At 67.0% G+C, this 228,963-nt stretch carries 191 protein-coding genes, 3 tRNA genes and 1 riboswitch (2 of these 195 running past the window's edge); of the genes, 97 read left to right on the top strand and 97 right to left on the bottom strand.

Going from position 1 to position 228,963, the window contains the following annotated elements; translation table 11 throughout:
- On the bottom strand, positions 1–710 hold the 5' portion of the coding sequence (locus PSQ40_RS02695) for a microcin C ABC transporter permease YejB (RefSeq protein ID WP_273948561.1). The gene continues 325 nt to the left of window position 1, outside the view; the window shows 710 of its 1,035 coding nt (coding positions 1–710); the start codon lies at positions 708–710; its stop codon lies beyond the left edge, outside the window.
- A 55-nt stretch (positions 711–765) separates the two neighbouring features.
- On the bottom strand, positions 766–2,655 hold the full coding sequence (locus tag PSQ40_RS02690) for an extracellular solute-binding protein (RefSeq protein ID WP_273948559.1): 1,890 nt from the start codon (positions 2,653–2,655) through the stop codon (positions 766–768).
- 150 nt (positions 2,656–2,805) lie between these two features.
- On the opposite strand from PSQ40_RS02690, the gene fabI reads away from it, so the two are divergent.
- Together fabI and PSQ40_RS02680 are read left to right on the top strand one after the other, a co-directional pair.
- Entirely contained in the window at positions 2,806–3,609 is an 804-nt protein-coding gene (gene fabI / locus PSQ40_RS02685; RefSeq protein ID WP_273948558.1) for an enoyl-ACP reductase FabI, read from the top strand.
- 116 nt (positions 3,610–3,725) lie between these two features.
- Complete coding sequence (locus PSQ40_RS02680) at positions 3,726–4,649, top strand: DNA ligase (protein WP_273948555.1); 924 nt, start codon at positions 3,726–3,728, stop codon at positions 4,647–4,649.
- A gap of 83 nt (positions 4,650–4,732) precedes the next feature.
- Here PSQ40_RS02680 and PSQ40_RS02675 read toward each other — a convergent pair whose 3' ends face one another.
- On the bottom strand, positions 4,733–7,003 hold the full coding sequence (locus PSQ40_RS02675) for an arginine/lysine/ornithine decarboxylase (RefSeq protein ID WP_273948553.1): 2,271 nt from the start codon (positions 7,001–7,003) through the stop codon (positions 4,733–4,735).
- A 158-nt stretch (positions 7,004–7,161) separates the two neighbouring features.
- Here PSQ40_RS02675 and PSQ40_RS02670 point away from each other — a divergent pair, with 158 nt between their 5' ends.
- From PSQ40_RS02670 to PSQ40_RS02660, 3 genes are all read left to right on the top strand, one after another.
- The gene (locus PSQ40_RS02670; RefSeq protein ID WP_273948552.1) at positions 7,162–7,596 is read left to right on the top strand and encodes an NfeD family protein; all 435 of its coding nucleotides are present in this window, start codon (positions 7,162–7,164) and stop codon (positions 7,594–7,596) included.
- Between the two features lie 170 nt (positions 7,597–7,766).
- The gene (locus tag PSQ40_RS02665; protein ID WP_273948550.1) at positions 7,767–8,684 is read left to right on the top strand and encodes an SPFH domain-containing protein; all 918 of its coding nucleotides are present in this window, start codon (positions 7,767–7,769) and stop codon (positions 8,682–8,684) included.
- A gap of 393 nt (positions 8,685–9,077) precedes the next feature.
- Positions 9,078–9,638, top strand: coding sequence for a hypothetical protein (locus PSQ40_RS02660; protein ID WP_273948549.1), 561 nt, complete (start codon positions 9,078–9,080; stop codon positions 9,636–9,638).
- A gap of 316 nt (positions 9,639–9,954) precedes the next feature.
- On the opposite strand, the gene PSQ40_RS02655 is transcribed toward PSQ40_RS02660, so the two are convergent.
- The gene (locus PSQ40_RS02655) at positions 9,955–11,547 is read right to left on the bottom strand and encodes a methyl-accepting chemotaxis protein (protein WP_273948547.1); all 1,593 of its coding nucleotides are present in this window, start codon (positions 11,545–11,547) and stop codon (positions 9,955–9,957) included.
- Positions 11,548–11,825: 278 nt separating this feature from the next.
- Between PSQ40_RS02655 and PSQ40_RS02650 the strand changes: the two genes are divergently transcribed.
- Together PSQ40_RS02650 and PSQ40_RS02645 are read left to right on the top strand one after the other, a co-directional pair.
- Positions 11,826–11,915, top strand: a tRNA-Ser gene (locus tag PSQ40_RS02650).
- Positions 11,916–12,519: 604 nt separating this feature from the next.
- Positions 12,520–13,152 (top strand): hypothetical protein, encoded by a 633-nt coding sequence (locus PSQ40_RS02645; protein WP_273948546.1) that lies wholly within the window; start codon positions 12,520–12,522, stop codon positions 13,150–13,152.
- A gap of 40 nt (positions 13,153–13,192) precedes the next feature.
- On the opposite strand, the gene PSQ40_RS02640 is transcribed toward PSQ40_RS02645, so the two are convergent.
- From PSQ40_RS02640 to PSQ40_RS02620, 5 genes are all read right to left on the bottom strand, one after another.
- Positions 13,193–14,866, bottom strand: coding sequence for a methyl-accepting chemotaxis protein (locus PSQ40_RS02640; RefSeq protein ID WP_273948545.1), 1,674 nt, complete (start codon positions 14,864–14,866; stop codon positions 13,193–13,195).
- Positions 14,867–15,069: 203 nt separating this feature from the next.
- Positions 15,070–15,777, bottom strand: a complete 708-nt coding sequence (locus PSQ40_RS02635) for an anti-sigma factor (protein ID WP_273948544.1) — start codon at positions 15,775–15,777, stop codon at positions 15,070–15,072.
- Positions 15,774–16,337, bottom strand: a complete 564-nt coding sequence (locus PSQ40_RS02630; protein ID WP_273948543.1) for a sigma-70 family RNA polymerase sigma factor — start codon at positions 16,335–16,337, stop codon at positions 15,774–15,776. The genes PSQ40_RS02635 and PSQ40_RS02630 overlap by 4 nt, the downstream gene beginning before the upstream one ends.
- A gap of 63 nt (positions 16,338–16,400) precedes the next feature.
- Entirely contained in the window at positions 16,401–16,952 is a 552-nt protein-coding gene (locus tag PSQ40_RS02625; protein WP_273948541.1) for a DUF3455 domain-containing protein, read from the bottom strand.
- A 187-nt stretch (positions 16,953–17,139) separates the two neighbouring features.
- A complete protein-coding gene (locus PSQ40_RS02620) occupies positions 17,140–17,475 on the bottom strand; it encodes an SMR family transporter (protein ID WP_273948540.1) in 336 nt (111 codons plus the stop codon).
- On the opposite strand from PSQ40_RS02620, the gene PSQ40_RS02615 reads away from it, so the two are divergent.
- Together PSQ40_RS02615 and PSQ40_RS02610 are read left to right on the top strand one after the other, a co-directional pair.
- Positions 17,474–18,319, top strand: coding sequence for a sigma-70 family RNA polymerase sigma factor (locus PSQ40_RS02615; protein WP_337961814.1), 846 nt, complete (start codon positions 17,474–17,476; stop codon positions 18,317–18,319). The genes PSQ40_RS02620 and PSQ40_RS02615 overlap by 2 nt on opposite strands.
- Before the next feature lie 296 nt (positions 18,320–18,615).
- A complete protein-coding gene (locus PSQ40_RS02610) occupies positions 18,616–21,006 on the top strand; it encodes a TonB-dependent siderophore receptor (RefSeq protein WP_273948535.1) in 2,391 nt (796 codons plus the stop codon).
- 249 nt (positions 21,007–21,255) lie between these two features.
- Here PSQ40_RS02610 and guaA read toward each other — a convergent pair whose 3' ends face one another.
- A complete protein-coding gene (gene guaA / locus PSQ40_RS02605) occupies positions 21,256–22,875 on the bottom strand; it encodes a glutamine-hydrolyzing GMP synthase (protein WP_273948531.1) in 1,620 nt (539 codons plus the stop codon).
- Between the two features lie 15 nt (positions 22,876–22,890).
- Positions 22,891–24,360 (bottom strand): IMP dehydrogenase, encoded by a 1,470-nt coding sequence (gene guaB / locus PSQ40_RS02600; protein ID WP_273948529.1) that lies wholly within the window; start codon positions 24,358–24,360, stop codon positions 22,891–22,893.
- 103 nt (positions 24,361–24,463) lie between these two features.
- Between guaB and PSQ40_RS02595 the strand changes: the two genes are divergently transcribed.
- Entirely contained in the window at positions 24,464–24,982 is a 519-nt protein-coding gene (locus PSQ40_RS02595) for a DUF4124 domain-containing protein (RefSeq protein ID WP_273948527.1), read from the top strand.
- 136 nt (positions 24,983–25,118) lie between these two features.
- On the opposite strand, the gene PSQ40_RS02590 is transcribed toward PSQ40_RS02595, so the two are convergent.
- Together PSQ40_RS02590 and PSQ40_RS02585 are read right to left on the bottom strand one after the other, a co-directional pair.
- On the bottom strand, positions 25,119–25,475 hold the full coding sequence (locus tag PSQ40_RS02590; protein WP_273948525.1) for an RnfH family protein: 357 nt from the start codon (positions 25,473–25,475) through the stop codon (positions 25,119–25,121).
- A complete protein-coding gene (locus PSQ40_RS02585) occupies positions 25,468–25,908 on the bottom strand; it encodes a type II toxin-antitoxin system RatA family toxin (RefSeq protein ID WP_273948523.1) in 441 nt (146 codons plus the stop codon). Before PSQ40_RS02585 ends, PSQ40_RS02590 begins: the two co-directional genes overlap by 8 nt.
- Positions 25,909–26,032: 124 nt before the next feature.
- On the opposite strand from PSQ40_RS02585, the gene smpB reads away from it, so the two are divergent.
- The 4 genes from smpB (at position 26,033) to PSQ40_RS02565 (ending at position 28,577) form a co-directional block, all read left to right on the top strand.
- On the top strand, positions 26,033–26,506 hold the full coding sequence (gene smpB, locus PSQ40_RS02580; protein WP_273948521.1) for an SsrA-binding protein SmpB: 474 nt from the start codon (positions 26,033–26,035) through the stop codon (positions 26,504–26,506).
- Between the two features lie 85 nt (positions 26,507–26,591).
- Positions 26,592–27,008, top strand: coding sequence for a COG4315 family predicted lipoprotein (locus tag PSQ40_RS02575; RefSeq protein WP_273948519.1), 417 nt, complete (start codon positions 26,592–26,594; stop codon positions 27,006–27,008).
- A 35-nt stretch (positions 27,009–27,043) separates the two neighbouring features.
- The gene (locus tag PSQ40_RS02570; protein ID WP_273948517.1) at positions 27,044–27,625 is read left to right on the top strand and encodes an RNA polymerase sigma factor; all 582 of its coding nucleotides are present in this window, start codon (positions 27,044–27,046) and stop codon (positions 27,623–27,625) included.
- Between the two features lie 16 nt (positions 27,626–27,641).
- Positions 27,642–28,577: an anti-sigma factor family protein gene (locus PSQ40_RS02565; protein ID WP_273948515.1), complete on the top strand. Its 936-nt coding sequence runs from the start codon at positions 27,642–27,644 to the stop codon at positions 28,575–28,577.
- A gap of 110 nt (positions 28,578–28,687) precedes the next feature.
- On the opposite strand, the gene PSQ40_RS02560 is transcribed toward PSQ40_RS02565, so the two are convergent.
- The 3 genes from PSQ40_RS02560 to PSQ40_RS02550 all read right to left on the bottom strand — a co-directional run bounded on the left by PSQ40_RS02560 (position 28,688) and on the right by PSQ40_RS02550 (position 32,142).
- Positions 28,688–29,785 carry an enoyl-CoA hydratase/isomerase family protein gene (locus PSQ40_RS02560; RefSeq protein WP_273948512.1) on the bottom strand — a complete coding sequence of 366 codons (1,098 nt, stop codon included), beginning with the start codon at positions 29,783–29,785 and terminating at the stop codon, positions 28,688–28,690.
- A complete protein-coding gene (locus tag PSQ40_RS02555; RefSeq protein ID WP_273948510.1) occupies positions 29,782–30,657 on the bottom strand; it encodes a DMT family transporter in 876 nt (291 codons plus the stop codon). Before PSQ40_RS02555 ends, PSQ40_RS02560 begins: the two co-directional genes overlap by 4 nt.
- A gap of 141 nt (positions 30,658–30,798) precedes the next feature.
- On the bottom strand, positions 30,799–32,142 hold the full coding sequence (locus PSQ40_RS02550; RefSeq protein ID WP_273948508.1) for an MFS transporter: 1,344 nt from the start codon (positions 32,140–32,142) through the stop codon (positions 30,799–30,801).
- A gap of 168 nt (positions 32,143–32,310) precedes the next feature.
- Between PSQ40_RS02550 and cyoA the strand changes: the two genes are divergently transcribed.
- From cyoA to PSQ40_RS02515, 7 genes are all read left to right on the top strand, one after another.
- Positions 32,311–33,369: a ubiquinol oxidase subunit II gene (cyoA, locus tag PSQ40_RS02545; RefSeq protein WP_273948506.1), complete on the top strand. Its 1,059-nt coding sequence runs from the start codon at positions 32,311–32,313 to the stop codon at positions 33,367–33,369.
- A 94-nt stretch (positions 33,370–33,463) separates the two neighbouring features.
- On the top strand, positions 33,464–35,467 hold the full coding sequence (gene cyoB, locus PSQ40_RS02540; protein WP_273948505.1) for a cytochrome o ubiquinol oxidase subunit I: 2,004 nt from the start codon (positions 33,464–33,466) through the stop codon (positions 35,465–35,467).
- 1 nt (position 35,468) lies between these two features.
- Positions 35,469–36,107 (top strand): cytochrome o ubiquinol oxidase subunit III, encoded by a 639-nt coding sequence (gene cyoC, locus PSQ40_RS02535; protein WP_273948503.1) that lies wholly within the window; start codon positions 35,469–35,471, stop codon positions 36,105–36,107.
- The gene (gene cyoD, locus PSQ40_RS02530; RefSeq protein ID WP_273948501.1) at positions 36,104–36,490 is read left to right on the top strand and encodes a cytochrome o ubiquinol oxidase subunit IV; all 387 of its coding nucleotides are present in this window, start codon (positions 36,104–36,106) and stop codon (positions 36,488–36,490) included. The genes cyoC and cyoD overlap by 4 nt, the downstream gene beginning before the upstream one ends.
- Positions 36,491–36,519: 29 nt before the next feature.
- Positions 36,520–37,287, top strand: coding sequence for an SURF1 family protein (locus PSQ40_RS02525; RefSeq protein ID WP_273948500.1), 768 nt, complete (start codon positions 36,520–36,522; stop codon positions 37,285–37,287).
- A 36-nt stretch (positions 37,288–37,323) separates the two neighbouring features.
- Entirely contained in the window at positions 37,324–38,709 is a 1,386-nt protein-coding gene (locus PSQ40_RS02520) for an ATP-binding protein (RefSeq protein ID WP_409338534.1), read from the top strand.
- Positions 38,702–39,238, top strand: a complete 537-nt coding sequence (locus PSQ40_RS02515; protein WP_273948499.1) for a response regulator transcription factor — start codon at positions 38,702–38,704, stop codon at positions 39,236–39,238. Before PSQ40_RS02520 ends, PSQ40_RS02515 begins: the two co-directional genes overlap by 8 nt.
- Positions 39,239–39,402: 164 nt before the next feature.
- On the opposite strand, the gene PSQ40_RS02510 is transcribed toward PSQ40_RS02515, so the two are convergent.
- The 16 genes from PSQ40_RS02510 to tolB all read right to left on the bottom strand — a co-directional run bounded on the left by PSQ40_RS02510 (position 39,403) and on the right by tolB (position 56,619).
- Entirely contained in the window at positions 39,403–39,963 is a 561-nt protein-coding gene (locus tag PSQ40_RS02510) for a GNAT family N-acetyltransferase (protein WP_273948498.1), read from the bottom strand.
- 441 nt (positions 39,964–40,404) lie between these two features.
- The gene (gene typA / locus PSQ40_RS02505) at positions 40,405–42,228 is read right to left on the bottom strand and encodes a translational GTPase TypA (RefSeq protein ID WP_273948497.1); all 1,824 of its coding nucleotides are present in this window, start codon (positions 42,226–42,228) and stop codon (positions 40,405–40,407) included.
- On the bottom strand, positions 42,225–43,229 hold the full coding sequence (gene truB / locus PSQ40_RS02500; protein WP_273948496.1) for a tRNA pseudouridine(55) synthase TruB: 1,005 nt from the start codon (positions 43,227–43,229) through the stop codon (positions 42,225–42,227). Before truB ends, typA begins: the two co-directional genes overlap by 4 nt.
- 3 nt (positions 43,230–43,232) lie before the next feature.
- Positions 43,233–43,601, bottom strand: coding sequence for a 30S ribosome-binding factor RbfA (rbfA, locus tag PSQ40_RS02495; RefSeq protein ID WP_273948493.1), 369 nt, complete (start codon positions 43,599–43,601; stop codon positions 43,233–43,235).
- Between the two features lie 30 nt (positions 43,602–43,631).
- Positions 43,632–46,505, bottom strand: coding sequence for a translation initiation factor IF-2 (gene infB, locus PSQ40_RS02490; RefSeq protein WP_273948492.1), 2,874 nt, complete (start codon positions 46,503–46,505; stop codon positions 43,632–43,634).
- 24 nt (positions 46,506–46,529) lie between these two features.
- Entirely contained in the window at positions 46,530–48,014 is a 1,485-nt protein-coding gene (nusA, locus tag PSQ40_RS02485; protein ID WP_273948491.1) for a transcription termination factor NusA, read from the bottom strand.
- Positions 48,015–48,080: 66 nt separating this feature from the next.
- Positions 48,081–48,674, bottom strand: a complete 594-nt coding sequence (gene rimP, locus PSQ40_RS02480) for a ribosome maturation factor RimP (protein ID WP_273948828.1) — start codon at positions 48,672–48,674, stop codon at positions 48,081–48,083.
- 174 nt (positions 48,675–48,848) lie between these two features.
- Positions 48,849–49,235 (bottom strand): thioredoxin family protein, encoded by a 387-nt coding sequence (locus PSQ40_RS02475; RefSeq protein WP_273948489.1) that lies wholly within the window; start codon positions 49,233–49,235, stop codon positions 48,849–48,851.
- 197 nt (positions 49,236–49,432) lie between these two features.
- Positions 49,433–50,710, bottom strand: coding sequence for a c-type cytochrome (locus PSQ40_RS02470; RefSeq protein ID WP_273948488.1), 1,278 nt, complete (start codon positions 50,708–50,710; stop codon positions 49,433–49,435).
- Positions 50,707–51,489, bottom strand: a complete 783-nt coding sequence (locus PSQ40_RS02465) for a c-type cytochrome (protein ID WP_409338542.1) — start codon at positions 51,487–51,489, stop codon at positions 50,707–50,709. Before PSQ40_RS02465 ends, PSQ40_RS02470 begins: the two co-directional genes overlap by 4 nt.
- Before the next feature lie 151 nt (positions 51,490–51,640).
- Positions 51,641–52,780, bottom strand: a complete 1,140-nt coding sequence (locus PSQ40_RS02460; RefSeq protein WP_273948484.1) for an acyltransferase family protein — start codon at positions 52,778–52,780, stop codon at positions 51,641–51,643.
- A 174-nt stretch (positions 52,781–52,954) separates the two neighbouring features.
- Positions 52,955–53,030, bottom strand: a tRNA-Lys gene (locus PSQ40_RS02455).
- 43 nt (positions 53,031–53,073) lie between these two features.
- The gene (locus PSQ40_RS02450; protein WP_273948827.1) at positions 53,074–53,871 is read right to left on the bottom strand and encodes a tRNA threonylcarbamoyladenosine dehydratase; all 798 of its coding nucleotides are present in this window, start codon (positions 53,869–53,871) and stop codon (positions 53,074–53,076) included.
- A 14-nt stretch (positions 53,872–53,885) separates the two neighbouring features.
- Positions 53,886–54,671 (bottom strand): tol-pal system protein YbgF, encoded by a 786-nt coding sequence (gene ybgF, locus PSQ40_RS02445; protein ID WP_273948482.1) that lies wholly within the window; start codon positions 54,669–54,671, stop codon positions 53,886–53,888.
- A gap of 8 nt (positions 54,672–54,679) precedes the next feature.
- Positions 54,680–55,219, bottom strand: coding sequence for a peptidoglycan-associated lipoprotein Pal (gene pal / locus PSQ40_RS02440; protein WP_273948481.1), 540 nt, complete (start codon positions 55,217–55,219; stop codon positions 54,680–54,682).
- 80 nt (positions 55,220–55,299) lie between these two features.
- The gene (gene tolB / locus PSQ40_RS02435; protein WP_273948478.1) at positions 55,300–56,619 is read right to left on the bottom strand and encodes a Tol-Pal system beta propeller repeat protein TolB; all 1,320 of its coding nucleotides are present in this window, start codon (positions 56,617–56,619) and stop codon (positions 55,300–55,302) included.
- A gap of 243 nt (positions 56,620–56,862) precedes the next feature.
- Between tolB and msbA the strand changes: the two genes are divergently transcribed.
- Positions 56,863–58,680, top strand: a complete 1,818-nt coding sequence (msbA, locus tag PSQ40_RS02430; RefSeq protein WP_273948476.1) for a lipid A export permease/ATP-binding protein MsbA — start codon at positions 56,863–56,865, stop codon at positions 58,678–58,680.
- Between the two features lie 135 nt (positions 58,681–58,815).
- On the opposite strand, the gene PSQ40_RS02425 is transcribed toward msbA, so the two are convergent.
- The 9 genes from PSQ40_RS02425 to PSQ40_RS02385 form a co-directional block, all read right to left on the bottom strand.
- On the bottom strand, positions 58,816–59,667 hold the full coding sequence (locus tag PSQ40_RS02425; protein WP_273948475.1) for an aldose epimerase family protein: 852 nt from the start codon (positions 59,665–59,667) through the stop codon (positions 58,816–58,818).
- A gap of 13 nt (positions 59,668–59,680) precedes the next feature.
- The gene (gene rng / locus PSQ40_RS02420) at positions 59,681–61,165 is read right to left on the bottom strand and encodes a ribonuclease G (protein WP_273948473.1); all 1,485 of its coding nucleotides are present in this window, start codon (positions 61,163–61,165) and stop codon (positions 59,681–59,683) included.
- Between the two features lie 97 nt (positions 61,166–61,262).
- Positions 61,263–61,883: a Maf family protein gene (locus tag PSQ40_RS02415; RefSeq protein ID WP_273948472.1), complete on the bottom strand. Its 621-nt coding sequence runs from the start codon at positions 61,881–61,883 to the stop codon at positions 61,263–61,265.
- A 75-nt stretch (positions 61,884–61,958) separates the two neighbouring features.
- Entirely contained in the window at positions 61,959–62,426 is a 468-nt protein-coding gene (gene rlmH / locus PSQ40_RS02410) for a 23S rRNA (pseudouridine(1915)-N(3))-methyltransferase RlmH (RefSeq protein ID WP_273948470.1), read from the bottom strand.
- A gap of 11 nt (positions 62,427–62,437) precedes the next feature.
- On the bottom strand, positions 62,438–63,148 hold the full coding sequence (gene rsfS, locus PSQ40_RS02405; RefSeq protein WP_273948469.1) for a ribosome silencing factor: 711 nt from the start codon (positions 63,146–63,148) through the stop codon (positions 62,438–62,440).
- Positions 63,148–63,744: a nicotinate (nicotinamide) nucleotide adenylyltransferase gene (gene nadD / locus PSQ40_RS02400; protein ID WP_273948466.1), complete on the bottom strand. Its 597-nt coding sequence runs from the start codon at positions 63,742–63,744 to the stop codon at positions 63,148–63,150. The genes rsfS and nadD overlap by 1 nt, the downstream gene beginning before the upstream one ends.
- An 8-nt stretch (positions 63,745–63,752) precedes the next feature.
- Positions 63,753–64,688, bottom strand: a complete 936-nt coding sequence (gene hemF / locus PSQ40_RS02395) for an oxygen-dependent coproporphyrinogen oxidase (RefSeq protein WP_273948464.1) — start codon at positions 64,686–64,688, stop codon at positions 63,753–63,755.
- The gene (gene purD / locus PSQ40_RS02390) at positions 64,688–65,968 is read right to left on the bottom strand and encodes a phosphoribosylamine--glycine ligase (protein WP_273948462.1); all 1,281 of its coding nucleotides are present in this window, start codon (positions 65,966–65,968) and stop codon (positions 64,688–64,690) included. The genes hemF and purD overlap by 1 nt, the downstream gene beginning before the upstream one ends.
- 8 nt (positions 65,969–65,976) lie before the next feature.
- Complete coding sequence (locus PSQ40_RS02385; RefSeq protein WP_273948460.1) at positions 65,977–66,696, bottom strand: YebC/PmpR family DNA-binding transcriptional regulator; 720 nt, start codon at positions 66,694–66,696, stop codon at positions 65,977–65,979.
- Positions 66,697–66,759: 63 nt separating this feature from the next.
- Here PSQ40_RS02385 and PSQ40_RS02380 point away from each other — a divergent pair, with 63 nt between their 5' ends.
- From PSQ40_RS02380 to PSQ40_RS02300, 17 genes are all read left to right on the top strand, one after another.
- Positions 66,760–68,298 carry a helicase HerA-like domain-containing protein gene (locus PSQ40_RS02380; protein WP_273948458.1) on the top strand — a complete coding sequence of 513 codons (1,539 nt, stop codon included), beginning with the start codon at positions 66,760–66,762 and terminating at the stop codon, positions 68,296–68,298.
- A 43-nt stretch (positions 68,299–68,341) separates the two neighbouring features.
- A complete protein-coding gene (locus tag PSQ40_RS02375; protein WP_273948456.1) occupies positions 68,342–69,313 on the top strand; it encodes a threo-3-hydroxy-L-aspartate ammonia-lyase in 972 nt (323 codons plus the stop codon).
- Positions 69,314–69,776: 463 nt separating this feature from the next.
- Positions 69,777–70,406, top strand: a complete 630-nt coding sequence (gene upp / locus PSQ40_RS02370; protein ID WP_273926745.1) for a uracil phosphoribosyltransferase — start codon at positions 69,777–69,779, stop codon at positions 70,404–70,406.
- A 94-nt stretch (positions 70,407–70,500) separates the two neighbouring features.
- Positions 70,501–71,469 carry a BMP family protein gene (locus PSQ40_RS02365; protein ID WP_409338541.1) on the top strand — a complete coding sequence of 323 codons (969 nt, stop codon included), beginning with the start codon at positions 70,501–70,503 and terminating at the stop codon, positions 71,467–71,469.
- Positions 71,470–71,478: 9 nt separating this feature from the next.
- A complete protein-coding gene (locus PSQ40_RS02360) occupies positions 71,479–73,038 on the top strand; it encodes an ABC transporter ATP-binding protein (RefSeq protein WP_273948453.1) in 1,560 nt (519 codons plus the stop codon).
- A complete protein-coding gene (locus tag PSQ40_RS02355; RefSeq protein ID WP_273948451.1) occupies positions 73,035–74,096 on the top strand; it encodes an ABC transporter permease in 1,062 nt (353 codons plus the stop codon). Before PSQ40_RS02360 ends, PSQ40_RS02355 begins: the two co-directional genes overlap by 4 nt.
- Positions 74,093–75,016: an ABC transporter permease gene (locus PSQ40_RS02350; RefSeq protein ID WP_273948449.1), complete on the top strand. Its 924-nt coding sequence runs from the start codon at positions 74,093–74,095 to the stop codon at positions 75,014–75,016. Before PSQ40_RS02355 ends, PSQ40_RS02350 begins: the two co-directional genes overlap by 4 nt.
- A gap of 54 nt (positions 75,017–75,070) precedes the next feature.
- The gene (locus PSQ40_RS02345) at positions 75,071–76,342 is read left to right on the top strand and encodes an amidohydrolase family protein (RefSeq protein WP_273948447.1); all 1,272 of its coding nucleotides are present in this window, start codon (positions 75,071–75,073) and stop codon (positions 76,340–76,342) included.
- Positions 76,343–76,596: 254 nt separating this feature from the next.
- Positions 76,597–77,658 carry a methyl-accepting chemotaxis protein gene (locus PSQ40_RS02340; protein WP_273948446.1) on the top strand — a complete coding sequence of 354 codons (1,062 nt, stop codon included), beginning with the start codon at positions 76,597–76,599 and terminating at the stop codon, positions 77,656–77,658.
- Between the two features lie 17 nt (positions 77,659–77,675).
- Positions 77,676–78,044: a response regulator gene (locus PSQ40_RS02335; RefSeq protein ID WP_273948445.1), complete on the top strand. Its 369-nt coding sequence runs from the start codon at positions 77,676–77,678 to the stop codon at positions 78,042–78,044.
- Positions 78,045–78,055: 11 nt separating this feature from the next.
- Positions 78,056–78,361: an STAS domain-containing protein gene (locus PSQ40_RS02330; RefSeq protein ID WP_273948443.1), complete on the top strand. Its 306-nt coding sequence runs from the start codon at positions 78,056–78,058 to the stop codon at positions 78,359–78,361.
- Entirely contained in the window at positions 78,358–80,583 is a 2,226-nt protein-coding gene (locus PSQ40_RS02325) for a chemotaxis protein CheA (RefSeq protein WP_273948441.1), read from the top strand. The genes PSQ40_RS02330 and PSQ40_RS02325 overlap by 4 nt, the downstream gene beginning before the upstream one ends.
- A gap of 58 nt (positions 80,584–80,641) precedes the next feature.
- Positions 80,642–82,786 carry a methyl-accepting chemotaxis protein gene (locus PSQ40_RS02320; protein WP_273948440.1) on the top strand — a complete coding sequence of 715 codons (2,145 nt, stop codon included), beginning with the start codon at positions 80,642–80,644 and terminating at the stop codon, positions 82,784–82,786.
- A 35-nt stretch (positions 82,787–82,821) separates the two neighbouring features.
- Positions 82,822–83,349 (top strand): chemotaxis protein CheW, encoded by a 528-nt coding sequence (locus PSQ40_RS02315; RefSeq protein ID WP_273948439.1) that lies wholly within the window; start codon positions 82,822–82,824, stop codon positions 83,347–83,349.
- Between the two features lie 30 nt (positions 83,350–83,379).
- Complete coding sequence (locus PSQ40_RS02310) at positions 83,380–84,192, top strand: CheR family methyltransferase (RefSeq protein WP_273948438.1); 813 nt, start codon at positions 83,380–83,382, stop codon at positions 84,190–84,192.
- Positions 84,189–84,701, top strand: coding sequence for a chemotaxis protein CheD (locus PSQ40_RS02305; RefSeq protein ID WP_273948437.1), 513 nt, complete (start codon positions 84,189–84,191; stop codon positions 84,699–84,701). The genes PSQ40_RS02310 and PSQ40_RS02305 overlap by 4 nt, the downstream gene beginning before the upstream one ends.
- Before the next feature lie 20 nt (positions 84,702–84,721).
- Positions 84,722–85,840, top strand: coding sequence for a protein-glutamate methylesterase/protein-glutamine glutaminase (locus tag PSQ40_RS02300; protein ID WP_273948436.1), 1,119 nt, complete (start codon positions 84,722–84,724; stop codon positions 85,838–85,840).
- A 79-nt stretch (positions 85,841–85,919) separates the two neighbouring features.
- On the opposite strand, the gene PSQ40_RS02295 is transcribed toward PSQ40_RS02300, so the two are convergent.
- From PSQ40_RS02295 to dnaE, 5 genes are all read right to left on the bottom strand, one after another.
- Positions 85,920–87,161 (bottom strand): cystathionine gamma-synthase family protein, encoded by a 1,242-nt coding sequence (locus PSQ40_RS02295; RefSeq protein ID WP_273948435.1) that lies wholly within the window; start codon positions 87,159–87,161, stop codon positions 85,920–85,922.
- 60 nt (positions 87,162–87,221) lie between these two features.
- Positions 87,222–88,661, bottom strand: a complete 1,440-nt coding sequence (gene sbcB / locus PSQ40_RS02290; RefSeq protein ID WP_273948434.1) for an exodeoxyribonuclease I — start codon at positions 88,659–88,661, stop codon at positions 87,222–87,224.
- Between the two features lie 150 nt (positions 88,662–88,811).
- Positions 88,812–91,151 (bottom strand): ATP-dependent Clp protease ATP-binding subunit ClpA, encoded by a 2,340-nt coding sequence (clpA, locus tag PSQ40_RS02285; RefSeq protein ID WP_273948433.1) that lies wholly within the window; start codon positions 91,149–91,151, stop codon positions 88,812–88,814.
- Between the two features lie 57 nt (positions 91,152–91,208).
- The gene (clpS, locus tag PSQ40_RS02280) at positions 91,209–91,568 is read right to left on the bottom strand and encodes an ATP-dependent Clp protease adapter ClpS (protein ID WP_273948826.1); all 360 of its coding nucleotides are present in this window, start codon (positions 91,566–91,568) and stop codon (positions 91,209–91,211) included.
- Between the two features lie 235 nt (positions 91,569–91,803).
- Positions 91,804–95,316, bottom strand: coding sequence for a DNA polymerase III subunit alpha (gene dnaE, locus PSQ40_RS02275; RefSeq protein WP_273948432.1), 3,513 nt, complete (start codon positions 95,314–95,316; stop codon positions 91,804–91,806).
- A gap of 215 nt (positions 95,317–95,531) precedes the next feature.
- Between dnaE and pilV the strand changes: the two genes are divergently transcribed.
- From pilV to PSQ40_RS02240, 7 genes are all read left to right on the top strand, one after another.
- Complete coding sequence (gene pilV / locus PSQ40_RS02270) at positions 95,532–96,203, top strand: type IV pilus modification protein PilV (protein WP_273948431.1); 672 nt, start codon at positions 95,532–95,534, stop codon at positions 96,201–96,203.
- Positions 96,203–97,246, top strand: a complete 1,044-nt coding sequence (locus PSQ40_RS02265; protein WP_273948430.1) for a PilW family protein — start codon at positions 96,203–96,205, stop codon at positions 97,244–97,246. The genes pilV and PSQ40_RS02265 overlap by 1 nt, the downstream gene beginning before the upstream one ends.
- Entirely contained in the window at positions 97,230–97,862 is a 633-nt protein-coding gene (locus tag PSQ40_RS02260) for a pilus assembly PilX family protein (RefSeq protein WP_273948429.1), read from the top strand. Before PSQ40_RS02265 ends, PSQ40_RS02260 begins: the two co-directional genes overlap by 17 nt.
- Positions 97,863–97,878: 16 nt before the next feature.
- On the top strand, positions 97,879–102,402 hold the full coding sequence (locus tag PSQ40_RS02255) for a pilus assembly protein (RefSeq protein ID WP_273948428.1): 4,524 nt from the start codon (positions 97,879–97,881) through the stop codon (positions 102,400–102,402).
- Positions 102,399–102,935: a type IV pilin protein gene (locus PSQ40_RS02250; protein ID WP_273948427.1), complete on the top strand. Its 537-nt coding sequence runs from the start codon at positions 102,399–102,401 to the stop codon at positions 102,933–102,935. The genes PSQ40_RS02255 and PSQ40_RS02250 overlap by 4 nt, the downstream gene beginning before the upstream one ends.
- On the top strand, positions 102,932–103,528 hold the full coding sequence (locus PSQ40_RS02245) for a GspH/FimT family pseudopilin (protein ID WP_273948426.1): 597 nt from the start codon (positions 102,932–102,934) through the stop codon (positions 103,526–103,528). The genes PSQ40_RS02250 and PSQ40_RS02245 overlap by 4 nt, the downstream gene beginning before the upstream one ends.
- A gap of 94 nt (positions 103,529–103,622) precedes the next feature.
- Positions 103,623–104,366: a sulfurtransferase gene (locus PSQ40_RS02240; protein ID WP_273948424.1), complete on the top strand. Its 744-nt coding sequence runs from the start codon at positions 103,623–103,625 to the stop codon at positions 104,364–104,366.
- 11 nt (positions 104,367–104,377) lie between these two features.
- Here the strand turns inward: PSQ40_RS02240 and PSQ40_RS02235 are convergent, their stop codons facing one another.
- From PSQ40_RS02235 to PSQ40_RS02220, 4 genes are all read right to left on the bottom strand, one after another.
- Complete coding sequence (locus PSQ40_RS02235; protein WP_273948422.1) at positions 104,378–105,265, bottom strand: pirin family protein; 888 nt, start codon at positions 105,263–105,265, stop codon at positions 104,378–104,380.
- On the bottom strand, positions 105,262–105,672 hold the full coding sequence (locus PSQ40_RS02230) for an OsmC family protein (RefSeq protein ID WP_273948419.1): 411 nt from the start codon (positions 105,670–105,672) through the stop codon (positions 105,262–105,264). Before PSQ40_RS02230 ends, PSQ40_RS02235 begins: the two co-directional genes overlap by 4 nt.
- 78 nt (positions 105,673–105,750) lie before the next feature.
- Complete coding sequence (locus PSQ40_RS02225) at positions 105,751–106,305, bottom strand: flavodoxin family protein (protein ID WP_273948417.1); 555 nt, start codon at positions 106,303–106,305, stop codon at positions 105,751–105,753.
- A 135-nt stretch (positions 106,306–106,440) separates the two neighbouring features.
- The gene (locus PSQ40_RS02220) at positions 106,441–107,142 is read right to left on the bottom strand and encodes a pirin family protein (protein WP_273948414.1); all 702 of its coding nucleotides are present in this window, start codon (positions 107,140–107,142) and stop codon (positions 106,441–106,443) included.
- A 90-nt stretch (positions 107,143–107,232) separates the two neighbouring features.
- Between PSQ40_RS02220 and PSQ40_RS02215 the strand changes: the two genes are divergently transcribed.
- The 5 genes from PSQ40_RS02215 (at position 107,233) to PSQ40_RS02195 (ending at position 112,766) form a co-directional block, all read left to right on the top strand.
- Complete coding sequence (locus PSQ40_RS02215; protein ID WP_273948413.1) at positions 107,233–108,192, top strand: LysR family transcriptional regulator; 960 nt, start codon at positions 107,233–107,235, stop codon at positions 108,190–108,192.
- 128 nt (positions 108,193–108,320) lie between these two features.
- Complete coding sequence (locus PSQ40_RS02210) at positions 108,321–109,418, top strand: NAD(P)/FAD-dependent oxidoreductase (RefSeq protein WP_273948412.1); 1,098 nt, start codon at positions 108,321–108,323, stop codon at positions 109,416–109,418.
- Between the two features lie 201 nt (positions 109,419–109,619).
- On the top strand, positions 109,620–110,600 hold the full coding sequence (gene gluQRS / locus PSQ40_RS02205; protein WP_273948410.1) for a tRNA glutamyl-Q(34) synthetase GluQRS: 981 nt from the start codon (positions 109,620–109,622) through the stop codon (positions 110,598–110,600).
- A gap of 87 nt (positions 110,601–110,687) precedes the next feature.
- Positions 110,688–111,464, top strand: coding sequence for a tRNA (guanosine(46)-N7)-methyltransferase TrmB (gene trmB / locus PSQ40_RS02200; RefSeq protein ID WP_273948408.1), 777 nt, complete (start codon positions 110,688–110,690; stop codon positions 111,462–111,464).
- Between the two features lie 288 nt (positions 111,465–111,752).
- Positions 111,753–112,766, top strand: a complete 1,014-nt coding sequence (locus PSQ40_RS02195) for a GGDEF domain-containing protein (protein WP_273948407.1) — start codon at positions 111,753–111,755, stop codon at positions 112,764–112,766.
- A 53-nt stretch (positions 112,767–112,819) separates the two neighbouring features.
- Here the strand turns inward: PSQ40_RS02195 and PSQ40_RS02190 are convergent, their stop codons facing one another.
- Complete coding sequence (locus tag PSQ40_RS02190) at positions 112,820–115,861, bottom strand: bifunctional diguanylate cyclase/phosphodiesterase (RefSeq protein WP_273948406.1); 3,042 nt, start codon at positions 115,859–115,861, stop codon at positions 112,820–112,822.
- 175 nt (positions 115,862–116,036) lie between these two features.
- Between PSQ40_RS02190 and PSQ40_RS02185 the strand changes: the two genes are divergently transcribed.
- Positions 116,037–116,807 (top strand): class II aldolase/adducin family protein, encoded by a 771-nt coding sequence (locus PSQ40_RS02185; protein WP_273948405.1) that lies wholly within the window; start codon positions 116,037–116,039, stop codon positions 116,805–116,807.
- A gap of 189 nt (positions 116,808–116,996) precedes the next feature.
- Here PSQ40_RS02185 and PSQ40_RS02180 read toward each other — a convergent pair whose 3' ends face one another.
- The 4 genes from PSQ40_RS02180 to PSQ40_RS02165 form a co-directional block, all read right to left on the bottom strand.
- Positions 116,997–118,241: a sensor domain-containing diguanylate cyclase gene (locus PSQ40_RS02180; protein WP_273948403.1), complete on the bottom strand. Its 1,245-nt coding sequence runs from the start codon at positions 118,239–118,241 to the stop codon at positions 116,997–116,999.
- Positions 118,242–118,249: 8 nt separating this feature from the next.
- Positions 118,250–119,341: an ABC transporter substrate-binding protein gene (locus tag PSQ40_RS02175; protein ID WP_273948400.1), complete on the bottom strand. Its 1,092-nt coding sequence runs from the start codon at positions 119,339–119,341 to the stop codon at positions 118,250–118,252.
- A 208-nt stretch (positions 119,342–119,549) separates the two neighbouring features.
- Positions 119,550–122,174, bottom strand: coding sequence for an alanine--tRNA ligase (alaS, locus tag PSQ40_RS02170; protein WP_273948398.1), 2,625 nt, complete (start codon positions 122,172–122,174; stop codon positions 119,550–119,552).
- Between the two features lie 126 nt (positions 122,175–122,300).
- Positions 122,301–123,719 carry an aminotransferase-like domain-containing protein gene (locus tag PSQ40_RS02165; protein ID WP_273948397.1) on the bottom strand — a complete coding sequence of 473 codons (1,419 nt, stop codon included), beginning with the start codon at positions 123,717–123,719 and terminating at the stop codon, positions 122,301–122,303.
- 171 nt (positions 123,720–123,890) lie between these two features.
- Between PSQ40_RS02165 and gabT the strand changes: the two genes are divergently transcribed.
- The 7 genes from gabT (at position 123,891) to PSQ40_RS02130 (ending at position 132,272) form a co-directional block, all read left to right on the top strand.
- Positions 123,891–125,186 (top strand): 4-aminobutyrate--2-oxoglutarate transaminase, encoded by a 1,296-nt coding sequence (gabT, locus tag PSQ40_RS02160; RefSeq protein WP_273948395.1) that lies wholly within the window; start codon positions 123,891–123,893, stop codon positions 125,184–125,186.
- A 39-nt stretch (positions 125,187–125,225) separates the two neighbouring features.
- On the top strand, positions 125,226–126,314 hold the full coding sequence (locus tag PSQ40_RS02155) for an ABC transporter ATP-binding protein (protein ID WP_273948394.1): 1,089 nt from the start codon (positions 125,226–125,228) through the stop codon (positions 126,312–126,314).
- 88 nt (positions 126,315–126,402) lie between these two features.
- Positions 126,403–127,434: an ABC transporter substrate-binding protein gene (locus PSQ40_RS02150; protein ID WP_273948392.1), complete on the top strand. Its 1,032-nt coding sequence runs from the start codon at positions 126,403–126,405 to the stop codon at positions 127,432–127,434.
- A gap of 48 nt (positions 127,435–127,482) precedes the next feature.
- Positions 127,483–128,730, top strand: coding sequence for an ABC transporter permease (locus PSQ40_RS02145; RefSeq protein WP_273948391.1), 1,248 nt, complete (start codon positions 127,483–127,485; stop codon positions 128,728–128,730).
- A gap of 203 nt (positions 128,731–128,933) precedes the next feature.
- Positions 128,934–129,755, top strand: a complete 822-nt coding sequence (locus PSQ40_RS02140) for an ABC transporter permease (protein ID WP_273948388.1) — start codon at positions 128,934–128,936, stop codon at positions 129,753–129,755.
- 29 nt (positions 129,756–129,784) lie between these two features.
- The gene (speB, locus tag PSQ40_RS02135) at positions 129,785–130,744 is read left to right on the top strand and encodes an agmatinase (protein WP_273948385.1); all 960 of its coding nucleotides are present in this window, start codon (positions 129,785–129,787) and stop codon (positions 130,742–130,744) included.
- 49 nt (positions 130,745–130,793) lie between these two features.
- Positions 130,794–132,272 (top strand): NAD-dependent succinate-semialdehyde dehydrogenase, encoded by a 1,479-nt coding sequence (locus PSQ40_RS02130; RefSeq protein WP_273948383.1) that lies wholly within the window; start codon positions 130,794–130,796, stop codon positions 132,270–132,272.
- Between the two features lie 130 nt (positions 132,273–132,402).
- Here the strand turns inward: PSQ40_RS02130 and PSQ40_RS02125 are convergent, their stop codons facing one another.
- Positions 132,403–133,755, bottom strand: coding sequence for a carbohydrate porin (locus PSQ40_RS02125; protein ID WP_273948382.1), 1,353 nt, complete (start codon positions 133,753–133,755; stop codon positions 132,403–132,405).
- 96 nt (positions 133,756–133,851) lie between these two features.
- Here PSQ40_RS02125 and PSQ40_RS02120 point away from each other — a divergent pair.
- Both PSQ40_RS02120 and PSQ40_RS02115 read left to right on the top strand, forming a co-directional pair.
- Positions 133,852–133,925 (top strand) — tRNA-Gly (locus tag PSQ40_RS02120).
- Positions 133,926–134,154: 229 nt separating this feature from the next.
- On the top strand, positions 134,155–134,658 hold the full coding sequence (locus PSQ40_RS02115) for a RidA family protein (protein WP_273948381.1): 504 nt from the start codon (positions 134,155–134,157) through the stop codon (positions 134,656–134,658).
- A 2-nt stretch (positions 134,659–134,660) separates the two neighbouring features.
- Here the strand turns inward: PSQ40_RS02115 and PSQ40_RS02110 are convergent, their stop codons facing one another.
- A complete protein-coding gene (locus PSQ40_RS02110; RefSeq protein WP_273948380.1) occupies positions 134,661–135,587 on the bottom strand; it encodes a pseudouridine synthase in 927 nt (308 codons plus the stop codon).
- 233 nt (positions 135,588–135,820) lie between these two features.
- On the opposite strand from PSQ40_RS02110, the gene pdxH reads away from it, so the two are divergent.
- Positions 135,821–136,471, top strand: coding sequence for a pyridoxamine 5'-phosphate oxidase (gene pdxH, locus PSQ40_RS02105; protein ID WP_273948378.1), 651 nt, complete (start codon positions 135,821–135,823; stop codon positions 136,469–136,471).
- A 102-nt stretch (positions 136,472–136,573) separates the two neighbouring features.
- On the opposite strand, the gene PSQ40_RS02100 is transcribed toward pdxH, so the two are convergent.
- From PSQ40_RS02100 to msrA, 4 genes are all read right to left on the bottom strand, one after another.
- Positions 136,574–137,521 carry an AEC family transporter gene (locus PSQ40_RS02100; protein ID WP_273948377.1) on the bottom strand — a complete coding sequence of 316 codons (948 nt, stop codon included), beginning with the start codon at positions 137,519–137,521 and terminating at the stop codon, positions 136,574–136,576.
- A gap of 309 nt (positions 137,522–137,830) precedes the next feature.
- Positions 137,831–139,783, bottom strand: a complete 1,953-nt coding sequence (locus PSQ40_RS02095; protein WP_273948374.1) for a TonB-dependent receptor — start codon at positions 139,781–139,783, stop codon at positions 137,831–137,833.
- Between the two features lie 442 nt (positions 139,784–140,225).
- Positions 140,226–140,738: a hypothetical protein gene (locus PSQ40_RS02090; RefSeq protein ID WP_273948370.1), complete on the bottom strand. Its 513-nt coding sequence runs from the start codon at positions 140,736–140,738 to the stop codon at positions 140,226–140,228.
- Between the two features lie 363 nt (positions 140,739–141,101).
- The gene (gene msrA, locus PSQ40_RS02085; protein ID WP_273948367.1) at positions 141,102–141,638 is read right to left on the bottom strand and encodes a peptide-methionine (S)-S-oxide reductase MsrA; all 537 of its coding nucleotides are present in this window, start codon (positions 141,636–141,638) and stop codon (positions 141,102–141,104) included.
- 162 nt (positions 141,639–141,800) lie between these two features.
- Between msrA and PSQ40_RS02080 the strand changes: the two genes are divergently transcribed.
- From PSQ40_RS02080 to PSQ40_RS02055, 6 genes are all read left to right on the top strand, one after another.
- Positions 141,801–142,487 carry a TetR/AcrR family transcriptional regulator gene (locus tag PSQ40_RS02080; RefSeq protein WP_273948366.1) on the top strand — a complete coding sequence of 229 codons (687 nt, stop codon included), beginning with the start codon at positions 141,801–141,803 and terminating at the stop codon, positions 142,485–142,487.
- A gap of 93 nt (positions 142,488–142,580) precedes the next feature.
- Positions 142,581–143,774: an efflux RND transporter periplasmic adaptor subunit gene (locus tag PSQ40_RS02075; RefSeq protein ID WP_273948364.1), complete on the top strand. Its 1,194-nt coding sequence runs from the start codon at positions 142,581–142,583 to the stop codon at positions 143,772–143,774.
- Positions 143,775–143,780: 6 nt separating this feature from the next.
- Positions 143,781–146,987: an efflux RND transporter permease subunit gene (locus tag PSQ40_RS02070; RefSeq protein WP_273948363.1), complete on the top strand. Its 3,207-nt coding sequence runs from the start codon at positions 143,781–143,783 to the stop codon at positions 146,985–146,987.
- A gap of 34 nt (positions 146,988–147,021) precedes the next feature.
- Positions 147,022–147,675: a protein-L-isoaspartate O-methyltransferase family protein gene (locus tag PSQ40_RS02065; protein WP_273948824.1), complete on the top strand. Its 654-nt coding sequence runs from the start codon at positions 147,022–147,024 to the stop codon at positions 147,673–147,675.
- A gap of 19 nt (positions 147,676–147,694) precedes the next feature.
- A complete protein-coding gene (locus tag PSQ40_RS02060; protein ID WP_273948361.1) occupies positions 147,695–148,033 on the top strand; it encodes a rhodanese-like domain-containing protein in 339 nt (112 codons plus the stop codon).
- 22 nt (positions 148,034–148,055) lie between these two features.
- Entirely contained in the window at positions 148,056–149,414 is a 1,359-nt protein-coding gene (locus tag PSQ40_RS02055; protein ID WP_273948360.1) for a TolC family outer membrane protein, read from the top strand.
- Between the two features lie 151 nt (positions 149,415–149,565).
- Here the strand turns inward: PSQ40_RS02055 and PSQ40_RS02050 are convergent, their stop codons facing one another.
- Positions 149,566–150,870 carry a 3-deoxy-D-manno-octulosonic acid transferase gene (locus PSQ40_RS02050; protein ID WP_273948358.1) on the bottom strand — a complete coding sequence of 435 codons (1,305 nt, stop codon included), beginning with the start codon at positions 150,868–150,870 and terminating at the stop codon, positions 149,566–149,568.
- 58 nt (positions 150,871–150,928) lie between these two features.
- Positions 150,929–152,344: a phosphomannomutase/phosphoglucomutase gene (locus tag PSQ40_RS02045; protein ID WP_273948357.1), complete on the bottom strand. Its 1,416-nt coding sequence runs from the start codon at positions 152,342–152,344 to the stop codon at positions 150,929–150,931.
- Between the two features lie 193 nt (positions 152,345–152,537).
- On the opposite strand from PSQ40_RS02045, the gene PSQ40_RS02040 reads away from it, so the two are divergent.
- The 4 genes from PSQ40_RS02040 to PSQ40_RS02025 all read left to right on the top strand — a co-directional run bounded on the left by PSQ40_RS02040 (position 152,538) and on the right by PSQ40_RS02025 (position 159,945).
- The gene (locus PSQ40_RS02040) at positions 152,538–154,352 is read left to right on the top strand and encodes a DNA-3-methyladenine glycosylase 2 family protein (RefSeq protein WP_409338533.1); all 1,815 of its coding nucleotides are present in this window, start codon (positions 152,538–152,540) and stop codon (positions 154,350–154,352) included.
- Positions 154,353–154,413: 61 nt separating this feature from the next.
- Positions 154,414–155,025, top strand: coding sequence for a methylated-DNA--[protein]-cysteine S-methyltransferase (locus PSQ40_RS02035; protein ID WP_273948355.1), 612 nt, complete (start codon positions 154,414–154,416; stop codon positions 155,023–155,025).
- A complete protein-coding gene (locus PSQ40_RS02030) occupies positions 155,022–155,909 on the top strand; it encodes a DMT family transporter (RefSeq protein ID WP_273948353.1) in 888 nt (295 codons plus the stop codon). Before PSQ40_RS02035 ends, PSQ40_RS02030 begins: the two co-directional genes overlap by 4 nt.
- A gap of 295 nt (positions 155,910–156,204) precedes the next feature.
- On the top strand, positions 156,205–159,945 hold the full coding sequence (locus tag PSQ40_RS02025) for an EAL domain-containing protein (RefSeq protein WP_273948351.1): 3,741 nt from the start codon (positions 156,205–156,207) through the stop codon (positions 159,943–159,945).
- Positions 159,946–159,978: 33 nt separating this feature from the next.
- Here PSQ40_RS02025 and PSQ40_RS02020 read toward each other — a convergent pair whose 3' ends face one another.
- A complete protein-coding gene (locus PSQ40_RS02020; RefSeq protein WP_273948349.1) occupies positions 159,979–160,641 on the bottom strand; it encodes a DUF1345 domain-containing protein in 663 nt (220 codons plus the stop codon).
- Between the two features lie 88 nt (positions 160,642–160,729).
- Positions 160,730–162,628, bottom strand: a complete 1,899-nt coding sequence (locus PSQ40_RS02015) for a propionate--CoA ligase (RefSeq protein WP_273948347.1) — start codon at positions 162,626–162,628, stop codon at positions 160,730–160,732.
- A gap of 266 nt (positions 162,629–162,894) precedes the next feature.
- Here PSQ40_RS02015 and PSQ40_RS02010 point away from each other — a divergent pair, with 266 nt between their 5' ends.
- Positions 162,895–164,055: an HD domain-containing phosphohydrolase gene (locus tag PSQ40_RS02010; protein WP_273948346.1), complete on the top strand. Its 1,161-nt coding sequence runs from the start codon at positions 162,895–162,897 to the stop codon at positions 164,053–164,055.
- Positions 164,056–164,101: 46 nt separating this feature from the next.
- On the opposite strand, the gene PSQ40_RS02005 is transcribed toward PSQ40_RS02010, so the two are convergent.
- Complete coding sequence (locus tag PSQ40_RS02005; RefSeq protein ID WP_273948344.1) at positions 164,102–164,704, bottom strand: isochorismatase family protein; 603 nt, start codon at positions 164,702–164,704, stop codon at positions 164,102–164,104.
- A gap of 134 nt (positions 164,705–164,838) precedes the next feature.
- Between PSQ40_RS02005 and PSQ40_RS02000 the strand changes: the two genes are divergently transcribed.
- On the top strand, positions 164,839–165,405 hold the full coding sequence (locus PSQ40_RS02000; RefSeq protein WP_273948343.1) for a C40 family peptidase: 567 nt from the start codon (positions 164,839–164,841) through the stop codon (positions 165,403–165,405).
- 151 nt (positions 165,406–165,556) lie between these two features.
- Here the strand turns inward: PSQ40_RS02000 and PSQ40_RS01995 are convergent, their stop codons facing one another.
- Together PSQ40_RS01995 and pdxR are read right to left on the bottom strand one after the other, a co-directional pair.
- A complete protein-coding gene (locus tag PSQ40_RS01995; protein ID WP_273948342.1) occupies positions 165,557–166,567 on the bottom strand; it encodes a tripartite tricarboxylate transporter substrate binding protein in 1,011 nt (336 codons plus the stop codon).
- A gap of 201 nt (positions 166,568–166,768) precedes the next feature.
- A complete protein-coding gene (gene pdxR, locus PSQ40_RS01990) occupies positions 166,769–168,229 on the bottom strand; it encodes a MocR-like pyridoxine biosynthesis transcription factor PdxR (RefSeq protein WP_273948341.1) in 1,461 nt (486 codons plus the stop codon).
- 78 nt (positions 168,230–168,307) lie between these two features.
- Here pdxR and PSQ40_RS01985 point away from each other — a divergent pair, with 78 nt between their 5' ends.
- Positions 168,308–168,802 carry an OsmC family protein gene (locus PSQ40_RS01985; RefSeq protein ID WP_273948340.1) on the top strand — a complete coding sequence of 165 codons (495 nt, stop codon included), beginning with the start codon at positions 168,308–168,310 and terminating at the stop codon, positions 168,800–168,802.
- Positions 168,803–168,895: 93 nt separating this feature from the next.
- On the top strand, positions 168,896–169,351 hold the full coding sequence (locus tag PSQ40_RS01980) for a GNAT family N-acetyltransferase (RefSeq protein ID WP_273948338.1): 456 nt from the start codon (positions 168,896–168,898) through the stop codon (positions 169,349–169,351).
- A 111-nt stretch (positions 169,352–169,462) separates the two neighbouring features.
- Here the strand turns inward: PSQ40_RS01980 and PSQ40_RS01975 are convergent, their stop codons facing one another.
- Positions 169,463–170,062 carry an NADPH-dependent FMN reductase gene (locus PSQ40_RS01975; protein WP_273948336.1) on the bottom strand — a complete coding sequence of 200 codons (600 nt, stop codon included), beginning with the start codon at positions 170,060–170,062 and terminating at the stop codon, positions 169,463–169,465.
- A 131-nt stretch (positions 170,063–170,193) separates the two neighbouring features.
- Here PSQ40_RS01975 and PSQ40_RS01970 point away from each other — a divergent pair, with 131 nt between their 5' ends.
- The gene (locus PSQ40_RS01970) at positions 170,194–170,670 is read left to right on the top strand and encodes an EVE domain-containing protein (RefSeq protein ID WP_273948335.1); all 477 of its coding nucleotides are present in this window, start codon (positions 170,194–170,196) and stop codon (positions 170,668–170,670) included.
- 209 nt (positions 170,671–170,879) lie between these two features.
- On the opposite strand, the gene lpdA is transcribed toward PSQ40_RS01970, so the two are convergent.
- Genes lpdA through aceE form a run of 4 tightly spaced genes read right to left on the bottom strand, consistent with a single transcriptional unit; the run spans position 170,880 to position 177,742 of the window.
- Entirely contained in the window at positions 170,880–172,709 is a 1,830-nt protein-coding gene (lpdA, locus tag PSQ40_RS01965; protein ID WP_273948333.1) for a dihydrolipoyl dehydrogenase, read from the bottom strand.
- Positions 172,706–173,296, bottom strand: a complete 591-nt coding sequence (locus PSQ40_RS01960; protein ID WP_273948332.1) for an MFS transporter — start codon at positions 173,294–173,296, stop codon at positions 172,706–172,708. Before PSQ40_RS01960 ends, lpdA begins: the two co-directional genes overlap by 4 nt.
- A gap of 46 nt (positions 173,297–173,342) precedes the next feature.
- A complete protein-coding gene (aceF, locus tag PSQ40_RS01955; RefSeq protein ID WP_273948330.1) occupies positions 173,343–175,007 on the bottom strand; it encodes a dihydrolipoyllysine-residue acetyltransferase in 1,665 nt (554 codons plus the stop codon).
- A 20-nt stretch (positions 175,008–175,027) separates the two neighbouring features.
- A complete protein-coding gene (gene aceE / locus PSQ40_RS01950) occupies positions 175,028–177,742 on the bottom strand; it encodes a pyruvate dehydrogenase (acetyl-transferring), homodimeric type (protein ID WP_273948329.1) in 2,715 nt (904 codons plus the stop codon).
- Positions 177,743–177,913: 171 nt separating this feature from the next.
- Here aceE and PSQ40_RS01945 point away from each other — a divergent pair, with 171 nt between their 5' ends.
- The 9 genes from PSQ40_RS01945 (at position 177,914) to bktB (ending at position 190,217) form a co-directional block, all read left to right on the top strand.
- The gene (locus tag PSQ40_RS01945; RefSeq protein WP_273948328.1) at positions 177,914–180,460 is read left to right on the top strand and encodes a PAS domain S-box protein; all 2,547 of its coding nucleotides are present in this window, start codon (positions 177,914–177,916) and stop codon (positions 180,458–180,460) included.
- A gap of 3 nt (positions 180,461–180,463) precedes the next feature.
- A complete protein-coding gene (locus PSQ40_RS01940; RefSeq protein ID WP_273948326.1) occupies positions 180,464–181,090 on the top strand; it encodes a response regulator transcription factor in 627 nt (208 codons plus the stop codon).
- 88 nt (positions 181,091–181,178) lie between these two features.
- Positions 181,179–182,036, top strand: a complete 858-nt coding sequence (folD, locus tag PSQ40_RS01935) for a bifunctional methylenetetrahydrofolate dehydrogenase/methenyltetrahydrofolate cyclohydrolase FolD (protein ID WP_273948324.1) — start codon at positions 181,179–181,181, stop codon at positions 182,034–182,036.
- Between the two features lie 31 nt (positions 182,037–182,067).
- Positions 182,068–184,089, top strand: coding sequence for a M3 family metallopeptidase (locus PSQ40_RS01930; protein ID WP_273948323.1), 2,022 nt, complete (start codon positions 182,068–182,070; stop codon positions 184,087–184,089).
- 40 nt (positions 184,090–184,129) lie between these two features.
- A complete protein-coding gene (locus PSQ40_RS01925) occupies positions 184,130–184,810 on the top strand; it encodes a glutaredoxin family protein (protein ID WP_273948321.1) in 681 nt (226 codons plus the stop codon).
- A 78-nt stretch (positions 184,811–184,888) separates the two neighbouring features.
- The gene (locus PSQ40_RS01920; RefSeq protein ID WP_273948318.1) at positions 184,889–187,024 is read left to right on the top strand and encodes a PAS domain-containing hybrid sensor histidine kinase/response regulator; all 2,136 of its coding nucleotides are present in this window, start codon (positions 184,889–184,891) and stop codon (positions 187,022–187,024) included.
- A 28-nt stretch (positions 187,025–187,052) separates the two neighbouring features.
- A complete protein-coding gene (locus PSQ40_RS01915; protein ID WP_337961813.1) occupies positions 187,053–187,976 on the top strand; it encodes an RluA family pseudouridine synthase in 924 nt (307 codons plus the stop codon).
- 139 nt (positions 187,977–188,115) lie between these two features.
- Positions 188,116–188,874, top strand: coding sequence for an SDR family NAD(P)-dependent oxidoreductase (locus PSQ40_RS01910; protein WP_273948317.1), 759 nt, complete (start codon positions 188,116–188,118; stop codon positions 188,872–188,874).
- Between the two features lie 158 nt (positions 188,875–189,032).
- Positions 189,033–190,217, top strand: a complete 1,185-nt coding sequence (gene bktB, locus PSQ40_RS01905) for a beta-ketothiolase BktB (protein ID WP_273948315.1) — start codon at positions 189,033–189,035, stop codon at positions 190,215–190,217.
- 224 nt (positions 190,218–190,441) lie between these two features.
- Here the strand turns inward: bktB and PSQ40_RS01900 are convergent, their stop codons facing one another.
- The 6 genes from PSQ40_RS01900 to PSQ40_RS01875 all read right to left on the bottom strand — a co-directional run bounded on the left by PSQ40_RS01900 (position 190,442) and on the right by PSQ40_RS01875 (position 194,381).
- Positions 190,442–190,651 (bottom strand): DUF2788 domain-containing protein, encoded by a 210-nt coding sequence (locus tag PSQ40_RS01900; RefSeq protein WP_409338532.1) that lies wholly within the window; start codon positions 190,649–190,651, stop codon positions 190,442–190,444.
- A complete protein-coding gene (locus PSQ40_RS01895) occupies positions 190,651–191,490 on the bottom strand; it encodes a DUF2189 domain-containing protein (protein ID WP_273948313.1) in 840 nt (279 codons plus the stop codon). The genes PSQ40_RS01900 and PSQ40_RS01895 overlap by 1 nt, the downstream gene beginning before the upstream one ends.
- Before the next feature lie 157 nt (positions 191,491–191,647).
- The gene (locus PSQ40_RS01890; RefSeq protein WP_273948311.1) at positions 191,648–192,085 is read right to left on the bottom strand and encodes a universal stress protein; all 438 of its coding nucleotides are present in this window, start codon (positions 192,083–192,085) and stop codon (positions 191,648–191,650) included.
- Positions 192,086–192,225: 140 nt separating this feature from the next.
- On the bottom strand, positions 192,226–192,984 hold the full coding sequence (locus tag PSQ40_RS01885; RefSeq protein ID WP_273948310.1) for a 2OG-Fe dioxygenase family protein: 759 nt from the start codon (positions 192,982–192,984) through the stop codon (positions 192,226–192,228).
- Between the two features lie 174 nt (positions 192,985–193,158).
- On the bottom strand, positions 193,159–193,545 hold the full coding sequence (locus PSQ40_RS01880; RefSeq protein ID WP_273948307.1) for a hypothetical protein: 387 nt from the start codon (positions 193,543–193,545) through the stop codon (positions 193,159–193,161).
- A 59-nt stretch (positions 193,546–193,604) separates the two neighbouring features.
- The gene (locus PSQ40_RS01875) at positions 193,605–194,381 is read right to left on the bottom strand and encodes a glycine zipper 2TM domain-containing protein (RefSeq protein WP_273948306.1); all 777 of its coding nucleotides are present in this window, start codon (positions 194,379–194,381) and stop codon (positions 193,605–193,607) included.
- A gap of 584 nt (positions 194,382–194,965) precedes the next feature.
- Here PSQ40_RS01875 and PSQ40_RS01870 point away from each other — a divergent pair.
- From PSQ40_RS01870 to PSQ40_RS01850, 5 genes are read left to right on the top strand one after another with little or no spacing between them, the layout of a single operon-like run.
- Complete coding sequence (locus PSQ40_RS01870; protein ID WP_273948305.1) at positions 194,966–195,736, top strand: GntR family transcriptional regulator; 771 nt, start codon at positions 194,966–194,968, stop codon at positions 195,734–195,736.
- Positions 195,733–196,533 carry a transporter substrate-binding domain-containing protein gene (locus PSQ40_RS01865; RefSeq protein ID WP_273948303.1) on the top strand — a complete coding sequence of 267 codons (801 nt, stop codon included), beginning with the start codon at positions 195,733–195,735 and terminating at the stop codon, positions 196,531–196,533. Before PSQ40_RS01870 ends, PSQ40_RS01865 begins: the two co-directional genes overlap by 4 nt.
- Positions 196,534–196,563: 30 nt before the next feature.
- The gene (locus PSQ40_RS01860; RefSeq protein WP_273948302.1) at positions 196,564–197,238 is read left to right on the top strand and encodes an amino acid ABC transporter permease; all 675 of its coding nucleotides are present in this window, start codon (positions 196,564–196,566) and stop codon (positions 197,236–197,238) included.
- 2 nt (positions 197,239–197,240) lie between these two features.
- Positions 197,241–197,891: an amino acid ABC transporter permease gene (locus tag PSQ40_RS01855; protein WP_273948301.1), complete on the top strand. Its 651-nt coding sequence runs from the start codon at positions 197,241–197,243 to the stop codon at positions 197,889–197,891.
- Positions 197,878–198,612, top strand: a complete 735-nt coding sequence (locus tag PSQ40_RS01850) for an amino acid ABC transporter ATP-binding protein (protein WP_273948300.1) — start codon at positions 197,878–197,880, stop codon at positions 198,610–198,612. The genes PSQ40_RS01855 and PSQ40_RS01850 overlap by 14 nt, the downstream gene beginning before the upstream one ends.
- A 78-nt stretch (positions 198,613–198,690) precedes the next feature.
- On the opposite strand, the gene PSQ40_RS01845 is transcribed toward PSQ40_RS01850, so the two are convergent.
- The 5 genes from PSQ40_RS01845 to hrpA form a co-directional block, all read right to left on the bottom strand.
- On the bottom strand, positions 198,691–199,551 hold the full coding sequence (locus tag PSQ40_RS01845; protein WP_273948298.1) for an ion transporter: 861 nt from the start codon (positions 199,549–199,551) through the stop codon (positions 198,691–198,693).
- A 76-nt stretch (positions 199,552–199,627) separates the two neighbouring features.
- Positions 199,628–201,280 (bottom strand): methyl-accepting chemotaxis protein, encoded by a 1,653-nt coding sequence (locus PSQ40_RS01840; protein WP_273948297.1) that lies wholly within the window; start codon positions 201,278–201,280, stop codon positions 199,628–199,630.
- A gap of 696 nt (positions 201,281–201,976) precedes the next feature.
- Complete coding sequence (locus tag PSQ40_RS01835) at positions 201,977–203,566, bottom strand: methyl-accepting chemotaxis protein (protein WP_273948295.1); 1,590 nt, start codon at positions 203,564–203,566, stop codon at positions 201,977–201,979.
- Between the two features lie 251 nt (positions 203,567–203,817).
- Positions 203,818–205,506 carry a long-chain fatty acid--CoA ligase gene (locus PSQ40_RS01830; protein ID WP_273948294.1) on the bottom strand — a complete coding sequence of 563 codons (1,689 nt, stop codon included), beginning with the start codon at positions 205,504–205,506 and terminating at the stop codon, positions 203,818–203,820.
- Positions 205,507–205,654: 148 nt separating this feature from the next.
- Positions 205,655–209,599 (bottom strand): ATP-dependent RNA helicase HrpA, encoded by a 3,945-nt coding sequence (gene hrpA / locus PSQ40_RS01825; RefSeq protein ID WP_409338540.1) that lies wholly within the window; start codon positions 209,597–209,599, stop codon positions 205,655–205,657.
- Between the two features lie 373 nt (positions 209,600–209,972).
- Positions 209,973–210,130, top strand: a riboswitch (FMN riboswitch).
- Between the two features lie 120 nt (positions 210,131–210,250).
- On the opposite strand from hrpA, the gene PSQ40_RS01820 reads away from it, so the two are divergent.
- The 3 genes from PSQ40_RS01820 (at position 210,251) to PSQ40_RS01810 (ending at position 213,207) form a co-directional block, all read left to right on the top strand.
- Positions 210,251–210,769: a 6,7-dimethyl-8-ribityllumazine synthase gene (locus PSQ40_RS01820; protein ID WP_409338531.1), complete on the top strand. Its 519-nt coding sequence runs from the start codon at positions 210,251–210,253 to the stop codon at positions 210,767–210,769.
- Between the two features lie 286 nt (positions 210,770–211,055).
- The gene (argA, locus tag PSQ40_RS01815; RefSeq protein WP_273948290.1) at positions 211,056–212,402 is read left to right on the top strand and encodes an amino-acid N-acetyltransferase; all 1,347 of its coding nucleotides are present in this window, start codon (positions 211,056–211,058) and stop codon (positions 212,400–212,402) included.
- A gap of 175 nt (positions 212,403–212,577) precedes the next feature.
- The gene (locus PSQ40_RS01810; RefSeq protein ID WP_273948288.1) at positions 212,578–213,207 is read left to right on the top strand and encodes a protein phosphatase CheZ; all 630 of its coding nucleotides are present in this window, start codon (positions 212,578–212,580) and stop codon (positions 213,205–213,207) included.
- Between the two features lie 83 nt (positions 213,208–213,290).
- On the opposite strand, the gene PSQ40_RS01805 is transcribed toward PSQ40_RS01810, so the two are convergent.
- The 7 genes from PSQ40_RS01805 to PSQ40_RS01775 form a co-directional block, all read right to left on the bottom strand.
- The gene (locus PSQ40_RS01805) at positions 213,291–213,815 is read right to left on the bottom strand and encodes a disulfide bond formation protein B (RefSeq protein WP_273948287.1); all 525 of its coding nucleotides are present in this window, start codon (positions 213,813–213,815) and stop codon (positions 213,291–213,293) included.
- A 1-nt stretch (position 213,816) separates the two neighbouring features.
- Entirely contained in the window at positions 213,817–214,932 is a 1,116-nt protein-coding gene (locus PSQ40_RS01800) for a sulfate/molybdate ABC transporter ATP-binding protein (protein ID WP_273948286.1), read from the bottom strand.
- Between the two features lie 10 nt (positions 214,933–214,942).
- The gene (gene cysW, locus PSQ40_RS01795; RefSeq protein ID WP_273948284.1) at positions 214,943–215,866 is read right to left on the bottom strand and encodes a sulfate ABC transporter permease subunit CysW; all 924 of its coding nucleotides are present in this window, start codon (positions 215,864–215,866) and stop codon (positions 214,943–214,945) included.
- Positions 215,863–216,747, bottom strand: a complete 885-nt coding sequence (gene cysT, locus PSQ40_RS01790; protein ID WP_273948282.1) for a sulfate ABC transporter permease subunit CysT — start codon at positions 216,745–216,747, stop codon at positions 215,863–215,865. Before cysT ends, cysW begins: the two co-directional genes overlap by 4 nt.
- 6 nt (positions 216,748–216,753) lie before the next feature.
- Positions 216,754–217,755 carry a sulfate ABC transporter substrate-binding protein gene (locus PSQ40_RS01785; RefSeq protein ID WP_273948281.1) on the bottom strand — a complete coding sequence of 334 codons (1,002 nt, stop codon included), beginning with the start codon at positions 217,753–217,755 and terminating at the stop codon, positions 216,754–216,756.
- Positions 217,752–218,336 carry an RBBP9/YdeN family alpha/beta hydrolase gene (locus PSQ40_RS01780; RefSeq protein WP_273948280.1) on the bottom strand — a complete coding sequence of 195 codons (585 nt, stop codon included), beginning with the start codon at positions 218,334–218,336 and terminating at the stop codon, positions 217,752–217,754. Before PSQ40_RS01780 ends, PSQ40_RS01785 begins: the two co-directional genes overlap by 4 nt.
- A gap of 266 nt (positions 218,337–218,602) precedes the next feature.
- Positions 218,603–219,550: a LysR substrate-binding domain-containing protein gene (locus PSQ40_RS01775; RefSeq protein ID WP_273948279.1), complete on the bottom strand. Its 948-nt coding sequence runs from the start codon at positions 219,548–219,550 to the stop codon at positions 218,603–218,605.
- A 143-nt stretch (positions 219,551–219,693) separates the two neighbouring features.
- On the opposite strand from PSQ40_RS01775, the gene PSQ40_RS01770 reads away from it, so the two are divergent.
- Entirely contained in the window at positions 219,694–220,305 is a 612-nt protein-coding gene (locus PSQ40_RS01770) for an FMN-dependent NADH-azoreductase (RefSeq protein ID WP_273948277.1), read from the top strand.
- A 214-nt stretch (positions 220,306–220,519) separates the two neighbouring features.
- Here PSQ40_RS01770 and PSQ40_RS01765 read toward each other — a convergent pair whose 3' ends face one another.
- The 5 genes from PSQ40_RS01765 to PSQ40_RS01745 form a co-directional block, all read right to left on the bottom strand.
- Complete coding sequence (locus PSQ40_RS01765) at positions 220,520–220,996, bottom strand: cupin domain-containing protein (protein ID WP_273948276.1); 477 nt, start codon at positions 220,994–220,996, stop codon at positions 220,520–220,522.
- 97 nt (positions 220,997–221,093) lie between these two features.
- On the bottom strand, positions 221,094–221,993 hold the full coding sequence (locus tag PSQ40_RS01760; RefSeq protein ID WP_273948275.1) for an aspartyl/asparaginyl beta-hydroxylase domain-containing protein: 900 nt from the start codon (positions 221,991–221,993) through the stop codon (positions 221,094–221,096).
- A gap of 415 nt (positions 221,994–222,408) precedes the next feature.
- Positions 222,409–224,820: a YgiQ family radical SAM protein gene (locus PSQ40_RS01755; RefSeq protein ID WP_273948273.1), complete on the bottom strand. Its 2,412-nt coding sequence runs from the start codon at positions 224,818–224,820 to the stop codon at positions 222,409–222,411.
- Between the two features lie 260 nt (positions 224,821–225,080).
- Entirely contained in the window at positions 225,081–225,566 is a 486-nt protein-coding gene (locus tag PSQ40_RS01750; RefSeq protein ID WP_273948271.1) for a nuclear transport factor 2 family protein, read from the bottom strand.
- Between the two features lie 103 nt (positions 225,567–225,669).
- Entirely contained in the window at positions 225,670–227,574 is a 1,905-nt protein-coding gene (locus PSQ40_RS01745; RefSeq protein WP_273948270.1) for a B12-binding domain-containing radical SAM protein, read from the bottom strand.
- 107 nt (positions 227,575–227,681) lie between these two features.
- On the opposite strand from PSQ40_RS01745, the gene PSQ40_RS01740 reads away from it, so the two are divergent.
- On the top strand, positions 227,682–228,338 hold the full coding sequence (locus PSQ40_RS01740; RefSeq protein WP_273948269.1) for an ABC transporter ATP-binding protein: 657 nt from the start codon (positions 227,682–227,684) through the stop codon (positions 228,336–228,338).
- A gap of 52 nt (positions 228,339–228,390) precedes the next feature.
- On the opposite strand, the gene PSQ40_RS01735 is transcribed toward PSQ40_RS01740, so the two are convergent.
- Positions 228,391–228,522: a DUF3149 domain-containing protein gene (locus PSQ40_RS01735; RefSeq protein ID WP_273948267.1), complete on the bottom strand. Its 132-nt coding sequence runs from the start codon at positions 228,520–228,522 to the stop codon at positions 228,391–228,393.
- Between the two features lie 215 nt (positions 228,523–228,737).
- On the opposite strand from PSQ40_RS01735, the gene PSQ40_RS01730 reads away from it, so the two are divergent.
- Positions 228,738–228,963, top strand: partial view of a 3-keto-disaccharide hydrolase gene (locus tag PSQ40_RS01730; RefSeq protein WP_273948266.1) — the beginning only. It continues 371 nt past the right edge of the window; only the first 226 of its 597 coding nucleotides appear in the window; the start codon lies at positions 228,738–228,740; the stop codon falls past the right edge of the window.

Here is a 228,963-nt window from a genome sequence, read left to right as displayed (position 1 = left end):
ATCTCTTCCAGGAAGGCGTTCTTGGTCAGCATGGCCGTCACCGCGAAGCTGCCCAACACCATGGCCACGATTGGCAGCGTGATGTGCCACAGGTAGTCGACCACCCGCGCGCCCCAGCTGAGCTCGTCCCAGTTGGCCGAGGTCAGGCCGCGCAGCGGGAACCACTGCAACTGCCCGCCGAAAATCACCAGCAAGGCCACGCCCAGCACAAAGCCCGGCACCGCATAGCCAAACAGCACCAGCAAGGTGGTCATCAAGTCAAAGCGCGAGCCTGCGCGCACGGCCTTCGCCACCCCCAGGGGCACGGCGACGCCGTAGCTGATGAAGAACGTCCACAGCCCCAGGCTGGCCGACACCGGCAGCTTCTCGAGGATCAGTTGCCAGACGTCCTTGTTCTGAAAAAAGCTGCGCCCCAGGTCAAAGCGTGCGAACTGACCCAGCATCTGCCAAAAGCGCTCGGGCGCGGGTTTGTCAAAGCCGTATAAGGCCTTGATCTGGTCCAGGCGCTTGGGGTCCACGCCCTGCCCGCCCCGGTAGCTGAAGCCGCCGCCCTCGGCGCTGCCACTGCCGGCCGCCGCGGTGCGGGCCTCGACCAGGTACTGCTCCACCGGGCCGCCGGGCACGAACTGGATCACGGCAAAGGTCAGCAGCAGCACCCCGAACAGCGTGGGCACCATCAGCAGGAGGCGTTTGACAAGGTAGGCCAGCATGGGTCTGTGCAATTGGTTGGGTTCAGATCAAGGTGGCGGGGCGCCAGCCCGGGGTTCAGGGCCGCGATGGGGCCGCCGCCCCCGTGGCTGGGGTCGTGCCAGGGGCCGCTGCCGGGCCGTTGGCACCGTTGGGGCGGGCCCACCAGGTGTCGATGGCCCAGGTTTCACCGGCAGCGTACGGGGGCATGGTGGCCGGCCCTTGCAAGCGCCAGGCGTTGTAGGCCAGCCGGTGCGTGGGGGCGGTCCATTGCGGAATCAACACATGGCTGTGCATGACCACGCGCTCCAGCGCGCGGCACGCCGGCAGCAGTTCGGCCTGGCTCTTGGCGGCGGTCATGTGGCTGATCAGGGCGTCGACCGCGGGGTTCTTCAGGCCGACAAAGTTGCCAGAGTCCTCGGTGTCGGCCGCCAGGCTGCCGAACATGTCGGCATATTCCTGGCCGGGGTTGTGGGTGCCCCCGAAGGCCATGGTGGTGACGTCGAAGTCAAACTTCTGCAGCCGCTGCTGGTAGAGCGCAAAGTCGACTGGGCGGTATTGGAGTTGGATGCCCAGTTTCTCCAGGTTGCGCGCCCAGGGCGTGACGACGCGCGCTCCGCTTTCGTTGCTGTCCAGGTACTCGAGCACAAAGGCCTGGCCTTGGGCGTTGCGCAAGACCCCGTTTTGCACCGTCCAGCCCGCCTGGGCCAGCAGGGCCTGGGCGCGGCGCAGGTTGCCGCGCAGCGACTGGTCGCCGTCGGTGCGCGGGGGCACGGCCATGGGGCCGAACACCGCCGCAGGCACCTGGGCGCGCCAGGGTGCCAGCAGGGTCTGCTCTTCGGCCGAGGGCTCGCCGCTGGCCGCGCAGTCGGTGTTGCCAAACAGGCCGGTGACGCGCTGGTAGGCGTTGTAGAACATCTGGCGGTTCATCCACTCGTAGTCCAGCGCCAGGCCCAGGGCCTCGCGCACCCGCACGTCCTGCAGCAACGGGCGGCGGGTGTTGAGCACATAGCTCTGGAAGCCGGCGGGCAGGCGGTGCCGGAACTCGCCCTTGACCAGTTCACCCGAGTCGAAGCGCTTGCCGGTGACACGGCGCGCCCAGTCGCCGGCCGAGAAGAAGCGCATCAGGTCAAACTCGCCGGCCTTCAGGGCCTCGAGCTTAGCGGTGTTGTCCTTGTAGATCTTGACCGTGATGCGGTCAAAGTTGGCGGTGCCACGCCGCACGTTGAGGTCGCGCGCCCAGTACTGCGGGTCACGCACGTAGGTGATGTCCTTGCCAAAACGCACCGGGCCGATGCGGTAGGGGCCCGAGCCGATGGGGATGTCGGTCACCACCTGATCAAAGGGCTTGGCCTGCCCGTTCACCTCACCCCAGCGGTGACTGAACACCGGCAGCCCCCCCACCGTCAGGGGCAGCTCGCGGTTGGGCTTCTTGAAGCGGTAGCGCACCGTGCGCGGGCCCAGCACATCGAGGCCGGCCACGTCGGCCAGCACGGTCTTGTAGCTGGGCGAGGTGTAACGGCCCATCAGCGTGTCGTAGCTGAACTTCACGTCCTCGGCCAGCACCGGGTCGCCATTGTGGAAGCGCGCCTCAGGGCGCAGCACAAAGGTGGCGCTGAGGCCGTCGGCGGCCACCTGCACATCGCTGGCCAGCAAACCGTAGGCGGCACCGGTTTCATCGAGCGCCCCCGCCAGCAGCGAATCGAACATCAGGCCGCTGAGGTAGGCCGGCGCCGAGCCTTTGAGGGTGAACGGGTTGTACTTGTCAAAGGTCGAGGTGCGCAGGTTGCTGACCAAGCGCAACTCGCCGCCCTTGGGCGCGGCCGGGTTGACGTAGTTGAAATGGTCAAAGTCGACCGGGTACTTGGGCGTGCCCCACAAGGCATAGCCGTGGGCAGCCCATGCCGCCCCGCACGCGAGGGAGAAAGACAGGCCCAGGCCGGGGGCCAGGAGAGACAGAAAACGCATGAGACAATTCTGCCCTACTCCCGCCGCAATGCCGGGCAGCCGCCGCAAGCGACCTGCCCTGGCGCCGGGCCTTGTCGGCCCCTGCTGGCGTGGCTGTCCCGCAACTTTCGCCCGGCGCGCATTCGCCGGGCTTCGACCTGGAGAACAAGAATGGGTTTCCTCACCGGCAAGAAGCTGCTGATCACCGGCGTGCTGTCCAACCGTTCCATCGCCTACGGCATCGCCAAGGCCTGCCATGAACAAGGCGCCGAGCTGGCCTTCAGCTACGTGGGCGAGCGCTTCAAGGACCGCATCACCGAGTTCGCCGCTGATTTCGGCTCCACGCTGGTCTTTGATTGCGATGTCGGTGACGACGCCCAGATCGAGAAGCTGTTCGCCGACCTGTCGGCCCACTGGCCCACCTTTGACGGCTTTGTGCACAGCATCGGCTACGCCCCGCGCGAAGCCATCGCTGGCGACTTCCTGGACGGCCTGAGCCGCGACGGCTTCAAGGTGGCCCATGACATCAGCGCCTACAGCTTCCCGGCGATGGCCAAGGCCGCCCTGCCCTACCTCAATGACAAGTCGGCCCTGCTGACCCTGACTTACCTGGGCGCCATCCGCACCGTGCCCAACTACAACACCATGGGCCTGGCCAAGGCCAGCCTGGAGGCTTCGGTGCGCTACCTGGCCGAATCGCTGGGGGCCAAGAACCGCGGCCTGCGCGCCAACGGCATCTCGGCCGGCCCCATCAAGACCCTGGCCGCCAGCGGCATCAAGGGCTTCGGCAAGATCCTGTCGGTGGTGGCCGAGAACTCGCCGATCCGCCGCAACGTGACGATCGAGGACGTGGGCAACGTGGCCGCTTTCCTGATGAGCGACCTGGCCGCCGGCGTGAGCGCCGAAATCACCTACGTGGACGGTGGCTTTAGCCAGGTGGTCGGCGGCATCGCCGAGCCCACCGACAAGGCCTGAGCGACACAATCGGGCGAGGCCGCGGTCCGGATGTCCCGGGCCCGGTGCTTGGCCCGGCCTCCGCCCCCAACGACGCCAGGGGCCCGGGCTTCATGAACTCCTGAGAGGAGTGCAGCATGTCCGAACTTCGAACGCGTCCCCGGTCGGCCCTGCCGTCCTTGTCCCCACCGAGCCGGCGCAACGCCCTGCTCGTCCTCGCCAGCGTGAGTAGCCTGGTGCAGGCCCGGCCCCCAGCCCTCCCCACCGCCTTGATGCTCGCCAGCCGCTACCCGCCGGGGCAGGCGGTGGACGGTTTTTGGGTCAGCGAAAAGCTTGACGGCGTGCGGGCGCGCTGGGATGGCGAACAGCTGTGGACCCGCAGTGGCCGCCTAATCCAACCCCCAGCGCAGTTCACCCAGGGCTGGCCGACGCTGCCGCTCGACGGCGAGCTGTGGGCGGGGCCGGGCTTGTTCCTGCAAAGCGTCGCGGCCGTGCGTGACGGCCCTGGCAGCCCCGCCTGGTCAGGCCTGCGCCTGATGGTGTTCGATGCCCCGACCGTGCCCACCCCATTTGGCGGTGCCCAAGGGCGCCTGGACACGCTGCAGACCCGCTTGAACCAGGCCCATGCCCAAGGCGCCGAGGCGGCGGCCACCTTGCAGGCTGTGGCCCAGCAACCGGCCAGCTCGGTGGCCCAGGTCAAAGCCTGGTTGGACGAGGTCGTGGCCCACGGGGGCGAGGGGCTGGTCTTGCACCGGGGCAGTGGCCTGTACCGCGCGGGGCGCTCCCCCGATGTCCTGAAGTACAAGCCGTTTGAGGACGCCGAAGCCCGCGTGGTGCAGGTCCTGCCCGGCAAAGGCGCCTGGCGGGGCCAGGCGGGCGCCCTGCTGGTGCAGACCCAGGACGGCCACCGCCTGCGCCTGGGCAGCGGCCTGCCCGAGGCGCTGAGGCTGCAACCGCCGGCAATCGGTTCGTGGGTGAGTTTTCGCTACCAGGGCCTGCACCCTGGCGGTGTGCCGCGGTTCGCGACCTTTTTGCGCGCGCTGCCCGACGCCTCGCTGTGACGCGGGTGGCTGCGGACATGGCCGCTGCGGCCGCGGGGCACTTGGGCTGGTGACAGCCCGTCCAGCGCCGCGCGGGCGAGGGCTCAGGCGTCTTGCTTGATGCAGTCCGCGAAGTAGTGCTTCTTGCCGTCGGCGTCCACTTCCTCGACCAGGCCGTGGATGTCGGTCTCGAAACCCGGGCACTGGGCGTTGAATTCGCGCGAGAACTTGAGGTAGTCGACGATCTTCTTGTTGAACACTTCGCCCGGGATCAGCAGCGGGATGCCCGGCGGGTACGGCGTCACCAGGCTGGTGGTGATGCGGCCTTCGAGGTGGTCGATCTCCACACGCTCGGTCTTGCGCTGGGCGATGTGGGCGAACGCATCCGACGGCTTCATGGCCGGGGTGTGGTCGCTGAGGTACATCTCGGTGGTCAGGCGGGCGATGTCGTACTTGGCGTACAGCTCGTGCACGTGCTGGCACAGGTCGCGCAGGCCCATGCGCTCGTAGCGGCGGTTCTTTTGGCAGAACTCGGGCAGGATGCGCCACATCGGCTGGTTCTTCTCGTAGTCGTCCTTGAACTGCTGCAGCGCGGTCAGCAGCGAGTTCCAGCGGCCCTTGGTGATGCCGATGGTGAACATGATGAAGAAGCTGTACAGGCCCGTCTTCTCGACGATCACGCCGTGCTCGGCCAGGAACTTGGTCACGATGCTGGCCGGGATGCCAGTCTTGGCGAACTTGCCGTTCAGGTCCAGGCCCGGCGTCACGATGGTCGACTTGATGGGGTCGAGCATGTTGAAGCCGTCAGCGATCTTGCCAAAGCCGTGCCACTTGGCCGACTTGCCGTCGGCCTTGATGATCCAGTCGGTGGCGCGGCCAATGCCGTCGTCGACCAGCTTCTCGGGGCCCCAGACCTTGAACCACCAGTCCTTGCCGTACTCGTCGTCCACCTTGCGCATGGCGCGGCGGAAGTCGAGCGCCTCGGCAATGCTTTCCTCGACCAGCGCGGTGCCGCCGGGCGGCTCCATCATGGCCGCGGCCACATCGCAGCTGGCGATGATGCTGTACTGCGGGCTGGTGCTGGTGTGCATCAGGTAGGCCTCATTGAAGAGGTGGCGGTCCAGCTTGGTGTTTTGCGAGTCTTGCACCAGCACATGGCTGGCCTGGCTGATGCCGGCCAGCAGCTTGTGGATGGACTGGGTGGCGTAGACCACGCTTTCCTTGGGCCGAGCGCGCTTCTTGCCCATCGCGTGGTAGGGACCGTAGAAGGGGTGGAAGGCCGCGTGAGGCAGCCAGGCCTCGTCAAAGTGCAGGTTCTCGACGTAGCCGTCGAGCATGCCCTTGATGGTCTCGGTGTTGTAGAGCACGCCGTCGTAGGTCGACTGCGTGATGGTCAGGATGCGCGGCTTGACCTTCTTCGGGTCGACGCCCTTGAGCAGCGGGTTGGCCTTGATCTTGGCCTGGATCGATTCGGGCGTGAATTCACTCTGCGGGATCGGGCCGATGATGCCGAAGTGGTTGCGCGTCGGCTTCAGGAACACCGGGATGGCCCCGGTCATGATGATCGAGTGCAGGATGGACTTGTGGCAGTTGCGGTCCACCACCACCACATCGCCCGGGGCCACCGTGTGGTGCCAGACCATCTTGTTGCTGGTGCTGGTGCCGTTGGTGACAAAGAAGCAGTGGTCGGCATTGAAGATGCGCGCGGCGTTGCGCTCGCTCTCGCCGATGGCGCCGTTGTGGTCCAGCAGTTGGCCCAGTTCTTCGACCGCGTTGCAAACGTCGGCGCGCAGCATGTTCTCGCCGTAGAACTGGTGGTACATCTGGCCCACTGGGCTCTTCAGGAAAGCCACGCCCCCCGAGTGACCCGGGCAGTGCCAGGAGTACGAACCGTCCTCGGCGTAGTCGAGCAGCGCCTTGAAGAACGGCGGCTGCACGCCTTCGAGGTAGCTCTTGGCTTCGCGGATGATGTGGCGGGCCACGAACTCGGGCGTATCCTCGAACATGTGGATGAAGCCGTGCAGCTCGCGCAGGATGTCGTTGGGCAGGTGGCGCGAGGTCTTGGTTTCGCCGTAGATGTAGATCGGCACATCGAGGTTCTTGCGGCGCACTTCGTCGATGAAGCTGCGCAGGTTCAGCACCGCGGGGTCCAGGTCCGGACCGGGGGTGAATTCCTCGTCGTCGATCGACAAAATGAAGGCGCTGGCCCGGCTTTGTTGCTGGGCAAACTGGCTCAGGTCACCGTAGCTGGTGACGCCCAGCACTTCAAAGCCCTCGGATTCAATGGCCTGGGCCAAGGCGCGGATGCCCAGGCCCGAGGTATTTTCAGAACGGAAGTCCTCATCGATGATGACAATGGGGAAGCGAAATTTCATGCGGACCTCCGGGGGCGGAACTGGGCTTTAAATGAGAAACAGGCGCGAAGTGTAAGGAATATTGATTCCTCACTTTTGACAAGCCCGTTTTTTCCCTAAAAATGTGGTGCCAGCAAGACAGGCCTTGAGGCCCCACCGCCCCTCCACCAGGATCCTTCATGACCCCTTTCACTGTTTGGTGTGTGCTGACCGGGCTGGCCGTGCTGGCCGAGTTGCTGACATCGACCTTCTATCTCCTGCTGGTCGCCTTTGGATTGATGGCCGGGGCCTTGGCCAGCTGGGCCGGTGCCAGCCTCAGCAGCCAGGTGCTGATCGCGGCCTTCACAGGCGGTGCCCTGGTGCTGGCCTGGCACCTTTGGCGCCGCCGCCACCCCGCCGAAGCCCCCGCGGGACAGAACCCCGACGTGAATCTGGACATTGGGTCCACCGTCCAGGTCAGCCACTGGGAGAGCGACGGCCGCGCCACCGTGCAGTACCGTGGCGCCACCTGGAGCGCCGAATGGCGTGCCAGCCCGACGGCCCCGGTGGCCGCCCCAGGCCCCCACCGCATCGTTGAGGTGGTGGGCAACCGGCTGGTGCTGCAGGCCATTTGATGGCGCCAGCCGCGCACAAGCCGCCCGAGCAAACTGAGCGCCCCAATCAGCCAATCAGCCAATCAGCCAGTCGGCCGGCGCTGCCCCGCTGATACCTCGCCTGGGCCAGTGGCCCGGGCAAACCCGGCAAGCCATGTCCCTTTTCTTCCAACCCTGTGTCAGGATGCCCCATGGAAATCGCCCTCGTCATCGCCGTCATCGCCGTCATCTTCATCGCCCGGTCCATCAAGATCGTGCCGCAACAACATGCCTGGGTGGTTGAGCGCCTGGGCAAGTACCACAGCACCCTGACGCCGGGGCCCAAGTTGCTGATCCCCTTTGTGGACGCGGTGGCCTACCGCCACAGCCTCAAGGAGATTCCGCTCGACGTTCCGAGCCAGATCTGCATCACGCGCGACAACACGCAGCTGCAGGTGGACGGCATCCTGTACTTCCAGGTCACCGACCCGATGCGTGCCAGCTACGGCTCGTCGAACTACATCATGGCGGTCACCCAGTTGGCCCAGACCTCGCTGCGCAGCGTGATCGGCAAGCTGGAGCTGGACAAGACCTTCGAAGAGCGCGACATCATCAACGCCCAGGTGGTGGCCGCGATTGACGAGGCCGCGCTCAACTGGGGCGTGAAGGTGCTGCGCTATGAGATCAAGGACCTGACCCCGCCAAAGGAAATCCTGCACGCCATGCAGGCGCAGATCACCGCTGAACGCGAGAAGCGCGCCCTGATTGCGGCGTCCGAGGGGCGCCGTCAGGAACAAATCAACATCGCCACGGGCGAACGCGAGGCCTTCATCGCCCGCTCTGAAGGCGAGAAGCAGGCGGCCATCAACAAGGCCCAGGGCGAGGCCGCCTCGATCACGGCGGTGGCCGACGCCACGGCCCAAGCCATCGAGCGCGTCGCGGCGGCCATCCGCCAGCCAGGGGGCGAACAGGCGGTGCAGCTCAAGGTGGCAGAACGCGCCGTGGACGCCTATGCCCAGGTGGCGGCCGAGGCCAACACCACCCTGATCGTGCCCAGCCACATGGGCGAAGTGTCAGCACTGATCAGCTCCGCCATGAAGATGGTGCAGCTGCCCAAGTCCGGCGGCTGACAAGGGCGTCCGGCCAGACGGGGCCACGTCGGCCAGCGCCGCCGCGCCGTGTGAACGCCGCGGGTCGCCAACGAGTTCTCCCCGTTGGCTCTGGACAAAGCTGTGGACAAGCCGTGCCCAGGACCTGGGGAGCCTCGCTAAGTGCTTGATTTCAAAAGGATTGCCTTGCCCTGCTTACTTTTAAGGCATTTACATGACAGCACGGTGCCGGGGGCGCTGGGGGCGCGCCAGCCCCAGCCCCGGGGCCCAAACGGCATCCTCATGGGCACGGTCCAGGGCCAACACAGCCCCGGGGCCAATGGCTCGGGCCTTGGCCCCCAGGCTGGCTTGGCGCCAGAATAAGGGCCCCTGCCCCACTCACCTTGCCCCCTTTTCGTCATTTGGAGTGCCCCGATGCTGCACCGCCTGATCCCGACCTGGTCTGTCCGCTTGGCCCTGCTGGTGGGCGTGCTGCTGATCCCGCTGGCCCAAGCCCAGACCCCGGCGCCCATGCCGCCCGAGACCGCGTCGATCCGCAAGGTCTACGAGTCCACCCAATCCCGCCTCAGCACGCTGAGCCGTTGGCGTTTTCAGGCCCAACGCCCCGATGTCAGCTACCCCAGCCAGGTGACGGCCTGGGCCGACGGCCCGACGCTGCGCAAGCTGGAGGTGGTGGATGCCGATGACAGCGGCGATGTGGTGGGCGAGTATTTTTTTGACGGCGGTGAACTGGTGTTCTTCTTCGGCACCATCAAGAGTTACAACGCCCAGGGGCGCCAGGCGACGCGCAGCGAGAGCCGCCAGTACTTCTGGGGCCAGCGCATGGGCCACTGGCTGCTGGGCCTGCGCGACGATCGCAGCGTGGTCGCCCCACAAAGCGCCGAGTTTGCCCAGGAGGCCCGCCTGCGCGCTTCGGTGGCGCGGTTCTACGCCACCACCGCCTTGCAAAACCGCCCGGCCCAACCCAAACCCTGAGCGCGCGGGGCCCATGCGGCCCCGCCGACAGGCCCCGATGGGGCCGAACACCCGGGCCAACGGGACGCCCTCGACGGCCCCACCGCGCCCCACCCATTGGCCGCAGGGGCTAGCACATTTTTGAGACGCCAAAACGCAGTCGGGCGCTTTGAGTTCTCCCCGTCAGGCTTGGACAACGCTGTGGATAAACCGTGGTGAGGGCCCTGAAAGGCGGTCTAAGTCCTTGTTTTAAAAAGACTTCACTTACGCCGCTCAATTTTTAGGCAGGCGCATCCCACCCCCAAACCAACGCCGCTAAACCAGCCTCATCCCCCCCTCAGTGGCGGGCCGACGCCAGCAAGGCCCGGGGCTCCAATCGGCTCGGGCCCTCGTCCACGCGGAACACCGACACCAGCGCACTCAGCTGCTCGGCCTGGCGGTTCAAGGCCTCGGTGGCGGCCGCCGCCTGCTCGACCAAGGCAGCGTTTTGCTGGGTCACCGAGTCCATCTGGGCGATGGCCTGGTTGATCTGTTCAATGCCCAGGCTTTGTTCCTGGCTGGCGGCGGCGATGTGGGTCACGATCTCGGCCACCTGGCGCACGCCGCTTTCCACCTCGGCCATGGTGCTGCCGGCCCCGGCCACGATTTGCTGCCCTTGGTCCACGCTTTGGGTGGACGCGGTGATCAGCGACTTGATCTCTTTGGCGGCTTGCGCACTGCGCTGGGCCAGCACCCGCACCTCGCCCGCGACCACCGCAAAGCCACGACCTTGCTCGCCCGCCCGGGCGGCTTCCACGGCGGCATTCAAGGCCAGGATGTTGGTCTGGAAGGCAATGCCATCGATGACCCCGATGATGTCCACGATGCGCCCTGAGGACGCGTGGATCTGTCCCATGGTCTGCACCACCTCGCCCACCGCCTGCCCGCCCACGGTGGCGCGCTCGGAGGTCGCCTGCACCAGTTGCTTGGCCTGGCGTGCGTTGTCGGCGTTCTGGCGCACGGTGCTGGTGATCTCTTCCATGGAGGCAGCGGTTTGCTCCAGCGCACTGGCCTGGGACTCGGTCCGGCTCGACAGGTCCGAGTTACCCTGGGCGATCTCACCCGAGGCATGCAGCATGGCCTGGGTGCCTTGGCGCACCTGCTTGACGATGTCCTGCAGCCGCTCGCTCATGGCCCCCAGGGCCATCAGCAACTGCCCCACCTCGTCGCGCCGCTGGCTGCTGATGCGCTGCTGCAGATCGCCCTCGGCCACCTGGTGGGCCACCTGCACCGCCTCGGCCAGGGGCTGGGTGATGCTGCGCGTGATGAGCCAGGCCATGGCCACCGCCGCCAACAAGGCCACAGCGCCCAGGGCCAGCATCAGGTTGCGGCCCCGGTGATAGTCCGCCTCGATGTCGCGCGCGGTTTGGTCAATGGCTTTGCGCTGCTGGTCCAGCAAGCTCTGCAAACTGGCCAGGTAGTTGACACCCGCGGGCTGGAAGTCCTGCTTGAACAGGCGCTCCACCTCTTCGGCGGAGGCGGTGGTCTTGCTGGCGGTGATGGCGTCGCGCGCCTTGATATAGGCCACGCGGTGGACCAACAGCTGCTTGAACACCGCCTGCTCTTCAGGGGTCTCCAGCAGGGCCTCGAGGTCTTTCTGCTGTTGCGACGACACCTTGGACGCCGCCGCGTTCTCTTCCGCAAAGAAGGCCGCGAGCGAAGGGTCCGCACTCTTCACCACTGCCGTGGTGCGCCGCACACTGGTGTGGATGGTGCGGTACCAGTCGGACACCAGGCGCTCCTTGGTGAGCGGGCGCTCCATCATTTGGTGGGTCTGGCCGGCGATGTCCTGCAAGCGCCAGACCCCTTCAGCCACCATGAAGGCCATCATGACAATCAGGATGCCAAACGCCAGCGCAAGCCGACCCCCAATGCGAAGCCTCGCGAACATGCCCATGTCAGATCCCCTTCGGCCCACCGGTGCGTGAGCTGTTGCCAGACGTTTAGCTACTCCCGATTGGCGCGAGTATAGAGGTCATCAGTGACCCCGCTCAGGGGTAATCCAATACCCACCGCATGGCCACGGAAACTGATGTGTGGGGCCAACAGAAAGACAGACAGCAACCCATCCCGGCCCGAGCGACAGTCCGTGCCAATGGACAAAAAAGTGCGCACCAGATCGGATCTGAGCCGAAGCCACCCAATTTCCTGCTATAGTTGAGGGCTTCCGGAGAGGTGGATGAGCGGTTTAAGTCGCACGCCTGGAAAGCGTGTGTGGGCTAATCCCCACCGCGGGTTCGAATCCCGCCCTCTCCGCCAAGACAGTCGTAAAAACGGGCCTTCGGGCCCGTTTTTTATTGGCTTTCTACCATCCCGCCGACCATCCCACAACGTGGTTGCGATTGGACATCACATGGCTGCCGCACTCCCTTGGCACCGGCAGGCGCGTCGCTCTACCACGCGGGCATGACGCTAGAAGAAACCCGAAAAGCGCTGCGCCAACTGCAAGCCGACGCGATGGCATTGCACATCCAAACAATGCGCCTTCGCGAAGACCTACGATACAACTCACCTCGAGCCGAACGACTGCAGTACTGGGCCTCGGTGGGAGTTGGCGCCATGGTCGGTGCAGTCATCAGCCTTGGCTTAACCCAATGACCGAGCTTTGACCTGCGCCCTCTCCGCCGTACCAACCTGAAGTCAGTGAAGTCCATCAGCGCCCGAAAGCCGTGTCGCTCACCGTGCGAACCCACAATGGCGGTCGCTGAACACCCGCCACCGGCCGCTCACCGCCCACGGGACCCCGCGCATTTGTTGAGAATTTGACAGATGACAAGCCCCTGCTCATGCGATCCTGCGCGCCCATCCGATTCAAAGCGCCCCTTGCATGACACGAACGCCCCATGATCCTGTCCCCTCCCCCTTGACCGACCTGTTGTGGGTGTTGGTTTTGTCCGGCTTGGGGCTCGCGCTGGTGTTGGCCGCGGCTCACTGGAGCCGGGATCTGCCTTTGTTCTCACTGCTGCCGCCTGGCGGCAGCACGCCCGATGTGCAGCCTGCGCAGCAGCAGGACTTGCACCGCACCTTCTACACGATCTGGGTGTCCCTGATCCTGGCCACCCCCGCGCTGGCCACCTTGCCCGCGGCCGCGCGCAGCGCCACCGCCTTCCGGCTCTGGCGCATCACCTGGACAGCCTCGTGGGTGGTGTTTGCCGTGCACTTTTACTGGGCGGTGGTGGTGCTGTTTGGCAATGACTGGCAGCGCATCCTGAACACCCCCCGGGTCAGCGCGCCGCGCCTGGACACGGTGTTTGCGGTCTGGTGGACGGTCGACGTGCTGCTGGCTTGGTGCCACGCCGGCCGTGCCCCATGGCTGCGTTGGCAGCGTGCGGGGGTCCATGGGCTGGCCTTTGTGCTGTTCTTCATGGGCGCCGCACGCGAGGGTGAACTGCCCCTGTCGCGCCTGCTGGGCTGGGGGCTGGCCGCCGGCACGGCCGCCGGGCTGGCCTGGCAGGCGGCCACCTTGTGGCGCCAGCGGGTCCGGCGGCGCGACTGATCACCAACAGGCCGTGGTCCGGCGCGGGCTCAACAAGCCCTCAGGCGCGCAAGCGCTGCTCGGATTGACCAACCCCCGCCAGCAGGGCTGAGGGGCCGCGCCCCGCACCCGACGCCACCACTTTCAAGCCCGATCCAGCCAGGCTGGGCTGGGTATCGAGCTTGAAGTACGACACTGCGTGGCTCAGGGCCTGGGCCTGCTGGTTGAGGCTCTGGGCGGCGGACGCGGTCTCTTCGACCAGCGACGCATTGTGTTGGGTGTTGGTGTCCAGGCGCCCAATGGCCTCGTTGATCTGGCGAATGCCCTCGGTCTGCTCGCGGCTGGACAGGCTGATCTCGCTCACCAGGCTCGAAAACTGCCGCACTTGCACCACCACCGAATCGATGGTCTGCCCGACCTGGGCCGCCAGGGTGCTGCCGCCATCCACCTCCTCAACGCTGCGCATGATCAGGGCCTTGATCTCTTTGGCAGCGGCCGCGCTGCGGCCCGCTAGGGCCCGCACTTCGGAGGCCACGACCGCAAACCCGCGCCCCTGCTCACCGGCCCGTGCAGCCTCGACTGCGGCATTCAAAGCCAGGATGTTGGTCTGGAAGGCAATGCCGTCGATGACGCCGATGATGTCAGCGATGCGGCGACTGGACTCCTGGATGCGCGCCATGGTGTGGACCATGTTCTGCACCGCATGCCCGCCATCGGTGGCCACACCCGACACAACGCGCGCCAACTCGTCGGCTTTCAGGGCGTTGTCGGAGCTGCCCTGCACGGCAGCGGTCAGCTGCTCGATCGAGGCCGCGGTTTCTTCCAAACCAGAAGCCTGTTCCTCGGTGCGTGACGCCAGGTTGGCGTTGCCCTGAGCGATCTGCTCCGAGGCGCCGGCCACGGAATCGGTCGCGGCGCGAACCTCGGACAACGAGGCCTCCAGCTTGGCTTGCAGTCGCGTCACCGCCACCAGCACACTGCGCTGCGACACGCCAGCGGGGACCTCGATGGTGCGCAGGTCGCCGTCGGCCAGTTGTTCCATCAGATCGTTGATTTCCTGGGGCTCAGCACCCAAGGGGCGGGTGACCGAACGCGTCAGCAACCAGGCCAGGACCAGGCTGAAGGCCAGTGAAGCCAGCATGAAAATCAGCATGTTGGCCTTGGCCTGCACGAAGTAATCCGCCGCGGACTCGGCGGAATGCTTGGCACCCTCGCGGTTCAGCGTGACGCTCTTGTCCAGCACCGCAATCAGTGCGTTGAAGGCCTTGAAACTGTCGCCAAATGCCAATGCCTTGGCCTCCGCGACGCCGGTAGGCCCTTGGCTGGAGAGCGCCAGAATGCGCGGGGTGTGAGCCACATACGCGAGCCACGCGGTGCCAATCTGGTCAAACAACTGCTTTTCTTCCGGCGAGCTGACCAAGGACCCGTACTGTGCCAGCGTCTTTTCAAAACGCTGCCGTTCGCCCTGAATGGCCCTCTGCATGGCCTCTTTTTGCTCAGGTCCGTCCTCCAGCAGGTGCCGGAACTCCGCCCGACGCACCAGGTTGACACGCTCTTTGAGGTCGCCGAGCAAGTTGACACTGGGGAGCCAGTTGTCCGCCAGGTCGACGGTGCTGTCGTTGATGTGAGATGCCTGTCGCAGGCTGATGGCGCCCGACAGGGTCATCAGCAGCAGGATGGCTGCAAAAGCCAGGACCAATTTGGTGCGCGTGCGCAACCGATACAAATACCGCATGACCACTCCCTCTTTATGTAACCAAAATGCAGCCAACCCTCGGCAGCAACAGGCTGCTCCGGCCGGAACTTCATCGCAGGTCTGTGACTTAAGTCACTTTTGAGGGAATATAAGCGGAGTTGGCCTAGTTGTGTGACAACTTTTCAAAATGGCGCATTCAACCCACAAGTCGAACCTGGGCGCCAGCATGCCCAGGCGCGAGATCAGGTCACGGGCACAGCCCGCCCAATGAACTGGATTGGGCCTGTTGGCTTGTTGGTCGGCGAGCCCGTCGGGGGCTCCAGCGTCAACTCGAACAACTGGTTGTTCTGCAGTTGCGGCAGGCGCGTCAGGTCGATCTGCGTCTTCTTGCCCGGCTGGATCAGGCCCAGCGAGACCGGGCCCTGCCAGTCGTCGGCCTTGGTCCAGAACTGCAACGCCTTGTCGGCAGGCACCTCGAAGGTGCCGAGCGGAATCAAGCTGACGCGGCGGTCATCGCTGACCTGCACCACCCAGCCGGGGGCTTTGTCCTGCGGTGCCACCAACACCACCATGAAACGCGCCTCGGGTGCAGGCCCTTGCATGACCAGCACCGCCGCCAGCACCGCGGCGGCACTCAGGGCCCCCAGCGACAGCCCACGCCACCAGGCCAGGCTGCCCCACACCCGTTGCCACCAGGGCGCCTGGCGCGCCGCCAGGCCCAGGCTGCGCTCCAGGCGAGCCCACAGGCGGGGGGGCGGCTCAATGGGTGGCGCCAATGTGGTCAAGGGCAACAAGGCGTCTTGCCATTCGTGGATTGCAGCATCGAGTTCGCGGTCGCGAAGGCGCTGCTGGTCCAGCTGCTCGCGTTCAAGCGCCGACAAGGTGCCCAGCACGTACTCACCGGCCAGCACCTCCTTGGCGCGCGGGTCGTCAGGTGATTCGAGGCTCACTGCAAGCACTCCTTCAGGGCAGTCAGGCTGCGTTTGATCCAGGCTTTGACCGTGCCCAGTGGGGCTTCAACGCGCTGCGCGATCTCGGCGTGCGACAAGCCGTCAACGTAGGCGTGCAGAATGCAGTTGCGCCGCACGGGCTCCAGGCGCTCCAGGCACAAGCCCATGCGCCCAGCCGTGTCGGCCCAGGCGAATTGGTCCTCCACATGGCGCCAGGCCGTCAAGGACGCTTCAGCGTCCAGCGCGGCCAGGGTGTCATCGCTGACCAGCGACTCGCGGGCCCCATCGCGCACCGCGTTGAGGGCCAGGTTGCGGGCCACCGTGTAGATCCAACCCCGGGCACTGCCCTTGGCGGGCTCGTAACTGCCTGCGCGGTGCCAGATGTTGACAAAAGCATCGTGCACGAGGTCCTCGGCCTGGGGCAGGTTGCGCACAATGCGCTGCACCACCCCCAACAAACGAGGGCTTTCCTGGTGGTACAGGCGCTGTAAGGCAGCGCCATCCCCTCGGGCACAGGCGGCCAGAGCAGCTTCGTAGTCAAAGTCGAGGGGATTCGCCATGCGCGCTAGGTTAACAAAGGAAACCGGTCGCCGTGGCCACCGGCACCGTACTCAGGCGCCCACTCACTGCACTTGCCAGAAGATGTAGTCGGCTTGGTAGCCCACGATTTGCTTCTGGCTCAATTGGGCCTGGGTGCACGGAGCGCTCGGCGCCACACCGCCCAGGGTGGCCACACGCTGGATGAAAGCCACACCCTGCATCGCCCCCATGCCCATCGCGGGGTTGGCCTTGACCAGTTGCAGCGGCAGGTTGCCCGCACCGCCCGGCGCCACCGCCAGTTGGGTGGCCGTCACTTTGGAGCCGTCATTGGCCTCCCAGGTGGCCGGCGGGCCATAGTACTTGCCCACGGCTTGGCCCTGGCGGTTGTTCAACTGCGCCACCGGGCCCACGAAGACCCACTCAAACTGGTCTGCCATGTCCTTCTTGGCACGGCATTCGTAGGTGATCTCGCCCTTGCCCACGGTTTCGAGCATCACTTTGTGCCCGGGCGCCACCCGCACGGCCTCGGGCAAGCTGTTCTGGTCAAAAGCCTGGCTGGCCAGGGGCGCCAAGGCCAGGGCGGTGACCACGGCGGCGGTGAGTTGCTTGAAACTGAAGCGGAAGTTGGAAGTCATGTCGGGTCTCGCAGTCCAAATGAAGGGGTTGATGAGGGTCCATTCAGGGGCTTTTCAACCCCTGACATGAAGCACTACCCACCAGACCGATATTTGGATGCAGCCCAACGCAAAAAAATTTTCAAGGCCCGACCGATCCCAAACCGGCCAGCCACTTCCCCTCAGCAAGCCACAGCAGCTCAGACCTTCAATGCGCCACCGATTTGGAGAAAACGTTGATCACCACCACCCCCAGCAAGATGAAGCCAATGCCAATCAAGGCCGGCGCATCCAGACGCTGGCCATGCACCCACCAAGCCAGGAGCGAGATCAACACCATGCCCACACCCGACCACAGCGCGTAGGCGATGCCGATCGGCAGGGTCTCCAAGGTGCGAGACAGGCCATAAAAAGCACACCCGTAACCCAGCACGGTGACCAGGCTGGGCCAAAAGCGGGTGAAGCCCTCGGTACTCTTCATGGCCGTGGTGGCCAGGGTCTCGGCCACGATGGCCAGCCCCAAATAGACATGGCTCAATTCCATGAATGCTCCCATTGAGGCCACTGACGCCTCACGTTTTAACAAAGCATCGTCGCGTCACGACGGTGGCATGAGGTCTGTTGCCCCACAACCCATGCGCGTAGGACCAGGGAACGACCAAGGGGGGCATTTTGCCCCCCGAGATCGGTGTGCGGTGGAGCACTCCATGTGTCTGAGTGGTTTCCATTTTATTAAAATAGTAATCATTCCTATTTGCATTCACACTCATTCCAACGGCCTGGTTCGCTGCCACGCCGTCCCACCACGACAAGCTTGGCCTGTGCTGGAGCGATACCACCTTGAACTGCTGAACTTCCTCACCCGACAGGTGAACTGCCGTCACACGGCTGCGGACATGGCTCAGGATTGCTATCTGCGCGTCATGACGGCTCAGTCCGCCGGGATGAGCGTTTTGAATGCACGTGCCCTGCTCTACCGCACCGCCCGCAACCTCATCATCGACCTGCACCGGCGCAATCAAGTGCGTCGGCACGAGGAACTCGATGCCTTGCCCGAAGAGCAGCACCCTGCCGCCCCTCAGCATCTGCAACCGGACGAACAACTGGCCTCGCGGCAGGCGATAGAGGCTTACGCCCGGACCATCGAATCCTTGCCTCAACGGTGCAGAGAAGCCTTTGAGCTCCATGTCCATGAGGGGTTCAGCCACGCAGAGATTGCCCGACACATGGGCATTTCGGTGAGCATGGTGGAGAAGCACCTGGTACGCGCCATGTCGGCCTGCAGGCATTGCCAATGGCGCCTTCGCCACGTGGCAGGCGTTCCCGACGCTGAACCGATGCAACGCCCCCAAGCCCACACCGGTCAATGTGTCACTTGGCAGGCTTGAACGACGGCCCCACCGCGGTCACGCCGGCGAAGGCCGGCCTCACAGACTCGACGCCCCACCCCTGCCTGGCTGATGGCTCCGCCCACGCCTGCCTGGCTGACGGCACCGCCCCCCCCGCCTCTGCGCGATCGGCACCCGCGTGGCGTCACCTGACCGGCGTTGCCAAAAATATTTGGAATTATTCTCATTCGCAATATGAGGATTTCGGTTCGGACTGCGTCTACGTGGGTTGACGGGGCTGGTGCGCGGTGCACCGCCCCCCCCTGAAACAGTCCCTCACCCAGGAGTTTTCCCCCATGCGACCGATGCCGCCGTCCCCGCGCTTCACCCCTGCCCCATTGGCCCTCGCGGCCGCGATGACCTTGATCCTGACCGCCGCTCACGCACCACGGGCCGTCGCGCAGACCAGCCCGAACCCAGTGGCCCTGACGGCCATCCAACTGCCAGCCCAGCCTTTGGGGCAGGCCCTGACCGAACTGGCCAAACAAGCCAATTTACAAATGAGCCTTCCTGCGGCGTTGGTTGCAGGCAAGCAGGCGCCCAAGGTGACGGGCCAAATGACAGTGCGTCAAGCCCTCGATCAATTGCTGGCGGGGTCGGGCCTGAAGGCCTCGATCTCGGGTCAACAGGTGCAGATCCAAGCGCAGTCAGTCGCCACGCCACGAGAAGAAACCGCGCTGTCCACGGTGACCGTGTCCTCGTCCAAAGGCCTGGAACCCAGCGATCGATTGATCACCCAGGCCCGGGCCACCCGCGTGGGCAAGAACAGCGACGTCAGCATCCAAGACACGCCATTTGCCATGAGTGTGATCGATGTCGAACAGATCCGCGAGACGGGTGCCAAGAACGTACAAGAAGCCCTTCAGTACAGCGCCGGCGTCTACGCGGGGCGATACGGCTTCGACACCCGGGGAGACTGGGCCGCCGTGCGTGGTCTGTCGCCGTCCAGTTACATCGACGGCCTGCGCAGCGTCTACGGTTCCTACAACACGGTGCGCCCAGAGATCTACTCGCTGGAAAGCATTGAAGTCCTCAAGGGCCCATCCTCGGCGCTCTACGGACAGGCCGATCTGGGCGGCATCGTGAATGTGGTCAGCAAGTTGCCCAAGAAGACCGAATCAAAGGAAATTGAGGTGCAGTTGGGCTCCTACCAACGACGCCAAGCCGCCCTGGATTTCACCGGCCCACTGAATGAGGACAAAACACTGCTGTATCGCCTGGTGGCTTTGCAACGCAAGAGCAACACCCAGGTGGACTACGTCAATGACGATGCCCAATTGCTCATGCCCTCTTTGAGTTGGCAGCCCAATGCCGACACCCGGCTGACCGCGCTATTTGTGCACCAGCAGAACAACACCAAAGTGTCATCGCAGTTCCTGCCCTACAAGGGCACTTTGGGCGCGGCCCCCCTGGGGCAGATTCCCAGCAGTCGGTTTGCGGGTGAGCCTGGATGGGACCGCTATGACATGAACAAGAACGAACTGAGCCTGTTCTGGGAGCAGCGGCTGTCCTCTTCGTGGAAGCTGAACAGCAGCCTGCGCAAAACCAAGTCGTCGGGCTTCACACGTGAGATCTACACCTCGGTCGGCCCCATTCCGGACAACCTGGGCAACATCTCGCGCACGGTGCATGCCGCCGACCGCAAGACCGACGTGTTCGCCACCGATGTTCGCCTGGAAGGCAGTCTGTCGTGGGGCCCAACACGGCACCAGGTGGCTGTTGGGGTGGATTACCAGAATGCACTCTGGGAGGAGTACAACTACTTCTCCCAAAGCGGGGTGGGCAGCTTCAACGTCTACAACCCAGTTTACGGCAACGTGGGCAACCTGAACCTGAATGCATTGCCGCTGGTTGACCGGCCCGACAACAAGATCATCCAGACCGGCCTCTATGCCACCGACCACATCAGCTGGGGCCCATGGGTCGCCTCCGCCGCCTTGCGCCACGACCAGGCCCGCAACGAAGTTCTCAACCTCAGCACCCCCAACACCGTGGTCCGCAACTCAGCGACCACGGGACGGCTCGGCGTCATGTACCGCTTTGAGAACGGCCTTGCGCCATACGCCAGCCTGTCCACGGCGTTCTCTCCCAACCTCGGCACAGATGGCACATCCAGCGCCAGTTACCTCAAACCCACCACCGGTGAGCAAAAAGAGGTGGGGATGAAGTACCTGTCCCCGTCCGAGAACACGTCGGCAGCCTTCGCATGGTTCGACATCCAACAAAAGAACCGAGTGGTGGACGGCAGCACGCCAGGCGGCAGAGAGCAAGTCGGCTCCACCATCCAAGGGTGGGAGCTGGAGGGGCGCCACCGTGTTGGCGCGTTGGAGCTGATCGGCAACTACACCCAGCTGGAGGCCTTGAATGCGGTCACCGGCAAGCGCTTGAGCTCCATCGCCGACCGCACAGCGTCCGCTTGGGCAACTTACCGCCTGGGCCAAGGCTGGCGCGCAGGTCTGGGGGCACGCCACATCGGCACGGTGACCGGCAACGCCGGCACCCCCGAAGCCCCGGCCGTCTCACTGTTTGACGTCATGGTCGGTTACACAGTGGGCGCTTGGGAACTGCGTCTGGACATCAAGAATCTGGCTGACAAGCAGTACATCTCCTGGTGCCGCGGCGCCAACCAGGACTGCGGCTACGGCGAGCGTCTGAATGCCACGCTGAACGCCCGTTACCGCTTCTGAAGCCAAACCAGGATCGGAGACCCCATTGGCATGGGGTCTCTTCGCCTGAGGACCGGGGTTCCGACCGAAACGCTGACACCATGGCCTGGTGCCAGGCGCTCCGCAGCGCAACCTGGCCCGCCAGAGACGGTACCGCCAGCCAAGTGCCAGGGCCATCAGACGCCGCTCGGCACCAGCGGGAGAGGCCCCTGTGGCATCGACCACCGGGGCCAGCGTCACGACTTCCGTGTTGACCGGAAGCCGTGGCGATCACTCCCACTCAATGGTCGCTGGCGGCTTGGAGCTGACGTCGTAGGTCACGCGGTTGATGCCACGCACCTCGTTGATGATGCGGCTGGAGACCTTCTTGAGCAGCGCGTAGGGCAGTTCGGCCCAGTCGGCGGTCATGAAGTCGCTGGTTTGCACGGCGCGCAGCGCCACGACGTAGTCGTAGGTGCGGCCATCGCCCATCACCCCCACGCTCTTCACTGGCAGGAAAACGGTGAAGGCCTGGCTGGTCAGGTCGTACCAGGTCTTGCCGCTGGCCTCGTCGCGGAAGTTGCGCAGCTCTTCGATGAAGATCGCGTCGGCACGGCGCAGCAGGTCGGCGTAGTCCTTCTTGACCTCGCCCAGGATGCGCACGCCCAGGCCCGGGCCCGGGAAGGGGTGGCGGTAGACCATCTCGGGCGGCAGGCCCAGGGCCACGCCCAGCTCGCGCACCTCGTCCTTGAACAGCTCGCGCAGCGGCTCGAGCAGCTTCAAGCCGAGCTGTTCGGGCAGGCCACCCACATTGTGGTGGCTCTTGATGGTGACCGCCTTCTTGCTCTTGGCACCGCCCGACTCGATCACGTCGGGGTAAATCGTGCCCTGGGCCAGGAAGGTTGCGCCCTTGCTGGAGGCATTGCCCGCCTTGAGCTTGGCCGCCTCGGACTTGAACACATCGACGAACAGACCGCCGATGATCTTGCGCTTGGCTTCGGGCTCGCTCACGCCGGCCAACTGGCCGAGGAACAAGTCGCTGGCGTCGACGCGGATCACCTTGGCGTGCAGCTTGCCCGCGAACATGTCCATCACCATGTCGCCTTCGTTGAGGCGCAGCAGGCCATGGTCAACGAACACGCAGGTGAGTTGGTCGCCAATGGCGCGGTGAATCAGCGCCGCCGCGACGCTGGAGTCCACGCCACCGGACAGGCCCAGGATGACTTCCTCGTCACCGACCTGCTCGCGGATCTTGGTCACCGCTTCGCTGATGTAGTCGCCCATGATCCAGTCCGGGCGGGTTTGGCAGATGCCCAGCACAAAGCGCTCCAGCAGGGCCGCGCCCTGCTTGGTGTGGGTCACTTCAGGGTGGAACTGCACGGCATAGAAGCCGCGGTCTTCGTCGGCCATGCCGGCGATGGGGCAGCTGTCGGTGCTGGCCATCAGCTTGAAGCCCGGCGGCAGTTCGGTGACCTTGTCGCCGTGGCTCATCCAGACCTCCAGCATGCCGTGCCCCTCGGGGGTGGCGAAGTCCTGGATGCCTTCGAGCAGCTTGGTGTGGCCCCGCGCGCGCACGGCCGCAAAGCCGAACTCGCGCTTGTGACCGCCTTCGACCTTGCCGCCCAATTGGTGCGCCATGGTCTGCATGCCGTAGCAGATGCCCAACACCGGAATCCCCAGCTCGAACACGGCCTGCGGTGCCTTGTCGGTGGTCTCTTCGTAGACACTGGCATGGCTGCCCGACAGGATGATGCCCTTGAGTTGGCCGTCAGCGGCGTACTCACGGACCCATTCGTCGCTCACGTCGCAAGGGTGAACCTCGCAGAACACATGCGCTTCGCGCACACGGCGAGCGATGAGCTGGGTGACCTGGGAGCCGAAATCGAGGATGAGGATTTTTTGGTGTTGCATCGCGGGGCGGCTGACTTACTCGGCGCGGTAGTTGGGGGCTTCTTTAGTGATCTGAACGTCGTGCACGTGGCTTTCGCGGATGCCGGCCGAGGTGATCTCGACAAACTCGGCGCGTTCGTTCATCTCCTGGATGGTGCTGCAACCGCAGTAACCCATGCTGGCGCGAATGCCACCGGCCATTTGGTACACGATCGACACCATCGAGCCCTTGTAGGGCACGCGACCTTCAATGCCTTCAGGCACCAGCTTGTCGGCGTTCGGGTTGCCGGTGCTGGACTCCTGGAAGTAACGGTCAGCGCTGCCTTGCTGCATGGCGCCAATGCTGCCCATGCCGCGGTAGCTCTTGTAGCTGCGGCCCTGGAACAGGATGACTTCACCCGGCGCCTCTTCGGTGCCGGCAAACATGCCGCCCATCATCACGGTGGACGCGCCGGCCGCCAGGGCCTTGGCGATGTCGCCGCTGTAGCGGATTCCACCGTCACCGATCAGCGGAACGCCCGTACCCTTGAGCGCAGTCGCCACGTTGTCGATGGCCATGATCTGCGGCACGCCAACACCGGCCACGATGCGGGTGGTGCAGATCGAGCCCGGGCCGATACCGACCTTGACGGCGTCCGCACCGGCTTCCACCAGCGCCAGCGCGGCCGCGCCGGTGGCGATGTTGCCCCCCACGACTTCGATGTGCGGGTAGTTTTGCTTGACCCAGCGCACGCGATCGATCACGCCCTTGCTGTGGCCGTGAGCCGTGTCCACCACGATGGCGTCGACACCGGCCTTGACCAGGGCTTCGACGCGCTCTTCGGTGCCCTCACCCACGCCCACGGCAGCGCCCACACGCAGGCGGCCCGACGGGTCGCGGGCGGCATTGGGGAAGCTGGTTTGCTTGGTGATGTCCTTCACCGTGATCAGGCCCTTGAGCTCGAAAGCGTCATTGACCACCATCAGGCGTTCGAGCTTGTGCTTGTTCAGCAGTGCCTTGGCTTCGGCCGGCGTGGCGCCTTCCTTGACCGTGATGAGCTTCTCGCGCGGGGTCATGATCTGCGAGACCTTGACGTCGTAGCGGGTCTCAAAGCGCAGATCGCGACCGGTCACGATGCCGATCACCTTGCCACCGTCGATCACCGGGAAACCGGAGATGCCCAGTTGCTCCGACAGTTGCATGACCTGCAGCACCGTGTGCTCAGGGGTGATGACCACCGGATCACGCAGCACGCCCGACTCATAGCGCTTGACCTTGGCCACATGGGCGGCCTGCTCTTGCGCGGTGAGGTTCTTGTGAACGATCCCGATGCCGCCTTCCTGGGCGATGGCGATCGCCAGGCGGGCTTCCGTCACCGTGTCCATGGCGGCAGACACCAAGGGCAGGTTCAGGGTGATGTTACGGGTGAATTTCGTGGCGAGGGAAGTGTCCTTTGGCAGGACTTGGGAGTACGCTGGCACCAACAACACGTCGTCGAAGGTGAGCGCTTTTCCGAGAAGGCGCATGTCAAAGCTCCAAAAGAAGGATTGTAGCCGCCCTCGGCCTGGCTTGCCGCCAGTCTCTTTTCAAGCCCCTTCCAAAGCCGCCGCTGCACGATAAACTCGGCCCATGAAAACCCTGTCGCTTTTGCTTGTCGCCGCCCTGCTGGGGCTCGCCAACCCCGCCTCGGCCCAATGGATGTGGATCGACAAGGATGGCCGCAAGGTGTTCAGCGACCGGGCACCGCCCAACGACGTGCCCGCCAAGAACGTGCTGCGCCAACCCGGCATGCCGCCCCGCAGCACCCCGGACGACACCCCGGCCGCCAAGCCCAGTCAGGCCGGTGTCAGCGCCGAAGCCGGGGCCACCTCCAAAGCGGCCGGCAAGGGCCCGCTCGACAAGGTGGTCGAAGAGCGCAAGCGCCAGGCCGAGGCCGCGGCCCAGCAAAAGCAACAGGCCGAAGACGCCAAAACCGCCAGCAACAAGGCCGAGAACTGCGCCCGCGCACGGCAAAACCTGGCCACCCTGCAGTCGGGCATCCGGATCTCGCAGGTCAGTGAGAGCGGCGAGCGCAGCTACATGGACGACAGCGCGCGCAGCGCCGAACTGACCCGCACCCAAGGCATCATCGGCACCGATTGCCAGTGACCCCCAGCGACCCCCAGCGACCACAGCGCTGCGACGTGGGCCGGCCTGTGACCGGCGCTGGGCGGTTCGGCCCCGCCCCGGGGCCCCAAGACCTGGGCTGGGCAGCCGCACCGATTGCCCGCCTTCCTGGCTTGACTCAGGCCCCGTAACCCGCCTTGGCGCCCGGCCGGCGCTGGGCAAACAAGCCCGTGCCGCGTGCGCCCTGGCGCGCAAAACGCTCGCGGCGCGCCACTTTGGGGTCGACCACCAAGGGGCGGCACAGCTCGATGCGGTCGCCATCACGCAACGCCTGGTTCAGGGTGACCCGGCGCCCCCACACGCTGACGGTGAGCGTGGTCAGGTCCAGCTCGGGGCAATCGGCCAGCAGGCCGCTGCTGCGCAAAGCCTGCATCACCGACGCGGAGGCGTCGACACGGCGGCGGCGCTGCACCACGGCCCGGGGCCGCGGCGAATAGACGAACTCAACCTCAATGGTGGGGCCGCGCTCAGCCATAGACCTGCTCGGCCCGCTTGACGAAGGCGTCCACCAGGCTGCCCGCGATCTTGTCGAACACGGGGCCCACCAGGGCCGCCAGGGCGCGGTTGTCAAACCCGTAGCGCAGGCTCAGCTCCACCTTGCAGGCGCGCTGCGAACCGTCGCCCACGGGCAAGAAGTGCCAGCTGCCCTCCAGGCTGGAGAACGGGCCCTTGACCAGTTTCATGTCGACTTGTCGATCGGCCTGGTGCACGTTGTCGGTGACAAAGGTCTGCCGCACGCCACTGAAGGCGATGCCCACCTCCGCTCGCATGCCGCCGTCCCGCGTCTCCAGCACATTGGCGTGGTCACACCAAGGCAGAAACTGGGGGTAGCTCGCCACATCGGTGACGAGTTTGAACATTTCCTGGGGGCTGAACCAGATCAGAACGGACTTATTGACTGTTTTCATGAATTTGCAAGCCCGAACCCTGTCTGGCCTTCGGTCGACCCCAAGGCACCTAAAATTACGGGTACAGGCGCAATGGATTGTATTGAGGCCTTTGATTCATTTGTTGCAGCCTCATCTGGACACCATGTCGAAAAAACCCGAAACCTCCTCCCGCATTGCAGACAACAAGAAGGCCGCCTTCAATTACTTCTTCGAAGAGCGCTTCGAAGCGGGCATGGTGCTGCAGGGCTGGGAGGTCAAAGCCGCCCGCGAAGGCAAAGTGCAGCTGACCGATGGCTATGTGGTCATCCGCGACGGCGAGCTGTATGTGCTGGGCTGCATGATCAACCCACTCAAGTCGGCCTCCACCCACGTCAACCCCGACGCCATCCGCACCAAGAAGCTGCTGATGAAGAAGGACGAGATCAAGCGCCTGATCGGCAAGGTCGAGCAGAAGGGCTATACGTTGGTGCCCATCAACCTGCACTGGAAAAACGGCCGCATCAAGTGCGAGATTGCGCTCGCCAAGGGCAAGGCCGAACACGACAAGCGCGACACCATCAAGGACCGCGAAGGCAAGCGCGAGGTCGAACGCGCCATGAAAAGCCGCAACCGCTGATTTTTTTGCCCGGACGCTGGAATAAACAGCGCGTCGCCAGCGTTTACCCCTTTGCAGACATCCTGCAAGCCTAGGAGAACCCGATATGACGACCGCCCGCTTTCATCTCAGCACCGCCTGGCGCCCTGCCCTGGCCGCCGCCCTCATCAGCACCGCCCTGCTCGGCGGCTGTGCATCGGTTCAAGCGCCTCCCAGCGCCCCGACCAAGGTGAGCGAAGGGGTGCTGACCGGCCTCAACGGCATGACGCTCTACACCTTTGACCGCGACGTGGCCGGCAGCGGCAAGTCGGTGTGCAATGGCCCCTGCGCCACCAACTGGCCCCCGCTGTTCGCCAACGACGGCGACAAACCGACCGGGGACTACACCGTGGTCACACGTGACGACGGCAAGAAGCAATGGGCCCTCAAGGGCAAGCCGCTGTACTACTGGGTCAAGGACACCAAGCCCGGTGACAAGACGGGCGACGGCTTCAACAAGGTCTGGCAAGTCGCCAAGCCCTGAGCCCCCGGCCAAGCTGCTTTCAAGCCCCCGGCGCCATGGACCCCCAGGCCCTCAGCGAGCACATCCCCCGGCTGCGCCGCTATGCGCGCACGCTGACCGGGGACCGCTGGGCCGCCGACGACCTGGTGCAGGACACCCTCGAGCGCGCTTGCGCCAAATGGCGTTTGTGGACCGTGGGCAGTGACCTGCGCGCCTGGCTGTTTGCCCTGATGCACAACCTGCGGGTCAGCCAGTTGCGGCGCAACGGGCTCGAACTGGTCAGTGCCAGCAGCGGCAGCCCCGAGGCGCAACAGGCGTTTCTCGATGCCGTCGGTCCCGCAGCGGGCGACGACACCGCGCTGGACCTGCAGCGTTGCCTGCTGCGCCTGCCGGCCGAACAACGCGAGGTCCTGCTGCTGGTCAGCCTGGAGGACCTCAGCTACGAGCAGGTGGCCCGCATCACCCAGGTGCCCGTGGGCACCGTGATGTCGCGCTTGTCCCGGGCCCGGGCTCGCCTGCGCGAGTTGCTCGACGCACCGCCCGGCTCCGCCTCGTCCCGTCCAACACCGGCCGACGCCCCCCGACACCCAGCCCCGAAAGCGCCTGCCAAGGTTGCCCCGCTGCGGCCCGTCCGCTGAGCCCCGAGTTCACGCCATGGAAACCCAGCACGCCCCCCCCACACCGGCCCAGCGCCTGCTGGAGGACCGACTGCACGCCCGGCTGGACGGCCAGTTGCCCGAGGCCGAGCGGTCGGCCCTGGACGCCGAACTCCAACACCACCCCGAGGCCCAGGCCACCCTCACGGCCTGGCAATCCCAGCGTGAAGCCCTGCGCGCGCTGCACGCCGACGTGCTGGACGAACCCGTGCCCAGCGCCCTCAGGGCCACGTTGGAACGGGCCCAGCGCGAACACACCCAGGCGCGACGCCGCTGGCGCTGGACCGGCTGGGCCGCGGTCTGGGTGATGACCTTCATGGCGGGCTGGCTGGCCCGCAGCCACACCCCCACCGACGCCCTGCTGGCGCGCTGGGGCGACACGCCTGACCCGGTGAGCCCAGCCCCCTTGCAGCGCTTTTCACAACAAGCAGGGGTCGCCTACGCGGTGTATTCGCCCGAGGTCAAGCACCCGGTCGAAGTCGATGCCAGCCAGCAGCAACACCTGGTGCAATGGCTGTCCAAGCGCCTGGGGCGACCCTTGACGGTGCCTGACCTGTCCAGCCAGGGCTTTGCCCTGGTGGGCGGGCGCCTGCTGCCCGGCGAGCACGGGGCACGGGCCCAGTTCATGTACCAAAACCCCCAGGGCCTGCGCCTGACGCTGTACTTGGGCGCCATCGAGGGCGACACCGCGCCCGCATCGGCGCCAGCCCAGGGGCCCCGTGCCCAGGGCCCGACGGCGCCCCCCGCAGCCGCCCCACCCCAGGCCATGCCCCAAGCCGCACCCGACGCACAGGAGACCGCCTTCCGCTTTTCGGACCAAGGCCCGGTGCCGTCGTTCTACTGGGTTGACCAGGGCTTTGGCTATGCGCTGTCCGCACCGCTGTCGCGCCAGGCGCTGCTGAGCCTGGCCACCTTGGTGTACCAACAACGCTGACAGGGGCCACCGGCCCCACCACCGCGGCCTGAACAGCGGGCCGGACGCGCCGAACGTGAGGCCCGGCGGCGCCTTGCGCCCGCGGCAAGCGCGGGCACGCGCGCGGGCCCTCAGGCCAGTTCGCGCAACGGGTGCTGGTCCGCCGCCCAGGGGCTGCTGAAGAACTCTGCCACCAGGGCGGCTGGCACGTCCTCGACCCGACTGGGGTTCCAGCGCGGGCTGTGGTCCTTGTCAATCGCCAGGGCCCGGATGCCTTCCACGGTCTCGCTTTGACCGGGGCGCAAATGGAAGCAGCGGTGCACCAGGTCCCGCTCCATGCGCAGGTCGTCGGCCAGGGTCTGACCGCGCGCGCGGCGCACCTGCTCGAGCACCACCTCCAACATCAGAGGCGAGCGCTTGCGCAGGGTGGCACCGGTGTGGCGCGCCCAGTCGGCGCTGTCGGTTTCGAGCGCCTGCACCATGGCTTTGGCGTCCGCCAGGGCAAAAAACCGGTCCACCCAGGCCCGCACGTCCGCGCCCGTGGCGGGGGCCGGGGCTGCTTCAAACTGCTGACCCAGCCACGCCTGGAGAGCGGCCCCGTCGGCCCAGCGCTGGCTGGCGAGCGTTTCCCACAGGGCGGCCTGGCGCTCGGCACTCAGGAAATGATCCGCCAGGCCGAAGGCGATCGCATCGCCCGCCCCGATGGTGTCGCCCGTCAGGGCCAACCACTCGCCCACGCGGCCCGGGCAGCGGCTCAGGAAGTAGCCACCGCCCACGTCCGGGAACAGGCCGATATTGGTCTCGGGCATGGCCATCTTGGTGCGCTCGGTCACGATCCGCACACTGCCGCCCTGGCTGATGCCCATGCCGCCGCCCATCACAATGCCGTCCATGAAGGCGATGTAGGGCTTGGGGTAGCAGTGGATCAGGTGGTTGAGGGCGTACTCCTCGGTGAAGAAAGCCTCCAAATCGGCATCGCCCGTGGTGGCTGCCTGGTGCAGGAAGCGGATGTCGCCGCCCGCGCAAAACGCGCCAAAAACGCCCTCCTTGTTGCTGCCGCGGATGGCCACGCCCAACACAGCGGGGTCGGCCGCCCAGGCCTGCAGCGCCACCGTGAGGTCACGCACCATGCCCAGGGACAAAGCGTTCAGCGCCCGCGGGCGGTTCAGGGTGATGAAGCCGATCTGCCCACGCAGTTCGGTCACGATGTCGCCATTGAAAATGCTCATTTTGTCTGCTCCTTCCAACCTAATAGTTCATTGCCTACCAGGGCCGCAATCACCAGCGACCCACCGACCAGCACCTCGGGGGCGGGCCGTTCTCCGGCCCCTGCCCAAGCGAGCAAGATGCCAAAAATCACTTCCAACAGGGCCAACAAGGCCACTTCCGGGGCCTTCAGCACGCGCGCACAGCGCACCGCCAACACACAGGGAATGGCCAACTGCAGCACGCCCAGCAAGGCCAGCAAGCCCAGGTCAGAGGCCGAGGCCTGAAACGGAAACGCCAGGGGCAGCGTGGTGAAGGCCGAGATCAAAGCCCCGATCAGCACGGCCGGCACCAGGTCCACGTCGTGGCCCTGCGCATGGGAGCGCTGCACCACCGACCAATTGACCGACGCCGCCAGTGGCACGCACAAGGCCACCAGCGTGCCCAGCCATTGGCCGCCTGCCAGCTGGCTGCCGTACATCCAGGCGATGCCCACCCCGGCCGCGGCAATGGCCGCCCAGGTGCGGGGCAGGATGCGGTGGCGCAAGAAAATCCGCGCAATGAGCGCCGTGCACAGGGGCCCGAGGGACATGGTGACCAGCACATTGGCCACCGAGGTCAGGGTCATGGCCACCATGAAGGCCGTGAACATCACGCTCCAGCACACCCCGGACACCCACAGGGCCCGCCCCCCCTGGCGCATGTTGGCAAACACCGCCCGACCCTGCACCAGCGGCAGGATGGCCAGCAAAGCCAGGGCATTGAACAGGCTGCGCCAGAAGGTCACTTCAAAGCTGCGGGCCTGTTCGAGGTGGCGGGTCACCACCCCGGCGATCGACCACATCAGGGTCACGGCCACCATCAGCAGGACCGCTCGGGAATGCGTCAGTTTCATGGGTCAACAAGAAAACGGGCCGACATGCGGCCCGTTGGGATCCAACCCGGTACACGCCGGGACTGCCCCGGATTGTGCCCGATGAAAGCCGCCGGCCACAGGCTCGGCGGCGACGGCCCAAGCGAGCTTGGGCCGGGGTTGTCAGCCGCGCCCTTCGAGGGCCCGGTTCACACTGAGCGCCGCCAGGGTGCCCAGCGCACCCGACAGCAGGTAGACACTGACATAGGCCAGCCCGAAGTGGGCCGACAGCCCCAGCGCCACCAGCGGCGCAAAAGCCGCCCCCACCAGCCAGGCCACATCGGCCGTCAAGGCGGCCCCGGTGTAGCGGTAGCGGGCCGAGAAGTTGGCCGTCACCGCACCCGACGCCTGACCATACGACAGGCCCAGCAGCATGAAGCCCACCAGAATGAATACGTTTTGCCCCCAGATGCCACCGTCCATCAGGCTCGGCGCAAAGCCGCTGAAGACCGCAATCAAGGCAGCCAGCGTGCCCAGCGTGGTGCGGCGACCAAAGCGGTCGGCCACCAGGCCCGACACCACCACGCCAACCGCAGCCAGGCAGGCGCCCACCATCTGAACCCCCAGGAACTCGGTGATCGAGCGGTCTGAGTACAGCGTGATCCAGGACAGCGGAAACACGGTCACCAGGTGGAACAGCGCGTAGCTGGCCAGGGCAGCCAGGGCCCCGATCAGCACGTTGCGGCCTTGTGAGCGGGTCATTTCTCCGACCGGGGTGGGTTCGAGTTCGCGCTCTTCGAGCAAGTGCGAATACTCGTCAGTGGACACCAGGCGCAGGCGGGCGAACAGCGCCACCACGTTGATGGCAAAGGCCACATAGAAGGGGTAACGCCAGCCCCAGGTGAGGAAGTCGGGCTCGGTCAGGCTACCGAGCAGGTAGGCAAACAGCCCAGCGGCCACCACAAAACCCAGCGGCGCCCCCAACTGACCCAACATGGCGTACCAGCCACGGCGGTCTTCCGGCGCCTTCAGGGCCAGCAGCGAGGGCAGACCGTCCCACGAGCCCCCCAGGGCCACGCCCTGGGCAATGCGGAACACCGACAGCAGCAGCACCGACGCGGCGCCCAGGCTGGCATAGGTGGGCAAAAAGGCCATGCCCGCCGTGCTGGCGCCCAGCAGGACCAGGGCGATGGTGAGCTTGGTCTCGCGGCCCCAGTGGCGCTGGATGGCCATGAACAACACGGTGCCAAAGGGCCGTGCAATGAAAGCAAAGGTGAAGATCACGAACGAATACAGCGTCCCCTCGAGCCGCCCCAGTTGGGGAAAGAACACCGCCGGGAACACCAGCACCGAAGCGATGGCGTAGACAAAGAAGTCAAAGTACTCAGAGGCCCGACCGACCACCACGCCGGTGGCGATTTCGCCCGGGGTGATCTGGGTGTTGTGCCCACCGGGGGCATGACTGCTGCTCGAATACGCGGAACCGGTCGCCTGAGTGGCAACGCTTTGAACTGTGCTGGACACCATTTTTGCCTCTCATTTCTATTACCCGCGCCCTGAAGGCACGCTGTCTCCGCCGCAGCGCTTTTGGTGAGAGGCCGATTGACATAGGACAAAACGTCCAATCGCCAAACACGCTTGGCAAATGTAGATTACCTCACTTTCCCCCCATAGCACATCCTGCTTTACCCCGGCATGACCTCTCACAAGACACTTCGCGGACTGCTTTTGCTTTCTGCTGTTTCCTTGACCGGCTGCGGCACCGTGGTGATGAACCCGTCGGGCGATATCGCAGCGCAACAAGGCCACCTGATCGTGGTCTCGACGCTGCTGATGTTGCTGATCATCGTTCCGGTGATCGCTCTGACGCTGTTTTTCGCCTGGCGCTACCGCCAATCCAACACCGAAGCGGCTTACGAACCGGACTGGGACCACTCCACCCAACTCGAACTGGTGATCTGGGGCGCCCCGCTGCTGATCATCATCGCGCTGGGCCTGCTGACTTGGATCAGCACCCACACCCTGGACCCGTACCGCCCGCTGTCGCGCCTGGACGCCGACCGCCCTCTGCCCAAGGACGCCAAGCACCTGACGGTGGAAGTGGTGGCGCTGGACTGGAAGTGGCTGTTCATCTACCCCGAGCAAGGCATCGCGACGGTGAACGAATTGGTGGCCCCGGTGGATGTGCCGATCCAGTTCAAGATCACCGCGTCGACCGTGATGAACTCGTTCTACATCCCGGCGCTGGCCGGTCAGATCTACGCCATGCCGGGCATGCAGACCCAGTTGCACGCCGTCATCAACAAGGCGGGCAACTACGAAGGCTTCTCGGCCAACTACAGCGGCGCGGGCTTCTCGCACATGCGCTTCCGCTTCCATGGCATGGACCAAGCCGGCTTTGACCAGTGGGTCGCCAAGACCAAGGCCAGCGAACTGAGCCTGGACCGCGCCACCTACCTGGCCCTGGAGCAACCCAGCGAACGCGATCCGGTGCGCCACTATGGCCGCGTGGACGGCGAGCTGTACGGCGCCATCCTGAACCGCTGTGTGGACAGCAGCAAGATGTGCATGCACGAAATGATGGCCATCGACAGCGCCGGCGGCATGGGCACCAACACCTTCCGGGTGGCCGCCCAAGCCAGCTCCGCGACCGAGAACCGCCTGCCCGCGCGCCGCTACGTCGAAGCGCTGGCCTGCACCACCAGTGACCCGCAGGGCACCGGCCTCTCGCTGACCAAACCGACCGGACTATGACCCTCGCCGCTTTCGCCATCCCAGGCGGTGCCTCTGGCACCGCCCACGCCCCGGCCCCGTGCCTGGGCGCTCACCCCTGCCAGCGAGACTGACCATGCAAGACCAACTCGACCTGACGAAGCTCATCTTCGGCCGTCTCTCGTGGGACGCCATCCCCCTCCACGAGCCCATCCTCATTGGCACCTTCTGCGCAGTGGCTCTGGGCGGCATCGCCGTGCTGGCCCTGCTGACCCGCTTCCGCCTGTGGGGCCCGCTGTGGCGCGACTGGATCACCAGCATCGACCACAAGCGCATCGGCATCATGTACATCGTGTTCGGCCTGATCATGCTGCTGCGCGGCTTTGCCGACGCCATCATGATGCGCGCCCAGCAAGCGATTGCCTTCGGTGACCAAACCGGCTTCCTGCCGCCGCACCACTACGACCAGATCTTCACCGCCCACGGCGTGATCATGATCTTCTTCGTGGCCATGCCGCTGGTCACGGGCCTGATGAACTACGTGGTGCCGCTGCAGATCGGCGCCCGTGACGTGGCCTTCCCGTTCCTGAACAACTTCAGCTTCTGGATGACCGCCTTCGGTGGCGGCCTGGTGATGGCGTCGCTGTTCGTGGGTGAATTCGCCCGCACCGGCTGGCTGGCCTACCCGCCGCTGTCCGGCATCCTGGCCAGTCCCGATGTAGGGGTTGACTACTACATCTGGTCGCTGCAGATTGCCGGGGTGGGGACGCTGCTGTCAGGGGTCAACCTGATCGCCACCATCGTGAAGATGCGCGCCCCGGGCATGAACATGATGAAGATGCCGGTCTTCACCTGGACCGCCCTGTGCACCAACGTGCTGATCGTCGCCGCCTTCCCGGTGCTGACGGCCGTGCTCGCCCTGCTGTCGCTGGACCGCTACGCCGGCACCAACTTCTTCAGCAACGACCTCGGCGGCAACGCCATGATGTACGTGAACCTGATCTGGATCTGGGGCCACCCTGAGGTCTACATCCTGATCCTGCCCGCCTTCGGCATCTTCTCCGAAGTGGTGGCCACGTTCTGCCGCAAGCGCCTGTTCGGTTACACCTCGATGGTGTACGCCACCGTGGTGATCACCATCCTGTCCTACCTGGTCTGGCTGCACCACTTCTTCACCATGGGCTCGGGCGCGAGTGTGAACTCGTTCTTCGGCATCACGACCATGATCATCTCGATCCCGACCGGGGCCAAGATCTTCAACTGGCTGTTCACCATGTACAAGGGCCGCATCCGCTACGAGCTGCCCATGCTGTGGACCATCGGCTTCATGATCACCTTCGTGATCGGTGGCATGACCGGCGTGCTGCTGGCCGTGCCCCCGGCGGACTTCGTGCTGCACAACAGCCTGTTCCTGATCGCCCACTTCCACAACGTGATCATTGGTGGCGTGCTGTTCGGCATGATCGCCGGCATCACCTACTGGTACCCGAAGGCCTTCGGCTACAAGCTGGACCCTTTCTGGGGCAAGTGCTCGTTCTGGTTCTGGTTCATTGGCTTCTACCTCGCCTTCATGCCGCTGTACGTGCTGGGCCTGATGGGCGTGACCCGTCGCATGAGCCACTTCGAAGACCCGTCGCTGCAGATCTGGTTCCAGGTCGCCGCCCTGGGCGCCGCCATGATCGCGCTGGGCATCGCCTGCTTCGGCATCCAGCTGGTGGTCAGCTACCTGCGCCGCGACAGCCTGCGTGACACCACGGGTGACCCGTGGGATGGCCGCACCCTGGAATGGTCGACCTCGTCGCCGCCGCCGGATTACAACTTTGCCTTCACGCCCAAGGTCTATGACAACGACGCCTGGACCGACATGAAGAAGCAAGGCTACGTGCGCCCGGTGCAAGGCTTCGTGGACATCCACATGCCCAAGAACACCGCTGCTGGCTTTGTCATCGCAGGCCTGAGCGCTGTGGTGGGCTTCGCCATCATCTGGCAGATGTGGTTGCTGGCCGGTCTGGGCTTCGTGGCCCTGATGGCCGCGATCATCATCCACACCTTCAACTACCACCGCGACTACTACATTCCCGCCGCCCAGGTGGTGAAGGTGGAAGCCGAACGCACCCGTTTGCTCGCAGGTCAAGTCTAAGATGTCCACTATCGCCCACGGCGCCCAAGGCGCCCCCTTGAGCAAGGACCCCAGCTCGCGCTTCTACGTGTTGGAGCACCACCCGGAAAACGGCACCCTGCTCGGTTTCTGGCTCTACCTGATGAGCGACTGCCTCATCTTTGCCTGCCTGTTCGCGGTTTACGCCGTGCTGGGCCGCAGCTACGCGGCCGGCCCCTCGGGGGCCGACCTGTTCGACCTGCCGCTGGTGGCGTTGAACACCTCGCTGCTGCTGCTGTCGTCGATCACGTATGGCTTCGCCATGCTGGAAATGCAGAAGAAGAAGCTCAAGCCCACCCTGGTGTGGCTGGGCATCACCGGTCTGCTGGGTGCAGGCTTCATCGGCCTGGAGCTGTATGAGTTTGCCCACCTGATCCACCAGGGCGCTGGCCCGAGCCGCAGCGCCTTCCTGTCGGCCTTCTTCACGCTGGTGGGCACCCACGGCCTGCACGTCACCTTCGGCCTGATCTGGCTGGTGGTGCTGATGGTTCAGCTGAACAAGCACGGCCTGACCGGCCCGAACAAGCGCCGCCTGATGTGCCTGTCCATGTTCTGGCACTTCTTGGACGTGGTCTGGATCGGCGTTTTCACCTTTGTCTACCTGATGGGAGTTCTGCCATGAGCGCACATGACCACCACCACGGCCACGATGACCATGGCCACGACGACCACGCTGACCACGGCAGCCTGAAAAGCTACGTCATTGGCTTTGTGCTGTCGGTCATCCTGACCGCCATCCCCTTTGCGCTGGTGATGGGCAAGACCTTCGCCAGCTCCAGCACCACCGCGCTGGTGATCCTGGGCTTTGCCGCGGTGCAGATCGTGGTGCACATGGTGTATTTCCTGCACATGAACACCCGCTCCGAAGGCGGTTGGTCGATGCTGGCCCTGATCTTCACCTTCATGCTGGTGGTGATCACGCTGGCCGGTTCGCTGTGGGTGATGTACCACCTGAACCACAACATGATGCCCATGCCGGCGCACGAGATGCGCCAGATGCCTTGAGCGCCCCAGGCGCCCCGGCACCTGCCACCATGGCCCGCTCCCGCTCCAGTGTGCTGCGCGCACTGTTCTTGCTGGGCGCGGGCCTTGTTGTTTTGGTGCTGCTGGGTCTGGGCACCTGGCAGGTGCAGCGCCTGAGCTGGAAGCTGGACCTGATCGAGCGCGTCGAGCAGCGCGTGCACGCCGCCCCGGTGGCGCCACCCGCCCCGGCCCGCTGGGCCGACATCAACGCCGCCAACGACGAATACCGCCACCTGCGCCTGCAAGGGCGCTGGTTGCACCAGCACAGCAGCCTGGTGCAGGCCGTCACCAAGCTGGGCCCGGGTTTCTGGGTCATGACGCCGCTGCGCCTCAGCGGCGCTGCACTCGACGGCCAGGTGGTGTGGGTGAACCGGGGTTTTGTGACCCAGGCCCCGGGCCCACGCGCCCCCGACGACCAGGACACCACCGTCACCGGCCTGCTGCGCTTGAGCGAGCCTGGCGGTGGCTTTCTGCGCCGCAACGACCCCGCCGCGCAGCGCTGGTTCTCACGCGATGTGCAGGCCCTGAGCGCGGCCCATGGCCTGCAGGGCGTGGCACCCTATTTTGTGGACGCCGACGCCGCCACGTCACCGCTTGCGGGACAATCGGGGGCCCTGGCCCACGACGCCCCCCTGACCGACCCGGTCGGCGGGCTGACCGTGCTGCACTTCCAGAACAACCACCTGGTCTATGCGCTGACCTGGTACGCGCTGGCCCTGATGGTGATCGCGGCCGTGTGGTGGGTGTGGCGCCAGGACCGACGCGGCGCGTCTGCCTGACCGCTGCTTGTTGCCACCACCACCCGAAGCCACCCCATGCCCGCCCCCCGCTTGTCCCCTGCCCCCGAACCAAGCGAGTCGCCCGAGCCGCCCGAGGCCCTCGGGACGCCGCAGCGCCGCGCCAAGGTGGCCCCAGCGGCCCAACTGGACAGCGTGGCGGGGCACAAAAACATGCTGCAGCTGATCCACCTGCGGTGGTTTGCGGTGGGTGGGCAGATCATCACCATCGCGGTCGCCAGCCTGGTGCTCGAGCTGCCTCTGCCCATGCCGCAGATGCTGGAGGTGCTGGCCTGCCTGATCGCCTTCAACATCGCCAGCCACCTGCGCTGGCACGAGCAGCGCGAAGTCTCCAACACCGAGCTGTTTGTCGCCCTGCTGGTCGACGTGGCCAGCCTGACGGCCCAGCTCTACCTGAGCGGCGGCACCACCAACCCCTTTGTGTTCTTGTACCTGTTGCAGGTGATCTTGAGCGCCGTGCTGCTGGAAGCCTGGTCGACCTGGACCATTGTGGGCATCACCACGGCCTGCCTGGCGGGCCTGACCGTGCTGTCGCGCCCCCTGGCGCTGCCGCTGGACCACAACCTCGGCCCTGCCAGCTTGTATGTGCAGGGTCTGCTGATTTGCTTTGTGCTCAACGCCATGCTGCTGGTCACCTTCATGAACCGCATCCACCGCAACCTGCAGGTGCGTGATGCGCGGCTGGCGGACCTGCGTCAACAGGCCGCCGAGCATGAACACATCGTGCGCATGGGCTTGTTGGCCTCGGGCGCAGCCCACGAACTGGGCACCCCGCTGTCCACCCTGGCGGTGATCCTGGGCGACTGGCGCCGCATGCCCGAGTTCAAAGGCAACCCCGACCTGCTCGAAGAGATCAACGACATGGAGATCCAGCTGCAACGCTGCAAATCCATCGTCAGCGGCATCCTGCTGACCGCGGGAGAAACCCGGGGCGAGGACTCCGAAGTGACCACGCTCAACGGCTTTCTGGAGGCCCTGGTGGACGACTGGCGCCTGACGCGGCCCAACGTGCCACTCACCTACACGGCCCAGTTCCCCGAAGACCTGCCCATGGTGGCCGACTCGGCAGTGCGGCAGATGATCGACAACGTGCTCGACAACGCCATGGAGGCCTCGCCGCAGGGGCTGAGCCTGCAGGCCCGCCACGATGGCGAAGAGCTGACCCTCGAAGTCCACGACCAGGGCCCGGGTTTTGCCCCGGGCATGCTGCAGCAGTTTGGCAAGCCCTACCAGTCCAGCAAAGGCCGCCTCGGGGGGGGCTTGGGTTTGTTCTTGGTGGTCAACGTGGCACGCAGCCTCGGGGGCACGGTCAGCGCCCGCAATCGCCCTGAAGGCGGTGCGGTCGTCACCGTCAAACTGCCGCTGAGTGCCCTGACTCTGGACGACAATACCGTCCATGAGTGAAGACCGATTGCTGCTGCTGGTAGAGGACGATGCGACCTTCGCACGCACCTTGATCCGATCGCTGGAGCGACGCGGCTACACCACCCTGCACGCCAGCAGCCTGCAAGACGTCAGCACCTTGCTGGAGCAACATTCCCCCGGCTACGCCGTGGTGGACCTGAAGCTCAATGGCGACGCCAGCGGCCTGGCCTGCGTGCAACGCCTGCACCAGCACGATGCCACCATGCGCATCGTGGTGCTGACCGGCTTCGCCAGCATTGCCACCGCGGTGGAAGCCATCAAACTGGGCGCCTGCCACTACCTGGCCAAACCGTCCAACACCGACGACATCGAGGCCGCGTTCGGTCACGTCGCGGGCAGCACCGACATCGAACTCAGCAACCGCTCCACTTCGATCAAAACGCTCGAGTGGGAGCGCATCCACGAAACCCTGGCCGAGACCGGTTTCAATATCTCCGAGGCCGCGCGCCGCCTGGGGCTGCATCGGCGCACCTTGGCCCGCAAGCTGGAAAAGCAGCGGGTGAAGTGAGAGGCGCCGAAACCCGAGCCCCTGTACCGCGCTAGCATGGCCTAGCCAGGTTCGCCTGCGGGCTCAAACTTTGAGTTGCGCCAGCGGCAAACCTCTGTCGCGGTGAACTGCCCGCGCCAGGCCGGCCCCCTCGGTCGTATGCATCCATCATCTGCACTAGAAAACTAAACAGCATTTTCGGTACGCCACTGACCATTCAGCAGAGCGTATTGCAGGAGGTCGTGGTGCCTGCCTGCCCAGTAACCAGCCTCCCGTTGCCGCCCCTCTTTCACGAAACCGAGCGCCGCGAGTATGGCCAGAGATGGGGCGTTGTCAGGGTGCACCTGGGCCTCGATTCGATTCAACTGCACCTCTCGGAAACCCCAAGTGATGATTGCATTTAAGGCTTCTTTCATGTAGCCGCGGCCTTGATGGGCTGGAGATATCTCGTAACCCATGATGCAGGACTTCCAGTTTCGATTCCAGCGAAACAAACCGCATGTACCGATCAGTCCTGGCTGGTCGCTCAACTCGATGGCCCAGCGTGCACCGAGAACCGGCTCTTTTCGCCAACTGGCAAAGGTCGCGACCAACTTCTTGGCGCCGTCTAGATCAGAAATAGGATCCGATCCAAACCATCTCATGTGTTCGGCGTCGCCGTGAATTTGAAGAATATTCTGCGCATCCGATTCCACAATCTCACGCAGAGTGAGCCGAGATGTTTGCAGCGTTGGAAAATCGAACATTGACTACCTGCAATCTCACTTGGATGTATTTCGCATTATTTGAACTTTGTAGAGCGTTAGGCTGCCACACCTGCTGCTGCGAAGTGAGAACACGTGAGTTCGTGAGCGCAGCGTGAATTCATTTTTCGCTCGCAATTTAAAGGGCGCAGCCAAATACCCGCTCATGGCCCTTCCCAAACATCGTATCAGGTGGTCACCAAATGGGATGGAGCCCCGAGTTGGCCGGTTTGAGTCGGAAGCCGTGGCCAGTTTTGAATCGGACTGGGTCGCCAATTTGAATCAGGCTCACGGTCGGATTTCATCAGAATCTGCACCCAGAAGCTTGGGCGCTTATAGCACCTCCGATTGGCAGCGCCCATGAAAAAAGGAGGCCCAAGGCCTCCTTCTCTCTCCCCTGCCCCACCTGCATCCCATGAACGCAGGCTGGCTGGGTCATCCAACTCAGGCGCGGCTGGCGCGCTTGCGGTCGGTTTCCTTCAGGTGCCGCTTGCGCAGGCGCACCGACTTCGGCGTGATTTCGACCAGCTCGTCGTCCTCGATGAATTCCACGCCGTATTCCAGCGTCAGTTCGATCGGGGGCGTGATCTTCACAGCGTCTTCCTTGCCGCTGACGCGGAAGTTGGTCAGCTGCTTGGTGCGGGTGGCGTTGACCACCAGGTCGTTGTCACGGCTGTGGATGCCGACGATCATGCCTTCGTACACCGGATCGTTGGCCTTCACAAACATGCGGCCACGGTCGTCCAGCTTGCCCAGGGCGTAGGTGAAGATTTCACCGTCGTCCATGGAGATCAGCACGCCGTTCTTGCGGCCGCCGATGTCACCCTTGTGGGGTTCGTAGCTGTCGAAGATGTTGCTGATCAGGCCAGAACCCCGGGTCAGGTTCAGGAATTCGTTGGTGAAACCGATCAGGCCACGGGCCGGGATGCGGTATTCCAGACGAACGCGACCGCGGCCATCGGGTTCCATGTTCACCAGCTCGCCCTTGCGCTCGCCCAGGGCTTGCATCACGCCGCCTTGGTGACCTTCTTCGATGTCGGCCGTCACCAGCTCGATCGGCTCGTGGCGCACGCCATCGATGTCGCGGAACACCACGCGCGGCTTGGACACGGCCAATTCGTAGCCTTCACGGCGCATGTTTTCCAGCAGGATGGTCAAGTGCAGTTCGCCGCGACCCATGACTTCGAAGATGCCTTCTTCGTCGGTTTCCTTCACGCGCAGGGCCACGTTGTGCTGCAGTTCCTTTTGCAGGCGGTCCCAGATCTGACGGCTGGTCACGAACTTGCCTTCACGGCCGGCCAGCGGCGAGGTGTTGACGCAGAAGTTCATGGTCAGGGTCGGCTCGTCGACCTTCAGCATGGGCAGCGGAGCCGGGTTGTTCACGTCGGTCACGGTGACGCCGATGCCGATGTCGGCAATGCCGTTGATCAGCACGATTTCGCCCGGGCCGGCTTCGGTGGACTGGACGCGGTCCAGGCCCTGGAAGGTCAGCACCTGGTTGACACGGCCCTTGAACGACTTGCCGTCCGGACCTTCCATGACCATCACGTCGGTCATGGGCTTCAGGGTGCCTTGGCTGATGCGGCCCACGCCGATGCGGCCCACGAAGGACGAGAAGTCCAGCGCCGAGATTTGCAGTTGCAGCGGCGCGTTCGGGTCACCCTTTTGCGACGGAACGTGCTTCAGGATGGTGTTGAACAGGGCCGACATGTCGGGGCCCCACTGTTCGCCCGGCGCACCTTCTTCGAGCGAGGTCCAGCCGTTGATGCCCGAGGCGTACACGACGGGAAAGTCCAGCTGTTCGTCGGTGGCGCCCAGCTTGTCGAACAGGTCGAAAGCGGCGTTGACGACCTTGTCCGGGTTGGCACCGGGCTTGTCGACCTTGTTGACCACCAGGATCGGGCGCAGGCCCAGGGCCAGGGCCTTCTTGGTCACAAAGCGGGTTTGCGGCATCGGGCCTTCTTGGGCGTCGATCAGCAGCACCACACCGTCCACCATCGACAGCGCGCGTTCCACTTCACCACCGAAGTCCGCGTGGCCCGGGGTGTCGACGATGTTGATGTGGGTGCCTTCCCAGCTCACGGCACAGTTCTTGGCCAGAATCGTGATGCCACGTTCTTTTTCGATGGCGTTGTTGTCCATCACGGTGTCCACGATCTTTTCGTGTTCCGCAAAGGTGCCCGACTGGCGCAGCAGCTGGTCCACCATGGTGGTTTTGCCATGGTCAACGTGGGCGATGATGGCGATGTTTCGAATTTGTTTGCTCATTTCGTTTCCTGAATACCGGCCGTTGCGGGCTCGTTTGTACTTTCAATACTTTCCAAAATCTGTTGGATCTCGATCGGACTCAAGAGCCGCTCCGGGATCAGTTCTCCGGCCATCACATGGCCCACCCCCAGCAGCGCCGGCGGTTGCTCGCCGAACACCGCCACCGGGTTCTTGTCGGGCCAGCTTCCCCGGCGGCGCATGCCACTGAGAAACCGCCCGGCATTCTCGCTGTCCAAAGTGACGCGCGTGTGATGCGGCAACAAGGCCTGCACCGGCAGCAAGCTGCGCTGGCGATCGGCCTCGGACCACGCCTCCAACTGCGCCAGGGTGACGCACTGGTGCTGGTCAAAGTCACCCGTCACCGTGCGCCGCAGCGAAATCAGGGAGGCGCCACAACCGAGCGCTTCACCGATGTCTTCACCGAGCGTCCGGATGTACGTGCCCTTGCTGCAGCGGGCCTCGATGCGCAGCGTGGGCGCCCCATCGTGCTGGTCGGACACATCGCTCAGCTGCAGATCAAAAATCACCACATCGCGCGCCGGACGCTCCACCACCACGCCTTCGCGGGCGTACTCGTAGAGGGCCTTGCCGTCCTTCTTCAAGGCGCTGTGCATCGGCGGCACCTGGCGAATCGGTCCCAGGAACTGCTGCCGCACGGCGGCCAGGCGCTCCGGGCTCAGCGCCTCGGGGGCCACCGGGCGGGTCTCAATGACCTCGCCTTCAGCGTCGCCCGTCGACGTCTTCTGTCCCAGGCGTGCCAGGGCCACATAGGTCTTGTCAGCATCCAGATGGAGCTGACTGAACTTCGTGGCAGCCCCGAAACACAGCGGCAACACGCCGGTGGCCAAGGGGTCGAGCGTGCCGGTGTGGCCCGCTTTTTCAGCGCGCAGCAGCCATTTCGCCTTTTGCAAGGCGTTGTTGCTCGACAGGCCGAGCGGTTTGTCCAGCAACAACACCCCATGCACAGGGCGCCGTTGCACCCGTGTGCGTGGCGCGTTCATGCTTCAGTCGTCTTTGGCGCGCGAGGAAACCGCCTTGGCAATCAAGGCGTTCATGTCGGCCGCGCGCTCCGTGGTCCGATCGAAATGGAAATGCAGCGTCGGCACAGTGTGAATGTGCAGGCGCTTGAACAGCCCGTTGCGCAGGAAGCCTGCGGCCTGGTTCAGTGCGTCTTCGGTTTCCTGGGGGTTACCGATCAACAGGCTGAAGAAGACCTTGGCGTGCGCGTAGTCGGGCGTCACCTCAACCGACTGCAGGGTGACCATGCCAATGCGCGGATCTTTGAGATCGCGCAAGAGCTCGGTCAGATCGCGTTGGATCTGATCGGCCACCTTGAAGCTGCGGTTGGGGGTGCTGGATGCCTTGCGTACCATCTTGTCTTTCGCGGGTCTCGTTCGGCGCGCTTACAGCGTCCGGGCGATTTCCTTGATTTCGAAGAACTCCAGTTGGTCGCCCACGGAGATGTCGTTGTAGTTCTTGAGCTTGATACCGCACTCGAAGCCTTCCTTGACTTCGCGGACATCGTCCTTGACGCGCTTGAGGGACTCGAGCTCGCCGGTGTAGATGACCACGTTGTCGCGCAGCAGGCGGAAGCGTGCAGCCCGGTTGACCATGCCCGAGGTGACCATACAGCCAGCCACGGTACCAATCTTGGACGCCACGAACACGGTGCGGATCTCGGCCGTACCGATGACTTCTTCCTTCTTGTCCGGGGTCAACATGCCCGACATCGCCGCCTTCAACTCATCCACGGCGTCGTAAATGATGTTGTAGTAGTGGATGTCGACCGAGTTGCCTTCGGCGGCCTTACGGGCACCGGCGTCGGCACGCACGTTGAAACCGATCACGATGGCCTTCGAAGCAATGGCCAGGTTGATGTCGGACTCACTGATCGCGCCCACTGCGGCGTAGACCAGTTGCACCTTGACTTCGTCAGTGGACAGCTTGAGCAACGAAGAAGCCAGGGCTTCCTGCGAGCCTTGCACGTCGGCCTTGATGATGATCGGCAGCGTCTTGACCTCGCCCGCCGTCATGTCGGAGAACATGTTCTCCAGCTTGGCGGCTTGCTGCTTGGCCAGCTTGGTGTTGCGGAACTTGCCAGCGCGGTAGGTGGCGATTTCACGGGCGCGACGCTCGTCGGTCAGCACCATGAACTCATCACCGGCTTGCGGCACTTCGGTCAGACCCTGGATCTCGACCGGGATCGACGGACCTGCGGTCTTGATGGTGCGCGCGCTCTCGTCGAGCATGGCGCGCACCCGGCCGTAGGTCTGCCCTGCCAGCACCACATCGCCGGTCTTCAGGGTACCGGACTGCACCAGCACCGTGGCCACCGGGCCGCGGCCCTTGTCCAGCTTGGCTTCGATCACCAGGCCCTTGGCGTTGGACTCGACCGGTGCCTTGAGTTCCAGCACTTCGGCTTGCAGCAGCACCTGTTCGAGCAGGTCGTCCACGCCCTGACCGGTCTTGGCCGACACGGGCACGAAGGGCGAATCGCCACCGAACTCTTCAGGCACGACTTCCTCAGCCACCAGTTCGCTCTTGACGCGTTCCAGGTTGGCATCGGGCTTGTCGATCTTGTTGATCGCGACCACGATCGGCACACCCGCGGCTTTCGCGTGCTTGATGGCTTCCTTGGTCTGCGGCATCACGCCGTCGTCCGCCGCCACCACCAGGATGACGATGTCGGTCGCCTGGGCACCGCGGGCACGCATGGCCGTGAAGGCCTCGTGACCCGGGGTGTCGAGGAAGGAGATCATGCCGCGCGGGGTTTCCACGTGGTAAGCCCCAATGTGCTGGGTGATGCCACCGGCTTCGCCCGACGCCACCTTGGTGCGGCGGATGTAGTCCAGCAGCGAGGTCTTGCCGTGGTCGACGTGACCCATGACGGTCACCACCGGTGCGCGCGGCAGTTGCTCGGCATCTTGAGCGCCGACATCGTCGTCGGTGAAGGCTTCCGGATCGTCCAGCGCGGCCACGATGGCCTTGTGACCCATTTCCTCGACCACGATCATCGCGGTGTCCTGGTCCAGCGGCTGGTTGATGGTGACCATCTGACCCAGCTTCATCAGGTGCTTGATGACCTCGGAGGCCTTGACCGCCATCTTGTGGGCCAGTTCGGCCACGGTGATGGTTTCGGGCACGTGGACCTCGAGCACGCGGGCTTCCACCGGTGCCTGCGGCTGGTGATCGTCACGCTGGTCGCGGTCGTTGCCACGGCGGCCACGCGGGCCACTGCGCCAGCTGTTGCGGCCCACGCCACCACTGCTGTCGCCACGGGTCTTGATTTCCTTCTTCTTGGCCGGGTCACCGGCCCAGCTGGAGGACAGCTTGGCGGACTTGACTTCCTTGTTGCCAGCCGGGCCCGACGGCGCCGCAGCGCCCGCGGTGCGCGGTGCACCACCAGCCCCCGGGGTGCCCGCGGGCTTGTGCAGCGTGCCCTTGACGCCGGCCTTGGCATCGGCCGGCTTGACGGCAGGCTTCGGCTCTTCAGGCTTCTTAGCGACCAGCACCTTCTTGGGCGTGGCCATCATCGAACGGATGGCTGCGGCTTCGGCTTCGGCCTTGCGGCGGCGTTCGCTGAGGTCAGCGGCGCGGGCGGCTTCTTCCTGGGCACGGGCGCGCGACTCGGCTTCGGCCTTTTCGCGCGCTTCAGCGGCAGCGGCACGGGCGGCGGCAGCGGCTTCGGCCTGTTCCTTGGTCGCCACTTCCTTCTCGGCCATGGCTTGGGCACGGCGAGCTTCTTCTTGCGCTGCGTAGGCCGCAGCGCGGGATTCGGCTTCGCGTTCGCGGCGCTCGATCTCTTCGCGTTGGCGGCGCTTTTCCGCCAGTTCGTCCTCTTGGTGACGAATCTGTTCGGCTTGCCGGCGGGCTTCTTCTTCGCGGCGGCTCAGGTCGGCGTTGTGGGCCGTTTCCTCGACCGTCGGGGCGTGTTCTTGCTCGACGGGTTGGGCCACGGCTTCAGGACGCACTTCGTCCTCGCGCTGGATGAAGGTGCGCTTCTTGCGCACTTCCACCTGGATGGTGCGGGCTTTGCCCGAGGAGTCAGCCTGTTTGATCTCGCTGGTCGACTTCTTGACCAGGGTGATCTTCTTGCGGTCGGCAGAGGCCGTACCGTGGCTGGCTTGCAGGTAGCTCAAAAGCATCTGCTTGTCGGCATCGGTCAGGGTGTCGGACGAGGCGCGCTTGGGCACGCCGGCCGACTTCAACTGGTCAAGCAGGGTTTCAGGGGACTTCTTGAGTTCGTTAGCAAACTCGGCGACAGTGGTACTGGACATATTCGGTTCTTGCCTCCATGACCATTACTCTTGGCCCGCGAACCAATGCTCGCGTGCCTTCATGATCAAAGCCGTGGCTTCTTCAGGGGTCTGGCCGGTGATGTCGGTGAGTTCATCCACCGCCAGATCCGCCAGTTCGTCGCGGGAATGGACCCCGCCAGCTGCCAACTTGGCGATCAGATCGGGGCTGAGGCCCTCGAGATCGCGCAGGTTTTGGGACACATCGTCAACGCTTTCTTCGCGTGCGATTTCCATGGTCAGCAATGCATCTTTGGCACGGGAACGCAGTTCGTTCACCGTGTCTTCGTCGAAGCTCTCGATTTCCAGCATTTCCTGGATCGGCACATAGGCCACTTCTTCGAGGCTCGTGAAGCCTTCGGAGATCAGGATCTCGGCGATTTCTTCGTCGACATCGAGCTTCTCCATGAACAGCTGGCGCGTGGCCTGCGTTTCATTGGCTTGTTTCTGGGCCGATTCGGCGGCGTCCATGATGTTGATCTTCCAGCCGGTCAGGTCGGACGCCAGGCGCACGTTCTGACCGCCACGGCCGATCGCGATGGCGAGGTTTTCCTCGTCCACCACCACGTCCATGGCGTGCTTTTCTTCATCCACCACGATCGACTGCACATTGGCCGGGGCCAGGGCGCCAATCACGAACTGCGCCGGGTCTTCGCTCCACAGCACGATGTCCACGCGCTCGCCAGCGAGCTCGTTGGTCACGGCATTGACGCGGGTGCCACGCACGCCGACGCAGGTACCGATCGGGTCAACACGCTTGTCATGCGACAACACGGCGATCTTGGCGCGCGAACCAGCGTCACGGGCGCAGGACTTGATCTCCAGCAGGCCTTGCTCGATCTCGGGCACTTCCTGACGGAACAGCTCGATCATGAACTCGGGGGCCGAACGCGACAGGATGATGGGCGCACCGCGCAGGGTGAGGTCCACTTCCATGATCATGGCGCGCACACGGTCGCCATTGCGCAGGTTTTCCTTGGGGATCATCTCGCTGCGGCGCAGGCGACCTTCGACACGGCCGGACTCGACAATGATGTCGCCCTTGTCCATGCGCTTGACGGTGCCCACGAAGATCTTGTCGCCACGCGACATGAAGTCGTTGAGCAGCATTTCGCGCTCAGCGTCACGGATCTTTTGCAGGATGACTTGCTTGGCCGCCATGGCGCCAATGCGGCCGATCGGCACCGAGGCCACCGATTCTTCGATGTACTCGTCGACTTCGATGTCGGGGATCTGCTCTTTGGCTTCGAACAGCAGGATTTCTTGCTCGGGCAGTTGCAGGCCCGCTTCATCGGGCACCACGTGCCAGCGGCGGAAGGTTTCGTAAACGCCCGTGTCACGGTCAATCGCGACACGAATGTCCACCTCGCCCTCGTAGAGCTTCTTGGTGGCTTGGGCCAGCGCGGATTCCACGGCGCCAAACACCACGTCACGCTCCACATTCTTTTCGCGCGAGATGGCTTCGACCAACATCAACAATTCGCGATTCATGTCACGACTCTCCTATCCAAAACGATGCAGATGAGGCTGTTGCAGCGACGCTGCGGCAGCGCCCGTTCAAGCCGAGGGAGCTTCCTTGGCGGAAGCTCGCCCCTTGAAATCAACAATGGGGGCCAGACGCGCATCACGCAGTTCGTCCAGCGTGAAACCCAGGACCTGCAAAGGCGCCGGAATGCGCTTCTTGCTGACCTTTTGACCCGGCTTCACAGCGGGCTCGTCCCGCCACACGATTTGCCAGCTGGGCGCAGCGCCCTCGGCTTCGACACGCTCCAGCGTGCCACGGAATTTTTTGCGATTGCCACTCACGAGGCCACCCGCCGCCGCACCGAGGGGGGCTTTCAGGGTGATGTCGATGATCTCTCCGGCAAAGCGGATGAAGTCTTGCTCGTGGCGCAGCGGGCGGTCCAGCCCGGGCGAGGAGACTTCGAGGCGTCGGTAATCGACGTCATCGACTTCGAGGGCGAATTGAAGCTGCCGAGTGACTTTTTCACAGTCCTCGACATTGACATAGACGGGGGGCTGACCAGCAGCCTCAGGAGACCAGGGAAGATCGATGGTGATGCGCAGCAAGCCCGAAGCGGAGCGCTCGATCTCCACGAGGTCATAACCCAGTCCAGTTACGGTTTGTTCTACGGTTTGCTGTAGCGCCACGTTGATCCGGATGCAACCTGTTGTTAAGTGATGAGACGACCAGTCTTGGACCAGAACCATCCCACCGAAAACGCTCATTGAAAAGCGATGAACCAAAAAAAACGGGCGGTAATTACCCGCCCGTTTGGTCGTGAAGCTCTTATTGTAACGTCTAAAGTGTTGATTTGCAAAGGTTTAGGCCTGAGTTTTCAGCAGTTCAGCCCCCAATCGGCGGCTGCCGGGGCCCAAAACCCCCTGAACCGCTTGCCACAAGGCCTGCGTGCCCGCCTGCGAGGCCATGCGGCGCTCCGGGTCGGCCATGAAACCAGCCAACAACCGCGCCAACACCTCGGGCTGGGGCGTCAACGGACCGAAGTGGTAAACCCCCTCACCGCGCGCCACCAGCAAGGTCGGGAAGGTCTCGATGTCCACGTCACCCACCGCATCGGCATCGTCTTCGATGTCCACCCAGTGAAAAGCCACCTCCGGGTGCCGCGCCGCCAGCCCATCAAAGACCGCGGCATATTCTTTGCAAACACCGCACCAGCCCGCACACAGGCAGACCACGGACCACTGGGACATGAAACACCCTCCATTCAGGCGCCGATGGTAGCGCAAAGGCCACCACCCTGCGCCACCCCGAACAGCCCCGCGGGCCGCAAGCAAGCCAAGCCAAGCCAGGCACCGCAGCGGGCCAACCCACCCAGGCGCTCACGCTCAGCCTCCTCGCGCCACCAGACGCCGGAGCCGGGGCCTCCCACCGCCCCACGACACCGCACTCAAGGCGCTGCCGACTCCCGATCGCGCAGCAGGTCCAGGGTCGACACGCCACCGGCGTGGTGCCCCCAGGATTCGCGCAGGAAGGACAGCACAGCCGCCACCTCATCGTCCGCCAGTTGCTGGCGGAACGGCGCCATGCCGTGCGGCCGCGGATTGGCCTGGGTGGCCGGCGCGTAACCGCCTTGTAAAACGATGCGGATCAAGTTCGCGGGCTGGGCGAGCGTCACCGCCCGATTGCCCGCCAGGGCGGGGTAAGCCCCTGCCACTCCCTGCCCCTGCTCGCCATGGCAGGCCGCGCAATGCTGACCATACAACTGAGCCCCGCGGCTCAGTTGCAGCGGAACCGGGGCCACCGCCGCCCGGGCTGGCGTCGCCTGCACCGGCAGCGCCTGCAAGTAGTGCACCATCGCATTCAAGTCGGACTCGCCGAGGTACTGGGTGCTGCGAAACACCACCTCGGCCATCGGCCCCGTGACCACCGCATGGTCATTGACCCCCGAGCGCAGCAGGCGTGCCGCCTGCTCGGCCGACCACCCCATCAACCCCGCCTCGGCAGGATCCACCAAGGACGGCGCGTACCAACGCTGCGCCGTCAGCATCTGCCCCGTCAACGGGCGCGATCGATCCAGCCCACCCAGGGCATCGCGCGGGGTGTGGCAGGTTGCGCAGTGGCCCAAGCCCTGGACCAGGTAAGCGCCCCGGTTCCAGAGCGGCGTCTGCGCCGGCTCAGGCTCCCAGGGCTCAGGCTTGAAATACAGCGCACGCCACACTGCCAGCGCCGCCTGCGTGCGGTAAGGCCAGTCCAGCGCGGGGTCGCGGTTGGGCTGCGCCACGGCGGGCAGGCTGCGCAGGTAGGCATACAGGGCGTCCGAGTCCGAGCGCGAAACGCGGGTGTATTCGGTGTACGGGAAGGCCGGGTACAGCAAACGACCATCCCGGGAACGCCCATGGTGCATGGCGCGCCAGAAGTGATCGGCATTCCAGCGCCCCAGGCCCGTGGCCTCGTCCGGCGTCAAATTGCTGCTGTAGACCACGCCGAACGGGGTCTCGATGCCGCGCCCGCCGGCAAACGGCGCCCCACCCGGCACCGTGTGGCAGGCCATGCAATTGCCCACCCGGGCCAAGTAAGCGCCCTGCGCCACCTGCTGTGCGCTGGCCGGCAAAGGCGCTGCATCACCGACGGGCAGCTCGCCACGGACATTCAGCCAGGCGACCAGCGCCACCAGGAACAGCCCCAGCAGCAGCACCGCCATCAACGCTTGAAGTTGCCGTCTCATGGCCGCACCCCCACCGACACGTCACCGCAGGGCAGCGGCAGCGGCTGAGGCAGCGCCCTGGCCGCGCGGGTCACCGCCGGCAAGGGCTGGGCAGCCAACCAGGCGGTCACCGCACTGACCTCGGTCGGGCTCAGCTGGCGCGCCACGTCGGCCATGCAATCCGGGGACCGGGCCCGACGCTGGCCCGTCTGCCAGGCCCCCAACTGGGCATTGAGGTAATCCCGCGGCAAACCCAACAGCCCTGGAATGTCAGGTGACACGCCAGTCATGGCCGCCCCGTGGCACTGGGTGCAGGCAGGCAGCCGCCGCTGCGGATCGCCCTGCTCCACCAAGCGCCGCCCCTGGGCCAGCAGCGCCGGGTCGCGCACCACCGCGCTGGGCGGGGGGTAAGGCAGGTCGAGCCCGGCAAAGTGTTGCGCCATCTCGCGCAGGTAATCGTCGCTGAGGTTTTCCAGCAGCACCGCCATCTGCGGGTACCGGCGGCGCCCTTCGCGGAAGTTGAGCAGCTGGTGGTAGAGATAGCCCTCAGGCTTGCCGGCCAGACGCGGAAAGTAACCGTCCGGGGTGGCCCGCCCTTCGCGGCCATGGCAGGCCGTGCAGGCCAAAACCCGCGAAGCCATGGTGTCAGGGGCCGGCAACACGGCCGCCACGCCCGAGGCAGCCGAAACCCCTGAGACAACCGAAGCCCCAAGGGGAACAGCCCCGGTCGGCGCCCCTCCAGCTCCGGCAGCAAGGGACACGCCCGCACTCAGCCAAACGCCAGCCGCCACCCAACCCAGAAGCCCACCGCGCAGCCGCCGCAGGGTGCGACCCGCCACGCCCGGCGAGCAGTCACCCTTGTCTGTCAGGCCACCACAGCAGCGCACGATCCATCTGAGCACAGCACACCCCTTGCAAATACAACACCAGGGCCGCACTGTAGCGTGCGCTTCAACCGCGCGACCAGCGCAGAAGTCGCCCAAAGAACCGGATCAGACCACCCCCGAGGGCCTCAAGCCTGCGCCAGACCCACCCCTGAGCGACCGCCCCCACGCGCTGCTCGACCCCCACATAGAAGGCATGACCACAGGCCAGGCTCAGCATCAAGGCCAACACCATGCCCAAGGCATTGAGGCCAGGCTGGATGGGAAACCAACGGGACCAGACCGCATTGAAAACCAGACAGACGGGAAAATGAATGAGGAACACCGAATAAGAAATGCGCCCCAACCAGGCCAATACCGCCTGCTGCAACCACCCCACGCTGGAGCGCAAACCACCCCAGGCCAGCAAGACCGAGGTCAACCAGGCCAGCACCAGGCGCTCGCGAAATTCCAGCACCAAAGCCAAGCCCATCACCCCCCACAGCACCATCAGGTAACCCCAGGCACAGCGCCGCCCGCTGGCCCAGCGCGTCATCAGGCCCAGCGCATAGGCACCAAAGAAATACAGGCCCGTGACGTCGAAGTCGGCGTCCAGGTTGAAGAAGAACAAGGACGACAGCATCAACAGACCGGTCAAGCCCGCCATCCAGGCCGACAACCTGAAGCGGCCCGCCGCGTCGGCGCCCCCCGGCGAACCGGCCAGCCCCTGGGCCAATGCAAACAGCAGCACCGCCAGGGCATACAGCTGCAGGTCGATGGCCACGTACCACACCCCTGCCGACAGGGCCTCGTGCCCCAGCCACCCCTGCAAGAGCAGCACATGGGACAGCAGCTGCCAAACCTCGGGCGCCCCAGGCAAGGACTCGTGCGACCACCATGGTCGCAACGTTGCCGCAGCCAACATGGCCACCAGCAAAGCCGCAACCAAAGGCTGGGCCAAACGCAGGTAACGATGCCCCACCAGCGACATCAGCGACACCAGCGAGGTCGGCTGCCCGACCTGAACCCGCCGCAACAATTGCCCTGCGGTCAAGTAGCCTGCCACCACCAAGAAGACCTGAACTGCGAAGCGCCCGTAGTCGTACAGCCAAGCCATCAGGCGAGGCGCAAGCGGCAAGGCGATGTCGGACATGGGGCCATAAAAGGCCAGGTGGTGGGCCACGATCAACACGCAGGCCACTCCCTTGAGGGCATCGATCAAGGGCATTCGACTCGCCGCGTGAGACGTCATGCAAACTCCATTGAAGGGTTCCCACCCGCACCCGACGCCTCGGTCAGAGGCGCCTGGCGCGGCGCCACCCAAGCCAGCCGGGCGACAACCCCAAACAAATCAGCCATGAAAAAAGCACTCGGACCGCAGGTCAGAGTGCTTTTCAGAATTTGGTGGGACGTGCGGGGGTCGAACCCACGACAAACGGATTAAAAGTCCGCTGCTCTACCAACTGAGCTAACGTCCCGACCGCCTCTACAAAAATAAAACTACCTCTGTATCAGCAAGCCTCAAATTATAGCCTGTTTTTTTGGCTGTTTTTCCGAACTCTGCGCTAATTCATTCAAAACCCAGCCCGCGGCGCACTGACCAAAGGTGGCGGTCACGCTGACCACCGAGCCATAGCCATGGCAATTCAGGCTGCCGTCGCCCTGCAGTTCACACGAGGCATCGGGCGGTGCCACGGCCTCGCGGCTGAACACGCAGGCCACCCCGATGCGCTTGCCATCGCGCGGTGCGCCGTGTTCACGGCGCAAGCGGTAGCGCAGCTGGGCCAACAGCGGGTCGTGCGTGGTCAGCGACAGGTCGTCGATGTCGACCCGGTGCGCCAGGCGCTTGCCACCGGCGGCCCCCACACTGATGAAAGGCCGCCCGGTGCGCCGGGCCCAGGCCGCCAGCGCGGTCTTGGTCTTGACCTGGTCGCAGGCGTCGATCACCGCCGACGCGTCCGGTGGGCACAGGGCCAGCCAGTTGTCGGGTGTGACAAAGTCTTCGATGCGGTGGACAACGCAGCCCGGGTGAATGTCAGCGATGCGCGCAGCCATGGCGTCCACCTTGGCCTGGCCCACGGTGGCGCCCAGGGCGTGGATCTGCCGGTTGATGTTGGATTCAGCGACGTTGTCGAGGTCGATCAGGGTCAGGCATGCCACACCGCTGCGGGCCAGGGCCTCGGCGGTCCAGGAGCCCACCCCACCAATCCCGACCACCACCACATGGGCCGCGCGGATGCGTTGCGCACCGCTCACGCCGTACAAGCGGGCCAGGCCGCCAAAACGGCGCTCCAGATCGGCCTCCAGCGAGGCCGACATCAAGGCCGGATCGCTCACTTGAGGCGGGCCAGACGTTCGCGGGCCGCGGCTGCGGCCTCGGACTGCGGGTAGACCTTGATCAGGTCTTCCAGCGTCTTCTTGGCGCTCTTGCTGTCCTTGAGCTCGGTCTGGCAGTTGGCGATCGACAAGGCCGCCTCCGGCGCGCGCGGGTGGTCAGACGCCACCGCCAGCAGCGACCTGAAGTTGGCCACCGCCTCCTTGTAGTCACGCGTGGCGTACTGCGCATTGCCCAGCCAGAACAGCGCGGTTGGCAGGTAGCCGCTTTGCGGGTAGCGGCGGATGAACTCGGCAAACCCCGTCTGCGCCTGCGCAAAGGCCCCTTGGCGAAACTGGCCCAGCGCCGCCTCGAAGTCTTTCTTCTCGGCCGGGTCGGCCTGGAACTCGCGGCCATCGACCGTCACCTTGACCGGCTCGAACTGGCGCAAGCGCTCGTCCACGCCTTGGGCGATGTCTTTTTGCCGGCGTTGCAACTCGGACACATCGCGCGCCAGCTGCTCGTTTTGCCCGCGCAGGCTGGCTTGGTCGGCCCGCAGCGTCTCGATCTGGGCTTGCAGCTCCAGCAGGCTGCGGCGCAGCTGGGCCAGCTCTTCGGCCGCACGGCGGTCTTCGTCGATCTGGCGCTGGGCGTTCGCGTCCACCTTCTGGCGCAGGTCCAGAATGGCTTTGCGGGCCTCGTCGTCACCGAACAAGGCGGCCTGGCTGGGCTGGGCCAGCAGGGCCGCACAGGCCAGCGCGGCGGCCGACAAGGCCTTCAGGGCAGGGTTCGAGGGGCTGCGCATGCCGGGCCTCAACGGTAGGAGATCTCAACGCGGCGGTTTTGCGCCAGCGAGGCCTCGTCGCTGCCCACCGCAGCCGGCTTTTCTTTGCCGAAGCTCACCGCTTCGAGCTGGCTGTCCGACACGCCCAGCAAGGTCAGCGCACGGCGCACGGCTTCGGCGCGCTTCTGGCCCAGGGCCAGGTTGTATTCACGGCCACCGCGCTCGTCGGTGTGGCCTTCAAGCGAGACCTTGCGGGCGCTGTTGGCCTTCAGGAAGCGCGCGTGGGCGTCCAGTTGGGCCTGGAATTGCGGCTTGACGGTGTAGCTGTCGTAGTCGAAGTACACGATGCGCTCGACACCAGCCGGGCCGGCGTTCTTGCTCGCATTGGCCGACAGGTCGACGCCCGCGACGGCGCTTTGCGAGGTGGCCGAACCGTTGCCCGTGTTGGTGGTGGCGGTGGCGGCGGAGGCATTGCGCTCTTCCACCGGGGCCTGGTCGAGCTTGACGCCAGAGCTGCAACCTGCCACCAAGGCGGCAGCGATCAGAGCGAGAGAGAAACGTTGAATCATGAAAAACTCCTGAAAAAAAGAAGGAGAGCCAGCCGAAGCGGCAAGTTAAAAAGGGGTCAGGCCCGCGGGCCTGTGACAAATCAGGACTTCTGGAACGGGCCCCAGTCGGGTTCTCGGATGTCGCCACCCTGCCCCGCCAGGCGGGCCTTGATCTTGCCATCCAGCGTGGTGGTCATCAGCGCTTCACGCCCGCCCTGCTGGGTCGCGTAGACCAACAGGCGGCTGTTCGGCGCAAAACTGGGCGACTCGTCGGCCGTGGTGTCAGTGATGGCGGTCACGCTGCCGCTGCTGAGTTCCATCACATGCAGCTTGAACGCCCCCGAGACCCGCGAAATGAAGGCCAGCCAACGGCCGTCCGGGCTCAGTGTGGGTGAAATGTTGTAGTTGCCCGTGAACGTGACGCGCTCGGCATTGCCGCCGCCGGCAGCCACGCGGTAGATCTGCGGGGCCCCCCCGCGGTCGCTGACAAAGTAAATCGTCTTGCCATCGGGCGCGTACGCGGGCTCGGTGTCGATGCCGCTGCTTTGCACCAGGCGGCGGGGCTCGCCGCCATTGACGGCATCGATGGTGTAGAGCTGGGAGCCGCCGTCGCGGGTCAGGGTGACGGCCAGCTGGCGCCCGTCCGGCGACCAGGCCGGCGCGCTGTTGGAGCCCTTGAAATTGGCGATCAGGCGGCGCTTGCCGGTGGCAACGTCGTGCACGTAGACCACGGGCTTGCGCGATTCGAACGACACATAGGCGATCTGCCCACCCGAGGGCGACCAGGCCGGCGAGATGATGGGCTCGGGGCTGGTCAAGGCGGACTGGGCACCTTCGCCGTCAGCGTCGGCCACCCACAGGTTGTACTTTTGACCAGCCTTGGTGACGTAGGTCACCCGGGTCGAGAACACGCCCTTCTCGCCCGTCAGCTTTTCATAGACAAAGTCAGCGATGCGGTGCGACACCAGGCGCAGGTCGGCCTGCGGCACCGCGTAGCTCTGCCCCCCGAGGTCCTGGCCACGCACCACGTCCCACAGGCGAAAGCGCACGTCGTAGCGCCCATCGGCGAGGCGCGCGATGCTGCCGGTGACCAGTGAGTCGGTGCTGCGCTGGCGCCAGAAACTCATGTCCGGACGGGTGGTCTCGTCGAGGGCGGCGCCGGTGGCATCCACCGGGCGGAACTGGCCGCTGCGCTCCAGATCGGCCTGGATGATGGCGGCGGGGCGTTGCGGCATGCCGGCCTCGCCTTTGAACGGCGCGATCGCAATCGGCAGCTGGGTCAAGCCCACACCGGACACTTCGACCCGGAACTGGGCCAGGGCGGGCCCGGCCACCGAGGCCGCCAGGGCCGTCAGCAGCGCGCGACGCGACGCCGGGGGAATCAAGGAAAGGGAGTGGGAAACGGGGCGTTTGAGGTTCATTCGCAGTGGTGGTCTGGTGACAACACGGGAACTGGCCGGGGCGGCTGCAGATCGGTCGCCGCGACAAAAGAAGCTATGTTACACACCGCCCAAAAAGCACTGTCACAAAATGTGTACTGTACACCGCCCGAAGGCACCGCCGGGGCGGGGCCCGTCGGCACGGCCTGTGGCGCCCAGGTCCGCGCGGGGCCCCCATGGGCCTGCCGCCCGGCCCGCTGGGGGGCCCGTAGAATCCCCCCCACGATGCTCACCCCCGACGCCCCTCAACCCACCCTGCCCTTGCGCCAGCGACTGGCCCGCCTCAACGCTTATTTCGGGCGTCACGGCCTGGCCTGGGGCATGGCGGTTCTGGCCACGCTGGTGGGGGCTGGCACCGAGCCTTTGATTCCGGCCCTCATGCAGCCGCTGCTGGACCAGGGCTTCACCAAGGGTACCTTGCCGCTGTGGTTTGTGCCGCTGGCCCTGCTGGGCTTGTTCGCGGTGCGCGGCCTGGCACAGTTTGTGGCCCAGTACGCGCTGGCCCGCATCGCCAACGACGGCATGATGCGCCTGCGCAAGGACCTGTTCCAACGCCTGCTGAGTGCCGACCTGCGCCTGTTCCGCGAACAAAGCGCCAGCGCGCTGTCCAACACCGTGGTGTACGAAGTGCAGACCGGGGCCCAGTTGCTGGTGCAGTCGGCGCTGGGGTTTTCGCGCGACGGCTTCACGCTGCTGGCCCTGCTGGGCTACCTGCTGTACCTGAACTGGCAGCTGACCCTGATCGTCGGCGTGGTGGTGCCCGGTGTGGCCTGGGTCATGAAGACCCTGTCGCGTCGGCTCTACACCCTCACCAAGGCCAGCCAGGCCGCCACCGACGAACTGGCTTACGTGGTCGAGGAAAACGTGTTGGCCCACCGCATGGTGCGCCTGCATGGCGCCCAGGCCGCCCAGGCCGGGCGCTTTGAACGCCTGAGCCAAAGCCTGCGCGGCCTGGCGATCAAAGGCACGATTGCGTCGTCCGCCATGACGCCGCTGACCCAGTTGCTGTCCGCCGGGGCCCTGAGCACCGTGATCTGCGTGGCGCTCTGGCAAGGCCGGCAAGTCGGCGCCAACCACGAACAAGCCGCCATCACGGTGGGGGGCTTTGTGGCCTTCATCACCGCCATGTTGATGCTGATCGCCCCCATCCGGCGCCTGGCCGACCTGGCCAACCCGCTGACACGCGGGCTGGCCGCGCTGGAGCGCGGCTTGTCGCTGCTCGATCAGGTGCAGGTGGAAACCGAAGGCCAGCACCGCAGCGATCGGGTGGAAGGCACCTTGGCGCTGCGCGATGTCACAGTGCAGTACCACCCGGACACCCCGCCCGCCATCGACCAGCTGAGCCTGGACATCCGCCCCGGCGAGGTGGTGGCGCTGGTCGGCCCGTCGGGCTCGGGCAAGACCACCCTGGCCAACCTGTTGCCGCGCTTTGTGCAGCCGAAATCGGGCCAGGTGCTGCTCGACGGCGTGCCGCTGGCCGACTGGCAGCTGAGCTCGCTGCGCCACCAGTTTGCGCTGGTCAGCCAGGATGTGGTGATGTTCAACGACAGCATCGCCGAGAACGTGGCCATGGGCCAAGCGGTCGATGAAGCCCGGGTGCTGGCCTGCCTGCAGGCCGCCAACCTGGGCGACTACCTGGCGCGCCAGAGCGCCGGCATCCACACCCCTGTGGGCCACAACGCCAACCAATTGTCGGGCGGCCAACGGCAGCGGCTGGCGATTGCGCGGGCGCTCTACAAGGACGCCCCGATCCTGATCCTGGACGAAGCCACCTCGGCGCTGGACACCGAGTCCGAGCGCCTGGTGCAAGAGGCCCTGAACCGCCTGATGGCTGGCCGGACCACGGTGGTGATTGCCCACCGCCTGTCCACCATCGAGCACGCCGACCGCGTGGTGGTCATGGCCGAGGGCCGCATCGCCGAGCAGGGCACGCACGCTGAACTGCTGGCGATGCAGGGGCTTTACGCGCGGCTGCAGGCCCAAAGCGGGCACGGCGGCGGCAGCGGCGGCTCATCGGCCGCCTCGCCCACACCCGCCCCCTGACCCAGCCACCGACCGAGGCCGCCGGGACAGCGCCCGACCTCGCGCGCCGGGGATCGACTCCCGCCATTCAAGCCCGTCGCAACCCTGATCAGTGGCCGAAGCCCTGCGCCAGGCCCGCCGCGCAGCGGATTGGGCTCAGGCGCCGCGCGCTGCCCAACGCACCGACAGCGTGCCCGTGAAGGTTTCGCCCGGGGCCAGGCGCTGGGGCCGGGTCGCACAGACCGGCTCGATGCAGATGAAAAAACGCTCGTCGCCAGGTGGCAAGTCGGTCAAGCCCGGGGCCAACGGGCGGCCAGGGTTCCACACCATCCACTGGGTGAAGCCGGTGCCCGACAGGCGCAGTTCGTGCGCGCCGGTGCGCAGGGTCAGCGGCGGCAGGCCATCGAACAGGCATTCCATGCCGGCGTCGTCCCAGCGCCAGGGGGCCGCCTGCGGTGGCAGGGCCCGCGATTGGAGCTGGTCCACACCCGCGCAGGCCTGCAAACCGTCCAGTTCCAGCGACCAGGCGTCCTGCACGGCCCAGTAGGGGTGCAGGCCACCGCTCCACTCGAAGGCGCTGTCGCCGCAGTTGTGGAGGCGCAATTGCCAGTCGAGTCCGTCGGCCACGCGGCGGGTCTCCAGGCTCAGTTGGGCGGCATGGGGCCAGCCATCGCACTGGCCCGGCTGCACCGCGAGGGTGTAACGCAGCGCGTCGGCGTCCTCCTCACTGGCTTTGGCCGCGGCGCTTGGCACGGGTTCGCGCTGCCAGACCTGCTGGCGCGCGAAGCCATGCTTGCGACCCGGCCCGAGCTGGGCGAACTGCGGAAACAACACCGGCACCCCGCCACGCGCCGGCACCGCCGGCTGGCGCGCGGCCCAAGGGCTGAGGTAGAGCAGTGGGCGCCCGCCACTGAGCTCCGCGCTCAGCAGTTGCGCGCCCAGCGCCTGGTGCTGCCAGGCGGCCGGGGTTGGAGAAGCCCCCACCGTGGGGGCCGGGTTCAAAGCCATCACAACGTCCTTGTCACAACAACACAATGTCGTACTGGTCCTGCCCCATGGCGCTTTCGGCTTGCAGCGAAATCGGCTTGCCAATGAAGTCCGACAAGCCCGCCAGGTGCTGGCTTTCCTCGTCGAGGAACAGCTCCACCACATTGGGCGAGGCGACGATGCGGAACTCTCGCGGGTTGAACTGGCGCGCTTCGCGCAGGATCTCGCGCAGGATGTCATAGCTCACGCTGCGCGGGGTTTTGACCTGGCCCGAGCCGTGGCACAGCGAACAGGGCTCGCACAGCATGTGAGCCAGCGACTCGCGGGTGCGCTTGCGGGTCATCTCGACCAGGCCCAGCTGGGAGAAGCCGCCAATCATGGTCTTGACGCGGTCGCGGCCGAGCTGCTTGCGGAACTCCGCCAGCACCGCCTCCCGGTGGTCCTCGCGCGCCATGTCAATGAAGTCCACGATGATGATGCCGCCAAGGTTGCGCAAGCGCAGCTGGCGCGCAATCGCCTGCGCGGCCTCCAGGTTGGTCTTGAAGATGGTGTCGTCAAAATTGCGCGCCCCCACATAGCCGCCGGTGTTGACGTCGACCGTGGTCAGGGCCTCGGTCTGGTCCACGATCAGGTAACCGCCCGATTTCAGGTCCACCCGCCGCCCCAAGGCGCGGGCGATTTCTTCTTCGACCCCGTACAGGTCAAAAATCGGCCGCTCGCCCTTGTAATGCTGTAGCTTGGCCACCGCCGAAGGCATGAATTCCTGGCCAAAGGCGCGCAGCTTGTCGGACTGCTCTTTCGAGTCGATGCGGATGGTCTGCGTCTGCTCACCGACCAGGTCGCGCAGCACGCGCTGCAGCAGGTTCAGGTCCTCGTGCAGCAGCGAGGCCGGCGGCAGGCGCAGCGAGGCGTCCTTGGTGCGGGCCCAGGCCTTGCGCAGGTAGGCGATGTCATCGGCCAGCTCGGCGTCGCTCGCGTCTTCGCCGTTGGTGCGCAGGATGAAGCCCCCGCCGCCGCCCGTGGCCTTGTCGCCCACCAGCGCCTGCAAGCGGGCCCGCAAGGCCTCACGCTCGCCGGTCGGGATCTTCTGGGACACGCCGACGTGTTCGTCTTGCGGCAAAAACACCAGCAGGCGGCCCGCGATGCTGATCTGGGTCGACAGGCGCGCCCCCTTGGTGCCGATGGGGTCCTTGATGACCTGCACCATCAGCGCCTGACCTTCGAACACCTGGCGCTCGATCGGCACCAGCGGCTGGCTTTGGCGTGACGGCGGCGCTTCGCCGTCGACGTGCTTTTGCCAGACGTCGGCCACATGCAAAAAGGCCGCGCGGTCCAGGCCAATGTCGATGAAAGCCGACTGCATGCCCGGCAGCACCCGGGTCACCTTGCCCAGGTACACATTGCCCACCAGGCCGCGCTCCAACGGGCGTTCGATGTGCATCTCCTGCACAGCGCCGTTCTCGATCACGGCGACCCGGGTTTCCTGGGGGGACCAATTGATCAGGATGTCTTGTTGCATGGGGCAGTCTCCAAAATGGGGGCGCGAAAAGGAGCGCGCTCAACGCTCTCAAAGGGGGCGTTCAGCGCCAGCAAAGGGGCGCATTGAGCGCCGGCACTCAGAGCCTCCAGCCCAGCGAGCGCAGCAGCTCGGCGGTCTCGAACACCGGCAGGCCCATGATGCCCGAATAGCTGCCACTGAGCTGCGCGATGTGGGCCGCGGCCCGCCCCTGCACACCGTAGGCGCCGGCTTTGCCCATCGGCTCGCCCGTGGCCACATAGGCCTTGATCTGGGCCGGCGTCATGGGGGCGAACGTCACCCTCGACTCGCTGAGCGCGGTGACACGGCGCCGGCCCTGCTGCACCGCCACGGCGGTCAGCACGCGGTGCGTGCGGCCCGCCAGCTCGGTCAGCATGGCGCGGGCATGGGCTTCGTCGTCCGGTTTGCCATAGATGCGGCGGCCCAAGGCCACCGTGGTGTCCGAGCACAGCACCGGCACACTGGGCAGGCCGCGGCGCTTCAAGCGGGCCAGCGCGGCGTCAAGCTTCAGGCCGGTGACGCGCGCCACGTAGCGGGCCGGGGCCTCGCCGGGGCGCACCGCCTCCAGGCCTTCGGCATCCTCCTCCAGGTCGCCGTCCACATTGGGCAGCAGCAGTTCGTGGCGCACGCCCAGTTGCTCCAGCAGCTGGCGCCGGCGCGGGCTTTGCGAAGCCAGGTAAATGAAATCAGACTTTGCCATCGGGGCCTCCAGCCAAAATACAGACAGGCCTCGCCTGCGACCCCAAGCCCCAGGGGGGCGGGCCAAAGGCGGGCTTCACTCGCGGTGGTAGGGGTGGCCGGCGTTGACCGACCAGGCGCGGTACAGCTGCTCGATCAGCAGCACGCGCACCATGGCGTGCGGGAGGGTCAGGTCAGACAGGCGGATGCGCTCGTGCGCGGCCTGCCGGAACGCCGGGTCCAGCCCGTCAGGACCGCCGATCACCAGGGCCACGTCATCGCCCTCCAGCTGCCAGTGCTTGAGCTTGCTGGCCAGGGCCAGCGTGGTCAGCGAGGTGCCGCGCTCGTCCAGCGCCACGATGCGGGTGCCACGCGGGATGGCCGCCTCGATGCGCTCGCGCTCGGCGGCGTACAGGGTCTCGAGCGTCTTGGAGCCGCGCGGCTCGGTCTTGACCGCCTTGAGTTCCACCTTCAACTCAAAGGGAAAGCGCTTGGCGTAGTCGTCCCAGGCCGTCTGGGCCCAGTCGGGCACGCGCTGCCCGACCGCCACGATCAGCAACTTCATGGTGCGCGGGATCAGCCCTTGGCGGGCTTCTTGCGGGCCGGCGCCGCGGCCGTCTTGCGCGCCCCCGCCTTGGGCAGGCCGGCGACCGGCGTGCCAACCTTCACCACCTTGATCGGTGCCGACTTCTTGGCGGCCGGGGTCTTGGCGGCAGCGGTCTTGGCCGCGGTCTTGCTGGCAGCCTTGGCCGGGGTGGTCTTGGTCGGTGCAGCCTTCTCGGCCTTCTGGGCCTTGGCCGCTTGGGCGGCGGCCTTGGCCGGGGTCGTGGCAGCGGGTTCCGCCTTCTTCGCGGCAACCTTCTTGGCGGCGGTCTTCTTGGCCGCCGGCTTGGCTTGCACTTCGGGCTTGGGCGCACCGAGCTTCAGGCGCACCGGGGTCGCGCCCCAGATTTCTTCAAGGCGGTAGTACTGGCGGATCGCGGGTTGCATCACATGCACCACGGCTTGGCCGCAGTCCACGATGATCCATTCGCCGTTTTCTTCGCCTTCGGTGCGCGGCTTGTTGAAGCCGGCTTCACGCACGGCATCGCGCACGCTGGCGGCCAGCGCCTTGGTCTGGCGGTTCGACGTGCCCGAGGCCACGATCACGCGCTCGAACAGCGGCGACAGGGCTTCGGTGTTGAACACCTGAATGTCTTGGGCCTTCACGTCCTCCAGGCCATCGACGATGGCCCGCTGGAGTTTCTGGATGTCTTTTTTGGCGGTGGAGTCCGTGGAGGTGGTCATCAGGCGGATTTGTAAAGATGATGTTGTTCAATATAGCGCGCAACGCCGGCCGGAACCAGATGGTGAATGTCCAAACCTGAGGCGACGCGCCACCTGATGTCCGTTGCACTCACGGACATGAGGGGCCATTGCAGCGGCTCCCATCGCCCTCCCGGGAGATGCTGGAGCTCAAATAGACCGCCGGCCTTCGCAGAATTTTCGCGGCCAGCTACCGAAATTATAGCTTTGTGCAAAATGTCCTGATACCGGTGCCACTGGGCGAAGGCGGCCGCCTGGTCGCCACCGATGATCAGCACCAGCTGCGCTTCGGGGTACTCGCGCTGCAATTCGTCGAGGGTGTCGACGGTGTAGCTGGGGCCGGCGCGCGCAAACTCGCGCGCGTCCACCACCACCTCGGGCAGTTCGGCAAAGGCCAGCCGGGCCATGGCCAACCGGTGCTCGCCCGCCGTCACCGGGCGGCTGCGGTGGGCGGGTCGCCCGGTGGGCAGGATGTGCAGCCGGCTGAGACCCAGTTGCGCCAGCGCCTCGCGGGCCAGCGCCACATGGGCCAGGTGCGGCGGGTCGAAAGCGCCGCCAAACACCCCGATGCGGGTCACGCGCTGGCTCAGACCCACGCCCTGGGCACCAGGAAATGCTCGGTCAATTGCGCCTCGTGCGAGCCCGGCTCGCTCTGGCGCTGGTAGGACCAGCTCGCCAGCGGCGGCATGGACAGCAGGATCGATTCGGTGCGACCGCCCGACTGCAGGCCAAAGTGCGTCCCGCGGTCCCAGACCAGGTTGAACTCGACGTAGCGGCCCCGCCGGTAAAGCTGGAACTCGCGCTCGCGCTCGCCGTAGGGCTGGTCGCGGCGGCGTTCGACGATCGGCAGGTAGGCCTGCAAAAAGGCATCGCCCACCGCCTGCGTCATGGCCAGACTGCCTTCGAAGCCGAGCGCCGAGAAGTCGTCAAAGAACACGCCGCCCACACCGCGGGCCTCTTGCCGGTGCTTCAGGAAGAAGTACTCGTCACACCAGGCCTTGAAGCGCGGGTATTTGTCGTCGCCAAACGGCGCCAGGGCGTCGCGGCACACGCCGTGGAAATGGCGTGCGTCCTCGTCGTAACCATAGTACGGCGTCAGGTCCATGCCACCGCCAAACCAGCACACCGGGGCCTGGCCAGCAGGTGTGGCGGCGATCATGCGCACGTTCATGTGCACCGTGGGCACATAGGGGTTGCGCGGGTGGAACACCAGCGACACGCCCATGGCTTCAAACGGGGCGCCGGCCAGTTCAGGCCGGTGCTGGGTGGCCGATGGCGGCAGCTGGGGGCCCCGCACATGCGAAAAACCACAGCCCGCGCGCTCGAACACGGTGCCGCCTTCGAGGATCTTGGTCAGCCCCTGGCCCTGCAGTTTTTCGCCCTCGGGCTTGTGCCAGGCGTCGGCCAGGAAGGTGGCCGTGCCCCCGCCTGCGCGCTCCTGCGCCTCCACCGCGTCGGTGATGCGAGCCTGCAGCCCCTGAAACCAGGCGCTGACGGCTTCCACAGAGGTCGCGGTGCTCATCAGCTCTTGAGGGCCCGGTAGCCGATGTCACGGCGGTACTGAGCACCGTCGAAATGGATGCCCGCAGCGACTTCATAGACGCGCTGCTGGGCCAGCTTGACGCTGTCGGCCAAGGCCGTCACGCACAGCACGCGGCCGCCGGTGACACGGACTTCGCCGTCCTTCAGCTCGGTGCCCGCATGGAACACCATCGCGTCGTCGGCCTCCGCGGGCAGGCCGGTGATGACGTCGCCCTTGCGCGGGGTCATGGGGTAGCCGTGGGCGGCCATCACCACGCCAAGCGCGGTGCGGCGGTCCCACTGCAGCTCGACCTGGTCAAGCTTGACGTCGACCGCGGCCGACAGCACATCCGACAGGTCGCTCTTCAAGCGCATCATGATGGGCTGGGTCTCGGGATCGCCCATGCGGCAGTTGAACTCAAGCGTCTTGGGGCGGCCCTGGGCGTCGATCATCAGGCCGGCGTACAGGAAGCCGGTGTAGGGGATGCCGTCCTTTTCCATGCCACGGATGGTGGGCAGGATGATCTCGCGCATGGCGCGGGCGTGCACGTCGGCGGTCACCACGGGCGCCGGCGAATACGCGCCCATGCCGCCGGTGTTGGGGCCTTCGTCGCCATCAAGCAGGCGCTTGTGGTCCTGGCTGGTGGCCAGGGCGGTGACGTTCTTGCCGTCACACAGCACGATGAAGCTGGCTTCTTCGCCTTGCAGGAATTCTTCGATCACGACGCGTGCGCCGCCATCGTTGTGCACCACCCCCAGCTTGTTGTCGAGCAGCATGAAGTCAATCGCCTCATGGGCTTCGGCGGCCGTCATGGCCACCACCACGCCCTTGCCGGCGGCCAGGCCGTCGGCCTTGACCACGATGGGCGCGCCCTTGGCGTCCACATAGGCGTGGGCCAACGCGGCATCGGTGAAGCTCTCGTACTCGGCGGTCGGGATGCCGTGGCGCTTCATGAAGGCCTTGGAAAACGCCTTCGAGCTCTCCAGCTGCGCGGCGGCCTTGGTCGGACCAAAAATGCGCAGGCCGTGGGCGCGGAATTCGTCCACCACACCGGCCGCCAACGGGGCCTCGGGGCCCACCACGCTGAGACCGATCTTCTCCGCCTGCGCCCACTCGCGCAGTGCCTTCACATCGGTGATGGGCACGTTGACCAGGCGACTGTCCAAGGCCGTGCCACCGTTGCCGGGGGCCACGTACACCTTGTGCACCTTGGGCGACTGGTTGAGCTTCCACGCCAGAGCGTGTTCGCGGCCACCGCCGCCAATGACTAGAACTTTCATGCTTGCTTTTACAGTGCCGCGTTGTGGTAGACCTCCTGGACATCGTCCAGGTCTTCAAGGACATCGAGCAGCTTTTGCATCTTGGCCGCGTCTTCGCCGGCCAGCTCGATGGTGTTTTCGGCCCGCATGGTGACTTCCGCCACCTCGGGTTGGAGGCCCGCGGCCTCCAGTGCATTCTTGACCGACTCAAAATCGCCGAACGCGGTCAGCACCTCAATGGCGCCGTCCTCGTCGGTGATGACGTCCTCGGCGCCAGCTTCGAGGGCCACTTCCATGACCTTGTCTTCGCTGGTGCCGGGGGCAAAAATCAACTGTCCGCAGTGCTTGAACTGGAACGACACCGAGCCTTCGGTGCCCATGTTGCCGCCGTGCTTGCTGAAGGCATGGCGCACTTCAGCCACGGTGCGAACCCGATTGTCGGTCATCGTGTCGACGATGATGGCCGCGCCACCGATGCCGTAGCCCTCGTAGCGGATTTCTTCGTAGCTCACGCCCTCGAGGTTGCCCGTGGCCTTGTCGATGTTGCGCTTGATGGTGTCGGCCGGCATGTTGGCGGCCTTGGCCTTGTCCACGGCCAGGCGCAGACGGGGGTTGGCGCTCAGGTCACCGCCGCCGGTGCGGGCAGCCACCATGATTTCGCGGATGACGCGGGTCCAGACCTTGCCGCGCTTTTCGTCCTGACGGCCCTTGCGGTGTTGGATGTTGGCCCATTTACTGTGTCCAGCCACGGGTGAGTTCCTTCATTAATTGTTTAATCTACTGGCCTGATTTTACTTTTCGCACACCCACCCATGGCCGACCCGATCCTGATTGCCCAAAATGCCCACGCCCAATGCCACTTGCTGCCCGGCCTGGCGAACCGCCACGGCTTGATCACCGGGGCCACCGGGACGGGCAAAACCGTCACGCTGCAAACCCTGGCGGAGGGCTTTTCCAAGATCGGCGTGCCGGTGTTCATGGCCGACGTGAAGGGAGACCTGACGGGCCTCAGCCAGGCCGGCCGCCTCAGCGACAAGCTGGCCGCCGCCCTGCAAGAGCGTGGCCTGCCCGCCCCCACCGCCCTGGCCTGCCCCACCACCGTGTGGGATGTGTTTGGCGAGCAGGGCCACCCGGTGCGCGCCACGGTGTCGGACATGGGGCCGCTGCTGCTGGGCCGCATGCTCAACCTCAATGAGACGCAGAGTGGCGTGCTGAACCTGGTGTTCAAGATCGCCGACGACCACGGCCTGCTGCTGCTCGACCTCAAGGACCTGCGCGCCATGCTGCAGCATGTGGCCGAGCACGCGTCCGAGTTCACCACCAGCTACGGCAACATCAGCGCCGCCAGCGTGGGCGCCATTCAGCGCGGCCTGGTGCAGATCGAGACCCAGGGCGGCGACCGCTTCTTTGGCGAGCCCATGCTCAACATCAGCGACCTGATGCAGACCGTGGACGGCCAGGGCGTGGTCAACATCCTCGCGGCCGACAAGCTGATGAACTCGCCGCGCCTGTACGCGACCTTCCTGCTGTGGATGCTGTCTGAGCTGTTTGAGCAGTTGCCCGAAATCGGCGACCCCGATCAGCCCAAGCTGGTGTTCTTCTTCGACGAGGCCCACCTGCTGTTCAACGAGGCCCCCAAGGTGCTGATCGAGCGCATTGAGCTCGTGGTGCGCCTAGTGCGGTCCAAGGGCGTGGGGGTGTACTTCGTGACGCAAAACCCGCTCGACATCCCCGACACCGTGTTGGCCCAGTTGGGCAACCGGGTGCAGCACGCGCTGCGCGCCTTCACCCCGCGCGATCAAAAAGCGGTCAAAGCCACGGCCCAGACCATGCGCCCGAAGGCCGGTTTGGACATCGAGGCGGCCATCACCGAACTGGGGGTGGGCGAAGCCCTGATCAGCCTGCTTGACGCCAAAGGCCGCCCCACCGAGACCGAGCGCGTCTACGTGCTGCCGCCGGGCAGCCAGATCGGCCCCATCACCCCGGCCCAGCGCCAGGCGCTGCTGCAGAACTCCCTGGTGGCTGGTGTTTACGAAAAGGCGGTCGACCGCGAATCGGCCTACGAAGTGCTCAAGGGCCGCACCGCCAGCGCCCCGCCAGCGCCCACCCCGGACGGCAGCAAGCCAACCCTGCCCGGCCTGAACCCCGGCGCTGGCAACGGGGAGGCCGGCAGCGGCCTGGGTTCGGTGCTCAGCGATGTGCTGTTCGGCAGCACCGGCCCACGGGGCGGCCACCGCGACGGCCTGGCCCAGACATTGGCCAAATCGGCCTTGCGCACCATGGGCACCACGGTGGGCAAGGAGATCATCCGCGGCGTGCTGGGCGGCATTTTTGGCGGCAAGCGCCGCTGACTCGCCCGCCCCACCCATCCGCGCCCACTGGAGCCCACCCGCCATGACCCTCCCCAGCTACGCCGATGTCGAGGCCGCCGCCGCGCGCCTCGCGGGCCACGCCCACCGCACCCCCGTGCTGCGCTCCCAACAGGCCGATCAGGCGCTGGGGGCCCAGTTGTTCTTCAAATGCGAGAACTACCAGCGCATGGGGGCCTTCAAGTTCCGTGGGGGCTTCAACGCGCTGAGCCGTTTCACGCCCGAGCAACGGCGCCGCGGCGCCATTGCCTTCTCGTCAGGCAACCACGCCCAGGCCGTGGCCCTGTCGGCGCGCGAACTGGGCATGCCCGCGGTGATCGTCATGCCCGCGGACGCCCCCAGCGCCAAGCTGGCCGCTACGCGCGGCTATGGGGCCGAAGTCATCACCTACGACCGCTACACCGAGGACCGCGATGCGCTGACGCGCCGCCTGGCCGAAGAACGCGGCATGACGCTGATCCCGCCATTCGACCACGCCGACGTCCTGTGTGGCCAGGGCACGGCCGCCAAAGAGCTGTTCGAGGAGGTGGGCCCCCTCGATGTGCTGCTGGTCTGCCTGGGCGGCGGTGGCCTGCTGTCGGGCAGCGCGCTGGCGGCGCGTGCCTTGTCGCCTGGCTGCCGGGTCTACGGGGTCGAGCCCGAGGCGGGCAATGACGGTCAGCAGTCGCTGCGCGCCGGGCACATTGTGCGCATTGCCCCGCCACGCACGATTGCCGACGGCGCGCAGACCCAGCACCTGGGCGAACTGACCTTCGGCATCATCCAGCGCGAGGTCAGCGACATCCTGACCGTCAGCGATGCGCAGCTGGTGACGGCCATGCGCTTTTATGCCGAGCGCATGAAGATGGTCGTCGAACCCACCGGGGCCCTGAGCCTGGCGGGCGCCCATCAGGGTGGCCTGGACCTGCGCGGCGCCCGTGTGGGACTGATCGTCAGTGGTGGCAATGTGGACCTGGCGCAGTACGCACGCCTGGTCGGCGGCGCCGACGCGGCCTGATGTCCACCCGGGCAAACGCTCGGTGCGAGCGGCCAGCGCCCCCCGCACAATGCCGACCCAGGGCGCTGCACGCTGGTGCACGGCGCGCCGCCAATTTCTGACCATTTGATCAAAAATGGTGCCCTTTCGGCACCACCCAAGGGCATGAGCATGGTATTCTCCGCGCGCATTTCAAGCGCGCACCCCGTCACGGCGCGACCTGCTTGCGGCGACAACCAGAGCCGACAGGCGCCCGCCACCGCCTGGGGCCCCGCCCCGGCGGGCGCCCCGCGCCCTTTGACCTTGGCGGGCCAGGCCCCTTCAGGCCGGCCGCCCGCCCCGCGCACCGCCCCCTACCCCAGCTCCTGGCCGCCCGCGGCCCCCGTTGGCACACGGCTTGCGTTGAGTCTGGCTGGGCACCGTGGGGCCTGCCGGAGCGGGCGGCTCGCTTGAACCCCTATCCCCCTTTGCCTGGAGACCTCTTATGAGCAACGTTCACGTTATCGACCACCCCCTGGTGCAGCACAAGCTGACCCTGATGCGCAACAAGGAAGCCAGCACCAACAGCTTCCGCCGCCTGCTGGGCGAACTCGCCAGCCTCATGACCTATGAGATCACGCGCGACATGGCTCTGCAGGACATCGAAGTCCAGACCCCGCTGGAAACCATGACCGCCAAGGTCATCGACGGCAAGAAGCTGGTTTTTGTGTCCATCCTGCGCGCCGGCAACGGCATCCTCGAAGGCATGCTCAACGTGGTGCCGGGGGCCCGTGTGGGCCACATCGGCCTGTACCGTGACCCTGAAACCCTCAAGCCGGTCGAGTACTACTTCAAGATGCCCTCGGAGATGACCGAGCGCGACGTGATCGTGGTCGACCCGATGCTGGCCACCGGCAACTCGGCGATTGCCGCCATCGACAAGCTCAAGAGCCTGAACCCCAAGTCGATCAAGTTCGTCTGCCTGCTGACCTGCCCCGAAGGCGTGGCCGCCATGCAGGCCGCCCACCCCGACGTGGCCATCTACACCGCCTCCATCGATCGCCAGCTCAACGAACACGGCTACATCCTGCCGGGCCTCGGCGACGCTGGCGACCGGATCTTCGGCACCCAGTAAGGCCCCCCTGCTGGGCCGACGCCTGCGAAGCTTTCACCCCCCTCGTCAAGGAGCTTTCATGTCCGTTCGTTCCGTTTTGTCCCGTCGCCAAGTGATGGCCACCGTCGCGGCCCTGGCCGCAGCGTCCACGCTGCCGGCCCACGCCCAGGCCAAGCTCAAGGTCGCCGCGATCTACACCGTGCCGTTTGAGCAGCAGTGGGTCAGCCGCATCCACAAGGCCCTCAAGGCGGCCGAAGCCCGCGGCGAGATCGAGTACAAGGCGTCGGAGAACGTGGCCAATGCGGACTACGAACGCGTCATGCGCGAGTACATCGCGGGGGGCAACCAGCTGATCGTGGGCGAGGTCTTCGGTGTCGAAGCCGCGGCGCGCAAGGTGGCCAAGGACTTCCCCAAGACCAGCTTCCTGATGGGCTCCTCGGGCAAGCCGCAGGCGCCGAACTTCAGCGTGTTCGACAACTTCATCCAGGAACCCGCCTACCTCAGCGGCCTGGTCGCGGGTGGCATGACCAAGACCAACAAGATCGGCATGGTCGGCGGCTTCCCGATCCCTGAGGTGAACCGGCTGATGAACGCCTTCATGGCGGGCGCCAAGGAGGTCAACCCGAAGGTGGAATTCAGCGTCAGCTTCATCAACAGCTGGTTCGACCCGCCCAAGGCCAAGGAAGCCAGCTTCGCCATGATGGACAAGGGTGTCGACCTGCTCTACGCCGAGCGCTTTGGCGTCAGCGACGCGGCCAAGGAAAAGGGCAAGCTGGCCATCGGCAATGTGATCAACACGCAGGACAAGTACCCCGACACGGTGGTCGCCTCGGCACTGTGGCACATGGAGCCCAGCATCGACCGCGCGCTCAAGCTGGTCAAGGAGGGCAAGTTCAGCGCCGAGGACTACGGCCCCTACTCGATGATGAAGCACAAGGGCTCCGAGCTGGCGCCGCTGGGCACCTTCGAGAAAAAGGTACCGCCCGAGATCATCGCCAAGGTCAAGGCCCGCGAGGCAGAGATCCTGTCGGGCAAGTTCACCGTCACGGTGGACGACAGCCAACCCAAGTCCACGGCCAAATAAGCCCCTGGCATGAGCGAGGCGTCCGCCCCCGTGCTGCGCCTGCAGGGCATCACCAAGCGCTTTGGCGCCCTGGTGGCCAATGACGACATCTCGCTGGACCTGGGCCCCGGCGAGGTGTTGGCCCTGCTGGGCGAAAACGGCGCCGGCAAGTCGACGCTGATGTCCATCCTGTTCGGCCACTACCGCGCCGACGCCGGCCACATCACCGTGCACGGCCGGCCCCTGCCCCCCGGCAACCCCAAGGCCGCGCTGGCCGCCGGCATCGGCATGGTGCACCAGCACTTCACGCTGGCCGACAACCTCAGCGTGCTGGACAACGTGATCCTGGGCACCGAGCCGCTATGGCGCCCCTGGTCGGCCCGGGCCCAGGCCCGGGAGCGACTGCTGGCCGTGGCCCAGCGTTTTGGCCTCGCGGTGCAGCCTGAGGCGCGGGTCGGCCAGCTGTCGGTGGGCGAGCGCCAGCGGGTCGAGATCCTCAAAGCCCTGTACCGCGGCGCCCGCATCCTGATCCTGGACGAACCCACGGCCGTACTCACGCCCCAGGAGAGCGAGGCCCTCTTTGACACCCTGAGCCAACTGGTGGCGCAAGGGCTGTCGGTGATTTTCATCAGCCACAAGCTGGCCGAGGTGCTGCGCGTGTCGCACCGCGTCGCGGTGTTGCGCGGCGGCCGACTGGTGGCCCAGGCACCCGCTGCCGGCACCCAGCAAGCCCAGCTGGCGCAATGGATGGTGGGCCACGCGGTGGCAGCGCCCCAGCGCCGCCCCAGCCAGCGCCGTGGCGAGGCGGTGTGCACCCTGCAAGGCGTCAGCACCGACCCCAGCCAACGCGAGCGCTTGGACGGCGTGAACCTGAGCCTGCACGCGGGCGAGATCGTGGCCCTGGCGGGGGTGTCGGGCAACGGGCAACTGGCCCTGGCCGAGCTGCTGTGCGGCACCCGCCGCGCCAGCGCGGGCCAGGTGCAATTGAAGGGCCAGCCCTGGCGCGCCCAGCCCGCCTGGCTGGTGCAGCAGGGGGTGGCCCGCATCCCCGAAGACCGGCACAGCGTCGGCGTGGTGGGCGACCTGCCCGTGTGGGAGAACGCGGTCGCCGAGCGCCTGCGCAGCCCCGCCCTGTCCCGCTGGGGCTGGGTGCGGCGCGCCCAGGCCCAGGCCTGGGCCCAAGACCTGATGGCGCGCTTTGATGTGCGCGGTGGCGGCCCGCACAGCCCGGCGCGCGCGCTGTCGGGCGGCAACATGCAAAAGCTGATCCTGGGGCGCGCCCTGCTGCCCCCGGCGGGCCAGGTCGCCGGCCAGCCCCCGGCGCTGATCGTGGCGCACCAACCCACCTGGGGCCTGGACATTGGCGCGGTGGCCTACGTGCAGCAGCAGTTGCTGGCGGCCCGCGATGCGGGGTCGGCGGTGCTGCTGATCTCGGACGACCTGGACGAGGTGCTGACCCTGGGCGACCGCATCGCGGTGCTGCACCACGGCCGGCTGAGCCAGGCCCGGGCGGCCGACGACTGGACCCGCGAAACGATTGGCCTGGCCATGGCCGGCGCCCACGACGACTTCAACGCTGCGCCCGCATGAGACTCGAGAAACGCAACACCCCTTCGCGCCTGGCGCTGCTGCTGGCGCCGGTGGGCGCCATCGGCGTCACCTTGCTGATCAGTGCCCTGTTGGTGCTGTGGGCCGGCGCCCCGGTGGGCCCGACCTACGCGCTGCTGCTCAAGGGCGGCTTTGGCTCGGTCTTCGCCTGGAGCGAGACGCTGACCCGCGCCACGCCCCTGATCTTCACCGGGCTGGCGGCAGCGGTCGCCTTCCGGGCACGCCTGTTCAACATCGGCGCTGAGGGGCAGCTCTACGCCGGCGCCCTGGCGGCCGTCGCCGTGGGCGGCTTGCACGGCGGCAGTGGCTGGGCCCTGCCCTGGCCGGTGTTGCTGCCCCTGATGCTGTTGGCCGCGGCCGTGGCTGGGGCGCTGCTGCTGCTGGGGCCGGCGCTGCTCAAGGCCCGACTCGGGGTGGACGAGGTGGTGACCACCCTGCTGCTCAACTTCATGGCGCTGCTGGGCGTGTCGGCACTGCTCGATGGCCCCATGAAAGACCCCAGCGCACTGGGCTGGCCGCAGAGCGTGGCGCTGCAAGCGGAGCTGGAGTTGTCGCGCCTGCTCGAAGGCACCCGCGTGCACACCGGCCTGCTGATGGCCGGCGGGCTGAGCCTGCTGCTGTGGGCCGTCATGAAGTACAGCGTGCTGGGTTTCGACATCCGCGCCAGCGGGGCCAACGCACGGGCGGCGGCCTTTGCCGGGGTGCCCACCGGGCGCACCGTGGTGTGGGTGGCGCTGCTGTCGGGCGGGCTGGCGGGGCTGGCCGGGGCCATCGAGGTGGCGGGCCGCACCAGCTATGTCACGCTGGATCTGTCGCCAGGCTATGGCTACAGCGGCATCGTGATCGCCATGCTGGCCGGCCTGCACCCGCTCGGGGTGCTGGCGGCCAGCGTGTTCGTGGCGGGCGTGCTGGTCGGGGCCGACAGCATGAGCCGGGTGGTGGGCGTGCCCACCTACATCGCCGACGTGATCGTGGCCGCGTCGCTGATCGCGGTGCTGGTGGCCACGCTGCTGACGCAGTACCGGGTGCGCTTCAAATGACCGAATGGCTCGACATCCTGGCCCACGAGGCCTTCTGGGTCGCGGTGCTGCGCATCGCCACACCGCTGATTTTCGGCACCCTGGGCGTGCTGCTGTGCGAACGCGCCGGCGTGCTGAACCTGGGCATCGAGGGCATCCTGGTGGCCGGGGCCTTCAGCGGCTGGCTGGCAGTTTACCTGGGCTTGCCGCTGTGGGGCGGCGTCGCCGTGGCGGCCCTGACCGGGGCCGCCTTCGGCCTGTTGCATGCGGCGCTGACGGTGGGGCTGGCCTTGTCACAGCACGTGGCGGGGCTGGGCATCACGCTGCTGGCCACCGCCTTGAGCTACTACGGCTACCGGGTGAGCTTTCCCAAGGTCAGCACACCGCCCACCATCACCCCCTTTGCTCCGCTGCAAGAATGGGGCATTCCGGTGCTGTCGGGGCAGACCGCGCTGACCTGGCTGGCCCTGGCCTGCGTACCGCTGCTGGCCTGGTGGCTGCAAGCCACACCCGCGGGCCTGGCCCTGCGCATGGTGGGCGAGAACCCCCAAGCCGCCGAAGGCCAGGGCATCAGCGTGGCGCGCACCCGCACCGCGGCCATCGTGGCGGGTTCGGCCCTGATGGGGGTGGCGGGGTCCTTCCTGACCCTGTCGGCCTTCAATGCCTTTTTCTTCAACATGGTGAACGGGCGTGGCTGGATCTGCGTCGCCCTGGTGGTGTTTGCCTCGTGGCGACCCGGCAAAGCCTTGCTGGGGGCTCTGCTGTTCGCCTTTTTTGATGCCCTGCAACTGCGGCTGCAGCAGGCCGGCTCATCGGCCCTGCCCTACCAGCTCTACCTGATGCTGCCCTATGCGCTGTCGATCCTGGCGCTGATCGTGGTGGCCCGCAAAGCCAGCTACCCGCAAGCCCTCATGAAGCCCTACCGGAAAGGCGAACGCTGAGCGCCCACCGCATTCCGCCCCGCCCCACCGCCCGCCAACCGAACGCCCTCGCCCATGCTTGACCTGCTGATTCAAAACGCCACCCTGCCCGACGGCCGCCGTGACCAGTCCATCGCCGTGCAAGGCGGGCGGATCGTCGAAGTGAGCCCGGGGCTGCGCGCCCCGGCACACGAGACCGTGGACGCCGAAGGCCGCCTGCTGAGCCCGCCCTTTGTCGACGCCCACTTCCACCTGGACTCGGCCCTCAGCTACGGCCAGCCGCGCATCAACCAGAGCGGCACCCTGCTCGAGGGCATCGCGCTGTGGGGCGAGCTCAAGCCCCACCTGACCCATGACGCCATCGTCGAGCGGGCACTGCGCTACTGTGACTGGGCCGTGGGACGGGGCCTGCTGGCGATCCGTTCCCACGTCGATGTCTGTGACGACCGCCTGCTGGCGGTGCAGGCCTTGCTGCAGGTCAAGCGCCAGGTGGCGCCCTACCTCGACCTGCAACTGGTGGCCTTTCCGCAGGATGGTGTGCTGCGCTCCCCCAACGCGCTGAGCAACCTCCAGAAAGCGCTCGACCTGGGTGTCGAGGTGGTGGGCGGCATCCCCCACTTTGAGCGCACCATGGCCCAGGGCAGCGAGAGCGTGCAACTGCTGTGCGAACTGGCCGCCGAGCGTGGCCTGCTGGTCGACATGCATTGCGACGAGTCCGACGACCCGATGTCGCGCCACGTTGAAACCCTGGCCCTGCACACCCAGCGCCTGGGCCTGCAAGGCCGTGTGACGGGTTCGCACCTGACCTCCATGCACAGCATGGACAACTACTACGTCAGCAAGCTGCTGGCCTTGATGGCCGAGGCCGACTTGGGCGTGGTCGCCAACCCGCTGATCAACATCACGCTGCAAGGGCGGCACGACAGCTACCCCAAGCGGCGCGGCATGACCCGGGTGCCCGAGCAGTTGGCCGCCGGACTGACCGTGGCCTTTGGCCAGGACTGCGTGATGGACCCTTGGTACAGCCTCGGCTCGGGGGACCTGCTGGAGGTGGCGTCGATGGGCCTGCATGTGGCCCAGATGACCAGCCAGGCCGCCATGCGCCAATGTTTCGAGGCCATCACCACGGCGCCCGCGCGCCTGCTGCACCTTGAGGGCTACGGCCTGGCGGCGGGCTGCCACGCCGATTTTGTGTTGCTCGATGCGCGCGACCCGGTGGAAGCCCTGCGCCTCAAACCAGCCCGACTGCGGGTCTACCGCCGCGGCCAGTGCATCGCAGAAACGCCCGCCAACCCGACCCAATTGAAGCTGCCAGGGCGGCCCGCGCAGACCGCGTTTCGCTTGTGAATCATCAGCGAACTCATCACTTTAGCGTGTTTGCGTTCGCTTGTCGCACCCATTTGGCAAACTTAAAGCTGATAATTTAATATTTTTTTAATAGCAAAGCCTGCATCATTGACACTCCGCCCGCTCATCCGGCAAGATGTATATCTATGTAACGGGGAGCGGGCTCAATGCAGGCAGCGAAAGAACTTCAGCCAAATTCAAGCGCCAGGACCTGGTTGATCCTGGGGCTGTTGCTGGGGTTGTTGATGGGTGCCATGCTCGCCTGGGCCCTCGGCTCCTCGCTGTGGCTGGGTCTTTGCGCCCTGGGCCTGGGAGCGGTGGGCCTGCTCCATGGCCTGCTCGGGGTGCGCGATCGCAGCGGTCCGTCCCAGGCCAGCCCGGCACCCGCCGCGGCCGCGCTGGTGCAACGCCTTCATGCCGGCGTGGAGCGCTGGTCCCTGCACATCCACAGCGCCCAAACCCAGATGCGCCAGGGCACCGACGAGTTGCTGCAAGGCTTCATTGCCATCCTGGACCAGCTCGACCGCATCACCCAGCACCCCAGCGCCGCCCAGCACAGCAGCCAGAGTGACCAGGCCCAGACCCTGGCCGCCTGCGAGAACGAACTGCGCGACCTGGTCGGCCAGTTCAGCGCCTTTGTCCAGTCCCGCGACCGCATGCTGGCCACGGTGGTGTCGCTCAATCAAAGCTCATCCGGCCTGCGTGGCATGGCCGAGGACGTGGCCATGATCGCGCGCCAAACCAACCTGCTGTCGGTCAACGCGACCATCGAAGCCGCACGCGCTGGGGCTTCGGGGCGCGGTTTTGCTGTGGTCGCCGCCGAAGTGCGGCGCCTGTCGTCCGCCTCGGGCGACACGGGCAAACGCATCGGGGAACAGGTGCAGGCCTTCAGCGACCAGGTGCAACAGACCCTCAACGACACCGCCAGCCGGGCTGAGACCGACACCCAGCTGGTCAAGGCCTCGCAGGACACCATCAACACCGTGGTGCAACGCGTCACCCACACCGTCGCCAGCCTCAACGAACGCGCCGAACAGCTCGGCGAAAGCAGCCAGGCGGTGCGCGCGCTGGTCGAACAGATGATGGTCTCTTTCCAGTTCCAGGACCGGGTGCAACAGATCCTCGACCAGGTCATCCAGTCGATGCAGCTGGCCAGCCAGCGCCTGGACGACAGCCTGAACAACCAGCCCTGGCCGACCGAGGCCGAGTGGGACGCCCTGCTCAGCACCGGCTACACCACGGACGAACAACGCCAACTCAGTGTCGAGCGCAGCGGCAGCGAATCCGGCCCCAGCGCCTCGGCCACCTTCTTTTGAAACCCGCCCACCCCAGCATGAGCAAAACCATCCTGATCGTTGACGACTCCTCCTCCCTGCGCCAGGTCGTGAACCTGACCCTGACGCGCGCCGGCTACCAAGTGCTGGAAGCCGTGGACGGCGAAGACGCACTGCGCCAGTTGGACGGTCGCAAGATCAACCTGATCGTCAGCGACGTCAACATGCCGCGCATGGACGGCATCACCTTTGTCACCCGCGTCAAACAACTGCCGCGCTACAAGTTCACCCCGGTGGTCATGCTGACCACCGAAGGCCAGGCCGAGAAAAAAGAGCAAGGCCGGGCCGCCGGTGCCAAGGCCTGGATCGTCAAGCCCTTCAGCCCCGCGGTGCTGCTGGACGCAGTGTCCAAGCTCGTGCTGCCTTGAAAGCCCTGCCCATGAGCCAGCCCTTCAACCTGCCTGCCGAGCTCACCATCTACACGGCGGAATCCACCCGCCAGGCCCTGCTGGGCTGGTTGCAAGTGCCCGCCGACGCGGGGCAGCTGAGCCGCCCGCTGCACGGGGCCGAGGTGTCGGAGGTCGATGGGGCGGGCTTGCAGCTGCTGGGCTCACTGGCCAACAGCCTGGCCGCCCAGGGGCAGACCCTGGAGCTGCACCAACCCAGCCCGGTGCTGCGCCAGGCCTTGATGGCGCTGGGTTGCGGCCACTGGTTCCCCCTCATCCCCTCGGAGGCCACGGCATGAGCGCAAGTGACTCGGACGCCGATTACGACTTCATCGCGGCGGCCATGCCGGCCTTCATCAGCGAGGCCCGCGAGCAGGTCAGCCAGATCGAGCAGCTGCTGTTGCAGCTCGAGGAAGACCCACGCAACCGCGAGCAACTCGATGCCTTGTTCCGGTGCGCCCACACCGTCAAGGGCTCGGCGGGCATCTTTGGCCTGACCCAGGTGGTGGACTTCACCCACCACATCGAAACCCTGCTCGACGAACTGCGCGAGGGGCGCCTGTTCCTGGACGCGGTGCTCAGCTCGCTGCTGCTGGCCTGCAACGACCAGATCCTGGCCCTGGTCAACCAGGCCGCCGGTGAGGCCCAGGACGATGGGGCCCAACAGGACCGCCGCGACGCGCTGGTGCGCCAACTGCGCCAGGCCATGGGCCAGGCTGGCGCCCCGGTGCCGCCCGCCGCCGCCCCCGACGAAGCCGCGCCGGCCGCCGAGGCGCGCCTGGGTCGCTGGCATCTGTCGGCCCACTTTGGCGCCGACTGCTTTCGCAACGGCATGGACCCGCTCAGCGTGGTGCGCTACCTGGCCGGGCGCACCGAGGTCACGGCCCTGGCCAGCGACCGCAGCCGGCTGCCGCCGCTGGAGCAACTCGACCCCGAGAGCTGCCACCTCAGCGTGGAGATCTCGATGCGCTCCGAGGGCCCCCAGGAGGCCGTGGACGATGCCTTCAGCTTCATCCGCGACGACTGCCAGCTGCACCTGATCCCACCGTCGGCCCCGACCTCGCGCTATGTCGAGTTGCTCGAAGAGCTACCCGACCACCCGCGGCTGGGCGAGCTGCTGGTGAACGTGGGCGCCATCACCGAGGAACAACTGGCCGCCGGCCTCGATCAGCAAGAGAAGGCCCGGGCCCACAGCCCCACGGGGCCCGCCCCGCGCCTCGGCGAGATCCTGCAAGAACAAACCGGGCTGGCCCAGGACGTGCTGGCCGCCGCGGTGCAAAAGCAGCAGCGACCGCGCGAGGCGGCCGCCGACGAACAACGCTACATCCGCATCCCGGCCGACCGGCTGGACGCGGTGATCAACCTGCTGGGGGAGCTCGTCACCGCCGCCGCCGGCGCCGACATGCTGGCCCGACAAACCCGCCAGAGCCGCCTGATCGAGGCCAATCAGCACATCGGTCACCTGATCGAAGAGATCCGCAACGGCACCCTGCAACTGCGCATGGTGCCGATCGGGGCCACCTTCAACCGCTTCCGCCGCGTGGTGCGGGACACCGCCAGCGAGCTGGGCAAGGAAGTCAGCCTCGAGATCGAAGGCGGTGACACCGAACTGGACAAGGCGGTGGTCGAAAAAATCGCCGACCCGCTGATGCACCTGGTGCGCAACGGGCTGGACCACGGCCTCGAAACCCCGGCCGAGCGCCTGGCCCACCGCAAACCGGCGCAAGGCCGCCTGGTGCTGAGCGCACAGCACGAGTCCGGCAGCATCCTGATCCGCATCAGCGACGACGGCCGTGGCGTGGACCGGCAGCGCGTGCTGCAACGGGCCTGGGAACGCGGCCTGGTCGAACCCGGCGTGGTGCCCCCCGACGAGGACATCCTGCAGCTGATCTTCGAGCCCGGCTTCTCGACCGCCACCCAGGTGACCAACCTGTCGGGCCGCGGGGTCGGCATGGACGTGGTGCGGCAAAACATCGAGGCGCTGCGCGGCAGCGTCACGGTGTACAGCGAGGCGGGACGCGGCACCGACATCGACATCCGCCTGCCCCTGACGCTGGCCATCATCGACGGCTTCCTGATCAGCGTCGGACCGTCCAAATTCGTGCTGCCGCTGGAGTCGGTGGTCGAGGTGGTCGAGGGCCAGGCCGCCGCTGGTGCCGAGGCCGCACAACCCGATGCCTCGGGGCGCTACTGCATGCCGCTGCGCGGCCAGTTGCTGCCCGTCATCAGCCTGCGCCAGCTCTACCACCTTGACAGCCCCCGCCCGGAGCGGGTGAGCATCGTCATCGTGCAGGCCGGCCCCACCCGCTTCGGGCTGGAGGTGGACCAGTTGCTGGGCCAGAACCAGACCGTCATCAAGCCGCTGGGCCGGCTGTTCCACACCCTGCGGGGCATTTCGGGCTCGTCGATCCTCGGCAGCGGCGAAGTGGCCTTGATCTTTGACGTGCTGGCCCTCGGGGCCCTGGCGGTGCAAGCCCCGCGGCGCGCCAGCCCCCAGCCTCAACAGAGCAGCGTGCACTGACCGGCACGCGATCCCCAAACGACCGCCTAACCCAACACATCACACAAGAGAGCGCCCCATGTCCAACACCCCGCATCAATCGTCCTGGATCTCCCGTGTTTTCTCCTCAGGCCCCAGCCCCGAAGAGTTGGCCCGCGCCGAGCAGGAGGCCGAGCTGATGAAGCAGGCCCAGGCCGCGATGCAGGCGGCGGCCCTCGGGGACCTGTCCCAACGCATCGATGTGGGCGACCAGACCAGCGCCCTGGCCCAGCTGTGCAAGGGCATCAACACGCTGCTGGTCGAGTCGGAGCGCAACTTCCGCATCCGCACCGCGCTGGACAACTGCTCGACCAATGTGATGATTGCCGACGACACCAACCACATCGTCTACATGAACCAGACGGTGACGGAGATGATGCAAAAGAACGAAAGCGAGCTGCGCAAGATGCTGCCCGACTTCGACGCGCGGCGCCTCATCGGTCAGAGCATCGACACCTTCCACAAGAACCCGGCGCACCAGACCAGCATGCTGGCCAGCCTGCGCGGCACGCACCGCACCCAGATCAAGGTCGGCGCCGTGAGCTTCGGGCTGGTGGCCAACCCGATCCTCGATGCCGCCGGCACCCGCCTGGGCACGGTGGTCGAATGGGCCGACCGCACCGCCGAGGTGGCCGCTCAGGCGCGTGAAGCCGCGGCCGCCGCCGCCGCCGCCGAGGTGGCCGCCGAAAACGCCCGCATCCGCAATGCACTGGACCGCTGCAGCACCAACGTGATGATTGCCGACGCCAGCAACCACATCATCTACATGAACGAAACCGTCACCCAGATGATGCAGCGCAACGAGCCCGAGTTGCGCAAGAGCCTGCCCCACTTTGACAGCCGCAACCTGATTGGCCAAAGCATCGATGTGTTCCACAAGAACCCGGCGCACCAGGCCGGCATGCTGGCCTTGCTGCGCAGCACGCACCGCACCCAGATCCGCGTTGGCGCCCTGCACTTCGGGCTGACTGCCAACCCCATCATCGACGCCGAGGGCCAGCGCATCGGCACCGTGGTCGAATGGGAGGACCGCACCCAGGAGGTGGCGATCGAGAACGAGGTGGCGGCCATCGTTGAGGCGGCCACCCAAGGTGACTTCGCCAAGCGGGTCAACCTCGAGGGCAAGAGCGGCTTCTTCGCCAAGCTCGGCACCGGCGTCAACGCCCTGATGGAAACCAGCGAAGACGGCCTCAGCGATGTGGCCAACCTGCTCGAAGCCTTCTCCCGTGGCGACCTGGCGTTCCGCATTGAGCGCGACTACGACGGCCTGTTTGGCCGCGTCAAGGCCAGCGGCAACATGACCGCCGACGAGCTGACCCGCATCATGGGCGAGGTGCGCGCCGCGGCCAGCGCGCTCAGCGGTGCGGCAGGCCAGGTCAGTGCCACGGCCCAGTCGCTGTCGCAGGCGGCCAGCCAGCAGGCGGCCTCGGTCGAACAGACCACCGCCTCGATCGAAGAAATGTCGGCCTCCATCTCGCAAAACAGCGACAACGCCAAGGTCACCGATTCGATGGCAACCAAGACCGCGGCCGAGGCCGACGAAGGCGGCGCTGCGGTGGCCGACACCGTCAAGGCCATGAAGCAGATCGCGTCGAAGATCGGCATCGTCGACGACATCGCCTACCAGACCAACCTGCTGGCCCTCAACGCCGCCATCGAGGCCGCGCGGGCGGGCGAGCACGGCAAGGGCTTCGCCGTGGTGGCCGCCGAGGTGCGTAAGCTGGCCGAACGCAGCCAGGAGGCCGCCAAGGAGATCGGCGACCTGGCCAGCCACAGCGTCTCGACCGCCGAGCGCGCCGGCAAGCTGCTGGACGAGATCGTGCCCTCGATCAAGCGCACCTCGGACCTGGTGCAGGAGATCACCGCGGCCTCCGAGGAGCAGAGCACCACGGTCAACCAGATCGGCAGTGCCATGAACCAGCTCAGCAAGGCCACGCAGCAAAACGCCTCGGCCTCCGAAGAACTGGCCGCCACCTCCGAGGAGCTGTCGGGCCAGGCCGAGCAACTGCAGGACGTGATTGGCTTCTTCAACGTGGCCGAGGTGGAGCTGACCCCGGTGCGCACGCGCCGCGGCGACCCCGACGGCCTGCCGCGCCGCCGGCTGGCCGACAACGCGCCCCTGCCTCGCCTGGCTGGGGCCGGCCTGCGCGGGGCCAGTGGCGAGGCGAATTTCCGCCCCTACTGAGCCCGGCCCCCTTTTCACTGCGAGCAAAGGTTCCCATGAGCATCCGCCAGGCACCGCCCCGTGACGACGCGCCCAGTTCGGCCGCCGCCCAGTACCTCACTTTCATCTTGGCCGATGGCGTCTACGCGATGGACATCACCAGCGTGCGGGAGATCATCCAGCCCAGCCCCCTGACCCCGGTGCCGCTGATGCCCTCCTTTGTGCGCGGGGTCATCAACCTGCGCGGCGCCGTGGTCCCGGTGATCGACCTGCAGGCGCGCCTGGGCAAGCCCCCGGCCGTGCAGGGCAAAAAGACCTGCATCGTGATCTTCCAGGCCGAGCGCGAAGGCGACACCCTCGCCCTGGGCCTGCTGGTGGACGCGGTCAGCGAGGTGCTGGACATCCCGGCACAGGAGATCGAGCCGCCGCCACCGTTTGGCACCACCATCCAGCGCGAGTTCATCCTTGGCATGGGCAAGGTGAAGGGCCGCTTTGTCATCATCCTCGACCCCGCCAAGGCCCTGGATGTCGATGAAATGGCCGCCCTGGCCACCCCGGGTGCGCCCCCCGGCAGTCCCGCCTGAGGGCCTGCCCTCCCGTGCTTTGAAGCCTCCATGCCCCAGCTCAGCGACGCCGCCTTCCAACGCATCAGCGCCCTCATGTACGACAGCGTCGGCCTGTCATTTGCCGACCATAAGAAAGCCTTGATGTCTTCGCGCCTGGCGCTGCGCCTGCAGCGCCTGGGCCTGACGCGCTTCGAGGAGTACGCCGACCTGCTGGAACAGGAAGACGAAGGCGCTGAGTTTCAGATGGCGGTGGACCTGCTGACCACCAACGAGACTTATTTCTTCCGGGAAGCGCGGCATTTCGAGCTGCTGCAAAAAGAGCTGCTGAGCAAACGCCCCCGCCCCGGCCTGGCGCTGTGGAGTGCTGCATCGTCGTTTGGCGATGAGGCCTTCAGCCTCGCCATGCTGCTGGCCGACCTGCAGGCCCAGGGGCAGGTGAACAGCAACTGGTCGATCCTCGCGACCGACATCAGCCACCGGGTGCTGACCGCCGCGCGCGAGGGCATCTACCCCGAAACCCGGCTGCGCTTTGTCAGCCCGGAACGCCTGCGCCGCTACTGCCTGCGCGGCGAGGGCCCCGCCGAGGGCCAGGCCATGGTCAAGCCCGAGCTGCGGGCCCGCGTGCAGTTTGGCCAGCTCAACCTGACCCAGCCGTTCAGCGGCCTGGGGCCTTTTGACGCCGTGTTCCTGCGCAATGTGCTGATCTATTTCGACCCGCCCACCAAGACCGCCGTGGTGGACCGCGTGCTGGGCACCCTCAAGCCCGGCGGGCTCTTCTTCATTGGCACCGCCGAGGGGCGGGTGCCGTGCAAGACGCCGCTCGAGCCCGTGTCGCCCGGCGTGTTCAGGAAACGCGCATGAGCCGCCCCGCCGACGGGCTGCCGTCCCAGCCGCCCGAAACCCGGGTGCGCTTTTTGCACCCGGGCGATGTGGCCCTGGCGCAGCGTGGCGAGCGGCTGGACACCCTGCTGGGCTCCTGTGTGGCGGTGCTGCTCAGCGACCCGCACCGCACCGTCGGGGCCATGTGCCACATCGTCCACACCTCGGCACGGCGCCCCCCCGACCCGCGCGACACCCGCTATGGCACGGCCGCCATGCGCGCCCTGTTTGCCGAACTGCGCGCGGTTGGCTTTGCCCCCGAGCACTGTCAGGCCTGGCTCTGTGGCGGCGGCAACATGTTCCCGGACCAACTCAACCCCTACCCGGTCGGCGACAACAACCTCGACTGGGTCAATGACTACCTGGCCGACGTCGGCATCGAGGTGCTGGCCGAGTCCGTCGGTGGCCCGTACTACCGCCGCGTCAGCTGGACCATCGGTCAGGATGCACCCGACATCGAGGTGATCCCGGTCGCCGACAACCCCCTTTGACACCCAGGAACCCTTCTCCCATGCCCGCCATCAAGGTCTTTCTTGTCGACGACTCCGCTGTCATGCGGCAAACCGTCGCCTACCTGCTCAAGGATTCGCCCGAGGTCGAGCTGCTGGGCAGCGCCCCCAACCCCTTGATTGCCATGCGCAGCCTGCAGCAACAGCGCCCCGATGTGCTGCTGCTGGACATCGAGATGCCGGGCATGGACGGGTTGACCTTCCTGCGCCAGGTGATGGCCACCGACCCGATCCCCACCGTGATCTGCTCCAGCCTCAGCACCCAGGGCAGCAAGGTCGCCCTGGACGCGCTGGCCGCCGGGGCGGTGTCGGTGGTGGCCAAGCCCAAGCTGGGCCTGAAGCAGTTCCTCGAGGAGTCGCGATTGGAGTTGATCACCGCCCTCAAGGCGGCGGCGCGCGCGCGGCCCCGGCTGCGGGTGCAGAGCACGCCGATGCAGCGCCCGTCGGCGGCCACAGCCCCGGGTTCGGGTGGCGCAGCCCCTGGCCACCCGGCGCCCACCGCGGCACCGCAGCGGGCTCCGGCCACGCTGGGCCTGCACGCGTTTGCCGTCAACAAGCCGGTGGTGATTGGCAGCTCCACCGGGGGCACCCAGGCACTGGAACAGATCCTGACCGCCCTGCCCCCCGATGCGCCAGGCATCGCGATCACCCAGCACATGCCCGAGAAGTTCACCGCCATGTACGCCGACCGCATGAACCAGGCCTGCGCGGTGCAGGTGCGCGAAGCACGCGATGGCGACCGGCTGGAGCGTGGACTGGTGTTGATCGCCCCCGGGGGCCGCCACCTGCACCTGCGCAAGGCGGGCGGCCAGTACTACGCGGTGGTCAGCGATGGGCCGCCGGTGAACCGGCACCGGCCCTCGGTGGATGTGTTGTTCAAGTCGACGGCCGAATGCGCGGGCCGCGACGCGCTGGCCATCATCCTGACCGGCATGGGCGACGACGGCGCGCGCGGCATGAAGCTGATGCACGACGGTGGCGCTCGCACCATCGCGCAAAACGAAGCCACCTGCGTGGTGTTCGGCATGCCCAACGAGGCCATCAAGCTCGGGGGCGTGGACGAGATCCTGCCGCTGGACCAAGTGGCCCGCGCCATCCTGCAGTTCGACGCGCGCGGCTGAACGCGGCGCCCTCGCGGCGCCCGGCCCCCCACCGCTGTCGGGGCGAAGGGCCGGCCAGGCCGGCGCGCAGATCAGCGCATCAGCCCAGGGCTTGGGCGAAATCGGCGATCAGGTCCTCGGCTTCTTCCAGGCCGACCGACAGTCGGATCAGGCTGTCACCAATGCCCATGGACGCACGCACCTCGGGCCCGGCTTCCCAAAAGATGGTGTGGGCCACCGGGATGATCAGCGTGCGGGTGTCGGCCAGGCCGGTGGCCTTGACTGGCAGTTGCAGCCGGTTGCACAGGCCCAGGCAGTCGTCGGCGTTCTTCAACTCGAACGACAGCAGCCAAGAGCCCGCCTTGAAATGCTGCTTGGCCCGCGCGTGCTGCGGGTGCGAGGGCAGCATCGGGTAGTGCACCCGCGCGATCGCCGGGTGCTGCTCCAGCCACTGAGCCAGGGCCAGGGCCGTGGCGCTGGTGCGGTCCATGCGCAGGGCCAGGGTTTCGGCGCCGGCAGCGATCTGGTGGGCCGCGGTGGACGACAGCGTGCCGCCCATGTCCCGCAAGCCCTTTTTGCGGATCTGCTGCAGGCCCCAGCCCTTGGTGTCGCCTTTGCGGTAGGCCGGGAAGATGTTGGGGTAGCTCGCCCAGTCGAACATCCCCGTGTCGGTGACCGAGCCCCCCAGCGCATTGCCGTGGCCACCAATGCTCTTGGTCAGCGAATGCACCACCAGGCCGGCGCCCACGCGGGCGGGCTTGAACAAATAGGGCGAGCCCACGGTGTTGTCGACCACATACAGCAAGCCCTTGTCGCGGCACAGCTGGCCGATGCCTTCGAGGTCAGCGATCTGGGTGCCGGGGTTGGCAATGGTTTCGACAAACACCATGCGCGTGTTGGGCTGCACCGCGGCGGCCACCTGGGCCGCGTCGGTGGCGTCCACGGTGGTGACGCTGATGCCCAGGTCGGCCAGGGTGCCAAACACGCTGTTGGTGTTGCCAAACACGAAACGGCTGGCCACCAGGTGGTCGCCGGCCTTCAGCAGCGTCAGGAAGATCGCGCAGATGCCGGCCATGCCGGTAGCGAAGGTGATGGTGCCCACGCCTTGTTCCATCTGGGTCAACTTGGCCTCGAGGGCCCCGGTGGTGGGGGTGCCCTGGCGCGCGTAGTTGAAGCCGCCCTTGGCCGTGCCTTGGAACACGGCGATCAGGTCTTCCACGCGCTCGAAGCCATACTGGACCGAGGTGTGGATGGGCTTGTGGATGGCACCGTGCTCCACGGTGGCGCGGCGGTCGGCGTGCACGATCTGGGTCGTGAAGCCCGGGGTGCGGGAATCGGTCATGGCAAAAAATCAGTCGGTTCGGAATCAGTGAAGCAGCGCGCCCGCTGGGGGCTTGCCAGGTCAAAACTCAGGGGCAATGTGCTCGGCGTAATCGTACAGCGCGCCCAGCAGGGCCTCGCCGCGCTCGTCCGCGGTTTCGGAAAGGGTGTCGATCTCAGCGAAAAGCTGGTCCAAGGTGCGGGCCCCACCGTCGCCGTCGAACAGGCGCGCGGCGCGCAGGGCCTCCCAGCGCTGCGCCTCCTCGGCCTGCAGGGTGTGCGGGAAATTGCGCGCGCGGTAGCGGAACAGCAGCTCGCCCAGGCGCGGGTCGTCAAAGCCGGTGCGGTCGGTGGCCAACTCTTCAGGCGACAAGGCGCGCAACTGGTTGAGGCGACGCCGGTCGTTTTGGCCGACAAAGCCGCCGTACAGGTCCTGGTCGACATCGACCGGGGCCTCAGGGGCGCGGGTGAACACCTCGGCCCACAAGGCGCTGAGGTCGGGCAAGGCCAGCGCGCGCTCGGCGTGCTGCAGCGCGCGCGGCAGGTCGGTGCCCCAGCGCGCGGCCATGGCCGGGCTGAGGGTTTTGAGGTTGCCCACCACCATCGGCGATTTGTTGAGGTGCACCGACTTGAGCGGCAGGCGCGTCAGGCCTTCGGGCAGCTCGTCGCGCTTGCTGAACAAGCGTTGGCGCACGGTGGCGGCGTCCAGGTTGGCCAGCTCGCTGGGGTCGTGGGCCAGGTCCCAGGCCAGCAGCTCGTTCTTGTTGTGGGGGTGACTGGCCAGCGGCCACATCACGGCCAGGCAGCCCTGGGCCGCCGGGAACATGCCCGACACATGCAGAAAAGGCTTGGCGTGCTGTGGCGAGGTGGGCAGGCCCAGCTCGGTGGCCACGCGGTCTTTCTTGTGCAGGGCAAAGCAGAAGTCGAACAGACGCGGTTGCTTGTCACGGATCAGGCGGGCCAGCGCAATGGTGGCACGCACGTCCGACAGCGCGTCGTGCGCGGCCTCGTGGACCAGGCCGTTGGCCCGGCTCAGGTCCTCCAGCTTGAAGCTGGGGTTGCCGTCCTCCTTGGGCGGAAAGACGATGCCATCGGGTCGCAAGGCGTAGGCCATGCGCACGACATCGAGCAGGTCCCAGCGCCCGCAGCCGTTCTGCCATTCACGCGCATACGGGTCGATGAGGTTGCGCCAGAACATGAAGCGAGTGATCTCGTCGTCAAAGCGGATCGTGTTGTAGCCCACACCGACCGTGCCAGGCTCGGCAAACGCAGCCTCGATGCGGGCCGCAAAGGCCTGCTCGGGCAGGCCCTTTTCGAGGCACAGCTGGGGCGTGATGCCGGTGATCAGGCAGGACTGCGGGTCGGGCAGGTAGTCCGGCGCGGGCTGGCAGTAGAACATCATCGGCGTGCCGATCTCGTTCAGCTCGGCGTCGGTGCGGATGGCCGCAAACTGCGCCGGGCGGTCGCGCCGGGTGTTGGCGCCAAAGGTTTCGTAATCGTGCCAGAGAAAGGTATGCGACATGGGCGCCATTATCCGTGGCTTGGCGCCTGCCGCCGCCCCACGGGCAGGCACAGCGCGCCCCTGCGCGGCTGGGCGGCCAAAAAAAAAGGCGGTGCACCGCACCGCCTTCTTCTGTGGCCCGGGCCCCGGGGGCCCCGGTTGGAGCTGCCGTCAGTCGGCGGCAGCGGCCTCTTCCGGTTCGGTCGGCTCGGCCTTGGCCTTGCTTTCCTTCTTCGGCAGCGGCTGGATGTCCAGCGTGACTTCGGGCTTGGTGTCGTCCTTTTCGTCGAGGTCGACCGTCAGGCGACCGCCGTCGGTCAAGCGGCCGAACAGCAGTTCGTCGGCCAGCGCGCGGCGGATGGTGTCCTGGATCAGGCGCTGCATCGGGCGGGCGCCCATGAGCGGATCGAAGCCCTTCTTGGCCAGGTACTTGCGCAGTTTGTCGGTGAAGGTGACGTCCACCTTCTTCTCGGCCAGTTGCGTCTCGAGCTGCAGCAGGAACTTGTCGACCACGCGCAGGATGACCTGCTCGTCGAGCGCCTTGAAGCCCACGATGGCATCGAGCCGGTTGCGGAACTCGGGCGTGAACAAGCGCTTGATGTCGGCCATCTCGTCACCCGCTTCACGCGGGTTGGTGAAGCCGATGGTCGCCTTGTTCATGGTCTCGGCGCCCGCGTTCGTGGTCATGATCAGGATCACGTTGCGGAAGTCGGCCTTGCGCCCGTTGTTGTCGGTCAGGGTGCCGTGGTCCATGACCTGCAGCAGCACGTTGAAGATGTCCGGGTGCGCCTTCTCGATTTCGTCGAGCAGCAGCACCGCGTGCGGCTTCTTGGTGATGGCCTCGGTCAGCAGGCCGCCCTGGTCAAAGCCCACATAGCCCGGGGGCGCGCCGATCAGGCGGCTCACGGCGTGGCGCTCCATGTACTCCGACATGTCGAAGCGGATCAGGTCGATGCCCATGATGTAGGCCAGCTGCTTGGCGGCTTCGGTCTTGCCCACGCCGGTCGGGCCGCTGAACAGGAAGGTGCCAATCGGCTTGTCGCCCTTGCCCAGGCCGGAGCGCGCCATCTTGACCGAGGAAGCCAGCACTTCGAGCGCCTTGTCCTGGCCGAACACCACGCTCTTGAGGTCGCGCTCCAGGGTTTGCAGCTTGCTGCGGTCGTCGTTGGAGACGTTGGCCGGCGGAATGCGGGCGATCTTGGCCACGATTTCCTCGACCTCGGTCTTGCCGATGGTCTTCTTGCGCTTGGACGGCGACAGGATGCGCTGAGCAGCACCCGCCTCGTCGATCACGTCAATCGCCTTGTCGGGCAAGTGGCGGTCGTTGATGTACTTGGCGCTCAGCTCGGCAGCCGCCTGCAGCGCGGCGGCCGCGTACTTGACGTTGTGGTGCTCCTCGAAGCGCGACTTCAGGCCCTTGAGGATCTCCACCGTCTGGTCCACGCTGGGCTCGACCACGTCGACCTTCTGGAAACGACGCGACAGGGCCGCGTCTTTTTCGAAGATGCCGCGGTACTCGGTGAAGGTGGTGGCGCCCAGGCACTTGAGCTGGCCGCTGGACAGCGCCGGCTTCAGCAGGTTGGACGCGTCCAGGGTGCCCCCCGACGCGGCGCCAGCGCCGATCAGGGTGTGGATCTCGTCGATGAACAGGATCGCGTTGGGCTTTTCCTTGAGCACCTTGAGCACGCCCTTGAGGCGTTGCTCAAAGTCGCCACGGTACTTGGTGCCGGCCAGCAGCGCGCCCATGTCAAGCGAGTAGACCTGGGCTTCGGCCAGGATCTCGGGCACGTCGTTCTGGGTGATGCGCCAGGCCAGGCCCTCGGCGATGGCGGTCTTGCCCACACCGGCTTCGCCCACCAGCAAGGGGTTGTTCTTGCGGCGGCGGCACAGGATCTGGATCACGCGCTCGACTTCGTAGTCGCGCCCGATCAGCGGGTCGATCTTGCCGTCCTTGGCCATCTGGTTGAGGTTCTGCGTGAACTGCTCCAGCGGCGAGGCCTTTTCATTGCGCTCGCTGCCTTCTTCTTGTTCGGCCGGAGCCTGGTCGGCGCCCTTGACGGGCTCCGGCGGCTCGCCCTTCTTGATGCCGTGGGCGATGAAATTGACCACGTCCAGGCGCGTCACGCCCTGCTGGTGCAGGTAGTAGACGGCGTGCGAGTCTTTTTCGCCAAAGATGGCGACCAGCACGTTGGCGCCGGTGACTTCCTTCTTGCCGTTGCCGGTCGACTGCACGTGCATGATGGCGCGCTGGATCACGCGCTGGAAGCCCAGCGTGGGCTGGGTGTCCACTTCATCGGTGCCCGCCACCTGGGGCGTGTTGTCCTTGATGAAGTTGGTGAGGGATTTGCGCAAGTCGTCGATGCTGGCCGAGCAGGCGCGCAGCACCTCGGCGGCGCTGGGGTTGTCCAACAAGGCGAGCAACAGGTGCTCCACAGTGATGAACTCGTGACGTTGCTGACGGGCCTCAACAAAGGCCATGTGCAAGCTGACTTCCAATTCCTGGGCAATCATGTGAATTCCTTTTGCCTTGCGTTGAGTGGTTTAACTTTAAATCGGATTGAAAGCCATTTATTCAACAGGCTCACTCACACATTGCAATGGATGCCCCGCCTTGTGGGCCGCATCCATGACCTGGTCCACCTTGGTGGCGGCCACGTCGCGCGAGTAAACACCGCAGATTCCTTTGCCGTCGAGGTGAATCTTCAGCATGATCTGCGTCGCCGTTTCCCGGTCCTTGTTGAAAAACTCTTGGATCACGAACACCACGAATTCCATCGGGGTGTAGTCATCATTGAGCATGACCACCTGGTACATCTGGGGCGGCTGGACTTTTTGCGTCAGACGCTCCAGCACCACCGAGGCGCCGCCGTCGCCATCGGCAGGCGTCAGCTTCGGTGCGGTAGGTTGGGAAGGTGATTTCGTTGCCATGATGAATTTCATTCTAATGACGCTGCGGGGCCTCGCTGCGGCTGACGCCGCATTTGGCCGGTTCTGAAGGGGTTTTCTGAGCCTTCTTTGGCGAATGGGGCGGACCTGGGCAAGGGATCGGGGCGGCCGCCCCCTGCCAGGGACGCTTGACGCTGCCCTGCAGGGCCGCCGCACCCCGGGTTTACCCGGTTAAAACCGGATTCCCCCGGGATGACCCGGCCCGACGGGCCCCGGCTCACTCGTAAACAATGCGGGCGCGCCCCTCGTGGGCCTGCGCGACCCAGCCCGCCAACGCCGCATCGGTGGGGAAGAACTTGGCGCCATCCCCCAAATGCAGCTCGACGGTGGCCGCCACGCCGTCTTTTTCGCGGTGCACCAGCAGCCGGATGTCGAGCCCACGCTCGAAGGTGCCTTGCTCGGACTCCTCCAGGCGGGGCGGGAAATCGCGCAGCAAGCGCGCGATGTCGGGGGCGCGCCCCTGCACCGCCACCTGCAGGTGCTTGCCAAACCGGCAGCGGGCGGTCGGCAAATCCCAGACCTGCTGGACGCTCAGGCGCAGCCCGCCCGAGAAGCGGTCGGGCTGCGCCTTGACACTGACGATGATCATTTCATCGTCCTTGAGCAGGTTCTTGTTGGCGTTGATCACCGCCTCGTCGGCCGTGGCCTCGATGGTGCGGGTCTTGTCGTCAAGCTTGAAGATCGCGAGCTTGCCGCGCAGGCCATTGATGATGCGCAGGTCGCTCACGATGCCGGCCACCATCTGCGGGTCGCGGCTTTCCGCGATCTCGTCGAGCTGGCGGCGCACGAAACGGCGCACCTCGGTGGCCACCTCGTCGAACAGGTGGCCCGACAGGTAGAAACCCACCGCGGTCTTCTCGAAGGTCAGGCGCTCCTTGATGCCCCAGGGCAGCACCTCGACCAGATCGGGCTCCTGCGTGCTGGAGCCGTGGGCGTCCTCGCCCATCATGTCGAACAAGCCGCCCTGGTTGGCGTTGGCCGCGGTGGCGGCCGCAAATTCGAACGCCCGGTCGATGCTGGCCACCAAGGCCGCCCGGTGCGGGTTGATGGCGTCAAACGCGCCGCCCTTGATCAAGGCCTCGACCGTGCGCTTGTTCATGCGGCTCTTGTCCACCCGAACGCAGAAGTCGAACAGGCTCTTGAACGGCCCGTCTTTCTCGCGCGCCGCCACCATGGCCTCGATGGCCGCCTGGCCGGTGCCTTTGATGGCGCCCAGGCCGTAGCGGATGATCTTGTTGGTGACCGGCTCGAAGCGGTAACGGCCCCGGTTGACGTCCGGCGGCTCGAAGCTCAGGCCCATCTTCACGGCGTCCTCGTACAAGACCTTGAGCTTGTCCGTGTCGTCCATTTCGACGGTCATGTTGGCGCAGAAAAACTCCGCCGTGTAGTGCACCTTGAGCCAGGCCGTGTGGTAGGCCAACAGCGAGTAGGCGGCGGCGTGCGACTTGTTGAAGCCATAGCCCGCGAACTTCTCCATCAAGTCGAACACCTCGTCGGCTTTCTCCTGATCGATGCCTTTTTCGGCCGCGCCCTTGCGAAAGATGGCCCGGTGCTCGGCCATTTCCTCGGCCTTTTTCTTGCCCATGGCTCGGCGCAGCATGTCGGCGCCGCCCAGCGAGTAGCCCCCCAGCACCTGGGCGGTCTGCATCACCTGCTCCTGGTACACCATGATCCCGTAGGTCTCGGCCAGCACGGGTTCGACCAGCGGGTGGGGGTAGATCACCTCCTCGCGCCCGTGCTTGCGGGCCACGAAGCTGGGGATCAGGTCCATGGGGCCCGGTCGGTACAGCGCGTTCAGGGCGATCAGGTCTTCAAGGCGCGAAGGCTTGGCGTCGCGCAGCATGCCCTGCATGCCGCGGCTTTCAAACTGGAACACGGCTTCGGTCTTGCCCTCCTGGAACAGGCGGTAAGTCGGGCCGTCGTCGAGCGGAATGGTCTCGAAAGTGAAGTTCTCTTGGCCCTTGTGGCGCTTCATGATGAATTCGCGCGCAATTTCCAGGATGGTCAGCGTGGCCAAGCCCAAGAAGTCGAACTTCACGAGGCCAATCGCCTCCACGTCGTCCTTGTCGTACTGGCTCACCGCGGATTCGCTGCCCGGCTGCTGGTAAAGCGGGCAGAAATCGGTCAGCTTGCCCGGCGCGATCAGCACGCCCCCAGCGTGCATGCCGATGTTGCGGGTCATGCCTTCGAGCTTTTGCGCCATCTCGATGATGGTCTTGACGTCTTCTTCCTTCTGGATGCGCTCGGCCAGCACCGGCTCCAGTTCGATGGCGTAGTTGTTCTTGTCGCCTTCCTTCTTGGGGTTGGGCGGGTACTGCAGGGTGTAGGACATGCCCGGCTTGCCGGGCACCAGCTTGGAGATGCCGTCACAGAAGGTGTAGCTCATGTCCATCACCCGGCCCACGTCGCGGATGGCGGCCTTGGCCGCCATGGTGCCGAAGGTGGCGATCTGGCTGACGGCGTTTTTGCCGTACTTGTCCTTCACGTAGTCGATCACGCGGTCGCGGTTGCTCTGACAGAAGTCAATGTCAAAGTCAGGCATGGACACCCGCTCGGGGTTCAGGAAACGCTCGAACAGCAGGTTGTACTGCAGCGGGTCCAGGTCGGTGATCTTCAGCGCATAGGCCACCAGCGAGCCTGCGCCCGAGCCCCGGCCCGGCCCGACCGGGCAGCCATTGTTCTTGGCCCACTGGATGAAGTCCCCCACGATCAGGAAGTAACCCGGGAAGCCCATCTTCAGGATGGTGACCAGCTCGAACTCCAGGCGCTCGACATAGCGGGGGCGCTGCGCATTGCGCTCGGCCTCGTTCGGGAACAACAGGCTCAGGCGCTCCTCAAGGCCCTCGTGCGAGGCAAACCGAAAGTACTCGTCGATCGGCATGCCATTGGGGGTCGGGAAGTTGGGCAGTTGTGGTTTGCCCAGCACCAGCGTCAGGCTGCAACGGCGAGCGATCTCGACCGTGTTGTCCAGCGCCGAGGGCAGGTCGGCAAACAGGGCCTGCATCTGCTCGGTGCTCTTGAAATACTGCTCGCGCGTGAACTTGCGCACCCGACGCTGGTTGCCCAGGATCTCGCCCTCCGAGATGCAGACCCGCGCCTCATGGGCCTCGTAGTCGTCCGGACCGGCAAACTGCACCGGGTGGGTGGCCACCACCGGCAAGTTGAGCCGGGCCGCCAACTTGACCGCGGCGACCACATGGGCCTCGTCTTCGGCGCGCCCGGCCCGCTGCACTTCGAGGTAGAAACGGTGTGGAAACGTGCTGGCCATCTGCAAGGCCAGCTCCGAGGCACCGGTCTCGTCGCCCCGCAGCAAAGCCTGCCCCACCGCGCCCGAGTGAGCTCCCGACAGGGCCATCAGGCCTTCGTTGAGTTCGGTCAGCCACTCGCGGCGGCACACGGCCACCGCGCCGACCACGTTGCGGGTCCAGCCACGGGCCAGCAGCTCGCACAGGTTCAGGTAACCCTGGGTGTTCTGCACCAGCAGGATCATGCGCGACAGCTGGGCCGGCGCCTGCGGCGTGCCCTCGAGCACGATCTCGGCCCCGATGATGGGCTTGACCCCCTTGCCGCGGGCTTCCTTGTAAAGCTTGATGGCGCCGAACAGGTTGTTGAAATCGGTCAGCGCCAGCGCTGGCTGACCGTTCTTGGCGGCCATTTTGACGACTTCGTCGATGCGGGTGGTTCCGTCAACGACGGAGAACTCGGAGTGAAGGCGCAGGTGAACAAACATCCAGCCATTGTAGGAAACGGCGACCCAGCGCGCAGCGAAGCCGGAGCGGCCCTGCCCGGAGATGCGCTGCCGCTGAGCGGTCAGACTTACCACTCATCGTCCGTTTTCAGCCAAACATCCGGCAAATACGCCAAAAATGAACGATTGCGAACGGCGGTGCTAAATTCAAGCTGAGATGTAAATTAACCTACATCCAGTTACGTAACAAACCGCTCATGACCCCCCAACGCCCCAGCGCCTGCACTGACTTCAGGCCGCTCGCCGCCTGCCCCCCCTCACCCGCCCCGCGCTGGCAGGCCGGGCGGGCACGCGGGTTTTCGCTGCTGGAGGTGCTGGTGGCCATCTTTGTGCTGTCGTTTGGCATGCTGGGCATGGTGGGCATGCAGGCCTTTGCGCTGCAATCAAACAACCAGGCCCGCATGCAATCGAGTGCCGCGGCCCTGGCCCGCGAGCTCGCGGAGATGATGCGCGGCAACAAGAACGAAGGCGTCAAACCCGCTGGCACCAACCCGTACCTGGGCACCTTCAGCGCCGGCTCCATGGTACCCGCCAACCCGTCCTACTGCCTGAACGCCTCGGCGACTTCCAATTGCAGCAGTGCGACCGACGTGGCCAATGCCCAGATGACCGACTGGCTGACCCGGGTGGGTGAAGAGTTGCCAGGGGCCCGGGTCGCGATCTGCTACGACAACAACCCCTACGACAGCAGCGGTCTGCCGGTCTGGACCTGCTCGGGCACCGGCGCCGATGCGGTGGTCATGATCAAGATCGGCTGGACCCAGACCAGCCTGAACCGCGGCAACACGGGCGACAGCGCCTTCACGCTGAGCAGCAGCAGCACTTCCCGGCCCGCCTTGGTGTTGCCGGTCACCAGTGGTAACTTGTGATGCATCACCGACCCATCTCCGCCGCCCGTTCCGCGACCGCGGCCCCGGGCCCTGGCCGCCACCAAGGGCTGACCCTGATCGAGTTGATGGTGGCGCTGGCCATCAGCACCGTGGTCGCCCTGGCGGCTGTGGCGGCCCTGAGCATCGCGCGCCAGGGCTTCACCGCCAATGACGCCAGTGCCCAACTGCGCGACAGCGCCCGTTTTGTCACGGACCTGCTGCAACGACTGGGGGTTCAGACGGGTTTCAGGGACCTGAGCTTCGTCACCGTGCCGCGCGAAACCAACACCAACGGCATTGCGACCTCACCGATTCCCAATGTGTACGGGCTGAACAACCAAAGCCGGACCACGTCCAACACTTGGGACGCCGGCACCGCCCGCGTGGCGGGCACCCTGGGCGATGGCAGCGACATCCTGGTGCTGCGCTTTCAGCCCGCCAGCACCTCGGTGGTGGCAGGCACCTCGGACAACAGCATGATCGACTGCACCGGGGCCCCCATCACCACCCTGCCCCAGAACCGCGACGACCGCGCCATCAGCATCCTGCATGTGGCAGCGGACGCCGACGGCGAACCCGCGCTGATGTGCTCCACCTCGACCTCAGGGGCCCCTCCCTTCACGCAAACGCCATTGGTACGGGGCGTGGAGGTGTTCCAGGTGCTTTACGGGGTGGACCGCATCGGGCCCAACAACACCACGGTGACCGCCACCAGCACCACCGCCGACTCGGTGCCGGACCGCTACCTGCGCGCGGACCAGATCACCGTCTCCGGCAACCAAACCGCCACCAACTTCAACTGGAGCCAAGTGCGGGCGCTGCGCATCGGCATGGTGGTGCGGGGCGCGCCCAACCAGGCCGCGGACAAGAGCAGCCAGACCTTCTACCCCCTGGGTTTGGGGCGTGGCAGCAGTTCTGGGGCGCTGGGCTCGGCGATGTCGAGCAGCAACGACCGCAACACGGTCTACACCCCTGCGGTGGACGGCCGCATGCGCAAGGCCTTCACCTTCACCATCCACCTGCGCAATGCGCAAGACCTCTGACATGGCCGACGCTCCAACTCACCTCCGTTTGGATGCCACCCGCCAGCAAGGCGCCTCGCTGGTGGTGGTGCTGTTGCTCCTGGTGGTGGTCTCCCTGCTCGGTGTCGGGGGCATTCAGATCGCCACCATGGCCGAGCGCAGTGCCCGCAACGACCGCGACCTGCAGATCGCCTGGCAAGGCGCGGAAGCCGCATTGATGGACGCAGAGATCGACATCGACTCTGAAAGTTTTGGCACCGGCAGCCGGCGCAGCCTGTTCAGTGACAAACCCGATCTGACCAATTTCGTCCTCGACTGCGGCACCACCGGCAACCAAAAGGGACTGTGCGCCAACGTCGAAGGCGACAAGCCGGCCTGGCTGACCGTTGATTTCTTGGCCACCAGCAGCCCCCGCTATGTCACCTACGGCGAATTCACCGGCAACCGCCCTTTCGTCACCGGCAAGGGCCTGCAGGCGGCACAGAAGCCCCGCTACGTGATTGAGGCCATTCCCGACCCCCGCGACGCCGAGGTCGAAAAGCCGGCCGAGCGCCGCCACGTGTACCGCGTCACCGCCATGGGCTTTGGGCCCAACCAAAGCACCCAAGGGGTGCTGCAGATGATTTACCGCGATTGAGCCTGAGAGGCCGACCATGAACCCCACTTCCCCGCCCCTCGACCCTGTGGCCACGTCCGGCCAGCGTACGCGCTGGCAACGGCTGCGCCAGGCCGCCTGGGGCCAGCCCAAACGGGCCCTGGGCTGGGCCGCCGGCGCGCTGATCCTGAGCAGCCTGGGGGTGTCCTTCATGGTGCGCAGTGCCGCCACCCCGCCCAGCATCCCGGCGATCGCCTTGTCATCGACCCCGCTGTACGCGGCAACCCCCATCGACAAACCCTCGCTGGCCTTGGCCCTGTCGGTGGAATTCCCCACCGTGGGCGCGCAGTACACCACCGACAGCAGCAACGACAGCAGCTACAGCAACACCACCGAGTACCTGGGCTACTACGACGCCGAAAGCTGCTACACCTACAACGACGCCCCCACCGAGACCCCCGCCACGGGCTTGACGACCACCGACTACAAGCGTTTTGACCGCAGTGGCGCCGCCGTCAACCGCAAATGCACCAACGCGTTCAGTGGCAACTTCCTGAACTGGGCCAGCAGCTCGGCAATCGACATGCTGCGCCTGGCCTTGTCGGGTGGCGACCGTTACATTGACCAGGACGGCCTGACCATCCTGCAGCGCGCTGTGCTGCCCAACGGCGACCCCTCCTGCTTCTGGAACACCCGCAACTTTCCCGCCAAGCAGTTGACGCGCAATGGGGGCGGCGCCGGCACCTATTGGGGGGCGGTGCCGACAGCCATGATCACGGCCGCGGACGGCAATGACATCTACGTGGCCAACACCCTGAACCGCATCTACTTTGGCACCACCGCCACAGGCAATTGCTGGAGTGGGCAATCGGATTACAACCTGAACACGGTGCTCACCACGAGTTCGATCGGCCCGATTGCCAACCGCAACCAAAACCGGCCCACGGCGACTTGGTGCGCCAATGAAAACGGCACTTGCAGCTTCACGGGCACCAAGGAGGTCTGGTACGGCGCAGGCAACCGCTGGAAAGTGGCCCCGGCGGCCAATGGGGTGGCTTGCACCAACGGGGTGTTTGGCGACCCCATCTCCGGCACCGCCAAGGCTTGCTACATCCGCGACTACACCGGCACCTGGACCCCGCCTGCAGGTCGGGGAACACAGCTCAACTCGGACGGCTTCTTCTACTCACGGGTGCAGGTGTGCCAGAAAACCAATGGCGTGCTCAGTGATGTGCGTGACTATGGCCTGTGCAAGCTCTACCCCAGCGGCAACTACAAGCCCTCGGGCGTGATCCAGAAGTACAGTGATCAGCTGCGCCTGGCCGCCTTTGGCTACCTGATGGACCAAACCGCCAGCTACAACAATGGCCGCTACGGCGGGGTGCTGCGTGCCCCCATGAAGTACGTGGGCTACAAGGTGTTTGACGAGAACGGCAACGATACCACCCCCAGCACCGGGAATGCCAACATGGAATGGGACAACACCACCGGGGTGTTCAAAGCCAACCCCGATGGCGACACCAGTTTCGGCATCAGCGGGGTCATCAACTACCTCAACAAGTTCGGTCGCACCGGGCCGGTGGCGGGTCGCTACAAGCAGTACGACCCCGTGGGCGAACTGCACTACGAGACGCTGCGCTACCTGCAAGGGCTGAGCCCCAGCGCCGACGCCATCAGTGGCATCAACGACGACTTGAAGGATGGCTTCCCGGTCTACACCACCTGGACCGACCCCTACGGCGGCAACCGCAGCGCCAGTGCCGACTATTCCTGCGTGCGCAGCAACATCGTGGTGGTGGGTGACATCAACACCCACGACGGCAATCGACTGCCCACCCCCAGCGACGCCAACAACATCATCGACATCAACGCCTGGCGAAGCGTGGTGCAGAACTTCGAGCGCAACAGCACCACCTCGACTTATGTCGATGGCCAGGGCGTCACGCGCTACACGGGTAACCCCAACGGGTCCAACGGGGGGGTTCCAAGCGGCAGCAGCACCAGCCAGATCATGGGCACGGCCTATTGGTCGCACACCCACGACATCCGGCCCAGCACCTGGACCAATGCCCCGAGCAAGGTGCGCCCGGGTCTGCGGGTGAAGAACTACCTGTTTGACGTCAACGAATACGGCACCCAGACCGACCCCAACAACCGCCGCTACTCGAACCAGTTCTTCATGGCCTCCAAATACGGCGGGTTTGAGACCGATGCCAGCAACACCGGTGGCAGCCCCTACAACACCTGGGGCAACCCCTTCCGCAACCAGGCCGGGACCGTGGACAACAACGTCTGGCAAGACCCGGACAACCCGGGTGAGGCGGCCACCTACTTCCTGCAAAGCAGCGCTCGCGGCGTGTTGAGCGCGTTCGATGGCATTTTCAGCCGGGCCGCCAACTCGTCGCGCAACATTGCCGGCGTGGCGATCCAATCGCGAGAAGTCAGCGCCACGGTGGACAACGTGATCTACCAAGGCGCCTTCGACACCAGCAGCTGGACCGGCGACGTGCTGGCCCTGCCACTGACCGTGGTCGGCACCAGCACGCTGACGCTGAGCAGCCAGGCTGACTGGAGCGCCGCCGACAAGCTGACCAACCGGGCCAACCCCTCGACCACCCGCACCATCGTGATGGGCCGGGCCGGTGCGACCCAAACGCCGGCGGCCACCGATTTCATCTGGGGTTCCCTCGACACCACGACCCAGGGTTACCTGAACAAAGCCTCCAGCAACGCGGCCGCCGACGGACTCGGCGCCAACCGGGTGGCCTACCTGCGCGGTGACCGCTCGCTGGAAGGCACCACCTTCCGCACCCGCAGCAAACTGCTGGGCGACATCATCAACTCGAGCGTGGTGTTTTCCGGCACGCCGACCACCGCGTACACCGAGAACAGCTACAGCACCTTCTACACCACGAACAAGAACCGCACCCCGGCGGTGTTCGTGGGCGCCAACGATGGCATGCTGCACGCCTTCAACGCCAGCAAGGGCACCAATGGCGGCGCCGAGCTGTTTGCCTACATCCCCAGCTGGATGGGCCCCAATTTGTCGGCGCTGACCTCGACCAGCTACAACAACAACCACCAGAGCTATGTGGACGGCGTGCCCACCGTGGCCGAAGCCTGCGTGGGGCCCAGCCACACGCTGACCGCCAACACCTGCACCTGGAAGACGGTGCTGGTATCGGGCACAGGCGCGGGTGGCCCGGGGGTTTTTGCCCTCGATGTGACCGACCCCACTGCGTTCTCTGCGAGCAAGGTGATGTGGGAATTCACCAAGGCCGATGACGCCGACATGGGCTACGTGGTGGGGACGCCGCAGATCCTGAAGATGCGCATGAACGCCGACAAGGACGGCAACGGCGCAGCCCAGCCGGCCACCTACCGCTGGTTCGCCGTGGTCGCCAGCGGCGTCAACAACTACGTGACCGACAGCGCTGGCCGCTTCAGCGCCACCGGCAACCCGGCCCTGTTCTTCCTGGCCCTCGACAAGGCCGTGGGGGATGCCTGGACCCAAGGCACCAACTACTACAAGGTGCAGTTGCCCTTCGACAGCACACTGGCGACCTCCAAGGCCACGGGGGTGGCCAATTTCACGGCCATGTATGGCGCCTCGGGCGAGGTCACCTACCTGTTCGCCGGTGACCTGCATGGCAAGCTGTGGAAGCTGGACTTCACGCCGCGCGACAGCACCCACCCGACCAGTGAGTTCAACCCGGGCACCAGCAGCCACTGGACCATGGCACGCCTGTCCTTCTTCAACAAGGGGACCAAGGCGTCGCCCGTGGCGTACCCGATGTACATCGCCCAGGACGGTGCCACCACGCCCAACCTCCAGCCCATTTTCTCGGCGCCGCGCATCTTCACCGGGCCGGTGGTGAACGGCAAGAAGACCTACTACGTGTTGTTTGGCACCGGCAAGTTCCTGGAGGCCAGCGACAAGACCTCGACCGCCAAGAACAGCATCTACACGGTGTTCGACAACGGGGTGACGGGTTTGAGCCAGTCCGACGGCACCACCTCGTCGACCACGGCCAGCGTCATCAGCGGTCGCGGTCGGCTGCAGAGCGGCACGGTCAACACCAGCACCTATGTGATCACCGTGCCGGCCTTCCTGTGGGGCCGCGCCACGGCCGACAACGACACCACCCAGCGCTCCGGTTGGTACTTTGACCTGCCAGCATCGGGTGAGAAGATGATCAGCTCCTTCCTGAGCCTGACCACCTACGCCACCTTCAACACCATCATCCCGGGCTCCGCCGGGGCCTCGGGTTCGTGCACCGCCACGCCGGGCTCGGGCAACTCCTACAGCGTCAACATCACCACCGGCAATGGCAGCTACATCCCCTCCTCGGTGGGCTTGCTCGGCTCCACCATGTATGTGAAGAACTCGGGGTTGATCGTGCCCGGCCTGAGCGACAGTACCGGCCGCAAAATACGCACCATCACCTACGAGTCCATCAGCACGGGCTCGTCAGGGTCCGCACTGACCAACACCAAGGTCGAAATCAAAGAAGCCTATGGCCGACTGAGTTGGCGCCAAGTCAATAATTACTGGGATCTGCACCAGAAAGCCACGCAATGACCCGAGTCCACGCCCAAGACGTTCCCCAGCAAGGGGGCTTCACCCTGATCGAACTGATGATCACGGTGGCCATCATCGCCATCCTGGCCAAGGTCGGCCTGGGGGCGTACCAGGACTCGGTGTTGAAAGGCAAGCGGGCCCAGGGGCGCACCGCGCTGATCGAGTTGATGCAGCAGCAAGAGCGCTACATGACCCAACGCAACTGCTACCTGTCGTTCACGTCCACCGCGCCAGGCTCGACCTCGGTGACCAGTGGCGACTACAGCGGCAGCCGCTGTGGTGGGGCACCCAGCTTCACCTCCACGGCCCCGTTCCCCTTCAAGAACTTCGCTGGGGACAACGCCACCACGGCGTCCTATCTGTTGAGTTCGTCCCAATGCAGCGCCACGCTGACCATTGACCTGTGCGTGCAGGTGGCCGCCACCCCGGTCAAGGCCGACCCCGCGGTGGGCACGCTGCAAATGACCAGCACCGGGGTCAAATCGTGCACCGGCACCGCGGCAACCAGCAACTTCAGGCTGTGCTGGCCATGACCCACCGCGCCGCCCCGGCCCGGGGCTTCACGCTCATCGAGCTGATGGTCACCCTGGTGCTGGTGGTGGCCCTGGCCACCGTCGCGGTGCCCAGCTTCATCGCCTTCCAGCGCAACTCCGAGCTGACCTCGATCAGCAACTCGCTGCTGGCCTCGATCAACGCGGCCCGCAGCGAGGCCATGAAGCGCAATCAACATGCCCTGGTGACCCCTGTGAGTGGCAGCAACTGGGCCGGCGGCTGGCGGGTGTATGTGTCGCAGCGCTATGGCTCGGACGCCACCACCTACAACGAATCGGGCTCCACGCCCGACCTGTTGATCCAGCAGCAAGCGGCCTTGCCCAGCTACATCTCGGTCAGCACCAGCGACAGTGCCGGCACGTCGATGGGACAGATCCGATTCGATGGCTCGGGCTACTCCAAGAACGCCGCGGGCGGCGCTTTCCAGGCCATGACGCTGCGGGTCCGGCGCACCGACGTGCCCAGCGGCCAGCAGGATGCCGAGACCCGCATCGTGGTGGTCTCGACCTCGGGCCGCGTGCGCGTCTGCAAGCCCTCGACCGACACCTCCTGCACCACCACCGCGACGCAGTGACGCGGGTCAGCCGCAGCGCAGCCCTCCCGGCGCCAGCGCCTCGCGGGTGTGGGGCCGTTGGCGGCCGCCGGTGGCGGCGCCTACAATCCGCGCCGTGAACAACGTCCTCAACATTTCCTGCTACAAGTTCGTCCCACTGCCGGACGCCGAGGCCTGGCGCGAACGCCTCAGCGCCCAATGCCCGGCCCTGGGCCTCAAGGGCACCATCCTGCTGGCCGAGGAAGGCATCAATTTCTTCCTGGCAGGCCCGGCCGAGGCCATCGCGGCGGTGCTGTCGACCCTGCGGGCCGATCCGCGCTTCGCGGACCTGGCCCCCAAAGAAAGCTGGTCCGCCACCCAGCCGTTCAAGAAGATGCTGGTGAAGGTCAAGCGTGAAATCATCCGCATGAACCACCCCACCATCCGCCCCGCCGATGGCCGGGCCCCCGCGGTCAGCGCAGCGACCGCCCGACGCTGGCTCGACCAGGGACACGATGACCAGGGTCGCCCCGTGGTCACCCTGGACACCCGCAACGCTTTCGAGGTGGACCACGGCACCTTCGAGGGCGCCATCGACTGGCGCATCCACAAGTTCACCGAGTTCCCCGACGCGTTGCGTGCCCACAAGCACGAGTTGCAGGACAAGACCGTGGTGAGCTTTTGCACCGGCGGCATCCGCTGCGAAAAAGCCGCCATCCTGATGCGTGAGGAAGGGCTGGAGCACGTCTACCAACTCGAGGGCGGCATCCTCAAGTACTTTGAAGAAACCGACGGGGCCCACTACCAGGGCCACTGTTTCGTGTTCGACGAGCGCGAAGCCCTGGCACCGGACCTCGCCGCCCTCAAGAACGGGGCCTGAACCCCAGCGACTCAGTGGGCGCCGGGGCGCTGCGGCAGGGGAATGCGCTCGGTCTCACCGGGCACCTGGCCCATGCCGGCGTCGGCGTTGCCGGCCTCCCAGTCCAAGGCCGCCTGCGCCAGGCGGTCGGGGTCGGATGAGACAAAGTTCCAGCGGATGTGGCGGTGCCCCAGCGGCTGGCCGCCCACCACCACCAACCGGCACCCCTCGGGCCCCGCTTGCAAGCGCGCGGGCTGCGCCAGCACGGCCAGATGCCGATCGGGCGAAGGCACCCCGTCCACCGTCAGTCCCCCGGTAACGGCGTAAACCGCCTGCTCTTGCGCCAATGTCGGCAACTCAAAGCTTTGTCCAGGGGCCAGCGCCACATCCAGGTACAGGGTAGGCGACAAGGTGGCCACCGGCGAACGCAGGCCAAAGGCTTCTCCCACCAACACGCGCACGGCGGCGCCTTGCACTTTGGTCTGCGGAATCGCATCGGCTGGGGTGTGCACAAAACTGGGCGCCACCTGCTCCAGCGCCGTCGGCAGGGCCACCCACAGTTGCAGGCCGTGGTTCGTGTAGGCCTGCCCCGCCAGGTCAGCGGGCCGACGCTCCGAGTGCACGATGCCCCGGCCAGCCGTCATCCAGTTGATCGCGCCCGGTTCGATGCGCTGCTCAAACCCCAGGTTGTCGCGGTGCAGGATGGCACCTTCAAACAGGTAGGTCACGGTGGCGAGGCCGATGTGCGGGTGCGGGCGCACGTCGAACTGGTCATCGGCTTGCACCCGAACCGGACCGAAATGGTCAAAAAACAGGAAAGGCCCCACCGCCTGGCGCAGCGCGGACGGCAGCAGGCGCCGCACCACAAAGCCACCGCCCAGGTCCTTCTCGTGCGGCTTGATCCACTGCGGGGCGCTCATGCCTGGTGCTCCACGGTGGTGCTGATCTCGGTGGTCACCGTGCTCATGAGTTTGTGCACCGGGCATTTGTCGGCCACCGCGCGCAACTCGGTCACCTGGGCCTCGGTCAGCTCAGGCCCCACGATCACCAGGTGCGCCGCCAGGCGGTAGACGCCCTGGCGCTCGGCCGTCGCGTCACGTGTCACCTCCGAACGCACGTCCTCCACCGGCAGGCCCTTGCGCCGCGCGTACCACATCACCGTCAGCGCCTTGCAAGCGCCCAGGGCGGCGTCGTACAGGTCGTGGGGGCTGGGGCCGGCATCGTCGCCGCCCTCGGCCACCGAGACGTCGGCCAGCAGGCTGTGCTGGCGGATGTGCAGGCGCTGCGCCATCGCCGCGCCGGGCTCACGTTGAAGTTCGACAGACATGGGTGTTCCTTGTTCTGGGGCCCCCCACGGGGCCCGGGTGCCCAGCCCCGACGGGACTGGGCGCAGGCGGTCAATGAATCACTGAGCCCAGCGCGCGGCGGCGGCGGCCACGCGGGCGCCGAACAGGCGCGCCGTGTCCAGGTCGCCTTGCGGCATTTCGGCCGGCGAGGCGTCCGACGGCGACTGTGCCATGGCCCCCGAGAACGAACCCACAAAGTTGATGTCGTTGCGCTGTGCGGCCTTGCTGTTGCTCGGCATCAGGCCGGTGCCCACCCAAACGCCGCTGTGCTGCATGGCCAGGGTGAACAGGTAGTGCAGGGTCGACAGCTTGTCGCCGTTCATGGTGGCGCTGTTGGTGAAACCAGCGAACAGCTTGTCCTTCCAGGCTTGGGTGAACCAGGCCTTGGACGAGGCATCTGCAAATTTCTTGAATTGCCAGCTCACGCTGCCCATGTAGGTCGGCGAGCCCATGACGATGGCGTCCGCCGCATTCAGGGTGTCCCAACCGCCTTCCGGCAGGTTGCCCTCGGCGTCGATGGGCAACAGCGTGGCGCCGGCGCCTTCGGCCACCGCCTGAGCCAGGCGCAGGGTGTGGCCGTAGCCCGAGTGAAATACAACAACAATTTTGGCCATGTGAACTCCGTTTGAGGTCCGTTTGAAAAAGGGTCTGCTCGGTGAAACCCGGGGGTTTCTCGAAGCCGGCAGGCGGTGTGCCCAACCCGGCTTCGCGCGGCCGCGCCAGCGCTATTTTGCGTTCAAGACCGCCGTTCAGGGGGCGAGATCAAACACCAGCACCTCGGCGTCGCGGCCATCGGACAGGCGCAGCACCGGCTCGCCGTCGCCCAGCCAGGCGTCACCGGCTTCGAGCGCCTGGCCGTTGACCGTGATCTCCCCCCGCACCACCTGCACATAGGCCTTGCGACCCGCGGGCCATGCCATCTCGGCCTGCTCGCCGGGGCCGAACAAGCCGGCGTACAGCCGGGCGTCGGCGTGGATCAGCACCGAGCCTTCAGCCGCGTCTGGCGACGCCACCAGGCGCAGGCGACCGCGCTTGTCGGCCTCGGGAAACGCCTTTTGCTCATAGCTTGGCGGGATGCCGGTCACATTGGGCTCGATCCAGATCTGCAGAAAATGCGTGGTCTGATCCGGCGCGTGGTTGAACTCGCTGTGTTGCACACCGCGCCCAGCGCTCATGCGCTGCACCTCGCCCGGCGGGATGCCCACGACATTGCCCAGGCTGTCCTTGTGCGCCAGCTCGCCGCTGAGCACGTAGCTGATGATCTCCATGTCGCGGTGACCATGGGTGCCGAAGCCCGCACCGGGGGCGATGCGGTCTTCATTGATGACCCGCAGGTTGCCCCAGCCCATGTGACGGGGGTCGTAGTAACCAGCGAAAGAAAAGCTGTGGTGTGACTTCAGCCAGCCATGATCGGCCCAGCCCCGGTCTCGTGATTTGCGAACATTGAACATGCGTTGCTCCTGTGTGGCTTGACTGTAGGCCGCCAGGGCGAGCGCGCGTTGCGCAGGGTTTGATGGCATCATTCATTTTTTTTGAAGCTCATGGCCGGCCACCCTCCCACCCCCCGTGATGTGCTCACGCCCGATGCCTTGGGCATGTTGCAAGAGATCGCCCACAGCGGCAGTTTTGCCGCCGCGGCGCGCCAGCTCGACCTGGTGCCCAGTGCCCTCACCTACCGCGTGCGCGCCATCGAAGAAGCGCTGGACGTGCTGCTGTTCGACCGCAGCAGCCGCCAGGCCCGCCTGACCGAGGCCGGCCAGGAACTGCTGCGCGAGGGGGAGCGCCTGCTCAATGACATCGACGCCGTGGCCAACCGGGTGAAACGCGTGGCCACCGGCTGGGAACCCCAGCTGACCCTGGCCTGTGACGGCATCATCAACCGCACCACCACATTGGAGATCTGCGGCGACTTCTTTGCCCTGCAGCCCCCCACCCGTCTGCGCCTGCGCGATGAGATCATGACCGGCACCCTGCAAGCCCTGGTGCTGGGCCAGGCCGACCTGGCCCTGGGCGTGGTCATGGACACCTCGACGCAAGCCGACATCCAGCAGCGCGAGCTGGGGGTGATGAACTTCGTCTACGCGGTCGCGCCGCACCACCCCTTGGCGGCAGTCGAGGGACCGCTGCGCGATGAGCAGGTGCGCCAGCACCGCGCGGTGGCGGTGGCCGACACCAGCCAGCGCGGGCGGGGCATGACGGTCAACCTGCTGCCGGGGCAGGACGTGTTCACCGTGCCCACCATGCAGGCCAAGGTGGACGCCCAGTTGCGCGGCCTGGGCGCGGGCTACCTGCCCGAATCGATGGTCAAGGCCTACCTGGACAGCGGCATGCTGGTGCAGAAGACCCTGGAACGCCCGCCGCGCGTCATCCGCAGCGGCTATGCCTGGCGCGCCGCCCCGGGCACGCGACCGGGGCGCGCCCTGCAATGGTGGTTGGACCGGCTGGAATCCCCCGCCACGCGGCGGGCCCTGCTGGAGCAGGCCTACAGCGCCGCGCGCTGAACACCGACAGCCCCGCCGCCACCCGCGGGAAATCCCCCAGCACAAAGCGCGCGCAGGCGACCCCAACTCCAAGGGAGCCGCCTTGAATTGCGGTAGTCTTTGAGTGTTCTATCCAACGGAGACACGCCATGGCAACCCGCTCGCGCAACACCCCCGGCCCCCGCAAAAAGCCTGCCCCGGCCCTGCAGCCCCGCCGGCGCATCGCCGTCATCGGCGCCGGCATGGCCGGCATCAGCTGTGCCCGCACCCTGGTTCAGGCGGGCCACGACGTCACCGTGTTCGAGAAAAGCAGTGGCGCCAGCGGACGCATGGCCAGCCGGGACACCCCGTTTGGCAGCTTTGACACGGGCGCCCAGTACTTCACCGTGCGCGACCCGCGCTTTCAGCAGGCCCTGGCCACCACGCCGCAGGCCGCACGCCCCTGGAGCGCCAACGCGGTGCGCGTGCTCGACGAGCAGGGCCAGTTGTCCTCCCCCAGCCTTGCCCACCCCGAAGCCCACTGGGTCGGTGCCCCGGCCATGAACCAACTGGTGCGCGCCTGGGCCGCCCCCTTGCTGGCGGCCGGCCGACTGCACCTCAACACCCAGGTCACCGCCCTCGAGCGCGACCGCCTCGACGCCGAACGTTGGCAACTGCACTGCGACGGCAGTGGCCCCACCCAAGGCGTTCAAGCCGGCTTTGACACCGTGCTGCTGGCCTTGCCAGCGCCCCAGGCCGCCGCCTTGCTGGCCCCCCTCAGCGCCGCCACCGAGCTGACGGCCGCCGCCCAACAAACCCGCACCGCCCCCTGCTGGACCCTGATGCTGGCCTTCCCCCAGGCCGAGCAACCGGGCCTCATCACGCTGGGGCCGCAGTGGAACGTGGCCCGCAGCACGCACCACCGCATTGCCTGGCTGGCCCGCGAGTCGTCCAAACCAGGCCGCAGCCAGGTTGAACGCTGGACGGTGCAAGCCAGTGACGTGTGGTCGACCGAGCACCTCAACGACGACCCCGCGCGGGTGCAGGCCAAGCTGCTGAGGGCGTTTGTCGATGTGACCGGCATCCGTGCCGAACCCGCCCACCAGGACGTCAAGCTCTGGCGTTACGCCAAGACCCTGCAACCCCTGGGCCAAACCCATGTCTGGGACCCCGCCAACGGCCTGGGCCTGTGTGGCGACTGGTGCCTGGGTCACCGGGTAGAAGACGCCTTTGTGTCGGGCCTCAGCCTGGCCCTGAACCTGGCCTGAGTGCCCCCGCGCCGCGCCGCCGCCCACAGGCGGTGGCACGGCGGCTTTGAATCGATGTCGAATGCCTTGCCTCCCACCCCGTGCCCAACAGCGCCCCCCGCTGTGCGCCTGAGCGCGTCCCACAACGAGCCCCCCAACGCCCCCCCCGACGCACCTCCCCAAACGCTGTCCAACACGCTGCCCAACACACCGACCAGTGCAATGACCACGGCGCGGGCCCCGCTGCCCTCCCCCCGACCAGCCGCGCCGCCCCCTGAAACCGCTGCGCGGCCGCGCCCCTACGTGGGCCGCTTTGCGCCCTCCCCCACCGGGCCGCTGCATGCGGGCTCCCTGGTGGCGGCCTTGGCCAGCTGGCTGGACGCCCGGGTGCACGGCGGCCAGTGGCTGGTGCGCATCGAGGACATCGACCCGCCACGCTGTCAGCCCGGTGCCGACCAATGGCTGCTCAAACAGCTGCAAGACTGTGCCCTGCTGCCCGACGCCCCGCCCGTGTGGCAGTCGCAGCGCCATGCGCTCTATGCGGCCGCCTTGCAGGACCTGGTGGCGCGCGACTGGGCCTATGGCTGCGCCTGCACACGCAAGGACATCGAACAGGCCCTGGCGGCGCAGGGCTACCAACGAACGCGTCACCAAGTGGCGGTCTACCCCGGCACCTGCCGCCGAGGCTTGTCAGGTCGCAGTGCCCGCGCCTGGCGGCTGCGCACCGACCTCGCCCCCAGCCCCCATGCCTGGCAGGACCGCCGGCTGGGCCCCCAACAGCAGTGCGTGGCCACCGAAGTCGGTGACTTTGTGCTGCAACGCGCGGACGGCCTGTGGGCCTACCAACTGGCCGTGGTGGTGGACGATGGCGCGCAGGGCGTGACCCACATCGTGCGAGGGGCCGACCTGTGCGACAACACCGCCCGCCAGTGGTGGCTGCAGGAGGCCCTGGGCCTGCCCCACCCGCACTACCTGCACACCCCGCTGGTGCTCGATGCGAGCGGCGAGAAATTGTCCAAACAACACGGCGCCCCCGCCGTGCCCACCGACAGCCCCGCCCAGGCCAGTGCGGCCCTGTGTGCCGCCGCCCGGGTGCTGAGCCTGCCGGTGGACGGTGCGCCAAGGGCGCCAGCCGACTGGTTGCGGCACTGGCTGCCCGCCTGGCAGGCCCAATGGGGCCCATCCCGGCGCCCAGGTGCCTGAGCCCCCGCCAGCTTGCCTACAATTCAGGGCTACCGTCTGTCCGCAGCGCCCCGGCGCCACGGAGGACCCGATCGATCCAAGGCCACCATGCAAGACCCCCAAGCCCCCACGCCCTACCCGACCGCCGCTGCCGACACCTCGGCGGCCCCGGCAGCCGCACCCAACCCGGGTGCGGCCCCCGCGGGCGTGGCGTTCCCCAAGACCATCAAGAGCTTTGTGCGCCGGGCTGGCCGCACCACCACGGGCCAGGCCAAGGCCTTTGAGGCCTGGGGCCCCACCTATGTGCTGCCCTACCAAGCCCAGCCTCTGAACCTGGAACAGGCCTTCGGCGGTCCGGGCCCGGTGGTGCTGGAAATCGGCTTTGGCATGGGAGACGCCACCGCCCACATCGCAGGGCTGATGCCCGACACCCACTTCCTGTGCTGCGAAGTGCACGAACCCGGCGTGGGCGCCCTGCTCAAGCACATCGGCGAACAGGGGCTGACCAACATCCGCATCCTGCAACACGATGCCGTCGAGGTGATCGACCACATGCTGCCCGAGGAGGTGCTGGACGGTGTGCACATCTTCTTCCCCGACCCCTGGCACAAGACCAAGCACAACAAGCGCCGCCTGATCCAGAGCCCGCTGGTGGCCAAATTGGCGGCACGCCTGCGCCCCGGCGGCTACCTGCACTGCGCCACCGACTGGCAGCCCTACGCCGAGCAAATGCTCGAAGTGCTGGGCGCCGAGCCGCGGCTGCGCAACCGCCAAGCCGACGGCGGTTACGCCGAGAAGCCCGCCTACCGGCCGCTGACCAAGTTCGAAAAGCGCGGCCTGCGCCTCGGGCACGGCGTGTGGGACGTGGTGTTTGAGAAGCGCTAAAACCCAAGGGACGCCGACTGAACTGCGGCGCCCACACGACAGAACGACCCGATTTTCAAGTTTTGGCGCCCTGCGCCCCCTCAAAGTGCGCACGCCCGACCCGAACTTGGCTAACATCGCCCGTTTTCGACCTTTCTCTGGCCAACCTGTCCCATCGACAAGCGCCGACACCCGAACAGCGGACCCAGTCCCCCGTCGGGCCCTTGAAGGGTTGACAGTCCACCGTGCGGATCGCCCTCACGGGGCTCCATTTGGTCTGTTGGATCACAGCGCAAAGCGGTTTTGACAATGAAGCCTTTACTGCAGCATCTGGTTGAGATCACGGGTCACCGGGACCACGCTCGCCTGGAGATCTCGGTCATTTCCGCCCTGCACCAGCTGGGCGGGGTGAAGGAGATCCGCGCCCTTGAAGTGGTCAGCATTGGCGAGGAAACCCACATCCGCCCCAAGGCCTGGATCCAGGATGGCAAGCTGCACTCGATCGAAGAGTCCCAACACGCCGACCTGCCACGCCTGCCGCTGGCCGCCTACCCGGCACTGGTCAAGTGCATCGAGCAGCGCCTCAGCACCCTCGAGACCCAGGGCGAAGCCGGCGAAACCGAGCTGTGGCTGCCGGTCTGGCTGCACGAAAAGGTGGTGGCCTGCCTTGAGATCCGCAATGACAAGGCGCTGAGCCAGGACATGCTCAACGTGATCCATGGCATTTTTCACGTCTACCGCAACTACCAGAGCCTGCTCGACTACAGCGAGCGCGATGCGCTGACGGGTCTGTTCAACCGCAAGACCTTCGACGCCGAGTTCGCGCGACCAGGTCACGCGTCAGGCGCGGCAGAAGCCGACCCGACCGACGTGCCCCAGCATTGGCTGGCGGTGGTCGACATCGACCACTTCAAGCAGGTCAACGACCGCTTTGGCCACCTGTATGGCGATGAAGTGCTGATCCTGATGGCCAACCTGCTGCGCTCCTCGTTCCGGGCCCAGGACCGCATCTTCCGCTTTGGCGGCGAGGAATTTGTGATCCTGCTGCGTTCGGCCACGCTGGAGACGGCGCGCCAGATCTTCAACCGCTTCCGGGCTTCGGTCGAGGCGCACGCCTTCCCGCAGGTCGGCCGCGTCACGGTCAGCCTGGGTTTTGTCAGCACCCAGCGCGGCACCGCGGTGGAAATCCTCGGGCACGCCGACCAGGCGCTCTACTACGCCAAAGAGCACGGGCGCAACCAGGTCTGCCACTACGACGAACTCATCACCAGCGGCCAGCTGGCCACGCCCACCGTGGCCGTCGACGACGTCGAACTGTTCTGAGCCCGGTTGGGGCCGGGCCGGCCGGCCTGACAGACGCCCCCTTCGCTTGACGCTCAAGCCGCTTGGCGGTCGGGCGTCAGCAACTCGGGGTTCAGGCGTTCGGCGTAGTCCTGCAGCGCGGGCAAGGACAGCGGGCGGCTGAAGTAATAGCCCTGCATGCATCGGCAGCCGTGGGCCAACAGGAAGTCGGCTTGGGTGCGGGTCTCCACCCCCTCGGCGATCACCTCCAGTTGCAAATGCTGCGCGAGGTCGATGATGGCGGTGATGACGGCCATGTTCTTCGGGTGCGTCGCATAGGCATCGACAAAGAACTTGTCGATCTTCAGCACATCCACCGGCAAGCTGGCCAGGTAGGCCAGGCTCGAGTAACCGGTGCCAAAGTCGTCGATCGCGATGCGCACGCCCAGGGCCTTGATCTTGCCCAGCACCTCGGCCGCGGCCTCCATGTTTTGCATCAGCACGCTCTCGGTGACCTCGATCTCCAGTGCGTGGCCGGGCAAGCCGCTCTCGGCCAGTGCGGACTGGAGGTCGCCCACAAAGCTCGGGTCGGTCAGCTGCCGGATCGACACATTGACGGCCACCGGCACCGCATGCAGCGGCCCCACCAGCACGCGCCGCGCATCGCGGCACGCGGTGCGCAGCACATGGCGGCCGATCTCGATGATCTGCCCGCTTTCCTCGGCCACCGGGATGAACTGGGCGGGCGAGACCACCTGGCCCTGACGGCGCCAGCGCACCAGCGCCTCGACCCCCACCAGCTGGTCGCTGCTGAAGTCGATCTTGGGCTGGTACTCGACGTAGATCTCCTGGTTCAGCAGCGCGGTCTTCAAGGCCTGCTCCTGCTGCAGGCGCTGCTGGGCGGCCACCCCCAGCTCGCGCGTGAAGTAATGAAAGCGGTTTCGACCGGCCGACTTGGCCGCGTAGAGCGCGGCGTCGGCGTGCTTGGCCAGCTCGTCAAAGCTGGCGCCATCGCCAGGGAACAGGCTGATGCCGATCGACGCCGACACATTGAGCTCGTGCCCGTTGACCAGGAACGGCGCCGCGCACAGGCGCAGCAGCTTTTGCGCCAGCTGGCCGGCCTGGGACGGGTCGCTGAGGCCGGTCTGCAGCACCACGAACTCGTCACCGCCCTGGCGGCTCAGGATGTCGGTGTGGCGGATCACCGTGGACAGGCGCCGCGAGAAGTCCACCAGCAGGCGGTCCCCGGCTTCGTGCCCGAGCGAATCGTTGACCATCTTGAAGCGGTCCAGGTCCAGGTACATCACCGCCACCTGGCGCCCCTCGCGCTGCGCCTGCTCGATGGCGTGCTGGGCCCGCTCGTGCAGCAACAGGCGGTTGGGCAGGCCGGTCAGCGCATCGTGCTGGGCCAGGTGGGCCATGCGGATAGCCATGGAGCGCATCTCGGAAATGTCATGGAACACCATCACCGCGCCAATGATGTCGCCGTGCCGGTCGGTGATGGGGGCGGCCGAATCCTCGATGTCGAAACGCTGGCCGTCCAGGCGCACCAGGGCGCTCTCGGCGGCCAGGCCCACCGTCTTTTGCAACTCCAGCGCCAACCGCACCGGGCTGCGCACCGGCGTGCCCTCCAGCGAGTGCACGATGGGCATCACCACCTCCACGGCCAGGCCCTGGGCCAGGTCGTTGCGCCAACCGGTCATCAGCTCGGCCACCGGGTTGAGGTAGGTGACGCGGCCCTGCACGTCGACGGTGATCACCGCGTCGCCAATCGAACTCAGCGTGACGCGGAAGCGTTCCTTCTCCTCGAACACCTGGGCCTCGGCCTGCTTGCGCTCGCTGATGTCCACGATCTGCACAAAAACCCCGGCCACCTCGCCCGCGCGGCGATCGGGGGCCAGCGAGACCAGCAGGGTGCGAGGCACCTGGTCCGGGCCGCGCACCGGCCACTCGAAGGTCTGCGCCTGACCTGCCATCGCCTGGTCAAGGTAGAAGCCATAGCGCCGCGCCATGGCCGGCCCCAGCAGGTCGGGCAGGCGTTCGCCGCGCATGAAGCCGGGCAGCAGGCCAAACCAGTCGCGGTGCAGGTGGTTGGCGAACAGGTTGCGCCAGTCCCGGTCCCAGTAGCTGACCAGCGAAGGCAGGTGGTTGAGGATGGTGCGCAAATGCCCCTCGGCATGGCTGAGCTTGACGGACACGCGCTGGCGGCGCCGCAGCTCGCGCTCGAACAACACCGCCATGCCCAGACAGCCCACCATCAGCAGCACCGTGACGCCCGCCACCCAGGCCGTGCGCCGCCACCAGGCGGCCTCGATCGAGCCCCGGCTGCGCGCCAGCACCAGGCGCACCGGCCAGTCCTTGAGGTTGAGGTAACTGACCGCCCGGGCCGGTGTGTTCGGTCCGGCGGGCCAATGCAGGTGCCCCGGGCCCGCCAAGCCCGACAGCGCTTGCACCGGCCAGGGGCGTTGGGCCTCGGCACTCGCGCTGTCGGGCCAGGGCCCGCCCGCGAGCCAGGTGCCATCGCTGCGCTCCAGCCACAGGGTGGCACCGGCGTCGAGCTCGACACTGTCGATCAAGCCCTGCAGAAAAGACTGCTTGAAGGACCCGACCACCACGCCCTCAAACTGCCCCTGGCGGTCGTTCAGCCGCCGACTCAGGCCCACGGCAGGCAGCCCGGTGATCTTGGACAGGTAGGGCGCGCTGACAAACAAGGCGTCCTCGTTGGTGTCGCGCTGGGCTCGGAAGTAGTCGCGCTCGGCCAGGTTGCGGGCTTTGGGCACCAGGCTGGAGGCCTCGGCCGTGACGCGGCCCTCGCTGTCCACCACCAGCAGGGTGCTGATCACCGGGCGGTCGTGGATGCGCCCAAACAAAAGGCGGTGCTTGAGGGGCGGTGCCGCTTTTTGCACCAGGGGATCGTGCAGGTCGCTCTGCAAGCCCTGCAGCGTGATGTCGGCCACCGAGAAGATGCGGTCCAGTTGCTGCCCCATGCTGATCAACACGTGGGCATCGCGCTCATCGGCGCGGGCCCAGGTGGCCTCGAAGTCGGCGCGCGCGAGGTACGCCGACAGGCCCCCGATCAACAAGGTCAAGATGAGCGCCAGCAACAGCAGCCGGCGGGAGATCAGGGAGCGGAGCATCAAGTGAGGAGGGTCGGGCAGCGCCGATTCTAAAAATGCCCCCTCCACGGCGGGTTGATCCCGGTCAAGAAAGTCCGGCATGCGCGACGCTGTCAATTCCTTGACACGGTCCGCGCCCGCCCTGGGGCAAGATGCGCTGCCGCCACAGGCCCCACCCCCATTGGAGACAGACACCATGAACATCCCCTCGCTCAAGAACCAGGTCAGCGCCGAAGAATGGCAGCTCCGGGTCGACCTGGCCGCCTGCTACCGCCTGGTGGCCGCCTACGGCTGGAGCGATCTGGTTTTCACCCACATCAGCGCCAAGTTGCCGCCTTCGGTGGCCGGGGACGAGCACCAGTTCCTGATCAACCCGTATGGCCTGATGTTTGACGAGATCACCGCCTCCAGCCTGGTCAAGGTCGACATGCAGTGCAACAAGCTGCACGACAGCCCGTTCCCGGTCAACCCGGCGGGCTTTGTGATCCACAGCGCCGTGCACGAGGCCCGCCCCGAAGCGGGCTGCGTGCTGCACACCCACACGCGTGCCGGCATCGCGGTCAGCGCGCAAAAAACCGGCATCCTGCCCATCAGCCAGCAGTCCACCTTTGTGCTGAGTTCGCTGGCCTACCACGACTACGAGGGCGTGGCGATCCGCGACGACGAAAAGGCCCGCCTGCAAGCGGACCTGGGCAAGGCCAACTACCTGGTGCTGCGCAACCACGGCCTGCTCACGGTGGGCCGCAGCATTGCCGAAGCCTTCCTGTCGATGTACACGTTTGAGAACACCTGCCGCATCCAGGTCGACGCCCTGGCCGGCGGGCTGGACCTGGTGTCGGTGGACCCGCAAATCCTCAACGGCGTGGCGCACGCCATGAAGGTGCAGACCGGGGGCATTGGCGGCGCCTTCGTCTGGCCGTCCCTGCTGCGCAAACTGGAGCGCCTGGACCCCGGCTACAAAGACTGAGGCCCCCGCGCTCAAGCCCCCCTGCACCGGCCCCCCCAGCATCAACGACCGGGCAGCCCGCATCAGTGCCTGGGGGCCACGTGGGGTTGGGCGGTGGGAAGGCGGCTTCGCAACCGCTTCAAGGCGCTGGCGGGCATGACCGCGCCGGAGCAACGGGGTTCCGGGGCGCCGGCGCTCCGGATCACGGCCTCAGCCGCTGACCTCCACGCGGTTGCGGCCCTCGGACTTGGCGTGGTAGAGCATCGCGTCGGCCCGCGCCAGCAGGTCGGCCACGCCTTCATCCGGGCCACACTGCGCCACCCCGAAACTCGCGGTCAGGGGCAACAAGCGCCCCTCCACATGCAGGGGCTGGGCTTCGATCATCTCGCGCAGGCGGTGGGCCGCCTGGGAGGCGTGGACCAGATCACTCTCGGGCAGCACGATCAAAAACTCCTCCCCGCCGTACCTCGCCACCCAGTCCACCGGCGTGCGCACCTGGCCCAGCAGCAAGGCGCCCACGTCACGCAGCACGGCGTCACCCGCCGCATGGCCCAGCTGGTCATTGATGGCCTTGAAGTGGTCAATGTCGGCAAAGATCACCGACAAGGCCCGGCCATAACGCCGCGCCCGCTCGATCTCGGCGGGCAGGCGCTCTTCAATCACGCGGCGGTTGAAGCAACCCGTCAGGGCGTCGGTGATGGACAGGCGGTGCACCTCCTCGATCAGCTTCTCCAACTGCTGGGTGCGCTCGGCCACCAGGTGATCCAGGTTGGCGATGTGGCTGCGCAAGTCGCTTTGCAACTGGGTGAAGCCCTGGGTCACCAGGTCGATCTCATCCTGGTGGTCGCGCGGCGGGCGCTCAAGCTTGAGGGGGCGTGACAGTTCCTGGGGCTTGAGTTCGGCGGCAAAACGGGCGATCTCCTGCATCGGCCGCTGCAGGTCGCGCCGCAGCATCCAGCCCACCAACAGGCACAACAAGCCCGTGAAAAGCACATAGCCCGTGACAATGCCCAGGGTGTCGTGCGCGACCTGGGCCGCCTGGTAGCCAGGCTCGATCCACAACTCCAGGCGCCCCACCGGCTTGCTGCCCTGCGGGGCCTGGATCTCGAGCGAGCGCAGCGCCGGGCCCGGCAAGTCAATGGCCAGGGCCCCGGCTTCAAAGGTCTGGCCGGTGCTGGCCAGCACCCGCACGCGGCCGATCTCAGGCAGGCTGGCCAACCAGTTGACCTGGCGCTGCACCACCTCGGGCTCGATGTCCCACAGCGAGATGGACAGCATCGGGAGGCTGTTTTCGGCGATCTCGGCCAGCGCATGGTCCATGCGGTGCTGGGTTTCGCGGTAGGTCAAAAACCCCTGCAAGGCCAGCATGGCCGCAAGGCAAGCCCCCGCCAGCAGCACGATGCGCTGGATCAGGGTGGCGGCGATGGAGCGAAAACGGGTTCGATTCTGAAACATGAGCGCCGCTAGCGTAACAGCACCGAAACATCGAATTGGTAGCGCTTGACCCGCGGATTGAGGACTTTGCTGTACTGCCGGAAATCCAGCGGCAATTCATGGCCCCCAAACCGTTGCAAGAAACGGCGCGCGCGCTCCGGGTTGAACAAGGTGAACATCGGGCGCACCAGTGTCAAGCCCTCATCGCGGAAGTCGCGCCCATGGGCGTGGTCGTACACCATGACCAAACCCCAGGCGCCAGTCATGAAATGGCCGCCCGCCAACACACTCAACTCACCGCTCTGGATGCTCTGCATGGCCTGGGTCGACGTGTTGATGCCACTGAACACCGCGTCGCGCCCGGGCTCACCGCCCCGCTCACGCCAGGCCTTCATGGCGCCAAAGGCGATCTGGTCACTGCCGGCCCAGATCAGGCGGGCCTCAGGGTGACGCCGGATCAACCAGCGGGTTTTCTCGGCCGCGGTGTCGAGGCGCCAATTGACGTACACCATCTGGTCCAGCACCACATCGGGCGCCTCCGCGAGAGCCCGGTGCAGACCCGAATTGCGGGCCGCCGAACTGGGGGTGGAACGGTCGCCGCCCAGGGCCAGCACATGCAACAAGCCGTCGGACCCGGTCAGGCCCGCCTGTCGCCCTTTCTCGATCAAGGCCTTGGCGGTCAGGTAGCCGGCGTCCTCGGCATCGGGCTCCAGCGAACCCAACCAGAAGGGGTACTTGTCACGCGGTGGCCCCACCAGACGCTGATCGGCACCGTGGATGCCGCTGAACACCATCAGCACCTGCATGCCCGAGCCTTCCACCAGGCGCAGCATTTCGGGGGCGGTGCCGTAGTCGTTGGACAGGAGCAGGTACTGGGGCCGCTGGGCCGCTGGCCGGGCCACCAAGGCCCGCACCAGGTCCAGGGCGCGGAGGTGATCGCGCTCGGCGTACTGGATCTCGAGTTGCAGCCCCAGGCTTTTGGAGGCCTGGAACATCGCCCCCGAGGCCGCTTCCCAATAAATCTCCTGCGATCGCCCCGGGTTGATGAAGGCCACCGACACAGCCTGCGCCGGCCAGGCCAGGAGGCCAGCCAGCAACATCAGGACAAATCGGTACAGCATGGGGGCACGCGGCCTGGGCGCCTCAGTTGGCGACGCTCAGGCTCCAGGGGGTCAGGGGGGTGGTTCGGGGCTTGATCACGGGCGACAAAGGTTTGTGGACCATTATGTACGCCCGCTCGTCGCTCGCAGGGCTGGATAACCCAGCAGAAGCGACGGGAAAACCCACCCCGCCGGGTGAGTGGAGGCCGGGGGCGCAGCCCCCGACCGGTCAGGCGCGTTCGCCGACCCAGCCTGGCACCGAGGCCAGGGCCTTGGCCAGACCCGAGGGGTCGGTGCCGCCGGCCATGGCCATGTCGGGCTTGCCGCCGCCCTTGCCACCCACCTGGCTGGCCACAAAGTTGACCAGCTCACCGGCCTTGACCTTGCCCGTGCTGTCGGCGGTCACGCCGGCCGCCAGTTGCACCTTGCCACCGTCGACGGCGGCCAACACGATGGCGGCGGTCTTGAGCTTGTCCTTGAGCTTGTCCAGCGTGTCGCGCAGGGTCTTGGCGTCGGCGCCCTCCAGCAGCGCGGCCAGCACCTTGATGCCCTTGACCTCGACCGCCTGGCCCACCAGTTCGTCGCCTTGCGACGAAGCCAGCTTGCCCTTGAGCGCAGCGACTTCCTTCTCCAGCGTCTTGACCTGCTCGAGCACCTGGGTGATGCGGCCTTGCAGTTCGGCGGTCGGCGCCTTCAGCGTGCCCGCAGCCTGGTTGACGGTGTCTTCCAGGTTTTGCAGGTAGGCCAGCGCGTTGACGCCCGTGACCGCCTCGATGCGGCGCACGCCAGCGGCCACACCGCCCTCGCCCACCACCTTGAACAGGCCAATGTCGCCGGTGCGTTGCACGTGGGTGCCACCGCACAGCTCACGGCTGGAGCCGATGTCCAGCACGCGCACGGTCTCGCCGTACTTCTCGCCGAACAGCATCATGGCGCCGGTCTTCTGGGCCGACTCGATGTCCATGACGCGCGCCTGGGTCGGGGCGTTGGCCAGGATCTCGGCGTTCACGCGGGCTTCGATCTCGCGGATCTGGGCGTCGGTGACCGGGGCGTTGTGCGCAAAGTCAAAGCGGGTGCGGTCGGCGTTGACCAGCGAGCCCTTTTGCTGCACGTGGTCGCCCAGCACTTCGCGCAAGGCCTTGTGCATCAGGTGGGTGACCGAGTGGTTGCGCATGGTGGCGGCGCGCACCGGGGTGTTGACCGCGGCGGTCACGGTGTCGCCCACGCTCAGGGCGCCGGCTTCGAGCGTGCCATGGTGACCAAACACGTCGGCCTTGATCTTCAGCGTGTCGCCCACGGCGAAGGTGGCCGAGGCGGTGCGGATCCAGCCTTCGTCACCGACCTGACCACCGCTTTCGGCGTAGAAGGGGGTGGTGTCCAGCACCACCACACCGGTCTGGCCGGCCTTCAACTCGGCGGCCGGCGTGCCGTCCACGTAAAGGGCCACGACCTTGGCCGCGGCTTCGAGCTGCTCGTAGCCCACAAAGGTGTTGCCGGCGCCGGTGTACTCGAGCGCGCGGTCCATCTTGAACTTACCGGCGGCGCGGGCCTGCGCCTTTTGCTTGTCCATGGCGACCTTGAAACCTTCTTCATCGACGGCCACATCGCGCTCGCGGCACACGTCGGCCGACAGGTCGAGCGGGAAGCCATAGGTGTCGTGCAGCTTGAAGGCCACCTCGCCCGGCAGGGTCTTGGCGCCATCGGCCAGGGCCGCGTCGAGGATTTCCATGCCGTTGGCCAGGGTCTCGAAGAAGCGCTCCTCCTCGGCCTTCAGCACCTCGGTGATGCGCTGTTCGTCGTCACGCAGCTTGGGGTAGGCCTCGCCCATCAGGGCCACCAGGTCCTTGACCAGCTTGTGGAAGAACGGGGTCTTCTGGCCCAGCTTGTAGCCGTGGCGGATGGCGCGGCGCACGATGCGGCGCTGCACATAGCCGCGGCCCTCGTTGGACGGGATGACACCGTCGCTGACCAGGAAGGCGGTGGCGCGGATGTGGTCAGCGATCACGCGCAGGCTCTTGTTGCCCAGGTCCTGCACGCCGGTTTCGCGCGCGGCGGCCTTGATCAGGGCATCAAAGATGTCGATCTCGTAGTTGCTGTGCACGTGCTGCAGGATGGCGGCCAGGCGCTCCAGGCCCATGCCGGTGTCCACGCAGGGCGCGGGCAGCGGCTTGACCGAACCGTCGGGCTGCATGTCGAACTGCATGAACACGTTGTTCCAGATTTCGATGTAGCGGTCGCCATCGGCATCGGGGCTGCCCGGGGGGCCGCCAGCGATCTCGGGGCCGTGGTCGTAGAAGATTTCCGAGCAGGGGCCGCAGGGGCCGGTGTCGGCCATCATCCAGAAGTTGTCAGAGGCGTACTTGGCGCCCTTGTTGTCGCCGATGCGCACCACGCGCTCGGGCGGCAGACCGATCTCCTGGGTCCAGATGTTGTAGGCCTCATCGTCGTCGATGTAGACCGTGGCCCACAGCTTCTCGGCCGGCAACTTGTAGACCTCGGTCAGCAGCTCCCAGGCCCACTTCAGCGATTCGCGCTTGAAGTAGTCGCCAAAGCTCCAGTTGCCAAGCATTTCAAAGAAGGTGTGGTGGCGCGCGGTGTAGCCCACGTTCTCGAGGTCGTTGTGCTTGCCACCCGCACGCAGGCAGGCCTGCACCGACGCGGCGCGCACGTAGGGGCGCTTGTCGGTGCCCAGGAACACGTCCTTGAACTGCACCATGCCCGAGTTGGTGAACATCAGCGTCGGGTCATTGCCCGGCACCAGCGAGCTCGACGCCACCACGGTGTGGCCCTTGGAGGCGAAGAAGTCAAGGAAGGTCTTGCGGATCTGCGCGACGGTGATGTTAGGTGTGCTCATGAGGTGCCAACGAATCGTTCTGGGATGAGAGGGGCGGCTCGGGACGCCAACCGCCCCGGTCGTGCCCTGTGCACCCGGCCTGAGGCCGGTCGGGCCAAACCCCGGATTATAGGATTTGACGCTGCCTCACTGGGCGAGCTGCTGGCCTTGCTCGATGCGCTGGGCCAGAAAAGCCCACAGGCGCTCGTCTTCGCTGAACGCCACATTGAAACGCAGCCAGCCCGTGGGCCGCGGCTCGACCAAAAAAAGCTGGCCCGGGCCGAGCATGATGCCCTCCTGGGTGCCGAGGCGCGACAGCTCGGCGCTGTCGGGCAGGTCGGGGTGGCGAGCCCACAGGTACATGCCCGCCTCGGGCTCATGAAACAGCTCGAACCCGAGGCTGTCCAGGCGCCGGCCGACGCGGCGGTGCGCCTCGCCCAGGCGGTCGCGCAGCGACTTGAGGTGCTTGCGCCAGCGCCCATCGGTGATGACGCCGAAGGTCAGGCGCTCGGCGATGTCGGATGAGGTCAGACCCGCGATCATCTTGAGCTGCACCAACTCGGCCAGCAGGTCGGGCCGCGCCAGCAAGTACCCGACGCGCAGGTTGGGCGAGATGGTCTTGGAATAGCTGCCGATGTAGATCACCCGGCGCAGCTGGTCCAGGCTGGCCAGCGAGGGGCGCGAACTCGCGTCCATGTCGGCGTACAGGTCGTTCTCGACCAGCAGGAAGTCGTGCTGTTCGGCCAGCTGCAGGAGGCGGTGCAGGTGCGCCGCCGAGGCCTGCGAGCAGGTCGGGCTCTGCAGCCGCGGCTGGGTGAAGAAGGCCTTGGGTCGGTACGCCAAGATCAACGCCTCGAGCGCCACCAGGTCGTAGCCCGTGGGCGTGCGCGGCACCCCGATCGGGCGTGCGCCGACAAAGTGCAGCATGAACAGCAGGTTCGGGTAGCCCGGGTCGTCAACCAGCACCGCGTCGCCGGGTTTCAGCAGTCGCCGGGCCACCAGGTCCAGCGCCTGGCTGGAGCCGTGGGTCAGCAGCACCTGCTCGGCCTCGACCGCGATCTGGTGCTCGGCCAGCGACTCGGCAATCATCATGCGCAGCGCCATGTGGCCCGACGGCAGGCCGTAACCATCGAGCTCGGGGCCCTCGTTGGAGAGCTGACGCATGCTGCGCCGCACCGCATCGCCAAACAACCAATCGTGCGGCAACCAGCCACAACCGGGCTTGAGCGGCAGGTTGCGGTTCTCAAAAATCTGCTTGAGGTACCAGCGTGCATCAAAACGGGGCGCCTCGCGCGCCACCAGCGCAGTCCCCGCCACCGGCCCCCCTTCGTCGCGGCGCTTGACGAAAAAGCCCGCGTTGGCCCGCGACACCAGCCAGCCCTGCGCCACCAGGCGATCGTAGGCCTCGACCACCGTGAAGACACTGACCCCATGCGCCGCAGCGAAGGCGCGGATCGAGGGCAGTTTGCTGCCCGGCTTGAGCACCTGACCGGCGATCAGGCCCCGCAAGCCGTCCACGATCTGGCTGACCAAAGGAGTCTGAAGTTCAGGGCTGAGTGTGAGCATCAAAGAAGAGAAAAGAACGAGGTGAGATGGCGCCAGATGCACCAAATCAGGGAAACCCTGTACAGGATTTTAGACCTGCACAGTGTTCAGAAATCAGCGTGGGTGTGTACATGGACGGCAAGGCGGGCAGTTTCTAAAGTCCACCCATTCCTTCAACGCCCGGGTCACACCATGCAAAACGAACGCCATTTCACCAACGCCGCCCTCTTCGCCCGCCGCCAGGCTGCGGTCGCCCGCGGGGTCGGTCAGTCGCACGAACTCTTCATCCAGAAGGCCTCGAATGCCGAGTTCTGGGACGTCGAAGGTCGCCGCTTCATTGACTTTGCCGGTGGCATCGCCGTGCTCAACACCGGCCATGTGCACCCGCAGATCATCGAAGCCGTCAAGGCCCAGCTCGACCTGTACACCCACACCTGCTTCCAGGTCGTGGCTTACGAGCCCTACGTCGAGGTCTGCGAACGCCTCAACACGCTGGCCCCGGGCGCCTTCGCCAAAAAGAGCCTGCTGCTGACCACCGGCGCTGAAGCGGTGGAAAACGCCATCAAGATCGCCCGCGCCCACACCAAGCGCCCCGGCGTGATTGCCTTCACGGGCGGCTACCACGGCCGCACCAACCTGACCCTGGGCCTGACCGGCAAGGTCGCGCCGTACAAGATCGGCTTTGGCCCCTTCCCGGGCGAGGTCTACCACGCGCTGTTCCCAAACGCGTTGCACGGGGTCAGCGTGGCCGACGCCCTGCACTCGGTCGAGCTGATCTTCAAGAACGACATCGAGCCCGAGCGCGTGGCGGCCTTCATTGTCGAACCGGTGCAAGGCGAAGGTGGGTTCTATGTGGCCCCGGCCGAGTTCATCAGCGGCCTCAAAGCGCTGGCCGACCGCTACGGCATCTTGCTCATCGCCGACGAGGTGCAAACCGGTGCGGGCCGCACCGGCACCTGGTTTGCCTGCGAGCAGTGGCCCGTGGCCCCCGACCTGATCACCACCGCCAAGTCGATGGCCGGCGGCTTCCCGCTGTCGGGCGTGGTCGGTCGCGCAGACGTCATTGATGCCCCCGCTGCCGGTGGTCTGGGTGGCACCTACGCCGGCAGCCCGGTGGCCTGCGCCGCCGCCCTGGCCGTGCTGAAGGTGTTTGAAGCAGAACAGCTGCTGGCCCGCAGCCGGGCCGTGGGGCAACACCTGGTCCAAAGCTTGCAAGCCCTGGCCACCAAGGTTCCCGCCATTGGCGATGTGCGCGGCTTGGGTGCGATGGTGGCCATCGAGCTGTTTGAAGAAAGTGGCGAAGGCCTGCGCCCGGACGCCGCGCTGACCAAGCGCGTGGTGACCGAAGCCGCCCAAAGGGGCCTGGTGCTGCTGTCTTGCGGCACCTACGGCAACGTGATCCGCATCCTGGTGCCCCTGACCGCTTCCGACGCCCTTCTTGACGAAGGCCTGGCCATCCTGGCCGACAGCTTCGCCGCCGTGCGCTGAGCTGCCACCGCCCTTCCCCCCCCGCCAACCCAGAACAACATGTCTCACGCAGAACCCTTGGTGCGCTTCACTGGCGTGCAAAAAACCTACGACGGCGAACAGCTGGTGGTGCGCGATCTGAACCTGGACATCCAGCGCGGCGAGTTTCTCAGCCTGCTGGGCCCGTCCGGGTCGGGCAAGACCACCACGCTGATGATGCTGGCCGGGTTCGAGTCGCCCACCGCGGGCGACATCCTGCTCGACGGACGCCAGATCACCGGCACACCGCCGCACAAGCGCAACTTCGGCATGGTGTTTCAGAACTACGCGCTGTTTCCCCACCTCACCGTGGGGCAGAACGTGGCTTACCCGCTGACGGTGCGCAAGGTGCCCAAGGACGAACAGGCCCGCCGCGTCGCCAAGGCCCTGGACATGGTGCGCCTGGGGGGCATGGCTGACCGCCTGCCGACCCGCCTGTCGGGTGGTCAGCAGCAGCGTGTGGCCTTGGCCCGGGCCCTGGTGTTCGAGCCGCAGCTGGTGCTGATGGACGAACCGCTGGGCGCGCTGGACAAGCAGTTGCGCGAGCACATGCAGATCGAGCTGAAGGAGCTGCACCGCCAACTGGGGGTGACCTTTGTCTACGTGACCCACGACCAGGGCGAAGCGCTGACCATGAGCGACCGCGTGGCCGTCTTCAACGAAGGCGTGATCCAGCACCTGGCCTCGCCCGAAGCCTTGTACGAAACCCCGGCCAACCGCTTCGTGGCGGGCTTTGTGGGTGACAGCACGGTGCTCAAGGGCACGCTGGAAGGCCAGAACACCCTGCGCCTGCCCGACGGCCAATGCCTGCAAGGCGTCAACGTCAACCGCGCTGCGGCAGGGGCCGCGGTCGAGGCCTGTGTGCGACCCGAGCGCATTGCCTTGCAGCCGGTGGGCGGTCCCGCTCCGGCCAACGCGCTGGACGCCCGGGTGGCCCGCGCCATCTACTACGGCGACCACCTGCGCCTGTTGTGCGCGCTGGGCGCCGGCCAGGCCGAAGCCACCGTCAAGGTGCCGCTGACCCGCGCCGACAGCAACCCCCACCCGCAGGCGGGCGAGGCGGTGCGTCTGGTGTTCGAAGCGCCCTCCACCCGTTTGTATGCCGTCTGAGCCGGCGCCCCCCAGCGCGGCCCCCGGCCTGCGTTCAACCCTTTCTGTTCGTCGATTTTCTTTCCCCCAACCTCAAGGAACCCGTGCCATGAAAAAGAGCCTGATCACCTGTGCCGCCCTGGCCGCCTGCGTGGCGCTGCCCAGCTTTGCGCAGCAGCAACTGACCATCGTCAACTTCGGCGGTGCCAACGCCAACGCCCAGAAGAAGGCCTATTACGAGCCCTTCGAAAAGACCGGCACCAAGGTGGTGGCCGTCGAGTACAACGGCGAGCAAGCCAAGATCAAGGCCATGGTGGAGACCAAGAAGGTCACCTGGGACGTGGTGGAAGTCGAGTCGCCCGATGCAGTGCGCGGCTGCGATGAAGGCCTGTTCGAGAAGCTTGACTACAGCAAGATCGGCGACAAGGCCGACTTCCTGCCCGCCGCGGTGACCGAGTGCGGTGTCGGCGTGTTCGTGTGGTCCACCGTCATGGCCTACAACGGCGACAAGCTCAAGACCGCCCCGAGCAGCTGGGCCGACTTCTTTGACACCAAGAAGATCCCGGGCAAGCGCGGCATGCGCAAGGGCGCCCGCTACAACCTCGAGTTCGCGCTGATCGCCGACGGCGTCAAGCCCGCCGACGTCTACAAGGTGCTGGCCACCAAGGAAGGCGCCGACCGCGCGTTCAAGAAGCTGACCGACCTCAAGCCCAACATCCAGTGGTGGGAAGCCGGTGCCCAGGCGCCGCAGTTCCTGGTCGCCGGCGACGTGGTGCTGAGCACGGTCTACAACGGCCGCATCGACGCCGCCAACCGCGAAGGCCGCAACCTGAAGATCTACTGGCCGGGCGGCATCTACGACCTGGACTACTGGGTCATCCCGAAGGGCGCCCCGAACAAGGACCTGGCCATGAAGTTCCTGGCCTTCGGCACCCAGGCCAACAACCAGGCCGTGTACGCGCAAAACATCGCCTATGGCCCGACCAACACCAAGGCCCTCGCCAAGCTCGACAAGAAGGTGCTGGACGACCTGCCGACCTCGGCCAGCAACGCCAAGGAAGCGCTGCAGTTCAACGTCAGCTTCTGGGCCGACCAAGGCGAAGCGCTGGAGAAGCGATTCGCTGCCTGGGCCACCCAGTAAGCCCCCGCCCCCTGACCGACCCTGAGTAGACGACGGAGCCCCGACCCCATGGCAGACACCCTTCCCGCCCTCGATGGCGCTGAGCCCGGCGCCCTGCGCCGCGCCCTCTCCCGCGCAGAGTCGCGCCGCCAATGGCGGGCGTTCGGGCTGACCCTGCCCTTGCTGGTGTTCTTGCTCCTGACCCTGCTGGTCCCCATCGTGGCGCTGCTGCAGCGCGCGGTGGAAAACCCGGAAGTCGCCAATGCCCTGCCCCAGACCGTCCGCGCCCTGGACGGCTGGGACGGGCGCGAGGCCCCGGGCGCCTCGGCCTACGCCGCGCTGATGCGCGACCTGGCCCACCTGCCCGACAGCGCCGACGCCGGTCAACTGGCGCGGCGCCTCAATTCCGAAGTGCCCGGCGCCCGCTCGCTGGTGATGGGCGCTTACCGCTCGCTGCCCATGGCGGGCAGCCCCGACGAGGTGCGCGAGCGCCTGCTGCAGGCCGACGCCCGCTGGGGCCAGCCCAGCTTCTGGCAGGCGATTGCCAAGAACGGTTCGCGCTGGACGCCCGACTACCTGCTGGCCTCGGTCGACCTCAAGCGCGACGCGCAGGGCCAGGTCGAGCGCATGCCCGAAGACCAGCGCGCCTTTGGCGCCATCCTGCTGCGCACGTTTCACATCAGCCTGGTGGTGACGGTGATCTGCCTGCTGCTGGCCTACCCGCTGGCCTGGTGGCTGGCCTCCTTGCCCGAGCGCCGCGCCAATGTGCTGATGATCGTCGTGCTGGTGCCGTTCTGGACCTCGATCCTGGTCCGCGTGGCCGCCTGGATCGTGCTGCTGCAGTCCGAGGGCCTGGTCAACCGCGGCCTGATGGGCCTGGGCCTGGTCAGCGAACCGCTGCCCCTGCTGTTCAACCGCACCGGTGTGGTGATCGCCATGGTGCACATCCTGCTGCCCTTCATGATCCTGCCGCTGTACAGCGTGATGAAGAGCGTGCCCCCCACCTACCTGCGGGCCGCCGTGTCGCTGGGCAGCTCGCCGCTGGCCGCCTTCTTCCGCGTCTACGTGCCGCAAACCTACCCCGGCATCGGCGCCGGCGCCCTGCTGGTCTTCATCCTGTCGATTGGCTACTACGTGACCCCGGCCCTGCTCGGCGGTGCAGACGACCAGATGCTGAGCTACTACATCGCCCGCTACACCAACGTGGAAGTGAACTGGGGCATGGCCTGCGCACTGGGCGCTCTGCTGCTGGCCGCCACGCTGCTGCTCTACGGCGTGTACCGCCGCATCGGCAAAGCAGAACTCAGTCTGGGCTAAAAGTATGACCCCCACGCTCACTCACTGCGTGTGTTCGCTGCCCCCCGAGGGGGCCCCAGCCCGCTTTGGGGCGGCCCGGCAGCGGGCTGGCATGCCCCCCACGCCCACTTACTGCGTGTGTTCGCTGCCCCCCAAGGGGGCCCAGCCCGCCTTGGGGCGGCCCGGCGGCCGGCTGCTCCGTATCCCCAATTGAAAGAAGCGCGATGTCAATCAAAATGCCTGTGTTCCCCCTCTATGCCACGGCGGCCGACAAGGCCGGCTGGTGGCTGGTGCGCCTCGTTTGTGTGTTGGTGCTGGTGTTCCTGCTGGCCCCGATCCTGGTGATGGTGCCGCTGTCGTTCTCGGACAGCTCGTTCCTGGCCTACCCGATCCCGGGCTGGTCGACCAAGTGGTACACCCACCTGTTCGAATCGCCCGAATGGGCCCGCGCCACGCGCAACAGCTTCATGGTGGCGCCCGCCGCCACGCTGATTGCCACCACGCTGGGCACCTTGGCGGCGGTGGGTCTGTCGCGCGCCAGCTTCCCGTTCAAGGGCTTGTTGATGGGCATCCTGATCGCGCCCATGGTGGTGCCCATCGTGGTGGTCGGCGTGGCCGCCTACCTGTACTTTGCGCCACTGGGCCTGGCCGACAGCTACCTGGGCCTGATCATCGTGCACGCCGCGCTGGGTGCGCCCTTTGTGCTGACCACGGTGCTGGCCACGCTGGCGGGCTTCAACCACAACCTGGTGCGCGCCTCACTGAGCCTGGGGGAGACCCCGTTCAACACGTTCTTCCGCATCACCTTGCCGGTGATCGCCCCGGGGGTGATCTCAGGCGCCCTGTTTGCCTTTGCGACCTCGTTTGACGAAGTCGTGGTGACCCTGTTCCTGGCCGGTGCCGAACAAGCCACGCTGCCGCGTCAGATGTTCACCGGCATCCGCGAGAACATCTCGCCCACCATCGCCGCCGTGGCCACGCTGCTGATCCTGTTCACCACCAGCCTGTTGCTGGCCCTCGAATGGCTGCGCGGGCGCAAGCGCTGAGCCGCCCTGAGACCACCCCAGCCCTCCCCATGACCACCCCATCGGACCTCAACCAACCCCTGGGCGGCAACACCATGCCGCGCTTTGGCGGCCTGGCCAGCATGATGCGCCTGCCCGTCGCCAGCACCGCGCAAGGCCTGGACGCCGCCTTCATTGGCGTGCCACTGGACCTGGGCACCTCGAACCGATCAGGCGCCCGCTTCGGACCGCGCCAGATCCGCGCCGAGTCCTGCCTGCTGCGCCCTTACAACATGGCCACCGGTGCCGCGCCATTTGACGCCCTGCAGGTGGCCGACCTGGGCGACGTGCCGATCAACCCGTACTCGCTGAGCAAGTCGGTCGAGCTCATCGAGGCCTACTACCGCGACGTGCTGGCCCATGGCTGCACGCCACTGACCCTAGGCGGCGACCACACCATTGCCCTGCCCATCCTGCGCGCCGTGGCGCAGCGCCATGGCCCGGTGGCGCTGATCCACGTCGACGCCCATGCCGACGTCAACGAGCACATGTTCGGCGAGCCCATCGCCCACGGCACGCCCTTCCGCCGCGCCGTCGAAGAAGGCCTGTTGGCGGGCGACAAGGTGTGGCAGATCGGTCTGCGCGGCACCGGCTACGCGAGCGACGACTTTGACTGGCCGCGCCAGCAGGGCTTCACGGTGGTGCCGGCCCACGAGGTCTGGTGGCAGTCATTGACACCGCTGATGGCCCAGGTGCGCGAGCGCATCGGCCCCGACCACCCGGTTTACATCAGCTTCGACATCGACGGCCTCGACCCCAGCTTTGCCGGTGGCACCGGCACCCCTGAAATCGGCGGTTTGAGCGTGGCGCAAGGCCTTGAGATCGTGCGCGGCTGCCGCGGCCTGAACGTGATAGGCTGCGACCTCGTTGAGGTCAGCCCGCCCTACGACAGCAGCGGCAACACCGCCCTGTTGGCGGCCAACCTGCTGTATGAAATGCTGTGCGTGCTGCCAGGCGTGCCCTGCCGCTGAGCCCGCTGCCCCTGATCAACGACCCCTTCCAACCTGGGAAACACAAGCCATGGACATGAAGACCTCCCCCCTCGCCCTGCTCAACGACCCCACCCTGCTCAAGACCGACGCGCTGGTCAACGGCCAGTGGGTGGCGGGCAGCAGCCGCTTTGACGTGCACGACCCGGCCACCGGCCTCAAGCTGGCCGATGTGGCCAACCTGGGCCCGGCCGATGCCGAGGCCGCCATCGCCGCCGCCAACGCCGCCTGGCCGGCCTGGCGCAGCAAGACCGGCAAGGAGCGCCACGCCATCCTGCTCAAGTGGTTCCAGCTGCTGATGGCCCACCAGGAAGACCTGGGCCGCATCATGACCGCCGAACAAGGCAAGCCCTTTGCGGAAGCCAAGGGCGAAGTCGCCTATGGCGCGAGCTTTGTCGAGTGGTTTGCCGAAGAAGCCAAGCGCGTCAACGGCGAAACCCTGCCCCAGTTCGACAACAACCGCCGCCTGCTGGTGATGAAGCAGCCCATCGGCGTCTGCGCGGCCATCACGCCGTGGAACTTCCCGCTGGCCATGATCACGCGCAAGGTGGCCCCGGCCCTGGCCGCGGGCTGCCCGGTAGTGATCAAGCCCGCCGAGCTGACCCCGCTGACCGCCCTGGCCGCCGCCGAACTGGCGGTGCGCGCCGGCATCCCGGCCGGTGTGCTGAACCTGCTGACCGCCGACAGCACCAACAGCATTGCCGTGGGCAAGGTGTTCTGCGCCAGCGACATCGTGCGCCACATCAGCTTCACGGGCAGCACCGAAGTGGGCCGCATCCTGATGGCGCAAAGCGCCCCCACGGTCAAGAAGATGTCGCTCGAACTGGGCGGCAATGCGCCCTTCATCGTGTTTGACGACGCCGACCTGGACAGCGCCGTCGAAGGCGCCATGGCCAGCAAATACCGCAACGCCGGCCAGACCTGCGTCTGCGCCAACCGCTTGTATGTGCAAGACGGTGTGTACGACGCGTTTGTCGAGAAGTTCGCCGCCAAGGTCAAGGCCCTCAAGGTGGGCAACGGCTTCACCGAAGGCGTGAACCAAGGCCCGCTGATCGAGCCCGCGGCGGTCGAGAAGGTGCAGCGCCACCTGGCCGACGCCCTGGCCAAGGGCGGCCGCGTGGTGGCGGGTGGCCAGCCGATGGCGGGGCAGTTTGTCGAACCCACCGTGGTGGCCGACGCCACCGCCGACATGCTGTGCGCCCGCGAAGAAACCTTTGGTCCCTTCGCCCCGGTGTTCCGCTTCAAGACCGAGCAAGAGGCCATCGACGCCGCCAACAACACCGAGTTCGGCCTGGCCAGCTACTTCTACAGCCGCGACGTGGGCCGCATCTTCCGCGTCAGTGAAGCGCTGGAATACGGCATGGTCGGCATCAACGCCGGCATCATCGCGACCGAGCACGTGCCTTTCGGCGGCGTCAAGCAGTCCGGCCTGGGCCGCGAAGGCTCGCACCACGGCATGGACGACTACGTCGAACTCAAGTACCTGTGCCTGGGTGACATCCTGAAGTAAGCCGCCCTCGGATGGGTTGACACAGCCACGGCCCCGCTGGACACGCGCCAGCGGGGCTTTTTTGTTTGGAGGCCCGCCAGCAGCCAGAGCCGCGTTGCGCGGCGCAACACGCGCCTGCAGCGCCAGCGGCTCAGAACTCGGCGTGCAGGCGCACCGAACCCACGTTGACCGGGCCCCGGTCGGCGTTGTAAGCCGGGTTGGCAATGCGCTGGTAGTCCAGCGACACCCACAGGCCCTTGGCGACATTGACGTTGTAATACACCTCGAACAAGGTCTCGGGCCGGTAACGCAAAGCACCATCGCCAATGAAGAACGACATGCCGCCCGCTGCCAGGTATCGGCGCCGGTCGGTCGACAACATGTTGCGCGCGACCATCACGCCCAGCGTGTCCTGGTCACGCGACCAGGCCGTGCCCCGCGTCGAGTAACCGGTCGAGAACGACGCGTCCGCCTCGGCGAAGGCATAGGTTTCGGTCTTGCCGTCGCCCTTCATGGCGCGCAAAAACACCCCCGAGCGGTCATTGAGGGCCTGCTCCAGGTTCACCCCCAGGCCGTATTTGGTCTTGACCCCGTTGCGCACCGCACCGATCCAGTCTTTGCTGGCCGTCGGATTGGCCTGACCGTAGGCCAGCGCGTCGGCGTAGTTGGCCAGCAAGGCACGCGCGCGCCAGGCCAGCAACCGCACCTTGCCGGGTTGGCCCGCCAGGGTGTGGGCGTGCTCCAGCTCATACTGCTCACCATAGCGCTGGAAGATGCGCAGGTCCGTCGGCAAGCCGTTCGGCGTGGTCGGACCGGTCATGCGCCCCACCCGCAGCACCCAGTCACCGCGGTACCACTCCAGCGCCGCGCCCCAGCCAAAGCCCCGGGCGTCGGCCGCGTAGTCAAAGGCCGTGTGGGACATGCCGGACCAATTGAGGAACTGGCTGCGCGGGTCCTTGGCGTAGGCGTTGTCGTCGAACACATCGAGGGTCGAAAAATTGCCCGCAGTCAGCACCACGCGGTCCCGCTCCACCCAGCCCGCCATCTGGTCCACCTCGCCCTCCACCCGCTGGCGGCCGCCGCCTTGGTTCCAGGTCTGGCGCAAGAACAGCTTTTGGCGGTACAGCGTGGGGTGGCTGCCGCCTACCCGGGTGGCCTCGCCGCTGGTGAAGCCACCCAAGCCCGTCAGGTTGGACAAGGGCACGCCCTGGGTGATCTCGGGCACAAAGTACAGCTCGCCGTTTTGCCACGGGCGAAAGCCCAAAAAGGCGTCCAGGGTGAAGGTGTAGCTGCGCTCAGCTCGGGGCAGCAGGCTGTTTTGCCCACTGTAGGCGGCCGAAAACCCTGGCTTTTTCTGCCAGATGTAGGTGCTTTGGAACCGCGCCATGGTGCTCTCGGTGTCGGTCGCGGCGGCCGGTTCATCGGCCGCCACAGCCAGCGAGGCGGAGCACAAATGCAGGCCAGCAACCAGCCAGCCCAGCGGTTTGAGGGGGAAGTTCTTCATGCTTTTCCAGTCACAGCAGCGGCGCAGTATAGGGGGGCCGAATGACCGCGCCATGACGGGAGGGCTGCGCTTCTGGCGCTATAATCGCAGGCTACCGCGGGTGTAGTTCAATGGTAGAACGGCAGCTTCCCAAGCTTCATACGAGGGTTCGATTCCCTTCACCCGCTCCAGATTCTGGCCCACAGCGCCCCGCACGCTGCCAGGGCCGCCCCCCAGCAACCCGCTTGTCGAGCCCCGACACAGCGGGTTTTTTGATGGGGTCACGGTCACTGATTCATCGGACAGCGACCGGGCCGCACCAGCGGCAGAGCCCCGTTGACGCGACGCCGCCGACCGTCACCGATGGCGCCAGAGCCACTACCATGAGGGCGTCGACAACCACCCCACCCAGCGACGCCGATGACCCGACAAGACCACTTCACCGCCGCCTGCGCCCCGTGGGGCGAGGCTTTTGAGGGCCCCATCCAGGCGGGCGGCCATTACCTGCCCGTGCTCCAGCATGGCGAAACGCTGTATGTCAGCGGCCAGGTGCCACGCGTGGGCAGCACCGTGGTGGTCACGGGCCGCGTTGGCGCGGACCTGAGCCTGGCGCAAGCCCGCACCGGTGCCCAGATCAGCACGCTGCGCGCCCTGGCCCTGCTGGCCCGGCACCTGGGCAGCCTGGACCTGATCGCCCAGGTGCTGCGCGTCACGGTCTACGTGCAATGCAGCGACGACTTCACCCAGCACAGCGAGGTGGCCGATGCCGCGTCCGACCTGCTGGTGCACATCCTTGGTGAGGCCGGGCGCCACACGCGCACCTCGGTGGGCGTGCGGCAACTGCCCAAGAATGCGGCCGTGGAGATCGACATGGTGGTGGCGCGCACCCCGGTGCCGCCTCCACTGGAGATGCCCGGCGGTTGAGCTTAGGCGCCCGCCTGGGGCGCTGGCCAGCGCAGCTGCAAGCGGCTCGTGAAGCGCCGCACCTGGCCGGTGACCGGGTCGTCAAACTCAAGACCCCGGGCCAGCAGGCGCAGCGGTTGCGAATAATCGCCCTCGGGCGGGTCGTTGACCACCGGGTAGAAATGGTCGTCGAGGATGGGCAGGCCCAGGGCGTTCATGTGCACGCGCAACTGATGCCGCTTGCCCGTGACCGGACTGAGGCGGTACAGGGCCAGGTCACCACGCACCTCCTGCACATCGATGGTGGTGTCGGCATTGGGCTCGCCGGGCACCTCGCAGCAGCGAAAGAACTGCTCGCTCTCCACAATGCGGCTCTGGCGCCGCAGCGGAAACGACAGCTCGGCACGCCAGGGCGCGATCGCCTCGTAGTGCTTGTGCACCTGGCGCTCGCGGAACAAGGCCTGGTAGGCCCCGCGCGTGGCGGGCCGGACTGAAAACAACACCAGGCCCGCGGTCTCGCGGTCAATGCGGTGGATGGGGGACAGGGTCTCCAGGCCCAGCTGGTGCTTCAAGCGCACCAGCAGGGTCTCGTGCAGGTAACGCCCCCCCGGGGTGACCGGCATGAAGTGCGGCTTGTCGGCCACCAGCAGCTCGTCGTCCTGGAACACCACCGTGGCTTCAAACGGCAGCTGAGGTTCGGTGTCGAGCTGGCGGTAATAAAACAGGCGCAGGCTGTGCTCGAAAGGCCGCTCGGGCGTGACCGGCTGGCCGCGCTCGTCCACCACGTCGCCCTGGGCCATGCGCTCCACCCATTGCGCGCGGGTGACGGCAGGCAAGCGGTGCACCAGGAAGTCGAGCAAGGTGGGCCAAGGCCCCGCGGGCACGGCCACGCAGCTGGGACTGACGCCGCGGCGGGTGGGCAAAACCTGGGGACGATCGGGGTTGTACATGCGGGGCTGGAAGGGCGATCAAAGGCAGTGCAGGCCCTGAGGCGGCTTGCGGGCCCCGAACTATAAGACAGCGCCGCCCTCCCCCACGGCGCCCGGCCCCGCGGGCCCTGCCCCAGGCGGCCCCAGGCAGGCTCGCTCTGCCGAGGTCGGCCGAGGTCATGACCGCACGTCGGCTCTGGGGGCTCTGCGCTGGGTCAAGTCACGGCGGCGCGCCGGACAGGCAAAATCAGGGCATGAGCAAAACCAGTACTTCCATCGCCGACCTGCGCAAAAGCTACGAGCGCGCCGAACTCAGCGAGGACGCCTCGCAAGCCGACCCGCTGAAACAGTTTGAACAATGGCTCAACGAGGCCATCGCCAGCGAGGTGCCCGAGCCCAACGCCATGACCCTGGCCACCGTGGGCGCCGACCTGCGCCCCAGCACGCGCGTGGTGCTGATCAAGGGCTATGACGAGCGTGGCATCGTCTGGTACACCAACTACGACAGCCGCAAAGGCCGTGAACTGGCCGGCAACCCTTTTGCGGCTTTGCAGTTCCATTGGGTCGAACTGGAGCGGGTGGTGCGCATCGAGGGCGTGGTGGAGAAGGTCAGCGACGAAGAAAGCGACGCCTACTTCCACAGCCGGCCGCTGGACTCGCGCATTGGCGCCTGGGCCAGCCCGCAAAGCGAGGTGATTGGGGGCCGGGCCGTGCTGGTGGCCAATGCCGCCCGCTACGGTGCGCAATTCATGTTGCAGCCGCCCCGCCCGCCGCACTGGGGGGGTTACCGCCTCAAGCCCGAGCAGTGGCAGTTCTGGCAGGGCCGCAAGAGCCGCCTGCACGACCGCCTGCGCTACCGCCTCGACGACAGCGGCCTGTGGCTGCGCGAACGCCTGGCGCCCTGAGCGCCCCGCCCCGGGGCGTCACGGCCTTCGCGCCGGGGCCGTGAGGACGGGGTACAAGCGGCGCCCCGACCGGGCCCGCCCGGTGCTTGGCGGCCGGCCGAATCAGCCCTGCCCGGCCACCAGCATGACCAGGGGCAAGGTCAGCAAGGCCATCACCGTGGTCACCGCAACACTGGCCGTGGTCAGGTCTTCGGCCACGCCATAACGCTGTGAAAACAGGTAAACGTTGGCACCGATCGGCAGCCCCGCCGTGACCACCATGACCGCCAGGGGCACACCGCTGAGCCCCAACAGCCACCCCAGGCCCAGCACCACGGCCGGGTGCAGGAGGTTCTTGACGCCCGCCATCGCCAACGCGCCTTTGAGGTGCGGGCCCACCGAGCCATAGGCCAGCGTGACGCCCACCAGCACCAGCGCCATCGGCCCCATGGCACTGCCCAGCAACTGCAGGGGCTGGTCCAGCAGCGGCGGGATGCGCCAGCCCGTCAGGCCAAACAACAGGCCCGCGATGATGGGCAAGGGAATGGGATGGATGATGCCGTTGCGCAGGGCCCGCAACACCGTCACCCAGACCGAGTGCTGCGGCGCCACGCCGCGTTGCAGGTCCTCGCGCTGCGCCGCCAGTTCGAGCACGATGTTGCCCGAGGTCAGCAACACCAGCGAATGCAGCGAAATCAAGGTGAACAAGGTCACCATGCCCGGCTGGCCATAGGCCAGACCGATCAGAGGGATGCCGATCATGCCGGTGTTGCTGAAGGTGCCCGCCAGCGCCAGCACCGCGCCACGGCGGTTGTAGCCCTGCACCAGCAGCACCGCCGCATAGACCAGGCTGGCGGCCAGAAAGTACATGCCAATCGGCTTGAAATCGAGCTGCTCCAGGTGCACCGCGCTCATGGTTCTGAACAGCAAGGCCGGCAACAGCAGCATGAACACCAGGTTGGACAGGTCACGCACGGCACCACCGCCAATCCAGCGGCGCTTGCCGGCCACAAAGCCCGCCAGGATGAACAAAACAACAGGCAGCAGCGAGGCGATGACGGGGTGGTTCACAGCAGGCAATTCAATCGGGACAGGCGGCCAGGCCTTCGGCAGGCCCGGCGCTGGGGGGCGGCCGCGACGCCATCCGGGGGGCCGCCTGAACCGGCGGCCCGTGCGGCCTGGGTCGCGGGAAAACCCGAATTGTCGCTTTTTTCACCCGGGTCTGCAGGCGCCCCAAGTGCAGACCTGGGTACAGACCCGGGCGCACCGGCGGTCGGGCCGGTGCCGCCCTGCCCCCTGTGAGCGTGCCCGCCAGGCCCCAGACGCGGACCTGGCGACCGCGCCGCCCACCAGCCCGGGCCCAGGCCCGACCCAAGCGCGTCAGAACGCGACTTGCAGCCCCAGCTTCAGGCTGCGCCCTGGCAGCGGTGCCTTGGGGTAGGCCGTGCTGGTGAGGATGGAGGTGGCGCTGTAAGCCAACTGGTTGGTCAGGTTGTCCAGGCGCGCGTACCACAGCATCTGGGTGCGCTGCCCTCCCCACTGTGCGCTGGTCTTGTAGCTGGCCATCGCGTTCCACAGCGTGTAGCCCGCGGTGGCACGGCTGTCGCTGGGCACCCGGCTCTGGGCGGCGGCGTGGTCAAAGCCGCCGCGCAGCGCCCAGGGGCCCTGGCTCCAGGCCAGGCTGGCGCCCACACGGGCCGGCGCGATGCGCGGCAGGGGCTGCTGGGTATCGGCGTTGATGGCCCGCACCAGATCGCCGCGCAACTGCAGGTCCAGAGCGCCCCAGGTGCCCGTGGGCCGCAGGCCCCCCGGCCCCACCAGGCGCACGGTGGCACGCCCCTCCAGCCCCGTGAAGCGGGCCCGGATGCCCACATAACGGTACTCGGGGTAGGTGGTCTGGCTGGCGTCGCTCGGGTTGCGCTGGCCTTCGGCGCTCAGCACATCGCCACTCGGCAGCAGACCGATGTAGTTGGCGAAGCGGGTCTGGTAGGCGTTCAACGCCGCCAGGTGCGGGCCCGATTTCCATTGCGCGCCCACTTCGAGGCTGGTCGAGCGCTCCTTGCGCAAGGCGCTGTTGCTGGTTTCCCAGGCCGCCGTGGCCAGGTGCGGGCCATTGGCAAACAGCTCGTAGTCCTTGGGGGCGCGCTCGGTGTAGGCCAGGTTGCTGGTCAGTTGCCAGGCCGGGGCCACGTTCCACAGCGCGCCCAGCGCCAGGCTGTGCGGGTTGAAGCGGCGCTCGCCGGTCTCGAAACGCGCCACTTCGGCATTGCCCAGCGACCGCACGGTGACCTGCTCGGTGCGGGCGCCAGCGCTCAACTTGCCCCAGCGGGTGGGCAGTTCCTCGTGCACAAAGAGGGCTTGGCTGCGGCTGCGGCTGGCGGGGGCAAAGGCCTCATCGCCGATGGCCGCAAAACGCCCCGACTCCGCCTGGAAACCGACCACGCCCTGCACGCCCGCCCAGGGTTGATGCTTGGCTTCGATCCGCAGGTCGTTGCCCTGGTTGGTGAAGCGTGTGCCGGCCACACCGGACTCGTACTCGGTGTGGCGGTAGTCGCTGTGGCTGAACTGGAACTTCAGGTTCTGCAGCCCCACCAGCGGCTGCCGCCACTCGCCTTCCAGCGCATAGCGGTTGGAGCGCATGCCGATGCTGACGTTGTCCTCGGCCACGGTGCCATAGGTGGTCTGGTAGGTCGAGACCGAGGCGCCCAGGTAGCCCTGGTCAAAGAACACGCTGCCGCCCAGTGCCCCGCCCTGCGAGCGGCTGGCCGAGTTGCATATGCGGCGGGCCTGGGCCGGTGCGCCCACGCGCTCGCAGGCCAGGCTGATGGGGACCTGGACGTCGTCGGTGCGGCGGTCAAAGCCGTCCACATGCAGCGCATAGCGCTGGTTGCCGCCTTCGACCATGGCGGCACCACTGCGCTCGCCATTGCCAGTGGCCACCCCCAGGTCCACCTTGCCGGTGACCCCGTCCAGCGGCTCGCGCGGGATGCGGTTGTCGATCACGTTGACCACCCCGCCGACCGCGCTGCCGCCGTACTGCAGCGCCCCCGGGCCGCGCAGCACCTCGATGCGGTCCACCGTGATCGGCTCCAAGGGCACCGCGTGGTCAAAGCTCAGCGCCGACGCGTCGAGCGTGGCACCCCCATTGGTCAGCACCCGGATGCGGTCGCCATCCAGGCCCCGGATGATGGGCCGGCTGGCGTTGGGGCCAAAGTAGGTGCTGCTGACGCCGGGCGTGCCGTTCAGGGTCTCGCCCAAGGTGCCGCGGGCCTGTTGGGTCAGTTCATCGCGCTGCAGCGTGCTGACCGGCACGATCAAATCGGCCGCGCCCAAGGGGTTGCCCGTGACCGTGACCTCTTTGAGGCTGGCGCCCGAGGCCGCCGCGGGGAGGGTCTGCGCCGGCGATGGCGCTGTCGATGGCGCTGTCGATGGCGCTGTCGATTGAGTTGTTGATTGCGCCTGGGCCGAGTCGGGGCTCAGGCCCGAACCCAACGCGGCGCAAGCCAAGGACAGGGCACTGAGGCGAAAACCCCAAAGCCGGGCGCCCGGCGCATGCCACGCGGGCGCGCCAGGCCGGGGCCCCGCAGCGAGGGGGAGCGGGTGCTCAGTGGTGGAGAAAGGCGCACGCGCCGAAGCCGTCGCGGGCACACGGGGCCCGCGGGTCAACAAAAAAGCCATGGATCTGTCCAGTTGAAATCATCAAAACCCGCAGCGCCAGCCCCAAAGGGGTCGGCACTGCGCCGGCGGCCCTCAGGCCACCGAACGGGGAGTGGGATCAACGGACCGTCGGGGGCGCTCGCGCCTGGCAGGGCGCCGCTGTGGTGGCCACCAGGGCGGCATCGAGCCACCACGCCACAAAGCGCAGGGGCGGCGTGGCCAGCAGGGGCCATGGCGCAAACTGAGGGGGGCCATCGTGGGCCAGTTGGTCAAACACCAGGCAATCGGCGTCGCTGGTGTGGGTGGCAAACAAGCGCTCCAGCCACGACCCGGTGTCGCTGGCGGGCCCTGTCGGCGCCAGCGCGGCGGGGTCGGGGCGCTGGGCCAAGGCGGTGCCAGTCAGCGCCGGCCCGGCCGTGTCGACCACCACCTGGACCGGCAGCGCACGCCACGGCACCGCGTGCAAGGCCCGGTGCATCTGACCCAGCAACGGGGCCAGCCACAAGGCCAGCAGCAGGCCGATCAGCCCAAGGCCACGCCCCCGCCCACGCCCGTCCGGCCGCCCACGCGCGGCCCCCACGGCGCTGAGGACAGCGCGTGCGGCGAAGGCAAGCGAGGGTTGAAGCAACATGGCGATGGATCTGCAAACAAGGGACCAGGGTGAACAGCCGCGTGGGGGAGCCTGCCAGGGGACGCCGAGCACCAGCCCCCCCAACCGACCCGCCGCGGTGGCCGCCGCACCCCAGGATCAACCCGATAGCTTAACCGGGCTTGAACCCGCGCGCCGACCCCGGGTGCTGAAGGGGCGCGTGGCAGTCGGACACCCAAGGCGGACACAAAAGGTCGGCAAGACAGGCCGACGCGAAACTCAGGCCGGCCAGTCCAGCACCCGGCCCCGGGGGCGCACCCGCCCTCACCAAGCCAAGCCCTGACCGCCCCCCGCCCTGCAGCGCCCTGCCCGGTCTGACTTCGGGTTGCCCGGGCGGCTGCGCCCTCAGTCCTTGGCAAACTGAGCGAAGGTCTTCTGGAACTTCTCGACCTTGGGGCCCACCACAAAGGCGCAGTAACCCTGGTTCGGGTGCTGCTCAAAGTAGTCCTGGTGGTAGTCCTCGGCGGGCCAGTAGTTGTCACGCAACACGGCCTCAGTGACCACCGGGCTGCGCCACTGCGGGTTCTGGCGCACGGTGTCCAACCAGGCCCGCACCTCGGCCAGCTGGGCCTCGTCCTGGCAATAGATGCCACTGCGGTACTGGGTGCCCACGTCGTTGCCTTGGCGGTTCAGGGTGGTCGGGTCGTGGATCACAAAGAAGATCTCCAGCAACTGGGTCAGGCTGATCACCTCGGGATCAAACACCAGCTGCACCACCTCGACGTGGCCGGTGGTGCCGCTGCACACCTGCTCGTAGGTGGGGCGCAAGACCTGCCCGTTGCAGTACGCGGACTCGACGTCGAGCACGCCTTTGACGCGCACATACACCGCTTCCGTGCACCAGAAGCAACCGCCGCCCAGGGTGATGGTTTGTGAAGCCATGGAATCTTTCCGTAGTCAGGATGTCAGACGGGCTCCACTTTAGCCCCTGTCCCATACCTGAATGTGGCCAGGGTCAAGGCTGCCGTGACCGCCGATCCCGCCTGAAACTTGACGAGCGGCAAAGCCGAACGGTATATTACTAACCGACCAGTCATTAACGTCATGCCCCTCTCCAAGTTCACCTGTTGCCCCCTGGCCGAGAGCCAGGCCAAGCGCGAGCGCCGCAAGGAAGCCCGCCCCGGGGAACTGCTGGCCGCCGCCCTGGACCTGTTTGTCGAGAAGGGCTTTGCCGCCACGCGCGCCGAAGAAGTCGCGGCGCGGGCCGGGGTGTCCAAGGGCACCCTTTTCCTGTACTTCGGCAGCAAGGAAGAACTGTTCAAGGCCGTGGTGCGTGAAAATATCTCGGGCCGCTTCACCGAATGGGAAGCCGAACTCACCACCTTCACCGGCACCACCAGCGAGATGCTGGCCTATGCCATGCGCAGTTGGTGGGAGCGGGTGGGCATGACCAAGGCCTCAGGCATCACCAAGCTGATGATGAGCGAGGCGCGCAACTTCCCTGAAATCGCCGAGTTCTACCAGCAAGAAGTCATCTTGCCCGGCCACGAGCTGATTCGCCGCATCCTGCAGCGTGGCATCGAGCGCGGCGAATTCCGGGTGCTGGACCTCGAGCACGCGGTCTACAGCGTGATCGCCCCGATGATTTTCATGATGATGTGGAAGCATTCGGTGGGCGCCTGCGCCCCGGCCTCATTCGAGATGCACCCCGAGTTGTTCATCAACCAGCAAATTGAATTGCTGCTGCACGGCCTCACCGGCGCTGGCCAGCCCGTCGCGCCCCGGGCGTGACCCCATTTCCTGAAGAAAAGCACACGAGACACCATGAACGCACCGAGCACCCGGCGGACAAGACCCTGGATCAAATGGCTTCTGATCGTTTTGGTGCTCGCAGCCCTCACGGCGGGGGTGCTGCGCGCGCTGGCGGCGCGCAAGGCGCAGCAGGCGGCGGTGACGGCCGCGGCCAGCCAGGCGCAGGCCTTGGTGGTCGAACTGGCCCCGGGCGATGTGCTGGCGGCGCAGACGCGTGAACTCCACCTCGGCCTGCCCGTGTCGGGGGCCCTGCGGGCCATCCACTCGGCCTTCATCCGCACCCGTGTGCCCGGCGAGTTGCAGGACCTCAAGGTGCGCGAAGGCGACGCCGTGCAGGCCGGCCAGGTGCTGGCCCGCATCGAGGTCACCGAGTTCCAGTTCCGCCTGCGCCAAGCACAGGACCAGGCCGAATCGGCCAAGGCCCAGATCGACATCGCCCAACGCCAGTACAACAACAACAAGGCGCTGGTGGCCCAGGGCTTCATTTCGCAAACCGCGCTGGACACCTCGCAAGCCACACTCAACTCGGCCATCTCGACCTACAGGGCCGCGCAGGCGGCGGCCGAAGTCTCGCGCAAGGCCTACGACGACACGGTGCTCAAGGCCCCCATCAGCGGCCTGGTGGCGCAGCGCCTGGCCCAGCCCGGCGAGCGCCTGCCCATCGACACCCGGGTGCTGGAGATCGTCGACCTGAGCCAGCTGGAGCTTGAAGCCACCTTCAGCCCGGCGGAATCGCTGGCGCTGCGCGTGGGCCAACGGGCCCGCTTGAGCATCGAACAAGGCCAGGGGGCCAGCCAGACCGTGGGCGCCACGGTGTCGCGCATCAACCCCAGCACCCAGGCCGGCAGCCGCAGCGTGGTGGCCTACCTGACGCTCGACAAGCCCGGCCCCGGCGGCCCGGTGCTGCGCCAGGGCCTGTTCGCCCAAGGCCTGCTGGAGACCGACAAGGTCCGTTCGATCGCCCTGCCCCTGAGCGCCGTGCGCACCGACAAGCCGCGGCCCTATGTGCAGGTGGTCGAACAGGACACAGTGCGCCACCGGCCCGTGCAGCTGGGGCAGCGCGGTGAACTGGACCAAAGCCCCTGGGTGGCGGTGCAAGGCGTGAACGAAGGCGCCCAGGTGCTGCAAGGCGCGGTCGGCCCGCTGCGCGAAGGCACGGCCGTGCGCTTCACCGGCGTGGCGGCCACGCCAGCGGGCGGTGCGGCTTCGGCCACACCGGCCGGTTCGCCCTCGACGGCTTCCCCGACGCCGGCAACTGCCCGCTGACCCGCCATGTGGTTCACCCAAGTCAGCCTCAAGAACCCCGTCTTCGCCACCATGGTCATGCTGGCCCTGGTGGTGCTGGGCCTGTTCTCGTACCAGCGCCTCAACGTCGACCAGTTCCCCAACATCGACTTTCCGGTGGTGGTGGTCAGCACCGACTACCCCGGCGCCTCGCCCGAGATCGTGGAGAGCGAAGTCACCAAGAAGGTCGAAGAAGGCGTCAACGCGATTGCGGGCATCAATGCCCTGACCTCGCGCACCTACCAGGGCCAGTCGGTGGTGATCATCGAGTTCCAGCTGCACATCGATGGCCGCAAGGCGGCCGAGGACGTGCGCGAAAAGGTCGCTGCGATCCGCCCGAACTTCCGCACGGAGGTCAAAGAACCCCGCGTGCTGCGTTTTGACCCGGCCAGCCGCGCGGTGTGGTCGCTGGCCGTGCTGCCCTCGACCCAGCCCGGCCAGGGCACCCCCATGAGCCCGGTGGAACTCACCAACTGGGCCGACCAGGTGCTCAAGAAGCGGTTGGAGAACGTGCGTGGCGTGGGCTCGGTGACCCTGGTGGGCGGCACCAAGCGCGAAATCAACATCTACCTCAACCCGGCGGCGCTGGAGTCGTTTGGCATCACCGCCGACCAGGTGGCCAGCGCGGTCCGCAACGAGAGCCAGGACCTGCCGGTGGGTGCCGTGCGCTCGCTGACGCAGGAGCGCGTGGTGCAGGTGGAGGCCCGCATGCAGCGGCCCGAGGACTTTGGCCGCATCATCGTGGCGCGCCGCGGCGGCAGCCCGGTGCGGGTGGAACAACTCGCGCGCGTCAGCGACGGCGCCCAGGAGATCGACAACCTGGCGCTCTACAACGGCCAGCGCACCCTGCTGCTGTCGGTGCAAAAGGCGCAGGACGAAAACACCATCCAGGTCGTGGACGGCCTGGTCCGCACCGTGGCCGAGCTGCAAAACCAGCTGCCCCCGGGCGTGCAGCTGCAACCCATTCTGGACGCCTCGCGCCCCATCCGTGTGGCGGTGGACAACGTGCAACGCACCCTGATCGAGGGCGCGGTGCTGACCGTGCTGATCGTGTTCCTGTTCCTGAACTCCTGGCGCTCGACCCTGATCACCGGCTTGACGCTGCCGATTGCCTTGATCGGCACCTTCCTGTTCATGAACCTGTTCGGCTTCACCATCAACATGATCACGCTGATGGCGCTGTCGCTGTGCGTGGGCTTGCTGATCGACGATGCCATCGTGGTGCGCGAGAACATCGTGCGCCATGTGCAGATGGGCAAAGGCGCCTACCAGGCCTCGCTGGAGGGCACGCAGGAGATCGGACTCGCGGTGCTGGCGACCACGCTGTCCATCGTGGCGGTGTTTTTGCCGATTGGCTTCATGCAGGGCATCATCGGCAAGTTCTTCCACGAGTTCGGCATCACCATCGTCGCGGCGGTGCTGATTTCGATGTTCGTGAGCTTCACCCTGGACCCGATGCTGTCGTCCATCTGGCACGACCCCAGCATCCACGCGCATGGCGAGAAGCGCGCCCCGGTGGGCTTTTACGACAAGACCATCGGCCGCGTCACCGGCTGGTTTGACGACGCCACCGAGCGCCTGGCCGAGGGCTACCAGAGCCTGCTGCGCTGGGCCCTGGGCCACCGGCTGATGACGCTGGGCCTGGCGGTGGTGATCTTTGTGCTGAGCGTGGTCATGGTGCCGCTGCTGGGCACCGAGTTCGTGCCCAAGGCCGACTTCTCCGAAACCTCGCTGAACTTCTACACCCCGGTGGGTTCGTCGCTCGAGGCCACCGAGGCCAAGGCGCGCCAGGTCGAGTCCATCGTGCGTGAATTCCCCGAGGTGCGCTTCACCCTGGCCACCATCAACACCGGCAATGCCCAAGGCAAGATGTACGCCAGCGTCTACGTGCGCCTGGTCGACCGCGCCCAGCGCAGTCGCAGCGTCGACACGCTGTCGGCGGTGCTGCGCGAGCGCCTGCGCCAGGTGCCCGGCATCACGGTCACCCATGTGGGCCTGCTGGACTCGGTGGGCGGCAACAAGCAGGTCGAATTCTCGCTGCAAGGCCCCGACCTCAAGGAACTGGAGCGCCTGAGCCGCCTGGTGATGGAGCGCGTGCGCCCGATCCCCGGCCTGGTGGACCTGGACTCCAGCGTCAAGGACGGCGTGCCGCAAATCTCGGTGCTGCTGCGCCGCGATGCGGCCTCGGACCTGGGACTCAACGTGGGTCAGCTGGGCAAGTCGCTGCGCCTGCTGGTGGCGGGTGAGACCGAAGGCACCTGGCGCGCGCCCGACGACCAGACCTATGACATCAACGTGCGCCTGGCCCCCGACGCCCGCAACGCCCCCGAGGACCTCGAGCGCCTGCCCTTTGCGCTGAGCCAGGCCGCCGACGGCAGCAGCCGCGTGGTGCGCCTGAACCAGATCGCCCAGGTCACCGAATCGCTGGGCAGCAACCAGATCAACCGCCGCGACCTGATGCGCGAAGTGGCCATCAACGCCAACGTCTACCAGCGCTCGGCCGGTGAGGTGTCGGGCGACATCAAGAAGGCGCTGGAGGGCATGCAGCTGCCGCCGGGCTACCGCTACAGCTTCAGCGGTTCGGCCAAGAACATGGCGGAATCGTTTGGCTACGCGGTCTCGGCCCTGGCGCTGGCCATCATCTTCATCTACATGATCCTGGCCAGCCAGTTCAAGAGCTTCCTGCAGCCCCTGGCCCTGATGACGTCGCTGCCCCTGACGCTGATCGGTGTGGTGCTGGCCTTGCTGATGTTTGGCTCGACGCTGTCGATGTTCTCGATCATCGGGGTGGTGATGCTGATGGGCCTGGTGACCAAGAACGCGATTCTGCTGGTCGACTTCGCCATCCGGGCGCGCGAGGACAGCGTGGACGCCCAGGGCCAGCGCGTGCCCGGGCTGGAACGCTCGGCCGCCCTGCTGCTGGCCGCCCGGGTGCGCCTGCGCCCGATCCTGATGACCACGCTGGCCATGATCTTCGGCATGGTGCCGCTGGCCTTCGCGATCACCGAAGGCTCCGAACAGCGCGCCCCCATGGGCCAGGCCGTGATCGGCGGGGTCATCACCTCGTCCTTGCTGACCCTGGTGGTGGTGCCGGTGGTGTATTGCTACATGGACGATTTGGCTTCTTGGGCCCGTCGTGTGCTGGGCCGCGGCCAAACCCCGGCCAGCCCGCCTAAAATCGACGGTTTGTCGTGATCCAACGCCGGAGTACCCCACCATGTCACAGCCCATGAACCTCGCCCAAGCCCGCTTCAACATGATCGAACAGCAGATCCGCCCCTGGGAGGTGCTGGACCCTGAAATCCTGGCGCTGCTCAACGAAATCCACCGCGAGGACTACCTGCCCCTGGCCAGCAAGGCCCTGGCCTTTGTGGACATGGAAGTGCCGCTGCCGGGCGGCCAGTCGATGCTGGCCCCGCGCGTGGAAGCCCGCGCCCTGCAGGACCTGAAGGTGCAAAAGCATGAGAAGGTGCTGGAAGTCGGCGCCGGCTCCGGTTTCATGGCCGCCCTGCTGGCCCACCGCGCGCAGCGCGTGATCTCGCTCGAGATCAACCCCGAACTGGCTGAATTCGCGCGCAGCAACCTGCAAAAGGCCGGCGTCAGCAACGCCGAAGTGCGTGTTGCCGACGGCGCCCGCGACGTGCAGGCCGACGGCCCCTTTGACGTCATCGTGCTCAGCGGCTCGGTGGCCGAAGTGCCCGCCTCCCTGCTGAACCAACTCAAGGTCGGTGGCCGCCTGTTCGCCATCGTCGGCTACGAGCCCGTGATGCGCGCCACCGTCATCACCCGTGACAGCGACAAGAACTTCAGCACCGTGCAGCCCTGGGACACCGTGGCCACGCGTCTGCAAAACTTCCCCGAGCCTTCGCGCTTCAAACTCTGACCTCAACAGGAACCCTGGAATGATCACCCAAGTCCGTCCCGCCAGCCTCAGTGCCTGGCTCCACAGCGTCAGCGACGCCCAGCCTGTCGTGCTGGACGTGCGCGAGCCCTGGGAACTGCAAACCGCCAGTGTGCGGCCGACGGATTTTCGGCTGATCAGCATTCCCATGAACGAGATTCCGGCGCGACTGGCTGAACTGGATCCGGCCACCCCCGTGGCCTGCCTGTGCCACCACGGGGCCCGCAGCCTTCGCGTCGCCGCCTTCCTGGCGGAGAACGGATTTGAGAACGTCGTGAACATCGCCGGCGGCATCCATGCCTGGTCGGTGGAGCGTGACCCCGAAGTCCCCGTTTATTGAACTTGCTTGGAGTGCCTCGTCCATGTTGTCTTCTTTGTTTGCCTTGCGGCAGATTCCCGCCTGCCTGGGCCTCGGCCTGCTGACCGCCCTGGCCCTGCCCAGCGCCCAGGCTCAAAGCCTGGTTGACCTGTACCAGATCGCGCGCGACTACGACGCGTCCTACCGTGCCGCGCGGGCGCAGTTCGACGCCACCGTGGCCCGGGCCGACCAATCCAAGTCCATGCTGCGCCCCACCGTGGGCCTGCAAAGCACGGTCACCCGGAGCCAGGTGTCGGGTTACATCGACAGCGTGCCCTACTTCAAGCACCCCTACGGACAACGGCAAAACGGCGTCAGCCTGAGCCAGCCGCTGTACCGCCCGGGCAACCTGGCGTCCTACCGCCAGGGCGAAAAGCTGCTGATCCAGGCCGATGCCCAGTTGGCCCTGGCCGAGCAGGACCTGATCGTGCGCGTCAGCCAGGCCTACTTCGACGTGCTGGCCGCTCAGGACACCCTGGTGTTTGTGCGCGCCCAGAAGGCGGCGGTGCAAGAGCAGTTGGCGTCGGCCAAACGCAACTTTGAAGTCGGCACGGCGACCATCACCGACGCCCGCGAAGCGCAGGCGCGCGAGGACCTGGTCATCAGCCAGGAGATCGCGGCGCAGAACGAAGTGCGCGTCAAGCAGCTGTTCCTGGACCAGCTGGTGGGCCGCAGCGACACCAAGCCCCTGCCCCTGCAAGCGCAGGTCACCCTGCCCACGCTGCCCTCGGAGCGCGTCGAGTCGTGGGTAGAGAGCGCCCAGGAGCACCCCAGCGTGCAATTGGCCCAAACCGCCCTGGACGTGGCCTCGCTCGAGATCGCCAAGGCCGAAGCGGGCGAAAAGCCCACCCTGGACCTGACCGGCAGCTACGGTGTGGCACACAACATCGACGGCTCCAGCGTGGCCCCGACGAGCCGGGCCAACTCGCGCATCACGCAGGCCTCGGTGGGCCTGACGCTGAACATCCCGCTGTACGCGGGCGGTGCCCTGCAAGCCAAGGTGCGGGAAGCCCTGTCCCTGCACGAGAAAGCCAGCGCCGACCTCGAAACCGCGCGCCGCAGCACGGCCCAGGCCACCCGCACGGCCTTCTACGGCGTGCAATCGGGCACCAGCCAGGTCAAGGCCCTGCAAGCGGCCGAACTGTCGAGCCAGAGCGCCTTGGACGCCAACACGCTGGGCTACAAGGTGGGGGTGCGCATCAACATCGACGTGCTGAACTCGCAAAGCCAGCTCTACCAGACCAAACGCGATCTGGCGCTGGCCCGTTACAACGTGCTGCTGGGCGGCCTCAAGCTGCGCCAGGCCAACGGCAGCCTCAAGCCCGACGACCTGCAGACCGTCAACGCCCTGCTGCAGCCCTGAACGGGCCGCGGGCGGGCGGGCCGCGCCCGGGGGGCTCTGGCGCCGGCCCCTGGTCCCGGGGCCCCAGCCCCGGCACAAGCAGCCCGGGCTGGAACCGCCCCCTCCCGCCAACCCCGGTCTGCGCGCCGGGGTTTGGCGTTTTGGGGGAGCTTCAAGCCAACAGTTCAGCAGCCGCGCGGGCGGTCCGGCCCGCCGCGCCGCGGTGCGCCGCGGCGAAAGCCCGGGCCGCCTCGGTGGCCGTGCGCAGGTCTTCGGGCTGGGCCAGCAGGCCGTGCAGGCCTTGCAGCGCGGCCGCCATGTCGGCCACCCGCCAGCCCGCCCCGGCGGCCAGGGACAGGGCCGCAGCGTCGGCAAAATTGAAGGTGTGCGGCCCCATCAGCACCGGGCAGCCACAAGCGGCCGCCTCGATCAGGTTCTGCCCCCCCAGGGGCTCGAAACTGCCCCCCAGCAAAGCCACCTGGCTCAGGCTGTAGTACAGCGTCATTTCGCCGAGGGAATCGCCCAGCCACAGGTCGGCGGTCGGTGGCAGCGGCCCCCCGTCGGCCCACACCTCGGCCGGCCACTGGCTGCGCCGCAGCACGCTCAGGCCCGCGGCCTGGCATTGGGTGGCCACGGCGTCAAAGCGCTGCGGGTGCCGCGGCACCAGCAACCACTGCACCCCGGGCAGCGGCGGCGATTGGCGCAGGGCCGCCAGCCACAGCGCTTCCTCGCCCTCGCGCGAGCTGGCCAGCAACACCACCCGCTGGCCGCGCTCAGCCTGCAGGCGCCGCGCCAGGGCCTGACCCAGGGCCTGCTGCTGCGGCTCAGGCCGGGCATCGAACTTGACGTTGCCCAACACCGACTGCACCGGCGCACCCAAGCGGCGCAGGCGCTGGGCATCGTCCTCGGTCTGGGCCCACACCGCGCGAAAACCGCGGTAGGCGGGCCCGCTGAGCGCGCTCAGGCGCTGGGCGGCGGCCAGAGATCGCTCGTTGAGCCGCGCATTGGCCAGGGCCAGGGGCACGCCGTGGGCCTGGCAGCCGGCCACCAGGTTGGGCCAGACCTCGGTTTCCATCAGCAGGCCCAGCACGGGCTGGAAATGGCTCAGGAACCGGCCCACTGCGGCCGGGGTGTCCCAGGGTTGCCAGACTTGCAAGTCACCGTCGCGCAGCAGGCGTTGGCCCTCGGCGCGCCCGGTGGCCGTGCCGTGGGTCAGCAGCAGCCGAAACGGCCAGCCCCGCTGCGCCCATTCGGCGCGCAAGGCCTCGATCAGGAGGCCGGCCGCCCGGGTCTCGCCCAGCGAGACCGCGTGCACCCAGACCCAGCCGCTGCTGGGCGGTGTGCCGTAATGCCCAAAGCGCTCTTCGATGTGGGCCAGGTAGCCTGGTTCGGTGCGGCCACGGCGCGCCAGCTTGCGGCGCAACAGCGGCTGCGCTGCCCACATCGCCAGGCTGTAAAGCCCGCGGACGAGGCTCATGCGCCCCACCCGGCCAGGTTCAGGGTGGGCGGGACGCCGTCGGTACCCAGGGGGCGCATCAGTGGGCCGCGCTGCCCACTTGGGCATCGGGCTTCACGCTGTGCAGGAGGGCCAGCATGTCGCCCTCGATGCGGGCCAGCGCGTCGGCGTTCTGGCCTTCAAAGCGCAGCACCAGCACCGGCGTGGTGTTGGACGCCCGGATCAGGCCAAAGCCGTCCGACCAGTCCACCCGCAGGCCGTCAATGGTGGCGATCTGCGGGGCCACGCTGGCACCCCGGGCTGCAGCGCGGGCGGCCAGGAAGGCGGGCGCGGCGGCCTGCAGTTCGGTGCTCACGCGGTGCGGTTCGCCTTCGGCGCAGGCCACGTTGAGTTCCGGTGTCGAATGGCTTTGCGGCAGGCCGTTGAGCACCGCGTTGCCATCGGGCGAGCGGCTCAGGATTTCGAGCAGGCGGCAACCGGCGTAGGTGCCGTCGTCAAAGCCGAACCAGCGCTCCTTGAAGAAGATGTGGCCGCTCATTTCGCCGCCCAGGGGGGCGTTGGTCTCGCGCATGCGGGCCTTGATCAGCGAGTGACCGGTCTTGAACATCACCGGCACGCCACCGGCGGCAGCGATCTCGGGCGCCAAGCGCTGGGTGCACTTGACGTCAAAAACAATCTCACCGCCCGGCACGCGGCTCAGCACGTCGCGTGCGAACAGCATCATCTGGCGGTCGGGGAAGATGTTCTGGCCGTCCTTGGTGACGATGCCCAGGCGGTCACCGTCGCCGTCAAAGGCCAGGCCCAGTTCGGCGTCGCCAGCCTTCAGCGCTGCGATCAGGTCGTTCAGGTTTTCGGGCTTGCTGGGGTCCGGGTGGTGGTTGGGGAAGTTGCCATCCACCTCGCTGAACAGCTCAGTGACCTCGCAGCCCAGCGCGCGGAAGATGCTTGGGGCGGTGGCGCCGGCAATGCCGTTGCCCGAATCCACCACGATCTTCATCGGGCGGGCCAACTTGACATCGCCGACGATGCGGTCGATGTAGGCCGGCGTCACATCGGCCTGGCGCACGCTGCCACCGGCGCGGCGCGGGGCGCTGTCGGCCTCCATGGTGCGGCGCAGGGCCTGGATCTCTTCGCCATAGATGGCCTTGCCAGCCAACACCATCTTGAAACCGTTGTAGTCCTTGGGGTTGTGGCTGCCCGTGACCTGGATGCCGCTGCGGCACAGGGTGCTGGCGGCAAAGTACAGCATCGGGGTGGTCACCGCGCCGACATCGATCACCTCGATGCCCGCGGCCACCAGGCCACGCACCAGGGCTTGCACCAGGGACGGGCCGCTGAGGCGGCCGTCACGGCCCACCGCGACCGTGGTTTCGCCCTGCGCCAAGGCAGCGGCCCCAAAGGCCAGCCCCAGCCCTTCGGCGACGCTTTCGTTGAGGGTGCTGGGCACAATGCCGCGGATGTCGTAGGCCTTGAAGATCGCTGCGTTGACTTGCATGGATGGTGTTCGGTGTGACAAGTTGATGAAGCGCCGGCCCCCCTCTTCCACTCCCTGGGCCAAACCGGCAAACGGGCTCGATTGTAGGGGGCGCGCCTCGGCGAAACGGCAAAAGACAAGCGCAGCGTTAGATCAGGATCAGGTCCGAAAACGGCCAGCCAGCAGCCCGGGCGCTGCGTATCATCGCCTCACCATGTCCTCCAAAGCCCCCGCCCCCCGGCTTGCAAGCACCGTGCCCAAGGCCGCCTCAGCCCCCCGTGTCCGCCGCCCGGCCCGGTCCGCTGAGCCGCCACCGCGGGCGGCTTCAGCGGCGCCTGCAAGCGGGGCGGAGGCGAGCTGGCGGCCCTTGAGCGAGGATGCCGACGCCTGCTACCTGGCCTTGCAGACCCGCGACGCCCGCTTCGACGGCCGCTTTTTCACCGGGGTCACCAGCACCGGCATCTACTGCCGCCCGGTGTGTGCGGTGCGGGCGCCCAAACGCGAAAACTGCCGCTTCTTCGATTTGGCGGCCCAAGCCGAGCAGGCGGGCTTTCGCCCCTGCCTGCGCTGCCGCCCCGAACTCGCGCCCCAGGCCAATGCCTGGTCGCACACCGACGCGACGCGCCTGCTGGCCGCCGAGGCCACGCGGTGGCTTGACGATCCCGCGCACTGGCCCCGCCTGGGCCGGGACAGCGCCGCCGCGGGGACCGAGTCGCCCGTGATGGCGCGCCTGGCCAGCCGCCTGGGCATCAGCGACCGCCACCTGCGGCGCCTGTTCGACAGCGTGCTGGGCGTGTCGCCCCTGCAATACCTGCAAACCCGCCGCCTGCTGAGCGCCAAGCAGTTGCTGACCGACACCGACCTGCCGATCACCGAGGTGGCCCAGGCCAGCGGCTTTGCCAGCCTGCGGCGCTTCAACGCGGCCTTTGTGGCGCACTACGGCCTCGCCCCCAGCCAGTGGCGGCGCCCGCCCCCCCCACCCGGCCACCCACCCGGCCACGTCGCCGTCACGCCGGCCACGACCTCCCCGTCCGCCCGCCCGCGCGCCCAGGCGGTCGGCACGCTGGCCCCCGCCGGGGTGCGCCTGGGCTACCGACCGCCCTATGACCTGGACACGCTGGGCCGCTTCATGGCAGCCCGAGCGGTGGCGGGGCTCGAAACCGTCGAGCGCAGCCCCGGCAGCCTGTGCCTGACGCGCACCCTGCACGGCGCCAGCGTGGGCCACGAGGCCCGGCCCATGGGCTGGTTGCAGGTGCGTTGGCAGGCCGATCGCCACCGGGTGCAACTGAGCGTCAGTGACGCCCTGCAAGCCGCGCTGCCCAGCCTGATCCGCCGCGTGCGCCAATGGCTGGACCTGGACGCCGACCCCGCCGCCATCGACGCGGTGCTGGCCCCGCATTTCGGGCCCCTGAACGGCCTGCGCGTGCCCGGCGCCCTGGACGGCTTTGAGCTGGCGGTGCGCGCCATCCTGGGCCAGCAGGTCACCGTGGCCGCGGCCCGCACCCTGGTGCAGCGCGTGGTGCACCGCTGGGGGGCCACCGTGCCGGTGCAGGCCGGTTGGCCTGCGGGCCTGAGCCACGGTTTTCCGACGCCCGCCACGCTGGCCGGCCAGGGCGATGGCCAGGCCCTGTGTGCCGAACTCGGCGCGCTGGGCGTGGTGCGGCAGCGCCAGCAGGCCATCCTGGCGCTGGCCCGCGCCGTGCAGTCGGGCGAACTGGTGCTGGACGGCAGCGCCCCGCTGGCCGCCACCCTGGCCAGCCTGCAAGCCCTGCCCGGGGTGGGCGACTGGACCGCCCAGTACATCGCGATGCGGGCCCTGCGCTGGCCCGATGCGTTTCCTGCGGGCGATGTGGTGTTGCAGAACGCACTGGGCACCCGCCAACCCTCAGACCGCGCGCCCACCAGCCGCCCGTCACCGCGCGCGGCCGCGTTGGCCACAGAAGCCGCGTCCGCCCCATGGCGACCTTGGCGCAGCTATGCTGTGGTCCGAATTTGGGAGCACGGCGCACCGCGCCCCCCGTCACCTTGAGGGACCGGCACAGGTCCCCGCTCTCCACCCCTTTTCACCCCCGTCTCCAGCAGGTTCACCCATGCCCTCCTCTGCCCCCACCCCGGCGCCCGCGCCGCTGCAACTGGCCTTTGACAGCCCCTTGGGCGCCCTGCACGTCGCTGCCACCGAGCGCGGTGTGTGCGGTGTTTGGTTCCTGGGGCAGCGACACGCCCCGGCCCAGCTGACCGGCCCATCGGCCTGGGCGGAAGCGCCGCAGCACCCACTGTTGTGCCAGGCACGCGACCAGTTGCTGGACTACCTGAACGGCGAAAGCACCGGCTTTGATTTGCCGCTGGACCTGAGCCAGGGCACGCCGTTCCAGCGCGCCGTGTGGCAGGCCTTGCGCGACATTCCCCGTGGCCGTTGCCTGGGCTACGGGGCCCTGGCCAGCCAATTGGGCCGACCGCAGGCCGCACGGGCCGTGGGGGCTGCGGTGGGCCGCAACCCGGTGTCGGTGATCGTGCCCTGCCACCGCGTGCTGGGGGCGGACGGCAGCCTGACCGGTTACGCGGGCGGCCTTGAACGCAAGACCGCACTGCTGCGCCTGGAGGGGTTTGCGCGGCCCGAGCAGCCCACGCGCGCCCCGCAAGCCCACCGTCGGGCTCGTGCCCCCTCGCCCCAGGCGCCCCTGTTCGGCGGGGTTGGCGCATGAAGTGGGGTTGGAGCCTCGAATACCTGGTGCTCGCGGCCCTGTGGGGCGCGTCCTTTTTGTTCATGCGCCTGGGGGCCATGGAATTTGGCCCGATGGTCACCGCGGGCCTGCGTGTCACGCTGGCCACGCTGTTCCTGTGGCCGATCATGGTGATGCGCGGGCAGTGGCCCGCGCTGCGACAGCACTGGCGCCCGATCCTGCTGGCGGGGGTGATCAACTCGGCCGTGCCCTTTGCGCTGTACGCCTGGGCGGTGCTGTCGATCAACACCGGCCTGGCATCGATCCTCAACGCCACCACCCCCTTGTGCGGCGCCCTGCTGGCCTGGCTGTGGCTGGGCGAGCGCCCGGGCAGCAGCAAGGCCACGGGCCTGGCCATCGGCTTTGCCGGCGTGGCTTTGCTGGCCGCGGGCAAAGCCAGCTTCAAGCCGGGGGGCACGGGCCTGGCCATCCTGGCCTGCCTGGCGGCCACGCTGTGCTACGGCTGGGCCGCCACCTTCACCCGGCGCCACCTCAGTGGGGTGCCCGCCCTGGCCCTGGCCACGGGCAGCCAACTGGGCTCGGCCCTGGTGCTGCTGCTGCCCACCTGGTGGCTGTGGCCCGAGACCCCGCCCAGCGCAGCGGCCTGGGCCTCGGTGGCCGCGATTGCGGTGTTTTGCACCGGCATCGCCTACATCCTGTACTTCCGGCTGATCGAGCACGCGGGCCCGGCACGGGCGCTGACCGTGACCTTTGTCACCCCCCTGTTTGCCGTGTTGTACGGCAGCGTGTTCCTGCAAGAACAGATCACCGCCTGGATGGTGGGCTGTGGTCTGGTCATTGTCTGTGGCACCGCCCTGTCAACCGGGTTGATCCGGATTGGCCGCCCGACTTCGAGAACCCTTTAACGGTTTTACACTAGGCTTGTAAAAATCCGCGGCCGGGCCCCACCGGTTCGGCCGACGGCAGGGCGTGTGGCCTCGAACGCTTCCCGGCATGGGTTCGAGGCCCACCAACCCCGCCCGCGGGGTGCTGGGGGGCACCGTGGCCTGAAGTAGCGGGCACGCCCCCAGGGCCGCACGGGCTGGGCTCAAGGTGGCCAGGTGCCACCCTCGACAACAACGATGAGGTGTCCGGGTGATCGATTTTCCGCTTGAGGTAGCGGTCAACAGCGGTGTCATGGCGACCGTGGTGGGAACGCTTTTGCTGCTGCCCCCCCAATGGCTGATCGCGCCCCACAGGCGCCAGCGCTGGTTGATTGCGCTGCTGCTGGGGGTCGCCACCACCATCGCTATGTTCTGGGCCCCGGTGACGGGTCACGACACCGAAGCCGCGCTGCGCCCCGCCTACCTGTCGCTGGCCGTCTTCCTGCTGGGTCGCCAGATCGGTTTGCAAGCCGCGATCCTGCCCGCCGCCACCGCGCTGTTGCTGCAATTGCCACACACCTGGGGACACCTCGCCACCATGGGGCTGGTGCTGGTGTGGTCGGAAGTCTGCCGGGCGCTCTACCACCGGCGCAACACCCGCTGGCAACTTTGGCTGTCCCTGGTGATGCTGGCGGCCGGGGTACAGGTGGTGGTGATGCTGGGCCACCGGCTCCAATGGCTGGGGCCGCTGGAAGGCACCAACCTGTGGCGTTTCATGGCCAGTACATTGCTGTTGGGGATCTGCCTGGAGCTGCTGCTGGGCCGGGCCCGCTATGAGGTGCAACTCAAAAGCCGCGAGAGTGAGTTGCTGCAGGTGCTCGACGCCTCGGGCGGGGGGCGCTGGATCTGGGAACCCAAAGACAACAAGACCACCTTCCAGGGCCATTTTTACGATCAGTTCGACGTCAAGGGCCCGACCGGCGAGGACGCCTGGCTGACCTGGCAAGGCCTCTGGCACCCCGAGGATATCGCCCGCCTGTCAGCCCTTCGGGACAGCGTGCAGCAGCGCGAGAACGACAACTTCGAGGCCGAATTCCGGGTGCGCGACCGCCAGGGCCGTTGGCGCTGGGTGCTGGCCCGGGGCCGGGTGGTGGAACGCAATGCCCAAGGCGAATCGCTGCGGGTGGTGGGCATGCACCACGACGTGACGTCGGGCCACGAGGCGCGCGACGCCCTGCTGCTGTCGCAAACCAAGTTCCAAACCATTTACGAGGCCCTGCCCGACGCGGCCGGCATCACCCGGGTCAGCGATGGCACCTACATCGAGGTCAACCCCGCCTTCTGCCGCCTGATTGGCCGCCAGCGCGACGAGGTGATCGGTCGCCGCTCCCTCGACCTGAACATCTGGGACAGCCCCCAAGAGCGGGCCAAGCTGCTGCAGGTGTTCCACGAGAAAGGCCAGGTCGACAGCCTGCCCCTGCTGGCCCGATCGGGCGATGGCCGCCCCATCCCCGGCCGCATCTCGGCGCGCCAGATCAACATGGAAGGGGAACCCAGCTTCATCTTCCTGTTCCACGACATGAGCGAGCACCAGGCCATGCAGGCCCAGTTGGTGCATGTCAACGCCCTGCTCCAGCAGGCCGGGCGCATTGCCCGCCTGGGGGTCTGGGAAGACTCTCCGCGGCGCGAGGAATGCTATTGGTCCGAGGTCTGCTACGAGCTGCATGGCCGCTCACCCGCTGACGGACCGCCAAGCGACTACTGCGCTGAGTTCGTGGCCCCGCCCTACCAGGCGCGCTTCCGCGAACTGATGCGCCGCTGCGTGCAGTCGCAACGGCCGTTCGAGGAAGAGCTGGAAATCATCCGCAGCGACGGCCGCCAACTCTGGATCCTGGCCATGGCCGAGCCGGTGCTGATCGGTGGCGCGGTGCAGCGGGTGCGCGGGGTGATCCGCGACATCGACGAGGCCAAACGCAGCCTGGACCGGCTGCGCCAGTCCGAGGAGCGCTTTGCGCGCATCTTCCGCGCCATCCCCGACCCGATGGGAATCTCACGCAAATCCGACGGCCATTACCTCGACGTCAACCCCGCATGGGAACAAACCATGGGCGTGCCGCGCGCCGAGGCGCTGTCGGGCCAGTCGGTGGTGGAGATGGGCCTGTACACGCTGGCCGAGCGCACCGCGCTGGTCAATGCGGCCAGCGAAGCCGGCGTGCTCAATGCGTTTGAGATCAACTTCACGCCGCGCGACGGCCAGGTGCGCACGGCCCTGCAGTCGATGCAAAGCATCGAGATGGATGGCGTCGAGTGCTGGCTGTTTGGCCTCAAGGACATCACCGAACGCAAGCGGGCCGAGCGCCTGGTGCAAGAGCGCGAAGCGCTGCTGTCGCTGACCATCGAAGCCGCCGCCCTGGCCCTGTGGGACCTGAACATGGTAACGGTCGAGGTCACCGGCGACCGCCACTGGCGTGAACTGCGCGGTCTGCCCGCGGTTCAGGGCGACCCGCCCAGCGAGCCCTGGGACGATGTCGTGCACCCGGACGACCGCCAGACCGCGGTGGCGGCCCTGGCGCGCCACCAGGCCAACCCGCACCAGCCCTTCGATGTCACCTTGCGGCTGAAGCACGCCGAGGGGGGCTCGCGCTGGGTGCGCAACCTGGGCCGCGTGATCGCACATTCATCCAAAGGCGCCCCGCTGCGCATGGTGGGGGTGGCGCTGGACGTCACGCGCCAGCGCGAGCAGGAAGACCAGCTGCAGAAAATGGCGCATTTCGACGCCCTGACCGGTCTGCCCAACCGGGTGCAACTGGCCCAGGCGCTGGACCACGCGATGCAGCAGGCGCGCCAGACCGGTGGCCTGCTGGGCGTGGCCTACCTCGACCTCGACGGGTTCAAGCCGGTCAACGACCGGCTTGGCCACGGCATCGGCGACCAGTTGTTGATCGAGATCGCGCGCCGCCTGCAAGGAGGGGTGCGACCACAAGACCTGGTGGCCCGCCTTGGGGGTGACGAGTTCGTGATCCTGCTCAGCAACCCGGGTTGCCTCAGCGATTGCGAAACCATGCTGAACCGCCTGATGAACCGCATGGCCGAGCCTGTGATGCTCGAAGGCGAGTGGCTGGCGGTGACCGCCAGCATCGGGCTGACGCTGTTCCCGCAGGACGATGCCGACGCCGACGCCCTGCTGCGCCATGCCGACCAGGCCATGTACCTGGCCAAGCAGGCGGGGCGCAACCGCATCCAGCTCTTTGACGCCGAACGCGAACGCGCCTCGCGCGAGCACCACAGCCGCCTCGACCGCCTGAGCACCGCCCTGGCCGCCGACGAGTTCTGCCTCTTTGTGCAACCCAAAGTGGACATGCTCGAAGGCACGCTGGTGGGGGTCGAAGCGCTGGCCCGCTGGCAGCACCCGGAGCGCGGTTTGCTGGGCCCGGGGGAGTTCCTGCCGCAAATCGAAGGCTCGGCACTGGAGGTGCCGTTTGGCGAATGGGTGCTGTCCCACGCCCTGACCCTGCAGCAGCAGTGGCTGGCCCAGGGCCTGCGCGTGCCACTGAGCCTGAACATCTCGGCACGCCACCTGCAGACGCCCGACTTCCCCGAGCGCGTGCGCCAGTTGTTGACACGCTGCCCCGATGTGCCCACGGCGCTGCTCGAGATCGAGATCACCGAGAGCGCCGCGCTGACCGACATCCACGCCGTGACGGCGACCCTGACCCAGTTGCGCAACATGGGGCTGTCGATCGCCATCGACGACTTCGGCACCGGCTACTCGTCGCTCACTTACTTGCGCCAGCTGCCCGCCGACGCCTTGAAGATCGACCGCAGCTTTGTCAGCGGCATGATGACCGACATCGGCGACATGGCGATTGTCGACGGCGTGATCGGGCTGTCGCGCTCGTTTGGCCTGACCTTGATCGCCGAGGGCGTTGAAACCAGCGCCCAGGGCCAGCGCCTGCTCGAGATGGGCTGCCGACTGGGCCAGGGCTACGGCATCGCGCGGCCCATGCCGGCCGACGCGCTGCAAGCCTGGGCCCGCGATTGGCAAGCGCCCGCCGAATGGCGCCTGCCGCAGGCCTGAGGTCCGCCCCTGCGCGCAGGGGCGGGGCCAGCGTCAGGACAACAGGCCTGCCAGCACATTGATGCCCAGCGCCAGCACAAACATGTTGAAGACAAAGGCCAACAGGCTGTGCACCAGCGTGAGCCGGCGCAAGGGCCGCGACTGCACCTGTACGTCCGACACCTGCGAGGTCATGCCCACCACCAGAGCGTAGTAAAGAAAATCAGCGTAGTCAGGTGCCTCCCCTCCCGGGAACACCAGGCCCGGCACCTCCCCCGGCGGCTGCCAGCGTTGGTGGTAGTACATGTGGGCATACCGGAAGGCAAACAGGGTGTGGATCAGCACCCAGGCCAGCCCCAGGGCCAACAGCGCCAGGCCCATGTGCAAGGCCTGGTCCAGACCGCTTGAGCCGCCCCTGGCCTTGAGCAGCAAGGCGATGGCGGCCGCGCTGGCCAGCATCGACAGCACCGCCATCGAAAATGCCACCCAACCCGGCGGGTCGAGGGCCATGGCCCGCGCGCGGGTGCGGTGGACGTCCAGGCGCAGCGCCAGGGTCCAGGCCAGGCCCAGGTAGCTCAGCCCACCGACCGACCAGGCCGCAAGCAAGCGGGTCGGCCAGGTCAGTGGCAACAGCAGGGACAGGGCGGCCAGCAGCAGGCTCAATGACAGGCGCCGGACCGCCAGACGCTCAATCCAGGGGGGGTGGGCAAGGGACATGGCCCATTGTGGCCCCCAACCGGCCTGGGCCGCCACAGAGGCCCAGACCGCGCGGCCTGACGAAGGCCGCCCGGGTGCCGCGGCCGACTCAGGCCGCCGGGGCCATCAGATCACGCACCTGCTGCAAGGCCGCGGGGTCGTCCATGGTGGTCAGGTCGCCCGGGTCGCGGCCTTCGCAGACCGCCTGCAGGGCCCGGCGCAGCAGCTTGCCGCTGCGCGTCTTGGGCAGCACGTTGACGATGATCACGCGCGAGGGGCGCGCCACCGCCCCGAGCTGACCGTCCACCACCTTCATGATCTCGCCTTCGAGGCGCAGGCGGGCCTCGGGCGACTCGGCGCTGCCCGCGTCCTTGGGCACCACAAAGGCCATGGCCACCTGGCCCTTGAGGTTGTCGGCCACACCGACCACGGCCACTTCGGCGACGTTCGGGTGGCTGGAGATGCTTTCCTCGATCTCCCGGGTGCCCAGTCGATGGCCGGCCACATTGATCACGTCGTCGGTGCGGCCCAGGATGAAGAAGTAGCCATCTTCATCGCGGATGCCCCAGTCGAAGGTGCTGTAGACCAGCTTGCCCGGGATGCTCTTCCAGTAGGTGTTGACGAAGCGCTGGTCATCGCGCCACACGGTCTGCATACAACCCGGCGGCAGCGGGCCTTCGATGGCCACCACGCCCTTCTGGTTGGCGCCGTGCAATTCTTCGCCGGTGGACTCGTCGAACAGCTTGACGTCGTAGCCGTACATGGCCACGCCGGGGCTGCCGAACTTGGAGGTCTGGGCCTGCACCCCGTTGGCCAGGGTCAGGATGGGCCAGCCCGATTCGGTCTGCCAGTAGTTGTCAATGATGGGCACGTTGAGCGCGCTGCTGATCCACTGGGCGGTGGGCTCGTCGAGCGGCTCGCCGGCCAGGTACAGCGCCTTGAGGCTGGACAGGTCGTACTTGCTCAGGTAGGCCGGGTCTTGCTTCTTGAGCACACGCACCGCCGTGGGGGCGCTGAACATGCGCGTGACCTTGTACTTCTCGACCAACTGCCACCAGATGCCGGCGTCCGGGCGGGTGGGCAGGCCTTCGTACAGGATGGTGGCCATGCCGGCGATCAGCGGGCCGTAGACGATGTAGCTGTGGCCCACCACCCAGCCGATGTCGCTGGTGGAGAAATAGGTCTCGCCCGGCTGGCCCTGGAAGATGTGCTTCATGCTGGCCGCCAGCGCCACGGCGTAGCCGCCGGTGTCGCGCTGCACGCCCTTGGGCTTGCCCGTGGTGCCGCTGGTGTAGAGGGTGTAGCTGGGGTGGGTGGCATCCACCCATTCACAGGGCACCACCGCGTCCAGGTGCTTGTCGCGCAGGGCACGCCAGCTGTGGTCGCGCCCGGCCAGGAAGTTCAAAGGCACCAGGCCACGCTCCACCAGCAGCACGGCGCCCGGCTTGTGTTGCGCCAACTGGATGGCCTCGTCAAGCAGCGGCTTGTAAGGCACGGCCTTGCCGCCGCGCGAGCCCCCATCGGCACTGACGATGACCTTGGGCTCGGCGTCATCGATGCGCGAGGCCAGGGCGCCCGAGGCAAAGCCCCCGAACACCACCGTGTGCAGGGCCCCGATGCGCGTGCAGGCCAGCATGGCAAAGGCAGCCTCGGCGATCATGGGCATGTAGATCAGCACGCGATCGCCCTTGCCCACCCCCAGCTCCTGCAGGGCGGCGGCCATGCGCTGCACCTCGCGGTGCAACTCGCTGAAGCTGTAGCTGCGCTCGGTGTTGGTTTCGGTGGACACCGCGATCAGGGCCGCCTGATCACCCCGGGTGGCCACATGGCGGTCGACCGCGTTGTGGCACAGGTTGGTCAAGCCGCCCACGAACCAGCGCGCGAACGGCGGGTTGCTGTAGTCGCAGACCTGTTGCGGCGGCTGGTGCCAGTCGATCAGGGCCGCCTGCTCAGACCAAAAAGCGTCGCGCTCCGTGAGGGAACGCTGGTGAAATGCCTTGTAACTCATGGAATGTGTCTCCTCGCTCCGACGCTGGGGGGCACCGCAGGCCGACGTTGACCCGGGCTCGCAGCACCGCAATTGAATTCATAATTATTCATGACGGTCTTGCTGGGAACTGACAATCCCGAGCCTGTTGCTGGACTTAGCCAATGGGCGCCGGGCGATTCCAAATTTCTTGATTCATCTCAATTTCTCGAGATACTGTCGCTCAGGGGGGGGCGCCCTCCGTGCTTCAATCACCCCCGCCCTGCGTTCTGCCCCCCCCGACCGCCATGACCGATTCCCCCACGTCGCCGTTAGTGAACCTTTTCAGGGCCACGCACAGTCTGAGCGAACGCCTGCGCCAGTTGCACCAGCGCCTGCTGCCCACCGTGCCCTCGCTCGACCGCATTGCCTGCGCGCTCTACGACGCCACCGAGGACCGGCTCAAGACCTTCATCCACAGCACCCGCCACGGCCAGCCGCTGCAGGGCTATGAGTGGCCCCTGTCGGAAAGCCAGTCGCTGCTGAAGCTCGCCGAGACCGGCGAGTTCAGGGTGCTGGACACCCTGTCGAGCCTGCCCGAGAGCGATCACCCGCACGCGCGCTGGCTGCGCGAGCAGGGCTACCAGTCCTCGTTCACCGTGCCCATGTACGGGCCGCAGGGCTTGATCGGCTTTTTGTTCTTCGACTCAAGCGAAACCGGGGCTTTCGACGTGCGCGTGCAGCGCGACCTGGTGATGTTCTGCAGCCAGGTGACCATGCTGGTCAACAGCGAGATGGCGATGGTCAAGGCGATGCTGGCCTCGACCCAGGTGGCGCGCGACTTCGCCAACCTGCGCGACTTTGAAACCGGCGCCCACCTCGAGCGCATGGCGCGCTACGCCAAGCTGATCGCGCGCGGCGTGGCCGCGCATTACCAGCTGGACGACGAATTCATCGAACACCTGTACCTGTTCGCCCCGCTGCACGACATCGGCAAGATCGGCATCCCGGACCGCATCCTGCTCAAGGAAGGCCGGCTCAACGAGCACGAGCACCGGCTGATGGAAACCCACGTCGAGCTGGGCTGTGCCTTGGTGAACAAGATCATGGGCGACTTCAACCTGCAGTCGCTGCCGGACTCGACCATGATGCGCAACATCGTGGCCTGCCACCACGAGCTGCTCGATGGCTCGGGCTACCCCCGGGGCCTGTCGGGCGACCAGATCCCGATCGAGGCCCGCATCGTGACCGTGGCCGATATTTTTGATGCCCTGACCAGCCCGCGCCCCTACAAGGGCGGCTGGCGCAACGACGACGCGCTGGCCGAGCTGCAGCGCATGGCCGAGGCCGGCCAACTGGACCCGCTGTGCGTCAAGGCGCTGCGCGACGCGCGCGAGCAGGTGCTCAAGATCACCGAACGCTACCAAGACAAGCAACTGCCCGACGGGCCGGCGCCCGCGGCGCACTGATCGGTGGCGCGTCAAGCCGGGGGCTGCGCCGGCTTGACGCACGGGGTCATTTGATCAGCGGCAGCAGCGCCTTGAACTGCGGGTGCTCGGCCGTGCGCAGCCACTCGAACAACACCATCTCGGTGGTGACCAGCTCGGCCCCGGCACCGGCCAGGCGGTCGAAGGCCGCGTCGCGGTTGCGCTCGGTGCGCGACGCGCACGCATCGGTCACCACCCAGACGTCGAACTCGTCTTCAAGCAGGTCCAGCGCAGTTTGCAGCAGGCAGACATGGGCCTCGCAGCCGGCCACCACGATCGAGCTGCGCTCCGGAGCCGCCTGGGCGGGCTTTTGCAGGTGACGCGGCAGGCTGCGCGCGTTGCCCTGCACCGGCTTGGCCGGTGGGCGCAGCCACTCGGACAGGCCTTCTTCGCAGGCGCTGAAATGCATCTTGACCAAGGTGTCGCGGCACAGGGCCTTGAGCTCGGGCGGGGTGTGCCCGAGGCCCGACGGGTTCTGCTCGGTGGCCCAGGCGGGCACCTGCAGCAGCTTGGCGGCCTGGGCCAGGCGCAAGGCGTTGGCCAGCACCTGCGGGCCTTCGGCCAGGGCCGGCATCAATCGGGTTTGGTAGTCCACCAGCACCAGCTGGGATTCCTGAGCGTCAATCAACATGGTTGTTCAAAAAATAAATGGGGCTGCAAAGCCATGGCCTTATTAGACCTCAGCCCGCTGTCATGAGAAAAATCAAAGGGTTAGCGCATTTTCACGCTTGACGCGGACCGCCCCCACCGCTAACCTCTGCGCCCATGTCTCGTTGGCTCTGCCTCCTCCTTCTCGGCCTCACACTTTTCGGTTTTGCCCTTCGGGCACAAGCGGTGCCCACCACCCAACCGGTTGACGACGTCGAAAAACTCCTCGCTGACCGCGGTCTGTTGACCCAGCTCAGCTACGTGCGTCAAAGCCTCAGCAGCCGCGCCTCCGAGCTGGTGGTCAACGCCATGGGATTCCTGGGGGTGCCGTACCGCCGGGGTGGCAACACCGCCGAAACCGGCTTTGACTGCAGCGGCTTTGTGCGCGCCATGTACGAGCAAACCGTGGGCCTGGTGCTGCCGCGCCGCGCCGACCAGCAGGCCGCCGCCACCCAGACCATCGACAAACAAGATTTGCAGCCCGGCGATCTGGTGTTCTTCAACACCATGCGCCACGCCTTCAGCCACGTCGGCATCTACGTGGGCGACGGCAAGTTCATCCACTCGCCGCGCTCAGGCAGCCAGGTGCGTGTCGAAGACATGCGCGAAAGCTACTGGCAGCGCCGCTTTGACGGTGCCCGCCGCGTGGTGCCCTCGGCACTCGAGGCCAGCGGCACCCGCTGACGCCAACGCCCCCCGCTGCCACCGGGCCGCCAAAGCGGTCATCGGTTCGCACCACAGGCCTGCCGCTCACCGCGCCAGGCCTTTTTGTTTCGGCCTGTGGCAGCCGTTGGAGCGCCGGCCCCGCCGGGCCCAGCCCGGCGCCCAAACCCACTCAGTCGGGCTTGATGCCGCCGGTGCGAATCACCTTGCCCCACTTGGCGTTCTCGCTGACCAGGAAGGCGTCGAACTCCTCCGGGGTACCGCCCGCCGGGAAGGTGCCCATGGCCTCCAGGCGTGGCCGCATTTCTTCGCTGCGCACGATGCGGGTGATCTCTTCGGACATGCGACGCAGGATGTCGCGCGGGGTGCCCGCGGGGGCGATCACGCCGGCCCAGGTGCTGCCGGTGAAATCTTTGAAGCCCTGTTCGATGAAGGTGGGCAGATCCGGCAAGGCGGGCAGGCGCTGCTCGCTGGCCACGCCAATCAAACGCACCTTGCCTTGCTTGCCCATGTTGATGAGGCCGGTGGCGGCATCAAAAAAGAGCTGGATCTGACCGCCGATCAGGTCGGTCAGGGCAGGCGCCGCGCCCCGGTAGGGGATGTGGACCATGAAGGCCCCGGTCTGCTGCTTGAACAGCTCGGTGGTCAGGTGCACGGCCGAGCCATTGCCCGACGAGCCATAGCTCACCTTGCCGGGGTTGGCGCGCGCGTAACGGACCAGTTCCTGCGCGGTCTTGAACGGGGCGTCCAGCGGCACCGCGGCCACCAGCGGCGAGATGCCCATCAGCGACACGCCGGTCAGGTCCTTGCGCGCGTCGTAGGGCAGCTTGGGGTAGAGCGAATTGTTGGCCGCATAGGCCGCGATCACCACGCCAAAGGTGCTGCCATCGGGCGCGCTCTTGGCCACCGCGTCCACCCCGATCATGCTGCCCGCGCCGGGCTTGTTCTCGATCAGCACGCTTTGACCCAGGCGGGTCTGCAGGCCGTTCTGCACCAGACGGGCCATCTGGTCGGTGAAGCCGCCGGGCGTGTACGGCACGATCAGGCGGATGGGTTTGTTGGGCCAGGCACCACTGCTTTGGGCCTGCACCGACGGCAGGGCCAGGGCCGCGGCGCCCCCGAGGGCATGGCTGAGCACATGGCGGCGGGACAGGCGGGCGGATTTCACGGGGGTCGAGGGCATGGGGCCAGGCTCCAACAAACAAGAAAAACCCATTCTGTGCCGCCCCCTGCCCTGCGCCCATAGGGGCAAGCCCGGCTGAGCCGTCACGTCGGTGACGCCCGGGCCTGGGGTCTGGTCCTCCGCCTGCCGCCCCGCCCCGCCCTCCAACCGAGGCGATCAACCCCAAGCAGGGCAGCCTCCCCATGCCGCTTCGGGCCCACGTCAAGCGGGTGCGCCAGCGCGGCGGGCCGCGGCCCACGCGTGCCGCCAAACCGGCCCCAGACGCTGCGCCGCGGCCTGCAACTCGGCTGGCTCAAAGCCCGCGTAGCCAAACAGCCAGCCGCGGCGCGGCGCGGCCACCGTGTAGCGCGACAGTGGCATCAGCACCACCCCGCGTGCGGCCGCCTGGTGGCTGAGCCATTGGTCATCCACCGCGTCAGGCAGCGGACAGCACAGGTGCATGCCCCGCTCAGACGGGGTCAGGCACAGGGCGCCGTCGCTGACCTCGGCCAGCGCCTGGATCAGTTGCCGCTGGCGTTCCGGGTACAGATCGCGCATGCGCCGCAGGTGGCGCAGCAGGTGGCCATCGGCGATGAAGCGGGCCAGCACCCGCTGGCTGTCGCCAGGCGGGTGGCGGTCGCTCAGGGCCCGGGCCATGGCAAAGGCCGGTACCCAGGCCGCGGGCAGCACCACGAAGCCCAGGCGCAGGCCCGGGTGCAGGGTCTTGGAGAAGGTGCCCACGTACAGCACGCGGTCGGCTTGGGGCAGGCTGCACAGCGCGGGCAGGCGGTGCGGGCCGTACTGGAACTCACCGTCGTAGTCGTCCTCGACCACCCAGGCCTGCTGGCGCCGGGCCCAGTCCAGCAAGGCCTGTCGGCGCGCCAGGCTCATGGCCACCCCGGTCGGGAACTGGTGCGTGGGCGTGACCACCGCGAGGCGCGCCTGGGGCCAGCGCGCCTCGGCCTCGGCCAGGCACAGGCCCTCATCGTCCAGCGGCACCGGGCGCACCTGGGCGCCATGGCCCAGCAGGCTGGCCCGAAGCCCTGGGTAGCCGGGGTCTTCGACCCACACCTCGTCCCCGACGTCGAGCAGCAGGCGCCCGATCAGGTCGATGGCCTGCTGCGAGCCCGAGCACACCAACACCCGCCCCGCCTCGCAACGGATGCCCCGCGAAGCCCAGAGCCACTGCGCAATCGCCTCGCGCAACGCCGGCTCGCCCGCGGGGTCTAGGTACTGGGCACTGGCCCGGCGCTCGGCGGCACTGAGCTGCCGGCCCAGGCGGTCCCAGGTGGCGAACGGGAAGCTCGTCACCTCGGGGGCGCCAATGCGGAAGGCGCTGGCGGCCTGCCGCGGCGGGTTCCACTGGCGCACGGTCTCGGCCATCAGCTGCCCCCGGCGCGAAAGACCCGTGGGCAAGGCGCTCAAGCCCACCGTCCCCGACGCCACCGCCAGGCCCGGGCTCACGTAGCTGCCATCCCCCACCCGCGCCTGCACATAGCCTTCGGCCTGCAATCGGGCCATGGCCCACAGCAGGGTGTTGCGTGACACCCCCAGGGTGCGCGCGTGCTCGCGCGTCGCGGGCAAGCGGCTGCCTGGGGCCAGGTGACCGCTTTCCATCGCGTGGCGCAACTGCTCGTACACCTGCTGACGCCGCAGTGGCGCGCGTTGGCCCTTGGATCCCATGCGGATTGGCTCCTTGGATGGCTTTGAAAATTCTTAGACTGAGGGACTATTTCACCACGTCTGAGGACCCCCACCGCCATGAGCCAACACCACGCCACAGTGCAATGGCAGCACGACGGCAGCCCCTTCACCCAACGCCGCTACAGCCGACGGCACCTTTGGCAGTTTGATGGCGGCCTGAGCGTGCCGGCGTCGTCGTCACCGTCGGTGGTGCCCCTGCCCCTCTCGGACCCCAGCGCAGTCGACCCCGAGGAGGCTTTTGTGGCGGCTCTGGCCAGCTGCCACATGCTGTGGTTCCTGGACCTGGCGTCGCGCGCGGGTTGGTCGGTGGCGCACTACGAGGACCAGGCCAGCGGCACCATGGGCCCCGACGAGCAAGGGCGCACCGTCGTGCGCGAGGTGCTGCTGCGGCCGGTGCTGCGGCTCAGCCCGCCGCCTTCGGCTGCGACAACGCCGGCCCAGCGCCCCAGCCAGGCCGAGCTGGAGGCCCTGCACCACCAGGCCCATGAGGCCTGCTTTCTGGCCCATTCGGTGCGCTGCACGATCCGTTGCGAGCCGCGCTGGGCCGACTGACCACACGCCCATTCAACCGCTCACCCCCATCGCGCCGTCACACCTGCCCCCACGGGGTTCGATGGCGCCAAGCCAGCCCTGTCACACACCACCATGACTGCTCACACCGCCCTCGAAGTCACGCCACTGCACAGCAGCGACCACGCCGACTGGTTGCGCCTGGCCCAAGGCTACAAGGCCTTTTATGAAACCCCCACTGCGGCCGAGACCTACCAGGCGGCCTGGGACAAACTGATGGCGGGGGAGGAGGTGCGGGGCCTGGGCGCCCGGGTCGAGGGCCGGCTGGTGGGTTTCACCCACTACCTGTTTCACACCAGCACCTGGGCACCGCGGGTGTGCTACCTGCAGGACTTGTTTGTGGACGAGACCGTGCGCGGCCGCGGCACAGCCAGCGCCTTGATCGAGGCCGTGGCGCAAGCCTCACGCGCCGCCGGGGCGCAGCGCCTGTACTGGCTGACGCAGACCCACAACGCGCGTGCCCGCCGCCTGTACGACCGCGTGGCGCAGTTCCAGGGCTTCATCCGCTACGAATACCCTTTGCTGGGCTGAGCCACTGAGCCACTGAGCCACTGAGCCACTGAGCCACTGAGCCGCTGCGCCACGCCCAAGGCCAGCGCCCGCAACGGCCCGCCCCCCAGGCAGCCCCAAGCCGGGGGCCCGTCAGGCCGAGGGCAGCGCGCGGCTCAGCTGGGCGAGCGCGTTCAGCACGCCCTGCACGGCCTGGCGGTTGCGCTCGTCCTTGAGCGAGCCATCGGCCTCGAAGGCATCGCCCGCGTGCCCCAGCGCGAACTGCTGCGGGATCACCAGCGAGGCGAAGTTCATCTGCAAGAACTGACGCACATAGTTCAGCGCGCGCAGCCCCCCCAAGGCGCCCGGCGACATCGACAGCAAGGCTGTGGGCTTGTTGGCCGTGCCCGCCACCCCCGAAGGCCGGCCTTCGCTGGCCTGGATGCGCGACAACCAGTCCAGCGCATTGATGAACAGCGGGGTCGGAAAGCCGTTGTACTCGGGCGTGACCACCAGCACCGCATCGCTGTCCAGCAAGGCCTGGTGCAGCACGTTGGCGCCGGCGGGCAGGCCCTCGGCCGCCTCAAGATCGCCGTCGTAAATCGGCAGCGCCAGGGCGCGCAGGTCCAGTTCACGCGCCACAAAGCCGGCTTGGGTGGCGGCCAGCGAGGCGGCATGGGCCAGGCGGCGGCTCAGCGAACCGTTGCGGGCGCTGCCGGCCAAGATCAGAAGGCGGGGCGAGGTCGACGACATGGTGAAAAACTCCTGGACGAGGTTGAAAAACAGCGGCGGCCCCCACGGGGCTCGCCGCTCGGTGCGCCATTGTGCGATGGCCAGGCACCGTTCGTCCCCAGTCCGTGGGCTTTGTGGCGACAATCTCGACCATGACCCCCTCCACCCGCTACTGGCTCATGAAATCCGAGCCTGATGAATGCTCGATCGACGACGCCCTGGCCGCCCCGCAAGCCACCGTGGCCTGGATTGGCGTGCGCAACTACCAGGCGCGCAACTTCATGCGCGACGCCATGCGTGTGGGCGACGGCGTGCTGTTCTACCACTCGAGCTGCGCCGAGCCCGGCATCGCGGGCCTGGCCCGTGTGGCGTCCGAGCCCTACCCCGACCCGAGCCAGTTCGATCCGGCCTCGCCCTACTTCGACCCCAAGTCCACCCCCGACGCACCCCGCTGGCTGCTGCGTGATGTGCAAGCCCTGCGCAAGACGCGCCTGCTGAGCCTGGCCGCGCTGCGCCAACACCCCGCGCTGGCGGACATGAAGCTGCTGCAACGCGGCAACCGCCTGTCCATCACCGAGGTCAGCGAGGCTGAATGGGCCACCGTGTGCCAGTGGCTGGACGCCCCCTGAGCCTTGACGAGGCGCCGCCGTGGCGCCGGGACCGGCCCCAGGGCGCCGCCCCCGGCGGGTGAGCAAGCCCCCCACCGGCCCAACACCCCAACCCCCTCAGATCCAAGCCCGCCCCATCCCGCCCCCACCCCAAGGCCAAAAGAAAAGCCCAGGCAGTCTCCCGCCTGGGCTGTGCGTGTGACGGGGCTGCGCGGCGGCCCCCAGCCGCGTTACTTGCGCTGGGGCGGCACGTCGGTGCAGCTGCCGTGGGCAATTTCCGCCGCCATGCCGATGCTTTCGCCCAGCGTGGGGTGCGGGTGGATGGTCTTGCCGATGTCCACCGCGTCGGCGCCCATCTCGATGGCCAGCGCGATCTCACCGATCATGTCGCCCGCGTGGGTGCCCACCATGCCGCCGCCGAGGATCTTGCCGTGGCCATGGGCCTCGGGTGAGTCGTCGAACAGCAGCTTGGTCACGCCTTCGTCGCGGCCATTGGCAATGGCGCGGCCCGAGGCAGTCCACGGGAACAGGCCCTTCTTGACCTTGATGCCCTGGGCCTTGGCCTGGTCTTCGGTCAGACCCACCCACGCCACTTCGGGGTCGGTGTAGGCCACGCTCGGGATGACGCGGGCGTTGAACGCCGCCGCGGCCAGCTCCTTGTTGCCTTGCAGTTCACCAGCGATGACCTCGGCCGCCACGTGGGCCTCGTGCACCGCCTTGTGCGCCAGCATGGGCTGGCCCACGATGTCACCAATCGCAAAGATGTGCGGCACGTTAGTGCGCATCTGGATGTCGACGTTGATGAAACCCCGGTCGGTCACGGCCACGCCGGCCTTCTCGGCGCCGATCTTCTTGCCGTTGGGCGTGCGGCCCACGGCCTGCAGCACCAGGTCATAGACCTGGGGCGCGGGGGCGGTGCCGCCCTCTTCGGCCGGCGCGAAGGTGACTTCAATGCCTTCAGGCAAGGCGCGTGCGGACACGGTCTTGGTCTTGAGCATGATGTTGTCAAAGCGCTTGGCATTCATCTTCTGCCAGATCTTGACCAGGTCGCGGTCCGCGCCCTGCATCAGGCCATCCATCATTTCAACCACGTCCAGGCGCGCGCCCAACGTGCTGTAGACGGTGCCCATCTCCAAGCCGATGATGCCGCCGCCCAGGATCAGCATGCGCCCCGGCACTTCCTTGAGCGCCAGCGCGCCGGTGCTGTCGACGACGCGTGGGTCATCGGGCATGAAGGGCAGGCGCACCGCCTGGCTGCCGGCGGCGATGATGGCGCGCTGGAAGCCGATGGTCTGGGTCTTGCCCGTGCGCTCCTGCGCGCTGCCATTGGTTTCTTCGACCTGCAGCTGGTGGCTGCTGATGAAGCTGCCGTAGCCGCGCACCACCGTCACCTTGCGCATCTTGGCCATGGCGGCCAGGCCACCGGTCAGCTTGCCAATGACCTTTTCCTTGTGGCCACGCAGCTTGTCGATGTTGACCGAGGGGGCGCCAAAGTCCACCCCCAGGTCGGCCATGTGGCTGACCTCGTCCATCACGGCGGCCACGTGCAGCAGCGCCTTGGAGGGGATGCAACCGACGTTGAGGCAGACGCCGCCCAGGGTGGCGTAGCGCTCGACCAGCACCACCTTGAGGCCCAGGTCCGCGGCGCGGAAGGCGGCCGAGTAGCCACCGGGGCCGCCGCCGATCACCAGCACGTCGCAGTCCAGGTCGTTGCTGCCCGTGGGGGCAGCAGCCACCGGCGCGGGGGCCGCGGCAACCACCGGCGCCGCAGCCGCAGCCGGTGCCGCCGCAGGGGCTGGTGCTGCGGCGGGTGCGGCCGCACCAGCGGCTTCCAGCGTCAGCACCACCGAGCCTTCAGCGACCTTGTCGCCGAGCTTGACCTTGAGTTCTTTGACCACGCCCGCGTGCGAGCAGGGGATTTCCATCGAGGCCTTGTCGGACTCGACGGTGATCAGCGACTGCTCAGCCTTGACGGTGTCGCCCGGCTTGACCAGCAGTTCAATGACGGTCACTTCGGAAAAGTCGCCGATGTCCGGCACTTTGATGTCTATCAGGCTCATACGGAACCTTTCAATTTGATCGTGAAGAGGTTGATCGGAGCGGCCGAGTTGCGATCGAATTCGCAGCTCGCGGCCAGCCCGGCTTCGGCCACCTCGCGGGCCGTCTTGGCCCGGGCATAGGTGGCGTGCATGGCGCCCAGCGCAAAGCTGCGTCCGGAGCCAATGCCCCAGAACTCTTTGAACTCGAACACCTCGCGGTAGCTGTACAGCCCGTAGATGCCGCTCGCGTTGGCGATCAGCACACTGAACTGGCTGGACTCGTAGGGGTCGTTGTCGTCTTCCTTGGTCTGCAGGAAAAAGGTTTCCTTCAGCAAGGGGTGCAGCCGGGTGAAGGTGTCAAACACCTCGTCGCGGCTGTGCAGACGCAGCTGATCCTGAGGCAAGGCGTTGAGCGCCTTGCGCAGCACGGGAAAGTGCGCCACCGTGCCCGCCATGCCGACATAGCTGGGCCCGCCGTGCGCCTGCACCTTGAAGAGCTTTTCATTCGCTTCAAAGCGGTGCGACAGGCGGGTGTCGCCAAAGGTCACCAGCGAGTCCGCGCCGATGGCCACCTGGCCCCCTTTGCGAACCACCACGACGGCCGTCATGCGACGACCTTCGCAGTCCGATGGACCGGCATGGCGGCCAAGGGGCTCATAACAGCACGCGGCGGAAGTCGGCCAGGATCTGGCCCAGGAACGCGTTGAAGCGCGCGGCAGCGGCGCCGTCGATCACGCGGTGGTCCCAGGTCAGCGACAGCGGCAGCATCAGGCGCGGCTGGAAGGCCTTGCCGTCCCACTTGGGTTCGATCTGGCTCTTGCAGACACCCAGGATCGCCACTTCAGGCGCATTGATGATGGGCGTGAAGTAACGCCCGCCAATGCCGCCCAGGCTGGAGATGGTGAAGCAGGCACCGCTCATGTCGGCCGGGCCCAGCTTGCCGTCGCGGGCCTTCTTGGCCAGCTCGCTCATCTCCTGGCTGATCTGCAGCACGCCCTTCTTGTCGGCGTCCTTGATCACCGGAACGACCAGGCCGTTCGGGGTGTCGGCGGCAAAACCGATGTGGAAGTACTGCTTGTAGATCAGCGCATCGCCGTCCAGCGAGCTGTTGAACTCGGGGAACTTCTTGAGCGCGGCCACGCAAGCCTTGATCAGGAAGGCCAGCATGGTGACCTTGACACCGCTCTTCTCGTTTTCCTTGTTGGTCAGGACGCGGAAGGCTTCGAGGTCGGTGATGTCGGCGTCGTCGTGGTTGGTGACGGCCGGGATCATCACGGCGTTGCGCAGCAGGTTGGCGCCGCTGATCTTCTTGATGCGGCCCAGTTCCTTGCGTTCGATCGGACCGAACTTGGCGAAGTCGACCTTGGGCCAGGGGATCAGGCCCAGTTCGGAGCCGCCACCGCCCGTGGCCACCGGGGCCTTGGCGGCTTGCGCCTTGGTCTGCGTCACGCCCGCCATCACCGCCTGGGTGAAGGCTTGCACATCGGCCTGGGTGATGCGGCCCTTGGGACCGGTGCCCTTGACCTCGGCCAGCGGCACACCCAGTTCACGGGCGAACTTGCGGATCGAGGGTGAAGCGTGCGGCAAACCAGCCGACGGCGTGCCCGGCTGGTGGGCCGGCACGGCCGCAGCAGCCGGGGCCGCCACGGCTGCAGCCGCGGCCACGGGGGCCGGCGCCGGCGCGGCGACGGCGGCGGGGGCCGCAGCAGGTGCCGGTGCGGCAGCCGGTGCGGCCGCGCCCACGGCGCCTTCGAGCACCACGACCAGGTCACCGATGTTGACGGTGTCGCCCAGCTTGACCTTGATTTCCTTGACCACGCCCGCGTGCGAGGACGGGATCTCCATCGAGGCCTTGTCCGACTCGACGGTGATCAGCGACTGCTCGGCCTTGACCGTGTCGCCCACCTTGACCAGCAGCTCGATGACGGCCACGTCCTTGAAGTCGCCAATGTCGGGCACCGTGACCTGCACCGGGCCGGTGGCGGCCGGTGCGGCCGGTGCTGCCGCCACAGGCGCCGCAGCCGCCACGGGAGCGGGGGCCGCGACAGGGGCCGGGGCCGCCGCCGGCTCAGCCGCGGCACCCGCGACCTCCAGGGCCACCACGACCGAGCCTTCAGCGACCTTGTCGCCAAGCTTGACCTTGATTTCCTTGACCACGCCAGCGTGCGAGGACGGGATCTCCATCGATGCCTTGTCCGACTCGACGGTGATCAGCGACTGCTCGGCCTTGACCGTGTCGCCCACCTTGACCAGCAGCTCAATGACGGCCACTTCGTCGAAATCCCCGATGTCAGGGACCTTGATGTCTACCAATGCCATGTTTGTGTCTCCTGGACGCTTCAGGCGTACAGCGGGTTGATTTTGTCGGCTTGGATGCCGTACTTGGCAATCGCCTCAGCCACCTTGGTGGCCGGCACGGTGCCTTCTTCGCTCAGCGCCTTGAGGGCTGCCACCACGATGTAATGGCGGTTCACCTCGAAGTGCTCGCGCAGCTTGCCACGGAAATCGCTGCGGCCAAAGCCGTCGGTGCCCAGCACCTTGTAGGTGCGGCCCTTCGGAATGAAGGAGCGGATCTGCTCGGCATAGGCCTTCATGTAGTCGGTCGAAGCCACCACCGGGCCGCCATGGGCAGCCAGTTGTTGGGCCACGAACGGCACCTTGGGGGTTTCCAGCGGGTGCAGCAGGTTGAAACGCTCGGCGTCCTGACCGTCGCGGGCCAGCTCGTTGAAGCTCGGGCAGCTCCAGACGTTGGCGGCCACGCCCCAGTCCTGCTCCAGCAGTTCCTGGGCGGCAATGCTTTCGCGCAGGATGGTGCCCGAGCCCAGCAATTGCACGCGCGGGGTCAGCTTGGCGCCTTCCTTGCACAGGTACATGCCCTTGATGATCTGCTCTTCGGTGCCGGGCGTGAGGCCAGGCATGGCGTAGTTTTCGTTCAGCAGCGTCAGGTAGTAGAAGACGTTGTCCTGCTTCTCGACCATGCGCTTCAGGCCGTGGTGCAGGATGACGCCGACCTCGTGTGCGAAGGTCGGGTCGTAGCTGATGCAGTTCGGGATGGTGCCGGCCAAGATGTGGCTGTGACCGTCTTCGTGCTGCAGGCCTTCGCCGTTCAGCGTGGTGCGACCCGAGGTGCCGCCCAGCAGGAAGCCACGCGCTTGCATGTCGCCGGCCGCCCAGGCCAGGTCACCGATGCGCTGGAAGCCGAACATCGAGTAGTAGACGTAGAACGGCACCATGATGCGGTTGCTGGTGCTGTAGGACGTCGCCGCCGCGATCCAGCTGCTCATGCCGCCGGCTTCGTTGATGCCTTCCTGCAGGATCTGACCGGCCTTGTCCTCGCGGTAGTACATGACCTGGTCCTTGTCGACCGGGGTGTACTGCTGACCCGCCGGGTTGTAGATGCCGACCTGACGGAACAGGCCTTCCATGCCGAAGGTCCGGGCTTCGTCCACCAGGATGGGCACCACGCGCGGGCCCAGGGCCTGGTCGCGCAGCAGCTGGGTCAGAAAACGCACATAGGCCTGGGTGGTCGAGATCTCACGGCCTTCGGCCGTGGGTTCCATGACCGACTTGAACACGTCGAGCGACGGCACGGTGAACTGCTCGTCCGCCTTGGTGCGGCGGTGCGGCAGGTAGCCCCCGAGGGCCTTGCGGCGCTCGTGCAGGTACTTCATTTCCGGCGTGTCGTCGGCCGGCTTGTAGAACGGGATCTTCGGCAGTTCGCTGTCCGGGATCGGGATGTTGAAGCGGTCGCGGAAGATCTTGATGTCTTCGTCGGTCAGCTTCTTGGTCTGGTGAACGTTGTTCTTGCCTTCACCGGCCTTGCCCATGCCGAAGCCCTTGACGGTCTTGATCAGCAGCACGGTGGGCTCGCCCTTATGCTTGACGGCGGCCGCGTAGGCGGCGTAGACCTTTTGCGGGTCGTGGCCACCGCGGCGCAGCGCCCAGATCTGCTCGTCGCTCATCTTGGAGACCATCTCCAGGGTGCGCGGGTCGCGGCCAAAGAAGTTCTTGCGCACGTAGGCGCCGTCGTTGGCCTTGAAGGACTGGTAGTCACCGTCCAGGGTTTCCATCATGACCTTGCGCAGCGCGCCGTCCTTGTCGCGGGCCAGCAGCGGATCCCAGTCCGAGCCCCACAGCAGCTTGATGACGTTCCAGCCGGCACCGCGGAACTCGCCTTCGAGTTCCTGGATGATCTTGCCGTTGCCGCGCACCGGGCCGTCCAGGCGTTGCAGGTTGCAGTTGACCACGAAGATCAGGTTGTCGAGCTTTTCGCGCGCGGCCAGGCCGATGGCGCCCAGCGATTCGACTTCGTCCATTTCACCGTCGCCGCAGAACACCCAGACCTTGCGGTTTTCGGTGTTGGCAATGCCACGGGCGTGCAGGTACTTCAGGAAACGGGCCTGGTAGATGGCCATCAGCGGGCCCAGGCCCATCGAGACGGTCGGGAACTGCCAGAACTCGGGCATCAGCTTCGGGTGCGGGTAGCTCGACAGGCCCTTGCCGTCGACTTCCTGGCGGAAGTGCAGCAGCTGCTCTTCGGTCAGGCGGCCTTCCAGGTAGGCGCGGGCGTACACGCCAGGCGACACGTGCCCCTGGATGTAGAGGCAGTCGCCACCGTGGTTCTCGCTCTCGGCGTGCCAGAAGTGGTTGAAGCCGGCACCGAACATGTGGGCCAGCGAAGCGAACGAACCAATGTGGCCGCCCAGGTCACCACCGTCGACCGGGTGGTGGCGGTTGGCCTTGACCACCATGGCCATGGCGTTCCAGCGCATGTAGGCGCGCAGGCGCTCTTCGATTTCGATGTTGCCGGGGCAACGCTCTTCCTGGTCCGGCTCGATGGTATTCACATAGCCGGTGTTGGCCGAGAACGGCATGTCGATGCTGTGCTCGCGGGCGTGCTCCAGCAGTTGTTCCAGCAGGAAGTGGGCACGTTCAGGCCCTTCACTCTCGATGACCGCGGCGAGCGCGTCCATCCACTCGCGGGTTTCTTGGTTGTCCAGGTCTTGCGCCGGGTTGGCAGCAATGCCGGGCACGTGCTCGGGTTGGGCTGACATGGTTTGTCTCCTGCTAAAGGGGTTGACGTCACATTGGTTGACCGGGCGAGTGTCGCACAAAAAGTTCATATTTCAAATGGTGCTTATGCATTTCATATTGTGAACTAATGCAAGCCGCTGCACACCCGATGAACGGCTTGACCGAGGGGCCACTCCCCTACACTTGGGGCCATGCAAACCCCTGAACCTGCCGCCCCTCGCCTGCGCGGCCCGTGGCGCACTGTGGCGTGGACCCGACGCTGGTGGGGCCGTCAGTCGCCGAACCGCCAAGACCGCTTTGCCATGCTGGCCCCGCTGGTGGCCGTGCTGCTGTTCCTGGCCGCCATTGCCGCCGCCATCCTGTACCTGCGCGCCGAAGAAATCGAGCGCGAACAAGAAGCCGTCAAACGCGATGTCGAGTACGCGCAGCAGCGCCTGCGCCTGCGCCTGCTGGAGCGCCAGGAACAGCTCATGCGGCTGGCCCGTGACGTGTCGAACCGCGAGCTCAACCGCAACGACTTCAACACCCGCGCCGACGGTTTGATCAACCAGTACCCCGAGCTGCAAATGCTCAGCTGGATCGACGAAAAAGGCCGGGTGCGTGCCACCCGCGCGGCCCCCACCGTGCCCGGCGCCCAACTGCTGAGCGTGGGCGAGGTGCTCAAGCGGGGCGAAACCGAAGCCACCTTCAGCCTGACCAAGGACCTGCAGCAGCCGGTCTACTCGCCCCCATCCGGCAGTGCCGAAGACGGGGCCCAACTGCAACTGCACGTGCCGCTCAACGACCAGGGCCGCTTTGCCGGCGTGATCGCCGGCGAGTACTCGGTGGACGGCCTGCTGCGCTATGGCGCCCCCACCGAGGTGCTGGCCAAGTACGCCGTCGCCCTGGTCGACGCGCAAGGCCATGTGCTGGCGGGGTCGGCCCTACCGCCGCGCAGCAAGGCCACGCAGTTGCTGCCCTGGGCCGTCAAGGCCAATGAATTCGAAGTGCCCGTGTCCCCGGTCGGCAACAGCCTGCTGCTGCGGGCCCAGGGTTACCGCACCTCGCTGGGGCTGATCGGCAGCGGCCAGTTCTGGTTGGTGGGCGTGCTCAGCGCCATGACGGCCTGGATGCTGATCGCCAACTGGCGCCACACCCGGCGCCGCGTGCGCGCCCAGGAAGCCCTGGTGGCCGAGACCAATTTCCGCCGCGCGATGGAGAACTCCATCCTGACCGGCATGCGCGCCATGGACATGAATGGCAAGGTCACTTACGTGAACGCGGCCTTCTGCCAGATGACGGGCTGGACCGAACAGGAACTGGTCGGCCAGATGCCCCCGTTCTCGTACTGGCCCGAAGAGGACCACGCGGCGCTGTCGGCGCGCCTGCGCGACGAGCTGTCGGGCAAAACCATCCAAGGGGGCTTCCAGGTCAAGGTCAAGCGCAAGAACGGCGCGCTGTTCGACGCCCGCCTGTATGTGTCGCCGCTGGTGGACGCCCACGGCCAGCAAACCGGCTGGATGACCTCGATGACCGACATCACCGAGCCCAACCGCATCCGCGAGCAGCTCTCGGCCTCGTACGAGCGCTTCACCATCGTGCTGGAAGCGCTGGACGCCTCGGTGTCGGTGGCCCCGCTGGGCAGCGAGGAACTGCTGTTTGCCAACAAGCTCTACCGGCTCTGGTTCGGTGCCCACACGGGTGGCCACCTGCACCTGGTGGCCCAGGCCGGCGTGCCCACCACGCGCACCCAGGAGCAGTCGCTCGACGATGTGGACGGCCTGGCCGGTCTGCCCACCGAGTCGCTGACCGCGGCACAGACCGAGAACGCCGAGATCTTTGTGCCCGAGCTCGGCAAATGGCTCGAAGTGCGATCGCGCTACCTGAACTGGGTCGACGGGCGCCTGGCGCAGATGGTGATCGCCACCGACATCACGCCGCGTCGCCAGGCCGAGGAGCAGGCTGCGGCCCAGGCCGAGCGGGCCCAGACCGCCAGCCGCCTGATCACCATGGGCGAGATGGCGTCCAGCGTGGCGCACGAGCTGAACCAGCCCTTGACCGCCATCAACAACTACTGCAATGGCATGCTGTCGCGCATCCGCGACCAGCAGATCACCGAGGAGGCCTTGCTGACCGCGCTGGAGAAGACCTCCAAGCAGGCCCAGCGCGCGGGCCAGATCATCCAGCGCATCCGCTCCTTCGTGAAGCGCAGCGAGCCCAACCGCACGCTGTCAGACGTGACCGAGATGGTCAGCGAAGCGGTCGAGCTGGCCGAGATCGAACTGCGCCGCCGCAGCGTGCGCCTGAGCTATTACGTGGCCGCGCGCCTGCCGCGCCTGGTGGTCGACCCGATCCTGATCGAGCAGGTGCTGGTCAACCTGATGAAGAACGCGTCCGAATCGATCGACGCTGCCAACCGCCCGCCGCCGCGCCGCAGCGTCGAGCTGCGCGTGGTGCCGCGCCAGGTGGACGGGCTCAACGCGGTGGAGTTTTCGGTCGTCGACACCGGGGGGGGCCTGGCCCCCGAAGTGATGGAGCGGCTCTATGAAGCGTTCTTCTCGACCAAGGTCGAAGGCATGGGCATCGGGCTGAACCTGTGCCGCTCCATCATCGAGTCGCACAGCGGCCGGATGGAGGCCGAGAACCTCTACAATGGCGCCGACATCACAGGCTGCCGGTTCTCCTTCTGGCTGCCCGTGACACAACAGCCGCTTGAAAGCGCCACAAGTTCTGCCGAACAGACAAGGATCCTGGGGTAACGCATGAGTTTGATTCCGAAGAAGGGCACTGTGTATGTCGTCGATGACGACGAAGCCGTCCGTGATTCCCTGCAATGGTTGCTGGAGGGCAAGGATTACCGGGTTCGCTGCTTTGAATCCGCCGAAGCCTTTCTGAGCCGTTACGACCCGCGCGAAGTCGCCTGCCTGATCGTCGACATCCGCATGGGTGGCATGACGGGTCTGGAGCTGCAAGACCGCCTGCTGGAACGCCGCTCGCCGCTGCCCATCGTCTTCATCACCGGCCACGGCGACGTGCCCATGGCCGTCAACACCATGAAGAAGGGCGCCATGGACTTCATCCAGAAGCCCTTCAAGGAAGAAGAACTGCTGAGCCTGGTCGAGCGCATGCTCGAACACGCCAAGGGCGCGTTCAGCGAGTACCAGCAAGCCGCCAGCCGCGATGCGCTGCTGTCCAAGCTGACCTCGCGTGAAGCCCAGGTGCTCGAACGCATCGTGGCCGGCCGCCTCAACAAGCAAATCGCCGACGACCTGGGCATCAGCATCAAGACGGTCGAGGCGCACCGCGCCAACATCATGGAAAAGCTCAACGCCAACACCGTGGCCGACCTGCTCAAGATTGCGCTGGGACAGAACGCCCCGAAAGCCTGATCCCGCATTTTTGCTATCAACGTCATAGCCCACTTCGCCCGCTTGGGATCACCCGCAGCGGGCGTTTTTACTTGAAAATCCAAACACCATGACCGCCCAACTCATCGACGGCAACGCCCTCTCCAAGCAACTGCGCACCGAAGTCGCCCAGCGCGCCAGCGCCCTCCAGGCCCGCGGCGTGACGCCCGGCCTGGCGGTGGTGCTGGTGGGTGACAACCCGGCCAGTCAGGTGTACGTGCGCAACAAGGTCAAGGCCTGCGAAGACAGCGGCCTGCACTCGGTGCTCGAAAAATACGCCGCCGACATGAGCGAGGCCGACCTGCTGGCCCGCGTCGAGGCCCTGAACAACGACCCCAGCATCCACGGCATCCTGGTGCAGCTGCCCCTGCCCGCGCACATCGACGCCCAGAAAGTCATCGAAGCCATCTCGCCGCTCAAGGACGTGGACGGCTTCCACATCGCCAGCGCCGGCGCCCTGATGACCGGCATGCCCGGCTTCTGGCCCTGCACGCCCTACGGCTGCATGAAGATGCTCGAATCCATCGGCTACGACCTCAAGGGCAAGCACGCCGTGGTGATCGGGCGCAGCAACATCGTCGGCAAGCCGATGGCCCTGATGCTGCTGCAAAAGAACGCCACCGTGACCATCTGCCACAGCGCCACCCAGGACCTCAAGGCCCAGACGCTGCAGGCCGACGTGATCGTCGCCGCCGTGGGCAAGCGCAATGTGCTGACCGCCGACATGGTCAAGCCCGGCGCCGTGGTGCTGGACGTGGGCATGAACCGCAATGACGAAGGCAAGCTGTGCGGCGACGTCGATTTCGACGGCGTGCGCCAGGTCGCCAGCCACATCACGCCGGTGCCCGGCGGTGTCGGCCCGATGACCATTACCATGTTGCTTGTCAACACCCTCGAAGCTGCTGAACGGGCTGCAGCAGGGGCTTGAAGACCGACCACCCGGCGCCAACATCCAAAGCATGAGCAATCCACTTCTCGATTTCACCGGCCTTCCCCTGTTCGACCAAATCCGACCTGAGCATGTGGCCCCGGCCATGGACGTGCTGCTGGCCGAAGCCGACCAGGCCCTGGAAACCGTCACTGCCCCCAGCTTTGCAGCCGATTGGCAAGCCATCGCCCGCGTGCTCGATGTGTCCACCGAGCGCCTGGGCCGCGCCTGGGGCGCGATCAGCCACCTGAACTCCGTGGCCGACACGCCCGAGCTGCGGGCCGCCTACAATGAGGCCCTGCCCCGTGTCACCGAGTTCTGGACCCGCCTGGGCGCCGACGAACGCCTGTACGCCAAGTACAAGGCCATCGACCCCGCCACACTGACCTCGGAACAAGCACAGGCCCACCTCAACGCGGTGCGCAACTTTGTGCTGTCGGGTGCCGAGCTGCAGGGTGCCGCACGTGAACGCTTCGCGCAGATCCAGGAGCGCCACGCCGAGGTGACCCAGAAGTTCAGCGAGAACGCGCTCGACGCCACCGACGCCTTCAGCTACTACGCCACCGAAGACGAACTCGCCGGCGTGCCCGCCGACGTGGTGCAGGCCGCCCGGCAGGCCGCCGAGGCTGAAGGCAAGGCCGGCTACAAGCTGACGCTGAAGATGCCCAGCTACCTGCCGGTGATGCAGTACGCGCACAGCAGCGCGCTGCGCGAGAAGCTCTACACCGCCTACGTCACGCGCGCCAGCGAACTCGGCGATCCGCGCTTTGACAACACGCCGCTGATCCGCGAGATCCTGGCCCTGCGCCACGAAGAAGCCCAGCTGCTCGGCTACCAGAACTTCGGCGAGGTCTCGCTGGTGCCCAAGATGGCCCAGTCGCCCCAGCAGGTCACCGACTTCCTGCGCGACCTCGGACGCAAGGCCCGCCCCTACGCTGAAAAAGACGTGGCCGACATGCGCGCCTTTGCGGCCGCCGAGCTCGGCCTGGCCGACCCGCAACCCTGGGACTGGCCGTACATCGGCGAAAAGCTCAAGGAAGCCCGCTACGCCTTCAGCGAGCAGGAGGTCAAGGAGTACTTCACCGCACCCAAGGTGTTGGGTGGCCTGTTCAAGATCATCGAAACCTTGTTCGAGGTCAGCATCCACCGCGACCAGGCCCCGGTCTGGCACCCGGCGGTCGAGTTCTACCGCATCGAGCGCGGCGGCCAGTTGGTCGGCCAGTTCTACCTCGACCAACCCGCGCGCACCGGCAAGCGCGGCGGCGCCTGGATGGACGATGTGCGCGCGCGCTGGCTGCGCCCCGACACCGGCCAGCTGCAAACCCCGGTGGCCCACCTGGTGTGCAACTTTGCCGCCGGCGTCGGCGACAAGCCAGCACTGCTGACGCACGACGACGTCATCACCCTGTTCCACGAGTTCGGCCACGGCCTGCACCACTTGCTGACCCAGGTCAACGAGCGCGATGTCTCGGGCATCAGCGGCGTCGAATGGGACGCGGTCGAGCTGCCCAGCCAGTTCATGGAAAACTTCTGCTGGGAATGGGACGTGCTGCGCCACATGACCGCCCATGTGGACACCGGCGAACCGCTGCCGCGCGCGCTGTTCGACAAAATGATCGCCGGCAAGAACTACCAAAGCGGCCTGGGCACCCTGCGCCAGCTCGAGTTTGCGCTGTTCGACATGGAACTGCACACCCGCGCCGACGCGCCCGACACCTTCATGCAGGTGCAGGCGGCGGTGCGCGCCGAGGTCGCGCTGCTGCAACCGCCGCCGTTCAGCCGCACCGCACACACCTTCAGCCACATCTTCGCGGGCGGTTACGCTGCCGGCTACTACAGCTACAAGTGGGCCGAAGTGCTGAGCGCCGACGCCTATGCCGCCTTTGAGGAAACCCCGCTGGCCGATGGCAGCCACAACCCCGAAACGGGTCGCCGCTACCGCCAATCGATCCTGGAAGCCGGCGGCAGCCGCCCGGCGATGGAGTCGTTCAAGGCTTTCCGCGGTCGCGAGCCCAGCCTGGAGGCGCTGCTGCGCCACCAGGGCATGAACTGAGTCGGGGCCCCTGCGGTCTCCCGCGTTCTGGAACCTGCCCATGAAGTCCTTCCAACCGCTGACCTCCCTTCCCCGCGCGGCGGGGCCTGCGCTGCGCTGGTGTGCCGTGGCCTTGGGCCTGGGCCTGCTGCCGCTGGCCACACTGCAGGCGCAGCAGGTGTACCGCATCGTGGGGCCTGACGGCAAGGTGACGTTCTCCGACCGCCCGCCTGAAAAGCCCAGCGACAAGGCCGCACCGGTGCGCCAGCTCGGCGGCACCAGCGATGCCAACAGCGCCCTGCCCAGCGAGCTGCGCCAGGTGGCCAACCAGTACCCGGTGACGGTCTACACCACACGCGACTGCAGCCTGTGCGAGGAAGCCCGCCAGGTGCTGATCCGCCGCGGCATCCCGTTCACGGAGAAAACCGTCACCACCAAGGCCGACGTCGAAGCCCTCAAAAAGCTCAGTGGTGGCGACACCGTGCCCTCGCTGTCGATTGGGAGCCAGGTGCTCAAGGGCCTGCAGGAGTCCGAGTGGTCGACCTACCTCGACGCCGCGGGCTACCCCCGCCAAGCCGCCCTGCCCCCGGCCTACCGCCGCCCGCCCCCGGTGGCGCTGGCCCCGGCCGAGGCGCCCGCGGCCCCCACGCCCGCCGCCGCGGCCAGCGAACGCAAGCCGGCCGACCTGCCCGTGGTGCCGCAGCGCAACAGCCCCAGCAACCCGGCAGGCATCCGGTTCTGACTGGGCCGAGCTGGCCCGGGCCGCTCGGTCCCACCTGCGGCCCGACTTACACTGTGACGTCGCGTCCACCGCTCTCCCATGACCGCCCCCACCAGCCCCCCTTCCGAGCCGAGCCTGACCGACCTGCTGACCCGGCGGGTGGCCGAGCTGGAGAGCCAGAACAAGATCCTGCGCTACAGCCAGGCCAACGCCGAGAGCGCCTCGGAGCGCTTTGAGACCCTGTTCTCCAGCGTGCCCCTGCCCTTGATGGTGGTCGACGAGCACGACATGGTGGTGCAGGCCAACTCGATGGCCCACCGCCGCTTTCAGCCCACCGAGGCCGACCGCCCCCTGATCTCGCTGATGCCCTTTGTGCGCGAGGACCAGGTCGGCAAGGTGCAGCAAGCCCTGGCGCTGGCACAGCGTGAGGGCCAGGCCGAAGCCACCGAGGTGGTGTTTGCGATCGGCGACAGCGGCCAGCTCACGGGCGACCTGCATGTGCGCCGCCTCGAAACCCACCAGGAAGGCGCCGAGCCGCTGGTGCAGTACATCTGCGCCGTGATCGACCAGGGCCCGTTGCTGGCCGAACGTCAGGCGCTGCAGCACAGCGCCAACGTGCTGCAAGAGCGCAACGAACAGCTCTATGCCGGCGAGCGCCGCCTCGAGGCGGTCATCAATTCGGCGCTGGACGCGATCATCTGCGTCGACAAGCGCCAGCGCATCACCGTCTTCAACCCCACGGCGGCCGCGCTGTTCCAGTGCTCGGCCTCGGACGCCCTGGGCAGCCCGCTGGAGCGCTTTCTGCCCAACGCCAACGAGGCGCTGGCCTTCATGCAGGTCTCGACCCAGGCCTTGCTGGGCGAGTTGACCGCGCGCACCGCGAGCGGCAAGGAGCTGTCGGTCGAGGTCAGCGTGTCGGTGGAGCGCCACAACGAAGGCGAGACCACCACCGTGTTCGCACGCGACCTGACGGCCCGCAAAAAGGCCGAAGCGCAGCGCGAGGTGCTGGAAGCCCAGCTGCGCGAGTCGCAAAAAATGCAGGCCGTGGGCACCATGGCGGGCGGCATTGCGCACGACTTCAACAACATCCTGGGCGCCATCCTGGGCAACGTCGAGCTGGCCCGGGGCGACCTGAGCCCCGACTCTCCCGCGCTGGTCAGCCTGCAGGAGATCGACAAGGCCGGTCGCCGGGCGCGCGAGCTGGTGCGCCAGATCCTGACCTTCAGCCGCAACGAGGCCCCCAAACGGCAGCCCCTGTCGCTGGCCGAGGTGGTCAACGAAACCGAACGCCTGTTACACGTCACCTTGCCTCCGGGCATCGCACTGCGCCTGCACCTGGCGCCGCACGTGCCCCCGGTGCTGGCCGACGCCACCCAGGTCGAGCAGGCCTTGCTCAACCTTTGCACCAACGCGATTCATGCGATTGGCAACGCGCGCGGCTCGGTCGACATCCAGCTGCAAGCCCTGGAGCCCGACGTGCGCAAACGCGAACGCCTGGGCCTGCAGGCCGGCACCTATGTGCGCCTGAGCGTGCAAGACAGCGGTCAGGGCATGGATGCGGCGACCATGGAGCGCATCTTCGAGCCCTTCTTCACCACCAAGCCCGTGGGCCAGGGCACCGGCCTGGGCCTGGCGGTGGTGCACGGCGTGATGCGCACCCACGATGGCGCCGCCGACGTGCAAAGCGTGCCCGGCGTGGGCAGCACCTTCTCCTTGTATTTCCCGGCCCTCAGCGCGGCTGCCAACCCGCTCAGCGCCCCGGTGCCCGAACCGGCCCCGGCCCCCGCGCTCGCCCCAGCGCCCGCCGAAGGCCAGGCGCCCTACCATGTGTTCTACGTCGATGACGACACCGCTTTGGTGTTCCTGGTGGAGCGCCTGCTGCGCCGCCGCGGCTACCGCGTCACCACCTTCACCGACCCGCACCAGGCCGCCGAAACCCTGCGTGCCGATCCGCAAGCCTGCGACCTGCTGGTGACCGACTACAACATGCCCGGCTTCTCGGGCGTGGACCTGCTGCGCGTGGTGCGCCAGATCCGGCCGGACCTGCCGGTGGCGCTGGCCTCGGGCTACGTGACCACCGACATCGAGCGCAGCGCCCTGGCCGAGGGCGCGCGCGCCCTGATCCACAAGCCCAACGACGTCGAAGAACTCTGCACCACCGTGCAGCGCCTGTTGATGGCCGGCCCCGCGCCCGCCCCGAACCGTTCCCCCGCGGCCCCCCTGCCGCCCGCCTAGCGGCCGCTGCACCGCCGCTTTTTTTGCCATGGTCACTTTTCACCTGCGCGGGGCCCCGGCCCCGCAAGTCCAGCCGTCCACCGCCCCTTCGGACACCCCGTCAGCGGCCCCCTCCAAAGCCACCAGGTCGCGGGTGGCCTCGGGCCCCCAGGCGCCGACCGATCGCCCGGCCCTGACCGGCCGCGCCGCACGCCGCGAGCGCGCCGCCCAGGCCGCCGCCGCGAGGCCCGCGCCGGTGGTGGTCACGGCACCCCGCCAGCGTTGGCTGTCGGGCCCCGCCCTGCCCCCAGCCCGGACCCTGCTGAGCCCCGCCGGGCCGCTGGTGTGCCTGTACGAAGACGAATCGGTGCTGGCGTTCGACAAGCCTGCGGGCATGCACTCGGTGCCCGGCAAGGGCGAGGACAAGCAGGACTGCCTGTCGGCCCGCGCCCAGGCCCTGTTCCCGGAGGCGCGCGTGGTGCACCGGCTGGACCTGGACACCTCGGGCGTCATCGTCATGGCGCGTGGCCCCGAAGCGCAGCGCCGCCTCAACCGCAGCTTCGAACTGCGCCAGATCGACAAACGCTATGTGGCCGTGGTGCAGGGCTGCCTGACCCCGCCCGACGGCGATTGGGGCCTGATCGACCTGCCCATTGCGCTCGACTGGGAGCGCCGCCCCCTGCACACGGTGGATGCGGCCACGGGCCGCCCCAGCCAGACCCACTGGCACCTGCTGGCGGTGGACCCGGTGGCCCAAACCTCCCGCGTGCTGCTGGAGCCGTTCACGGGACGCTCACACCAGTTGCGGGTGCACCTGCAGGCGCTGGGCCACCCAATGCTGGGCGACCGGCTGTACGGCGGTCCCGTCGCCACGCCCCGCGCGCCGCGCCTGTTGCTGCACGCCACCCAGATCCTGCTGCCACACCCCGAAAGCGGGCAAGCCCTGTTCATCGAAAGCCCGGTGCCGTTCTGACGCGTGCCGCCCAGGCCGGCCAGCAGCCTGCCCCGGAAGGCCCACGGCGAGCCACCCGCCAACGCCGCCACAGTGTTGCAAACTGGCACCAATCGGCAACAAAGTGTCCATTTTTCAGCGCCCGCGCTAGCATGGGGGGATGACCACCTCGCTCTACATCATCACCGGTGCCTCGCGCGGCATGGGCTTGGCCATGGCCCAGCAACTGCTGCAACCCGGCAACACCTTGCTCACCCTGTCGCGCCAGCCCAACCCGGTGCTGGACACCGCGGCGACTGCGCAAGGCATTCCCTTGATCCAATGGGCCATGGACCTGGCCGACGGCAACGCCGTGGCCCACGAGTTGGGCCTGTGGCTGACCACCCTGGACCCGCGGCAGTTTGACCGCGCGGTGCTGATCAACAACGCGGGGGTCATCCCGCCGATCGCGCCGCTGTCGGCCACCCCGGCGGTGGACGTGGCCTGGGCCCTGCGCGTGGGGCTGGAGGCCCCGATGCAACTCAGCGCGAGCTTCCTGAACACCACCGAAGGCTGGCGCGCCAAGCGGCAGATCCTCAACATCTCCTCGGGCCTGGGCCGACGCCCGATGGCGTCGCAGGCCTCGTACTGCGCGGCCAAGGCCGGGCTGGACCATTTCAGCCGCTGCGTGGCGCTGGACGAAGCGCAAAAGCCAAACGGCGCCCAGATCTGCTCGCTGGCCCCCGGCGTGATCGACACCGACATGCAAGCCCAGTTGCGCGGCACCAGCGTCGAGGCTTTCCCGGACCAGGGCAACTTTGCGGCCCTCAAGGCGAATGGCCAGCTGACCTCGGCCGACGAGGCCGCCCGCCGCGTGCTGGCCTGGCTGGACCGCGCTGATTTTGGCCAGAACCCCGTCGCCGACGTGCGCGACGCCTGAGCGCCCCCGCGGCCCCGCACCGCACTGCCCCCCGCACCAAGCACCTCCGCGCCACCCGGCGCGCGTGGTCGCCTCGGTGTCCGTCGGCTGTCAGGGTCCGTCGCTAAGATGGACGCCCTCAGTTCAACCCCCACTCTGTTCCAGACAGGAGACAAGACATGGCCCGTGAAGTTGTTGTGGTCAGCGGTGTGCGCACCGCCATCGGTACTTTTGGCGGCAGCCTCAAAGACATCCCGCCCACCGCCCTGGGGGCACAGGTGGTGCGCGAATCGCTCAAGCGCGCCCAGGTCGATGGCGCCGACGTCGGCCATGTGGTGTTCGGTCATGTCGTCAACACCGAGCCGCGCGACATGTACCTGTCGCGCGTGGCCGCCATCGAAGGCGGCTGCGGCGAAGGCACGCCCGCGTTCAACGTCAACCGCCTGTGCGGCTCGGGCCTGCAGGCCATCGTGTCGGCCAGCCAGGCCATTTTGCTGGGTGACGCCGACATCGCGATCGGCGGCGGCGCCGAGAACATGAGCCGCGCGCCCTACGCCAGCCTGGCCACCCGCTTCGGCGCCCGCATGGGCGACACCAAGCTGGTGGACATGATGGTCGGCGCCCTGCACGACCCCTTCCACACCATCCACATGGGTGTGACGGCCGAGAACATCGCCGCCAAGTGGGGCATCACCCGCGCCGACCAGGACGCCCTGGCCGTGGAGAGCCACAACCGCGCCGAGCGCGCCACGGCTGCCGGCTACTTCAAGGAGCAGATCACCCCGGTGATGCTCAAGAGCCGCAAGGGTGAGGTCGCCTACGACACCGACGAACACTTCCGCCCCGGCGCCAGCCTGGCCGACATGGACAAGCTCAAGCCGGTGTTCATCAAGGAAAACGGCACTGTCACCGCAGGCAATGCCTCGGGCATCAACGACGCTGCCGCCGCCGTGGTGCTGATGGAAGCGGGCACGGCCAAGGCCCGTGGCCTGCAACCCCTGGCGCGCCTGGTGGCCTACGCCCACGCCGGCGTGGACCCCAAGTACATGGGCATTGGCCCGGTGCCCGCCACGCAACTGGCCCTCAAGAAAACCGGCCTGACGGTCAACGACCTCGACGTCATCGAAGCCAATGAGGCCTTCGCCGCCCAGGCCTGCGCCGTCACGCGTGACCTGGGCCTGGACCCGGCCAAGGTCAACCCCAACGGTTCGGGCATCTCGCTGGGCCACCCGATCGGCGCCACCGGCGCGGTGATCACCGTCAAGGCGCTGTATGAACTGCAACGCATTCAAGGCCGCTACGCGCTGGTCACCATGTGCATCGGCGGCGGCCAAGGCATTGCCGCCATCTTTGAACGGGTCTGACAGCGCGCAAGCCCCGCCCGCCCCGGCGTCGACCGGGGCACTTGGGACGCCCTCGGGCGTCCTTTTTCATGGGGAGATGGCGGCTCCAGGCCTGGGGCGGCAGGCCTGGCGACCCAGCCGCTGCTGGGGCGCAGCCGGAGCGATGCGTGCGACAGGCGCCTCAGCGCGGCCAGGGCTGCTGGTGCTGTGATGGCCGGGTCAAGCCCTGACCGGCGACGGGTGGCCTACTTGCTGATCAGCCACTGGATGGCGAACTTGGCGACAAAGCCCACCATCCCCAGGCCCAGGCCCAGGAACAGCACAAAGGTGCCGAAGCGGCCGGCCTTGGACTCCCAGGCCAGCTGGGCAATGATGAACACCATGTAGAGCATGAAGCCGCCCACCCCGAAGGTGAGGCCAAAGGCGGAGATCTGCTCTTCCGAAAAATCAAACATCACGAACGGACCTGAACAGGGGCCACGGCTTCGTCACGCAGCGGCAAGGCAGAGGCATCCACCAAGTCGCGGTAAGCGTGCCAACTGGCATGGCCCAACATGGGCATGACCGCGATCAGGCCCAGTAAGAAGGAGCCCAAGCCCAGCAGGGTGAAGCCAGCGATCAGCGCTGCCCACACCGCCATCGGGATCGGGTTGTCGAGCACGGTGCGCCAACTGGTCAGCACCGCTTGCATCAAGGTGATGCGGCGGTCCAGCAAGAGCGGAATCGACACCACGCTGGACGCAAAAATCGGGGCTGCCAGCAAGGCCCCGAGGGCCAGCCAGAGCTCAAACAGCCAGCCGTCGGGCGAGGCCACCACCACGCGCAGGAAATCGATCGGGGTGTGCACCGGCACCGGTGCCAGCAAAGTGATCAGGGCCGCCGACGTGAGCACCCAGCCGGTCGCGGCCAGGGCCAGCAGGACCCCAAACTGCACCAGGCACCAGTAGGGGCTGGACCACTTGTCGACATGGCCTTGTTGCCACCGGGTCCAGGTGCGCCACACCAGGCCCAGCGAGGGGCGCTCGCCACGCTCCAGCGCACGGCTCAGCGCGTACAGGCTGGTGGCGAGCACCGGCGCCACCACCAGGAAACCCGACAACGCCCCCGCCAACAACCAGAAACGGTCGTGTGCCACCCACATGATCAGGCCCCCCAGCAGGGTGAGCACCAGCCCGTGGGCGAAGCTGACCCAGCCGGCGCGCGCCATGTCGCGCCAGGCCAGCGCGAGCCAGCTCAGGGGCTGCATCACGGTGATGGTCCGGATCAGGGGGGTGGGATCTGAAGAGGCAGTCATGGTGAAGCGGGGCCGGGGCACGGCACGGGTGGCAGATCGTGCCCCCATGCTAGGCCCTGAAAACGGCTTTTGGCCTGCACAGCCGCCCCAACTAGGGACAACCATGAGGCCAAAAACCCGCAGCGCCCGGCTTGGCGCCGGCGCTCAGGCACCGAACTCAGTCGCGCACCACCAGCACCGCGAGGTGGGCGTCGGACAGCACCTTCTGCGCCACGCTGCCCAGCACCAGCTTTTCGATGCCGCGGCGGCCGTGCGAACCCATGACGATCAGGTCAGTGCCCAGGTTCTGAGCCGTGTCCAGGATGCCGCGGTGGATCGCATGCGCCTCGACCACCGTGGTCTTGACCGGCAGGCCTGCGGCTTCCAGCGTGCTGCGGGCGGCGTCCAGTGCGGCATTGGCTTCGGCCGTGGCGGCCCCCAGGTACTGCGACTGACCATAGGCAAAGTCGGCGCCCACGCCCGAGAAGGGATAGGGATCAATGACATAGATGGCCGTCACATCGCTCTGGAAGGCCTTGGCCAAGGCCACCGCCTTGTCCAGCGCACGGGTGGAGGTCTCAGAACCGTCAACGGGAATCAGAATGTGCTTGAACATGAATCTCTCCTGTAGGTAATGGACCCAGTGTGCCTGCAGCAGCACCCGACCCATTTGACACGCATCAAATCCTGGTGGTGCCGGGGCACCCCGTCTTCCTGCCTGTCAAAGGGTCAAGCCGGCGTGCCCGGCCCCGCGCCTCAGCCCGGCAGGCCCTGAAAACCGCCTGCGCGGCAAGTCAGCACCAAGGTGTCACGGTAGCCCCCCGGGTGCACTGGCTGGATCGGCGTGGACTCGTGGATGACGCTTTCGTCGTCCAGCAGCAACAGCGACCACGGCTGGGTCAGCGTGAAACGCTGGCCATTGGGGCCTTCGGCCTCGAACACCCGGGTTTCGCCGCCCTTGATGCCCTCGCGGGCGATCATGAACACCGCCACCAGGTCCACCCCATCGCGGTGTGCGCCCTCGGGCGTGGGCCGACCAATGCCGTCGGTGGTGTCGATGCGGAACTGGTGCGCCTCGATGAACCAGGGCTGGGCCGGCTCACCGGGCGGGCGGCGCAGCGTGGCCGCGGCCTGCGCCACCGCGGTCAACAGGGGCGCCCACGCGGGCGAGCCCACGGTGGGCTCGGCCAGGGGCTCGAACCAGCGCTCCATGCCGCCGTGCAGGGCGTTGTATTCCAGCGGTTGCCAGTGGGCCCGGTGCGGCACCTGCTGCACCTCGGCGCCCGTCACCACAAAACAGCTGTGGCGGCGCCGGCGGTAACGCCCGCCGTCCTTGAGGTAATTGTCCGGCGGCAGGCCTTCCCAGGTGGGAATCAGGGCCTGCAGGTCGGCCAGATCGCAAGCGGCCCAGCGGGCCACGTCCTCGGCCGTCATGACGGCATAACCGCGCTGGCGCAGCTGTTGGGGCACCTGTTCCGGCGGCACCGAAGGGGGGGCAAAAGTAGCGGTGGTCATAAGGTTGACAGCTTAACGCCAGCCAAGCCCCGCCCGGACGAGCCTGGCGCGGAGACCCGCCTGGCACCAGGGGGCAGCGACCTCGGTTTGATCTGGCACAAGCGCCTCCCTGGCCCAGCACACCGGCGGCGTGACGCGCTCACCGGGCCGGTCCCGCCCCCAGCAGGACCAGCCTCAATCGCCAGGGGGCGCCGTGCGCGATGGCGCCAGGGGGTCGGCCGCCTCGGCACCGGGCGCCAGTGGCCCCTCGGTGCTGACCCACCGGGCCTGGCGCCGCAAGGTGGCCCAGCGTTCGCCATCGACAAAAAACACCTGCGCCGAACACGCCTGGTGGCGGGCGCAATGCTGCGCCCAGTGCCGGGCCTCGGCCGCCGGCACATGCAAATACAACACCGGGCCGGGCCGGTGGGTGCCGTGCGAACGCACCTGCACCGGCCGCGCGTTGAGCACCGGCGGCGGTGGTGCGTCGGCCTCCGGTTGGACCCGCCCATACACCCCGGGCGAGAACGCGGCTTGCGCCTGTGCCCCCCCGGCCCCGCCGAGGGCACACCAGGCCAGCACCGCCCAACCACCCCAGGCCAGGGGAAGGCGCCAGCGCCGGACGCGACCCGCCCCAGCCCTCACGGGGCGACCCCGCTCGGGGCCTGGGCCAGCAGCGACTGCCCTTGCACCCGCACGGCGCTGCCCACGGGCCAGGCCGTGGACTGCTCGAAGGTGCGCACCTGGCCATCGTCCATGCGGACCCGGGTCTCGTACACCGTGACCTTGCGCAGGTTCTGCTCCACCGCGTGGCCCGCCACGCCGCCACCGACCGCGCCGAGCACGGTCATCGCGGTGCGCCCATTGCCGCCCCCCATCTGGTTGCCCAGCAGGCCGCCCAGCACACCACCGGCCACCGCGCCCACGCCCGACGCCGGCGCGTTGCGCTGCACCGCCCGCACCTGCTCCACCGTGCCGCAGTGGCGGCACACCGGGGCCATGCTGACCGGCGTATGGGTGGGCGAGTGGTCAGACGTTGGGGTGGGGGTTGCCGACGGGCTGGTCGCGGTCCGCGGTGTCACTGGCGCCGCCACCACCGGGCTGGGCGCGGCCGGGGCCCGCACTGGGCTGTCGGCCGTGCTCGGGGGGGCACTGACCTGGCCGGCGCCGGTCGCAGGCAAGCTGTTCGGGTCCAGTGGGGCCTCCGCCGTGGCGGGCAGCCCCCCGCCCGCCACCGCCGCGCCGTTGACCGGCGAGCGCTGTTCGGCGTACTGCCACGCCAGCGTGCCCGCCAGCGCCAGCGTGATCAGGCCCAGGGACATCACCAGCGGCCACAGCGAACGGCTGTGGCGCATGCGGTCCAGCCAAGCCGGCGGGTGGGCGTGGACAGCCAAAGAAGTCAAAGCATTGGTTTTCATGGTGGTCAAGCTCCCCATCAGACGCGCCACACGCAGGGGCCCTCCCCTGGCCGGCGTCTCTGCCTGCAATGTGCGCGAAAAAAGCCTTTGGGGCCGCACAAGATGTAGCAGAGGCACTTGCATCAATTGCGTTCACTCATCGAACGCAACCGCTTGTCATTATTGAAAAAATGACAATCACCGTCTGCCTCGACGGCCGCAAAACCAAGCCAAAAGTCACAACTATGTTTGCAGATTGATACAAATTTACCGCCCCACCGGCCTCTGTCCAGCGGGTTCAGGCCCCGGGCTGAGCCGAACCGCCGCGCGGCTCGCCGCTCAGCACACCTGGGCCCCCATCACCCCAACCCCATCCCATGGCCCCTGAAGACGGCGCCTGACGCCGCGCCCGCCGGACCGGCCGATCACGGCCAACCCGGGGTGACCCGGGTCCACCAGCTCCCTGGCTGCACCAAGCCAGCGCAGCCCGCACCGGCGCGAGCCCCCCCGCCCAGCCCCGCATCCCAATCTGGTGCACAAACACTGCAATCGCTGATTCGCAGGACTTGTATACCAGTGGCACGGATCGTGCTGTGTCTTGGGCAATGACCACCGCCACCGACATCAGCGATCGCATCATGGAAGCCGTGATGGCCCAGAAACTGCCCCCGGGCGCGCGCCTGGGTGAGCAGCAACTGGCCCTGCTGTTTGATTGCAGCCGCACCATCGTGCGCGAAGCCCTGACCCGCCTGGCCACGCGCGGCATCGTCACCGTCAGCGCGCGCCGCGGCTGGTACGTGATTGAGCCGTCCGAAGACGAAGCGCGCGAAGCCTTCGAAGCCCGCCGCGTGATCGAACTGGGTCTGTTGCACCAGTTCAAGGACCGCCGCGTCGAGCCTGGCGCCATGGCGCAACTCAAACAGCACCTGGCGCGCGAGCAAGCGGCACTGGCCGGCTCGGACGTGGGCGCCCGCAGCTTTCTGCTGGGCGACTTCCATGTCTGCCTGGCCGAGTGCCTGGGCAACGCCTTGCTGGCCGACACGCTGCGCGACTTCACGGCCCGCACCACGCTGATCGCCATGCTCTACCAGTCCTCCCACGACGCCGCCCAGTCCTGCGCCGACCATGTGCGCATCGTGGCCGCCCTGGAGGCCGGCGACATCGCGCTGGCCGAGACCCTGATGGCCGAGCACATCGGCACCGTCCAAGCCGCGCTCAAGCCGGTCGCCAGCAGCGACCCGCTGGAGCACCTGCGCCAGGCGCTGTCGCCCGTGGCCAAGGCCTCGGACCCCGCTTCCGTTTCCCCCGCCCCCGGCGCTGCCGCGCCGGATTCTGTCCCTGAGATCCCTTCCACCTACCTTGGAGCCTTGCTATGACCCGTTTCAACCGTCGCATCACCCTGAGCCTGCTCGGCGCCGCCAGCCTGGCCTGCTGCCTGAGCAGCCCCGTGCTGGCCCAGAACGCGCTGGACAACGTGCTCAAGAGCCGTGAAATCAAGATCGCCATCCCGACCGACTACCCGCCCTATGGCTTTGTCGGCACCGACCTCAAGCCCCAGGGCCTGGACATTGACATGGCCAACTACATCGCCACCAAGCTCGGCGCCAAGGTCGAGCTGGTGCCGGTGACCAGCGCCAACCGCATCCCCTACCTGCAAACCCAGAAGGTGGACCTGGTGATCTCGACCCTGGGCAAGAACCCCGAGCGCGAGAAGGTGATCGACTTCACGGCGGCCTATTCGCCGTTCTTCCAGGCCGTGTTTGCCAGCAAGAGCGTGGCCATCAAGAGCTTCGCCGACCTGGCGGGCAAATCGGTGGGCGTGACCCGCGGCGCCATGGAAGACCAGGAACTGGCCAAGGTGGCCCCGGCTGGCGTCGACGTGAAGCGCTTCGAGGACCACGCGGCCACCATCTCGGCCTTTGTCTCGGGCCAGACGCAAGCGATCGCGACCAGCGCCTCGACCGCCGGCACCATCATGCAGAAGAACCCCAACCTGGCCACCGAGTACAAGCTGCTGCTCAAGGACAGCCCCAACTTCATCGGCGTGGCCAAGGGCGAAGACAAGCTGCGCCTGAAGGTCAACGAGATCATCGCCGAGGCCAAGAAGTCCGGTGACCTCGACAAGATGTCGCAACGCTGGCTGGGCCGCCCCACCGGCGACCTGCCGCAGTAAGCCCCGAACGACCCGCACCGGCCAGACGCCATGCTGATCGAACTCGACTTCCCGGCCGTGCTGGCCGACTGGCCGCTGCTGCTGCGCGGGGTGGCCTGGACCCTGGGCCTGACGGTGGTCGGCACCGTGCTCGGGCTGCTGCTGGGCACGGCCTGCGCCTGGGTGCGGGCCCGCAACCTGGGCCACCGCCCGGCCGCGCTGCGGCTGGCCGTGGCCAGCTACGTGGAACTGATGCGCAACACGCCGTTCATCGTGCAGTTGTTCTTCCTGTTCTTCGGCCTGCCCGCGCTGGGCGTCAAGCTCAGCCCCGAGGTGGCCTCGGTGCTGGCGATGGTGATCAACCTCGGCGCCTACTCGGCCGAGATCATCCGCGCCGGCCTCGAAGCCACCCCCAAGGGACAGATCGAAGCCGCCCAGAGCCTCGCATTGACGCCGGGGCAGACGTTCCGCCGCGTGGTGCTACCGCCAGCGCTGCGCAAGGTGTGGCCCGCGATGGTCAGTCAAATCATCATCGTGATGCTGGGGTCGGCCGTCTGCGGGCAAATCTCCACGCCGGAGCTGAGCTACGCCGCCAACCTGATTCAAAGCCGCAACTTCCGCGCGTTTGAAGCCTTCATCGTGGCCACGGCGTTGTACCTGGGTCTGTCGATCCTGGCGCGCCGGCTGTTGAACTGGCTGGGCCAGCGCTTTCTTTTCGGACACTGACCATGGTTGATTTTTCTCTGTGGGACATCCTGCGCAACCTGATGCTGGCCGCGCGCTGGACCGTGGGCCTGTCGCTGCTGGCCTTCGTCGGCGGTGGGCTGGCGGGCCTGGGCCTGCTGGTGTTGCGCCTCAGCGGCTGGCGTGGCACCCAGACCCTGATTGGCGGCTATGTGCAGCTGTTCCAGGGCACGCCCCTGCTGATGCAGCTGTTCCTGACCTACTTCGGGCTGGCCCTGCTGGGCATCAAGACCACGCCGTGGACCGCCGCGGCCGTGGCCCTGACGCTCTACACCAGCGCCTACCTGACCGAAATCTGGCGCGGCTGCGTGGCCGCCATCCCCAAGGGGCAATGGGAAGCGGCCCAAAGCCTGGCCCTGAGCTTTGGCGAGCAACTGCGCCATGTGGTGCTGCCGCAGGCGCTGCGCATCGCGGTGCCGCCCACCGTGGGCTTTCTGGTGCAGGTGATCAAGGGCACGGCCCTGGCCTCGGTGATCGGCTTTGTTGAGCTGACCAAGGCGGGAAGCATGATCTCCAACGCGACCTACCAGCCCTTCCTGGTCTACGCCTGTGTGGCACTGATGTATTTTTTGCTGTGCTTCCCCGTGAGCCTGGTGGCACAGCGGCTTGAAAGGAAACTCCATGGCCATCGTTGACATTGCCGCCCTGCGCAAATCGTATGGCAGCCACGAAGTGCTCAAAGGCATCGACCTGCGGGTCGAAGCCGGTGAGGTGATCGCCATCATCGGCAAGAGCGGCTCGGGCAAAAGCACCCTGCTGCGCTGCATCAACGGCCTCGAGGTGTTCCAGGAAGGGGGCCTGGTCGTGAACGGCAAGCCCCTGCTGCACGAGAGCCCAGTCGCGATGCGCGAACTGCGCCAGCAAGTGGGCATGATCTTCCAGGGCTTCAACCTGTTCCCGCACCTGAGCGTGGGACGCAACATCATGCTGGCCCCGACGCTGGTCAAGCACAAGAACGCCCAGGCCGCCGAAGCCCAGGCGCGCCAGCTGCTGCAACGCGTGGGCCTGGCGGAGAAGTTCGACGCCATGCCCGAGCAGCTCTCGGGCGGCCAGCAGCAGCGCGTGGCCATCGCACGTGCCCTGGCCATGGAGCCGCGCGTGCTGCTGTGCGACGAGATCACCTCGGCGCTGGACCCCGAGTTGGTGGGCGAGGTGCTGCGGGTGGTCGAAAGCCTGGCCGACGAAGGCATGACCTTGCTGATGGTGACGCACGAGATGGGCTTTGCGCGCAAGGTCAGCGACCGCGTGATCTTCATGCACCAGGGCCGGGTGCACGAAATGGGCCCGCCGAGCGAACTGTTCGGCCATCCCCAGACGCCCGAGTTGCAGCAGTTCTTGTCCTCGCTGCACAACTGAATCCCCCGGGGCCCGGCGGGCACCAGGTCACCATCGCGGTGGCTTGGACCTTGGACCTCGGGGCTCAGCCCCTGGCCCTCAGGGCGGCGGCAGTTCGGCGCCGCAATGCAGGCAAAAGCGCGCCTCCATCAGGTGGCCTTCGGTCAGGCACTCGTGGCAACGCCGGGTGGTGGGGGGCGGCAGCGAATCGCGCCGCTGCTGCGCCATCTCCGAGCTCACGATGCCAGTCGGCACGGCCAGGGTGCCCCAGCCCAGCAGCATCATGGCCGAGGAGATGAAGCGCCCCAGATCGGTCTTGGGCGTGATGTCGCCAAAGCCCACCGTGGTCATGGTGGTGATGGCCCAGTACATCGAGGTCGGGATGCTGCTGAAGCCGTTTTCAGCCCCTTCCACCAGGTGCATGACGGTGCCCACCACCAGCACGATCATCATCACCACCGACAAGAAAATCAGGATCTTGCGCCGGGTGGCGACCAGCGCACGGCCCAGCGATTGGTACTCGCTGACGTAAGCCGACAACTTGAAGATGCGGAACACGCGCAAAAGCCGCATCACCCGCACGTCGATCAGCAGGTGCAACTCGGGCACAAAAAGCGCCAGGTACGTGGGCAGCAGCGCCAGCAGGTCCACCACGCCGAAGAAGCTGGTGGCATAGCGCCAGGGGTGGCGCACACAGACCAGGCGCGCGATGTACTCGAGGGTGAACAGGGCCGTGAAAAACCACTCCAGCTGGTTGAACACGCCACCATGGGCCAGGCGCAGCGACTGCACGCTGTCGGCCAGCACCACGCCCACGCTGAGCACGATCAGGCCGAACAGCGCGTAGTCAAAGTAGCGGCCGGCCGGCGTGTCGGCCTCAAAGATGATGCGGAACAGGCGCTCGCGCCAGGGGCTGAGCGCGTGCTGCGGGGCGGACGATGGGGAGGGTGAGCGCGTCATGGCGACAGTTTAGAGGCGCCCTGCCCGCCCACCGCGGCCCCGCTCAGGCGGCCCCGCTGCGCGCTGGACGGCCGGTTCAGGCAGGCAGTCGGAAGCGGGCCACCTGATTCGACAGCTGCGTGGCCCGCTCACGCATGGCTGCCGAGGCCGCCGCAGTCTGCTCCACCAGGGCCGCGTTCTGCTGGGTCATGCGGTCCAGCTCCTGCAGGGCCTGGCCGACCTGTTGCACGCCCAGGCTCTGTTCGCGCGATCCGGTGGAGATCTCGTCAAGCAGGGCGTTGACCCGCTGCGCCGAGGCGACAATGTCTTCGATGGTGTGGCCCGCGCGTTGCACCACATGGGTCCCGAGTTCGACCTGCTCGACGCTGTTGCCGATCAGGGACTTGATCTCGCGGGCCGCCTCGGCGCTGCGCTGGGCCAGCATGCGCACCTCGCCCGCCACCACGGCAAAGCCCCGGCCTTGCTCACCGGCCCGGGCGGCTTCCACCGCCGCGTTCAGGGCCAGGATGTTGGTCTGGAAAGCAATGCCATCGATGGTGCCGATGATCTCGGCAATGCGGTTGGAGGAGTCCCGGATCTGGTTCATGTTGGCCACCACCTCGCCCATCACCTGCCCGCCCTGCTTGGCGGACTCGGCGTTCTGGCGCGCCACGCGCGAGGCCTCGTCGGTGTTGCCCGAGGTCACGTTGACGGTGGCCGAGATCTGTTCCATCGACGAGGCTGACTGCTCCAGGCTGGCCGCCGCCTGCTCGGTGCGGGCCGACAGGTCCATGGAACCGGCCGCCACCTCGTTGCTGGCGTGCACGATCTGGTCGCTGGACTGGCGCACCTGGACCACCATCTCGCGCAGCGAGCCCTGCATGTGGCGCAGTTCCAGCATCAGTTGGGCCGCTTCATCGCGGCCCCAGGGCGACGGCGAAGTGGTCAGGTCGCCCTCGGTCATGGCGCGCAAGTGGCGGCGGGTTTCCTTGAGGCCGCCGTCCATCACGCGGTAGAAGCTCAGGAACAGGTAGCCTGCGAACAGCACCGCCACCACCGTGATCGACAGGTTCATGACCCACAACTGGCGGGTCTCGGCGCGCAGGTCGTCGATGTAGATGCCCGAGCCCACGATCCAGCCCCAGGGCTCAAAGCCTTTGACGTAGCTGACCTTGTCCACCGGGCGGTCCAGGCCGGGCTTGGGCCACTGGTAGTCGACAAAGCCCTCGCCTCGGGCCTGGACCACCGCGACAAAGGCCTTGAACAAGGCCAGGCCGTTGGGGTCCTTCATGTCGGACACGTCCTTGCCATTGAGCTCGGGCTTGAACGGGTGCATGACCACGCGCGGGTGCATGTCGTTGATCCAGAAGTACTCGTTCTTGTCGTAGCGCAACTCGCTGATGGCCTGGCGTGCGAGCGTCTGGGCCTGCTCGCGGCTGATCTGGCCAGCGGTCTCCTGGCGGTGGGCCCAGACCATCAGGCCATGGGCGATCTCCACATGCTGCCGCGTGGCCGCCTCACGGGCCTCAAGCGCCCGCGTGGTGTGGTTGTTCAACTGCCAGCCCAGCAGGCCCAGCAGGGGCAGCAAAAAGGCCAGGGAGATGATCAAGGCCTTGGCGGCAAAGCGCAGGGTGCGGAACAAACGCACACCTGGCGCCCAGACGCCATGAAAACGAAAAAAGCCAGGGTCCAGGTCACGGCGGATGGGTTCTGGGGCGCGCTTGGGGTCCAGAGACAAGAGGGCAGACATGGGCGAAGCTCCAACGAAGCGGATGAACAAAACATCAGTGCACTTAGTTACAAATTATGTCCATTCTCTTGTCAGGGTATTTACGGGTTGGGGGCAGTTCGGGCCCTGGTGCGGGCCCACCAGGCCTCCACAAGGCCGTCACCGGGCCCTGGGCGAGACGCCCAAACGGCTTGTCAGTTTGCCGAAAGGCTTGCGGCACAAGGACTTTGGCGCTCAGGGCGCGGTGTCCACACGGGTCAGCCCCATCGCCAGCGGCCACGCCCCCCATCGCCATCCATGATGGCAGCGCGCGCCGGCCCCCTGGTTCGCAAGTTCTCCCCGCGGACGCTGGACAAGGGTGTGGACAAACCGTGCGTTGGCCCCGGAACAGTGGCTTAAGTCCTTGATTCACAAGGACAAAGCTTAGCGCGCCTGTTTTTTAGGCAGGGGACAAGTTGAACCGCCCCGGGACAGGGTCTGGGCGGTCAAGGGCCGGGTCGGGTGCCCGGTCCAAGGCCCAGACACCCGCACCGGGAGGCTGCGCCCACCGAGTGGTGGGACGCTGAAGAACTTCTCCCCGCTGGGCTTGGATAAGTTTGTGGACAAGCCGTGCCCAGGGCGTTGAAGGGCAGGCCAAGTCCTTGATTTCAATGGGATTAACTTACGCCGCTTAAAAATGAGGCAGTGCATAAGCGCCCCACCGAGGGGCGCAGGCACTCAAGCCAGTCGGGGCAAGGCGCGCATCGAGGGCTCCGACGGCAGCACGAACACCGAGACCGCGGCGACCAGGTCTTGCGCCTGCACCTGCAGCCCCTGGGCGGCGGCGGCACTCTGCTCGACCAAAGCAGCGTTCTGTTGCGTCACCTGGTCCATCTGGGCAATCGCCTGCCCCACCTGACTGACGCCGGCGCTTTGCTCGGCGCTGGCGACGCTGATCTCGCCAATCAAGGTGCCCACGTTCTGGATCGCGGTCACCACCTCTTCCATGGTCCGGCCCGCCTGGTCGACCAGGCGGCTGCCGTCTTCGACCCGGGCCACGCTGGACGTGATCAGGGTGTTGATCTCCTTGGCGGCCGCGGCACTGCGCTGGGCCAGGTTGCGCACCTCGCTGGCCACCACGGCAAAGCCCCGCCCCTGCTCACCGGCCCGGGCGGCCTCCACCGCCGCGTTCAGCGCCAGGATGTTGGTCTGGAAGGCAATGCTGTCGATGACGCCGATGATGTCGGCGATCTGGTGCGAGCTGTCGTTGATGCCCTTCATGGTGCTGACCACCTGGCCCATCACGCTGCTCCCCTTGAGCGCCACCTCGCTGGCGGTGTCCGCCAGACCATGGGCCTGCTGGGCGCTGCTGGCGTTCTTCTTGACGGTGGAGTCCAACTCCTCCATCGAAGCGGCGGTTTCTTGCAGGGCCGAGGCCTGGCGCTCGGTGCGCTCGCTGAGGTCGTTGTTGCCGGTGGCGATCTCGCCACTGGCGGCCGCCACCTGGCGGGCGTTGCGGCGCACCGTGCTGACGGTGTGCAGAAGGCTGTCCTGCATGCGGCGCAGCGCGTCGAGCAGGCGGGCGGTTTCGTCACGGCCCCGCACTTCGATGGTTTGGGTCAGGTCCCCCTCCGCCACCCGGTCGGCCACCCCCATGGCCAGGGTCAGGGGACCGGTGATGCTGCGGATGATCACAATCGCCACGCCGATGCTGGCCAGCACCGACAACAGCGCCATGCCCAGGGAGAGCGCGGTGGCCTGCCAGATGCTCTGCTGGGCGTTCGCCTCGTCGCTCGCGGCGCGCTCATTGACCTGCACCACCAGCCGGTCAATCACCTGGCGGTGGGCCTCGTAGGCCCGGCGGATGTCTGCCATGGCCGCACCGACGGCCGCTGCATCGGCACGTTGGACAGCGGGCGCGAGTTTGTCGTCGAACGCCTTGAACATCTGCTCGGCCGGCGCGTGGGCCTGGTCCAGCAACAGGCGCGCCAGCTCGGGCTCCAGCTGGGCCTGTTGCCAGTACCCGCGGCGCTTCTCGTAGTCCTTGCGCAAGGCGCTGATGCGTTGGCGCAGCGAAGCCTGCTCCTCGGCCGAGGTGCTGTCGGCGAACTGCAGCGTGATCAGGTAGGGCTCCAGCACATACAAGGGCGGCGGCAGCACGTCGGCCACCAGGTCCTTGCTCTGCACGATGCGCTGGTAGAGCGGGCCGTTGACCTTGAGTTGACTGAGTGTGTAGAAGGACCAGCCTGCACACAGGCCAAAACCCAGGACAAAAACGCCCAGGAGCAGGACAAAGCGGGTGCGGATGGTCGTGTTGAACAGGTTCATGGTGGCCTCGTGGGTCAGGGGTCGGACGTCGGCATCGTTCGCGTCGCTTCGGCTGGCGGAGCCGGCGAACAACGTTCGATCATTAGCGTATTTTAATGCTATTTTTGATTTTTATGATCAATATATTGAAACCCAAATGATCATTTTTTATGACTAGCCACCGGCCAGACCCGCCTTTCGACGGCTGTTCAGGCGAAAAAAAGCCGGGCTGAACCCGGCTTCGTGGTGACGGCCTGCCCGCTTTGGCGGGCTCAGCCCTGGGGCTCGGCCTCTTGCAAGGCCCGCCACATCACTTTGCCGCTGCCACTCTTGGGCAGGGCATCGACAAACTGCACCACGCGCGGCACCTTGTAGACCGCCATGTTGTCGCGGCACCAGTCGATGATCTCGGCCTCGGTCACCTGCGCGTGGCTGGGCCGCAGCACCACCACCGCCTTGACCGACTCGCCTCGGTAGGCGTCCTTGGTCGAGATGATGCAAGCCTCCTGGATCGCCGGGTGGCGGAACATCAGGGCCTCGACCTCGGCGGGCCAGACCTTGAAGCCGGAGGCATTGATCATGCGCTTGAGGCGGTCGGTCATGAAGAAGTAGCCGTCCTCGTCCACCCGCCCCATGTCCCCCGAGCGGAAGAAGCGCTTGCCGTCGAGTTCGATGAAGGCACCCGCCGTGGCGTCGGGCCGCTTCCAGTAACCCTGGAACACCTCGGGGCCGTGGATGACGATCTCGCCAGCCTCGCCCGTCGGCAGTTCCTGGAGGGTGTCGGGGTCGATCACGCGCGCGTCGGTGCTCATGAAGGGGATGCCCAGGCACTGCTGCTTGGGGGCGTCCACCGGATTGGTGTGCGAGGGCGCCGAGGTTTCGGTCAGGCCATAGCCCTCGACGTAGCGCAGGCCGTAGTTGTCAAGCAGGCGCTGGGCCACCGCCTGCGGCATGGCCGCCCCGCCGCCGCCGATGTACATCAAGGACGACAGGTCGTAGCTGGCGAAATTCGGGCTGCCCAGCAGGTCGATCACCATGGTCGGGATGTTGGTCCAGTTGGACACCTTGTAGCGCGAAATCAAGCGCCCAGCCAGGTCTCGGTCCCACCGCGGCATCAGCACCAGGGTGCCGCCGGTGTAGATGGTGGTGTGCAGCACGCTGACCATGCCGGTGATGTGGAACATCGGCACCACGCCCAGCACCACGCTCTCGGGGGTGGCCGTGCCCCACAGGCTGCCCGCCACCGCGTTGTGCATGATGCTCGAATGGATGTGGATGCACCCCTTGGGCAAGCCCGTGGTGCCACTGGTGTAGGGCAACAAGGCCATGTCGGCGCCGCCCGTGCTGGGGGTCGGGGCCGGACCTTGGCCCTGCACGGCCTCGGACCAGGCGCTGACCGCGCCACCGTCCAGGGTGGGCAAGGGGTGCTGGGTCAGCAGCCAGGGTTCCCAGGCTGGCGGCAGGGTGTCGCCATGCATCTGCTGGGGATCAAAGCCATCGGTGAACTGGGTCACGATCAGGTGTTGCAGGCGCTGCGCCTCGGGCAGTGCGTTGCTGGCCCGGGCCAGCTCGCCCGCCAGATCGCCGGTGGTGATGGCCACCTTGGCGTCCGGATCGGTGATGTAGTGCTTGAGCTCTTCGGCGCGGTTCATGGGGTTGACCGGCACCACCACGGCGTTGGCGCGCAGGATGGCGAAATGCGCGATCACCAGCTGCGGGCAGTTCTGCATGTTCAGCACCACCCGGTCGCCGCGCCGCACGCCCAGCGCGTACAGCCGGGCGGCCACCTGCTCCACCTGCGCCATCAGCTCGGCATAGCGGTACTGGCGTCCCAGGAAGATCAGCGCCGCCTTGTCCGGGTAGCGCCGGGCGTTGACCGCCAGGTTGTCCCACAGCGGGGTGGACGGGGGGGTGATGGACTGGGGCAGGCGCTTGGGCCAGAACTTGTAGTGCGGTCGCATGGGGTCTCCTTGAGCGCAGCTTACAAGTCCCCTCCGGGCGGCACATCGGGGAAGCTCCGGGGGCCTGAGGTCGCCTCGGTGACCGTGCGCCGGACCTGCTTTGCGCTTGCGATGCGCCAGGGCAGGACCGCCGGGCCTGCCGCGGGGCTCAGCTGTTGATCTGGGCCCAGGCCTTGTCCAGGCGCTTGATGCTGACCGGCTGCGGCGTGCGCAACTCCTGGGCAAAGAAGCTGACCCGCAGCTCCTCGAGCAGCCAGCGGAACTCCTGCATGCGCGCATCGACAGCGCCCTTGCGCTCGGCCACCAGGCGCCAGTAGCGCTGCTCCTGCGGCCGCAGTTCGGCCAGGCGGCTGGCGTCGCGCGCGGGGTCGGCGCGGTACTTGTCCAGCCGCAGGGTGACCGCCTTGAGGTAGCGCGCAAAGTGCTGCAACTGAGCCCAGGGGGTTTGCGCGAGGAACTTCTTGGGCACCAGGCGCTGCAGTTGCTGGGCACAGTCGGCACTGGCCTCGGGGGCGTTCTTGCTGTCCTTGACCTTGCGGGCGGCGGCCGCGTACTCGGTCAGGATGGTGGCCGCGAGGCGGGCCACCTCGTTGGCGATCAGGGTCAGACGGCCCCGCCCCTCTTCGATGCGGCGCTTGAACGCGAACTCATCGGTGGGCAGCGGGTCGAGCAGGAAGGCGCGCTCCAGCGCCAGGTCCAGGATCTGCTCGCGCAGCTCTTCCTGGGTGCCCAGCGGCATGTAGGCCACGGCCATCTTCTGCAGCTCGGGGATGTTTTTTTCGAGGTATTTGAGCGCGTCCTTGATCTGCAACGCGAACAGGCGACGCAAACCCGCACGGTGCTTGGCGGCGGCCACCTCGGGCTCGTCAAAGACCTCGATGCTGACCGCGTCGCCCCCATCGATCAGGGCGGGGAAGCCAATCAAGGTTTGCTGGCCGCGGCGGATCTCCATCAGCTCGGGCAGCTCGCCGAAGGTCCAGCCGGTGTAGCGCTGCTCGGCGCTGCGCGCCGGGGCCGCCGGGGCGGACGCGGGCGCCGGCGCACCGGGACCGCGCCCGGTGGGCGCGGCGCCGCCCGCGGCCGGCGCCGGGGTGGGGGCGGCCTTCGGGGCGGCGGCCATCTTGAGCCCCGCCAGGGCCTGGAAGGCCCCGCGCGCCTTCGAGCCCAGCTCGGCCTTGAGCGCGCCCAGGTTGCGACCGGTGCCCAACTGGCGACCGTGCTCGTCGACGATGCGGAAGTTCATGAACAGGTGCGGCGCCAGCATGTCGAGCTTGAAGTCGGCGCGCTTGACATCGAGCTGCACCTGCTCGCGCACCAGCTTGAGCAGCGCCTCGGTCAGGCTGCCATGGCCAAACACCGCGGGTTCGTTGAGCTTCTCGGTCAGGCGGGTGGCGCTCTCCGGCAGGGGCACCAGGCGCGCGCGCGGCTTCTGCGGCAGGCTCTTGAGCAAGGCCTGCACTTTGTCCTTGAGCATGCCGGGCACCAGCCACTCGCAGCGGTCTTCGTTGACCTGGTTGAGCACGAACAGCGGCACGTCGACCGTCACGCCGTCCTTGGCGTCGCCTGGCTGGTGCAGGTAGGTGGCGGCACAGTCCACCCCGCCCAGGCGCACATGGCGCGGGAAGGCGCTGGTGGTGATGCCCGCGGCCTCGTGGCGCATCAGCTCTTCGCGCGTCAGGTGCAGCAGCTTGGGGTTCAGGCGCGAGGCCTCTTTGTACCAATGCTCGAGCGTGGCGCCGCTGTACACATCGGCCGGCAACAGCTGGTCGTAGAAGGCGTAGATCAGTTCCTCGTCCACCAGCACGTCCTGGCGGCGCGACTTGTGCTCGAGCTCCTCGACCTGGCGGATCAGCTTCTGGTTGGCCGCCAGGAAGGGCAGGCGGGTCTCGAGTTCGCCCTCCACCAGGGCCTGGCGGATGAAAATCTCACGTGCCGCCACCTGGTCAATGCGGCCATAGCTGATGCGGCGGCCGCTGTAGACCACCAAGCCGTAAAGCGTGGCGCGCTCATAGGCCACGACCTCGGCGCTGCGCTTTTCCCAGTGCGGGTCGAGCATCTGCTTCTTGAGCAGGTGGCCACCGATCTGCTCCAGCCACTGGGGCTCGATGTTGGCGATGCCGCGGCCAAACAGGCGCGTGGTCTCGACCAGTTCGGCACACACGATCCAGCGCCCCGGCTTCTTGCGCAGGTGGGCCCCAGGGTGGCGGTGGAACTTGATGCCGCGTGCCCCCAGGTACTCGCCCGAGGGGGCTTCTTCTTCCATCTTCCAGCCCACATTGCCCAGCAGGCCGGCCAGCATGGACAGGTGAATCTGCTCGTAGCTGGCGGGGTTGCGGTTGATCACCCAGCGGTGCTCGGTGACCACGGTGAGCAACTGGCTGTGGATGTCGCGCCACTCGCGCAGGCGGCGCACACTGATGAAGTTCTGCCGCAGCAGGTTTTCGTACTGGCGGTTGCTCAGCTTGTGGGTGGCCGCCACCGGCTCAGGCGGCGCGATGATGGCGGGCACCGCTTGCAGGCGCTGCGCCACCGGCAGCACGGCCGCGCTGGCGCGCCGCTGGGGCGGCGGCGGCGGTGCGGCCTGGCCGCGCTTGGTCAACGGGATGGCACCGCCGCGGGCGTCGGCCAGCCACTGCCAGAGGCGGATGTAGCCGCTGAACTCGCTTTTCTCGTCGTCCCACTTGGCGTGCGCCTGGTCGGCCTGGGCCTGCGCGTCCATCGGGCGGTCGCGCACGTCCTGCACCGACAGCGCGGCCGCGATCACCAGCACCTCTTCCAGCGCATTGCGCTCGCGGGCTTCGATGATCATGCGGCCCACCCGCGGGTCCAGCGGCAGGCGCGCCAGCTCCTGGCCCATGGGGGTCAGCTCGTTGGCGTCGTCGACCGCGCCCAGCTCGGACAGCAGCTGGTACCCGTCGGCAATCGCACGGCCCGAGGGCGCCTCCAGGAACGGAAAGTCCTCGACCACGCCCAGGTGCAGCGACTTCATGCGCAAGATCACCCCGGCCAGCGAGCTGCGCAGGATCTCAGGGTCGGTGAAGCGCGGCCGGGCACTGAAGTCTTTTTCGTCGTAGAGGCGGATGCAAATGCCGTCGGCCACGCGGCCGCAGCGGCCGGCGCGCTGGTTGGCCGCGGCCTGGCTGATCGGCTCGACCAAGAGCTGCTCGACCTTGCTGCGGAAGCTGTAGCGCTTGACGCGCGCCGTGCCGGTGTCGATCACATAGCGGATGCCGGGCACGGTGAGCGAGGTTTCGGCCACGTTGGTGGCCAGCACGATGCGCCGCCCGGTGTGGCCGTCGAAGATGCGGTCCTGCTCGGGCTGGGACAGGCGCGCGAACAAGGGCAGCACTTCGGCGTTGCGCAGGTGCGGCACATGGGCCAGGTGGCCACGCAGGTGGTCGGCGGCCTCGCGGATCTCGCGCTCGCCGGGCAGGAAGACCAGGATGTCGCCGCCGCTGCGGCCTTGCCAAAGCTCGTCCACCGCGTCGGCGATGGCCTCGTTGAGGCCGTGGTCGCGCGACTCCTCGAAGGGCCGGTAGCGCTGCTCGACCGGGAAGGTGCGGCCGGACACATAGATCACCGGCGCCGGGCCCTTGGCCGAGGCGAAGTGCTCGGCAAATCGGTTGGCGTCGATGGTGGCCGAGGTGACGACGATCTTCAGGTCGGGGCGGCGCGGCAGGATCTGGCGCAGGTAGCCCAGCAGGAAGTCGATGTTCAGGCTGCGCTCGTGGGCCTCGTCGATGATCAGGGTGTCATAGGCCTTGAGCAGCGGGTCGGTCTGGGTCTCGGCCAGCAAGATGCCGTCGGTCATCAGCTTGACCGAGGCGTCCTTGGACAGGCGGTCCTGAAAGCGCACCTTGTAGCCCACCACCTCGCCCAGCGGGGTCTTGAGCTCTTCGGCAATGCGCTTGGCCACCGAGCTGGCGGCGATGCGGCGCGGCTGGGTGTGGCCGATCAGCTGGCCCTTCTGCCCAGGCGCCGCATTGAGCTTGCCGCGCCCCATGGCCAGCGCGATCTTGGGCAGCTGGGTGGTCTTGCCCGAGCCCGTCTCACCGCAGACGATGATCACCTGGTGCTGGGACAGCGCCGCCATGATCTCCTCGCGTTTGCCGGAGACAGGCAGCGATTCAGGGAATTCAATCAGGAGCGGGGCAGTGGACAAGGGCGAAACCGGTGACGACAAGACAACCCGCCATTATCCCCGACACCCGCGGCCAACGCTCAGCCGCGCTGCGTCCCCCGGAGCACCCTTCACCGCACCCGTCGCTGTCCCGTCACCGCCGCCTCACCTCGGCCTCATCGCCACTTCACCGCCCCAGGCCCCGCGCCTGGGTCGGCTGGCCCCCGGGCCAACGCGGTGTTCTCACCGGGCGCGCCCGGCCCCTCCTGCGGCTGTCACCCCCAGGACCGCCAGGGCCTTGCCGCTGGCCCTAGAATTCCGACCGCCGAGGCGCAAGCCCGGCAACAAGCGTTCTCAGGGCGGGGTGAAATTCCCCACCGGCGGTCAGGGTCGTGGCAACACGGCCCAAGCCCGCGAGCGCCCGACCACCCCGCGTGGTCGGGGTCAGCAGACCCGGTGTGATTCCGGGGCCGACGGTCACAGTCCGGATGAAAGAGAGCGCGACCCCCTGCCCCGCGGGCTGCGCCAGCCTGCACGTCTGATTTGGGACGTGCTGCGCTGTGTCAGCCCGCGGGCGGGTGTTCGTGCGCACCCTGATTTCTGGCAACCCTTATTGGTCTCACCATGAATCAGAAAGACTATTCCCTCCCTCCCCTCGGCGATGCCGAGTCCATGGCCCCCGTCAGCCTGCCGGCCGGCGCGCGCTTTGCGTTCATTGAAGCCGCCTGGCATGCCGACATCGTGCAGCAGGCCCGCGCGGCCTTCCTGGTCGAGATGGCGCGCCACGGCGTGGGCGCCGAGGCCGTCGACGTGATCGGCGTGCCGGGCGCGTTCGAAATCCCGCTGCACGCCAAGCGCCTGATCCAGAGCGGCCGCTACCACGCCATCGTGGCCTGCGCGCTGGTGGTGGACGGCGGCATTTACCGCCATGAGTTCGTCGCCCAGACCGTGGTCCAGGCCTTGATGACCGTGCAACTCGAGACCCAGGTGCCCGTCATCTCGGCGGTGCTGACACCGCACCACTTCCACGAGCACCTGGAACACCGCAAGTACTTCCAGAACCACTTCAGCGTGAAGGGCACCGAGGCCGCCCGCGCCTGCGTGCAGACCGTGGCCAGCCTGCTGAAGCTGCCCGCGGCCTGAACCGGCCCCCGGGTCCGCAGGGCGCCCACGACCCCGGCCCCGCCATGGGCCCCGGTCGCGGCGGCCCCGGCCCGGGCGGCGCACTGCCCACGCGGATGCGCCGCCGCCCGACGCTCGACCGCTGCGGCGGCCAGGGGGGCTGGCCTTGAGGTCCACCCGCCCCCAGCGCCTGCCTCGCTGCACTGCAGCAGCAGCGCGCTACACTTCGCAACCTCGCCTTCCGGCAGGCCCTCCGCGACCGCCTGAAGATTGCCCGCCACCCTGCACTGCCGCTCGCCCCACGCCCATGTCCGCCGTTTTCAACTTCACGTTTGTGCCTTGGTTTCGCTCCGTGGCGCCCTACATCCACATGCACCGGGGCAAGACCTTTGTGGTGGGCATCGCGGGCGAGGCCATCGCGGCCGGCAAGCTGCCCCACATCGCGCAGGACTTGGCCCTGATCCAGAGCATGGGCGTCAAGGTCGTGCTGGTGCACGGCTTCCGCCCCCAGGTCAACGAGCAGCTGCGCGCCAAGGGCCAGGAACCCAAGTACGCCAACGGCATCCGCATCACCGACGAGATCGCGCTCGACTGTGCCCAGGAGGCCGCGGGCCAGCTGCGCTACGAGATCGAGGCCGCGTTCAGCATGGGCCTGCCCAACACGCCGATGGCGGGTTCGACCGTGCGCATGATTTCGGGCAACTTCCTGACCGCGCGCCCGGTGGGCATCGTGGACGGCGTGGACTTCAAGCACTCGGGCCTGGTGCGCAAGGTGGACGTGGCCAGCATCCAGCGTTCGCTGGACTTTGGGGCCATGGTGCTGCTGTCGCCATTTGGCTTCTCGCCCACCGGCGAGGCCTTCAACCTGAGCATGGAAGAAGTGGCCACGCGGGTGGCCGCCGAACTGCAGGCTGACAAGCTGATCTTCCTGACCGAGGTGCCCGGCATCCGCATCGACCCGCTGGCCCCCGAGAGCGAGGACAACCCGATCGACACCGAGCTGCCACTGGCCGCAGCCGAGAAGCTGTTGCAAAGCCTGCCCAAGGCCGAGCTGCCCACCGACACCGCCTTCTACCTGCAGCACTGCGTGCAAGCCTGCAAGGCCGGCGTGGAACGCAGCCACATCCTGCCCTTTGCGGTGGATGGCGCCCTGCTGCTGGAGGTGTATGTGCACGACGGCATCGGCACCATGGTGGTGGACGAAAAGCTCGAAGAGCTGCGCGAAGCCACCGCCGACGACGTGGGCGGCATCCTGCAACTGATCGAGCCATTCGAGAAGGATGGCACCCTGGTCAAGCGCAGCCGCACCGAGATCGAGCGCGACATCGAGCTCTACAGCATCATCGACCACGACGGCGTGACCTTTGCCTGTGCGGCGCTCTACCCCTACCCCGAGGCCCGCACCGGTGAGATGGCCGCGCTGACCGTGTCACCGCAGAGCCAGGGCCAGGGCGACGGCGAAAAAATCCTCAAACGCATCGAGCAGCGCGCCCGCGCCATGGGCTTGCAGAGCATTTTTGTGCTGACCACCCGCACCATGCACTGGTTCATCAAGCGCGGCTTCCAGCCCGTCGACCCCGACTGGCTGCCCGAGGCGCGCAAGCGCAAATACAACTGGGACCGCAAGAGCCAGGTGCTGGTGAAGAAGTTCTGAACGCTTTCGGCCCTGGGTTTCCCCCAAGGTCGGGGGGAAAAGAAGCGATTCCAATCGATGGGCGGGCTGCAAGGCCCCCTCAGCGCGCTATATTGCGTGAACTGTCCCTGGTTTCGCGCGACTGCTGATTGGCGGCTGGGGAGTTTCTGTTTGCCAACGCCGCATCCGACGCACCATGACCGAACCGACCGACTCTCCCTTTGTCCACAGCCAAAACGAAGTCGACGTGCACTTCCGGCTGGGCCAGCTGACGCGCCAACTGCACGACTCGCTCAACGCGCTGGGCATCGCTGAAAAGCTGCACGGCGCGGCTGAAGAATTGCCAGATGCCAAGAGCCGCCTCAGCTACATCGCGCGCCTGACCGGTGAAGCAGCCGAGAAAGTGCTCAATTCGGTCGACAAGACCAAAGAAGCGCGCGAGCCCGTGGACGTCGAAACGCGCCGCCTGACCGAGCTGATCGAGCGCTACCCGGGCACCACCTTCACGGGCAAGGACTTGCTGACCTACTTGCACCTGGTCAGCCGCTCCAACGCCGCCATGGACGAGAACCTCACCGACATCATGATGGCGCAGGACTTCCACGACCTGACGGGCCAGGTGATTGCGCGCGTGGTCAACCTGGCCTCGGACATCGAAAAGCAACTGCTCGACCTGTTGGTCAGCACCGCCCCCGAAGGCGGCATGGCCAGCACCCCGACGCCCACCAAAGACCTGCAAGGCCCGGTGGTGGACGGTCAGTCCAACCGCGAGGTGGTGACCAACCAGTCCCAGGTGGACGACCTGCTCGCCAGCCTGGGCTTCTGAGCCCGCCGCCAAGGCACGCCAGCGCCCAGGCGCCCCGAAAAAAAACCGGCCGCAAAGGCCGGTTTTTTGATGGCGGAGCCAGCTCAGAAGCCCGAGCGTGATCGGCCCTGGCGCTGCGCGACCAGGCCCAGCACGGCGCCGATGCCGAGCAGCACGAAGGTCACGAACGACCAGTTGGCGATCGAGCCCCCCAGGAAGGTCCAGTCGACGGCCGAGCAATCACCGCTGCCCTTGAACACCATCGGGATCACGCGTTGCAGCGGGAAGGCCTCGATCATGCCGTACAGGTCGCGCCCGCAGGTCATGATTTCAGGCGGGTTCCATTGCAGCCAGCTCTGGCGTGCCGCGACAAAGGCGCCAAAGGCCGAGGTGATGAGGATCAGCACGCTGCCCAGCACCCAGGCCCCGCGGCGCGGCGACAGGGCCGCCAGCGCGGCCCACACCGCCACCAGCAACAGGGCGTAGCGTTGCACGATGCACATCGGGCAAGGCTCCAGGCCCAGCTGGTGTTGCAGGTAAAGGCCAAAAGCCAGCATGGCCAGGCAGGTGGCGCTGGCCAGCGCCAGCAACAGGCGCGGCGCGCGATCAAACCAATTCAGCAGAAACAAGTCACTGTCCTTCAACAAACACGCGGGCGCGGCGCGGCGTCACCACCAGCGTCTCGCCTTCGCGGAAACCCATTTCACGGTATTGCTGCGCCGGGATCTGCGCTTCAATCACCGTGTCCTGAGCGGGATTTTCCGCTGGTTTGTTGGATTCGGACGGAATAAGTTCCAAACGAGCGATCGGACCGACCACAATCGCGCGGCTCAGTTGAGCCACGATGCCACTGGGGCGACCCGAGGCATCGACGCCGGCACCGGGCGAATAGCGCTCCACATCGAGGTCGTGCGGGCGCACATAGGCGAACGCCTTGGCGTTTTGCGCGCTGGCATGTTCGGGCGAATCGAGTTGCAGGCCGTCGAGGTGCACCAGGCCTTCGTGGGCGCGGCCATGGAACAGGTTCACATCGCCCAGGAAGCCATAGACAAAGGGGCTGGCCGGGTGGTCCCAGACTTCTTGCGGCGAACCGCTTTGCTCGACCACGCCGCTGTTCATCAGCACCACGCGGTCGGCCACTTCCAGGGCTTCTTCCTGGTCGTGGGTCACGAAGATGCTGGTCACATGCAACTCGTCGTGCAGGCGGCGCAACCAGCGGCGCAGTTCCTTGCGCACCTTGGCATCCAACGCACCAAAGGGCTCGTCGAGCAGCAGCACCTTGGGCTCGACCGCCAGGGCCCGTGCCAGCGCGATGCGCTGCCGCTGACCGCCCGACAGCTGGGACGGGTAGCGGTCGGCCAGCCAGTCCAGCTGCACCAGCTTGAGCAGGTCGTGCACCTTGGTCTTGATCTGGGCCTCGCTGGGGCGCTGGCCACGCGGCTTGACGCGCAGGCCAAACGCGACGTTCTCAAACACCGTCATGTGGCGGAACAGCGCGTAGTGCTGGAACACAAAACCCACTTGGCGGTCGCGCACATGCACGTCGGTGGTGTCTTCGCCCGAGAACAGGATGCTGCCCGTGTCGGCGGTTTCCAGGCCGGCAATGATGCGCAGCAGGGTCGTCTTGCCGCAGCCCGAGGGGCCGAGCAAGGCGATGAGTTCGCCGGAGTCGATGTCGAGGCTGACGTCCTTGAGGGCGTGGAAGTCACCGAAATGCTTGCTGACGTTGCGGATCTGAATGCTCATGAAAGGGTCCTCAGCTGGTCTGGCCAGCAGGGGTGGAAACCGGGGTGACAGGCGTGTGGGGGGCTTCAGGCGGCTGGGCCTCGGCGTCGCGCATCTCCTGCGCGTGGCGCCACTCGACCACCGACTTGATGACCAGGGTCACCAGGGCCAGCAGGGCCAGCAGCGAGGCCACCGCAAAGGCGGCCACCGACTGGTATTCGTTGTAGAGGATCTCGACGTGCAGCGGGATGGTGTTGGTCTGGCCACGGATGTGACCCGACACCACCGACACCGCACCAAACTCACCCATAGCGCGTGCATTGCACAAGATGACGCCGTAGATCAGGCCCCACTTGATCTTGGGCAGGGTCACCAGCCAGAAGGTCTGCCAACCACTGGCCCCCAGCACGATGGCGGCTTGCTCTTCATCGCTGCCCTGGGCCTGCATCAGCGGGATCAGCTCACGGGCCACAAAGGGGAAGGTCACGAACACGGTGGCCAACACGATGCCCGGCACGGCAAAGATGATCTTGATGTCATGCGCGGCCAGCCACGGACCGAACCAGCCCTGGGCGCCGAACATCAGCACGTAAATCAAACCCGCCACCACCGGCGAGACCGAAAACGGCAGGTCCACCAGGGTGGTCAGGAAAGACTTGCCCGGGAACTCGAACTTGGCAATGGCCCAGGCCGCCGAGACGCCGAACACCAGGTTCAGCGGCACGGCGATGGCGGCCGTGATCAGGGTCAGGCGGATGGCCGACCAGGCATCGGGCTCCTTGAGGGCCTCGACGAAGGGGCCCACGCCTTTGCGCAGCGCCTCGGTGAACACCGCGGCCAGCGGCAGCACCAGGAACAGGAACATGAACACCAGGGCGATGCCGATCAGGGTCCACTTGACCCAGGCGGCTTCGGTGGTGCCCGATTGGATGCGGGAGACTCGGGCTTGGCTCATGCGGGGGCTCCGGTGTGGCGGCGCTGCCAGGCTTGCAGCGCGTTGATGACCAGCAGCAGCACGAAGGAGATGACCAACATCACCACCGCGACCGCAGTGGCCCCGGCGTAGTCGTATTGCTCCAGCTTGCCGATGATGATCAGCGGCGTGATCTCCGACACCATGGGCATGTTGCCGGCGATGAAAATGACCGACCCGTACTCGCCAATGGCGCGCGCGAAAGCCATCGCAAAGCCGGTCAACAGCGCCGGGGCGATCGAGGGCAGGATCACGCGGGTGAAGGTCTGCCAGCGCGTCGCGCCCAGGCAGGTGGCGGCTTCTTCAAGCTCTTTCTCGGCGTCCTCCAGCACAGGCTGCACGGTGCGCACCACAAAGGGCAGGCCAATGAAGATCAGCGCCACCACAATGCCCGCGGGCTTGAAGGCCAGCTGGATGCCGTGCGGCTCCAGGTACTGCCCGATCCAGCCATTGCCCGCCAACAGGGCGGTCAGCGAGATGCCCGCCACCGCCGTGGGCAAGGCAAAAGGCAGGTCCACCAACGCATCCACGATCTTCTTGAACGGGAAGGTATAGCGCACCAGCACCCAGGCCACCAGCAGGCCGAAGACCACATTGACCAGGGCCGCGATCAGCGACGCCCCGAACGTCAGGCGGTAAGAGGCCAGCACGCGCGGCGCAGTGACCGCGTTCCAGAACTGGTCCCAGCTCAGGGTCGAGGTCTTGAACAGCAGCGCCGACAAGGGGATCAGCACGATCACGCTGAGGTACAGCACCGTGTAGCCCAAGGTCAGGCCAAAGCCGGGCAAGACCCGTTTGGCACCCCCCGTGCGCCGCAGCTGGGGGCTGGCGGGCGCCACGCCCGCAGTCGAAGAAGCACTCATCTTGTTTTATTTGCCACCAGGGCTGTAGATCTTGTCGAACTGACCACCGTCGTTGAAGTGGACTTTTTGGGCTTCCGCCAGCGAGCCGAAGTAATCCGACACCGCGAACAGCTGGATCGGCTTGAAGACTTCAGCGTGCTTCTTCAGCACGGCGGCCGAGCGCGGGCGCAGTGCGTGCTTGGCCGCGATCTCCTGCGCCTCTTCCGAGTACAGGTAGTCGAGGTAGGCCTTGGCCAGCTCGCCCGTGCCCTTCTTGGCCACGGTGCGCTCCACCACCGCCACGGGGTTCTCGGCAATGATGCTGATCGAGGGGTGCACCGCGTCCACCTTGCCAGCACCGAACTCGCGGTCGACCGAGACCACTTCGGACTCAAAGGTCACCAGCACGTCGCCAATGTTGCGTTGCAGGAAGATGGTGGTGGCGTCGCGGCCGCCCTTGGCCAGCACCGGCACGTTCTTGTAGAGCTTGCTCACGAACTCGGCGGCCTGGGCATCAGTGCCGCCCTTCTTGCGCACGTAGCCCCAGGCAGCCAGGTAGGCCATGCGGCCGTTGCCACCGGTCTTGGGGTTGACCACGATCACCTGGATGCCGGGCTTGATCAGGTCGTCCCAGTCCTTGATGTTCTTGGGGTTGCCGTTGCGGGTCAGGAACAGCATGGTCGAGCTGGTCGGCGAGGCATTGCCCGGGAAGCGCTTAGCCCAGTCCTTGGCCACCACCCCGTTGCCCGCCAGGAAGTCCACATCGGTGGTGGTGTTCATGGTCACCACATCGGCGTCCAGACCGTCGTTGACGGCACGCGCCTGGGCGCTGGAGCCACCGTGCGCCTGGTCGATCTTCACGTCTTTGCCCGTGGTCTTCTTCCAGTGCGCGACAAAGGCCGCGTTGTAGTCCTTGTAGAACTCACGCGCCACGTCGTAGGACGCGTTGAGCAGGGTGGTTTGGGCACTGGCCAGAGAGCCAGCGGCCAGCGCCAGAGCGGCCAGGGTCAACTTGAAGTGGTTTCTCATGAGGATTCAAAGGTCGGTTGAAGGGGGGCCGAACCCACGCCCAAAGCGAGGTCGCCGGCCAAGGACTGCAGCAAGGCCAGGCCCAACGGCCACTCGCCATGCCCGGACTCGACGTTGATGTGGCCGGCGTCCTGCAAGCGAACGAATTCGCTGCCCCAGGAGCGCGCGTAGGCGCCCGCCAGGCGGATCGGGCAGAAGGGGTCGTTGCTGCTGGCGACAAGGATACTTCGATAGGGCAGCCGCTCGCACGGCGCCGGGGCAAAGTCACTCAAGACTGCACGGCGTGCGGGGTCGGCAGGGGCCACCAGCAAAGCGCCCTGGATACGGCCCAGCACCTCGGTCGGCAGGTGCACCACGGCCATGCAACCGAGGCTGTGCGCGGCCAGCACCACCGGGCCCGGGGCGGCCTCGATGGTCTTGGCCAGGGAACCGACCCAGGCCGCCCGCGTCGGGGTGACCCAGTCGTCCTGACGCACCCGCTGCGCCCCCGCCAGGCGGTCGGCCCACAGGGTCTGCCAATGGCCAGGCCCTGAATCGCGCCAGCCCGGCACGATGATCACCGTGGTGTGGGGGGCCGCCATGGCGTCAGCCCCCCGCCACGGCGCGGCGCCAGGGCCGGACGGTGCGTTGGCGGGTGGAGACGAGGGCGTGCATAGGGTGTCCAAAAGTAGAAGCTGGCCGCGATTCTGCGAAAGAACGCTTAAAACAAGAACGAATAGTTCGTTGTTTGTTTATCCGGTATTCGACATAAAGGATTTCGGCACCCCACCACCAGGTGCCACACACCGCGGCGCGCCGCTGGCCCGCAGGTCTTCAGGACCAGACCGGGCCGGCTGGGCGGCAGCGCTCACTGGGCGCACGCCGTGGTGAAGCGGGTGCCGTCCCCCACCCGCTCGAACTCCTCGGCCAAAAAGTCCAGAAAGCTGCGCACCACCGGCAACAAACCCCGACGCGACGGAAACACCGCGTGCACGATGGGCTGGGCCGAGGCCCAGCCCGGCAGCGCCTCGACCAGGCGCCCGTCGGCCAGCTCCTGCAGGCACATGTAGTCGGGCAGCCAGCCGGCGCCCGTGCCTGCCAGCACCGCGTACTTGAGGGTCAACAGGTCGTCCGCCACGTAGCGGGGCCGGTGCGCGATCGACAGCACCTGGGCATTGGGGCCTTCAAGCTCCCAGCTCGAGCGCCCATCGGCACTGGACATGGCCACACTGTCCAGCTGCCCCAGGCTGTCCGGGCCCATCACCTGGCCCGGGTGGGCTGCCGACCAGCGCTGCAGCACCGCCGGAGCGGCCACCAGCAGCGAACGCCCCACGCCCAGGCGCTTGACCACCAGGGTGCCGCTGGCGTCCATGCGGGTGCGCACGCGCAAGGCCACGTCAACGCCATCCTCGATCAGATCGACCACCCGGTTATTGACTTCCAACTGCAGGCTGACCCGCGGGTAACGGGCCAAGAAGCGGGGCAGCATCTCGCCCACCATGACCTGGCACAAGGTCACCGGGCACACCACCCGCAGGTTGCCCGAGGGCTCGGCCTGCAAGGCCGCCACCGCCTCGGTGGCCGACTGGGCCGACTCGCGCAGCGCGCGGCAGTGCCGGTAGAACACATCACCCGCCTCGCTCAGCGCCACCCGCCGGGTGGTGCGCTGCAGCAGGCGCACCCCCAGCCCGGCCTCCAGCGCCGCCACACGCCGGGACAGGCGCGATTTGGGCAAGCCCAGGCTGCGGCTGGCCGCGGCAAAGCCGCCCTGCTCCACCACCTCGGCGAAGTACAACATGTCGTTCAAATCATGCAAGCGGGGCTCCTGGGGTTGTCGGCGGCTTGATTGAATCCATTGGCAGGACAATCAATTTCAAAATTAGCGGCTTATCACTGATTAGATCAATCAGGACAATACTCCCATCGCCCCAGTGGCTTATTCAACCTTTCAGGAACCCCATGAAACTGCTCCACATCGACTCCAGCGTTCTCGGCGACAACTCGGTGTCGCGCCAACTGACGGCCCAGACCGTGGCCCAGTGGCAAGCCCGTCACCCGGGTCTGGAAGTCAGCTACCTGGACCTGGCCGCGCAGGCCCCGAGCCACCTCAATGCCGATTCGCTGGGCTTTCGCCTGCCCGCCGGTTCGGCCGAACTGAGCGAGGTTCAAAAACAGGAAAACGCCATCTCGGAAGCCCTGGTGAGCCAGTTCCTGGACTCGGACGTGATCGTGGTCGGCGCCCCGCTGTACAACTTCAGCATCCCGAGCCAGCTGAAGGCCTGGATCGACCGCATCTGCCAGGCCGGTCGCACCTTCCGCTACACCGCCAACGGCCCTGAGGGCCTGGCCGGCGGCAAGAAGGTGGTGGTGGTGTCGACCCGCGGTGGCAAGTACTCGATCTCGGAAGCAGCCCGCGCCATGGAACACCAAGAGACCTACCTGGTCACCGTGTTCGGCTTCCTGGGCATCCGCGACGTCAGCATCGTGCGCGCCGAAGGTTTGTCGATGGGTGACGCTGTCAAGAGCGAAGCCCTGGCGTCGGCCCAGGCCGAAATCGCGGCACTGGCCTGAGGCTCGCCGCTGGTCCGGGGTGCCTGGCGCCCTGGCTGACCGCACCGGGTCCCAGTCGACCTGCCTGTGACGACGCCCCCCCCAAGGGGCCGTCGTCGTTTCAGTGGCACCTGACCAACGTGCCCAAGCGGTCGCCACGCCTCAGCGCGGGTCTGGTGAGCGGACTCGCCCACCGCCACAGGCCACGGGCCACCAAGGGTGGCCAGAGTAGCCATCAGCCCTGGGTCTGCCCGTTCAAACGGCGCCACAGTCGCACCAGGCGGCCGGGCTCATGCAGGCTGAAGGTTTTGCGGGCGTACTGGGGCACATGCCAGACCGAGCGCGTGCCGGCCAGGAAGGTGGCGGTATCCCCCGGCTTCAGGGTGAATTGACGCCCCTGGTAACTGACTTCGACCTGCCCTTCGATCAGGTGCACGGTCTCATCGATCCAAAAACGCCACTCAAAGGTGCTGGGGCCGTCGCAGGCCCACAGGCCCGTGACCGCGCGACCGTCGTGGGAGCGCCGCACTTCGGAGGCGCGGAAATTGGGTTTACCGTCGATCACCCACTCGGGGTTCACCTGGAACTCTGTCAGCGGTCGGTGCACCGCCACCTCGGAGGCCGGCTCGGCCCGCTTCAGGTACAGGACGGCATCCACCAGGCCCAAGCCCCCCAAGGTCAACAACGCCCCTCCCAGGGCGGCAACAATCATTTTCTTCATAGCGCCAAATTATCGGAGTCTTTACCGGCGGGGCCAAGCAGAGCCCCGCTGATCCTCTGAACTTGCGCGATCCCTGTCACACCGCGGCTCAGATGAACCACAGCAGCGCCAGCAAGCCGCCCAAAATCACCCACTTCAGCAGGTAGTACAGCACGCGGTTGCGAGCCTTGAGCGCCTTGCCCCAGACCCGCGCACGGTAGGCCACCGCAAAAAAACGGTTCAGCCCCCCGGTGCGGTCCTCGGCCGCGTTGGGCGAAGTGGCCGCCCCCACCACACAGCGCCCGAACCAGCGGTTGAAGGCCCGCACGCCGCGGCCTGCCAAGGGCCGCTCCACATCGCAAAACAGGATCAGGCGATCTTCGGACGTCTGGTTCTCGGCGAAGTGAACAAAGGTTTCATCGAACAACACCGCCTCGCCATCGCGCCAGCTGTAGCGCTGGCCATCGACCTCGATGAAGCACCGGTCGTCATTGGGGGTGGCCAAACCCAGGTGGTAGCGGATCGAGCCCGCGTACGGGTCGCGGTGGCGCACCAGGCGTGCGCCCGGCGGCAGGTGCGCAAACATGGCGGCCTTCACCGAGGGCACCTGCTGCAACAGGCCCAGCGTGACCGGGCACAGCGACAAGGCCGAGGGGTGCGGCTGGCCGTACCACATCAGGTAAAAGCGCTTCCAGCCCGTGCGAAAGAAAGAGTTGAAGCCGATGTCGGTGTAGCCGTCCGAGGCCTTGATGCGACCCAATTCGGCCAGGCGCAGTCCCTCGTCACGGATCTCGGTCCAATGCTCGGCAAAAACCCGCATCTGCGGAAAGTCATCCAGGCTCTGGTAGGGCCGGTTGGGCACCCGCGAGGCCGCGTACAGCAGCACGTTGACCGGGGCAAAAAAGGTCGAATGGTCGGTGATCTGCCGAAACAGCCCCAACCGCACCCGCCCCCGAAAATGCACCACCAGGGTGGCCAACACAAACACGCTGAGGATCGCCCACTTCACGGTACCGCCTGAGGAAAGAAGCGCTGCAGAAACCCTGCGCGGTGCCGTTCCTCACGGAGGCACGGGGCCCCGGTGCGAACCCCGACATCGCCACCGGCGACCCCAAGGCCCAGCCACCCGGGCGCGAGGGGCCAGACGCGAAGCGGGCCCCCAGGGCGGGCCATGGAACAGCGCCAGACCACGCGGCCCAGGTGCCGCCAAGCAGAGCGCTATCGTAGGAGGACACGCCGTGCGCCAGGACCCTCAGCGTCGCCAGCCAACCGCCAGCGGGGCCCGGTGGTCGGGCATCGCACCGCCGCTGCGGTGCACGGGGGCTGGCGGGGGCTGACGCGTGCCGATCCCGCCTGGCCACGGCCCCGATGCGCGCTCCGACACGGCCCCGCGCCGAGGCAGCGCCGAAACACTGCTGGACGCCTCAGCGCGCGCCCTTGCGCGCCGGCTTGGCGCCGGCCGAGGGCTTGGCGCCCGTGACGCGGGGCGGCAGCCCCGTGTGCTGGGTCAGGAGGCGGCCCTTGGACGGGGTGGCCGCCTTGCCCAGCGCGGGTCCGCGGGCCCCGGCGGCGGGGGCCAGCGGCTTGCCGGTGGGCTTGGCCGCGACCGGGGTCGAGTTCTTGCGGCGGGCGCTTTGGTACGCCCCGTCGGTCATCGGCTGGAAGGTCGGGATCAAGTGCTGCTTGCCGTTGCCAATCAGGTCGGCCCGGCCCATGGCCTTGAGCGCTTCGCGCAGCAGGGGCCAGTTGTTGGGATCGTGGTAGCGCAAGAACGCCTTGTGCAGGCGGCGGCGCTTCTCGCCGCGCACGATGTCCACCGCCTCGCTGTCCCGGGTGATCTTGCGCAGCGGGTTGCGGCTGCTGTGGTACATCGCCGTGGCGGTGGCCATCGGACTGGGGTAGAAGGTCTGCACCTGGTCGGCCCGGAAGCCATTGCGCTTCAGCCACAGGGCCAGGTTCATCATGTCCTCGTCGCGCGTGCCCGGGTGGGCTGCGATGAAGTACGGGATCAGGAACTGCTTCTTGCCGACCTCTTCCGAGTACTTCTCGAACATCTGCTTGAACTTGTCGTAGCTGCCGATGCCGGGCTTCATCATCTTGGACAGCGGCCCCTGCTCGGTGTGTTCGGGCGCGATCTTGAGGTAGCCCCCCACATGGTGCTGCACCAGTTCCTTGACGTACTCGGGGCTCTTGACGGCCAGGTCGTAACGCAGGCCCGAGCCGATCAAAATTTTCTTGATGCCCTTGAGCGCGCGCGCGCGGCGGTAGATCTTGATCAGCGGGTCGTGGTTGGTGTTGAGGTTCTGGCAGATGCCCGGGTAGACGCAGCTGGGTTTGCGGCAGGCGGCCTCGATCTCGGGCGTCTTGCAGCCAATGCGGTACATGTTGGCGGTCGGGCCGCCGAGGTCGGAGATGACGCCCGTGAAGCCCTTGACCTTGTCGCGGATGTCCTCCACCTCGCGGATGATGGACTCCTCGGAGCGGCTCTGGATGATGCGGCCCTCGTGCTCGGTGATCGAGCAGAAGGTGCAGCCGCCAAAGCAGCCGCGCATGATGTTCACGCTGAAGCGGATCATCTCCCAGGCTGGGATCTTGGTCGCGCCATCGTGGCTGCCGTGCTCGTCGGCGTAGGCCGGGTGCGGGCTGCGCGCGTAAGGCAGGTCGAACACCATGTCCATCTCGGCCGTGCTCAGCGGAATGGGCGGCGGGTTGATCCAGACGTCACGCGCGGTCACGCCTTCGCCGTGGGCCTGCACCAGGGCGCGCGCGTTGCCCGGGTTGGTCTCCAGGTGCAGCACCCGGTTGGCATGGGCGTACAGCACCGGGTCGCTCTTGACCGCTTCGTAGGACGGCAGCCGGATCACGCTGCGCTCGCGCGGGGGCACCTTGATCTTGCCCTGCACGGCGGGGTTGGGCACAAAGTTCAGCGGCTTGATCTGCGGGTTGACCGCGGGCGAGCCCTGGGCCTCGGCGCGGGCGGCGGTGGCTGCGGCTTCGTCCTCTTTGGCGCAGGTGGCGCCTTGCTCGCGCGCCTGGTCCGAAATCATCAGGTAGGGGTTGACGTGCGCTTCCACGCGGCCCGGGGTGTCGATGCTGGTCGAGTCAATCTCGAACCAGCCTTGGCTGGACTCGTCGCCCGAGCGGCGAATGAAGGCCGTGCCACGCACATCGGTGATCTGCTCCACAGGTTCCCGTGCCGCCAGGCGGTGCGCGATCTCGACAATCGCCCGCTCGGCGTTGCCGTACAGCAGCAGGTCGCACTTGGCATCCACCACGATGGAGCGGCGCACTTTGTCCGACCAGTAGTCGTAGTGGGCGATGCGGCGCAGCGAGCCTTCGATGCCCCCCAGGATGATGGGCACGTCCTTGTAGGCCTCGCGGCAGCGCTGGCTGTAGACGATGGCCGCGCGGTCGGGGCGCTTGCCGCCCACGTCGCCCGGGGTGTAGGCGTCGTCGGAGCGGATCTTGCGGTCCGCCGTGTAGCGGTTGATCATCGAATCCATGTTGCCGGCCGTGACGCCGAAAAACAGGTTTGGCTTGCCCAGGGCCCGGAACGGGTCCGCGCTTTGCCAGTCCGGCTGGGCGATGATGCCGACCCGAAAGCCTTGCGCCTCGAGCATGCGGCCGATCACCGACATGCCAAAACTCGGGTGGTCCACATAGGCGTCCCCGGTGACCACGATGATGTCGCAGCTGTCCCAGCCCAGCTTGTCCATCTCGGCACGGCTCATGGGCAGGAACGGGGCCGTGCCAAAACGCGCCGCCCAGAACTTGCGGTAGCTGTTCAGGGGCTTGGCGGCGCGCGCGAAAAAGGACACGTCAACGGGGGCGTTCATGCGGGGGCTTTGTGGGGGTTAACCCTCCATTTTAGAGGGTTGAGCCCTTTTGAGGCTTTGTCAACACGCCAAGCAGGGCCAATCCCCCAGGGCAGGCGGCCCAGGCGAGGCCCCGCGCAATGCCGCCCGACCCTGCCCGGCCGCTCCACCCGGATCAAGCCCGACGTCCATGCGTTCGTCGCCCCTCCCGCGCCAGCCACCGCTGGGCGCTGAAGGGGCATGCACGCCGGGGCAAGCACGCCGGGGCAGGCAGGCACCGTTCAGGGGGCCGGCTCGTCGAGCGGGTAAGTGCTCTCGTAGATCTTGAGCTGGGTAATCAGCCCGTCCTCCACCGTGAAGTGAAAGGCGAAGTCCACCCGCATCAGCACCCCCGTGGCTTTGATGACGGTCTCCAGCTCGCCCGTGGCGATGGCCTGCCGGCCTTCACACAGGATCTGGTGCAGGGCAAACCGCTTGGGCTGGGCCCGCAGGCGGTGCTGGTCGATGAAGTCCGCCACCTGCTCCCGGTTGTGCACCGGGCCCGACCAGGGAATGGCCAGCGAGTTGCGCGGGATGTCCCACAGGAGCGTGGGCGAGAACAGCGCCGCCAGCTCGGCGCCGGGACGGCGGGCCTTGACCAGTTCGAAATACTGGCGCACGGCGCGCCGGGTGGCCTCGCTGGCGGTGAGGGGCTCGGGCGGCGGGATTGATGCGCTTGATGCGCTTGATGCGCTGGGGAGGCTGGGGGGGCTGGGGGGGCTGGACATGGTGCAAACCCTTTCAAGGTGCGGTGAAAGCTCGGCGTGACAGCGGCCCCAGGCGGGGCCCCAAAACCCATCCCCCTGCCCACGGCCCCTGAAGGCCGCCGCGTCAGGCCAGGGCGCGGGCGATGGTGTGGCGTTTGACCGTGGTCTTGGGCACGTGAAAATCAAACCAGTTGCGCACGTCCTGCTCCAGGCCGATGCCGTGCATGTAGTTGTAGATGGCCTTTTTGAGGCCCACGCCCAAGGCGTCGTGGTCGACCCCCGTGGGGTCGCGGAAGGCGATGTCGTTGCGCGCAAACTGGCCCGGTGGCAAGGGCACCAGGGACACGCCGTAGTCTTGCGGGTTCTGCCCCACGGGCGAGTGCACCGTGCAGACGAAGCGGTGCCAGAAGCCCGACTGGATGCAGCCATTCTCGAACAACTGGCGCACGTATTCCAGCGCGTCCACCGTGTCCTGCACCGTCTGGGTCGGAAAACCGTACATCAGGTAGGCATGCACCAGGATGCCCGCGTCGGTGAGGCTGCGCGTGACGCGCGCCACCTGCTCGACCGACACCCCTTTTTTCATCAGGTTCAGCAGGCGGTCCGAAGCCACCTCCAGCCCGCCCGAGATCGCGATGCAGCCGCTGTCGGCCAGTTGCTGGCACAGCTCGGGGGTGAAGGACTTCTCAAAGCGGATGTTGCCCCACCAGGAGATCGACGTGCCGCGGCGCTGCAGTTCCTGGGCCAGCGCCTTGAGTGACTTGGGCGGGGCCGCCTCGTCCACAAAATGGAAGCCTGTCTGGCCCGTCTCGGCGACGATGGCCTCGATGCGGTCGACCAGGGCGGCGGCGCTGGCGGTTTCGTAGCGCGAGATGTAGTCCAGGCTGACGTCGCAGAAGCTGCACTTCTTCCAGTAGCAGCCATGGGCCACCGTGAGCTTGTTCCAGCGCCCGTCACTCCACAGGCGGTGCATGGGGTTGAGCATGTCCAGCAGCGACAGGTAGCGCTGCAAGGGCAAGCCGTCCCAGGTCGGCGTGCCGACCTGCTCGAACGGCACATCGGGCTCGGCGAAATGGATCCAGCGCACCGCGCCGCTGCCTTCGTCGCGCACGAAGGTGCGCACCAGGCGCTGGGCCGAGCGGCGGCCTTGCAGGTGCTCCAACAGCGCCATCAGCGGCCGCTCGCCGGCGTCCAGGGTGACGTAGTCAAAGTAATCAAACACCCGCGGCTCGGCCAGTTCGCGCAGCTCGGTGTTGACAAAGCCGCCGCCCAGCACCGTCACCACCTGGGGGTGGTGTGCCTTGATGGCCTGGGCCATGCGGAAGGCGCCGTACACGGCGCCCGGAAAAGGCACCGAGATCAGGACCACCGTGGGCGCATGGCGCGCCACCGCGTCGAGCGTCAGCCGGTGCAAGGTGCTGTCAACCAGGTTGTGCGGCGCGGCCAAGGCCTCGGCCAGGGGGTCAAAGGTGGGCTGTGCCGCCGCCAGCGATTCGGCGTAGCGCACGAACTCGAAGCGCGGGTCCACCGCGTCGCGCAGCACATCGGCCAGGTCATTGAGGTACAGCGTGGCCAGGTGGCGCGCCCGGTCTTGCTGGCCCAGGGCACCAAAGGCCCAGGCCAGGGGGTCGTCGCCCTCCTCGGCCAGGTAGACCTCGAGCGACTCAAACCGGGGCCCCTCGGGCAGGAACTGGCGGCTGGCGATGCGGTGCGCCAGCGTCAGGTCGCGGCCTTGCAAAAAAGCCATGGTGGGCGCCAAGGTGGCCACATAGCGGTCAAACTGGTCCAGGAACAGCTGCACGCGCGCCGTCTGCGGGCGCTCGGGCTCGGCCTCGATCACCGCCCGCACCTGGCGCAGGCCCTCGGGCGAGAACAACGCCAACACCAGGCCCAGGGCCAGGTCCTCCTGCTGTGCCGCGATCCCCTGGGCGCGCAAAAAACCGGTCAGGTAGGCCGTGGAGGGGTAAGGCGTGTTGAGCTGGGTCATCGGGGGGATGAGCGCCAGCACGCGGACAGGAGAAGCAGACATCGGGGCAGGATCAGGCAAGAAGCGGGGGCGGCGCGGACGGTCAGAACCGCGCCGGTTGATGCGATGATCATAGGCGTAGCCGCCCTCAACGACCTCCCACTGCCCCCATGACCCCGCGTTCTCCCCTGCTGCAGATCCGCCAACTTGACTTTGCCCACCCCGCCGAGGGCCGCCAGAGCCCGGTCCCGGTGTTCAGCCAACTCAGCGCCAGCCTGGCCCCGGGGGTGAGCTGGGTGGGCGGCGGCGAAAGCCGGGGCAAGACCACCTTGCTGCGTTTGCTGGCCGGCGAGTTGCAGCCCCAGGCCGGCGCGCTGCAACTGGGCGCCCTGCCCTGGTCCGCCCCCCAGGCAGCCCCCGCGGCTTGGCGCTCGCAAGTGGCCTGGTTCCCCAACGGGCTGGCGGGCCAGGACGCCTTGCGCCCGGCCGCGTGTTTTGATCAGGCACGGCAGCGCCACCCCCGGTTCAGCGATGACGCCCTGGCCGACCTGATCGAAGGCCTGGATCTGGCCCAGCACCTCGACAAATCGCTCTACATGCTGTCCACCGGCACGCGGCGCAAGGTCTGGCTGGCCGCGACCCTGGCCAGTGGCACGCCGCTGACGCTGATGGACGAGCCCTTCGCGGCACTGGACCGCGGCTCGATCGATTTCCTGCGCGAACTGTTGCGCGAGGCCGCCCAGCACACCGAGCGGGCCTGGGTCATCGCCGCTTACAGCGCGCCCGCAGGCGTGCCCCTGAGCGGCCAACTGGACCTGGGCGACTGAGCCCGCGCCGGGGACCCCAGGCAAGGCCGCTTGACGTGCCGGGCGCTCCGCTTCAGCGCGGACCGGCGCCCACCTTGTTGAGGAACAGGCGCAAAAAGAACACCCCCATGCCCAGCATGAAGAGGATGCCGATCAGGCTCATCAGGCCGTAGTCGGTGGAAATCAGGTCGTGCAACAGTTTCATGGGACACCTCGCCCGGTAAAGGCTATGAGAAGCCTCCACTGTGGGCAGGCGAGGTGGGGCCAACCTTGAGAAAAATCACGCTGAGTTAGCCCCTTGCAAGTCCACTGATGCAGATCAACACACCCCAGGTCGCGCACAAGCGACTGGCGGGGGGTGACGCGAGCTTGTATGCTGCGTTGGCCCCGATGGAGGGCAAGCCAAGAGGAGACCCCTACATGACCCCGATTCGCTCGATGCCGGCCCTGGCGGCCCTGACCGTGCTGGCCCTGGCGGGCTGCGCCAGCCCAGGCCCTCAGGCCGGCTTTCAGCCCCTGATCCCGCCAGGCCAAGGCCTGGCCGCCTTTGACCGCGTGGCCGAGGCCAACTGGACTTGGACCGACGGCGTGCTCGCCGCCGACCAGGGCGGCAAGGTGCCGGCCTACCTGGTGACCCGCGAGTCCT

This window comes from Curvibacter cyanobacteriorum (genome assembly GCF_028649475.1).
In the GTDB taxonomy this organism is placed as follows: Bacteria; Pseudomonadota; Gammaproteobacteria; order Burkholderiales; family Burkholderiaceae_C; genus Curvibacter; species Curvibacter cyanobacteriorum.
The sequence above is the reverse complement of the archived record's forward strand: the minus strand, read 5'-3'. Positions and strand labels throughout refer to the sequence as shown.

Bases quoted from the DNA above. Each gene is read 5' to 3' on its own strand.
- PSQ40_RS02690 (WP_273948559.1), bottom strand. From the start codon at position 2,655: ATGCGTTTTCTGTCTCTCCTGGCCCCCGGCCTGGGCCTGTCTTTCTCC.
- fabI (WP_273948558.1), top strand. From the start codon at position 2,806: ATGGGTTTCCTCACCGGCAAGAAGCTGCTGATCACCGGCGTGCTGTCC.
- PSQ40_RS02680 (WP_273948555.1), top strand. From the start codon at position 3,726: ATGTCCGAACTTCGAACGCGTCCCCGGTCGGCCCTGCCGTCCTTGTCC.
- PSQ40_RS02675 (WP_273948553.1), bottom strand. From the start codon at position 7,003: ATGAAATTTCGCTTCCCCATTGTCATCATCGATGAGGACTTCCGTTCT.
- PSQ40_RS02670 (WP_273948552.1), top strand. From the start codon at position 7,162: ATGACCCCTTTCACTGTTTGGTGTGTGCTGACCGGGCTGGCCGTGCTG.
- PSQ40_RS02665 (WP_273948550.1), top strand. From the start codon at position 7,767: ATGGAAATCGCCCTCGTCATCGCCGTCATCGCCGTCATCTTCATCGCC.
- PSQ40_RS02660 (WP_273948549.1), top strand. From the start codon at position 9,078: ATGCTGCACCGCCTGATCCCGACCTGGTCTGTCCGCTTGGCCCTGCTG.
- PSQ40_RS02655 (WP_273948547.1), bottom strand. From the start codon at position 11,547: ATGTTCGCGAGGCTTCGCATTGGGGGTCGGCTTGCGCTGGCGTTTGGC.
- PSQ40_RS02640 (WP_273948545.1), bottom strand. From the start codon at position 14,866: ATGCGGTATTTGTATCGGTTGCGCACGCGCACCAAATTGGTCCTGGCT.
- PSQ40_RS02630 (WP_273948543.1), bottom strand. From the start codon at position 16,337: ATGGCGAATCCCCTCGACTTTGACTACGAAGCTGCTCTGGCCGCCTGT.
- PSQ40_RS02625 (WP_273948541.1), bottom strand. From the start codon at position 16,952: ATGACTTCCAACTTCCGCTTCAGTTTCAAGCAACTCACCGCCGCCGTG.
- PSQ40_RS02615 (WP_337961814.1), top strand. From the start codon at position 17,474: ATGAATGCTCCCATTGAGGCCACTGACGCCTCACGTTTTAACAAAGCA.
- PSQ40_RS02620 (WP_273948540.1), bottom strand. From the start codon at position 17,475: ATGGAATTGAGCCATGTCTATTTGGGGCTGGCCATCGTGGCCGAGACC.
- PSQ40_RS02610 (WP_273948535.1), top strand. From the start codon at position 18,616: ATGCGACCGATGCCGCCGTCCCCGCGCTTCACCCCTGCCCCATTGGCC.
- guaA (WP_273948531.1), bottom strand. From the start codon at position 22,875: ATGCAACACCAAAAAATCCTCATCCTCGATTTCGGCTCCCAGGTCACC.
- guaB (WP_273948529.1), bottom strand. From the start codon at position 24,360: ATGCGCCTTCTCGGAAAAGCGCTCACCTTCGACGACGTGTTGTTGGTG.
- PSQ40_RS02595 (WP_273948527.1), top strand. From the start codon at position 24,464: ATGAAAACCCTGTCGCTTTTGCTTGTCGCCGCCCTGCTGGGGCTCGCC.
- PSQ40_RS02590 (WP_273948525.1), bottom strand. From the start codon at position 25,475: ATGGCTGAGCGCGGCCCCACCATTGAGGTTGAGTTCGTCTATTCGCCG.
- PSQ40_RS02585 (WP_273948523.1), bottom strand. From the start codon at position 25,908: ATGAAAACAGTCAATAAGTCCGTTCTGATCTGGTTCAGCCCCCAGGAA.
- smpB (WP_273948521.1), top strand. From the start codon at position 26,033: ATGTCGAAAAAACCCGAAACCTCCTCCCGCATTGCAGACAACAAGAAG.
- PSQ40_RS02575 (WP_273948519.1), top strand. From the start codon at position 26,592: ATGACGACCGCCCGCTTTCATCTCAGCACCGCCTGGCGCCCTGCCCTG.
- PSQ40_RS02570 (WP_273948517.1), top strand. From the start codon at position 27,044: ATGGACCCCCAGGCCCTCAGCGAGCACATCCCCCGGCTGCGCCGCTAT.
- PSQ40_RS02565 (WP_273948515.1), top strand. From the start codon at position 27,642: ATGGAAACCCAGCACGCCCCCCCCACACCGGCCCAGCGCCTGCTGGAG.
- PSQ40_RS02560 (WP_273948512.1), bottom strand. From the start codon at position 29,785: ATGAGCATTTTCAATGGCGACATCGTGACCGAACTGCGTGGGCAGATC.
- PSQ40_RS02555 (WP_273948510.1), bottom strand. From the start codon at position 30,657: ATGAAACTGACGCATTCCCGAGCGGTCCTGCTGATGGTGGCCGTGACC.
- PSQ40_RS02550 (WP_273948508.1), bottom strand. From the start codon at position 32,142: ATGGTGTCCAGCACAGTTCAAAGCGTTGCCACTCAGGCGACCGGTTCC.
- cyoA (WP_273948506.1), top strand. From the start codon at position 32,311: ATGACCTCTCACAAGACACTTCGCGGACTGCTTTTGCTTTCTGCTGTT.
- cyoB (WP_273948505.1), top strand. From the start codon at position 33,464: ATGCAAGACCAACTCGACCTGACGAAGCTCATCTTCGGCCGTCTCTCG.
- cyoC (WP_273948503.1), top strand. From the start codon at position 35,469: ATGTCCACTATCGCCCACGGCGCCCAAGGCGCCCCCTTGAGCAAGGAC.
- cyoD (WP_273948501.1), top strand. From the start codon at position 36,104: ATGAGCGCACATGACCACCACCACGGCCACGATGACCATGGCCACGAC.
- PSQ40_RS02525 (WP_273948500.1), top strand. From the start codon at position 36,520: ATGGCCCGCTCCCGCTCCAGTGTGCTGCGCGCACTGTTCTTGCTGGGC.
- PSQ40_RS02520 (WP_409338534.1), top strand. From the start codon at position 37,324: ATGCCCGCCCCCCGCTTGTCCCCTGCCCCCGAACCAAGCGAGTCGCCC.
- PSQ40_RS02515 (WP_273948499.1), top strand. From the start codon at position 38,702: ATGAGTGAAGACCGATTGCTGCTGCTGGTAGAGGACGATGCGACCTTC.
- PSQ40_RS02510 (WP_273948498.1), bottom strand. From the start codon at position 39,963: ATGTTCGATTTTCCAACGCTGCAAACATCTCGGCTCACTCTGCGTGAG.
- typA (WP_273948497.1), bottom strand. From the start codon at position 42,228: ATGAGCAAACAAATTCGAAACATCGCCATCATCGCCCACGTTGACCAT.
- truB (WP_273948496.1), bottom strand. From the start codon at position 43,229: ATGAACGCGCCACGCACACGGGTGCAACGGCGCCCTGTGCATGGGGTG.
- rbfA (WP_273948493.1), bottom strand. From the start codon at position 43,601: ATGGTACGCAAGGCATCCAGCACCCCCAACCGCAGCTTCAAGGTGGCC.
- infB (WP_273948492.1), bottom strand. From the start codon at position 46,505: ATGTCCAGTACCACTGTCGCCGAGTTTGCTAACGAACTCAAGAAGTCC.
- nusA (WP_273948491.1), bottom strand. From the start codon at position 48,014: ATGAATCGCGAATTGTTGATGTTGGTCGAAGCCATCTCGCGCGAAAAG.
- PSQ40_RS02475 (WP_273948489.1), bottom strand. From the start codon at position 49,235: ATGTCCCAGTGGTCCGTGGTCTGCCTGTGTGCGGGCTGGTGCGGTGTT.
- PSQ40_RS02470 (WP_273948488.1), bottom strand. From the start codon at position 50,710: ATGAGACGGCAACTTCAAGCGTTGATGGCGGTGCTGCTGCTGGGGCTG.
- PSQ40_RS02460 (WP_273948484.1), bottom strand. From the start codon at position 52,780: ATGCCCTTGATCGATGCCCTCAAGGGAGTGGCCTGCGTGTTGATCGTG.
- PSQ40_RS02450 (WP_273948827.1), bottom strand. From the start codon at position 53,871: ATGTCGGCCTCGCTGGAGGCCGATCTGGAGCGCCGTTTTGGCGGCCTG.
- ybgF (WP_273948482.1), bottom strand. From the start codon at position 54,671: ATGCGCAGCCCCTCGAACCCTGCCCTGAAGGCCTTGTCGGCCGCCGCG.
- pal (WP_273948481.1), bottom strand. From the start codon at position 55,219: ATGATTCAACGTTTCTCTCTCGCTCTGATCGCTGCCGCCTTGGTGGCA.
- tolB (WP_273948478.1), bottom strand. From the start codon at position 56,619: ATGAACCTCAAACGCCCCGTTTCCCACTCCCTTTCCTTGATTCCCCCG.
- msbA (WP_273948476.1), top strand. From the start codon at position 56,863: ATGCTCACCCCCGACGCCCCTCAACCCACCCTGCCCTTGCGCCAGCGA.
- PSQ40_RS02425 (WP_273948475.1), bottom strand. From the start codon at position 59,667: ATGGCTTTGAACCCGGCCCCCACGGTGGGGGCTTCTCCAACCCCGGCC.
- rng (WP_273948473.1), bottom strand. From the start codon at position 61,165: ATGCAACAAGACATCCTGATCAATTGGTCCCCCCAGGAAACCCGGGTC.
- PSQ40_RS02415 (WP_273948472.1), bottom strand. From the start codon at position 61,883: ATGGCAAAGTCTGATTTCATTTACCTGGCTTCGCAAAGCCCGCGCCGG.
- rlmH (WP_273948470.1), bottom strand. From the start codon at position 62,426: ATGAAGTTGCTGATCGTGGCGGTCGGGCAGCGCGTGCCCGACTGGGCC.
- rsfS (WP_273948469.1), bottom strand. From the start codon at position 63,148: ATGACCACCTCCACGGACTCCACCGCCAAAAAAGACATCCAGAAACTC.
- hemF (WP_273948464.1), bottom strand. From the start codon at position 64,688: ATGAGCACCGCGACCTCTGTGGAAGCCGTCAGCGCCTGGTTTCAGGGG.
- purD (WP_273948462.1), bottom strand. From the start codon at position 65,968: ATGAAAGTTCTAGTCATTGGCGGCGGTGGCCGCGAACACGCTCTGGCG.
- PSQ40_RS02380 (WP_273948458.1), top strand. From the start codon at position 66,760: ATGGCCGACCCGATCCTGATTGCCCAAAATGCCCACGCCCAATGCCAC.
- PSQ40_RS02375 (WP_273948456.1), top strand. From the start codon at position 68,342: ATGACCCTCCCCAGCTACGCCGATGTCGAGGCCGCCGCCGCGCGCCTC.
- upp (WP_273926745.1), top strand. From the start codon at position 69,777: ATGAGCAACGTTCACGTTATCGACCACCCCCTGGTGCAGCACAAGCTG.
- PSQ40_RS02365 (WP_409338541.1), top strand. From the start codon at position 70,501: ATGGCCACCGTCGCGGCCCTGGCCGCAGCGTCCACGCTGCCGGCCCAC.
- PSQ40_RS02360 (WP_273948453.1), top strand. From the start codon at position 71,479: ATGAGCGAGGCGTCCGCCCCCGTGCTGCGCCTGCAGGGCATCACCAAG.
- PSQ40_RS02355 (WP_273948451.1), top strand. From the start codon at position 73,035: ATGAGACTCGAGAAACGCAACACCCCTTCGCGCCTGGCGCTGCTGCTG.
- PSQ40_RS02350 (WP_273948449.1), top strand. From the start codon at position 74,093: ATGACCGAATGGCTCGACATCCTGGCCCACGAGGCCTTCTGGGTCGCG.
- PSQ40_RS02345 (WP_273948447.1), top strand. From the start codon at position 75,071: ATGCTTGACCTGCTGATTCAAAACGCCACCCTGCCCGACGGCCGCCGT.
- PSQ40_RS02340 (WP_273948446.1), top strand. From the start codon at position 76,597: ATGCTCGCCTGGGCCCTCGGCTCCTCGCTGTGGCTGGGTCTTTGCGCC.
- PSQ40_RS02335 (WP_273948445.1), top strand. From the start codon at position 77,676: ATGAGCAAAACCATCCTGATCGTTGACGACTCCTCCTCCCTGCGCCAG.
- PSQ40_RS02330 (WP_273948443.1), top strand. From the start codon at position 78,056: ATGAGCCAGCCCTTCAACCTGCCTGCCGAGCTCACCATCTACACGGCG.
- PSQ40_RS02325 (WP_273948441.1), top strand. From the start codon at position 78,358: ATGAGCGCAAGTGACTCGGACGCCGATTACGACTTCATCGCGGCGGCC.
- PSQ40_RS02320 (WP_273948440.1), top strand. From the start codon at position 80,642: ATGTCCAACACCCCGCATCAATCGTCCTGGATCTCCCGTGTTTTCTCC.
- PSQ40_RS02315 (WP_273948439.1), top strand. From the start codon at position 82,822: ATGAGCATCCGCCAGGCACCGCCCCGTGACGACGCGCCCAGTTCGGCC.
- PSQ40_RS02310 (WP_273948438.1), top strand. From the start codon at position 83,380: ATGCCCCAGCTCAGCGACGCCGCCTTCCAACGCATCAGCGCCCTCATG.
- PSQ40_RS02305 (WP_273948437.1), top strand. From the start codon at position 84,189: ATGAGCCGCCCCGCCGACGGGCTGCCGTCCCAGCCGCCCGAAACCCGG.
- PSQ40_RS02300 (WP_273948436.1), top strand. From the start codon at position 84,722: ATGCCCGCCATCAAGGTCTTTCTTGTCGACGACTCCGCTGTCATGCGG.
- PSQ40_RS02295 (WP_273948435.1), bottom strand. From the start codon at position 87,161: ATGACCGATTCCCGCACCCCGGGCTTCACGACCCAGATCGTGCACGCC.
- sbcB (WP_273948434.1), bottom strand. From the start codon at position 88,661: ATGTCGCATACCTTTCTCTGGCACGATTACGAAACCTTTGGCGCCAAC.
- clpA (WP_273948433.1), bottom strand. From the start codon at position 91,151: ATGATTGCCCAGGAATTGGAAGTCAGCTTGCACATGGCCTTTGTTGAG.
- clpS (WP_273948826.1), bottom strand. From the start codon at position 91,568: ATGGCAACGAAATCACCTTCCCAACCTACCGCACCGAAGCTGACGCCT.
- dnaE (WP_273948432.1), bottom strand. From the start codon at position 95,316: ATGTTTGTTCACCTGCGCCTTCACTCCGAGTTCTCCGTCGTTGACGGA.
- pilV (WP_273948431.1), top strand. From the start codon at position 95,532: ATGACCCCCCAACGCCCCAGCGCCTGCACTGACTTCAGGCCGCTCGCC.
- PSQ40_RS02265 (WP_273948430.1), top strand. From the start codon at position 96,203: ATGCATCACCGACCCATCTCCGCCGCCCGTTCCGCGACCGCGGCCCCG.
- PSQ40_RS02260 (WP_273948429.1), top strand. From the start codon at position 97,230: ATGCGCAAGACCTCTGACATGGCCGACGCTCCAACTCACCTCCGTTTG.
- PSQ40_RS02255 (WP_273948428.1), top strand. From the start codon at position 97,879: ATGAACCCCACTTCCCCGCCCCTCGACCCTGTGGCCACGTCCGGCCAG.
- PSQ40_RS02250 (WP_273948427.1), top strand. From the start codon at position 102,399: ATGACCCGAGTCCACGCCCAAGACGTTCCCCAGCAAGGGGGCTTCACC.
- PSQ40_RS02245 (WP_273948426.1), top strand. From the start codon at position 102,932: ATGACCCACCGCGCCGCCCCGGCCCGGGGCTTCACGCTCATCGAGCTG.
- PSQ40_RS02235 (WP_273948422.1), bottom strand. From the start codon at position 105,265: ATGAGCGCCCCGCAGTGGATCAAGCCGCACGAGAAGGACCTGGGCGGT.
- PSQ40_RS02230 (WP_273948419.1), bottom strand. From the start codon at position 105,672: ATGTCTGTCGAACTTCAACGTGAGCCCGGCGCGGCGATGGCGCAGCGC.
- PSQ40_RS02225 (WP_273948417.1), bottom strand. From the start codon at position 106,305: ATGGCCAAAATTGTTGTTGTATTTCACTCGGGCTACGGCCACACCCTG.
- PSQ40_RS02220 (WP_273948414.1), bottom strand. From the start codon at position 107,142: ATGTTCAATGTTCGCAAATCACGAGACCGGGGCTGGGCCGATCATGGC.
- PSQ40_RS02215 (WP_273948413.1), top strand. From the start codon at position 107,233: ATGGCCGGCCACCCTCCCACCCCCCGTGATGTGCTCACGCCCGATGCC.
- PSQ40_RS02210 (WP_273948412.1), top strand. From the start codon at position 108,321: ATGGCAACCCGCTCGCGCAACACCCCCGGCCCCCGCAAAAAGCCTGCC.
- gluQRS (WP_273948410.1), top strand. From the start codon at position 109,620: ATGACCACGGCGCGGGCCCCGCTGCCCTCCCCCCGACCAGCCGCGCCG.
- trmB (WP_273948408.1), top strand. From the start codon at position 110,688: ATGCAAGACCCCCAAGCCCCCACGCCCTACCCGACCGCCGCTGCCGAC.
- PSQ40_RS02195 (WP_273948407.1), top strand. From the start codon at position 111,753: ATGAAGCCTTTACTGCAGCATCTGGTTGAGATCACGGGTCACCGGGAC.
- PSQ40_RS02190 (WP_273948406.1), bottom strand. From the start codon at position 115,861: ATGCTCCGCTCCCTGATCTCCCGCCGGCTGCTGTTGCTGGCGCTCATC.
- PSQ40_RS02185 (WP_273948405.1), top strand. From the start codon at position 116,037: ATGAACATCCCCTCGCTCAAGAACCAGGTCAGCGCCGAAGAATGGCAG.
- PSQ40_RS02180 (WP_273948403.1), bottom strand. From the start codon at position 118,241: ATGTTTCAGAATCGAACCCGTTTTCGCTCCATCGCCGCCACCCTGATC.
- PSQ40_RS02175 (WP_273948400.1), bottom strand. From the start codon at position 119,341: ATGCTGTACCGATTTGTCCTGATGTTGCTGGCTGGCCTCCTGGCCTGG.
- alaS (WP_273948398.1), bottom strand. From the start codon at position 122,174: ATGAGCACACCTAACATCACCGTCGCGCAGATCCGCAAGACCTTCCTT.
- PSQ40_RS02165 (WP_273948397.1), bottom strand. From the start codon at position 123,719: ATGCTCACACTCAGCCCTGAACTTCAGACTCCTTTGGTCAGCCAGATC.
- gabT (WP_273948395.1), top strand. From the start codon at position 123,891: ATGCAAAACGAACGCCATTTCACCAACGCCGCCCTCTTCGCCCGCCGC.
- PSQ40_RS02155 (WP_273948394.1), top strand. From the start codon at position 125,226: ATGTCTCACGCAGAACCCTTGGTGCGCTTCACTGGCGTGCAAAAAACC.
- PSQ40_RS02150 (WP_273948392.1), top strand. From the start codon at position 126,403: ATGAAAAAGAGCCTGATCACCTGTGCCGCCCTGGCCGCCTGCGTGGCG.
- PSQ40_RS02145 (WP_273948391.1), top strand. From the start codon at position 127,483: ATGGCAGACACCCTTCCCGCCCTCGATGGCGCTGAGCCCGGCGCCCTG.
- PSQ40_RS02140 (WP_273948388.1), top strand. From the start codon at position 128,934: ATGTCAATCAAAATGCCTGTGTTCCCCCTCTATGCCACGGCGGCCGAC.
- speB (WP_273948385.1), top strand. From the start codon at position 129,785: ATGACCACCCCATCGGACCTCAACCAACCCCTGGGCGGCAACACCATG.
- PSQ40_RS02130 (WP_273948383.1), top strand. From the start codon at position 130,794: ATGGACATGAAGACCTCCCCCCTCGCCCTGCTCAACGACCCCACCCTG.
- PSQ40_RS02125 (WP_273948382.1), bottom strand. From the start codon at position 133,755: ATGAAGAACTTCCCCCTCAAACCGCTGGGCTGGCTGGTTGCTGGCCTG.
- PSQ40_RS02115 (WP_273948381.1), top strand. From the start codon at position 134,155: ATGACCCGACAAGACCACTTCACCGCCGCCTGCGCCCCGTGGGGCGAG.
- PSQ40_RS02110 (WP_273948380.1), bottom strand. From the start codon at position 135,587: ATGTACAACCCCGATCGTCCCCAGGTTTTGCCCACCCGCCGCGGCGTC.
- pdxH (WP_273948378.1), top strand. From the start codon at position 135,821: ATGAGCAAAACCAGTACTTCCATCGCCGACCTGCGCAAAAGCTACGAG.
- PSQ40_RS02090 (WP_273948370.1), bottom strand. From the start codon at position 140,738: ATGTTGCTTCAACCCTCGCTTGCCTTCGCCGCACGCGCTGTCCTCAGC.
- msrA (WP_273948367.1), bottom strand. From the start codon at position 141,638: ATGGCTTCACAAACCATCACCCTGGGCGGCGGTTGCTTCTGGTGCACG.
- PSQ40_RS02080 (WP_273948366.1), top strand. From the start codon at position 141,801: ATGCCCCTCTCCAAGTTCACCTGTTGCCCCCTGGCCGAGAGCCAGGCC.
- PSQ40_RS02070 (WP_273948363.1), top strand. From the start codon at position 143,781: ATGTGGTTCACCCAAGTCAGCCTCAAGAACCCCGTCTTCGCCACCATG.
- PSQ40_RS02065 (WP_273948824.1), top strand. From the start codon at position 147,022: ATGAACCTCGCCCAAGCCCGCTTCAACATGATCGAACAGCAGATCCGC.
- PSQ40_RS02060 (WP_273948361.1), top strand. From the start codon at position 147,695: ATGATCACCCAAGTCCGTCCCGCCAGCCTCAGTGCCTGGCTCCACAGC.
- PSQ40_RS02055 (WP_273948360.1), top strand. From the start codon at position 148,056: ATGTTGTCTTCTTTGTTTGCCTTGCGGCAGATTCCCGCCTGCCTGGGC.
- PSQ40_RS02050 (WP_273948358.1), bottom strand. From the start codon at position 150,870: ATGAGCCTCGTCCGCGGGCTTTACAGCCTGGCGATGTGGGCAGCGCAG.
- PSQ40_RS02045 (WP_273948357.1), bottom strand. From the start codon at position 152,344: ATGCAAGTCAACGCAGCGATCTTCAAGGCCTACGACATCCGCGGCATT.
- PSQ40_RS02040 (WP_409338533.1), top strand. From the start codon at position 152,538: ATGTCCTCCAAAGCCCCCGCCCCCCGGCTTGCAAGCACCGTGCCCAAG.
- PSQ40_RS02035 (WP_273948355.1), top strand. From the start codon at position 154,414: ATGCCCTCCTCTGCCCCCACCCCGGCGCCCGCGCCGCTGCAACTGGCC.
- PSQ40_RS02030 (WP_273948353.1), top strand. From the start codon at position 155,022: ATGAAGTGGGGTTGGAGCCTCGAATACCTGGTGCTCGCGGCCCTGTGG.
- PSQ40_RS02020 (WP_273948349.1), bottom strand. From the start codon at position 160,641: ATGTCCCTTGCCCACCCCCCCTGGATTGAGCGTCTGGCGGTCCGGCGC.
- PSQ40_RS02015 (WP_273948347.1), bottom strand. From the start codon at position 162,628: ATGAGTTACAAGGCATTTCACCAGCGTTCCCTCACGGAGCGCGACGCT.
- PSQ40_RS02010 (WP_273948346.1), top strand. From the start codon at position 162,895: ATGACCGATTCCCCCACGTCGCCGTTAGTGAACCTTTTCAGGGCCACG.
- PSQ40_RS02005 (WP_273948344.1), bottom strand. From the start codon at position 164,704: ATGTTGATTGACGCTCAGGAATCCCAGCTGGTGCTGGTGGACTACCAA.
- PSQ40_RS02000 (WP_273948343.1), top strand. From the start codon at position 164,839: ATGTCTCGTTGGCTCTGCCTCCTCCTTCTCGGCCTCACACTTTTCGGT.
- PSQ40_RS01995 (WP_273948342.1), bottom strand. From the start codon at position 166,567: ATGCCCTCGACCCCCGTGAAATCCGCCCGCCTGTCCCGCCGCCATGTG.
- pdxR (WP_273948341.1), bottom strand. From the start codon at position 168,229: ATGGGATCCAAGGGCCAACGCGCGCCACTGCGGCGTCAGCAGGTGTAC.
- PSQ40_RS01985 (WP_273948340.1), top strand. From the start codon at position 168,308: ATGAGCCAACACCACGCCACAGTGCAATGGCAGCACGACGGCAGCCCC.
- PSQ40_RS01980 (WP_273948338.1), top strand. From the start codon at position 168,896: ATGACTGCTCACACCGCCCTCGAAGTCACGCCACTGCACAGCAGCGAC.
- PSQ40_RS01975 (WP_273948336.1), bottom strand. From the start codon at position 170,062: ATGTCGTCGACCTCGCCCCGCCTTCTGATCTTGGCCGGCAGCGCCCGC.
- PSQ40_RS01970 (WP_273948335.1), top strand. From the start codon at position 170,194: ATGACCCCCTCCACCCGCTACTGGCTCATGAAATCCGAGCCTGATGAA.
- lpdA (WP_273948333.1), bottom strand. From the start codon at position 172,709: ATGAGCCTGATAGACATCAAAGTGCCGGACATCGGCGACTTTTCCGAA.
- PSQ40_RS01960 (WP_273948332.1), bottom strand. From the start codon at position 173,296: ATGACGGCCGTCGTGGTGGTTCGCAAAGGGGGCCAGGTGGCCATCGGC.
- aceF (WP_273948330.1), bottom strand. From the start codon at position 175,007: ATGGCATTGGTAGACATCAAGGTCCCTGACATCGGGGATTTCGACGAA.
- aceE (WP_273948329.1), bottom strand. From the start codon at position 177,742: ATGTCAGCCCAACCCGAGCACGTGCCCGGCATTGCTGCCAACCCGGCG.
- PSQ40_RS01945 (WP_273948328.1), top strand. From the start codon at position 177,914: ATGCAAACCCCTGAACCTGCCGCCCCTCGCCTGCGCGGCCCGTGGCGC.
- PSQ40_RS01940 (WP_273948326.1), top strand. From the start codon at position 180,464: ATGAGTTTGATTCCGAAGAAGGGCACTGTGTATGTCGTCGATGACGAC.
- folD (WP_273948324.1), top strand. From the start codon at position 181,179: ATGACCGCCCAACTCATCGACGGCAACGCCCTCTCCAAGCAACTGCGC.
- PSQ40_RS01930 (WP_273948323.1), top strand. From the start codon at position 182,068: ATGAGCAATCCACTTCTCGATTTCACCGGCCTTCCCCTGTTCGACCAA.
- PSQ40_RS01925 (WP_273948321.1), top strand. From the start codon at position 184,130: ATGAAGTCCTTCCAACCGCTGACCTCCCTTCCCCGCGCGGCGGGGCCT.
- PSQ40_RS01920 (WP_273948318.1), top strand. From the start codon at position 184,889: ATGACCGCCCCCACCAGCCCCCCTTCCGAGCCGAGCCTGACCGACCTG.
- PSQ40_RS01915 (WP_337961813.1), top strand. From the start codon at position 187,053: ATGGTCACTTTTCACCTGCGCGGGGCCCCGGCCCCGCAAGTCCAGCCG.
- PSQ40_RS01910 (WP_273948317.1), top strand. From the start codon at position 188,116: ATGACCACCTCGCTCTACATCATCACCGGTGCCTCGCGCGGCATGGGC.
- bktB (WP_273948315.1), top strand. From the start codon at position 189,033: ATGGCCCGTGAAGTTGTTGTGGTCAGCGGTGTGCGCACCGCCATCGGT.
- PSQ40_RS01900 (WP_409338532.1), bottom strand. From the start codon at position 190,651: ATGTTTGATTTTTCGGAAGAGCAGATCTCCGCCTTTGGCCTCACCTTC.
- PSQ40_RS01895 (WP_273948313.1), bottom strand. From the start codon at position 191,490: ATGACTGCCTCTTCAGATCCCACCCCCCTGATCCGGACCATCACCGTG.
- PSQ40_RS01890 (WP_273948311.1), bottom strand. From the start codon at position 192,085: ATGTTCAAGCACATTCTGATTCCCGTTGACGGTTCTGAGACCTCCACC.
- PSQ40_RS01885 (WP_273948310.1), bottom strand. From the start codon at position 192,984: ATGACCACCGCTACTTTTGCCCCCCCTTCGGTGCCGCCGGAACAGGTG.
- PSQ40_RS01875 (WP_273948306.1), bottom strand. From the start codon at position 194,381: ATGAAAACCAATGCTTTGACTTCTTTGGCTGTCCACGCCCACCCGCCG.
- PSQ40_RS01870 (WP_273948305.1), top strand. From the start codon at position 194,966: ATGACCACCGCCACCGACATCAGCGATCGCATCATGGAAGCCGTGATG.
- PSQ40_RS01865 (WP_273948303.1), top strand. From the start codon at position 195,733: ATGACCCGTTTCAACCGTCGCATCACCCTGAGCCTGCTCGGCGCCGCC.
- PSQ40_RS01860 (WP_273948302.1), top strand. From the start codon at position 196,564: ATGCTGATCGAACTCGACTTCCCGGCCGTGCTGGCCGACTGGCCGCTG.
- PSQ40_RS01855 (WP_273948301.1), top strand. From the start codon at position 197,241: ATGGTTGATTTTTCTCTGTGGGACATCCTGCGCAACCTGATGCTGGCC.
- PSQ40_RS01850 (WP_273948300.1), top strand. From the start codon at position 197,878: ATGGCCATCGTTGACATTGCCGCCCTGCGCAAATCGTATGGCAGCCAC.
- PSQ40_RS01845 (WP_273948298.1), bottom strand. From the start codon at position 199,551: ATGACGCGCTCACCCTCCCCATCGTCCGCCCCGCAGCACGCGCTCAGC.
- PSQ40_RS01840 (WP_273948297.1), bottom strand. From the start codon at position 201,280: ATGTCTGCCCTCTTGTCTCTGGACCCCAAGCGCGCCCCAGAACCCATC.
- PSQ40_RS01835 (WP_273948295.1), bottom strand. From the start codon at position 203,566: ATGAACCTGTTCAACACGACCATCCGCACCCGCTTTGTCCTGCTCCTG.
- PSQ40_RS01830 (WP_273948294.1), bottom strand. From the start codon at position 205,506: ATGCGACCGCACTACAAGTTCTGGCCCAAGCGCCTGCCCCAGTCCATC.
- hrpA (WP_409338540.1), bottom strand. From the start codon at position 209,599: ATGGCGGCGCTGTCCCAGCACCAGGTGATCATCGTCTGCGGTGAGACG.
- PSQ40_RS01820 (WP_409338531.1), top strand. From the start codon at position 210,251: ATGAATCAGAAAGACTATTCCCTCCCTCCCCTCGGCGATGCCGAGTCC.
- argA (WP_273948290.1), top strand. From the start codon at position 211,056: ATGTCCGCCGTTTTCAACTTCACGTTTGTGCCTTGGTTTCGCTCCGTG.
- PSQ40_RS01810 (WP_273948288.1), top strand. From the start codon at position 212,578: ATGACCGAACCGACCGACTCTCCCTTTGTCCACAGCCAAAACGAAGTC.
- PSQ40_RS01800 (WP_273948286.1), bottom strand. From the start codon at position 214,932: ATGAGCATTCAGATCCGCAACGTCAGCAAGCATTTCGGTGACTTCCAC.
- cysW (WP_273948284.1), bottom strand. From the start codon at position 215,866: ATGAGCCAAGCCCGAGTCTCCCGCATCCAATCGGGCACCACCGAAGCC.
- cysT (WP_273948282.1), bottom strand. From the start codon at position 216,747: ATGAGTGCTTCTTCGACTGCGGGCGTGGCGCCCGCCAGCCCCCAGCTG.
- PSQ40_RS01785 (WP_273948281.1), bottom strand. From the start codon at position 217,755: ATGAGAAACCACTTCAAGTTGACCCTGGCCGCTCTGGCGCTGGCCGCT.
- PSQ40_RS01780 (WP_273948280.1), bottom strand. From the start codon at position 218,336: ATGGCGGCCCCCCACACCACGGTGATCATCGTGCCGGGCTGGCGCGAT.
- PSQ40_RS01770 (WP_273948277.1), top strand. From the start codon at position 219,694: ATGAAACTGCTCCACATCGACTCCAGCGTTCTCGGCGACAACTCGGTG.
- PSQ40_RS01765 (WP_273948276.1), bottom strand. From the start codon at position 220,996: ATGATTGTTGCCGCCCTGGGAGGGGCGTTGTTGACCTTGGGGGGCTTG.
- PSQ40_RS01755 (WP_273948273.1), bottom strand. From the start codon at position 224,820: ATGAACGCCCCCGTTGACGTGTCCTTTTTCGCGCGCGCCGCCAAGCCC.
- PSQ40_RS01750 (WP_273948271.1), bottom strand. From the start codon at position 225,566: ATGTCCAGCCCCCCCAGCCCCCCCAGCCTCCCCAGCGCATCAAGCGCA.
- PSQ40_RS01745 (WP_273948270.1), bottom strand. From the start codon at position 227,574: ATGTCTGCTTCTCCTGTCCGCGTGCTGGCGCTCATCCCCCCGATGACC.
- PSQ40_RS01740 (WP_273948269.1), top strand. From the start codon at position 227,682: ATGACCCCGCGTTCTCCCCTGCTGCAGATCCGCCAACTTGACTTTGCC.
- PSQ40_RS01735 (WP_273948267.1), bottom strand. From the start codon at position 228,522: ATGAAACTGTTGCACGACCTGATTTCCACCGACTACGGCCTGATGAGC.